Origin of the sequence: Bosea vestrisii (assembly GCF_030144325.1) — a bacterium.
In the GTDB taxonomy this organism is placed as follows: Bacteria; Pseudomonadota; Alphaproteobacteria; order Rhizobiales; family Beijerinckiaceae; genus Allobosea; species Allobosea vestrisii_A.
The window spans coordinates 5,601,515-5,827,190 of record NZ_CP126307.1 but is presented as its reverse complement, the minus strand read 5'-3'; the positions used below and the strand labels follow the sequence as shown (position 1 = coordinate 5,827,190).

At 66.5% G+C, this 225,676-nt stretch carries 211 protein-coding genes, 5 tRNA genes, 4 pseudogenes and 1 riboswitch (2 of these 221 cut by a window edge); of the genes and pseudogenes, 87 read left to right on the top strand and 133 right to left on the bottom strand.

What is annotated here, in order from left to right; genetic code table 11:
- The 13 genes and pseudogenes from QO058_RS28745 to QO058_RS28690 form a co-directional block, all read right to left on the bottom strand.
- On the bottom strand, window positions 1–8,962 hold the 5' portion of the coding sequence (locus QO058_RS28745) for a leukotoxin LktA family filamentous adhesin (RefSeq protein WP_284169656.1). It extends 8,735 nt beyond the left edge of the window; the window shows 8,962 of its 17,697 coding nt (coding positions 1–8,962); its start codon is at window positions 8,960–8,962; its stop codon lies off the left edge, out of view.
- Window positions 8,963–9,017: 55 nt separating this feature from the next.
- Window positions 9,018–9,584 (bottom strand): invasion associated locus B family protein, encoded by a 567-nt coding sequence (locus QO058_RS28740; RefSeq protein ID WP_284169655.1) that lies wholly within the window; start codon window positions 9,582–9,584, stop codon window positions 9,018–9,020.
- A gap of 331 nt (window positions 9,585–9,915) precedes the next feature.
- The gene (locus QO058_RS28735; protein ID WP_284169654.1) at window positions 9,916–11,262 is read right to left on the bottom strand and encodes an MFS transporter; all 1,347 of its coding nucleotides are present in this window, start codon (window positions 11,260–11,262) and stop codon (window positions 9,916–9,918) included.
- Complete coding sequence (locus tag QO058_RS28730) at window positions 11,256–12,182, bottom strand: hypothetical protein (RefSeq protein ID WP_284169653.1); 927 nt, start codon at window positions 12,180–12,182, stop codon at window positions 11,256–11,258. Before QO058_RS28730 ends, QO058_RS28735 begins: the two co-directional genes overlap by 7 nt.
- Before the next feature lie 196 nt (window positions 12,183–12,378).
- On the bottom strand, window positions 12,379–12,972 hold the full coding sequence (locus QO058_RS28725; protein ID WP_284169652.1) for a TetR/AcrR family transcriptional regulator: 594 nt from the start codon (window positions 12,970–12,972) through the stop codon (window positions 12,379–12,381).
- 247 nt (window positions 12,973–13,219) lie between these two features.
- On the bottom strand, window positions 13,220–13,594 hold the full coding sequence (locus QO058_RS31560; protein ID WP_432211996.1) for an ABC transporter ATP-binding protein: 375 nt from the start codon (window positions 13,592–13,594) through the stop codon (window positions 13,220–13,222).
- A 115-nt stretch (window positions 13,595–13,709) separates the two neighbouring features.
- Window positions 13,710–13,961 (bottom strand): annotated as a pseudogene (locus tag QO058_RS31555) (MmgE/PrpD family protein); the annotation flags it as partial.
- Between the two features lie 3 nt (window positions 13,962–13,964).
- Complete coding sequence (locus QO058_RS28715) at window positions 13,965–14,813, bottom strand: nitrilase-related carbon-nitrogen hydrolase (RefSeq protein ID WP_284169650.1); 849 nt, start codon at window positions 14,811–14,813, stop codon at window positions 13,965–13,967.
- Window positions 14,814–14,862: 49 nt separating this feature from the next.
- Entirely contained in the window at window positions 14,863–15,753 is an 891-nt protein-coding gene (locus QO058_RS28710) for a glycine betaine ABC transporter substrate-binding protein (RefSeq protein ID WP_284169649.1), read from the bottom strand.
- Window positions 15,754–15,791: 38 nt separating this feature from the next.
- On the bottom strand, window positions 15,792–16,520 hold the full coding sequence (locus QO058_RS28705) for an ABC transporter permease (protein ID WP_284169648.1): 729 nt from the start codon (window positions 16,518–16,520) through the stop codon (window positions 15,792–15,794).
- 1 nt (window position 16,521) lies between these two features.
- Window positions 16,522–17,628, bottom strand: coding sequence for an ABC transporter ATP-binding protein (locus QO058_RS28700; protein WP_284169647.1), 1,107 nt, complete (start codon window positions 17,626–17,628; stop codon window positions 16,522–16,524).
- On the bottom strand, window positions 17,625–18,257 hold the full coding sequence (locus QO058_RS28695; RefSeq protein ID WP_284169646.1) for an ABC transporter permease: 633 nt from the start codon (window positions 18,255–18,257) through the stop codon (window positions 17,625–17,627). Before QO058_RS28695 ends, QO058_RS28700 begins: the two co-directional genes overlap by 4 nt.
- A 236-nt stretch (window positions 18,258–18,493) precedes the next feature.
- Window positions 18,494–19,546 (bottom strand): GlxA family transcriptional regulator, encoded by a 1,053-nt coding sequence (locus tag QO058_RS28690; protein ID WP_284169645.1) that lies wholly within the window; start codon window positions 19,544–19,546, stop codon window positions 18,494–18,496.
- A 305-nt stretch (window positions 19,547–19,851) separates the two neighbouring features.
- Here QO058_RS28690 and QO058_RS28685 point away from each other — a divergent pair, with 305 nt between their 5' ends.
- A complete protein-coding gene (locus QO058_RS28685) occupies window positions 19,852–21,090 on the top strand; it encodes an aromatic ring-hydroxylating oxygenase subunit alpha (RefSeq protein ID WP_284169644.1) in 1,239 nt (412 codons plus the stop codon).
- Complete coding sequence (locus tag QO058_RS28680; RefSeq protein ID WP_284169643.1) at window positions 21,087–22,115, top strand: FAD-binding oxidoreductase; 1,029 nt, start codon at window positions 21,087–21,089, stop codon at window positions 22,113–22,115. Before QO058_RS28685 ends, QO058_RS28680 begins: the two co-directional genes overlap by 4 nt.
- A gap of 6 nt (window positions 22,116–22,121) precedes the next feature.
- On the opposite strand, the gene QO058_RS28675 is transcribed toward QO058_RS28680, so the two are convergent.
- The 6 genes from QO058_RS28675 to QO058_RS28650 all read right to left on the bottom strand — a co-directional run bounded on the left by QO058_RS28675 (window position 22,122) and on the right by QO058_RS28650 (window position 29,236).
- Window positions 22,122–24,557 (bottom strand): GcvT family protein, encoded by a 2,436-nt coding sequence (locus QO058_RS28675; RefSeq protein ID WP_284169642.1) that lies wholly within the window; start codon window positions 24,555–24,557, stop codon window positions 22,122–22,124.
- 303 nt (window positions 24,558–24,860) lie between these two features.
- Window positions 24,861–25,613, bottom strand: a complete 753-nt coding sequence (locus tag QO058_RS28670) for an amino acid ABC transporter ATP-binding protein (RefSeq protein WP_284169641.1) — start codon at window positions 25,611–25,613, stop codon at window positions 24,861–24,863.
- A 6-nt stretch (window positions 25,614–25,619) separates the two neighbouring features.
- Window positions 25,620–26,474 carry an amino acid ABC transporter permease gene (locus QO058_RS28665; RefSeq protein WP_284169640.1) on the bottom strand — a complete coding sequence of 285 codons (855 nt, stop codon included), beginning with the start codon at window positions 26,472–26,474 and terminating at the stop codon, window positions 25,620–25,622.
- Window positions 26,471–27,220: an amino acid ABC transporter permease gene (locus tag QO058_RS28660; RefSeq protein WP_284169639.1), complete on the bottom strand. Its 750-nt coding sequence runs from the start codon at window positions 27,218–27,220 to the stop codon at window positions 26,471–26,473. Before QO058_RS28660 ends, QO058_RS28665 begins: the two co-directional genes overlap by 4 nt.
- Before the next feature lie 108 nt (window positions 27,221–27,328).
- Window positions 27,329–28,150 carry a transporter substrate-binding domain-containing protein gene (locus QO058_RS28655; RefSeq protein ID WP_284169638.1) on the bottom strand — a complete coding sequence of 274 codons (822 nt, stop codon included), beginning with the start codon at window positions 28,148–28,150 and terminating at the stop codon, window positions 27,329–27,331.
- Between the two features lie 84 nt (window positions 28,151–28,234).
- Entirely contained in the window at window positions 28,235–29,236 is a 1,002-nt protein-coding gene (locus QO058_RS28650) for a GlxA family transcriptional regulator (RefSeq protein WP_284169637.1), read from the bottom strand.
- Between the two features lie 80 nt (window positions 29,237–29,316).
- Between QO058_RS28650 and QO058_RS28645 the strand changes: the two genes are divergently transcribed.
- The 5 genes and pseudogenes from QO058_RS28645 to purU all read left to right on the top strand — a co-directional run bounded on the left by QO058_RS28645 (window position 29,317) and on the right by purU (window position 35,418).
- Window positions 29,317–30,567 carry a sarcosine oxidase subunit beta family protein gene (locus QO058_RS28645; protein ID WP_284169636.1) on the top strand — a complete coding sequence of 417 codons (1,251 nt, stop codon included), beginning with the start codon at window positions 29,317–29,319 and terminating at the stop codon, window positions 30,565–30,567.
- A gap of 20 nt (window positions 30,568–30,587) precedes the next feature.
- Window positions 30,588–30,869: a sarcosine oxidase subunit delta gene (locus QO058_RS28640; RefSeq protein WP_284169635.1), complete on the top strand. Its 282-nt coding sequence runs from the start codon at window positions 30,588–30,590 to the stop codon at window positions 30,867–30,869.
- A pseudogene (locus QO058_RS28635) lies at window positions 30,866–33,857 on the top strand (sarcosine oxidase subunit alpha family protein). Before QO058_RS28640 ends, QO058_RS28635 begins: the two are co-directional and overlap by 4 nt.
- Window positions 33,850–34,476 carry a sarcosine oxidase subunit gamma gene (locus QO058_RS28630; protein ID WP_284169634.1) on the top strand — a complete coding sequence of 209 codons (627 nt, stop codon included), beginning with the start codon at window positions 33,850–33,852 and terminating at the stop codon, window positions 34,474–34,476. The pseudogene QO058_RS28635 and the gene QO058_RS28630 overlap by 8 nt, the downstream one beginning before the upstream one ends.
- 78 nt (window positions 34,477–34,554) lie before the next feature.
- The gene (gene purU, locus QO058_RS28625; RefSeq protein WP_284169633.1) at window positions 34,555–35,418 is read left to right on the top strand and encodes a formyltetrahydrofolate deformylase; all 864 of its coding nucleotides are present in this window, start codon (window positions 34,555–34,557) and stop codon (window positions 35,416–35,418) included.
- A gap of 22 nt (window positions 35,419–35,440) precedes the next feature.
- Here purU and guaA read toward each other — a convergent pair whose 3' ends face one another.
- The 3 genes from guaA to QO058_RS28610 all read right to left on the bottom strand — a co-directional run bounded on the left by guaA (window position 35,441) and on the right by QO058_RS28610 (window position 38,846).
- A complete protein-coding gene (gene guaA, locus QO058_RS28620) occupies window positions 35,441–37,033 on the bottom strand; it encodes a glutamine-hydrolyzing GMP synthase (protein WP_284169632.1) in 1,593 nt (530 codons plus the stop codon).
- Window positions 37,034–37,107: 74 nt separating this feature from the next.
- Window positions 37,108–37,416 (bottom strand): putative quinol monooxygenase, encoded by a 309-nt coding sequence (locus QO058_RS28615; protein ID WP_284169631.1) that lies wholly within the window; start codon window positions 37,414–37,416, stop codon window positions 37,108–37,110.
- Window positions 37,417–37,541: 125 nt separating this feature from the next.
- A complete protein-coding gene (locus QO058_RS28610) occupies window positions 37,542–38,846 on the bottom strand; it encodes an RsmB/NOP family class I SAM-dependent RNA methyltransferase (protein WP_284169630.1) in 1,305 nt (434 codons plus the stop codon).
- A 155-nt stretch (window positions 38,847–39,001) separates the two neighbouring features.
- Between QO058_RS28610 and QO058_RS28605 the strand changes: the two genes are divergently transcribed.
- Together QO058_RS28605 and QO058_RS28600 are read left to right on the top strand one after the other, a co-directional pair.
- Window positions 39,002–39,139: a hypothetical protein gene (locus tag QO058_RS28605; RefSeq protein WP_164547439.1), complete on the top strand. Its 138-nt coding sequence runs from the start codon at window positions 39,002–39,004 to the stop codon at window positions 39,137–39,139.
- 181 nt (window positions 39,140–39,320) lie between these two features.
- Window positions 39,321–40,484, top strand: a complete 1,164-nt coding sequence (locus QO058_RS28600) for a glycerophosphodiester phosphodiesterase (protein ID WP_284169629.1) — start codon at window positions 39,321–39,323, stop codon at window positions 40,482–40,484.
- A gap of 67 nt (window positions 40,485–40,551) precedes the next feature.
- On the opposite strand, the gene QO058_RS28595 is transcribed toward QO058_RS28600, so the two are convergent.
- The 7 genes from QO058_RS28595 to QO058_RS28565 form a co-directional block, all read right to left on the bottom strand.
- Entirely contained in the window at window positions 40,552–40,833 is a 282-nt protein-coding gene (locus QO058_RS28595) for a hypothetical protein (RefSeq protein WP_284169628.1), read from the bottom strand.
- A gap of 159 nt (window positions 40,834–40,992) precedes the next feature.
- On the bottom strand, window positions 40,993–41,781 hold the full coding sequence (locus tag QO058_RS28590; RefSeq protein WP_432212085.1) for an amino acid ABC transporter ATP-binding protein: 789 nt from the start codon (window positions 41,779–41,781) through the stop codon (window positions 40,993–40,995).
- Window positions 41,782–41,798: 17 nt separating this feature from the next.
- Window positions 41,799–43,178 (bottom strand): amino acid ABC transporter permease, encoded by a 1,380-nt coding sequence (locus QO058_RS28585; RefSeq protein WP_284169627.1) that lies wholly within the window; start codon window positions 43,176–43,178, stop codon window positions 41,799–41,801.
- A 10-nt stretch (window positions 43,179–43,188) separates the two neighbouring features.
- On the bottom strand, window positions 43,189–44,379 hold the full coding sequence (locus QO058_RS28580; protein WP_284169626.1) for an amino acid ABC transporter permease: 1,191 nt from the start codon (window positions 44,377–44,379) through the stop codon (window positions 43,189–43,191).
- 143 nt (window positions 44,380–44,522) lie between these two features.
- Entirely contained in the window at window positions 44,523–45,545 is a 1,023-nt protein-coding gene (locus QO058_RS28575) for an amino acid ABC transporter substrate-binding protein (RefSeq protein WP_284169625.1), read from the bottom strand.
- Window positions 45,546–45,696: 151 nt separating this feature from the next.
- Window positions 45,697–46,713 (bottom strand): amino acid ABC transporter substrate-binding protein, encoded by a 1,017-nt coding sequence (locus QO058_RS28570; protein ID WP_284173055.1) that lies wholly within the window; start codon window positions 46,711–46,713, stop codon window positions 45,697–45,699.
- Between the two features lie 147 nt (window positions 46,714–46,860).
- Entirely contained in the window at window positions 46,861–47,886 is a 1,026-nt protein-coding gene (locus QO058_RS28565; protein ID WP_284169624.1) for an amino acid ABC transporter substrate-binding protein, read from the bottom strand.
- Between the two features lie 138 nt (window positions 47,887–48,024).
- Between QO058_RS28565 and metC the strand changes: the two genes are divergently transcribed.
- Window positions 48,025–49,338, top strand: a complete 1,314-nt coding sequence (metC, locus tag QO058_RS28560) for a cystathionine beta-lyase (protein WP_284169623.1) — start codon at window positions 48,025–48,027, stop codon at window positions 49,336–49,338.
- Window positions 49,339–49,365: 27 nt separating this feature from the next.
- On the opposite strand, the gene QO058_RS28555 is transcribed toward metC, so the two are convergent.
- From QO058_RS28555 to QO058_RS28545, 3 genes are read right to left on the bottom strand one after another with little or no spacing between them, the layout of a single operon-like run.
- On the bottom strand, window positions 49,366–49,710 hold the full coding sequence (locus tag QO058_RS28555; RefSeq protein WP_284169622.1) for a lipid-A-disaccharide synthase N-terminal domain-containing protein: 345 nt from the start codon (window positions 49,708–49,710) through the stop codon (window positions 49,366–49,368).
- Window positions 49,710–50,483 (bottom strand): glycosyltransferase family 2 protein, encoded by a 774-nt coding sequence (locus tag QO058_RS28550; protein WP_284169621.1) that lies wholly within the window; start codon window positions 50,481–50,483, stop codon window positions 49,710–49,712. Before QO058_RS28550 ends, QO058_RS28555 begins: the two co-directional genes overlap by 1 nt.
- Before the next feature lie 46 nt (window positions 50,484–50,529).
- Window positions 50,530–52,218: an ArnT family glycosyltransferase gene (locus QO058_RS28545; protein WP_284169620.1), complete on the bottom strand. Its 1,689-nt coding sequence runs from the start codon at window positions 52,216–52,218 to the stop codon at window positions 50,530–50,532.
- A 180-nt stretch (window positions 52,219–52,398) separates the two neighbouring features.
- Between QO058_RS28545 and QO058_RS28540 the strand changes: the two genes are divergently transcribed.
- Window positions 52,399–52,737 carry a hypothetical protein gene (locus QO058_RS28540; RefSeq protein ID WP_284169619.1) on the top strand — a complete coding sequence of 113 codons (339 nt, stop codon included), beginning with the start codon at window positions 52,399–52,401 and terminating at the stop codon, window positions 52,735–52,737.
- Window positions 52,738–52,843: 106 nt separating this feature from the next.
- A complete protein-coding gene (locus tag QO058_RS28535) occupies window positions 52,844–53,011 on the top strand; it encodes a hypothetical protein (protein ID WP_284169618.1) in 168 nt (55 codons plus the stop codon).
- A gap of 7 nt (window positions 53,012–53,018) precedes the next feature.
- On the opposite strand, the gene QO058_RS28530 is transcribed toward QO058_RS28535, so the two are convergent.
- The 5 genes from QO058_RS28530 to QO058_RS28510 all read right to left on the bottom strand — a co-directional run bounded on the left by QO058_RS28530 (window position 53,019) and on the right by QO058_RS28510 (window position 55,736).
- A tRNA-Arg gene (locus QO058_RS28530) sits at window positions 53,019–53,095 on the bottom strand.
- A gap of 44 nt (window positions 53,096–53,139) precedes the next feature.
- Window positions 53,140–53,445 (bottom strand): ETC complex I subunit, encoded by a 306-nt coding sequence (locus tag QO058_RS28525; RefSeq protein WP_284169617.1) that lies wholly within the window; start codon window positions 53,443–53,445, stop codon window positions 53,140–53,142.
- 31 nt (window positions 53,446–53,476) lie between these two features.
- A tRNA-Pro gene (locus tag QO058_RS28520) sits at window positions 53,477–53,553 on the bottom strand.
- 224 nt (window positions 53,554–53,777) lie between these two features.
- Window positions 53,778–54,929, bottom strand: coding sequence for a M24 family metallopeptidase (locus QO058_RS28515; protein ID WP_284169616.1), 1,152 nt, complete (start codon window positions 54,927–54,929; stop codon window positions 53,778–53,780).
- Window positions 54,930–54,941: 12 nt separating this feature from the next.
- Window positions 54,942–55,736: a transporter substrate-binding domain-containing protein gene (locus QO058_RS28510; RefSeq protein ID WP_284169614.1), complete on the bottom strand. Its 795-nt coding sequence runs from the start codon at window positions 55,734–55,736 to the stop codon at window positions 54,942–54,944.
- Between the two features lie 159 nt (window positions 55,737–55,895).
- On the opposite strand from QO058_RS28510, the gene QO058_RS28505 reads away from it, so the two are divergent.
- A complete protein-coding gene (locus QO058_RS28505; RefSeq protein ID WP_284169612.1) occupies window positions 55,896–56,612 on the top strand; it encodes an IclR family transcriptional regulator in 717 nt (238 codons plus the stop codon).
- A 23-nt stretch (window positions 56,613–56,635) separates the two neighbouring features.
- Here the strand turns inward: QO058_RS28505 and QO058_RS28500 are convergent, their stop codons facing one another.
- Window positions 56,636–57,124, bottom strand: coding sequence for a DUF192 domain-containing protein (locus QO058_RS28500; protein ID WP_432211995.1), 489 nt, complete (start codon window positions 57,122–57,124; stop codon window positions 56,636–56,638).
- A gap of 281 nt (window positions 57,125–57,405) precedes the next feature.
- Here QO058_RS28500 and QO058_RS28495 point away from each other — a divergent pair, with 281 nt between their 5' ends.
- Both QO058_RS28495 and QO058_RS28490 read left to right on the top strand, forming a co-directional pair.
- The gene (locus QO058_RS28495; protein WP_284169609.1) at window positions 57,406–59,244 is read left to right on the top strand and encodes a hypothetical protein; all 1,839 of its coding nucleotides are present in this window, start codon (window positions 57,406–57,408) and stop codon (window positions 59,242–59,244) included.
- A 106-nt stretch (window positions 59,245–59,350) separates the two neighbouring features.
- Window positions 59,351–59,959 (top strand): CatB-related O-acetyltransferase, encoded by a 609-nt coding sequence (locus tag QO058_RS28490; protein ID WP_284173054.1) that lies wholly within the window; start codon window positions 59,351–59,353, stop codon window positions 59,957–59,959.
- Here QO058_RS28490 and QO058_RS28485 read toward each other — a convergent pair.
- From QO058_RS28485 to aspS, 5 genes are read right to left on the bottom strand one after another with little or no spacing between them, the layout of a single operon-like run.
- Complete coding sequence (locus QO058_RS28485) at window positions 59,931–60,989, bottom strand: acyltransferase family protein (RefSeq protein WP_284169607.1); 1,059 nt, start codon at window positions 60,987–60,989, stop codon at window positions 59,931–59,933. The genes QO058_RS28490 and QO058_RS28485 overlap by 29 nt on opposite strands.
- Window positions 60,986–61,882, bottom strand: a complete 897-nt coding sequence (locus tag QO058_RS28480; RefSeq protein ID WP_284169605.1) for a glycosyltransferase family 2 protein — start codon at window positions 61,880–61,882, stop codon at window positions 60,986–60,988. The genes QO058_RS28485 and QO058_RS28480 overlap by 4 nt, the downstream gene beginning before the upstream one ends.
- Before the next feature lie 43 nt (window positions 61,883–61,925).
- Window positions 61,926–62,225 (bottom strand): hypothetical protein, encoded by a 300-nt coding sequence (locus QO058_RS28475; RefSeq protein ID WP_284169603.1) that lies wholly within the window; start codon window positions 62,223–62,225, stop codon window positions 61,926–61,928.
- 6 nt (window positions 62,226–62,231) lie between these two features.
- The gene (locus QO058_RS28470) at window positions 62,232–62,603 is read right to left on the bottom strand and encodes a hypothetical protein (protein WP_284169602.1); all 372 of its coding nucleotides are present in this window, start codon (window positions 62,601–62,603) and stop codon (window positions 62,232–62,234) included.
- A 6-nt stretch (window positions 62,604–62,609) separates the two neighbouring features.
- The gene (aspS, locus tag QO058_RS28465) at window positions 62,610–64,388 is read right to left on the bottom strand and encodes an aspartate--tRNA ligase (RefSeq protein WP_284173053.1); all 1,779 of its coding nucleotides are present in this window, start codon (window positions 64,386–64,388) and stop codon (window positions 62,610–62,612) included.
- 141 nt (window positions 64,389–64,529) lie between these two features.
- Between aspS and rnd the strand changes: the two genes are divergently transcribed.
- Both rnd and QO058_RS31610 read left to right on the top strand, forming a co-directional pair.
- Window positions 64,530–65,669, top strand: a complete 1,140-nt coding sequence (rnd, locus tag QO058_RS28460) for a ribonuclease D (protein WP_284169600.1) — start codon at window positions 64,530–64,532, stop codon at window positions 65,667–65,669.
- Window positions 65,670–65,683: 14 nt separating this feature from the next.
- Window positions 65,684–66,502, top strand: coding sequence for a bestrophin-like domain (locus tag QO058_RS31610; RefSeq protein ID WP_465248691.1), 819 nt, complete (start codon window positions 65,684–65,686; stop codon window positions 66,500–66,502).
- A 15-nt stretch (window positions 66,503–66,517) separates the two neighbouring features.
- On the opposite strand, the gene ppx is transcribed toward QO058_RS31610, so the two are convergent.
- On the bottom strand, window positions 66,518–68,080 hold the full coding sequence (ppx, locus tag QO058_RS28450; RefSeq protein WP_284169599.1) for an exopolyphosphatase: 1,563 nt from the start codon (window positions 68,078–68,080) through the stop codon (window positions 66,518–66,520).
- Window positions 68,016–70,238 carry an RNA degradosome polyphosphate kinase gene (locus tag QO058_RS28445; protein WP_284169597.1) on the bottom strand — a complete coding sequence of 741 codons (2,223 nt, stop codon included), beginning with the start codon at window positions 70,236–70,238 and terminating at the stop codon, window positions 68,016–68,018. Before QO058_RS28445 ends, ppx begins: the two co-directional genes overlap by 65 nt.
- 282 nt (window positions 70,239–70,520) lie before the next feature.
- On the opposite strand from QO058_RS28445, the gene QO058_RS28440 reads away from it, so the two are divergent.
- The gene (locus tag QO058_RS28440) at window positions 70,521–71,753 is read left to right on the top strand and encodes an acyl-CoA desaturase (RefSeq protein ID WP_284169595.1); all 1,233 of its coding nucleotides are present in this window, start codon (window positions 70,521–70,523) and stop codon (window positions 71,751–71,753) included.
- A gap of 4 nt (window positions 71,754–71,757) precedes the next feature.
- Here the strand turns inward: QO058_RS28440 and QO058_RS28435 are convergent, their stop codons facing one another.
- From QO058_RS28435 to QO058_RS28425, 3 genes are all read right to left on the bottom strand, one after another.
- Window positions 71,758–72,456: a P-loop NTPase family protein gene (locus QO058_RS28435; RefSeq protein ID WP_284169593.1), complete on the bottom strand. Its 699-nt coding sequence runs from the start codon at window positions 72,454–72,456 to the stop codon at window positions 71,758–71,760.
- Window positions 72,443–73,537 (bottom strand): AI-2E family transporter, encoded by a 1,095-nt coding sequence (locus QO058_RS28430; protein WP_284169591.1) that lies wholly within the window; start codon window positions 73,535–73,537, stop codon window positions 72,443–72,445. The genes QO058_RS28435 and QO058_RS28430 overlap by 14 nt, the downstream gene beginning before the upstream one ends.
- Before the next feature lie 74 nt (window positions 73,538–73,611).
- Complete coding sequence (locus QO058_RS28425; RefSeq protein WP_284169589.1) at window positions 73,612–74,142, bottom strand: CDP-alcohol phosphatidyltransferase family protein; 531 nt, start codon at window positions 74,140–74,142, stop codon at window positions 73,612–73,614.
- A 248-nt stretch (window positions 74,143–74,390) separates the two neighbouring features.
- On the opposite strand from QO058_RS28425, the gene purM reads away from it, so the two are divergent.
- Both purM and purN read left to right on the top strand, forming a co-directional pair.
- Entirely contained in the window at window positions 74,391–75,461 is a 1,071-nt protein-coding gene (gene purM, locus QO058_RS28420; protein WP_284169588.1) for a phosphoribosylformylglycinamidine cyclo-ligase, read from the top strand.
- The gene (purN, locus tag QO058_RS28415; protein ID WP_284169586.1) at window positions 75,458–76,078 is read left to right on the top strand and encodes a phosphoribosylglycinamide formyltransferase; all 621 of its coding nucleotides are present in this window, start codon (window positions 75,458–75,460) and stop codon (window positions 76,076–76,078) included. The genes purM and purN overlap by 4 nt, the downstream gene beginning before the upstream one ends.
- 9 nt (window positions 76,079–76,087) lie before the next feature.
- Here the strand turns inward: purN and QO058_RS28410 are convergent.
- Window positions 76,088–76,833: pseudogene (locus QO058_RS28410) on the bottom strand (helix-turn-helix transcriptional regulator).
- 124 nt (window positions 76,834–76,957) lie between these two features.
- Here QO058_RS28410 and QO058_RS28405 point away from each other — a divergent pair.
- Window positions 76,958–77,674, top strand: coding sequence for a glutathione S-transferase family protein (locus QO058_RS28405; RefSeq protein WP_284169584.1), 717 nt, complete (start codon window positions 76,958–76,960; stop codon window positions 77,672–77,674).
- 12 nt (window positions 77,675–77,686) lie between these two features.
- Here the strand turns inward: QO058_RS28405 and QO058_RS28400 are convergent, their stop codons facing one another.
- On the bottom strand, window positions 77,687–77,995 hold the full coding sequence (locus QO058_RS28400) for a hypothetical protein (protein ID WP_284169582.1): 309 nt from the start codon (window positions 77,993–77,995) through the stop codon (window positions 77,687–77,689).
- Window positions 77,996–78,171: 176 nt separating this feature from the next.
- Window positions 78,172–80,262, bottom strand: coding sequence for a molybdopterin-containing oxidoreductase family protein (locus QO058_RS28395; protein ID WP_284169581.1), 2,091 nt, complete (start codon window positions 80,260–80,262; stop codon window positions 78,172–78,174).
- 226 nt (window positions 80,263–80,488) lie between these two features.
- Between QO058_RS28395 and QO058_RS28390 the strand changes: the two genes are divergently transcribed.
- The gene (locus tag QO058_RS28390) at window positions 80,489–81,313 is read left to right on the top strand and encodes a MipA/OmpV family protein (RefSeq protein ID WP_284169579.1); all 825 of its coding nucleotides are present in this window, start codon (window positions 80,489–80,491) and stop codon (window positions 81,311–81,313) included.
- Window positions 81,314–81,389: 76 nt separating this feature from the next.
- On the opposite strand, the gene ndk is transcribed toward QO058_RS28390, so the two are convergent.
- Both ndk and QO058_RS28380 read right to left on the bottom strand, forming a co-directional pair.
- On the bottom strand, window positions 81,390–81,812 hold the full coding sequence (ndk, locus tag QO058_RS28385) for a nucleoside-diphosphate kinase (protein ID WP_284169577.1): 423 nt from the start codon (window positions 81,810–81,812) through the stop codon (window positions 81,390–81,392).
- A 262-nt stretch (window positions 81,813–82,074) separates the two neighbouring features.
- Window positions 82,075–82,344 (bottom strand): sel1 repeat family protein, encoded by a 270-nt coding sequence (locus tag QO058_RS28380; RefSeq protein ID WP_244543676.1) that lies wholly within the window; start codon window positions 82,342–82,344, stop codon window positions 82,075–82,077.
- 360 nt (window positions 82,345–82,704) lie between these two features.
- Between QO058_RS28380 and QO058_RS28375 the strand changes: the two genes are divergently transcribed.
- Entirely contained in the window at window positions 82,705–83,079 is a 375-nt protein-coding gene (locus QO058_RS28375; protein ID WP_284169573.1) for a DUF2147 domain-containing protein, read from the top strand.
- Between the two features lie 136 nt (window positions 83,080–83,215).
- Here the strand turns inward: QO058_RS28375 and QO058_RS28370 are convergent, their stop codons facing one another.
- The 4 genes from QO058_RS28370 to gatB all read right to left on the bottom strand — a co-directional run bounded on the left by QO058_RS28370 (window position 83,216) and on the right by gatB (window position 86,534).
- On the bottom strand, window positions 83,216–83,917 hold the full coding sequence (locus QO058_RS28370; RefSeq protein ID WP_284173051.1) for a glutathione S-transferase N-terminal domain-containing protein: 702 nt from the start codon (window positions 83,915–83,917) through the stop codon (window positions 83,216–83,218).
- Window positions 83,918–84,029: 112 nt separating this feature from the next.
- Window positions 84,030–84,515 carry a GNAT family N-acetyltransferase gene (locus tag QO058_RS28365; protein WP_284169571.1) on the bottom strand — a complete coding sequence of 162 codons (486 nt, stop codon included), beginning with the start codon at window positions 84,513–84,515 and terminating at the stop codon, window positions 84,030–84,032.
- A gap of 34 nt (window positions 84,516–84,549) precedes the next feature.
- A complete protein-coding gene (locus QO058_RS28360; protein WP_284169569.1) occupies window positions 84,550–85,056 on the bottom strand; it encodes a GNAT family N-acetyltransferase in 507 nt (168 codons plus the stop codon).
- Window positions 85,053–86,534, bottom strand: coding sequence for an Asp-tRNA(Asn)/Glu-tRNA(Gln) amidotransferase subunit GatB (gene gatB, locus QO058_RS28355; RefSeq protein ID WP_284169567.1), 1,482 nt, complete (start codon window positions 86,532–86,534; stop codon window positions 85,053–85,055). Before gatB ends, QO058_RS28360 begins: the two co-directional genes overlap by 4 nt.
- Window positions 86,535–86,785: 251 nt before the next feature.
- Here gatB and QO058_RS28350 point away from each other — a divergent pair, with 251 nt between their 5' ends.
- From QO058_RS28350 to QO058_RS28340, 3 genes are all read left to right on the top strand, one after another.
- The gene (locus QO058_RS28350) at window positions 86,786–87,919 is read left to right on the top strand and encodes an efflux RND transporter periplasmic adaptor subunit (RefSeq protein ID WP_284169565.1); all 1,134 of its coding nucleotides are present in this window, start codon (window positions 86,786–86,788) and stop codon (window positions 87,917–87,919) included.
- A 73-nt stretch (window positions 87,920–87,992) separates the two neighbouring features.
- On the top strand, window positions 87,993–91,178 hold the full coding sequence (locus QO058_RS28345; protein WP_284169563.1) for an efflux RND transporter permease subunit: 3,186 nt from the start codon (window positions 87,993–87,995) through the stop codon (window positions 91,176–91,178).
- Between the two features lie 21 nt (window positions 91,179–91,199).
- Entirely contained in the window at window positions 91,200–91,898 is a 699-nt protein-coding gene (locus QO058_RS28340; RefSeq protein WP_284169561.1) for a glycine-rich domain-containing protein, read from the top strand.
- 8 nt (window positions 91,899–91,906) lie between these two features.
- Here the strand turns inward: QO058_RS28340 and QO058_RS28335 are convergent, their stop codons facing one another.
- The gene (locus QO058_RS28335; protein ID WP_284169559.1) at window positions 91,907–92,497 is read right to left on the bottom strand and encodes a DUF2345 domain-containing protein; all 591 of its coding nucleotides are present in this window, start codon (window positions 92,495–92,497) and stop codon (window positions 91,907–91,909) included.
- Between the two features lie 143 nt (window positions 92,498–92,640).
- Between QO058_RS28335 and QO058_RS28330 the strand changes: the two genes are divergently transcribed.
- Both QO058_RS28330 and aac(3) read left to right on the top strand, forming a co-directional pair.
- Entirely contained in the window at window positions 92,641–94,101 is a 1,461-nt protein-coding gene (locus tag QO058_RS28330) for a cryptochrome/photolyase family protein (protein WP_284169558.1), read from the top strand.
- Between the two features lie 5 nt (window positions 94,102–94,106).
- Window positions 94,107–94,937, top strand: coding sequence for an aminoglycoside 3-N-acetyltransferase (gene aac(3) / locus QO058_RS28325; protein ID WP_284169557.1), 831 nt, complete (start codon window positions 94,107–94,109; stop codon window positions 94,935–94,937).
- 144 nt (window positions 94,938–95,081) lie between these two features.
- Here the strand turns inward: aac(3) and QO058_RS28320 are convergent, their stop codons facing one another.
- The gene (locus QO058_RS28320) at window positions 95,082–95,810 is read right to left on the bottom strand and encodes an SDR family NAD(P)-dependent oxidoreductase (RefSeq protein ID WP_284169556.1); all 729 of its coding nucleotides are present in this window, start codon (window positions 95,808–95,810) and stop codon (window positions 95,082–95,084) included.
- A 140-nt stretch (window positions 95,811–95,950) separates the two neighbouring features.
- On the opposite strand from QO058_RS28320, the gene QO058_RS28315 reads away from it, so the two are divergent.
- Both QO058_RS28315 and sseA read left to right on the top strand, forming a co-directional pair.
- Window positions 95,951–96,667: an alanyl-tRNA editing protein gene (locus tag QO058_RS28315; RefSeq protein ID WP_284169555.1), complete on the top strand. Its 717-nt coding sequence runs from the start codon at window positions 95,951–95,953 to the stop codon at window positions 96,665–96,667.
- Between the two features lie 48 nt (window positions 96,668–96,715).
- Window positions 96,716–97,570 carry a 3-mercaptopyruvate sulfurtransferase gene (gene sseA, locus QO058_RS28310; protein WP_284169553.1) on the top strand — a complete coding sequence of 285 codons (855 nt, stop codon included), beginning with the start codon at window positions 96,716–96,718 and terminating at the stop codon, window positions 97,568–97,570.
- 4 nt (window positions 97,571–97,574) lie between these two features.
- On the opposite strand, the gene QO058_RS28305 is transcribed toward sseA, so the two are convergent.
- On the bottom strand, window positions 97,575–98,498 hold the full coding sequence (locus QO058_RS28305; RefSeq protein WP_284173050.1) for a glutaminase: 924 nt from the start codon (window positions 98,496–98,498) through the stop codon (window positions 97,575–97,577).
- Between the two features lie 136 nt (window positions 98,499–98,634).
- On the opposite strand from QO058_RS28305, the gene QO058_RS28300 reads away from it, so the two are divergent.
- Entirely contained in the window at window positions 98,635–99,384 is a 750-nt protein-coding gene (locus QO058_RS28300; RefSeq protein ID WP_284169551.1) for a proteasome-type protease, read from the top strand.
- Here QO058_RS28300 and QO058_RS28295 read toward each other — a convergent pair whose 3' ends face one another.
- Both QO058_RS28295 and QO058_RS28290 read right to left on the bottom strand, forming a co-directional pair.
- Entirely contained in the window at window positions 99,385–100,092 is a 708-nt protein-coding gene (locus QO058_RS28295; protein ID WP_284169549.1) for an ankyrin repeat domain-containing protein, read from the bottom strand. It abuts the gene before it with no gap.
- 255 nt (window positions 100,093–100,347) lie between these two features.
- Window positions 100,348–100,554, bottom strand: a complete 207-nt coding sequence (locus QO058_RS28290; RefSeq protein WP_284169548.1) for a TOBE domain-containing protein — start codon at window positions 100,552–100,554, stop codon at window positions 100,348–100,350.
- 116 nt (window positions 100,555–100,670) lie between these two features.
- On the opposite strand from QO058_RS28290, the gene modA reads away from it, so the two are divergent.
- From modA to modC, 3 genes are read left to right on the top strand one after another with little or no spacing between them, the layout of a single operon-like run.
- Window positions 100,671–101,477, top strand: coding sequence for a molybdate ABC transporter substrate-binding protein (gene modA / locus QO058_RS28285; RefSeq protein WP_284169547.1), 807 nt, complete (start codon window positions 100,671–100,673; stop codon window positions 101,475–101,477).
- A gap of 10 nt (window positions 101,478–101,487) precedes the next feature.
- The gene (gene modB, locus QO058_RS28280; protein ID WP_284169546.1) at window positions 101,488–102,186 is read left to right on the top strand and encodes a molybdate ABC transporter permease subunit; all 699 of its coding nucleotides are present in this window, start codon (window positions 101,488–101,490) and stop codon (window positions 102,184–102,186) included.
- The gene (modC, locus tag QO058_RS28275; protein WP_284169545.1) at window positions 102,183–103,274 is read left to right on the top strand and encodes a molybdenum ABC transporter ATP-binding protein; all 1,092 of its coding nucleotides are present in this window, start codon (window positions 102,183–102,185) and stop codon (window positions 103,272–103,274) included. The genes modB and modC overlap by 4 nt, the downstream gene beginning before the upstream one ends.
- Window positions 103,275–103,278: 4 nt before the next feature.
- On the opposite strand, the gene QO058_RS28270 is transcribed toward modC, so the two are convergent.
- The 3 genes from QO058_RS28270 to QO058_RS28260 all read right to left on the bottom strand — a co-directional run bounded on the left by QO058_RS28270 (window position 103,279) and on the right by QO058_RS28260 (window position 105,251).
- Entirely contained in the window at window positions 103,279–103,677 is a 399-nt protein-coding gene (locus QO058_RS28270) for a winged helix-turn-helix domain-containing protein (RefSeq protein ID WP_284169544.1), read from the bottom strand.
- A 26-nt stretch (window positions 103,678–103,703) separates the two neighbouring features.
- Complete coding sequence (locus QO058_RS28265) at window positions 103,704–104,339, bottom strand: pyridoxamine 5'-phosphate oxidase family protein (protein WP_284169543.1); 636 nt, start codon at window positions 104,337–104,339, stop codon at window positions 103,704–103,706.
- Window positions 104,340–104,423: 84 nt separating this feature from the next.
- Window positions 104,424–105,251: a phosphogluconate dehydrogenase C-terminal domain-containing protein gene (locus QO058_RS28260; protein WP_432211994.1), complete on the bottom strand. Its 828-nt coding sequence runs from the start codon at window positions 105,249–105,251 to the stop codon at window positions 104,424–104,426.
- Window positions 105,252–105,470: 219 nt separating this feature from the next.
- On the opposite strand from QO058_RS28260, the gene QO058_RS28255 reads away from it, so the two are divergent.
- From QO058_RS28255 to QO058_RS28245, 3 genes are read left to right on the top strand one after another with little or no spacing between them, the layout of a single operon-like run.
- On the top strand, window positions 105,471–106,664 hold the full coding sequence (locus tag QO058_RS28255) for a CaiB/BaiF CoA transferase family protein (RefSeq protein ID WP_284169540.1): 1,194 nt from the start codon (window positions 105,471–105,473) through the stop codon (window positions 106,662–106,664).
- Between the two features lie 10 nt (window positions 106,665–106,674).
- Window positions 106,675–107,457 (top strand): enoyl-CoA hydratase/isomerase family protein, encoded by a 783-nt coding sequence (locus tag QO058_RS28250; protein ID WP_284169539.1) that lies wholly within the window; start codon window positions 106,675–106,677, stop codon window positions 107,455–107,457.
- Window positions 107,454–108,338, top strand: a complete 885-nt coding sequence (locus QO058_RS28245; protein ID WP_284169538.1) for an NAD(P)-dependent oxidoreductase — start codon at window positions 107,454–107,456, stop codon at window positions 108,336–108,338. The genes QO058_RS28250 and QO058_RS28245 overlap by 4 nt, the downstream gene beginning before the upstream one ends.
- 7 nt (window positions 108,339–108,345) lie before the next feature.
- On the opposite strand, the gene QO058_RS28240 is transcribed toward QO058_RS28245, so the two are convergent.
- Window positions 108,346–109,080, bottom strand: coding sequence for a GntR family transcriptional regulator (locus tag QO058_RS28240; protein WP_284169537.1), 735 nt, complete (start codon window positions 109,078–109,080; stop codon window positions 108,346–108,348).
- Window positions 109,081–109,199: 119 nt separating this feature from the next.
- Between QO058_RS28240 and QO058_RS28235 the strand changes: the two genes are divergently transcribed.
- The 8 genes from QO058_RS28235 to QO058_RS28200 all read left to right on the top strand — a co-directional run bounded on the left by QO058_RS28235 (window position 109,200) and on the right by QO058_RS28200 (window position 117,673).
- Entirely contained in the window at window positions 109,200–109,871 is a 672-nt protein-coding gene (locus tag QO058_RS28235) for a cyclase family protein (RefSeq protein ID WP_284169536.1), read from the top strand.
- Window positions 109,872–109,910: 39 nt separating this feature from the next.
- Window positions 109,911–111,344 (top strand): flagellar biosynthesis protein FlgA, encoded by a 1,434-nt coding sequence (locus tag QO058_RS28230; protein WP_284169535.1) that lies wholly within the window; start codon window positions 109,911–109,913, stop codon window positions 111,342–111,344.
- A gap of 129 nt (window positions 111,345–111,473) precedes the next feature.
- Window positions 111,474–112,442, top strand: a complete 969-nt coding sequence (locus tag QO058_RS28225) for an amidohydrolase family protein (protein ID WP_284169534.1) — start codon at window positions 111,474–111,476, stop codon at window positions 112,440–112,442.
- Window positions 112,439–112,984, top strand: coding sequence for a TRAP transporter small permease (locus QO058_RS28220; RefSeq protein WP_284169532.1), 546 nt, complete (start codon window positions 112,439–112,441; stop codon window positions 112,982–112,984). The genes QO058_RS28225 and QO058_RS28220 overlap by 4 nt, the downstream gene beginning before the upstream one ends.
- Before the next feature lie 35 nt (window positions 112,985–113,019).
- Complete coding sequence (locus tag QO058_RS28215) at window positions 113,020–114,264, top strand: TRAP transporter large permease subunit (RefSeq protein WP_432212084.1); 1,245 nt, start codon at window positions 113,020–113,022, stop codon at window positions 114,262–114,264.
- Between the two features lie 47 nt (window positions 114,265–114,311).
- Window positions 114,312–115,307, top strand: coding sequence for a TRAP transporter substrate-binding protein (locus QO058_RS28210; protein WP_284169530.1), 996 nt, complete (start codon window positions 114,312–114,314; stop codon window positions 115,305–115,307).
- A 174-nt stretch (window positions 115,308–115,481) separates the two neighbouring features.
- Complete coding sequence (locus QO058_RS28205; protein ID WP_284169529.1) at window positions 115,482–116,807, top strand: LLM class flavin-dependent oxidoreductase; 1,326 nt, start codon at window positions 115,482–115,484, stop codon at window positions 116,805–116,807.
- A 374-nt stretch (window positions 116,808–117,181) separates the two neighbouring features.
- Entirely contained in the window at window positions 117,182–117,673 is a 492-nt protein-coding gene (locus QO058_RS28200) for a GAF domain-containing protein (protein ID WP_284169528.1), read from the top strand.
- Window positions 117,674–117,776: 103 nt separating this feature from the next.
- Here the strand turns inward: QO058_RS28200 and QO058_RS28195 are convergent, their stop codons facing one another.
- Window positions 117,777–118,547 carry a DeoR/GlpR family DNA-binding transcription regulator gene (locus tag QO058_RS28195; protein WP_284169527.1) on the bottom strand — a complete coding sequence of 257 codons (771 nt, stop codon included), beginning with the start codon at window positions 118,545–118,547 and terminating at the stop codon, window positions 117,777–117,779.
- Between the two features lie 286 nt (window positions 118,548–118,833).
- Here QO058_RS28195 and QO058_RS28190 point away from each other — a divergent pair, with 286 nt between their 5' ends.
- The 5 genes from QO058_RS28190 to QO058_RS28170 all read left to right on the top strand — a co-directional run bounded on the left by QO058_RS28190 (window position 118,834) and on the right by QO058_RS28170 (window position 124,611).
- Window positions 118,834–119,748 carry a PfkB family carbohydrate kinase gene (locus QO058_RS28190; protein WP_284169526.1) on the top strand — a complete coding sequence of 305 codons (915 nt, stop codon included), beginning with the start codon at window positions 118,834–118,836 and terminating at the stop codon, window positions 119,746–119,748.
- Between the two features lie 190 nt (window positions 119,749–119,938).
- A complete protein-coding gene (locus QO058_RS28185; RefSeq protein ID WP_284169525.1) occupies window positions 119,939–121,345 on the top strand; it encodes a class II fructose-bisphosphate aldolase in 1,407 nt (468 codons plus the stop codon).
- Window positions 121,346–121,434: 89 nt separating this feature from the next.
- The gene (locus QO058_RS28180) at window positions 121,435–122,715 is read left to right on the top strand and encodes an ABC transporter substrate-binding protein (protein WP_284169523.1); all 1,281 of its coding nucleotides are present in this window, start codon (window positions 121,435–121,437) and stop codon (window positions 122,713–122,715) included.
- Between the two features lie 112 nt (window positions 122,716–122,827).
- On the top strand, window positions 122,828–123,721 hold the full coding sequence (locus QO058_RS28175) for a carbohydrate ABC transporter permease (protein ID WP_284169522.1): 894 nt from the start codon (window positions 122,828–122,830) through the stop codon (window positions 123,719–123,721).
- Entirely contained in the window at window positions 123,718–124,611 is an 894-nt protein-coding gene (locus QO058_RS28170; protein ID WP_284169521.1) for a carbohydrate ABC transporter permease, read from the top strand. Before QO058_RS28175 ends, QO058_RS28170 begins: the two co-directional genes overlap by 4 nt.
- 131 nt (window positions 124,612–124,742) lie before the next feature.
- Here the strand turns inward: QO058_RS28170 and QO058_RS28165 are convergent, their stop codons facing one another.
- On the bottom strand, window positions 124,743–125,222 hold the full coding sequence (locus QO058_RS28165) for an Lrp/AsnC family transcriptional regulator (RefSeq protein WP_284169520.1): 480 nt from the start codon (window positions 125,220–125,222) through the stop codon (window positions 124,743–124,745).
- Window positions 125,223–125,326: 104 nt separating this feature from the next.
- Here QO058_RS28165 and QO058_RS28160 point away from each other — a divergent pair, with 104 nt between their 5' ends.
- Together QO058_RS28160 and QO058_RS28155 are read left to right on the top strand one after the other, a co-directional pair.
- Window positions 125,327–126,520, top strand: coding sequence for a diaminopropionate ammonia-lyase (locus QO058_RS28160; protein ID WP_284169519.1), 1,194 nt, complete (start codon window positions 125,327–125,329; stop codon window positions 126,518–126,520).
- Window positions 126,520–127,149 carry a glutathione S-transferase family protein gene (locus tag QO058_RS28155; RefSeq protein WP_284169517.1) on the top strand — a complete coding sequence of 210 codons (630 nt, stop codon included), beginning with the start codon at window positions 126,520–126,522 and terminating at the stop codon, window positions 127,147–127,149. The genes QO058_RS28160 and QO058_RS28155 overlap by 1 nt, the downstream gene beginning before the upstream one ends.
- Window positions 127,150–127,152: 3 nt before the next feature.
- On the opposite strand, the gene QO058_RS28150 is transcribed toward QO058_RS28155, so the two are convergent.
- Window positions 127,153–127,782 carry an FMN-binding negative transcriptional regulator gene (locus tag QO058_RS28150; protein WP_284169516.1) on the bottom strand — a complete coding sequence of 210 codons (630 nt, stop codon included), beginning with the start codon at window positions 127,780–127,782 and terminating at the stop codon, window positions 127,153–127,155.
- A gap of 50 nt (window positions 127,783–127,832) precedes the next feature.
- Here QO058_RS28150 and pdxR point away from each other — a divergent pair, with 50 nt between their 5' ends.
- The gene (pdxR, locus tag QO058_RS28145) at window positions 127,833–129,299 is read left to right on the top strand and encodes a MocR-like pyridoxine biosynthesis transcription factor PdxR (protein ID WP_284169515.1); all 1,467 of its coding nucleotides are present in this window, start codon (window positions 127,833–127,835) and stop codon (window positions 129,297–129,299) included.
- A gap of 3 nt (window positions 129,300–129,302) precedes the next feature.
- Here pdxR and QO058_RS28140 read toward each other — a convergent pair whose 3' ends face one another.
- The 10 genes from QO058_RS28140 to QO058_RS28095 all read right to left on the bottom strand — a co-directional run bounded on the left by QO058_RS28140 (window position 129,303) and on the right by QO058_RS28095 (window position 142,488).
- Window positions 129,303–130,100, bottom strand: a complete 798-nt coding sequence (locus QO058_RS28140; RefSeq protein WP_284169514.1) for an aldolase — start codon at window positions 130,098–130,100, stop codon at window positions 129,303–129,305.
- A gap of 89 nt (window positions 130,101–130,189) precedes the next feature.
- Window positions 130,190–131,770: a sulfite reductase subunit alpha gene (locus QO058_RS28135; RefSeq protein WP_284169513.1), complete on the bottom strand. Its 1,581-nt coding sequence runs from the start codon at window positions 131,768–131,770 to the stop codon at window positions 130,190–130,192.
- The gene (locus tag QO058_RS28130) at window positions 131,767–133,563 is read right to left on the bottom strand and encodes a NirA family protein (RefSeq protein WP_284169512.1); all 1,797 of its coding nucleotides are present in this window, start codon (window positions 133,561–133,563) and stop codon (window positions 131,767–131,769) included. The genes QO058_RS28135 and QO058_RS28130 overlap by 4 nt, the downstream gene beginning before the upstream one ends.
- Window positions 133,564–133,574: 11 nt before the next feature.
- Complete coding sequence (locus QO058_RS28125) at window positions 133,575–134,372, bottom strand: ABC transporter ATP-binding protein (protein WP_284169511.1); 798 nt, start codon at window positions 134,370–134,372, stop codon at window positions 133,575–133,577.
- Window positions 134,373–134,383: 11 nt separating this feature from the next.
- Complete coding sequence (ntrB, locus tag QO058_RS28120) at window positions 134,384–135,292, bottom strand: nitrate ABC transporter permease (RefSeq protein ID WP_284169509.1); 909 nt, start codon at window positions 135,290–135,292, stop codon at window positions 134,384–134,386.
- A gap of 29 nt (window positions 135,293–135,321) precedes the next feature.
- Window positions 135,322–138,018 carry a nitrate reductase gene (locus QO058_RS28115; RefSeq protein ID WP_284169508.1) on the bottom strand — a complete coding sequence of 899 codons (2,697 nt, stop codon included), beginning with the start codon at window positions 138,016–138,018 and terminating at the stop codon, window positions 135,322–135,324.
- Window positions 138,019–138,020: 2 nt separating this feature from the next.
- Window positions 138,021–139,232 (bottom strand): NAD(P)/FAD-dependent oxidoreductase, encoded by a 1,212-nt coding sequence (locus tag QO058_RS28110; protein ID WP_284169506.1) that lies wholly within the window; start codon window positions 139,230–139,232, stop codon window positions 138,021–138,023.
- Between the two features lie 4 nt (window positions 139,233–139,236).
- On the bottom strand, window positions 139,237–140,556 hold the full coding sequence (locus QO058_RS28105) for a CmpA/NrtA family ABC transporter substrate-binding protein (RefSeq protein ID WP_284169505.1): 1,320 nt from the start codon (window positions 140,554–140,556) through the stop codon (window positions 139,237–139,239).
- 304 nt (window positions 140,557–140,860) lie between these two features.
- The gene (locus tag QO058_RS28100; RefSeq protein ID WP_284169504.1) at window positions 140,861–141,907 is read right to left on the bottom strand and encodes a CmpA/NrtA family ABC transporter substrate-binding protein; all 1,047 of its coding nucleotides are present in this window, start codon (window positions 141,905–141,907) and stop codon (window positions 140,861–140,863) included.
- Window positions 141,904–142,488, bottom strand: coding sequence for an ANTAR domain-containing response regulator (locus QO058_RS28095; protein ID WP_284169503.1), 585 nt, complete (start codon window positions 142,486–142,488; stop codon window positions 141,904–141,906). The genes QO058_RS28100 and QO058_RS28095 overlap by 4 nt, the downstream gene beginning before the upstream one ends.
- Window positions 142,489–142,625: 137 nt before the next feature.
- On the opposite strand from QO058_RS28095, the gene QO058_RS28090 reads away from it, so the two are divergent.
- The 6 genes and pseudogenes from QO058_RS28090 (at window position 142,626) to QO058_RS28060 (ending at window position 148,256) form a co-directional block, all read left to right on the top strand.
- Window positions 142,626–143,285, top strand: coding sequence for a GntR family transcriptional regulator (locus QO058_RS28090; RefSeq protein WP_284169502.1), 660 nt, complete (start codon window positions 142,626–142,628; stop codon window positions 143,283–143,285).
- 54 nt (window positions 143,286–143,339) lie between these two features.
- Window positions 143,340–144,338: a TRAP transporter substrate-binding protein gene (locus QO058_RS28085; RefSeq protein WP_284169501.1), complete on the top strand. Its 999-nt coding sequence runs from the start codon at window positions 143,340–143,342 to the stop codon at window positions 144,336–144,338.
- An 8-nt stretch (window positions 144,339–144,346) separates the two neighbouring features.
- The gene (locus tag QO058_RS28080) at window positions 144,347–144,859 is read left to right on the top strand and encodes a TRAP transporter small permease (protein WP_284169500.1); all 513 of its coding nucleotides are present in this window, start codon (window positions 144,347–144,349) and stop codon (window positions 144,857–144,859) included.
- A 5-nt stretch (window positions 144,860–144,864) separates the two neighbouring features.
- Window positions 144,865–146,137, top strand: a pseudogene (locus QO058_RS28070) (TRAP transporter large permease).
- Window positions 146,138–146,147: 10 nt separating this feature from the next.
- Complete coding sequence (locus tag QO058_RS28065; protein ID WP_284169498.1) at window positions 146,148–147,329, top strand: enolase C-terminal domain-like protein; 1,182 nt, start codon at window positions 146,148–146,150, stop codon at window positions 147,327–147,329.
- A 132-nt stretch (window positions 147,330–147,461) separates the two neighbouring features.
- A complete protein-coding gene (locus QO058_RS28060; protein ID WP_432211993.1) occupies window positions 147,462–148,256 on the top strand; it encodes a winged helix-turn-helix domain-containing protein in 795 nt (264 codons plus the stop codon).
- On the opposite strand, the gene QO058_RS28055 is transcribed toward QO058_RS28060, so the two are convergent.
- The 12 genes from QO058_RS28055 to ku (QO058_RS28000) form a co-directional block, all read right to left on the bottom strand.
- Window positions 148,253–150,022, bottom strand: a complete 1,770-nt coding sequence (locus tag QO058_RS28055) for an ATP-binding protein (RefSeq protein WP_284169497.1) — start codon at window positions 150,020–150,022, stop codon at window positions 148,253–148,255. The genes QO058_RS28060 and QO058_RS28055 overlap by 4 nt on opposite strands.
- Before the next feature lie 906 nt (window positions 150,023–150,928).
- Entirely contained in the window at window positions 150,929–151,831 is a 903-nt protein-coding gene (locus QO058_RS28050; protein ID WP_284169496.1) for an ABC transporter substrate-binding protein, read from the bottom strand.
- A 246-nt stretch (window positions 151,832–152,077) separates the two neighbouring features.
- Window positions 152,078–152,815: an ABC transporter ATP-binding protein gene (locus QO058_RS28045; protein ID WP_284169495.1), complete on the bottom strand. Its 738-nt coding sequence runs from the start codon at window positions 152,813–152,815 to the stop codon at window positions 152,078–152,080.
- Entirely contained in the window at window positions 152,812–153,792 is a 981-nt protein-coding gene (locus QO058_RS28040) for a FecCD family ABC transporter permease (RefSeq protein WP_284169494.1), read from the bottom strand. Before QO058_RS28040 ends, QO058_RS28045 begins: the two co-directional genes overlap by 4 nt.
- Window positions 153,789–154,676 carry an ABC transporter substrate-binding protein gene (locus QO058_RS28035; protein WP_284169493.1) on the bottom strand — a complete coding sequence of 296 codons (888 nt, stop codon included), beginning with the start codon at window positions 154,674–154,676 and terminating at the stop codon, window positions 153,789–153,791. Before QO058_RS28035 ends, QO058_RS28040 begins: the two co-directional genes overlap by 4 nt.
- Before the next feature lie 5 nt (window positions 154,677–154,681).
- Window positions 154,682–156,838 (bottom strand): TonB-dependent receptor, encoded by a 2,157-nt coding sequence (locus tag QO058_RS28030; protein ID WP_284169492.1) that lies wholly within the window; start codon window positions 156,836–156,838, stop codon window positions 154,682–154,684.
- The gene (locus QO058_RS28025; RefSeq protein ID WP_284169491.1) at window positions 156,835–157,593 is read right to left on the bottom strand and encodes a hypothetical protein; all 759 of its coding nucleotides are present in this window, start codon (window positions 157,591–157,593) and stop codon (window positions 156,835–156,837) included. Before QO058_RS28025 ends, QO058_RS28030 begins: the two co-directional genes overlap by 4 nt.
- A 234-nt stretch (window positions 157,594–157,827) precedes the next feature.
- A riboswitch (cobalamin riboswitch) is annotated at window positions 157,828–158,140 on the bottom strand.
- A 74-nt stretch (window positions 158,141–158,214) separates the two neighbouring features.
- Window positions 158,215–158,544 (bottom strand): (2Fe-2S) ferredoxin domain-containing protein, encoded by a 330-nt coding sequence (locus tag QO058_RS28020; protein ID WP_284169490.1) that lies wholly within the window; start codon window positions 158,542–158,544, stop codon window positions 158,215–158,217.
- A gap of 212 nt (window positions 158,545–158,756) precedes the next feature.
- Complete coding sequence (locus QO058_RS28015) at window positions 158,757–159,722, bottom strand: lysylphosphatidylglycerol synthase domain-containing protein (protein WP_284169489.1); 966 nt, start codon at window positions 159,720–159,722, stop codon at window positions 158,757–158,759.
- Complete coding sequence (locus QO058_RS28010; protein WP_284169488.1) at window positions 159,700–160,500, bottom strand: endonuclease/exonuclease/phosphatase family protein; 801 nt, start codon at window positions 160,498–160,500, stop codon at window positions 159,700–159,702. Before QO058_RS28010 ends, QO058_RS28015 begins: the two co-directional genes overlap by 23 nt.
- A 67-nt stretch (window positions 160,501–160,567) precedes the next feature.
- Window positions 160,568–160,867 carry a hypothetical protein gene (locus QO058_RS28005; protein WP_284169487.1) on the bottom strand — a complete coding sequence of 100 codons (300 nt, stop codon included), beginning with the start codon at window positions 160,865–160,867 and terminating at the stop codon, window positions 160,568–160,570.
- A gap of 121 nt (window positions 160,868–160,988) precedes the next feature.
- Window positions 160,989–161,810 (bottom strand): non-homologous end joining protein Ku, encoded by an 822-nt coding sequence (gene ku, locus QO058_RS28000; protein WP_284169486.1) that lies wholly within the window; start codon window positions 161,808–161,810, stop codon window positions 160,989–160,991.
- A 124-nt stretch (window positions 161,811–161,934) separates the two neighbouring features.
- Between ku (QO058_RS28000) and ku (QO058_RS27995) the strand changes: the two genes are divergently transcribed.
- Together ku (QO058_RS27995) and QO058_RS27990 are read left to right on the top strand one after the other, a co-directional pair.
- Window positions 161,935–162,735: a non-homologous end joining protein Ku gene (gene ku / locus QO058_RS27995; protein ID WP_284169485.1), complete on the top strand. Its 801-nt coding sequence runs from the start codon at window positions 161,935–161,937 to the stop codon at window positions 162,733–162,735.
- Between the two features lie 237 nt (window positions 162,736–162,972).
- Complete coding sequence (locus QO058_RS27990; RefSeq protein WP_284169484.1) at window positions 162,973–165,033, top strand: ATP-dependent helicase; 2,061 nt, start codon at window positions 162,973–162,975, stop codon at window positions 165,031–165,033.
- A 110-nt stretch (window positions 165,034–165,143) separates the two neighbouring features.
- Here the strand turns inward: QO058_RS27990 and xth are convergent, their stop codons facing one another.
- Entirely contained in the window at window positions 165,144–165,926 is a 783-nt protein-coding gene (gene xth, locus QO058_RS27985) for an exodeoxyribonuclease III (protein WP_284169483.1), read from the bottom strand.
- 77 nt (window positions 165,927–166,003) lie between these two features.
- On the opposite strand from xth, the gene QO058_RS27980 reads away from it, so the two are divergent.
- The 3 genes from QO058_RS27980 (at window position 166,004) to QO058_RS27970 (ending at window position 168,224) form a co-directional block, all read left to right on the top strand.
- The gene (locus QO058_RS27980; RefSeq protein ID WP_432211992.1) at window positions 166,004–166,933 is read left to right on the top strand and encodes a hypothetical protein; all 930 of its coding nucleotides are present in this window, start codon (window positions 166,004–166,006) and stop codon (window positions 166,931–166,933) included.
- 114 nt (window positions 166,934–167,047) lie between these two features.
- Complete coding sequence (locus QO058_RS27975) at window positions 167,048–167,908, top strand: alpha/beta fold hydrolase (RefSeq protein ID WP_284169481.1); 861 nt, start codon at window positions 167,048–167,050, stop codon at window positions 167,906–167,908.
- Between the two features lie 67 nt (window positions 167,909–167,975).
- Window positions 167,976–168,224: a hypothetical protein gene (locus tag QO058_RS27970; protein ID WP_284169480.1), complete on the top strand. Its 249-nt coding sequence runs from the start codon at window positions 167,976–167,978 to the stop codon at window positions 168,222–168,224.
- A 534-nt stretch (window positions 168,225–168,758) separates the two neighbouring features.
- On the opposite strand, the gene QO058_RS27960 is transcribed toward QO058_RS27970, so the two are convergent.
- Window positions 168,759–169,754, bottom strand: a complete 996-nt coding sequence (locus QO058_RS27960) for a L,D-transpeptidase family protein (RefSeq protein ID WP_284169479.1) — start codon at window positions 169,752–169,754, stop codon at window positions 168,759–168,761.
- A gap of 507 nt (window positions 169,755–170,261) precedes the next feature.
- On the opposite strand from QO058_RS27960, the gene QO058_RS27955 reads away from it, so the two are divergent.
- Window positions 170,262–170,573 (top strand): hypothetical protein, encoded by a 312-nt coding sequence (locus QO058_RS27955; protein WP_284169478.1) that lies wholly within the window; start codon window positions 170,262–170,264, stop codon window positions 170,571–170,573.
- Window positions 170,574–170,670: 97 nt separating this feature from the next.
- Here QO058_RS27955 and QO058_RS27950 read toward each other — a convergent pair.
- Window positions 170,671–170,744, bottom strand: a tRNA-Gln gene (locus tag QO058_RS27950).
- A gap of 170 nt (window positions 170,745–170,914) precedes the next feature.
- Window positions 170,915–172,417, bottom strand: coding sequence for a glycerol kinase GlpK (gene glpK / locus QO058_RS27945; protein ID WP_284169477.1), 1,503 nt, complete (start codon window positions 172,415–172,417; stop codon window positions 170,915–170,917).
- Window positions 172,418–172,646: 229 nt separating this feature from the next.
- Between glpK and QO058_RS27940 the strand changes: the two genes are divergently transcribed.
- On the top strand, window positions 172,647–173,747 hold the full coding sequence (locus QO058_RS27940; RefSeq protein WP_284169476.1) for a Ppx/GppA phosphatase family protein: 1,101 nt from the start codon (window positions 172,647–172,649) through the stop codon (window positions 173,745–173,747).
- Window positions 173,744–174,454 (top strand): RlmE family RNA methyltransferase, encoded by a 711-nt coding sequence (locus tag QO058_RS27935; RefSeq protein ID WP_284169475.1) that lies wholly within the window; start codon window positions 173,744–173,746, stop codon window positions 174,452–174,454. The genes QO058_RS27940 and QO058_RS27935 overlap by 4 nt, the downstream gene beginning before the upstream one ends.
- Window positions 174,455–174,469: 15 nt before the next feature.
- Here QO058_RS27935 and QO058_RS27930 read toward each other — a convergent pair whose 3' ends face one another.
- From QO058_RS27930 to QO058_RS27920, 3 genes are read right to left on the bottom strand one after another with little or no spacing between them, the layout of a single operon-like run.
- Complete coding sequence (locus tag QO058_RS27930; protein ID WP_284169474.1) at window positions 174,470–175,147, bottom strand: ABC transporter ATP-binding protein; 678 nt, start codon at window positions 175,145–175,147, stop codon at window positions 174,470–174,472.
- Window positions 175,144–176,391: an ABC transporter permease gene (locus tag QO058_RS27925; protein WP_284169473.1), complete on the bottom strand. Its 1,248-nt coding sequence runs from the start codon at window positions 176,389–176,391 to the stop codon at window positions 175,144–175,146. Before QO058_RS27925 ends, QO058_RS27930 begins: the two co-directional genes overlap by 4 nt.
- A gap of 3 nt (window positions 176,392–176,394) precedes the next feature.
- Entirely contained in the window at window positions 176,395–177,414 is a 1,020-nt protein-coding gene (locus QO058_RS27920; protein ID WP_432211991.1) for an efflux RND transporter periplasmic adaptor subunit, read from the bottom strand.
- A 138-nt stretch (window positions 177,415–177,552) separates the two neighbouring features.
- On the opposite strand from QO058_RS27920, the gene QO058_RS27915 reads away from it, so the two are divergent.
- Window positions 177,553–178,242, top strand: a complete 690-nt coding sequence (locus QO058_RS27915) for a TetR/AcrR family transcriptional regulator (protein WP_284169472.1) — start codon at window positions 177,553–177,555, stop codon at window positions 178,240–178,242.
- Between the two features lie 28 nt (window positions 178,243–178,270).
- On the opposite strand, the gene glpX is transcribed toward QO058_RS27915, so the two are convergent.
- Both glpX and QO058_RS27905 read right to left on the bottom strand, forming a co-directional pair.
- Entirely contained in the window at window positions 178,271–179,269 is a 999-nt protein-coding gene (gene glpX, locus QO058_RS27910) for a class II fructose-bisphosphatase (protein ID WP_284169471.1), read from the bottom strand.
- Window positions 179,270–179,365: 96 nt separating this feature from the next.
- A complete protein-coding gene (locus tag QO058_RS27905) occupies window positions 179,366–180,706 on the bottom strand; it encodes a homoserine dehydrogenase (RefSeq protein WP_284173046.1) in 1,341 nt (446 codons plus the stop codon).
- Between the two features lie 109 nt (window positions 180,707–180,815).
- On the opposite strand from QO058_RS27905, the gene QO058_RS27900 reads away from it, so the two are divergent.
- Window positions 180,816–181,163 (top strand): VOC family protein, encoded by a 348-nt coding sequence (locus tag QO058_RS27900; RefSeq protein ID WP_284169470.1) that lies wholly within the window; start codon window positions 180,816–180,818, stop codon window positions 181,161–181,163.
- A gap of 13 nt (window positions 181,164–181,176) precedes the next feature.
- On the opposite strand, the gene QO058_RS27895 is transcribed toward QO058_RS27900, so the two are convergent.
- The 4 genes from QO058_RS27895 to QO058_RS27880 all read right to left on the bottom strand — a co-directional run bounded on the left by QO058_RS27895 (window position 181,177) and on the right by QO058_RS27880 (window position 184,093).
- Complete coding sequence (locus tag QO058_RS27895; RefSeq protein ID WP_284169468.1) at window positions 181,177–181,608, bottom strand: hypothetical protein; 432 nt, start codon at window positions 181,606–181,608, stop codon at window positions 181,177–181,179.
- 143 nt (window positions 181,609–181,751) lie between these two features.
- Window positions 181,752–182,972 carry an LL-diaminopimelate aminotransferase gene (locus QO058_RS27890; protein ID WP_284169467.1) on the bottom strand — a complete coding sequence of 407 codons (1,221 nt, stop codon included), beginning with the start codon at window positions 182,970–182,972 and terminating at the stop codon, window positions 181,752–181,754.
- A gap of 150 nt (window positions 182,973–183,122) precedes the next feature.
- On the bottom strand, window positions 183,123–183,749 hold the full coding sequence (locus QO058_RS27885) for a glutathione S-transferase family protein (protein ID WP_284169466.1): 627 nt from the start codon (window positions 183,747–183,749) through the stop codon (window positions 183,123–183,125).
- An 80-nt stretch (window positions 183,750–183,829) separates the two neighbouring features.
- Window positions 183,830–184,093, bottom strand: coding sequence for a hypothetical protein (locus QO058_RS27880; RefSeq protein ID WP_284169465.1), 264 nt, complete (start codon window positions 184,091–184,093; stop codon window positions 183,830–183,832).
- Between the two features lie 418 nt (window positions 184,094–184,511).
- Between QO058_RS27880 and QO058_RS27875 the strand changes: the two genes are divergently transcribed.
- The gene (locus tag QO058_RS27875) at window positions 184,512–186,146 is read left to right on the top strand and encodes a PHA/PHB synthase family protein (RefSeq protein ID WP_432211990.1); all 1,635 of its coding nucleotides are present in this window, start codon (window positions 184,512–184,514) and stop codon (window positions 186,144–186,146) included.
- A gap of 135 nt (window positions 186,147–186,281) precedes the next feature.
- Here the strand turns inward: QO058_RS27875 and QO058_RS27870 are convergent, their stop codons facing one another.
- Window positions 186,282–187,601, bottom strand: coding sequence for an OmpP1/FadL family transporter (locus tag QO058_RS27870; RefSeq protein WP_284169464.1), 1,320 nt, complete (start codon window positions 187,599–187,601; stop codon window positions 186,282–186,284).
- Between the two features lie 463 nt (window positions 187,602–188,064).
- Between QO058_RS27870 and QO058_RS27865 the strand changes: the two genes are divergently transcribed.
- Entirely contained in the window at window positions 188,065–188,913 is an 849-nt protein-coding gene (locus tag QO058_RS27865; RefSeq protein WP_284169463.1) for a fumarylacetoacetate hydrolase family protein, read from the top strand.
- A 70-nt stretch (window positions 188,914–188,983) separates the two neighbouring features.
- Here the strand turns inward: QO058_RS27865 and QO058_RS27860 are convergent, their stop codons facing one another.
- The 18 genes from QO058_RS27860 to QO058_RS27775 all read right to left on the bottom strand — a co-directional run bounded on the left by QO058_RS27860 (window position 188,984) and on the right by QO058_RS27775 (window position 202,884).
- Entirely contained in the window at window positions 188,984–189,199 is a 216-nt protein-coding gene (locus QO058_RS27860; RefSeq protein WP_284169462.1) for a hypothetical protein, read from the bottom strand.
- 142 nt (window positions 189,200–189,341) lie between these two features.
- Entirely contained in the window at window positions 189,342–190,274 is a 933-nt protein-coding gene (argC, locus tag QO058_RS27855) for an N-acetyl-gamma-glutamyl-phosphate reductase (RefSeq protein ID WP_284169461.1), read from the bottom strand.
- A gap of 204 nt (window positions 190,275–190,478) precedes the next feature.
- Window positions 190,479–190,994: a P-loop nucleotide/nucleoside kinase family protein gene (locus QO058_RS27850; protein ID WP_284169460.1), complete on the bottom strand. Its 516-nt coding sequence runs from the start codon at window positions 190,992–190,994 to the stop codon at window positions 190,479–190,481.
- A 93-nt stretch (window positions 190,995–191,087) separates the two neighbouring features.
- The gene (gene speB, locus QO058_RS27845; RefSeq protein WP_284169458.1) at window positions 191,088–192,044 is read right to left on the bottom strand and encodes an agmatinase; all 957 of its coding nucleotides are present in this window, start codon (window positions 192,042–192,044) and stop codon (window positions 191,088–191,090) included.
- Between the two features lie 22 nt (window positions 192,045–192,066).
- Window positions 192,067–192,345: a hypothetical protein gene (locus QO058_RS27840; protein ID WP_284169457.1), complete on the bottom strand. Its 279-nt coding sequence runs from the start codon at window positions 192,343–192,345 to the stop codon at window positions 192,067–192,069.
- Between the two features lie 112 nt (window positions 192,346–192,457).
- Complete coding sequence (locus tag QO058_RS27835; protein WP_284169456.1) at window positions 192,458–193,213, bottom strand: SDR family oxidoreductase; 756 nt, start codon at window positions 193,211–193,213, stop codon at window positions 192,458–192,460.
- Window positions 193,214–193,263: 50 nt separating this feature from the next.
- On the bottom strand, window positions 193,264–194,247 hold the full coding sequence (locus tag QO058_RS27830) for a TRAP transporter substrate-binding protein (protein ID WP_284169455.1): 984 nt from the start codon (window positions 194,245–194,247) through the stop codon (window positions 193,264–193,266).
- Window positions 194,238–196,100, bottom strand: a complete 1,863-nt coding sequence (locus QO058_RS27825; RefSeq protein WP_284169454.1) for a TRAP transporter large permease — start codon at window positions 196,098–196,100, stop codon at window positions 194,238–194,240. The genes QO058_RS27830 and QO058_RS27825 overlap by 10 nt, the downstream gene beginning before the upstream one ends.
- Window positions 196,101–196,119: 19 nt before the next feature.
- Window positions 196,120–196,434, bottom strand: coding sequence for an NIPSNAP family protein (locus QO058_RS27820; protein WP_057192325.1), 315 nt, complete (start codon window positions 196,432–196,434; stop codon window positions 196,120–196,122).
- Window positions 196,435–196,678: 244 nt separating this feature from the next.
- Window positions 196,679–197,182: a GNAT family N-acetyltransferase gene (locus QO058_RS27815; RefSeq protein ID WP_284169453.1), complete on the bottom strand. Its 504-nt coding sequence runs from the start codon at window positions 197,180–197,182 to the stop codon at window positions 196,679–196,681.
- 87 nt (window positions 197,183–197,269) lie between these two features.
- A complete protein-coding gene (locus tag QO058_RS27810) occupies window positions 197,270–197,527 on the bottom strand; it encodes a hypothetical protein (RefSeq protein ID WP_284169452.1) in 258 nt (85 codons plus the stop codon).
- 56 nt (window positions 197,528–197,583) lie between these two features.
- Window positions 197,584–197,790 carry a hypothetical protein gene (locus QO058_RS27805; RefSeq protein WP_284169451.1) on the bottom strand — a complete coding sequence of 69 codons (207 nt, stop codon included), beginning with the start codon at window positions 197,788–197,790 and terminating at the stop codon, window positions 197,584–197,586.
- Window positions 197,791–197,895: 105 nt separating this feature from the next.
- Window positions 197,896–198,120: a hypothetical protein gene (locus QO058_RS27800; protein WP_284169450.1), complete on the bottom strand. Its 225-nt coding sequence runs from the start codon at window positions 198,118–198,120 to the stop codon at window positions 197,896–197,898.
- A 10-nt stretch (window positions 198,121–198,130) separates the two neighbouring features.
- Window positions 198,131–198,379 carry a hypothetical protein gene (locus QO058_RS27795; protein WP_129155761.1) on the bottom strand — a complete coding sequence of 83 codons (249 nt, stop codon included), beginning with the start codon at window positions 198,377–198,379 and terminating at the stop codon, window positions 198,131–198,133.
- A 243-nt stretch (window positions 198,380–198,622) separates the two neighbouring features.
- Window positions 198,623–199,369, bottom strand: a complete 747-nt coding sequence (locus QO058_RS27790; protein ID WP_284169449.1) for an SDR family oxidoreductase — start codon at window positions 199,367–199,369, stop codon at window positions 198,623–198,625.
- 44 nt (window positions 199,370–199,413) lie between these two features.
- Entirely contained in the window at window positions 199,414–200,478 is a 1,065-nt protein-coding gene (locus QO058_RS27785; RefSeq protein WP_284169447.1) for a branched-chain amino acid aminotransferase, read from the bottom strand.
- 43 nt (window positions 200,479–200,521) lie between these two features.
- The gene (locus QO058_RS27780; protein ID WP_284169445.1) at window positions 200,522–201,817 is read right to left on the bottom strand and encodes an MFS transporter; all 1,296 of its coding nucleotides are present in this window, start codon (window positions 201,815–201,817) and stop codon (window positions 200,522–200,524) included.
- 47 nt (window positions 201,818–201,864) lie between these two features.
- Window positions 201,865–202,884, bottom strand: coding sequence for a succinylglutamate desuccinylase/aspartoacylase family protein (locus tag QO058_RS27775; protein WP_284169443.1), 1,020 nt, complete (start codon window positions 202,882–202,884; stop codon window positions 201,865–201,867).
- 215 nt (window positions 202,885–203,099) lie between these two features.
- On the opposite strand from QO058_RS27775, the gene QO058_RS27770 reads away from it, so the two are divergent.
- From QO058_RS27770 to QO058_RS27725, 10 genes are all read left to right on the top strand, one after another.
- A complete protein-coding gene (locus tag QO058_RS27770) occupies window positions 203,100–203,567 on the top strand; it encodes an Lrp/AsnC family transcriptional regulator (RefSeq protein WP_284169441.1) in 468 nt (155 codons plus the stop codon).
- Between the two features lie 181 nt (window positions 203,568–203,748).
- The gene (locus tag QO058_RS27765) at window positions 203,749–204,537 is read left to right on the top strand and encodes an enoyl-CoA hydratase/isomerase family protein (protein ID WP_284169440.1); all 789 of its coding nucleotides are present in this window, start codon (window positions 203,749–203,751) and stop codon (window positions 204,535–204,537) included.
- Between the two features lies 1 nt (window position 204,538).
- Window positions 204,539–205,354 (top strand): ABC transporter ATP-binding protein, encoded by an 816-nt coding sequence (locus tag QO058_RS27760; RefSeq protein ID WP_284169439.1) that lies wholly within the window; start codon window positions 204,539–204,541, stop codon window positions 205,352–205,354.
- A complete protein-coding gene (locus QO058_RS27755; protein WP_284169437.1) occupies window positions 205,354–206,232 on the top strand; it encodes a branched-chain amino acid ABC transporter permease in 879 nt (292 codons plus the stop codon). Before QO058_RS27760 ends, QO058_RS27755 begins: the two co-directional genes overlap by 1 nt.
- A gap of 3 nt (window positions 206,233–206,235) precedes the next feature.
- Entirely contained in the window at window positions 206,236–207,276 is a 1,041-nt protein-coding gene (locus QO058_RS27750; protein WP_284169436.1) for a branched-chain amino acid ABC transporter permease, read from the top strand.
- A 54-nt stretch (window positions 207,277–207,330) separates the two neighbouring features.
- Window positions 207,331–208,515 carry an ABC transporter substrate-binding protein gene (locus QO058_RS27745; RefSeq protein ID WP_284169435.1) on the top strand — a complete coding sequence of 395 codons (1,185 nt, stop codon included), beginning with the start codon at window positions 207,331–207,333 and terminating at the stop codon, window positions 208,513–208,515.
- A 30-nt stretch (window positions 208,516–208,545) separates the two neighbouring features.
- Entirely contained in the window at window positions 208,546–209,355 is an 810-nt protein-coding gene (locus QO058_RS27740) for an ABC transporter ATP-binding protein (RefSeq protein ID WP_284169434.1), read from the top strand.
- Window positions 209,356–209,366: 11 nt separating this feature from the next.
- Window positions 209,367–211,190 (top strand): AMP-dependent synthetase/ligase, encoded by a 1,824-nt coding sequence (locus QO058_RS27735; protein WP_284169433.1) that lies wholly within the window; start codon window positions 209,367–209,369, stop codon window positions 211,188–211,190.
- A gap of 13 nt (window positions 211,191–211,203) precedes the next feature.
- Entirely contained in the window at window positions 211,204–212,385 is a 1,182-nt protein-coding gene (gene bktB / locus QO058_RS27730) for a beta-ketothiolase BktB (RefSeq protein WP_284169432.1), read from the top strand.
- Between the two features lie 7 nt (window positions 212,386–212,392).
- Window positions 212,393–213,046, top strand: coding sequence for a TetR/AcrR family transcriptional regulator (locus QO058_RS27725; protein ID WP_284169431.1), 654 nt, complete (start codon window positions 212,393–212,395; stop codon window positions 213,044–213,046).
- A gap of 49 nt (window positions 213,047–213,095) precedes the next feature.
- On the opposite strand, the gene QO058_RS27720 is transcribed toward QO058_RS27725, so the two are convergent.
- Together QO058_RS27720 and QO058_RS27715 are read right to left on the bottom strand one after the other, a co-directional pair.
- Window positions 213,096–213,169, bottom strand: a tRNA-Gly gene (locus QO058_RS27720).
- A gap of 96 nt (window positions 213,170–213,265) precedes the next feature.
- Window positions 213,266–213,403, bottom strand: coding sequence for a hypothetical protein (locus QO058_RS27715; RefSeq protein ID WP_164547461.1), 138 nt, complete (start codon window positions 213,401–213,403; stop codon window positions 213,266–213,268).
- Window positions 213,404–213,795: 392 nt separating this feature from the next.
- On the opposite strand from QO058_RS27715, the gene QO058_RS27710 reads away from it, so the two are divergent.
- The 4 genes from QO058_RS27710 (at window position 213,796) to QO058_RS27695 (ending at window position 216,784) form a co-directional block, all read left to right on the top strand.
- Window positions 213,796–214,308: a DUF1697 domain-containing protein gene (locus QO058_RS27710; protein WP_284169430.1), complete on the top strand. Its 513-nt coding sequence runs from the start codon at window positions 213,796–213,798 to the stop codon at window positions 214,306–214,308.
- Between the two features lie 260 nt (window positions 214,309–214,568).
- A complete protein-coding gene (locus tag QO058_RS27705; protein WP_284169428.1) occupies window positions 214,569–215,066 on the top strand; it encodes a hypothetical protein in 498 nt (165 codons plus the stop codon).
- Between the two features lie 15 nt (window positions 215,067–215,081).
- Entirely contained in the window at window positions 215,082–215,702 is a 621-nt protein-coding gene (locus QO058_RS27700; protein WP_432211989.1) for a L,D-transpeptidase, read from the top strand.
- Between the two features lie 44 nt (window positions 215,703–215,746).
- Window positions 215,747–216,784, top strand: coding sequence for an amino acid ABC transporter substrate-binding protein (locus QO058_RS27695; RefSeq protein ID WP_284169425.1), 1,038 nt, complete (start codon window positions 215,747–215,749; stop codon window positions 216,782–216,784).
- 94 nt (window positions 216,785–216,878) lie between these two features.
- On the opposite strand, the gene QO058_RS27690 is transcribed toward QO058_RS27695, so the two are convergent.
- From QO058_RS27690 to QO058_RS27680, 3 genes are all read right to left on the bottom strand, one after another.
- Window positions 216,879–216,963: transfer RNA gene (locus QO058_RS27690), tRNA-Tyr, on the bottom strand.
- A gap of 152 nt (window positions 216,964–217,115) precedes the next feature.
- The gene (locus QO058_RS27685; RefSeq protein WP_284169424.1) at window positions 217,116–217,694 is read right to left on the bottom strand and encodes a hypothetical protein; all 579 of its coding nucleotides are present in this window, start codon (window positions 217,692–217,694) and stop codon (window positions 217,116–217,118) included.
- Window positions 217,695–217,742: 48 nt separating this feature from the next.
- Entirely contained in the window at window positions 217,743–218,306 is a 564-nt protein-coding gene (locus QO058_RS27680) for an AAA family ATPase (protein WP_284169423.1), read from the bottom strand.
- A gap of 107 nt (window positions 218,307–218,413) precedes the next feature.
- On the opposite strand from QO058_RS27680, the gene rlmB reads away from it, so the two are divergent.
- Complete coding sequence (gene rlmB / locus QO058_RS27675; protein ID WP_432211988.1) at window positions 218,414–219,205, top strand: 23S rRNA (guanosine(2251)-2'-O)-methyltransferase RlmB; 792 nt, start codon at window positions 218,414–218,416, stop codon at window positions 219,203–219,205.
- 8 nt (window positions 219,206–219,213) lie between these two features.
- On the opposite strand, the gene QO058_RS27670 is transcribed toward rlmB, so the two are convergent.
- A complete protein-coding gene (locus tag QO058_RS27670; RefSeq protein ID WP_284169421.1) occupies window positions 219,214–219,636 on the bottom strand; it encodes a hypothetical protein in 423 nt (140 codons plus the stop codon).
- A 374-nt stretch (window positions 219,637–220,010) separates the two neighbouring features.
- Between QO058_RS27670 and QO058_RS27665 the strand changes: the two genes are divergently transcribed.
- Window positions 220,011–221,639 carry an MFS transporter gene (locus QO058_RS27665; RefSeq protein ID WP_284169420.1) on the top strand — a complete coding sequence of 543 codons (1,629 nt, stop codon included), beginning with the start codon at window positions 220,011–220,013 and terminating at the stop codon, window positions 221,637–221,639.
- 78 nt (window positions 221,640–221,717) lie between these two features.
- Here the strand turns inward: QO058_RS27665 and QO058_RS27660 are convergent, their stop codons facing one another.
- From QO058_RS27660 to QO058_RS27645, 4 genes are all read right to left on the bottom strand, one after another.
- On the bottom strand, window positions 221,718–223,289 hold the full coding sequence (locus tag QO058_RS27660) for an alkaline phosphatase D family protein (protein ID WP_284169419.1): 1,572 nt from the start codon (window positions 223,287–223,289) through the stop codon (window positions 221,718–221,720).
- 87 nt (window positions 223,290–223,376) lie between these two features.
- Window positions 223,377–224,150 (bottom strand): SGNH/GDSL hydrolase family protein, encoded by a 774-nt coding sequence (locus QO058_RS27655; RefSeq protein ID WP_284169418.1) that lies wholly within the window; start codon window positions 224,148–224,150, stop codon window positions 223,377–223,379.
- Window positions 224,151–224,483: 333 nt separating this feature from the next.
- A complete protein-coding gene (locus QO058_RS27650; protein WP_284169417.1) occupies window positions 224,484–225,188 on the bottom strand; it encodes a L,D-transpeptidase in 705 nt (234 codons plus the stop codon).
- Between the two features lie 93 nt (window positions 225,189–225,281).
- Window positions 225,282–225,676, bottom strand: the 3' portion of a protein-coding gene (locus QO058_RS27645; protein WP_284169416.1) for an autotransporter outer membrane beta-barrel domain-containing protein. Its footprint extends 3,355 nt past the window's final position; the window shows 395 of its 3,750 coding nt (coding positions 3,356–3,750); its start codon lies beyond the right edge, outside the window; the stop codon is at window positions 225,282–225,284.

Sequence of the window (225,676 nt, the reverse complement as noted above, 5' to 3'; positions counted from 1 at the left end):
CGCCCAACGCCGTGGCCTGCAGGCTGTCGACTAGCGAGGCATAGCGCGCGACGTGGCTGGCGCCGATCGTCGCGAGCCCGGTCTGGATCACTGCATTGGCGCCGATCGAGGCGGTCACATCCGAGGTGTTGGAGGTCGAGCCGGTCGCGCCGGAGCCCGCATAGAGGCCGCCGCCGGTGCCGGCCTCCGTATGCACGATCTGCGTATCCTCTCCGGCCGCAGTCAGGGTGAACCTGCCGGTGCCGCTCCCGACCATGGTGGACGAGGCGCCAAGCGAGGCCGTCGTCGTCGTTGCGGCATCGGCCTGGGCGTTGACCGCGCCGACGGCCCCCGTCCCGCCGACGGTGATGCCAGTCGCCTTGGCCGCCTGGAGCGTGGTGTTCGTCGCGGTGATGGTCACCGTGCCTGACGGCAGGCGGACATAATCGCCGACCGAAGCCGTCACCGAACTGGTGTTGCGCGCCCGCGCATCGGTACCGGTGGCGCTGACATAATAGGAGCCCGAGCCGGCAACTGCCGAGGCGGCGGCGGAGTAGCCGCCACGCGCGAAGCCGGAGGTCGAATCCGCCAGCCTGACGGCATCGCCGGCAGCCGTGCCGAACACCGAACCGGTCGCCGTGACCGAGAGGAGGCCGGCTGTGAACTGGCTCGCGATCAGGCTGGCATTGCCCTCGATCGCAGCGAGCACCTGCGTGCCGACAGTGGCTTTGGCAACGGCGACACCGACCGCAAGGCCGCCGGCGACCGCGACGCCGAAGGCTGCTGCCTTCGCATCGGGCGATGCTGTCGCCGTGACGCTGATCGTGCCGGTTCCGACATTCGCCCTGGCACCGGCGCCGATCACCGCGGAGACGTTGGAGCTGTCGGTCGCATTCGCAGCCGCGCCCGAGCCAGCCACGAGCAGGCCGCCGACGCCGGCAACGGCCGCGGCATGGGCCGCGCCGGTGCTTTGCGCGCCGATGGTGAGGCCGGTTCCGGTAAGGCTCGAGCCATTGGCATATCGCGCCGCGACGGTGCTCTCGGCGCTGCTCGTCGCGAGCGAGACGCCGAGCGCCAGGCCGCCAGCCACCGTGGCGCCGAATGCGTCCGACCGGCTGGTCTGGCTGTTGTTCGCGCTGACGCTCGTCGCGCCGGTCACCATCAGCGTGCCGCCGAGTGTCGCCGTGACCTGGTTGGAAATCGCACCATCGGCCACCGCAGCGCCGGCCGCAGCGGCAAGACCGCCGGCCCCCGCGGTCGCTTCGACCCGGGCGGCGGAGCCCGTCCCGTCAGTCGAGTTCGCGGTCACGGCGATCGAGCCGGTGGTCACGCTGATCTGGTCGAGACGCGCCGAGACCTTGTCGCCGACATCGGTATAGGCGGTCGCCGCGCCGACGCCGCCGCCACCCACCCCGACACCATCGGCGGTGTTGGTCGTCGTCGTCCGCGATAGTGCCGAAACGGAGACGGCCCCGCTCGCGATGCTGCCCCCGCTAACGCTGGCGGTGGTGGCGGAGCCAGCACTTTCCAGCAGCGCAGCTGCGCTCTGCGCCGCCGGAGCAACGATGCGGCTGCGATTGCCGGTAAAGAAGCCGTATTGCTGCGCGGCGTAGTTCCGTATCTCGCTATCGGTCGCCGTACGGCCAAGGCTGGCGTTGGCTGCGGCCCGATAGGTTTCGAGACCAGCCATGGACAAGGTCAGGACACCGCCGCTGACGGTGCCGTTGGCGAGCAGGCGGGCATAGGCGTCGTTGGCGGCGCTGCGGACCTGGTCGTCGCTCGCGCCCGGGATGGTCGCGACCACCTGCGAACGATAGGTGCTGAGGCCGGTGTCACTGAGGAGATAGCTGACCGCGCCGCCGCTGAAGGCTGCATAGCGCGTCGCAGCCCAGCTGCGAACCTGCGCGTCGGACGGGTTGGCGATGCCGAGCGCCGTCGCCGCATTGCTGCGCAGCGCCGTGACACCCGCGTCGGTCAACGTGTACGCGCCGCCGGAGATAGTACCGTTGGCCAGCAAGAGATTATAGTCGGTCCGCGCGGCTTCTCGCAGCTCGCCCTCGCTCATCGCCGTTCCGGCGGCGCCGCGATAGCTGCGGTAGCTGGCGAGCCCGGCAGCGCTCAGGACGAGATCGGCATTGCCGGCGGTGAGCTGGCCGATCCGGGAGAGCGTGCCGCTGCCGCCTGCAGTAAGCTCCCCCGATGCGCCCGCGGGCGCGCCGGTGCCGACCGAGATCAGGGCGACTGCCGCGCCGATGCCGGCCGAACCGCCGACACCATAGGTCACGGTCAGTGCGCTGACATCGCGCTCGGAGGTGGCGGAGGCCGAAACCGTACCCGGCGCAACCAGGGTCGAGCCCTGGATATCGGCCTGAACGAGGCCGTCGAGGCTGGCGATATTGGCGCCCGCGCCGGCACCGATGCTGCCGGTCGCACCGGCGGCCGTCGTCGGCGTGATGCTGGTCGCCTCATGGGCGGCGACGCTGATGCCGGCCGCGCTGGTGACGCCGCCGACGGTCTGCGTCGCGCCCGGCTGGATCGTGACCCGGGCGCCGTAAAGTCCAGCGCGCGTCTCGTTGTCGACATCGACGAAGCTGACCATGCCGGCGACGCCGGCGAAGCCGCCTGCCGCGCCGCCCGAAGCGAGCGTCGTGAAGGCATTGCGGCTGGTCGCAGCGACGGCGAGGCTGCCACTGAGGTTGAGCACGGTCTGGCCGGAGCCGCCGCCGATCGTCGCCAATGTCGCATTGCGGCTGGTGCCGACGATGAAGGCGCTGCCGACACCGACGCCGCCGACCCCGACGGCGACCGTCCGGGCATAGAAGCCGTTGCGGCTATCGGCGGTGACGCCGACCCGCCCGGCCGTGACCAGGCCCTGATCCAGCGAGGCGCTTGTCGACGCGTTGAAGCTGTTGACCACCCCCATCGCCGCGGCGCCGCCGAGGCCGAGCGCGAAACCGATCACATTGCTCGCCGCCGCCTGCGAGGAGGTCGCGGCGATGTCGAGCGCAGTAACGCCGGGGCCGGTGTAGCCGGGGGTGGTCGTGCCCGTGGTCGAATTCGTCAGCGCGGCCCTGGTGCTGCGCTCCATCACGTTGCTGGCGTTGGCACCGCTGGCAGCGACGCCGCCGATCGCACCGACCGTGATGAAAGTCGCGGCATAGGAGTGGCTGGCGGCCTCGACGGCGACCGCAGCACTGCCAGTGCCGGTCAAGCGGGTGTCGACCAGGCTCGAATCGATCGTGGCGCTCGTGCTGCCACCGAGCACATTGCGGATCGGCACGATCGCGACTGCACCGGTGATCGGGAAGGCGGCGACGCCGCCAGTGACCGCATTCGCCAGCACCGATTGCTGCGAAGTCGCGATGACGCCGAGCCCGTGGACACTGCGCGCGGTCATCGCCAGCGACGGCTGCGCCGCGCTCGGGCCGTTGGCCGTGCTCAGGTCGAAAGCGGTGAGAAGCTGGCCGGCGTCATAGCTGAGCGAGCCGGTGCCACCGGCGCGCGCATCGACGCTGCTGCCTTCGATCGCGGCAGTCGTCGCGCCGCCGATCGTGTTGTTGACGACGGAGACACCACCCGCGACGCCGGGCGCCGCTGCAGTTGCGCCGAGCGCGCCGGCCGAGACCGTGATCCGGTCGGTGTTGGCAGCGAAGACGCCGAGATTGTTGCCGGCGATGATGTCGGCATCGGTGATCGTCGCGCCGACATCGGTGGCGACGCTGTTGTTGGCGACCGAGCCGGCGAGGCCGACATTGCGCGACAGGGCAATGCCGATGGCGATCGTGTCGATCGTCGCGGTCGAGCCGGCAGTCAGCATGACGTCGCGCGAGGCGCGAATCTGCGTTCCGTCGATCTCCGCCGCGACATCGTTGGCGATGCTGCTCTCGACGATCGAGAGACCGACGGCCGCGGCGCCGATACCGATGCCGAGCGAGCCGGCGCTGCCGCGGATCGTCGATGACGCCTGTGCCTGGACGGCGACGTCGCGGCTCATGATGCTGCCGCCGCTGATCCGTGCGGTGACGACCGCATCGATCGTCTGCTGCGCAACCGAAGCGACGCCGGCGAATTGGCCGGTCGCGACACCGAGGCCGACCGCCACGGCGGTGATCAGCGACCCGTCCTGCGCACGCACGGTGACGCCGGTCGAGCTCGTCAGGTCGACGTTCTCGATGAGCGCGATATGCGACTGGCTGATCGTGTTGCTGAGGAAGGACGAGCCTATATTATTCTTGCCGGCCTGGACCGCGCCAGCAATGGCGATGATCGAAGCGCCTATGGGATTCGCGGCCTGGTTCGCATTCGTGGCGCTGCCGGTGAAGTCGATCTGTCCCGGATCGGTGTTGGCGAGCCGGCTATCCAGTGCGGCGTCGAGCGTGCCGTCCTTGCCGCTGTCGGCGACGACGAGGACATCGCCGTCCATCGCGATGCGCGACGGGGCTCCGGCTGTGTCCGTCACGGCCGCGCGCGTCGTCGGGCTGATCTCGGTGATGACGATGGCGCCGGCGAGGCCGTTCGAATCAGGGCCGCCACCGCCGGCGATGGCGCTCGAGACGATGCGGCTCGAGGTCCGTGCCGCGACAGTCAGCTTGTCGACCGCCGAGAGGGACGTATCCGTGATCAGCGCGGCCACAGCGTCCCGGCCGGAGGGGTCGCCGATCGAGACATAGGTGAGCGCCACGCCGAGGCCGGCCTGCGCGCCGGCATAGGCGGCGCCGCCGCCAATGCCGATATCCGTGGCGCGATAGGCGTTGACCAGCACGTCGTTGCCGGACGACGCCCCGGAAATGCCGTTGATCGCCGAATTGCGGATCTGGGCGCTGACGCTGTCGGTGATGATGCCGATTGCAGCCGAAACCGCAGCCGCGCCGCTGTTGGCGCGGGCGGCGGCGATGCTGACGCCGACCACGGTCTGGCGCCCGCCGGCCAGCGCCTGCACGATGGTGTCGCCCGCCCCGGTAATGGTCGTGCTGGCGATGCGGGCATCGGTGCTGTTGTCGAAGAGGCCGATCGCGACCGCGCCCGAGAGGGCGCCGCTGAGCGGGCTCGAGGCACCCGTCAGGTTGAGGGCCGCCGAGCCGGAGGCAACCTCCGCGACCGTGGCGTTCGTCGCCGCGACATCGGTGATAACCGCGCCGCCGGCCTTGGCGACGACGACCGCGCCATCGATCCAGGCGGAGGTGCCCAGCGTCGTGGTGGCGACGGCGGCACTGCCGGCCGCGGTCAGGCTGATGCTGCTGCCGGCGCCGGAGCGCAGCACCGCCGCATCGGTCTTGCCCTGGGCCGCGATGCCCTTGAAGAAGCTGAGCTTCGAGGCGTTGGGATCGGAGATCGCCGCGGCGATCGAGGCGACGGTGATGCGCCCGTCCGTCACCGCCTCGACATCGAGCGAGCGGGTGGTGACGAGCCCTTGCGCGTAGCCGCTGCCTAGGCGGTTGCCGGAGAGATCGGCGGAGTTGTCGCCGATATAGGCCCGCGTCACGCCTGCCGTATCGAGCGCCGCGACCGAGACGCCGATCGCGTTGGCGCCGCCATAGGTGACGGCACCGGTCAGCGCGAAGAGCGAGACGAACTGGCGGGCCGTGACATCGATCGAGGTGACGTCGATCGTCGCCCGATTGCTGATCGAAGCGAGCGTATGATTGTCGAGGCCGACCAGCACGACCATGCCGTTGGCGGCGAAGGCACCGGCAGCCTTACCCGAGGTCGGCGCGAGCACGAAAATCTTGTCTTCGGTCTTCGCCGTGACCGCGAGTTCGAGCGCGGTGATCGTGACCCCGGCGCCGACCGCCGCGACGGTTCGGCTCTCGCGCTGCAGATCGGCAAAGGCACCGCCCACTGCCGAGCCGGCGCCGCCGGAGGTGCCCGTCCCGGAGAAGATGCCGTAGTTGCCGGCAACGTCGATCGTTTCCGTTTTCGTGCTGGCGGCGACCGTGACGGCCTTGTCGAAGCTCTGGAGCGCGCCGGTGCCGAGCGCGATGTCCCAGGAGCCGAGGCCGCTGTTCTGGCGCAAGGTCGCGCCGGGACCGACATAGGCCTCGGTCTGGTTGGCGATCTTGTAGTAGTTGACGGCGCCGGCGAGGCCGAGCTGGCTCGATTCCGCCGTGGCGCTGGCATAGCTGGTCAGGATGTTGCCGGCGACGCCGAAGGTGCCGTTCAGATGCGAGAGCGTCTCGCCGAAGCCGCCCCAATCGGTCCAGGTGTTGGCGATGGGCACAGCGGTCGTCGCGGAAACGCCGATGCGATTGGCGTCGACGGTGACGCCTGCACCGATCGAGGCCCGCGAGGTATGGCGGAAGTCGCCGTAGACGATGGCAGCCGACATGGCGACCGTCGCTTCAGGATTGACGGCCGTCGGGTTCTTGGAGTTCGAGCTGAGGCCGGCATCGGCCGCGGCGCGCAGGGCGAAATCGCGGACATCACTGACCACGGCAGCCTTGGTCGCGTAGATCGTCGGAGCCGCGCCACCGGCATCGGCCGCGATCGAGGCGATCGCGGAGAGATCGCTCTTCGCCAAAGTAAGCGTGCTGCCGAACTTGCCGATCTCGCGCGAGCCGAGCCGGGAGGTCAGCGGGGCAAAGAGCACCTCCATCGCATTGGCGACCTGGAGCGACTCGATGATCAGGTTCTGCCCGAGCGTTACCGCCGAGGAGGTCGCGTTCTTGCTGTTGTCCGAGATCGCCTCGACCGTGACGTTGCCGATGCGGCCGCTGCTCGAACCGAGCGAGGCTCCGAGCCTCGCCTCGGCACTCGCCTTGGTGTCGGAATAGGCGACGGACAGGCCGACCATGCCGCCGCTGATCGACATCGCCGTGGCCGAGGTCGAGAACGCGTTCTCGTTGATCGCCGAGACCCGGACATTGCTCGCCGAGGACGATACCGTGACAGTCGCCCCGGAGCTGACGATCGCCTTGGTCTCGATGTCCGTGGTGCCGACCGCGACGGCGAAGGCAGCCAGGGTCTGTCCGGCTGACGCCGCGAGCGCCGTCGCTCCCAAAGTCGCCTCGTTCTTCGCCTCGACGGTCAGGTTGCGGCCGATCGTCAGCGACGCCCCCGACTCGACCTCGGCGGTCACCCGCGCCTTGAGATCGGCATAAGTCACTGCGGCCGCCAGCGGCGACACCGCCGTGACCGAGACGGCCGGCAATGTCGCTTCCTGCGTCCCGGTCGCGCTGATGACGATGTCGCGCGTCGCGGTGATCGAAGCGCCGTTCTTGACCGAAACGCGGGCGGTGATGTCGCTGGCGACATAACCGCCATTGAGGCCGGTCAGGATGGACAGGTTGGTCAGCCCGGCGAACAGCGCGATGCCGGGGCCGGGATTGATGAAGGAGGAGACGCCAGTCGCGTCGGCCAGGAGCTTGACGTCACGGCCGGTGATCGTGCCGCTGACGTCGATCGTCGCCTCGGCCGTCGCCTTGCCGGAATTGCGCCTGTCGGAGGCGCTCGCACTCAACGTGACGTCGCCGGCCGTGTAGAGGCTGCCGGGGCTGACGCCGGCCAGCAATTGACCGGCGACGTTGATCTGCCGTGCCTCCAGCGTGATGCTGCCGGAATTGCCGAGGGAGGGGTTCGCAGCCGAAAGCGCCCCGCCATTGGCGGAGCGGTTGAAGTTGCGGGTATCGATGATCCCGTCGCCGAGAATGGTGATGCTGTTCGTCGCCTCCAGCAGCACATTCGTGCCGTTGGTGATCATGTTGGCGCTGCCGCCGGTGCCGATCACGATGTCGGTCGGGTCGATATAGAGCAGGCCGGCCTTGCCGTTGCGGGCCGAGAGGTCGACGTCGACGGCACCGAGCGTGACGGTCTGCTTGGCGCTGAGCTCGAGGAAGCCGCCATCGCCGCTCGTGCCCGCCACGCCGCGGAACACGGCACCGGACGCGACATCGAGATTGGTGCCGGCGAAGACGATCGCCGAACCGGCCTTGCCGGCCGAGCCGTGAGCCGCGCTGACGTCGATCGTGGCGCCGCGGGCGATCGCGATCGCGGCGTCGGAGGTGATCGAGACCTTGCCGCCGTCGCCGGTGTTCACAGGGGTGGACGGAGCCGTACCGGCCGGGAGGGGGGCCGGCGCAGCGCCCATGGCGGTGATCTTCGCCGTTTGCGCGATCGTGGTGCCCCTGCCCGAGCGGACAGTGACAGTGCCGGCGGCACGCCGTGCCGTGGCGTTGGCACTGAGCTGACCGGAGACAACGACAGTGCCGGCGGCGACGATCTCGATACCACCGCCCCTGCGCGCGACCATGCCCGCGCCATGGCGGAGCCCGGCCGTGTTGACGCTCTGCGAAAAGGCGGTGCGGTGCCGCTCGCGGCGCTCGGCAATGTCGACCGGAGCAGCGTTCGTCTTGATCTGCCCGGCGACGCTGACGGAGTGGCCGTTCAGCGATACGCCGCGACGCGCATTGATGGCGCCGTCGATGGTGATCTTGCCGTCGGGCGAGATCGGGACATCGTTCGCCTTGAGCCTGGCGGCCATCGTCTCGTTGACGGTGCCGTCCGGGCCGATCACCTGGTCGAGGAACTCACGTGTCGGCGTATTGACCGTCAGCCGGCCAGTGTTGATGACGCCGCTCGGCCCGACGGTGAAGCCGGCCGAATCCGAGAAGTAGACATGGCCACCGATCTGGCCGTTCCGGTAGGAATTCAGGATCCCGTTGATGACCACCGGCCCATCGCGAACGATGTTGACCAGCACGCCGGTATTCTGCGGCAAGTGCATGTTGACGGTCGAGCCGGCGCCCTGCTCGAAGCGCGAGAACGAGTTATAGCCGGCGCCGCCGGAGATCGTCTTCGTCGTGATTGTGGTCGTGCTGCCGCTGACCGCGACATTGGTCTGCGTCCGTCCGTCCGGCGTGATGACGTTCTGTGCGAAGGCGGGCGCATTCCAGAGGGCGAGCGCCATCGCCTGCCCGACGAGGCAACGCTGCCGCAGAGCGGCGAGAACGGAGCGGCGCTCGCTCGGAGCCGCAACGTAGCGCAACACCGCCCCCTCGGTCCGGGGGCGGTTTGTGAACGAGCGTCGCTGCGCCGGGCCATGGTCAGAGCCGTTCCTTGGCGAGAGCTTCGACAGCCTGGTCGAGACCGCGGGTCGACAATGGCAGAGCCATGTCGCGTCCTGCGGCATCCTTGAAGACGATCCGGCCCGGCTCGCTCGCCTTGCGCCACTGCTTGATCGTCTCATCGCCAAGCCCCGCATCGGCGAAGCATCCGCTCGGAATGCAGCGCCGCCAGCCGAGCTCGAGCGGCTTTGCGTCCTTCTCGCCGATGGCGATCTGCACGACGCTGGGGAAGGAGATGCTGATCGGCATCACGGCCGTAACCCGGAGCGGCTCCCCGGCGGCTGCCCGGCCAACGGCGACCTGCGCGATTGGGGCCTGCTGCCCCTGGCTCTGCAGGACTTGCGCGACTTCGCAGATGCGGGCCGACTTGGGATTGTCCGAGACGCGCTGGCAGCGCAGCGTCCAGTCACCAAAGCTCGCCGTGGTGCTGCTGGGCTCCGTCGACACCGGCTGAACGGTGGGCGCGGACGATGGCGCGGGCTGGCTGCCGGATTTCGGGGCCGTCGACTGCGCGACGGCGAAACCCGCGCCCACGGCGAGAGCCACGCCCAGCACCGCTGGACCAAACAATATGTGCACTGCTGTCACGCCCCACCCCAATCATGCCGCCAGCGCCTCGCCCCCGCGATAGCTCCTCTCACCGACAGGTCGTCCGACCAGTTCATCCGCAATGTCCTGTCGGCCGTGCCATGTCGCTCAACGAGAGGATCGCTGTGCTCGGAACGCCGCAGATTTCTCAAATTGCTCGAAACTGCGCAATACGAGTTTCAAAAATGGTCATATCCGATATTGCCCGATCGGCCCTTTTGATCAATGCGCAGCGGGCCGGATGCGAACAGCCGTTCACCTTGGCTTCGGATCGGCCTGCCGATCGGCCTCAGGCGACCGCCTGCTGCGATCGGCCTCGTGGTCCGGCGACCGCAACCAGCACCGCGCTCAGACCCAGGGCTGCCGCAATCAGCACGAACATGCTCCAGGCTCCGACCTGGTGGATCAGCGCGAAGCAGAGCAACGGCACGAAGATGGAGATGAAGCGGCCTACTCCCCACGCCATGGATGTCCGCGAGGCCCGCAGCTCGGTTGGAATGATCTCGGCGGCGTAGACGGCAAGGACGCTGGCGTAGATGGCGCTGGCCAGCGCGAAGGCGATGCCGAGGGCGACAAGTGGCAGGAAGGTGGTTGCGGCTGCAAAGGCCAGGCCCAGCGCGGCCATCGCACTCGCGGCGCCGATCAGGCTGGCCTTGCGGCCGATCCGGTCGATCACCGGAGCGACGAGCAGGTTGCCGAGCGCCGGTCCGAACATGATCAGGCCGGCTGCTATGACGGAATCGCCGATGCTGAACTGCTTGGCCACCATCACGGCCCCGCTCATCAGCGGAAAGCCGATCGTCGCCCAGGGGGCAAGCGCATAGAGGGCGCATAGCAGCAGCAACCTGCGCCCCAGATCGATCTGCGGGCGATCGAGCGCCGTTTGGAATACCTCGCCAGCCCCTTCCGGAATGGCCAACGGCACTTTGCTTCGCGCACCGAAGCGCCGCAGCGCAGCGTCGGCCTCGGCGAAGCGGCCGGCGGCGGCAAGCCAGCGCGGCGATTCCGGCAATAGCGCGAGCAGGCCCGCGGCGACGATGGCGACGAACGCACCCGAGCCGAGAGCCCAGCGCCAGCCCTCGATCGTCAATAGCGTCGGCGACGCCGCGCGCATCAGGAAGATGATGGCTGGTGCGCCGAGAAAGGCGAGGCCGGCACACAGGCATGACAACGTCCCGCGCCAGCGCGGCGGCATGACATCGGCCATATAGGCGGCGATCAGCGGCGGGCAGGCCCCGATGCCGAGGCCCGACAGGAAGCGGAAGCTGATCAGAATCGTGGGATGATGGCTCGCCGCGGCGCCAAATGAGCCGACTGCGATCACGACCAGCGCCACCTGCAATGTGAGCCGGCGGCCGAAGCGGTCACCGAGCATGCCGAAGACGGGGGCTCCGACAGCGCCACCGGCGAAGATCGCCGCGAGGAATAGCGACAGCTCGGCCTGCGTCATCGTGCGGGGCGCCGCCTGGAACACCGCTCCCAGGGCATTGCCGAGCGCGACTTCGGCGATGTCGGCGAAGAGAGCGAGGGTCAGAACGCCGAAGAGCGCAAACCGCAGACGGCAGAACGGCAAGGCGTCGAGGCGCTCGCCGATCGCCCGCGCCGGCGCGTTTGCGTCCTCAGCCCTGGTCAGCATGCCGGGCTATCCGAGATTTCGCGAACAGCTCCCATTGCGGTGCTCTCGTCCGGAAATTCTGGCGGCGAGATCGCTACGGCTTGCGCGAAGGCTGCGCCGATGATGGCGAGTTTCGCCGCCTGAAACCGTGCGTACTCATCGCGGAAGCCTCGCGACAGCCAGATCGGAGAGCGCCCGCTCACGCCGCTCCAGCCGAGACTGCCCGTTGCCGCCGCTGCGGCAAGCGTGCGGCCGGCATGTGTCCGGGAGAGATTGAACGGACGGGCGAGCGCCGAGATGGAGCTTACGTCAGTCAGCGCCCTCTCCTCGCCGCGTGCCGCGGCGATGTCGACCCCCACCATGAGCCGATCCATCAGGCTACCACCCTCGTCGACCGAGGCGAACACCGCATAGCCTGGCGGCGGCACGCGGATCATCGTGGACGACAGCAGAGCATCAGCGGTGGCAGGCTCGATCCCCTTCAGGAGAGCACCGTCCGCGGCCTGCAACCGCGAGGTCCTGGCGCCATCATCGAGTGAATCGAGCGCGGTCAGATGAATGGCGTACCATTGCGTCAGCGCCCACAGGGTCGCAGGCGCAGGCTCCGCCAAACCGGCATGCACCCTGGTCGGCTGGACGAGCCCATATTGCAGCGCCTCGGTGAAGAAGGAGGCAGCGGTGTTTCGGCTCGCCAGGCCATGAGCGAGAACCTCCTCGACGAACTCACGCTGCGACAATCCCGGCCGGCCGAGGTCGAGCCCACGAAAATAGCGGGACAGTGCTGCATGCGACATCAGCCAGCGCTGCTGGGTCGAGAACTGCGAGGCCAGCCGGGGCGCCGCAGTCTGCACTGCCAAGAACCCCTGGGCCAGGCGATGCGCGGCGCGATCGAACAGCGGCTGGGCAAGCAGCCGCTCGATCTCCGCTTCCAGCGTCTGCATCCGATCCCCCGCCCGCCGCGCTCGCACGCCGGGCCATTATTGTTCGCTCGGCAAGGCGCAGTACAGCCGTGCAGCCGGCGCCGGAGGCCTCGGTGCCGGCCCTTTTGAACCGCTGTTCACAACAGGGCGAAGCGAGACGCGTTTCGCGCCGCGGCCATGTCTTCGTCGCAACGTCCCGGCCAATCGGCCCGCCACGTCAGCTCGCGGGCCGCGTTGCTCCGTGAAGCAGCGCCCGGACCATGCCGTGATAGCGCTGGTGAAGCTTGGCCGGATCGATCGGAGGCAGGCTCTGATTGGTGCCGCGCGCACCATCGGCAAGCAATTGCGCCAGGGCCTCGGGGCCGACATCGGGCTTGACGCGCAAGAGACTTCTCCCCTCCAGCTCGTCGATAAAGCGCGCGAGCTCCGACTGAAACCCGACCGCCGACGCGATCATGATGTCGCGGCAGCGCCGGAAAGCCTGATCGTTGATCTCGATTGCGTGGGGCGATGTCGCCAGGCGCCGGCGTGTATTGCCGTATCGCGTGTCGAGAATGGTCGCCAGAATCGCCGCGGCGTCTTGCCCGTCTGCTAGAGCTTCTCGCCCGGCCGCCATCCCGATCTCGACCGCTTGCGCGTTGACGTTCTCGATCAGGAAGCGAAAGGCTTGTTCCTTGCTGCTGAAGTAATTGTAGAGCGTCCGCCGCGTGACATCGACGGCCTTGGCGAGGCCGGTCATGGTCAGGTGCTCGTAGCCATGGTCGAGGAACGCCCGCTCCAGCCGTGACACGAGCTCTACGCGTGTAACCATCAGAACATCCAGTTGCCCGCGAGACCGCCAGCTCGGCAATCTGACAAGCTCGAACGATTCAGTACGCTCCTTCTTGCCTCGATTTTCCCGGCGGCTGCAATCCGTCGCTCGCCGGCCTCCCGTTACAGAGCAGGCTACAATCCAGCTGACATTACGCTAGCCCGATGCCAGGATCAGGTGCGGTGTGAGCCTTCCGGAGTGTTCCTCCGCCTTTCCGGAATGTCCCGATCCCGATGCCCTGCATCGATTAGACATGGTGGCGAGCTCGGGTCATTGGCTTCATCGAAACGCAGACGGCCATGAAGCGGTACGCTACTAGCGTCAGAAACGGGCCAGAAACAGCCCGACCTATGCGTGCGCTATTCTGTGCTACAGCCCTCTCACTCCCTGAAGCTGCTTTACATCGTCTGGGGATCAGCCTCAGACCGCATTGGTCGCTTGGTGTAGGCCGCCGCGGCAGCGTCGGGTTGCAGCGCGATGCTGGCTCTTTCGCGACCGCCTCCTCGAGCCAGCCGGTCCTGAGCTGCGGCACCGAGCCGATCAGGAGCCTGGAATAGGCGTGCTGTGGGCGGTTCAGGATCTCGATGGTCAGGCCGGCTTCGACGACCGCGCCGCGTAGCATCACGATCGTATCCTCGGCCGATGCGGCGATCGTCGAGATGTCGTGGCTGATCAGAATGACGGAGAGGCCAAGCCACTCCTTCAGGTCCTGCAGCAAGGCGATGGGCGTCGAAGGAATCGATCGTCGAGGCGCCGGCGAAGGCAGCGCCTGCCGCGCTGGCGCGCCGGCCATCGAAAATCAGCCGCGAGCCGCCCTCGCTTGCGCCCATCTGGCGCACCGCGAAATCATGGACGATGCGCGACAACTCCGTCTCCCGCCCTGCCGCCGCGACGCCGACGAGGTCGAGCAAACAGCGCTGAGCCTGACAGGCGACGTCCGCCGGCAGATCGGCAACCCGCAGATCGTGGATGAAGCCGAGCGACGACATGATTCAGGACTCCGGCGGAGCGTCGAGATGAGCGCCGAGGAGGCGGCGGACGAGATCGGGATCGCTGTCGCGGCTCGTCGGCAGGCGCGCGCGCGCCGCCAGCCCATCGGCGGGGTCGAGCGTGGCGACGATCAGCTCAGGCTCGTCGCCGGCGCGGGCGACTTCCAGCCCGGTCGCATCGAGAATGCGCGAGCCGCCCCAGAAGTCGAAGCCGCCGCGCCTGCCGCAATGATTGGCGAAGATCGTCGGCAGGCCATAGGTCATAGCGGTGTGGGCGAGATTGATCTCCCAGCCGCGGGCGTTATCGAAGCTCCCGCCAACCGCGTCTTTCGACGAGGCGACGGGCAGGATCAGCAGATTCGCGCCGGACAGCGCCGCGAGCCAAGGCAGCGCCGGGTTCCAGCTGTCAGCGCAGATCAGCGTCGCGGCAGCCCAGCGGTTGGCCAGCTGGGCGAGTGCCAGCGCCTCGCCCCTGGCATAGACCGCGTCCTCGCGCAGGCGGCCATAGCCCGGCAGGTTGAGCTTGCGATGTATCTTGATCGCGCCGTTCGCGAGCAGGGCCTGCGCGTTGAAATGACGGCCATCGGCAGCGCGCTCGATGAAGCCTACCGAGACCGTCATCGGTCCGGCCATCGCGGCCAGCTGCGCCAGTTCCGGCGCATCTGCGCTCATGCCCAGCGTGACGAGGTCGGGGCGCGACAGGTAATCCGTCAGCGAGAGTTCGGGGAAGACGAGCAGGTCCACGCCGGCGACGCGCGCCCGCTCGATCATGGCGCGATGGATCGCGAGGTTGGCGCTTATATCGCCGGGGCGGCAGGCGATCTGCGCCGCGGCGACCTTGAGGCTGGACATCGGCACTCCAGATCGGGCGGCGGAAGCGCGAGGCTTCCGCTGCCATGCCTCAGATCAGCGCCTGCGCCTTGAGGAAGCTGGTCGCGACCTCCTCGACGGTCTTCTTGTCGACATCGACCGTGGCGTTGAGCTTGGCCATGGTGGCGTCGTCGAGCTTGGCCGAGAGCGCGTTCAGCGCCTCGCCGAGCTTGGGGTTCTTGTCGAGCACTTCCTTGCGGATGACCGGCGTCATCGCATAGGTCGGGAAATAGCCCTTGTCGTCGGTCAGGATGACGAAGTTGAAGGCAGGCACGCGCCCGTCGGTGGCGAAGACGAGCCCGACATCGACTTGGGCATCGCGCAGCGCCTGATAGACCAGGCCGGTGTCCATGCGCACGGTGCTTTCGCGACCGAACTCGAAATCATAGGTCTTCTGCAGCGGCGCGAGCCCGTCCGGACGCGCATAGAACTCGGCGTTGCAGCCGAATTTCAGGGCCTGGCCGCCCTTGACCTTGCCGGCGAGATCGGAGAGCGACTTGATGCCCTTGGCGTCGGCGTCGGCCTTGCGCATCGCCAGAGCATAGGTGTTGTTGGCCTTGGACGGGTTGAGCCAGACCAGCCCCTTGGCGGCATCGAGTTCCTTGACCTTGGCATAGGTCGCGGCGGAATCGAGCTTGTCGCTGACCTTGTTGAAGGTGATCAGCGAGGTGCCGGTGTATTCCCAATAGACGTCGACCTGGCCGGCCTCCTGCGCCTGGCGCAAAGGCGCGGTGCCGAGACCGGCGCGCTTGTCGACGGTGAAGCCCTTGGCCTTGAGCAGCTGGGTCGTCATCTCGGCCATGATCTGCTGCTCGGTGAAGTTCTTGCCGCCGACCACGACGTTCTGGGCCTGGGCCGCAAGCGGCGCGGCCGAGAGAGCCAGAGCGGCGCCGGCGAGAGCGAGAAAGGTGCGTTTCAGCATGGTTGTTCCCCTTGTTGCTGAGTTGAGAGTCCCGCCGCTCACCGCAGCGGGTTGACGCCTTTCGGGACCAGCCAGAACTGGATCTGGCCGATCAGGAAATCGACGAGCACGGCGAGCAGCGCGGTCGGGATCGCGCCCGCCAGCAGCATGCTCGGCTCCATCAGGTCGATGCCGGTGAAGATGAGTTCGCCGAGGCCGCCGCCGCCGATCAGGAAGGCGAGCGGCACGGTGCCGATATTGATCGCCAGCGCGGTGCGGACGCCGGCGAGGATGACGAAGACGGCGTTGGGCAGTTCGACCCGGAACAGGATCTGGTGCGGCGTCATGCCCATGCCGCGGGCCACCTCGATCAGCGGCTGCGGCACCGAGCGCAGGCCGGCGATGGTGTTGAGCACGATCGGCAGCAGCGTCAGCACGAAGAGCGCGAAGATCACCGGCGGCGCGCCGATGCCCAGCACAGACATCGAGATCGCCAGCAGCGCCAGTGTCGGGATCGTGGTGCCGAGATTGACGACCTGGGTCACCGCATCGGCGAACATCTCGAAGCGCGGCCGGGTCAGCACGATGCCGAGCGGAATTCCGACCACGATCGCGATCGCACCCGACATCGCCGCCAACGCCAGATGCTGGCGGATCAGATAGAGCACGTCGCCGCGATGCTGGAGGATCGCCGGCAGCAGGCCGGTGGACTGCAGATAGGCCCCGAACGCGAAGACGCCTGCGATCAACAGCAGGCGAAACGCGCTCTGGAGGCCCGTCACCGCCATGTCAGCGGTCCCTGTAGGTGGCGCCGAGCACCTGGGTGATGCTCTTCTGGGTGATGTAGCCCTTGTAGAAGCCGTCATCGTCGACGCAGGCAAGCCAGGTCACACCATGGGTGAACATCTGCGAGACCGCAGAGCGCAGATCGTCCTTGATGTTGACGATGCCGGGCAAGGGCTCCTGATGCTCGCCAACCGGGCCCTTCAGATCGCGCGCCACCTCGATCCGGATGACGCCGCGCGCCCGGCCGCGCGGGCCGACCATGACGATCGAGCAATGGCCGTGCTCGTCCATCAGCTTCGCCGCGGTATCGAGCGTGTCCTCGGCGCGCACCCGCGGCGGGTCGCTCATCATCGCATCCGTGACCTTGATCAGGCGCAGCCGCTTCAGCGTCCGGTCCGAGCCGACGAACTCCGAGACGAAGGCGTCGATCGGATGGGCCAGGATGTTGTCCGGCGTGTCGTACTGGATCAGCTTGCCGTCACGGAAGATCGCGATGCGCGTGGCCATCTTGACCGCCTCGTCAATGTCGTGGCTGACGAAGACGATGGTCTTCTTGAGCTCCGCCTGGAGCTTCATGAACTCGTCCTGGATGACCTCGCGGTTGATCGGGTCGATCGCGCCGAAGGGCTCGTCCATCAGCAGCACCGGCGGGTCGGCCGCGAGCGCGCGCACCACGCCGACGCGCTGCTGCTGGCCGCCGGAGAGCTCTTTGGGATAGCGCTTGAGGAAGACCGACGGGTCGAGGTTGACCATGTCGAGCAGTTCGGCCGCCCGCTTGCGCGATTTGGTCGCCGGCCAGCCGAGCAGGTCCGGCACCACGCAGATATTGTCCTCGACCGTCATGTTCGGGAACAGGCCGATCTGCTGGATGACATAGCCGATCGAGCGGCGCAGCGTGACTTCGTCGACCGCGGTGGTGTCCTTGCCATCGACGAAGATTTTGCCCGAGGTCAGCGGGATCAGCCGGTTGATCATCTTCATCGTTGTGGTCTTGCCGCAGCCCGAGGGGCCGAGCAGGACGCAGACGGCGCCTTCCGGCACCTCCATGTCGACGCGATCGACCGCGACCATGGCGCCGAAATGTTTTGAGACCTGATCGAGACGGATCATCTGAGCCTCAATCCCGGGGACGTCATCAGACGTTGCGCCGCCAGCAGCGTGTAGTCGGCGATGATCGCGAGCAGGCTGACGGAGAGCGCCCCGGTCAGCAGCTGGCGAATGTCGGTCTGCGAGATGCCGCGCGAGATGAAGGTGCCGAGCCCGCCGGCACCGATGTAGGTGGCGATCGCGCCGATCGCGATGTTGAGCACGACGGCGCTGCGGACGCCGTTGATGATCACCGGCAAGGCGAGCGGCAGTTCGACCCGTCGAAGGCGCTCCAGCGTCGTCATGCCCATGCCGCGCGCCGCCTCGCGCAGCGCCGGATCGACATTCATGATCGCAGTGTAGGTGTTCCGGATGATCGGCAGTTGCGCGTAGAGGATCAGCGCGATCACGGCCGGGAGGTAGCCGATGCCCTGGCCGATCAGCGACAGGATCGGGATCAGGATGCCAAACAGCGCGATCGAGGGGATGGTGATGATCACCGAGGCGACATAGAGCACGCGGTCGGCGGCGACGCGGCTCTGGGTGATCATGATGCCGATCGGCACGCCGGTCAGGATCGCGACGCCGACCGAGACGCCGACGAGGGAGACGTGCTCGAGCATGCGCTGCCCGATCACCGGAAGATTCGCCATGATGAAGGCGAGCGTCTCCACTGTGTCCCCTTTCGACGGTTATCCGTCTTGTCTGGGCTCAAGTGTCGATCAGAACGGTTCCAGCCTTGGGCCGGGGAACCGACATGGAATGTCGCGGATGCGACGCGACATCCAGTCCGTTCGATCAGCCTCGGCGCTCGTCAAATCACCGCGCCGTCATCCCGGACAAGCTACCCAGCAGTGCAAAGCCGGAATCCATCGTAAGGCGCTGCGGGCTATGAAGGATCGCGGGTCTGCGCTTCGCCTGCCCGGGATGACGGCGAGGGTGCGGGCGGCCCAAGGCTCGAAGACGCCTCCCCCTCCCCCAGTACCCTCCCCCTCAGCTGGCTCGGCCGCGCCCCGTGCAGCCGCTTGAACCAGTGCGAGAAGTGCGAAGTCGAGGTGAAGCCGGTGGCAACCGCGACCTCGAGGATCGGCCGGTCGGAATAAAGTAGCAATTCGCGGGCTCGGTCGATGCGCAGGCTGAGATAGTAGCGCGCCGGGCTGACCTCGAAATGGCGCAGGAACAGGCGCTCTATCTGGCGCGCGCTCATCTGGATGCTCTCGGCGATCTGGGCGATCGAGATGGTATCCTCGGTGTGGCGCTGCATCAGCCGGATCGCGGCGCGCACCGGCGGCGGCAGATTGGCGAGCCGCTCCAGTCGGCCGCCGCTCTGGTTGTCACGCTCGTCGCGGATGCGGTCATGGTGGAACTGGTTGGCGACGCGGCGGGCGAAGTCGGCGCCATGCCGCTCGACGATCAGATGCAGCATCAGATCCATCGCCGCGGTGCCGCCCGAGCAAGTCAGCCGGTCGCGGTCGATCTCGTAGATCTTGTCGGTGCAGACAAGCTCGGGAAACTCCTCCTGGAAGGCCGGGCGGTTCTCCCAGTGAATGGTGCAGCGATAGCCGTCGAGCAGGCCGGCGCGGGCCAGCAACCAGGTGCCGGTCGAGAGCGAGCCGACCGCGACGCCGGCGCGCGCAGCCTTGCGCAGAATGGCGAGATAGCGCCGCTCGTCCAGCGACTGGATGCGCAGGCCGCCGCAGACGAAAAGGTAGTCCGAGCCGCCGAGCGCGCTTTCGGCCGTCTCGGTCGGCAGTGGAATGCCGTTCGAGGCCGCGATCACGCCGCCGTCGAGGCTGGCGAGCCGCCAGCGCCAGGCCTCGCGGTCGAGCAACCGGTTTAGCGAGCGCAGCGGCTCGATCGCCGAGGCGAGGCTCATCATCGAGAGCCCATCGACCAGCAGGAAGGTGACGATGCGGGTGCCGGCGGGTTGGTCTCTGGCCATTCTGCTCTCTCGTGTCGATGCGACCGTGTGAACAGCCCCAGCGTCATTCCGGGCTTGAGCCGGGCCTCATCGGAGGGCGCTGCGCTCTACGATGGCTCCCGGATTGGCTTTTCTGCGTCCGGGATGATGCGCGGGGGCTGGAACAACATCGTCGCAGACGCCGGTACAGAAGATCGGATTTCCGACATTCCTGCAATGAAAACGACGATCCCTGTCGCAAAGCTTGCCCGCAAGGTCGCAAATTTTCGGCCATCAGGGGTCGATCCGGCCGATGATCGCGGTGCTAGACAATGCGAGCCCAGCCCATGATCGACCGCGACCACATCGCCCGCCTGCTCGCTCAGCGCCGCGAAGGCTTCAGCCTGCCGCAGGGCTTCTATCTCGACGAGGCGATGCACGAGGCCGACGTCAGGGCGGTGTTCGAGACGGAATGGCTGTTCGCCTGCAACGCCTGCGAGATCAAGAAGCCCGGCGACTACCTGACGCTGGAGGTCGGCTCCAACCCGGTCGTGATCCTGCGCGACCGGGACGGGCAGGTCCGCGCCTTCCACAACTCGTGCCGGCATCGCGGCTCGCGCATCTGCGGCAAGGAGAAGGGCCGCGCCACGCGGCTGGTCTGTCCCTATCACCAATGGGTCTATGAGCTCGACGGCTCGCTGCTCAACGCGCGTCAGATGCCAGCCGATTTCGATCGCAGCGACTACGGCCTGAAGCCCGCCCATGTCGAGGTGATCTGCGGCATGATCTATCTCTGCCTGGCCGAGACGCCGCCGGACCTCTCCCGCTTCAGGCAGGCGATCACGCCCTTCATCGCGCCGCATCAGCCCGACCGGACCAAGGTCGCCTTCGAGATGACGCTGATCGAGGAGGCCAACTGGAAGCTGATCATCGAGAACAACCGCGAATGCTATCACTGCGCCGCCAACCATCCCGAATTGCTGGCGTCGCTGGTCGAGTTCGCGCTGCCCGACGATCCGCTCGGGCCGGCGCAGTTCCAGGAATTGATCGCCCGCAAGACTGCAAAATGGGACGCGCTCGGCCTGCCCCATGCCCCGGCCGATGGCGGCGACGAGTTCCGCTGCATTCGCCTGCCCTTCCATGAGGGCGCCCTGTCCTTCACCATGGATGGTGGGCCGGCCTGCACCAAGCTGCTCGGCGATTTCACCGACCCCGACCTCGGCTCGGTCCGGATGTTCCGCGCGCCCAACAACTGGAACCATTTCCTCGCCGACAACATCATTCATTTCCGGGTGCTGCCGCTCTCGGCCGGGCGCACCTCGCTGCGCACGACCTGGCTGGTGCATGAGGACGCGGTCGAAGGCGTCGATTACGACGTCAATCGCCTGACCGAGGTCTGGATCGCCACCAACGAGCAGGATTCGGATCTCGCCTCGGTCAACCAGCGCGGCATCCGCTCGATGGCCTACCGGCCCGGCCCCTATGCGCCGTCGGAGTTCATGCTGACGCATTTCACCAACTGGTATGCCCGCCAGATGGAGGCCTTCGCCGGCGCGCCCGCGCCGCTGAGGGTCGCGGCGGAATGAGCGCCGGCGAGGATGCCGGCTTCCTGAGGCTGACGCTGGTCGAGGTTCGCCCGGAGACGCACGACGTCAAGACCTTCGTCTTCCGGCCGGAAGGCGGCGTGCCAGCCTATGAGGCCGGCCAGTCGATGACGCTGAGGCTGACGCTCGACGGCGAGACGCTGTTCAGGACGTTCTCGCTCGCCTCCGCGCCGGGGCGCGGCGATACCATCGCGATGACCATCAAGGCGCATGCGCCGGGTCGCGCGACGCGCTGGCTGCATGAGACGCTGAAGGTCGGAGACAGCATCGAAGGCGGCAGCCCGCGCGGGCGCTTCACCATCGCGAGCCGGCAAACCGAAAGGTTGGCGCTGGTCTCGGCCGGCTCGGGCGCGAGCCCGCTGATGGCGATGCTGCGGCACCTTGCCGATACCGCGCTAGAGTCGGACATCGCCTGGCTGCACGGCGCGCGCACGCCGGCAGACATGCTGTTTCCCGGCGAACTGGCCGGCCTCCAGCGCCGCATGCCGAATCTGCGCGTCGCCATGGTGGCAAGCCGGCCGGAGCCGGGCTGGTTCGGCTTCACCGGGCGCCTGAGCCGGCGGCTCGTATCCGTCGCCCTGCCCGATCTCGGCCGGCGCGAGGTGTTCTGCTGCGGACCGGCCGGCTTCATGGACGAGGCACGGCTGATCCATGCCGCCGAGGGCGGCCGGCGCGAGCTCTTCCACGTCGAGCATTTCGGCGCGATCGCGGCCCCTGCCCCGATCGCCGTTGCGGCGGATGCGCCGGCAGCGGGCTTCGCCATCCGCTTCGGCGACAAGCGTTTCACGGCTCGCGCTGACGAGACGCTGCTGGAGGCCGCGACGCGCCAAGCCATCGTCATTCCCTGCGGCTGCGCCTCGGGAATGTGCGGAACCTGCCGGGTGAGCCTCGTCGAAGGCGAGGTCGCGATGCAGCATAATGGCGGGATTTCGCTGGAGGAGGAGGCGGAACGCTACATCCTGGCCTGCTCGTCCCGGCCATGCTCGAACGTAACGATCGCGCTGTAGCGCGCCTCACCCCCGCATTCGCGCCCCTGCCGGATCGAACAGCGGCTCCATCTGCAGCGCGGCCGGCCGGCGCTCGCCGAGAATCTCGATCTCCCACTTCGCATGCGCAGCGCCGTTGGCGAGCGCGGCGCTCGGCACGTAGCCGGTGGCGTAGGAGCGGTCGGCATGGTGGGCGTAGCCGCCCGAGGTGATCCAGCCGACGACCGCGCCGTCTTTCCAGACCGCCTCGTCGCCGATCGCGTCGGCGTCGCCGGCCTCGACGACGAAGCTGACGCGCTGGCGCTCGGGTCCGTCAGCCTTCTCGATGGCCGCGGCCGCGCGGCCGATGAAGTCGTTCTTGGTCAAGTCGACGAAGCGGCCGAGCCCGGCCTCGAACGGCCCATAGATCGGCCGGAACTCGCGCGCCCAGGTGCCAAAACCCTTTTCGCGGGCGAGCGAGAGCAGCGCCCGGCTGCCGAAAGGGCGGATTCCGAACTCCTCGCCCGCCGCCCAGAGCGCCTCGAACAGCGCGACCTGATGCTCGGCCTGAACCCAGATCTCGAAGCCGAGATCGCCGGTGAAACTGACCCGCCCGACCATGGCCTGGACCGGACCGAGCTCCATCTTGGGGCGGAAATCCATGAACTTGAAGGCCGCTGCCGAAACATCGTCATCGGTGAGCCTGGCCATCACCTCGCGCGCTTTCGGACCGGCAATCGACAATCCGGTGAGCGTCAGGCCAAGCGTCCTGAGCGTGACGCTGCCATCCTGCGGCAGGTGCGTCTCGAACCAGCGCATATGGTATTTCTCCGCCGCGCCCGAGCCGAAGACGTAGAAGCGTTCGTCGGCGGCCTTGGCGACGGTGAAATCGCCGATCAGCTTGCCGCGCTCGTTCAGCATCGGCGAGAGGCTCAGACGTCCCGTCCTGGGCATCTTGTTGGCGAGCAGATGCGCAAGCCAGGCTTCGGCGCCCGGACCGCTGATCTCGTATTTGGCGAAGGTCGAGGTCTCGGAGATGCCGACGCCGTGGCGCACCGCCCGGCACTCCGCCTTGACATGGGCGAAGTCGGTCGAGCGGTGAAAGGAGAATTCGTCCTCGACGCCTTCCGGCGCGAACCAAAGCGGTGCTTCCAGCCCCCAATTATCACCCATCACGGCGCCGAGCTCACGCCATTTGTGATACATCGGCGTGGTCCGCAGCGGCCGCCCCGCGGGCAGTTCCTCATTGGGGAAGCGGACGCGGAAGCGCCTGCCGTAATTCTCGATGACCTTGGTGCGGGTATAGGCGCGCGTCGCCCAATCGCCATAGCGCGCCACATCCATCGCCCAGACGTCGAAGCCCGGATCGCCATCGGCCATCCAGTTCGACAGCGCCAGACCGACGCCGCCGCCCTGGCTGAAGCCCGCCATCACGCCGCAAGCCACCCAGTAATTGCTCAGGCCGGCGATCGGGCCGACCAGCGGGTTGCCGTCGGGTGCGAAGGTGAAGGGGCCGTTGATCACCTTCTTGATGCCGGCGCGCTGGAAGGCCGGGAAATGCCGGAAGCCGACCTCGAGATTGTCGGCCATGCGCTCGAGCGCGTCGGGCAGCAGGGTCGGCCCGAAATCCCACGGCGTGTCCTTGGGGCTCCACGGCACGCCATGGCGCTCATAGGTGCCTAGCAGCATGCCCTTGCGCTCCTGGCGCATGTAGATCTCGCCGTCGAAATCGACCGCGTGCAGCACCATCTTGCCGGTGGTCCTGTTGATCTCCTCGACCTCGGGCATGTCCTCGGTGATGAGGTACTGATGCTCCATCGCCAGGATCGGCAGTTCGAGCCCGACCATGCGGCCGACCTCGCGGGCCCAGAGCCCGCCGCAGTTGACGACATGCTCGGCGATGATCGTGCCCTTGTCGGTGATCACGTCCCAGCTGCCATCCGACCGCTGCCTGGTGTCGAGCACGCGGGTCTGGGTATAGACCTCAGCGCCGGCCTTGCGCGCCGCTCCCGCAAAGGCGTAGGTCGTGCCGTTGGGATCGACATGGCCCTGGATCGGGTCATACATCGCGCCGACGAATTGCGACTTGTCGATCAGCGGCAGCAGGCGCTCGGCCTCGTCGAGCGAGATCAGCTCGGTCTGCATGCCCATATAGCGGCCCTTGGAATGGATGCTCTTGAGCCATTCCCAGCGCGGCTTCGTCGCAGCCAGCATCATGCCTTCGGTCATGTGCAGGCCGACGGACTGGCCCGAAATCTCCTCGATCTCCTTGTAGAGATTGATTGAATATTGCTGCAGCTTGGCGACGTTTGGGTCGCCGTTGATCGTGTGCATGCCGCCCGCCGCATGCCAGGTCGAGCCGGCCGTGAGTTCGAGGCGTTCGAGCAGGGCGATGTCGCGCCAGCCCTTCTTGGTGAGATGGTACAGCACGCTCGCGCCGACCACGCCGCCGCCGATGATGACCGCCTGATAATGGGATTTCATGCCTGAGGCCCTTGGCCGTCCGGACGTCGCCGAACCAGCATTCGCTACCGGAAAGAGGCCTGCATTGTTTCGTGCAGGCCGGATCGGAGGCGATCGATTTGCGACAGGCGCTTGCCCGAATACGACATCGGCTGCAATCCTCTGCGCCGTCGGTCCGGAGCGGCCGAGCCCGGAACCCAGAACCGCAGGTCGAGCCGAACCAGGCTCGAGCGCGAGTCCCTTCTCCTTCCAAATCCTGTGTCTATGGCTTCCGGGCTCGACCCTGCAGGTCGCCCTGGGATGACGCCGGGGAGCGACCGCGTCTCAGAGCACCTTGTCGAGAAAGGCCTTGGTGCGCGCTTCACGCGGGTTGCCGAACAGCGCTGCCGGCGGTCCGTGCTCGACGATCAGACCGCCATCGGTGAAATAGACAGTGTCGGCAACCTCGCGCGCGAAGCCCATCTCATGGGTGACGAGGATGCAGGTCATGCCCTCAGCGGCAAGGTCCTGGATCGTCACCAGGACCTCCTTCTTGGTCTCGGGGTCGAGAGCCGCCGTAACCTCGTCGAACAGCATCACCTTGGGGTTCATCGCCAGCGAACGGGCGATGGCGACGCGCTGCTGCTGGCCGCCGGAGAGCTCGCCCGGATAGGTCGCGAGCTTGTCGGAGAGGCCGACCTTGGCGAGCAGCTTTCGCGCCCGCTCCTCGACCACCGCCTTGTCCTCCTTGAGGACGTGGATCGGCGCCATCATAACGTTCTGCAGGGCGCTCTTGTGCGGGAACAGGTTGTATTGCTGGAAGACGATGCCGACATCGCGGCGCAAGGCGAGCTTGTCGAGATCGGGATCGTTGACCTGTCGGCCCGCTACCGTGATCGAACCCTTGCTGATCGGCACCAGCGCGTTGATGCAGCGCAGCAGCGTCGATTTGCCGGAGCCCGACGGACCGATGATGCAGACGGTCTCGCCGCGCCTGACGGTGAGGCCGACATCCTTCAGCACGGTCAGCGCGCCGAAGGATTTCTCGACCCCCTCGACCACGACGACGGGCTCGCCCAGTTGGTGCCGGCTCGCCATCTCGTCTCAGGCCTTCACGTTGAAGCGGCGTTCGAGCGCCAGCGTGGCGCGCGCGATCGGGTAGCAATAGGCGAAGAACATCAGCAGCAGCAGCAGATACAACGGGATCATCAGCTCGGGCCGGCTTTCGGCGACCAGCGCCGCGCGGGTGATGGTCAGGCCGTCCTGGATGCCGACGATCGAGATCAGCGTCGTCGCCATGGTCAGGATCGCGTAGAGGTTCATCCAGGGCGGGATCATCCGCTTGAAGGCCTGCGGCAGGATGATCATCCGCATCGTCTGGCCGCGGGTGAAGGCGAGCGCCTCGGCCGATTCCCACTGGCCTGACGGAATCGATTTGATGCCGCCGCGCACGATCTCCGAGACATTGGCCGCGACTGGCAAGGCGAGCCCGATGACCGCCTTGACCCAGGCCGGAAAGGCGATGGTCAGGCCGAAAACCCTGAACTCGAAGGGCAGCAGGAACATCGCGTAGAACAGCAGCACCAGCCAGGGCGCGTTGCGGAAGAACTGCGTCAGGCCCCAGGCCGTCTTGCGGATCGGCGCGACGATCGAGACCTGCGCAACGCCAATGAGCAAGCCGACCAGCGTGCCAAGAGCCATGGCAAGGAAGCTGATCAGGATGTTGAACAGAAAACCCTGGAAGATCAGAGGCGCCCAGCGCAGCAGCACCGTCGTTGCGCTTTCGCCGGCAGGCCGCGCCGTGACCTGGGCCAAGGCCAGCGAGGCGCAGAACAGGATGGCGAAGACGGTCAGGGCCGCACCGCTGAGGAGAACCGGAGCGGCCATGCCCGACGGCGCGATCGGCGTCGGCGCGCGGTAGGGCAGCAACACCGCCAGATCGGTCCCAGCCGTCTTCATGTCGTATACCCCGGGATGCGCATGGCGCGCTCCCAGCGGCCCATCACGAACACCAGGATCGCCACCAGCAGCACATAGGTCACCAGCAGGACGTTCATCATCTCGCGGACGTTGAAGCTCTCCGACCAGATTTGCGAGGCGGCATAGTGCAGTTCCGGCACGCCGATGGCGTAGGCCAGCGTCGTCGTCTTTACCAGATTGATCAGGTTGTTGTTCAGCGCCGGCAGGCAGATCCGGAAGGCGAGCGGCAGCACGACATGGATGTAGAGCTGCAGCCGCGTATATCCGAGGGATTCCGCCGCCTCGACCGTGGTCGAGGGCACCGCCTCGATGCCGGCGCGGAAGATCTCGACATTGAAGGCGCCGGCGAACAGCGAAAACGCGATGATCGCCCAACCCGTGCCCGAGACCAGCGGCGAGCGGCCGCCGAAGCCGTCGCTGACCGTCGGCAGCAGGGCGGCCACGGCGAAGTAGAAGAACGACAGCTGCACCAAAGGCGGCGTGTTGCGGAAGAACTGGACGTAACCGCGCACGATCAGACGCCCGATACGCGACTGGCCGCCGGCGATCCAGACGCCGAGCAGGCCGAGCGCCAGCGAAGCTGCGATCGCGATCACGCAGATATAGCTCGTGGTCCAGAGCCCGGTGATGAAACGCGCGCGGTCGAAGGCGTCGTAGAAGACCGAGAAATTCAGCCCGTGCGTTTCGTTCAGGCGCTCGAAGAAGGCGGCGATCATGTCCGACATCTCGGGTGAGCTTGGTGCGTCATGGTCGGGCTTGACCCGACCATCTCGGAAACCAGAGCGTTCTGGTCATGAGATTCTCGAGGCAAGCCCGAGAATGACGCCCCGAGGCTACGCGCCGCCCTTCAGCTTCTTGTTGGTCTCGATCAGATAGGGGCTCTGCTTGATGCCCCATTTGGTCTCGAGCTCGAGCAGCTTGCCGCTCTTGTGCCAGTCGGTCGACATCTCCTTGACGAGCTTGCCGAAGGGGCCGTCCATGTCCTCGAGCCGGATGCCGATGGCCCAGAGCTGCGGATCCTCGGAGACCAGCGGCATCTCGTAGCCGGCCCATTTGGCGTCGCCGCCCGAGAGCGTCGAGACGATCAGCGTATCGTCGAACAGGAAGGCGACGCAGTTATTGCCCTGCAGCGCGTTCAAAGCGTCCGGCACCGAGGGGAAGACGACCAGTTCGGGCGCGTACATCTGCGTGACGCGGCGGTTGTAATAAGCGCCCTGCACGGCGCAGACCTTGCGGCCCTTGAGGTCGGCCCATGTCTTCAGGCCGGCGCTCTTGGGAGCCAACACATTGGTCGCGCCGGCATAGTAGTTCGGCTCGACCATGCCGACTATCTTGCGGCGCTCGGCGGTGTCGCCCATCGTCGCCAGCACCATGTCGATCCGGCCCTGCTTGAGGAATTCCATGCGGTTGGCGGCGATGACCGGCAGCATCTCCAGCTTGACGCCGATCTTGTCGGCGACCGCCTGGGCAAGGTCGATCTCGAGCCCGACGATCTTGCCCGACGGCTCCAGGAAACCCCAGGGCTTGTAGTCGTTCTTGACGCCGACGGTGAGGACGCCCTTTTCCTTGATCTTGGCGAGCGAATCCTGGGCGAGCGCCGGCAAGGCGGCGAGTGTGGCGGCGCAAGCAAGCGCAATGGCGACAATGCGTTTCATGGCGGTGGATCCCCGTTGTTATTGGCTCGTAGAGTCCGATGTCGCCTCGCAATGTTTTGTCGCCAAGCGACGTTTTCTTGACACTCAGCGCCAAACCGCCGCTTTGGCCGGCAGGCGCTCGGCGCGTGGCGGATGGCTGAAGCGGCTCCGGTAGGCGCGCGAGAAGTGGCTGGCGCTGCCGAAGCCGCTGGCGAGCGCGATCTCGAGCACCGACAGGCTGGTCTGGCGCAGCAGGTCGCGCGCCCGGTCGAGCCGCAAGCCGAGATAATACTCGCCGAGGGAGCGGCCGAGATGCAGCCGGAACAGGCGTTCAAGCTGCCGCAGCGACACGCCGGCCGTGCGCGCGAGTTCGGCGCGCGCGATCGGGTTTTCCAGGCTCTGCTCCATCCGCCCGACTACGCGCAGCAGCGGCGCGTGGCTGATGCCGAGCCGCTCGCGCAGCGGCATGCGCTGCGGCCCCTCGCCTTCGCGCACATGGGTCTGCAGGAACCATTCGCTGACGCTGAGCGCCAGTTCGCTGCCATGCTCGCGGGCGATGACGGCATGCATCATGTCGAGCGGGGCGGTGCCGCCACTGGAGGTCAGCCGGTCACGGTCGATCGCGTAGAGCGAGCGGCGCAGATCGAGATTGGGATAGTCTTCGAGAAAGGCGGCGGCATGCTCCCAATGAATGGTGAAGCGATAACCGCCGAGCACATTCGCTCGCGCCAGGATGTAGGAGCCGCCGGAGACGCCGCCGAGCCTGACGCCGCGCCGCGCCAGCTGCCGCAGCCAGGCAAAGCTCTGCGGGTGCTGGAAGGCGGCCGGATTGCCACCGGCGCAGACGAACAGATAATCGAAGCGGACATCGTCGCCGACGCCGTGATCGGCCCTGATGCTGACCCCGTTCGAGGCCGGTGCGGGCAGCCCGTCGATGGAGACATGGCTCCAGCGATAGAGGTCACGGCCCGAGAGCCGGTTGGCGGCGCGCAGGGGCTCGATCGCCGAGGCATAGCCGAGCAGCGCGAAGTCCGGGATCAGCAGGAAGCCGATATGGGTCGGCGCCTGGCTGTCGCCATAGGTCAATCGGGCGTCGCTGACAGTCATGTCGGCGAACCTATGTCGGTCACTCTCGCAACCGCAAGCCCGGCGCGATCATGCGTGGCCGGCAAACGCCCGGACCGCCGATGCGCTATTCGATCTTCTCACTCGCCCGGCAGACGCTGGCCGGCCATCGCGGCTGGACGCCGGCCTGGCGCGACGCCGCGCCCAAGCCCGAATACGACGTGCTGATCATTGGTGGTGGCGGGCACGGGCTTGCGACGGCGCATTATCTCGCCAGCCAGCATGGCGTCAGCAATGTCGCCGTGATCGAGAAGGGCTATATCGGCTCCGGCAATGTCGGGCGCAATACGACGATCATCCGCTCGAATTACCTGCTGCCCGGCAACACGCCGTTCTACGAGCACTCGCTGAAGCTCTGGGAGGGGCTGGAGCAGGAGATCAATTACAACGCCATGGTCAGCCAGCGCGGCGTGCTGAACCTGTTCCATTCGGACGCGCAGCGCGACGCCTTCGCCAGGCGCGGCAACGCCATGCGGCTCGCAGGCGTCGATGCGGACCTGCTCGACCGCGAGCAGGTCCGGGCGATGACGCCCTATCTCAACTTTGAGACCGGCCGCTTCCCGATCCAGGGCGGACTGCTGCAGAAGCGCGGCGGCTCGGTCCGCCACGACGCCGTCGCCTGGGGCTATGCGCGGGCCGCCGACCAGCGCGGCGTCGACATCGTCCAGAACTGCGAGGTCACGGGGCTCAATATCGAGAACGGCCGGGTCACCGGCGTCGAGACCTCGCGCGGGCCGATCCGGGCGAAGAAAATCGGGCTCGCGGTCGCCGGAAACTCCTCGCGGCTCGCGGCCATGGCCGGGATGCGGCTACCGATCGAGAGTCATGTGCTGCAGGCCTTCGTCTCGGAGGGCGTCAAGCCGCTGATCGACACCGTCGTGACCTATGGCATGGGCCATTTCTACATCAGCCAGTCTGACAAGGGCGGGCTCGTCTTCGGCGGCGACATCGATGGCTACAATTCCTACGCCCAGCGCGGCAACCTGCCGGTGATCGAGGACGTGATGGAATCCGCCATGGCGCTCTGGCCGGGGCTCGGCCGCCTGCGCGTGCTGCGGCACTGGGGCGGGATCATGGACATGTCGATGGACGGCTCGCCGATCATCGACCGCACGCCGGTCGAGGGCCTCTATCTCAACGCCGGCTGGTGCTATGGCGGCTTCAAGGCGACGCCGGCCTCGGGCTTCTGCTTCGCCCATCTGATCGCGCGCGACGAACCGCACCCGGTTGCGACCGCATTCCGGCTCGACCGTTTCGCGACAGGCCGGCTGATCGACGAAAAGGGCGTCGGCGCCCAGCCCAACCTGCATTGATCAGGCTTCAGGACATTCCCATGCGCATCCCCTGCCCCTATTGCGGCGCCCGCGACGTCCAGGAATTCACCTATCTCGGCGACGCCGGGCCCAAGCGCCCCGAAACCCTCACCGCGACCGAGGCCGCGATGTTCGACTATGTCTACCAGCGCGACAATCCGGCCGGCCGGCATAGCGAACTCTGGTACCACGGCGCCGGCTGCCATGCCTGGCTGGTGGTGACGCGCGATACGCGCAGCCATGCGATCGAGGCTGTCGAACCGGCCAAGTCCCGGGCTCAAGCCAAGGCGACCGCGGAATGAGCGCCTCTCCGCAGCCCTTCCGCCTCGCCGCTGGCGGTATCATCGACCGCAGCCAGCCCCTGGCCCTCCGCTTCGACGGCAGGAGCTATCAGGGCTTTTCCGGCGACACGCTGGCCTCGGCGCTGCTCGCCAATGGCGTCAGGCTGGTCGGCCGCTCGTTCAAATATCACCGGCCGCGCGGCATCCTCTCGGCCGGGCCGGAGGAGCCGAACGCGCTGGTCGAACTCAGGGCCGGCGCGCGGAGAGAGCCGAACACACGCGCGACCACTGCAGAGCTTTACCACGGGCTGGAGGCGGCGAGCCAGAACCGCTGGCCTTCGCTCGCCTTCGACATCCTCGCGGTCAACTCCCTGCTCGGACCGGCGCTGAGCGCGGGCTTCTACTACAAGACCTTCATGTGGCCGGCGAGCTTCTGGGAAAAGGTCTACGAGCCGCTGATCCGCCGCGCCGCCGGACTCCGGACGCGCCGCGACCACGGAAGACCCCGACCATTACGAGAAAGCCTTCGCCTTCTGCGACGTGCTGGTGATCGGCGGCGGGCCGGCGGGCTTGGCGGCCGCGCTGGCTGCGGGGCGGGCCGGAGCGCGCGTCATTCTCTGCGACGAGGATTTCCGGTTCGGCGGCAGGCTGCTCGGCGAGAAGCGCGAGATCGACGCCCGCGCCGCGCCGGAATGGATCGCGGACGCGCTGGCCGAACTCGCAAGCCTGCCGGATGTGACGATCATGCCGCGCACGACCGTCTTCGGCGTCTACGACCATGGCGTCTATGGCGCGGTCGAGCGGGTGTCGGACCATTTGCCCGTTCCGCCGCCGCATCAGCCGCGCCAACGCTCCTGGCGGATCATCGCCAGGCGCGCCGTGCTGGCGGCAGGCGCGATCGAGCGGCCGATCGTCTTTGCCGGCAACGATACACCCGGCGTGATGCTGGCCGGCGCGGTGCGGACCTATCTCAACCGCTACGGCGTGCTGCCCGGCCGCGAGGCCGTCGTCTTCACGAGCGGCGACGATGGCTGGGCGACGGCCCGCGATCTCGCCGCGGCCGGGGCAAGGGTCGCAGCGATCGTCGATCCACGCCCGCAGCTCGATCCGGGCCTGACCGCCTTGGCGAGCAAGATCGGTGCGCGGGTTTTCGCAGGCGGCGTCGTCAGCAGCGCTGCCGGCGGCCGGGCTTTGAAGCAGGTCGTGATCCGCGACGCATCCGGAAGCGAGCACAGCATCGCCTGCGATCTGCTCGCGGTCTCGAATGGCTGGAACCCCACCCTGCACCTGACCTCGCACCAGAACACGAGGCCGGTCTGGAATGACGGCATCCATGCCTTCGTGCCGGGCATGATGCCGGCAGGCCTGAGCGTCGCCGGCAGCGCGGCCGGGCGTCTGTCACTGGCGCAGGCGCTGGCGGATGGAGCGAGATTGGGCGCCGAAGCTGCCGCCGATTGCGGCTTGACGGCCGGGCCCGAGATGCAGCCGCCCAAGACCGACCCCGAGAGCGTCGCCCTCGCCCCCGTCTGGCGCGTCGAGAGCGGCAGGGGAAAAGCCTTTGTCGATTTCCAGAACGACGTCACCGATGCCGATGTCGAGCTTGCTGCGCGCGAGGGCTTTCGCCCGGTCGAGCATCTCAAGCGCTACACCACGCTCGGCATGGCGACCGACCAGGGCAAGACCTCCAATCTCAGCGGGCTCGCCATCATGGCCGAGCAGACCGGGAAGACGATCCCCGAGACCGGCACGACGATCTTCCGCCCGCCCTATACCCCGGTCGCGATCGGCGCGCTCGGCGGCCACCATCGCGGCCGCGACTTCCGGCCGACCAGGCTGGCGCCGACACATCGCTGGTCGCAGGAGCAAGGCGCCGTCTTCGTCGAAAGCGGCGCCTGGATGCGGGCGCAGTATTACCCGAAGCCCGGCGAAAGCGACTGGCTGACCACCGTCAATCGCGAGGTTCTCAGCGTTCGCAACGGCGTCGGGCTCTGCGACGTCTCGACGCTCGGCAAGATCGACATCCAGGGTGCGGACGCCGCCGAATTCCTCGAGCGCGTCTACATCAATGGCTGGAAGGCGTTGCCGGTCGGCAAGGCGCGTTATGGGCTGATGCTGCGCGAGGACGGCTTCGTCATGGATGACGGCACGACCTCGCGGCTTGGCGAGACGCATTTCCTGATGACCACGACCACGGCCAATGCGGCCAAGGTGATGCAGCATCTCGAATTCTGTCATCAGGTGCTGTGGCCAACGCTGGATGTCGCCATCGTCTCGGTCTCCGAGCAATGGGCGCAGGCCGCCATCGCGGGGCCGAAGGCGCGCGATGTGCTGCGCGGCGTGATCGACGCAGAGCACGACATTTCGAACGAGGCCTTCCCCTATCTCGCGGCCCGCATCGTGACGGTCGGCGGCGGCATCCCGGCGCGGCTGTTCCGGATCTCGTTTTCGGGCGAGCTCGCCTATGAGCTCGCCGTCCCCGCCGACTATGGCGAGGCGATGATGCGGGCACTGATGCTGGCCGGCGAGCCACATGGCGTCACGCCCTATGGCACCGAGGCGCTCGGCGTGATGCGCGTCGAGAAGGGCCATGTCGCCGGTAATGAACTGAGCGGCCAGACCACGGCGCGCGATCTCGGCCTCGGCAAGATGATGTCGACGAAAAAGGACTTCATCGGTCGCGTCATGGCCGGGCGCGAGGCGCTGGTCGAGGCCGAGCGGCCTTCTTTCGTCGGCTTCAGGGCGGTCGATGCGGGCCAGCGCCTGCGCGCCGGCGCGCATTTCATCGGGGTCGGCAAGCCGGCGACGATGGACAATGACGAGGGCTACATGACCTCCGTCGCCTATTCGCCGAGCCTGAAGCACTGGATCGGGCTCGGCCTGCTCAGGAACGGGCCGCAACGCATCGGCGAGCGCATCCGCGCCGTCGATCCGGTGCGCAACGGCGACGTCGAGATCGAAATCTGCTCGCCCGTCTTCGTCGATCCGGAAGAGCTTCGCCTCCATGTCTGAGCTTGCGTTCCCCACGAGCTGGACGCCGCGCGGAGCGTGGAACGGCATCCTGCCCAACGGCCAGTTTGGCACGGCTGGGCTTGCCGGCGTCACCGCAGCGGCGCGGGACGGCCTCGGCATCGCCAGCATCATCATCGCCGATGGCGGCGAGGCTGCGCTGGCGCAGGCCGTCATGGCGCGTTTCGGTCTCGATCTGCCTTCGAGCCCGGTCGCGCTATGCTCGGCCACCCATGCACTGATCTGGTCCGGGCCCGGCCAATGGCTGCTGGTCGGCGAGGACCGCGGCCGCTTCGCCGATGACCTGCAGGCGCTTTCCGGGTTCGCCGCCGTCGCCGATCAGAGCGACGGCCGTGCCGTGCTGCGATTGTCGGGCGCAAGGATCCGCGACGCCCTCGCCAAGGGCTGCATGATCGACCTGCACCCGGCCGCCTTTCCGGCAGGCAGCGCCGCCTTGACCAGCATCTCCCATATCGGCGCGCAGCTCTGGCGGACGCGGGACGGCCCTGATGGAGCGGCGTTCGAGATCATGGTGGCGCGCAGCATGGCCGGCAGCTTCTGGGCGTGGTTTTCCGCCTCCGCAGCCGAATTCGGCTGCAGCGTGACGACCGGCCGAGGTTGAGCGCAGCGCGTTGCGCGCCGCCTCCCGACATCACCCCATCTCTCCCAGCGAAGGGCCGCCTCAACAGCGGCATCAGCCATGCTCGACCGCACCGCGATTCTGACACTGTCCTGCCCCGACCGTCCCGGCATCGTCGCCGCCGTCTCGACCCTGCTGTTCGAGGCCGGATGCAACATCCTCGACGCACAGCAATTCGACGACATCGAAACCGGCCGCTTCTTCATGCGCGTCGTCTTCAACCGGCTGGAGGAGAGCCAGCCTCACACCGCCATCGCCGCCTCGGTCGGCGACCTGGCGAAACGCTTCGGCATGGAGTTCACGCTGCGCGAGCGCCAAGCGAACAAGCGGGTCATGCTGCTGGTCTCGAAATTCGACCATTGCCTGGCCGATCTGCTCTATCGCTGGCGCATCGGCGAATTGCCGATGGAGATCTCGGCGATCGTCTCCAATCACGGCCGCGACAGCCTGAATTCGACCGATCTCGGCGATCTGCCGTTCCATCATCTGCCGGTGACGCGCCAGACCAAGATGGAGCAGGAGGCGGAGCTCTGGCGGCTGGTGCAGGAGACCAAGACCGACCTCGTCGTGCTCGCCCGCTACATGCAGATTCTGTCGGACGGGTTCTCGGCCAAGCTACTCGGCCGCTGCATCAATATCCACCACTCGTTCCTGCCCGGCTTCAAGGGCGCCAAGCCCTATCATCAGGCGCATGAGCGCGGCGTGAAGCTGATCGGCGCGACCGCGCACTACGTCACGCCCGACCTCGACGAGGGCCCGATCATCGAGCAGGACGTCGAGCGCATCAGCCATCGCGACACACCGGACGATCTCGTCCGCAAGGGCCGCGACATCGAGCGGCGCGTGCTGGCGCGGGCCGTGCGCCAGCATCTCGAAGATCGCGTCGTGCTAAACGGCAAGAAGACCGTGGTCTTCACCGATTGAGCACTCAAGCTACGCTAAAGCCCTACTCCCACTCGATCGTGCCGGGGGGCTTTGAGGTGACGTCGTAGACGACCCGGTTGATGCCCTTGACCTCGTTGATGATGCGGGTCGCGGTGCGGCCGAGGAAAGCCATGTCGTAGGGGTAGAAATCTGCCGTCATGCCGTCGACCGAGGTCACGGCGCGCAGGGCGCAGACATGGTCGTAGGTGCGGTAGTCGCCCATCACACCGACGGTGCGCACCGGCAGCAGCACGGCGAAGGCCTGCCAGATCACGTCGTAGAGGCCGGCCTTGCGGATTTCCTCGAGATAGATCGCGTCGGCCTTGCGCAGGATATCGAGCTTCTCCCTGGTGATCTCGCCGGGGCAGCGGATGGCGAGGCCCGGCCCCGGGAAGGGATGGCGACCGACGAAGGCCTCGGGCAGGCCGAGCTCGCGGCCGAGCACCCTGACCTCGTCCTTGAACAATTCGCGCAGCGGCTCGACGAGCTTCATCTTCATGCGCTCGGGCAGGCCGCCGACATTGTGGTGGCTCTTGATCGTCACCGAAGGCCCGCCAGAGAAGGATACACTCTCGATCACGTCGGGATAGAGCGTGCCCTGGGCGAGGAAATCGGCGCCGCCCAGTTTGGCGGCCTCGGCGTCGAAGACGTCGATGAAGAGCCGGCCGATGGTCTTGCGCTTGGCTTCCGGATCGGCGCCGCATTTGGCGAGCTCGGAGAGGAAAAGCTCTTCGGCCTCAACATGGACCAGCGGGATGTTGTAGTGGTCGCGGAACAGGCGGACGACCTCCTCCGCCTCGTTCATGCGCATCAGGCCATGGTCGACGAAGACGCAGGTCAGCTGGTCGCCGATCGCCTCGTGGATCAGCACGGCCGCAACCGCCGAATCGACGCCGCCGGAGAGGCCGCAGATCACCCGGCCGCTGCCGACCTGGGCGCGTATCTTGGCGATGGTCTCGGCCCGGTAGGCCGACATCGACCAGTCCGGCGTGCAGCCGCAGATCGTCACGACGAAATTGCGCAGCAGCTTCGCCCCGTCCGGGGTGTGCACGACCTCGGGGTGGAACATGGTCGAATAGAAGCGCCGGCCCTCGTCGCTCGCCACCGCATAGGGCGCGTTCTCGGAGGTCGCCTTGACCGAAAAACCGGCCGGGAGCTGGGTGACGCGGTCGCCATGGCTCATCCAGACCGGATAGCGCGCGCCCTCCTCCCAGATTCCTTCGAACAAGGCCGACGGCGTGACGATCTCGACATCGGCGCGACCGAATTCAGCGGCGTGGCCGCCCTCGACCTTGCCGCCGAGCTGATGGGCCATGGTCTGCTGGCCATAGCAGATGCCGAGCACCGGCAGGCCGGAGGAGAACACCTCCTGCGGCGCCCGCGGCGAGCCTTCATCCGGCACCGAGGCCGGACCGCCCGAAAAGATCACGCCTTTCGGCTTCAGGCGCTGGAAGGCCTCGGAGGCCGACTGGAACGGCGCGATCTCGCAATAGACGCCGATCTCGCGCACGCGGCGCGCGATCAGCTGCGTCACCTGACTGCCGAAGTCGATGATCAGGATGGAGTCGTGCGGCACGGAATCTTGGGGCACGGAGTTTTGGGGCTGGGCGCTCATCGCGCCCGGTTACGCCATCGCGCGCGAGCACGCAACGGCGCTGAGAGCGGATCAGGTCGGCATCGCCAGGCAGCTCAGGAGGAGACGCGGTCGAGCGCGACCAGCCGCAGCGGCTCGGCCAGCAAATCGCCGGCCGTCGCTGCGAATGCCTGGAAATGCGGCGTCGCCTTGTGAACCTCGAGCGCGGCCGGGCTGGTGAACGCCTCGCGCATGTAGAAAGTGCCAGGTTCGTCGCGCAGCTCGAACAGCACATAGTCGAGGCAGCCCGGCTCGGCTCGCGTCGGCTCGATCAACGCCAGCAGGTTTTGGCGCAGTTGCTCGCGCTGGCCGGGCTTCGCTTTCAACACGGCGATGGAAATGAAGGTCTCTTCGGTCTTGCTCATGGTCGGCACCTTTGCCCCGGGATGTACGGGCAGCAGATGTCGGCGCAGGCGGCCGAGCGCAAGAACGCACAAATCCGTCCCTTACGGACAAGACTGATACCGCCCGTTCGCCAGCGGCAGCCAATTCAAGCCGGATCGTGGCGAGCAAGCGCCGCCAGATAGAACCCGTCCGTCCCTGTCCGGCGCGGCGAGAGCTGCAGGCCAAAACGCGTGGCGAAGCGAGCGAGCAGGCCGAAATCGACTTCGCCGGTATCGAGCAGGGAGCGTGTCGCGACCGGCGCGAAGCCAGCATGCCGCGCCAGGAAGGCGTCGACCGCGACGTCGTTCTCCTCAGGCAGCATCGAGCAGGTGATGTAGGCGATGCGCCCGCCCGGCTTGACCAGACTGGCGGCGCGATCGAGCACCTGCGCCTGCTCCTTGATACGCTCGGCCAAAGCTCCGGGACGCACCCGCCATTTCGCATCGGGGTTGCGCCGCCAGGTGCCGGAGCCGGTACAGGGCGCATCAACGAGTACCAGATCGACAGAGCCCGCGAGGTCGGCAAGCGCATCATGACCGCGGCTCTTGGGCACGCGCACCTCGACATTGCCTGCGCCCGAGCGAGCGACCCGGTCATGCAGCGGTGCCAGCCGGCGGCTGTCGAGGTCCGTAGCGAAGATGCGTCCCTTGCCGTTCAGGATCGCGGCCAGCGCCAGCGTCTTGCCGCCTGCGCCGGCGCAAAGGTCGACGACCGTCATCGCGGGTTGCGCGCCGGCGAGCAGGGTCACGAGCTGCGAGCCCTCGTCCTGGATCTCGAACTCGCCATTGAAGAAGCTCGGCTCGCTCTGCAGCGAGGGGCCACGGCCATCGGGCCCGGACAGGAAACGCAAGGCGTCGGGCGACCAAGCCCCGGGCTCCGGCTGGAGATGGCTCAGCGTTGCGCGCAGCCGAGCGCGATCTGTCTTCAGCCGGTTGGTGCGGATATCGGCCGGAGCCCTGCCCGCCAGTGCCTGTCCTTCTGCGACCGCATCGTCGCCAAAGCCGGCCATGAAGGAGGGCCAGAGCCAGTCCGGCACATCGGCGCGCACCCAGCCGGGCGCCGCATTGAGATCGAAGGCGACGAGCCCCGCGACCTCGAACTCGGTCAGCGGAGCCGGAGCGTGATTTTGCCCGTTGAAGAGCTCCGAAATCTCCTCTACCGCCATGCCACGCTGGCTGACCAGCATGCCAAGGACGAGCGCGCGGGGCGTTTCCTCGCTGAGTGCGTGGGTGGAAGAAGCCCGGCGGCGCAGCGCGTCATAGACCAGCGAGGCGACCGCGGCGCGGTCCTTCGAACCGGCAAAGCGACGCGACAGACCCCAATCCTTCAGCGCATCGGCCGCCGGGCGCCGGCGCTCGATCAGGTCCGCCAGAACCTCGATGGCGGCGCTGATGCGGGCGGCAGGAGTCATGTCCGGCGGTTCCTGTGATTGCTCTTGGTCATGCGTTTGGACCAGACGCGATCTGGAACGATTCCGAAGCGCGAATGGACCCTTGACGCCCTCGTCCCACAGGGCGCAAGACGATACAACTCCTTCCGCAACGCCAATCGCCTGGGGATCCTGAAATGACGACCTTCGCCCGCCTCGCGCTCGCCGGACTGTTCTGCCTGTCGCTGGCCGCCTGCGCCACCCAGCCGGTCGACACCACGCCGCCGCCGTCCAAGCGCCTCGACGCCAAGACCACGCTGGAAGGCCGCCGCTGAGCTTCCTGTCCGAGCGCTCGCAGCCATCAGGCGAGTAAGCGCTCGACAGATCTGACACGCACCTTCGCGGTGCCGGCGGCGACAAATTCCGGCATTGCGAATAGGCAAACGGGCTTTCACCGGCCTGTCATATCGACCGAGCAGTTTCGCGACCTTCCACAGGACACGAGGATCGGACGAGATGAAGCCCCTGTTGCAGCCGGCCACGATGCTGGCGACCTTTGTCCTCGCGCTGGCCGCCCCGGCCCTGGCGCAGAGCCCGGCCCCGACGCTGGACGGCAAGCCGGCGTTGATCGTCGGCCATCGTGGCGCCAGCGGCTACCTGCCCGAGCACACGATCGAAGGCTACAAGCTCGCGATCGAGCAAGGCGCTGATTTCATCGAACCGGACCTCGTCTCGACGAAGGACGGCCATCTCGTTGTCCGCCACGAGCCGATGATGTCCGGCACCACCGACGTCGCGACCCGGCCGGAATTCGCCGCGCGCAAGCTGACGCGCAAGATCGACGGCGTCGACACCACCGACTGGTTCGCCTCCGACTTCACCCTCGCCGAGATCAAGACGCTGCGGGCCAAGCAGGCCTTCGCCGACCGCGACCAGTCGCATAACGGCAAGTACGAGATCCCGACGCTGCAGCAGGTGATCGACCTCGCCAAAGCCGAGAGCACCCGGACCGGCCGTACGATCGGCATCTATCCGGAGATCAAGCACTCGACCTATCACTCGGCGATGGGCCTTGCGATCGAGGACAAGCTGCTCGATCAGCTCAAGGCGGCCGGCTGGACCGAGAAGACCTCGCCGGTGTTCATCCAGAGCTTCGAGACGGCCAATCTCAAATATCTGCGCGGCAAGACACAGCTGCGCCTGATCCAGCTCGTCGACGCCGACGATGTCGACAAGGACGGCGGCATCGTGCTCGCCGCGCCGTTCGACAAGCCCTACGACTTCGCCGTCACTGGTGACAAACGCACCTTCAAGGACCTCGTCACCGCCGAGGGTCTGAAGGAGATCAGGACCTATGCCGACGGCGTCGGTCCCTGGAAGCCCTATCTGATGCCGGCCAAGCAGGTGCTCGGCGACGACGGCAAGCCGCGCGATCTCAACGGCGACGGGACGATCGACGAGCGCGACCGCGTGCTGCTGCCGCCGACCGACGTGGTGAAGAACGCCCACGCTGTCGGGCTCTTCGTCCACACCTGGACCTTCCGCAGCGAGCCCAAGCGCCTCGCCTCGGACTTCAAGGGCGATCCGGCCGCGGAGTACAAGGCCTATCTGGCGCTCGGCATCGACGGTCTGTTCTCAGACTTCCCCGATGCGGCTGTGAAGGCGCGTAACGCCAAGTAGTCCACAACGCAAGACCGCCGCACCTGACTGGGTGCGGCGGTCTCGCCTTACCTAACTCAACTCACACTCAGTCACAGACACGCGTCGTGCGACGCACCTCTCCGCGCGGGGTCTCGCGGACCTGGGTCACGGTCCGGCAATCGCGCTCGGCGCGATAGGCCCGGCGACGCTCCCAGCGATCACGCTCGCGCATCCGGTCCTCGCGGCGGATATCCCGGTCGATCGCGCGATCACGCGGCGAGCGCGTATCGACGCTAACTCCACCCGGGCCGAGATTGATCGACTGGGCATAGGCACCGGCGCTGCCAAGCAGCAATCCGGCGACGACAGTCGTGAGAATGAGCTTCATGGTGTTTCCTCCGATTTCGAGGGAAACAACCGCAATCACCGAGAAAAGTTCCGAAAAGCCGATCGAGGAGCCGACAGGGCCGTCACGATCGAGGCAGCCGACATGCAAACGGCGCCCGTGAGGGCGCCGTCGCAGTAGCAAGCAGCGGGCTGCCAGAGATCAGTGCAGGATCTGGCTGAGGAAGAGCTTGGTGCGCTCGTGCTGCGGATTCTTGAAGAACTCGTTCGGCTCGTTCATCTCGACGATCTGGCCGGCGTCCATGAAGATCACCCGGTCGGCGACCTGGCGGGCAAAGCCCATCTCGTGGGTGACGCAGAGCATGGTCATGCCCTCGTCAGCGAGCGAGACCATGGTGTCGAGCACCTCCTTGACCATTTCCGGGTCGAGCGCCGAGGTCGGCTCGTCGAACAGCATGATCTTCGGGCTCATGCACAGGGACCGGGCGATGGCAACGCGCTGCTGCTGGCCGCCGGAGAGCTGACCCGGGTACTTCAACGCCTGCTCGGGGATCTTGACGCGCTTGAGATAGTGCATCGCTATCTCCTCGGCATCCTTCTTGGGCATCTTGCGAACCCAGATCGGCGCCAGCGTCAGGTTCTCCAGGATCGTCAGATGCGGGAACAGGTTGAAGTGCTGGAAGACCATGCCGACATCGCGGCGAATCTCATCGATCTTCTTGAGGTCATTGGTCAACTCGGTGCCGTCGACGATGATCTGGCCCTTCTGATGCTCCTCCAGCCGGTTGATGCAGCGGATCATCGTCGATTTGCCGGAACCGGACGGGCCGCAAATGACCAGCTTCTCGCCGCGCTCGACCTTGAGATTGATATCGCGCAACACGTGGAACTCGCCGTACCACTTGTTGACGGCGATCATCTTGACGGCCGTCGCGGTGTTGAGCGCGGTCTGCTTCAGCGCCGTCGGGCGCGCGCTGGTGGTTTCTGCCATAGCCATGATTGGTCCCCTCAACGCTTCTGGCCGGCGGCGAGCCGCTTCTCGACCGCAATCGAGTAGCGCGACATGCCCCAGCAACACAGGAAATAGAAAACCGCGGCGAAAGCATAGCCCGTCGCGCGGGTCGTCGGCGTCGCCCAGGTCGGATCGACCAGGGTGGCCTCGATGGTACGCAGGAAGTCGAAGATGCCGACGATGGTGACCAGCGTCGTATCCTTGAACAGCCCGATGAAGGTGTTGACGATGCCCGGGATCACGATGCGCAGCGCCTGCGGCAAGATGATCAGACGCATCATGCTCCAGTAGCCGAGGCCGAGCGACATCGCGCCCTCGTACTGGCCCTTGGGCATGGCCTGGAGGCCGCCGCGCACCACCTCCGCCATATAGGCGGCGGCAAAGAGCGCGACGCCGACCAGCGGCCGCAGCAGCCGATCCGGCGAATACTCCTGCGGCACGAAGAGCGGCAGCATGGTGTTGGCCATGAACAGCACCGTGATCAGCGGCACGCCGCGGACGAACTCGATGAAGATCACCGAGAGCAACTGGATGATCGGTAGCCTGGAGCGCCGCCCCAGCGCCAGGACGACCCCGAGCGGCAGCGAAAAGACGATGCCGACCGCCGCTATCAGGAAGGTCACCGTCATGCCGCCCCAAAGGCCGGTATCGACCCTGGGCAGACCGGGGCTATTCGCCAGCAGGCTCAGGAAGACGAAGATCGCGAGGGCGAACAGGACGAGCTGTTTCGGTCCGAAGAAGCGCTTCCAGATCGGCAACGCCTGAACCACACCGACCGCCGCCTCGCCGATGTAGAAGCGGACAAGCTGCGGCACGAAGGAGAGCACGACATAGAGCGCCGCGAGCGCCAGCGTGACTGTCAGGCAGAAGCCGAGAAAGCGCTCGGCACCGGGGCCGCCGAGCAGCAACACATAGGCCGAGATCGGTAACAGCACGAAGAAGAAGAAGATGCCGAGCTTCTTTTTCGGCGCGTTCGTCCAGAGCAGCCAAGCCACGCCGAGCGCGAACATGACGAAGACGATATTCACCCGCCAGCGCTGGTTGATCGGATAGGAGCCATAGATGAAGTACTGGAAGCGATCCGCAATATAGGCCCAGCAGGCGCCGACCGGCCGGCCGACCTTGTCCGCGAGGCAGGCATCGCGGCTGGTGCCGGTCCAGACCGCGTCGAGGAAGTAGAAGCGGATCAGCCCCGGCACCGAATCGACGACAAGGTAGAGGCAGACCAGCGTCAGCGCGATGTTGAGCGGGCTGGAGAGCAGATGGGCTCTGATCCAGGCGAGCGGCCCGGCGACGGAGAGCGGTGCCGGTTGCTGCTCCAGCGTTTCCCTGCGGACGAAGGCGTAGGGAGCCATTTCGGTGGTTGCGTCGGTCATTGGGGCGCCCTCACCGTTCCACCAGCGCCATGCGCTTGTTGTAGATGTTCATGAAAAACGACGTTACCAGCGAGATGGTCAGATAGACCGCCATGGTTATGGCGACGACTTCGACTGCCTGGCCGGTCTGGTTCAGCACCGTGCCGGTGAAGACCTGGACCAGATCGGGATAGCCGATCGCGACCGCGAGCGAGGAGTTCTTGGTCAGGTTGAGGTAGTTCGAGGTCAGCGGCGGAATGATCACGCGCATCGCTTGCGGGATGACGACAAGCTTAAGCGTCGGCCCGGCACGCAAGCCGAGCGCGTTGGCCGCCTCGGTCTGCCCCTTCGAGACGGCGAGGATGCCGGCGCGGACCACCTCGGCGATGAAGCCGGCGGTGTAGGTCGTCAGGCCGACCAACAGCGCGACGAATTCCGGGAAAATCTGGATGCCACCGCGCAGGTTGAAGCCGGCAAGTTCCGGATAGACGAAGGTGATCGGCCGGCCGGTGGCGAAATAGACCAGCAGCGGCAGGACGATGATCAGACCGAAGGCAACAAGGCCGATCGGATACTGCTTGCCGGTCGCCGCCTGCTGCTTGCGCGCCCAGGAGCGGAAAACAAAGGTGGCCACGAGGCCGATCAGCAGCGCCCAGATGATCAGGTTGCCGCCGGGGCCGAACTGCGGATCGGGCACATAGAGGCCGCGATTGTTGAGCAGGAAACCGGCCGGAAGCTCGATCGACTGGCGCGGATTGGGCAGCGGCTTCAGCACCGCATTGTACCAGAAGAACAGCTGCAGCAGCAGCGGCACGTTGCGGATGACCTCGACATAGATCATCGCGATCTTGGAGACGATCCAGTTGCTCGACAGCCTGGCGACGCCGACAAAGAACCCGAGAAAAGTCGCGAGCACGATGCCGATAGAGGCAACCAGCAGCGTATTGAGCAGGCCGACCCAGAAAGCCTGGCCATAGGTGCTGCCCGATGCGCTGAAGGGGATCAGCTTCTGGTTGACGTCGAAGCCGGCCGCGTTGTGCCAGAAGCCGAAACCGGAGGCGATCTTCTGTGCCCGCAGATTTTCAATCGCGTTCGACGCCGCAGACCAGATCACGAAGCCGACCACGGCAAGTAGCAGGATCTGGTAGAAATAGCCCCGGATCGTCGGGTCGTAGAGCAGCGAGGCTTTGCCTGGCTTGACGTCGGCAGAAGGAGTGGACACGTCTGACGCCCCTTTGAGTGCTAGCGACCGAGGGTCCGGCGGTGATCCATTCGCATCACCGCCAGCCCGCATTCTTATCCGGTTCGCCGGAACAAGACAGCTTTAAGGACCCATGCGCGACGAGCGCCGCGCATGGGTAGTTCTCATCGGATCGGCGGCGCGTATTGCAGCCCGCCCTTGCTCCAGAGCGCGTTCTGGCCACGCGCAATCTTGAGCAGCGAGCCCGAGCCGACATTGCGCTCGAAGCTCTCGCCGTAATTGCCGACGTGCTTGACGATCCGATAGGCCCAATCATTGGTCAGCCCCATCGGCTCGCCGAACTTGCCTTCGGTCCCGACGAAACGCTTGATCTCCGGGTTGTCGGATTTGAGCATTTCGTCGGCATTCGCCTTGGTGATGCCCAGCTCCTCGGCATTGACCATGGCAAACAGCGACCATTTGACGATGTCGAGCCAGACATCGTCGCCATGGCGCACGACGGGACCGAGTGGTTCCTTCGAGATGATCTCCGGCAACACCATGTGATCGTCGGGATTCGAGAGTGTCAGACGCTCAGCATAAAGGCCCGAAGCGTCGGTGGTGAAGGCGTCGCAGCGGCCTGCCTCATAGGCCTTGACCGTCTCCTGGTTGGAGGCGAAGGCGACGACCTCGTACTTGATCTTGTTGCTGCGGAAGTAGTCCGCGAGGTTGAGTTCCGTCGTTGTGCCCTGTTGGGTGCAGATCGAGGCGCCGGCGAGCTTCAACACGGAATCGACGCCGAGCTTCTTGCGCACCATGAAGCCCTGGCCATCATAGTAGTTGACGCCGGCGAAGTTCAGTCCGAGCGCGGTGTCGCGCGAGATCGTCCAGGTCGTGGTGCGCGACAGGAGGTCGACCTCACCCGACTGCAGCGAGGTGAAGCGGTCCTTGGCCGAGAGCGGAATGAACTTGACCTTGTTCGGATCGTTGAAGATCGCCGAGGCGACGGCGCGGCAGACGTCCACGTCCATGCCGCTCCAATTGCCCTGCTGATCAGGGATACCGAAACCGGCGAGACCGGTGCCGGAACCGCAGTGCAGAATGCCGCGATTCTTGACCTGCGCCAGAGTAGGCGACTGGGCTAGTGCTCCGCTCGCGCACATGGCAGCGGAAACGGCGATAAGCGCCGCGCCAATGACTCGGATCATGATTGTTCTGTCCCCTGTCTGGTGGAACGAGTTCTCCCCGCTCTCAGTTTGCTAGCAAGCTCCAGGCCAGTCCCCGCCGGCCGCTTTCTCCTCTTTTCTCTCCCTGACGAAACGATCGCACCATTCCCAAGGCGCAGACACTAACAGAAGCTCAGCGGATCGGCGGCGCGTATTGCAATCCACCCTTGGTCCAGAGCGCATTCTGACCGCGCGACATCCTCAGCACAGAGCGGCTGCCAACGGTGCGCTCGAAGCTCTCGCCGTAATTGCCGACATGCTTGACGATCCGGTAGGCCCAATCGGCCGTCAGGCCGAGCCCCTCGCCGAACCGGCCGTCGACGCCGAGCAGGCGCCTGATCTCGGGATTGGCCGATCCCCGCATCTGGTCGACATTGGCCTTGGTCACGCCGAGCTCCTCGGCGTTCAGCATGGCGAAATGAACCCACCGGATCAGCTTGAACCATTGCGAGTCGTTGTCGCGGGTCAAAGGGCCGAGCGGCTCCTTCGAGATGATCTCCACGAGGACCATGTGATCGTCCGGCGCCGTCAGCTTCAGGCGCTCGGAATAGAGGGACGAGGCGTCCGTGGTGAAAGCGTCACAGCGACCGGCATCATAGGCCTTGAGCGTTTCCGGGCCGGTGTCGAAGGCAACGATCGTATGCCTCAAATTGTTGGTCTTGAAGTAGTCGACCACGTTGAGCTCGGTCGTCGTGCCCCGCTGCACGCAGATCGACGCGCCGGCAAGCTGCATCGCCGACATGACCCCGAGCTTCCTGCGCACCATCAGGCCCTGGCCGTCATAGTAGTTGACGTTGGTGAAGAGCAGGCCGGGCGGCGTGTCGTTCGTGATGGTCCAGGTCGAATTGCGCACGAGCACATCGACGTCGCCCGCCAGAAGCGCCTTGAAGCGGTCATTGGCCGACAGCGGAATGAACTTCACCTTGGCGGGGTCATTGAAGATCGTCGCAGCGATGGCGCGGCAATATTCGACGTCGAGGCCGTTCCAGTTACCCTGCGCATCGGGCGCGCCAAAGCCGATCAGGCCGGTATTGGACCCGCAGTTCAGGACCCCGCGGCTCTTGACCTGAGCGAGGGTCTGTTGCGCCTGGGCACTAGCGACGCCAAAGGCAGCGGCGACGACGAGCAGCGCCACGCTGATCGCTCTGATCATATACTTCCCCTGTCCGGCGGAACGGGTTCATCCCATTCTCGATACGTTGGCAAACCCCGGACCAAGCGTGGCCCGGCAAGCCACTTTTCAGCAATTTGAAAAGAATCGGGGCGGACGCCAGAAGCGCCCGCCCCGCATGATGCCTTAGCGAACCGGCGGCGCGTACTGCAAACCGCCCTTGGTCCACAGCGCGTTCTGGCCGCGAGCGATCTTCAGCAGCGAGCCCTGGCCAACATTCTTCTCGAAGCTCTCGCCATAATTGCCGACGTGCTTGACGATCCGGTAGGCCCAATCGGCGGTCAGGCCAACGCTCTCGCCGAACTTGCCCTCGGTCCCGAGCAGACGCTTGATCTCAGGGTTGCTCGACTTCAGCATCTCGTCGGCATTCGCCTTGGTCACGCCAAGTTCCTCGGCGTTGAGCATGGCGTAGTGCACCCACTTGATCAGGCCGAACCACTGCCCGTCATTGTTGCGGGTCGACGGGCCGAGCGGCTCCTTCGAGATGATTTCGGGCAGGACCATGTGATCGTCCGGCGCGGTCAGCTTCAGGCGCTCGGCATAGAGGCCGGAAGCGTCGGTGGTGAAGGCGTCGCAGCGGCCGGAATCATAGGCCTTGACGGTCTCGTCGGCCGAGGCAAAAGCGACAACTTCGTATTTCAGGTTGTTGGCGCGGAAGAAGTCGGCGAGGTTGAGTTCGGTGGTGGTGCCCTGTTGGGTGCAGACCGAGGCGCCATTGAGCTGCAGCGCTGAATTCACGCCGAGCTTCTTGCGGACCAGGAAGCCCTGGCCATCATAGTAGTTCACGCCGGTGAACAGCAGGCCGAGTGCGGTGTCACGCGACATCGTCCAGGTCGAGTTGCGCACGAGCACGTCGACTTCGCCCGACTGCAGGGCCGTGAAACGGTCCTTGGCCGAGAGCGGGATGAACTTCACCTTGGTCGGGTCGTTGAAGATCGCCGCTGCGATGGCACGGCAGTAATCGACATCGAGGCCGGTCCAGTTGCCCTGCCCATCCGGCACGCCGAAGCCGGCGAGGCCGGTGTTGGAGCCGCAGTTCAGGATGCCGCGGCTCTTGACCTGAGCAAGTGTTTGCGGCGCCTGCGCCTGGGCGCTCGCCGCCGCCAGCGCGAAGCCGAGGCCGGCGACAGCGGCTGCCATGAATTTCTTCATTCTGATCTCTCCCAATGTTGCCCCGCCGGCGTCTGCCGGCCGGAACCTGCCGGTCACCGCATCGTCGAGACTTGATGCCTCGTTTCGATGCCGAAAGTTTAAGCGAAACCCGGCTCGGGTCGATTGCCAGAGCCGCTCATGAGCGTCAAGCAAGGGCTCCCCGTGCGCCTGCCTCTTTTCACTGCAGGCATCACATGCGACTTTCCGGAGGTGGTCAAGTGCGACCACAACCCATCCCTTCCCCACGCACCACTCCGGCCCCATGAAAAAGCTGTCGAAGCCCGAATTCGCGCGCCTGCGCGAAAAACCCGTCTCGTCCTCGCCGGCCGCGACTCCACCGACAGCTACGGCTTCGTCAACCCGCCGATCGTGCGCGGCTCTACCGTTATCTACCCCAACACCGAGGACTTTCTGGTCCGCAAGGCGCGTTACAGCTATGGCACCTCCGGCAGCCCGACGATCGATGCCTCGCTCGCCGCGGCCCACACCATGGAGGGCGGTGCCGGCGTGCTCGCCTGCTCGTCCGGCCTGCTCGCCTGCACCCTGCCCACCCTCGCCTTCCTGACCGCCGGCGACCACTTTCTCGTGACCGACAGCGTCTACCATCCGATGCGCAATTTCTGCGAACGGATGCTGCCGCGCTACGGCGTCGAGGTGACCTATTACGACCCGCTCATCGGCGAAGGCATCGCCGCCTTGTTCAAGCCGAACACCAGAGCCGTCTGGACCGAGTCGCCAGGATCGCAGACCCTGGAGGTCCAGGACATCCCGGCGATCGTCGCCGCGGCCCATGCCCGGGACATCATGGTGATGATGGACAATACCTGGGCGACGCCGCTCTTTTTCGATGCTCACAAATTCGGTGTCGACGTCTCGGTCCAAGCCGGGACTAAATACTATGCCGGGCATTCAGACGTGCTGATCGGCACGGTGTCGGCCCGTACGCCAGAGCTCTACGATCAACTCCACCAGACTTGGAACGCGCTCGGCATAATCATCGCCGCCGAGGACGCCTATCTGACCTTGCGCGGCATCCGCACGCTCGCCATCAGACTCAAGGAGCAGCAGCCAGCGGGGCTGGAGATGGCGAACTGGCTGGCCGCCCGGCCTGAGGTCGCCAGGGTCCTGCACCCAGCCCTGCCTGATGACCCGGGCCATGCGATCTGGAAGCGGGATTTCACCGGCGCCTGCTCACTGTTCTCGATCGAGCTCGAGCCGGTCTCGATGAAGGCGGTGGCCGCCATGCTCGACGGGCTCACGCTGTTCGGCATGGGCGCGTCGTGGGGTGGCTATGAGAGCCTGGTGCTGCCCTTCGACTGCACCCGCTACCGCACCGCGACCAAGCCCGGCTTCAAGGGACCGACGATCCGCTTCCATATCGGCCTGGAGGATCTGGAAGACCTCAAGGAGGATCTCGATGCCGGCTTCGCCCGGCTGCGAGCCGCGAGCTGAGTGAAGTGCGCATCTGTGGCCAGGCTATCAGCCCGGCGCGGAATTCGTGTCCTCGCCGCGCGCCTTCGCGCGCAGCACGAATTGCAGGTTGCGCAGGTAGACGAACACCCCGAAGCCCTGGCCGATGATGAAGACCGGATCACGGCGATAGAGCGCGTAGATCAAAAGCAGCAAGCCGCCGCCGATCGAGAACCACCAGAAGGTCATCGGCACGACCGAGCGCTGCGCCTTTTCGCTGGCGAGCCACTGCACCACGAAGCGCATGGTGAAGAGGCCTTGCGCGACGACGCCGAGCAGGACCCACCAATCGACATTGTTGACGAAGACGTCGTGGAAATAGGTCCCGATCATGTTCTGCAGGTCGATGAGCATCAACGCGCCTCCGTCGCGATCTGCGGCACACGCTTGCGGCGCCGGATCAACCACCAGACGCCGGCGAGGTCGAGGATACCGACCCAGAGCCGGTCGAAGAAACCGTAATTCGAGACACCCGTCAGGCGCTGCCTGTCGCGTACATCGTGGTGCAGGACCGTGAGGCCTTCGCGCACGACGAGAGCCGGCATGAAGCGATGCAGCGCATCGAAATAGGGTAGCGCCAGATAGGCCTCGCGCCGGAAGCACTTCAGGCCGCAACCTGTGTCGCGCGTGCCGTCCTTGAGGATCGCTCCACGGACCTTGTTGGCAATGCGCGATTGCATGCGCTTGAATCCGGTGTCCTTGCGGCCGACGCGCTGTCCCTGGACCATGCCGGCTGAAGCACCTGCCGTCTCGAGTTGGGCCAGCATCGCCGGGATGAAGGAGGGATCGTTCTGGCCGTCGCCGTCGAGCGTCGCGACGATCGGGGCACTCGCCGCCCTCACCCCGCTGCGCACCGCCGCCGACTGGCCGCAGGATTGTGCATGGCGGACGATCCGCAGCCAGGGCCGTGTCGCCGTGAGCTCGGCGAGCGCGGCCGCAGTGCCGTCACTCGAACCGTCATCGACATAGACCAGCTCGAAGACGCCGATATCGGCACAAGCGGCTTCGATATCGCGGACGAGCGGCGCGATATTGCCCTGTTCGTTGCGCACCGGCACGACGATGCTGAGGCGGGGCTGGCCGGGTGAAGGCGCAGGTTCGGTCACGGATTCCAAGTCTTTCTGCATTGCGGCGCGCAAACTGCGTCAACCGCCACGGCGGAGCAAGCGTCGATCACTCGCGGACGAAGACGCTGATGTCGAGGCGCTTGCCGCCGTTCAGGTTGAAGCCGGAGATCGTGGTCAGGAGCCGAGGCGCCTGCCCCGACGTGGCGAGCGCCTGGCGGAAGCCGTCGAGAAAACGGCTTTCGACGAGTGCGACGCGGCAACCCGGCTCGCGCAGGAACATCGCCGCCATCGTGCCGTCGGCGCCCATGCGCAGATCGGTGCCCACCAGGAAGACGAGGCTCGGCTCGCGATAGCCGACAGTGATGACCTGCGGATTTGGGCAGGCCACCGCCTGCACCGCCTCAGCGAGTCGCGGCGCCAGCTTGAGGCCCCGCAAACTCGGCGAGGCGAGGCCGAAGACACCGACGCTGAGTAGCAGGCTCGCGATCACGCCGCGCCAGAGCGCACCCTCGAATGCACCCTGGCGGAAGGCCAGGAAACCGCGGAAGGCGACGAAGAGCGCGAGCACCAGGACCGGCAGGGCGAGCCAAGGCAAGGTCCGGTCGAGTGTCCAGGTGCCATAGAGCAGCACGCCGACAAGCGCTGCCGGCACCAGCACGATGAGAAGGGCCGTCAGGGTCGAGCCGCGGCGGAAGCGGTTGATGCCGCCGTTGACCAGAGCGAGCAGCAGCAGCGCGGTGATCGCCGGATAGAGCGGTAGCACATAGTGCGGCAGCTTGGTCGGCACCGCCTCGAAGACAAGCCAGGACGGCACGATCCAGGCGATCAGGAACAGGATCTGCGGCTCGCGCCGCTTCACCCAGGCGAAGGGGATGGCCATCGCCGCAAGCGCAGCCGAGGGCCAATAGGTGCCGAAGAACAGCACGAGATAAAGGCCGGGCGGGCCCCAATGCTTCTCCTGTCCCTCCCCGACCTTGGCGAGCATGTCCTTGCCGACGCTTTCGGCGAAGAAGTCGCCGCCGGTCTTCACCGCGATGGCGACGAACCAGGGCAGCACCACGACGAGGCAGAGCAGCAGGCCAAGCCCGGGCCTGAGCGGGGCTAACCAGCGCAGCGAGCGCTCACGGATAGCGAGGACGAGGACCGCCAGGCCCCAGACCATCGGCACGATCGGCCCCTTGAGCAGCAGGCCGAGGGCTGTCGCCGACCAGAACACCAGCCAATTATGGCGGCTCGGCACGAATGCGAGCGAGCGCGTCCAGTCGAGCCAGGCGCGGGCGAGCGCGCCCATGGTCGCGACCGCGCAGGCGGCGAGCAGGGCGTCGGTCTTGGCAAAGCGCGCCTCGACGCCGAGCAGCACGGCAGCCGCCATCAAGGCTCCGCCGAGCAGGGCCAGGCGCGCGCCGACGAAAGCGAGGAGCGCCCAATAGGTCAGGAGCACGGTCGCGATCGCACCGATCAGCGACGGCAGCCGGTAGAGCCACATGGTGGTGCGGGCTTGCGGCACGCCGAGCGCCTCGCCGGCGGCGACGCTTGCCGCCTGCAGCCAGTAGATGCCGACCGGCTTCTTGTGCCTGGCCTCGTCCTGGAAGCGGATGTCGATGAAGTCGCGCGTCTCCAGCATCTGCTTGCTGGCCTGGGCAAAGCGCGGCTCGTCGCGATCGAAGGGCTGCAGGCTGGCAAAGCCTGGCAGGAAGGCGGCGAGCGAGAGCAGCACCAGAAGCAGGCAGGCACGCCAATGACTCGCGGAGGCGAAATTGGCGAGCCGGTCAAGGCCTGAGCCGAGCGAAATCATCGACACTCCTTGTGGCCGCGGCAGGGGCCGGAGCTTGGAGGTTGCGGGGCAGCGATCGGAGACCAGGCGCTTCACAACCCGGATGCGTCCAGCGCCATGCCCGGCCTTTCAGGCGCGATCATGGCTAATCCGGCCGCGGGGGCGTTTACGACTTCGCATCGACCGCGGCAAGATGCGCCCATGATCTGCGGCGACACAGCGCCCGCCGTTGCCATGCAGACGGAACCGGAAGACGCCATGGTGAGGATAGTGCTGCGGGCGATCTGGATCGGTTGCCTCGCCATGCTGCTGGCGATGTTCGCCGGCTTCGCCATTGTCATGGCGATGATGCTGCTCGATCCGAGATGCGGTCCGGGCGATTCCGGCGGCTGCGCAATGGGGCTGGTCACCGTGACGCTCGGTGCGGCCATTCCCGGTTTCGTCATCGGCTTCGCCGGCCATCTCGCTTTGGTGCTCTGGCGCCGGCGCCCGACGCTGCCGACGATCCGCCAGCTGCGCAATTGGGGACGCGAGGATTGAGGATTGCGGGGCCCATGGCGGCAGAGCCCGCGGAACCCCATTTCAAATGGAGGGTTGACCCTCTGATCGCGTGAAGACGTCAGCGCGAGCCGAAAGGAGCATGATCATGAAGAGTCCGATCGCGGTTCATACCGACGAGGACTACGAGCAGGCCCAGCAGCGCCTGACTGAACTCAATGCCGCGCCGGACAGCAACGAGAAGGACCGCGAGTTGGAGGCGCTAGCCGAAGCGATGTTGGCCTTCGAACTGCGCCGGGACGAGGCGCAGGAGTGAGGCAAAGTGGCGAGCCCGACAGGATTCGAACCTGTGACCAGCAGCTTAGAAGGCTGCTGCTCTATCCAGCTGAGCTACGGGCCCTGACGGAAACGGCGGGGCATGGGGTCCGCCGGTTCAGCTTAGTTTCAATGCGTCCACTGGCCGACGCGGTTGAACTTGAAATTGTCCGAGTAGGTCATTGTGCGGCGCTTTGCTGCGTGCGGCTGCTCCACGCGGTAGGCGATGCCGTTGCGCGTGGCATAGGCAACCGCCTCCTCGGCCGTGTCGAACCAGAGCCTGAGCTGGCTCTTCATGTCGCCTGACGAGGTCCAGCCCATCAGCGGCTCGATCTCGCGCGGCCGCTCCGGCTCGTACTCCAGCAGCCAGCGGCCGGTCTTGGCCGTGCCGGACTGCATCGCATTGCGTGTCGGCGAGTAGATGCGTGCCGTCATGCTTCCCCTCGCCTTCCGGCAAAGCCCAAAATGGTCGGGGCACCAGGATTCGAACCTGGGACCCTCTGCTCCCAAAGCAGATGCGCTACCGGGCTGCGCTATACCCCGAACGTCCTGCAAGCCTATGGAATCACTTGCCGAACCGTCGCAGCACCTCGACGAGGCGAAGCGACGCGCTACGCCATAGCATCGAACTCGCAGGATGGAAACATCTTGCTGCGCCGCAGTGCTCGGAGGATGCCCGCGTTTGCCTGAAACGCGGGCATCCTCCGGGTTTTTGTTTTATCGCATTTTCTTCACGCGAACCGGTGCCCACTTCGCTCGAAAATGCTCTAGACGACGATGAGGTCACGTGATCGGCGCGACAGCAGCTCGCAACCGCCCTGGGTGACTAGGACGTTGTCGATGATGCGGGCGCCCAGCCCTTCATCGTGCAGGAAGACGGGCGGCTCGACGCTCACGACCATGCCGGCGCGCAAGGTGTAGCGGCTGCCACCGATCATGTGCATTGGCTCGCCCCAACTTGGCGGGAAGCCCGGTGCCAGCCCGTAGCCGGAGGTGTGGACGCGTCCGTGCTCGAGCCCGGCCTCGCCGATCACGCGCCTGGCCGCCTCGTGCGGCGCGGTGGCTGGTGCGCCGTCGCGAATCTCGGCGATGCAGGCGTCGCAGGCGCGGCGGACGATCTCGTAGAGCTCGCGCATCCTCGCTGTCGGTTGGCCGAGGCAGAACTGGCGGCCGAGCGTCGCGGTGTAGCGCCGGACCGTCGCGCCATATTCGACGCTGCCACAGTCGCCAGCTTGCAGCTTGCGGCTGGTCGGCGCGCCATGGCTGTAGCAGGAGCGCTCGCCGGAAACGAGATTGATCGGGCTCGCGGCGAGGCCGCTGCCGCGTGCCAAGAGCGCGCCATAGACCTCACTCGCAACCTCCAGCTCACTGCGCCCGACGCGCAGGGCGGCGCCGAAGACGGTCAGCGCCTCGTCCGCGATCGCCGCCGCCTGCCGGATACAGCCGATCTCGGCGGGCGATTTCACCAGGCTGAGATCGTGGACGAGATTGGTCGCCTCGACGAAAGCCGAACCGAGGAGGTCGCGTATGGCGGTATAGTGATGCGGGTGGAGATAGTAGGCCGGCACCTCAATACCGGCGCGCCCCGCCAGGAGACCGAGTTCGTCGGCGAGACGGGCGAAGCGCGGAATCGGATCCTCGTTCTCGCCGCCGCCGAAGGTTTCGAGCCGGTCGACCAGCGCGTCATCCAGGATCTCGGCCCGCTCGCCCTCGCGCGCCATCATCGTCAGCGGCGCATCCGCTGCCGGAACCAGCAGGCACTGGAATTCCTGATAGCTCTTGGCGTCCGAGCCGGTCAGCCAGCGGATCGAAACTGGGTGGAAGAGCACGAGCCAATCGAGCCCCTGCTCTGTCATCGCCCGCCGGACGCTGGCGCGCCGTGTCGCGAACTCCTCGAGCGCGAAATCGTGCTTCGACATCTCTACCCTGCCTTAGAGCGCCGGCAGCGGCTGCATCGGGCCGCCCAGCCACTTCCTGTGGAGCTCGTCGAGGTCGCCGTTCAGCGTGCTCTGGAAGATCATCGTATCGAGCCAGCGCAGCAGGTCGTGCTCGCCGCGCCGAATCGTGATGTGGGCCGGAGCGCGCCGGAGCGCGAACTTGAAGTCGAATTCCTTGGAGGGGTTCTGCTTCGCCAGTTCGACGACGACGACGCTGTTGGCGGCGAGCAGTTGCGCATGGCCCGACAGATAAGACTGCACCGCCGTCGCATTGTCCTCGGTCCGCATGATGTCGGCAGAGGGCGCCAGAGCCGAGAGGACGAGGTCCTCGGTCGTGCCCTTGGCGACGGCGATCCGGTTGCGGCCGAGATCGGCGGGCGACTTTGCCGCGAGCGATTTTGCGCTGTAGACGGCGAGCGAGGTGTCGGCATAGGGCGCGCTGAACATCACCTGGCGAGCCCGTTCGGCGGTGATCGACATCGCTGCGATATTCATATCCGACTTGTCGGTGAGCAGGAACGGAATGCGGCTCGCCGCCGGCACGGGCACGAGCTCCAGCTTCACGCCGAGCCCCTTGGCGACCAGCTTGGCCATGTCGACATCGAAGCCTTCGAGCTCGCGATTGGCATTCATCATGCCGAAGGGTGGCACATCGGCGAATACAGTGATGCGCACCACGCCCTTGGACAGGATGTCGCTCAGCTTGTCCGCATGGGCCTCCAAGCTGGCGATCAGCCCCGCCGACAGAGCAAGGATGGCGAACAGCGCCGATCTGAACCCGCGTCTCATGATGCTCCCCCCAGATTTGCCCCTTGTTGCCGGTCGCTTCTGCGACCGGGTCCCTCCCCGCGCCTGCTTCCCCGGCAAGCGCGGCAATGACCTAGCGGAATGCTATCGGTTTCGTATATGCAGTCAAGCTTCGCTAATAAATCAAACTGGAGATGCCCGATGACGGCTGAGACCGCCGCCGATGCCCGCTCCCGTCCCTATCCGGCGCCCGCTCTGGAAAAGGGGTTGGAGATCATCGAGTTGCTGGCACTGGCGCAGACGCCGCTTTCGGCGCGCACAATCGCCGAACGACTCGGGCGCTCGAAGAACGAGATCTTCCGCATGCTGTTCGTGTTGATCGAGCGCGGCTATCTCGACCGCGATCCGGCGACCGACGAGATTTCACTGAGCAATCGCCTGTTCGAGCTGGGCATGCGGGTCCCGCGTGCCCGCGACCTGGTCGAGGTCGCGGCGCCCGCGCTGGAAGCGCTGAGCGAGCGGATCGGCCAATCCTCGCATCTGGTCGTGCTCAGCAAGGGCGAGACCGTGGTCATCGTCAGCGCAGCCGGACCGGGCGACATCAATTTCACGTTGAGGCTGGGTTATCGCCGTACCGCGGCCGCCTCGACCTCCGGCCAGGTCATCCTCGCCTTCCAGACCATCGTTCCCCCGGACAATCGCCTGGCAGCGATTGCGACGGACGGATTCCTGATCGCGGACAGCCACGACGTGGTCGGCGTGACCGATATCAGCGCGCCGATCCTTGATCGAAGGGGACAGGCGATCGCCAGTATCGTCGTGCCCTATCTGAACCGGCACGAGGCTCGCCCGAAACATCGCGAGGCGCTCGCGGAACTGCTGGCAACGTGCCGCGAGATCGCTGGGCAGCTCGGCTGACCGGGAAGGATCGGCCAGAGATCCTAGCGCTTGAACAGCGGGTGCTCGACCTTGTCGCCCGCCTTGATGCCGAGCTTCTCGGCGATGCCGGCATTGAGCTCGAGCACCGAGAGCACCGGCTCCCCGGAGGGGATGGTCCGGGTCGAGAGCGGCTCGGCCCGCTCGGCGATGCGCGCGACCGTGCCGTCGGCGCGGATGAAGAGCATGTCGAGCGAGATGTAGGTGTTCTGCATCCACATCGCGACCGGCTCGACCTGCTTGAAGTCGAAGAGCATGCCGCGATCGGCCGGCATGAACTGGCGATGCATCAGCCCGCGCGCGCGCTGGTCCGGCGTGCGCATGACCTCGACCTGGAAAGCGTGACGGCCCGACGCCGTGACGATGGTCAGCGGCTCGATCCCCGCGACAGGCGCATTCTGCGCGTCCGCCGGCTTCGACAGGACCGTAAGGACACCCAGGGCCAACGCGAGGACAGACGCCAGGCGCAGGAAACGTTCCACAACAGACATCATCGCGCCTCGCGCCAGACAAGCCACCCTGACGCAAGCCTTGCCGCGGCCTCGTGGCGGTTCTGCGGCCAATGGCACGAAGCGGTACCGTTTCGTCAAGCATTTCGCAGGGCCGACGGATACGCCATCTTTCTTTCGTCATCGCCTTGCGGCAGGGTCGGTGCCGACTTCCGGCTGAAGAGGGATGGGCAGCTGCGGCTGCGAATCCGTCTCTGGCGCCGCCAATCGGGGCTTGGCCCCAGCTACGCGCCCGCGGGCCTCGACGCATGCTTCAGGAGACCACCATGACGATTTCGCCCGGCCGACGCCTTGCCAGCTATCGGCCGCTGTCTGCGACAGCATTGCTGCTTGTGCTCCTGGCCAGCCCCGCCTCCGCCGCCGACCTCCAGCTCGACAACATCAAGCTCGACCTCGGCAAATTCGTGCTGTCGATCCCCAAGCTCGAGGTGAAGGGCACCTCGCTCGACCGCGACGGCTTCCTCGCCATCTTCCAGGGCAGCGGCGACAGCGCCATCGCCAGACTCGGCAAGCTCGATGCCAGCGAGATCAACGCGCCGACGCTGGTGATGGAGCAGAATTTCGGGCCGCAGAAGCAGGTCACGACCTATCGCAACATCAAGTTTGCCGACATTCGCGAAGGCCGGATCGGACGTGGCGAATCGAGCGACGGCACGATCAAGGTCGAGGGCGGCAGCACCGGCCCGATCAATGGCGAGATCAAGCGCACCAGCTTCGAGACGCTCGACCTGATGCAGATCGCGCGCGTCTTCGCCGAGAAGGCCAAGCCCGGCGAAACGGCGCCGCTGCTGCCGGTCCTCGGCAAGCTCGAGCAGGACGGCTATTCGCTCGACCTCGGCGAACAGGGCAAGATGACGGCCGGCAAGGCCTCGCTGCGTGGCTTCAAGGCGCGTGTCGCCTCCGAGCCGATGGGCGAGCTGATGACGCGCGTCGCCGTGCTGAGCGAGGAATCGGAGAAAGCCTCGCGCGATCTCAACAGCAAGGAAGATCCGGCGATCAGCGAGGCGCGTAGCCGCAAGCTGCTGCTCGCCATGGCCGAGATCGTCGACGCCGTCGACTATGGCAGCGGCGAACTCCGCGACCTCGTGATGGCGCTGAAGACACCGCCAAAGCCAGGCGCCAAGGCCGAGCCGGTCGATATGCGCATCTCGCGCATGGCCTTCGGCGAGGCCACGCCGGAAAAGTCCGGCGTGGTGATCGAGGGACTGCAGTTCGAGGGCAGCGGCGCCAAGGGGACGATCGCGTCGCTAGGCTATTCCGGCTTCTCGTTCGAGAGCGTGGTGCGTGAGGTCAAAGCGCTCGGCTATGCCGCCGTCGACCTCAAGACCCTCGACTTCCGCCGCTTCATCCCGAAGCTCGGCACGGTCAAGATGAATGGCGTGCAGATGAGCGTGCCACAGGACGGCAAGCGCGGCCGCCCGGCCGGCGCCCCGATCCAGGTCGGCCTCGGCAGCTTCGAGCTCAAGGCCGGCGAGCAGGTCAACGGCATCCCGACCGACATGGCGCTGACGCTCGACAAGATCACCTTCCCGATCGTCGAGAGCGCCGATAATCCCGCCGCCAAGGACCTGCTGGCGATGGGCTATCGCAATATCGACCTGTCGGCGAAGCTCGCGCTGGCCTGGCAGGAGACAAGCAAGGAGTTCGCAATCCGCACGCTCTCGCTCGGCGGCGTCGGCATGGCGAGGCTCGACGCCACCGGCGTGCTCGGCAATGTCGGCAAGGAGGTCTTCTCCGGCGATCTCGCTTTGGCCCAAGTGGCGCTGCTCGGCGCGACCGCCAAGAATGTCGAGCTCAAGCTGCAGAACCTCGGCCTTGCCGAGAAGCTGATCGAGAACGAGGCGAAGAAGTCGAAGCGCAAGGTCGAGGATGTCCGGCGCGAATACGGCATGATGGCGAGCCTCGGCCTCGCCGCCATCCTCGGCCCGTCGGACGGCGCCAAGGCGCTGGCGAACGCGATCGCCCGCTTCGTCGCCAAGCCTGGCACGCTCACCGTCAAGGCGAACGCCAAGACCGCGTCCGGGCTCGGCCTCGCCGACGTGATCACGCTCGGCGACCCGACCGAGATCTTCGACAAGATCGACGTGCAGGCCACTGCCGAGTGAGGCAAGCGGCTTGATCTCGCACGACATCTCAAGCCTGGACGCCGACTGGCGCCCGAGTGCGCTCGCCATCTGGTGGGCCGGCCTGTCCGCCGGCCCACGCAGCTTCCTGCGGCGCTGGATCAATCCCGACAACCAGACGCGTATCCATCTGGCGAAGCTGCTGGCGCGCCGGCCGGGGCAGATCGCGGTCGGCGCCTTCACCTATGGCCGACCCAAGGTCAGGTTTCCGGAGAGTGGCGCCCGGCTTTCGATCGGCCGCTATGGCTCGATCGCCGACGGCGTCGAGATCTTTCTCGGTGGCAATCACCGCACCGACTGGGCGACGACCTATCCCTTCCCCGCCCTGCCCGGCCTGTGGCCCGCGGCGGGCGGCATGAGCGGCCATGATGCGACGCGCGGCGACGTCGCCATCGGCCACGATGTCTGGCTCGGCTCGCAGGCGATGATCATGTCCGGGGTGACGATCGGCCATGGCGCCGTCGTCGCGGCACGGGCCGTGGTCACCCGCGACGTGCCGCCCTATGCGATCGTCGCCGGCAACCCGGCCAGGGTGGTGCGGCTACGCCTGCCGGAGGCGCAGATCGAGGTACTGCTGGCGAGCCGCTGGTGGGAGCTTCCATCGGAGCGGGTCTCGCAGCTGCTGCCGCTGCTGATGTCCGAGCGTGTCGACGAGCTGGCGGCGGCGATCAGGCAGGCTTCAACAGGCGGCGCTTGAGCCCGAGCGCCGGCTTTTCGACGAGATACCAGGACAGCGCGGCGACGAGCAGTGTCACCACAAGCGAGGGGCCAAACAGGGTCAACGCCCCGACCGTCGGGAAGACCGCGACGAAGGCCTGCTGCACCGGCCAGCCATAGAGATAGACGCCATAGGACAGGTCGGCCGGCGGCTCGCTGTGCCAGCGAGTCAAGGGCGGCGCCAGCGCCAGCACCAGAACGCCCCAGGCGGTGACGAGATAGAGCAGCGCCTTATAGGCCGGCGTCGGCTGGGCAACGGCCACAACGATGAGCGCAATGACGAGCCCCGGCAGCGACAGCGGCACGCGCTCGCGCCAGAGATAGATCAGCCCGCCGGTCAGGAAGATCAGCGGCAGACGCAGAGCCGTCTCGAGGCCCTTCGAGCCGTCCGGGACGAGTATCTCGCGCAGGACCGTCGCAACGACCAGCGCCGCCCAGAGCCCGAGCACGATGCGGCGATGGGCCAGCAGGCCGACGAGCCCGATGCCCAGAACGCCGAGATAGCACAGGGTCTCGTATTTCAGCGTCCAGACCGTCCCCATCGGGAACTTGAGCGGGTTGTCGGTGAAGACGCCGGGCAGCGGGGCCGAGCTCTTGAAGCTGGTCAGCGTGCCGTTGATGAAGCGCCAGAGCTGCGGATCGGCGAGATAGGCGCGTAGATCGAGCTTGGTCAGTGCGCTGCCGAGCAGCAGCGCGACGACGAGCGTCGCCGCAATCAGCCCCGGCGCGATCCGCAAGGTGCGGGCAACGAGATAGTCGCGCCAGCCGCGCTGCTCATAGCTCATCGTCACCAGGAAACCGGAGATGGCGAAGAAGCCATTGACCGCGTGCTCGCCGAGCGTGAAGCCGGTCGAATGCGCCAGCAATTCGTCCTCGACCTTGCCGGTGGTGACGCTGAGGCCATGCGAGACCACGACGGCCAGCGCCAGCAGCAGGCGCAGCAGGCCAAAATGATTATGCGGTAGGCTCAGCCCGTCGGCGGCGCTGGCGGCACGCAGGAAGCCCGTCACGCGATGATCTCCGCCTCGTTGAGCCCCTGCCGGGCGAGCGCGCTGTGACCGGCGCGCGCCGCAAGCGCACCGGCGACCGAGCCGGCATGCGCATACATCTTGTCCTGATTCAAGAGCAGGCCGTAACCGATTGCCTTGGCTGCATTTTCGACGGCCTTGCCCAGGCCCGGCACAGGCAGGTTCCATTTGCGCGCCATTCGATATTCCGACCAGGCTAGATGCCAGCGCGCAGTGAAGCGCCGCTGCGGCGACGACGTGCTGGAACGGCCGCGGCCATGGCGGGCACTGGCGCCATCGACATGGACCAGCGCGTGACCGGCCTCGCGCAGGCGTCGGCAGAGATCATCATCCTCGTAGAACAGGAAGATCGCCGGGTCGAAGCCACCGAGCGCCAGGAAGACCTCGCGCCGCAGCAGCAGGCAGGCTCCCGACAGGAAAGGCAGGCAGGCGTCGCCCTCAGGCAGTGTGATTCGAGCTGCCCGGTTGAGATGATCAGGCGAGAGCAGCGAGCGCGGTTGCAGGAAGACACGGCCCGAGGGTTCGACCAAGCGCGGCGCGAAGGCGGCGGCGTCCGGATAAGCCTCAGCCGCCGCCAAAAGTGCCGAAACCGCGCCCGATTGCAGTTCCAGATCGGGGTTGACGATCAGGACGAAGGGCGTCGTCGCCGCGCGCGCGCCGCGGTTGTTGGCGCGGCCATAGCCTTCGTTGCGGGCATTACGCAGGACGCGCGCGCCGTGCTGTGCCGCCACCTCGGCCGAGACGTCGCCGCTCGCATTGTCGACGACGATCGCCGCGACGCCCTCGCCCGCCAGCGCGGCAAGGCAGGACGGCAGCACCTCAGCGCTGTCGAAGCTGACGACGATGGCGGTGATGTCGGCGGCGGAAAAGCTCATGGCCCGCATCTGCGCGGGATGAGCGGCACGAGGCAAGAGGCGATCAGCGCCGGGCACCGAGACGCAGCTCCTGCTGGAGCCGCTCGCGCTCGGACGCCTCGCAGCGACGCGGCGCATTGTAGGACTTCACCGCATAGCTCGCATTGGCAGCGACGAAGCGGCTGCGTTGGTCAGCCGGCAGACGCCCGATGATGCGGCTGCGGTCGACCCTCAGCCCGCAGTCATAGGCGCGCGAGACCTGCGCCGCCGTGAATTCGGGCGTGCCGGGCATCGGCCCGGCCATCGTGCAGCCGGCAAGGCTCAAGGCCACGAGCGCGGCGAGGCTGAGCTTGGACGCAGTCATGGCCGGTCAGGGCGCCTCGAAGCGGCCGGCGCGGACATCGTTCATCTTGCCACGCAGCGTCGCCCGCTCCTCGGCCGTGCAGGGCTGCGGGCGGACGTCCTGGTTGATCATCTCGGCTTCGGACACCGTGACATAGGCCGAACGCGCCGCCGCGAGTTGCTCGTCGTTCGCCCCGCGTGCCTTCTCGGCAGCGATGAAGCGATCCAGCGTCGTGCGCTGTGGTGAGCCGGCCCTGCAGGCAATAGCGCGCGAAACCGTTGTCGCCAGCGCCGAGGCGCGGCCTGCAGTGGAATCGGCATGGCTGGCGACGCAGGCGCCGAGGGGCAGCGCGACGAAGCAGGCGAGCATCAGCGCTCGCCCGGCAGGCAAGTAGGCCATGGTCGCTCAGCCGTCTTTCTCGGTCAGGTTGACGCGCAGATGCGCCTCGCGCAGCTGCTTCGGGCTCGCCGGCGACGGCGCACCCATCAGCAAGTCGACCGCCTGCTGGTTCATCGGGAACAGCGCGACCTCGCGCAGGTTGGTCGCACCGGCGAGCAGCATGATGATGCGGTCGACGCCCGCAGCCATGCCGCCATGCGGCGGCGCGCCATACTGGAAGGCCCGGTACATGCCGCCGAAGCGCTCGATGACCGTCTCCTCGCCATAGCCGGCGATCTCGAAGGCTTTCACCATCGCTTCGGGCTTATGGTTGCGGATGCCGCCGGAGGCGAGCTCGTAGCCATTGCAGGCGATGTCGTACTGGAACGCCTTGATCGAAATCGGATCGTCCTCGAGCAGCGACTTCAGACCGCCCTGCGGCATCGAGAACGGGTTGTGCGAGAAGTCGACCTTCTTCTCGTCCTCGTTGTACTCGAACATCGGGAAGTCGACGATCCAGGCGAAGGCGAAGGCGTTCTCGTCGATCAGCCCGAGCTCGGAGCCGACCTTGTTCCGGGCACTGCCGGCGAACTTGTAGAACTTGTCCGGATCGCCCGCGACGAAGAAGCAGGCGTCCCCGCCCTTCAGCCCCATCTGGGCGATGATCGCGGCGACGCGCTCGGGGCCGATATTGTTGGCGATCGGCCCCTGCCCCTCGCCGTCTTCCTTGACCATCAGATAGCCGAGGCCGGGCTGGCCTTCGCCCTGCGCCCAGGAGTTCATCCGGTCGCAGAAGGCACGGGAGCCGCCGCCCGGCGCGGGAATCGCCCAGATGCGGTTCTTCTCGCCCTCGAGGATACGGGCAAAAACCTTGAAGCCCGAGCAGCGGAATTGCTCGGAGACGTCCTGCATCTCGATCGGGTTGCGCAGATCTGGCTTGTCGGAGCCGTATTTGCGCAGCGCCTCGGCATAGGGGATGCGCGGCCAGTTGCGGGTGACCGACTTGCCTTCGCCGAACTCCTCGAAGACGCCGGCGATCACCGGCTCCATGGTGGCGAATACGTCTTCCTGCTCGACGAAGCTCATCTCGACGTCGAGCTGATAGAACTCGCCGGGCAGCCGGTCGGCGCGCGGATCCTCGTCGCGGAAGCAGGGCGCGATCTGGAAGTAGCGATCGAAGCCCGCCATCATCAGGAGCTGCTTGTACTGCTGCGGCGCCTGCGGCAGCGCATAGAACTTGCCCGGGTGCAGGCGGCTCGGCACCAGGAAGTCGCGGGCGCCTTCCGGCGACGACGCGGTCAGGATCGGTGTCTGGAACTCGGAGAAGCCCGAATCCTTCATGCGGCGGCGCATCGAATCGATGACCTTGCCGCGCAGCATGATGTTGTTGTGCAGCTTCTCGCGGCGCAGATCGAGGAAGCGGTATTTGAGGCGGGTGTCCTCGGGATATTCCAGGTCGCCGAAGACCGGCAGCGGCAGTTCGGCCGATGGACCCAGCACTTCGATTGCCGTGGCGAAGACCTCGACCGCGCCGGTGGCGAGGTTGGCGTTCTCGGTGCCGGCAAGACGTGGCTTGACCTTGCCGTCGATGCGGATGACCCATTCGGCGCGTGCCTTCTCGGCATCGGCGAAAGCGGGCGAATCCGGATCGATCACGACCTGGGTCAGGCCGTAATGGTCGCGAAGATCGATGAACAGAACGCCGCCATGGTCGCGGATGCGATGGCACCAGCCGGACAGGCGCACGGAGGCGCCGATGTCGCTCTCGCGGAGAGCGCCGCAGGTGTGGGAACGGTAGCGATGCAAGGTCACGGGTTCAGCTTTCCGGGCGTCCGTGCGGCCGATAGCGGGCACGCAAGCGATTTGGCGCCGTAACCACACGCGCGCGGCTCGCTTGTCAAGAACGCCCGCGACATGGCGCGCTTTCATCTGCTAAGAGCGCCTGCCATGAATCTGATCAACACCACCGACGAGCTCGCCTCCGCCTGCTCCCGCCTCGCCGCGCACCCCTTCGTCACCGTCGACACGGAGTTCCTGCGCGAGACGACCTATTATCCGAAGCTCTGCCTGGTTCAGATGGCTTCGCCGGACGAGGCCGTGATGGTCGACCCGCTGGCTGAGGGCCTCGATCTTGCGCCGCTCATGGGGCTGATGACAGACCAGAACGTGGTCAAGGTCTTCCATGCCGCCCGGCAGGACCTCGAAATCGTCTGGATGCTCGGCCGTGTGCTGCCGACGCCCCTGTTCGATACCCAGGTCGCGGCCATGGTCTGCGGCTATGGCGACTCGGTCGGCTATGAGCAGCTCGTCAACGACCTCGCCAAGGCGCGTGTCGACAAATCCTCGCGCTTCACCGACTGGTCGCGCCGCCCGCTCAGCGAGGCGCAGCTGACCTACGCCGAATCCGACGTCACCCATCTGCGCGACGTCTACCTGGCGCTGCAGGCCGATCTCGCCGCGAGCGGTCGCGAGAGCTGGGTCGCCGAAGAGATGGCGGTGCTCAACTCGCCGGGAACCTACGAGGTCAAGCCGGAGAACGCCTGGCAGCGACTCAAGGGGCGCCTGCGCAAGCCGAAGGAGCTGGCGGTGCTGATGGAGCTCGCCGCCTGGCGCGAGCGCGAGGCACAGCATCGCGACGTGCCGCGCCAGCGCGTGCTCAAGGACGACGCCCTCATGGATATCGTCCAGCGTGCACCACGCTCGACCGAGGCGTTGGCCGAATTACGCTCCGTGCCGAACGGCTTCGAGCGCTCACGCTCCGGCGGCGAGGTGCTGGCGGCGGTCGAACGCGCTTTGGCGCTCGATCCGCACAGCCTGCCCCGGCTCGAGCGCGAGCGCGGCCGACCGAGCAACGGTGCCGTGCTCGATTTGCTCAAGGTCCTGCTCAAGGCGACCGCCGACACCGAGCGCGTCGCGCCGAAGATCATCGCCTCCAGCGACGACCTCGAGGAGATCGCCAGCAACGACGAGGCCGACGTGCCGGCTCTGAAGGGCTGGCGCCGCGAGCTTTTCGGTGAGAAGGCGCTGGCGCTGAAGAACGGCTCGCTGGCGCTCAGGATCGTGCGCGGACGGGTCACGGTCGGCTAGGGCCGCCATCAGGTCTGCTGCTGTCGTATGAGCGCCGGCGGAGTTCGGGGGCGACGTGTTCATCCTGTTCCATCAACTGCCGCTGGCGGCGATGTTCCCTCGCGGTCCTGGCGCTCAGCGTCGCGGCCTGCTGGCTCCTGATCGGCCTCGCGCGCTTTGCCATTCCACGTCTCGGCTATCGCCTGGACGAGCCGCTGCCGATCCGCGATTCCATCATCAACACCTGCGGCGGGCTGTTCGCCCTGATCGTCGCCTTCTCCGCGGCCGGCATCTGGAACGACGCCGTTTCGGCGCGCACCGCGGTCCAGCGCGAGGCCGATGCAGTGGAGACGGCGCTGACGCTATCGGTGGTGCTGCCCGAGGAGACGCGGTCCGAGCTGGCCAACGGGTTGCAGGCCTATCTGCACGAGGTCGTCGCGATCGACTGGCCAGCGATGGCCAGAAGCACGCCTCTCAACGATGAGATCTTCGATAAATCGGAAAAGCACCTGCTCGGGGCGATCCAGCTGGTCTCCCGGCAGAATGCGGTGGCGGCCTACGCGCCGCTCCTCAACCAGCTTCTCGAAATCCGCCATGCGCGGCTCGCAAGGCTGGCGGCTTCCATAGCCGGCATCACCTGGGCGCAATGGTGCGCCATGTGGCTGATCTCGACGGCCACCATGCTCTCGATCATCATCTGCAACAGCCATGCTTTCCGCATGCAGATCGTGGCCGCGCATCTTTATGTGGTGGTGGTTTCCGCGGCCTATTTCGTCATCCTGGCGCATGATCGCCCGTTCATCGGCCGGATATCGATCCAGCCGACCGCGTTCCAGGGGCTGATGACGCGCTAGATCGGGTCTTGCCGCTCAGCGGATATCGAGCTCACGCCCCAGTAGTTTCGCGAGCTGCTTCAGCCGCCCCGTGACGCGCTCGCTCGCCAGCGACCTCAGATCATCCGGCAGGCGCAGGACGAGGCGGCTGTCGACGCAAGTCAGCGGTGCTCGCGACAGGATTCCGGGCATGCCGGCCGAGATCAGATAGGCGACCCGGAAAGCGGCGGCGAGGATATGGATGCGTTCGAGCAGGCGTGTCGTCAGCAGCCGCCGCAGACCCTCGACCGCCGGCGCCGAGGCCTTCAGGCCCGCATAGCGATAGAACGCCGTCAGCGCGAGGAAGGCGCGGCCGGCGTGGTCGACGCCGCTGAACGAGGCATGGGCGATGACGTTGAGCGTCTGCTCGCCGCGATAGTCGGGATGGGCGCGCCAGCCGATATCGGAGAGCAGGCAGGCAGCGAGCTGGAGCCGCTGCAGCGCCGGGTCGTCATTTGGATAGGCGCCGGCGACAAGCTGATTGGTCCAGGCGATCAGATCTTCGGCGTGGCGCGGATCGCGGGCGCGCAGCTGGTTATAATCCTCGGCGCCGCGCAGCAGCGCATCGGCAGAGCGTTCGCCCTTGTCGAGTTGCTCGTGCAGCAGGCCTTCGCGCACGCCATTGGCGGAGATCACGACATTGCGCGGCCGGCCGCGCTTGATGATCTGGTCGAGCACCAGCGCGCCATAGGCGAGCAGCGGGCGCCGGGCGGAGGAGACGGCCTCGATCGCTTCCAGCATCGAGGCGTCGGCGCGCTCGACGAGGCGGACGAAGTCGCTCGCCTCGCGGGCCGGCACAATATAGCCGTGCATGACGTTGAGCGGATAGCCCGACTGGCGCTGGTGCAGGGTCGCGAGCGCGCGCCAGGTGCCGCCGACGGCGTAGAAATCGCGCCCGCGCATCGCCGCCAACTGCGGGTGATGGTCGAGATCGTCGCGGACGATCTTCTCGGCCGCCTTCATCGAGTTCCCGGAGCGGTCGATCAGCGCGAGACCGCCGAGCGGCAGGCTGATCCCCGCTCCAACCTTGTCACCGTCCACCGAGATGAGCTCGAGCGAGCCGCCGCCGAGGTCGCCGACGACGCCATGCGGCTGATCGAAGCCGGAGATCACGCCGAGCGCCGAGAGATAGGCCTCGCGGTCGCCTGAGATCAGCTCGATCGGCTGGCCGACGGCCGCCTCGGCGCGCGTAATGAAGTCAGGACCGTTCTTGGCATAGCGGGCCGCCGCCGTGGCGATGACGCGCAGCTCGCCGACATGCATGGCCTCGCACAGGATGCGGAAGCGCACCAGCGCCGACAAAGCCTTGTCGATCGCATCCGCCGGCAGCATGCCGGTCGACGCGACCTGCCGAGCAAGGCCTGCCATCTCCTTCTCGTTGAAGACCTGCGCGGGAGCCCGCGACAGGTTTTCGTAGACGACGAGGCGGACCGAGTTCGAGCCGATGTCGATGATCGCGACGGTGTCGCCGACGCTCAGCCGGCTCGGCGCCTGCTCAGGCCTTCTTGCTGGCGCGGCGGGAGAGGCTGCGCGGGCTCGAACTCGAGAGAGATTTTCCACGACCAGACAGACTCGGATTCGTCATGAAATACTTGTGGGCGTTGAACGACTCTTCGGCCGATGGCGGGACAATGCGTCGCGAGCCGCCATCGGGCAAGATGGTCCAACTCTGTTCGTTGTCGAGAAAGTTCGCCAGCATGATTTGTTCGAGCATCTGCTGGTGGACCGTCGCGTTCAGAATCGGAGTCAGCGCCTCGACGCGGCGGTCGAGATTGCGCGGCATCAAATCGGCCGAGGAGATGTAGAGCTTGGCCTTGGCCGAAGGCATGCCGTGACCGGCGCCGAAGGCATAGACGCGGGTATGCTCCAGGAAACGCCCGACGATCGACTTGACGCGGATATTGTCGGAGAGGCCCGGCACGCCCGGCCGGAGGCAGCAGATGCCGCGCACGACAAAGTCGATCTGCACGCCGGCCTGGCTGGCGTCGTAGAGCGCGTCGATGATCTCGGGATCGACCAGCGAGTTGCACTTGCCCCAGATCGCGCCCTTACGGCCCGCCTTCACATGCGCGACCTCCTCGGCGATGTCGTCGAGCAGGCGCTTCTTCAGATTGACCGGCGAGACGGCCATGCGCTCGAGCTCGGCCGGCTCGGCATAGCCGGTGATGAAGTTGAAGATGCGTGCGACGTCCTGCGCCATCACCGGGTCGGCGGTGAAGAAGGAGACGTCGGTGTAGATGCGCGCCGTGATCGGGTGGTAGTTGCCGGTCGCGATATGACAATAGGTCACGAATTGACCGGCCTCGCGGCGCACCACCATCGAGAGCTTGGCGTGGGTCTTGAGCTCGATGAAGCCGTAGACGACCTGAACACCGGCGCGCTCCAGATCCTTGGCCCAGCGGATGTTGGCTTCCTCGTCGAAGCGCGCCTTGAGCTCGACCAGCGCGGTCACCGACTTGCCGGCCTCGGCAGCCTCAGCCAGCGCCTGGACGATCGGCGAGTTCGACGAGGTGCGATACAGCGTCTGCTTGATCGCGACGACATTGGGATCGCGCGCCGCTTGCTGCAGGAACTGCACGACGACGTCGAAGCTCTCATAGGGGTGGTGGACGATCAGGTCCTTCTGGCGGATCGCGGCGAAGCAGTCGCCGCCATGCTCGCGGATGCGCTCGGGAAAGCGGGCATTGTAGGGCTTGAACTTCAGATCCGGACGGTCGACGCCGACGAGCTGCGAGAGTTCGTTCAGGCCGATCATGCCATCGACCACGACGATCTCGTCGGGATCGACCTTGAGCTCGCGGATGATCATGCTGCGCAGATGCGCCGGCATGTCGGAATGGAGCTCAAGCCGGATGACGACGCCGCGACGGCGCTGCTTCAGCATGGTCTCGAAGACGCGGACCAGGTCCTCCGCCTCCTCCTCGATGTCGAGATCGGAGTCGCGGATGATCCGGAAGGAGCCGGTGCCCTTGACCTCGTAGCCGGGGAAGAGCTTGCCGATGAAGAGCGCGACCAGATCTTCCAGCATGATGAAGCGCTGGACGCCCTCACGGGCGAGATCGGGCAGTTCGATGAAGCGGTCGATCTTCACCGGGACGCGGATCAGCGCGTCAAGCGCCCGCCCGTCACTGACCCGTTCAAGCGCCAGGGCGATGGTGAAGCCGAGATTCGGGATGAAGGGGAACGGGTGGGCCGGGTCGATCGCCAGCGGCGTCAGCACCGGGAAGACATAGTGAAGGAAGCGGTCTTCCAGCCAGATGCGATCCTGCGCGCCGATATCGACCTGCCGCAACAGCACGATCCGGTTCGCCTCCAGGTCGTGCTTGAGCTCGCTCCAGCGGGTCTGCTGGTCGCGGGTCAGCAACGAGACCCCCTCGCCCAGCGCCGTGAGCTGCTCGGCCGGGCTCAAGCCGTCCTGGCTCGGCGTCACCACGCCGGCCTTGAGCTGCTCGCGCAGGCCGGAGACGCGCACCATGAAGAACTCGTCGAGATTGTTCGCCGAGATCGAGAGGAAGCGCAGCTGCTCGAGCAGCGGGTGGTTGCGGTTGGAGGCCTCCTCCATCACCCGCCGATTGAACTGCAGCCAGGACAGCTCCCGGTTCATGAAGCGCTTCGGCGACTGCCGAAGCTGTTCGTCAATCTGCAGGACCGCCGCTGTCGGAGCCGGGGCCGCAGCCGCAGTTGCCTGGACCGGCGCTTCCGCCACATCTTGGGTCATTCGCTTCGCTCTCGCTGTCGATGCCGCTCGTGCCACTGCCGGTCCTGTAGCTGTGTTCTGTGTCGTTTTGCTTGCAGCCGTTGCGACCGCCCTCGTCTTGAAGCCATCGTAGCGTGACGGTTCGATGACAAGCGAGGCCGAAACGTCATGAACGGCTTCGACCGACCGCCGCCTGCCATTTCCTGTGCTGCGACGCTGACGGCGCTTGCGCCAGTCCCGCCCCTGCTGTTTGGTCGGCATGTGAATCTCGCATGCCTCCAGACGCACTTTTAGAGAACGAACTTGTCAGAGAAACTCCAGCACGCCGACGATCACGGCGACATCGTCTACCCTTCGGCCATTCCCTTTGTGCTGGCCCATCTCGCCTGCTTCGGCGCGCTCTGGAGCGGCGTCAGCGCGACCTCACTCTGGCTCGCCTTCGGCCTTTACTGGCTGCGCATGTTCGCGGTGACCGGCGGCTATCACCGCTACTTCTCGCACCGGACCTACAAGACCAGCCGGATCGGCCAGTTCGTGCTCGCTTTCCTCGCCCAGTCGACGGCGCAGAAGAGCGTAATCTGGTGGGCCTCGAAGCACCGGCACCATCACCGCTTCGCCGACACCGAGCATGACGTACATTCGCCGGTGCTGACCTCCTTCTTCTACTCGCATGTCGGCTGGATCTTCAGCAACGGCCACGATCGCTGCGACACCTCGACCGTCACCGACCTGACCCGCTTCCCGGAGCTGCGCTTCCTGCACCGCTTCGAGCTGCTTCCGGCGGTGCTGCTCGCCATCGCCTGCTTCGCCATCGACGGCTGGACCGGCCTGTTCGTCGGCTTCTTCTGGTCGACGGTCGCGGTCCATCACGGCACCTTCTGCATCAACTCGCTGGCGCATGTGCATGGCGACAAGGACTACGTCACCGGCGATGAGAGCCGGAACAATTGGTGGCTGGCGATCATCACCATGGGCGAAGGCTGGCACAACAACCACCACGCCTATCAGTACAGCGTCCGCCAGGGCTTTCGCTGGTGGCAGTGGGATCCGACCTATTACCTCATCCTCGGCCTGTCGAAGCTGCGCCTGGTCTGGGACCTGAAGGCGCCGCCACAGGCCGTCGTCGAGCGCTCGCAGGCGCTGCCGCCGCGCGTGATCGAGCGCTCGGCCGAGCGGCTCGCGGCCTCCGTCCCGGTGGAGCGCATCGTTCAGTCCGTGCGCGACGCCTATGCCAACGTGCCCGGCCTGCCCGAGCTGCACCTTCCGACGCTGACGCTCCCCGAGTTCCGCGAGGCACTTACCGCGCTACAGGTGCGGGCCAGCGAGCAATTGCATGCGATGCAGGCGCAGGCGCAGGACGCGATCGCGCAATGGCACATGCCGACCCTGCCGAGCCGCGAAGAGCTGGCCGAGAAGGCTGCCGCCATGTTCGTCAAGACCCAGTCGCTCGACGCGATCGCGGCGCGGGCGCACGACCTCCTGATCGAGACGATCCATGCCCGCCTGACCGGCGCCGCGAATACGGCGAAGGCCTGAGCGGTCACTCGTCCGGGAAAAGCGAGGCGACCACCTCGGTGGCCATGGCGCGGGTGACGCGCCGGCCGCGCTCGAGCGAGAGCCGGTCGAGCGCATCGACGAGGTCGCGCGCTGCGGCGAAGGAGCGCTCCATCCGCAGTGCCAGCGTCTCGATCGTGCTGGTGTCGACGATGAGCTGACGGTCGACGAAGAGCTTGACCAGCAGCGCGCGCAGCAGCGCGTCATCAGGCGCGGCGATCTCGGCTTGCGGTGCCAGCCGCAGGCGCGAGAGCAGGTCCGGCACCTTCAGCCCCCATTGAGCCGGTTCGGTCCGCGCCGTCAGCAGCACGGAGGCGCCGCGCGCCTTGGTGGCATTGAGCAGATGAAACAATGCCGGCTCGTCGAGCGGGACGCGGTCGCAATCCTCGATCACCAGCGCGCCGCCGGAGGTCAGATGCGGGACCTTGGCTTCGTCGAGCTCGGCCGCCGACACCGTCCAGGCATGGGCGCGCGCCGCCCAGATCGCGGCGAGATGGGTCTTGCCCGCCCCTTCCGGCCCGATCAGGCGCAGCCAGGACGCCGGCCAGTTCGGCCAGCTCTCGATCAGGCCATAGGCCTGCTCGTTCGAGGGCCCGATGAGGAAATCCTCGACGCCATGCCGGCTGTCGACCGGCAGGTCGAAGGCGAGCTGGCGCGGCTTCACCGGCGGCTCAAAGCTCGACATGGGGCTCGGGCGGCCGACCGGCATCGCCGCGGTAATAGGGGCTGGCGAGGTACTGCCGCAGCACGAAGCGCGCCAGCACGCCGATGACCGCCGCCAGCGGCACGGCGAGCAGCAGGCCGACGAAGCCGAAGAGCGAGCCGAAGGCGAGCAGCGCGAACATCAGCCAGACCGGGTGCACGCCGATCGAGTCGCCGACGAGCTTGGGCTGCAGGATGTTGCCCTCGATGAACTGGCCGACGGCGAAGACGGCGAGCGTCAACAGCGGCATCGTCCAGTCCGGCCAGAACTGCACGGTCGCGACGCCGACCGAGAGCACGAGCCCCGTCAGCGAGCCGACATAGGGAATGAAGGAGAGAAAGCCGCTGATGATGCCGATCAGCGCGCCGAAATTGACGCCGACCAGCGACAGCCCGATCGCATAGAATGTCCCGAGCAGCAGGCAAACCAGGGCCTGGCCGCGCAGGAAGCCGGCGATGGCCGTGTCCATCTCGTGCAACAGGCCGCGGACCGTGTCGCGATGATCGAGCGGCAGCCAGCTGTCGACCGTCGCAACCATGCGGTCCCAGTCGGCGAGCAGGTAGAAGGCGATGACCGGGGTCAGCACCAAGAGCGAGAACACGCCGATGATCGCGGTGCCGCCCGACCAGAGCGACCCCAGCAGCTTGCCCACCCAGTTCGTCGCTTCGCCGACGAGATTGCCGAGCGAGCTCTGGGCGTCCTGCGCGAGCTTGGCGCCGCCAAACCGTTCGAGAAGTGGCGCGCCGCGCTCCATGATCAGAGCCTGCAGCTTGGCGGCGTCGCTTGGCAGCCGCGCGACCAGGCCCGCGAGCTGCTGGCTGAGCAGCGGTGCCAGCAGGACCAGCCCGACGACGAAGACGAGCAGGAAGAGGCAGAGGATTGCGATCGTCGCGGTGAGCCGGCTGAGCCCCCAGCGCTCGAGCCGGTCGGCCAGCGGATCGAGCAGATAGGCCAGCGCCAGCGCCGCGATGAAGGGCAGGAGCACATCCCTGAACAGCATCAACCCGAGCACGAGGATGGCGAGGGCGAGCGCCCAGAAGAGCAGTTGACGCTGAAGACTCATGCACTCGCCTCTACGGGGCCGCCTCGCGGCGCCCTGATTATGGTGATCCGTCCCGGATCATCCAAGGTGCTGGATCAACCTGCCATGTGCCGCAGCCAGAGGGTGAGGTAGGCGCCCATGGAGGCCAGCGTCAAGGCTGCGACGACGATCTGCGCCGCCGGCATCACCGCGCCGGCGTCGATGCCGAAGGATTTCGAGCCGAGCACAAGCGCCGCGAAAACGAGCTGGGCGGCGGTGTTGAGCTTGCTGACGACAATCGGCGCGATCGTCACCGGCCTCGCCATCAGCCAGGACAAGATCACCGCCGTGACGATCATCAGGTCACGCGAGACGACGACGATCACCAGCCAGACCGGGATGATGCCGACGATGGCGAGCGTGATGTAGATCGAGACGATCAGCGCCTTGTCGGCGAGCGGGTCGAGATAGGCACCGAGCTCGCTTCTCATGTCGAAGCGCTTGGCGATGAAGCCGTCGATCGCGTCGGAGACGCCGGCAGCGACGAAGAGAAAGAAGGCCTCGTCCCAGCGGCCGTTGATGATCATGACGATCACCAGCGGCACCAGGATCAGGCGGCCGATCGTGATCAGGTTCGGAAGCGTCATCGCGGGAAACCTGCCGGCTGAATCGCAGCTCAGGGTAGAACATGGGCGGGAGAAGTGCGAAACGCTTTCGCGGAAGGGCTTGCCCCCCGCCTTGCGCTTGCCTATTCGCTCGCGGCAGCTGAGGCCGGATCCGATCAGGTCGTATCGACCTGATCGGTGAATCCGTCTCTCACTTTTGGTTTAAAGACCGTTTTACCGATCAGCTTGCGTAGCAAGCCGATCGGAACGGGCTTTAGGAGCGAACACCGATGACGAAACCGGGCGCCAACGGGCTGACCTATGCGCAGGCGGGCGTCGACATCGATGCCGGCAACGCCATGGTCGACGCGATCAAGCCGCTGGTGCGCTCGACGCGCCGTCCTGGCGCCGATGCTGAGATCGGTGGCTTCGGCGGGTTGTTCGACCTGAAGGCGGCCGGCTTCACCGATCCGATCCTGGTCGCCGCCAATGACGGCGTCGGCACCAAGGTCAAGATCGCGATCGAGAGCGGCCGGCATTCGACGATCGGCATCGACCTCGTCGCCATGTGCGTCAACGATCTCGTGGTGCAGGGCGCCGAGCCGCTGCTCTTCCTCGACTACTACGCCACCGGCAAGCTCGACCCGAAGGCCGGCGTCGAGATCGTCCGCGGCATCGCCGAGGGCTGCCGCCAGGCCGGCTGCGCCCTGATCGGCGGCGAGACCGCCGAGATGCCGGGCATGTATGCCGGCAGCGACTACGATCTCGCCGGCTTCGCCGTCGGCGCCGCCGAGCGCGGCACGCTCCTGCCGCGCGCCGATCTCGTCCCCGGCGACGTCGTGCTTGGCCTGCCCTCCTCTGGCGTGCACTCGAACGGCTATTCGCTGGTCCGCCGCATCGTCGCCCTCTCGGGCCTCGCCTGGGAGGCGCCCGCTCCCTTCGCGCCGGAGCGGACGCTGGCCGAGGCGCTGCTGGAGCCGACCCGGATCTATGTGAAGAGCCTCCTGCAGGCGCTGAAGGCGGCACCCGGCATCAAGGCGCTGGCGCACATCACCGGTGGCGGCTTCCCCGACAACATTCCGCGCGTGCTGCCCGACGATCTCGGTGTCGCGATCGATCTGCCGGCAATCCCCGTGCCGCCTGTGTTCGGCTGGCTCGCCAAGGTCGGCGGCGTTGCCGAGCGTGAGATGCTCCGCACCTTCAACTGCGGCATCGGGATGATCGTCGTGGCGGAGGCTGCCCAGGCCGATGCCGTCATGGCGGCGTTGACCGAGGCTGGCGAAAAGCCGGTGCGGCTCGGCGAGGTCACGGCGCACGGCGCGGACGAGGCCGTCGTCTATCGCGGCAAGCTCGCCCTGTGAGCACGGCAGCGAGGCGGACGCGAACCGCGATCCTGATCTCCGGGCGCGGCTCGAATATGGTCGCGCTGATCGAGGCGGCCAAAGCCACCGATTTCCCGGCTGAGATCGTGCTCGTCGCCGCCAATCTGCCGGATGCCGGCGGGCTGGAGCGAGCGGCCGCCTCCGGCATCGCCACGGCCAGCGTCGACCACCGCCCCTTCGGCAAAGACCGCGAAGCCTTCGAGCGCGCGCTCGATGAAGTTCTGCGGGCGGGCCAGGTCGAGCTCATCGCGCTCGCCGGCTTCATGCGCGTGCTGACGCCCTGGTTCTTGACGCGCTGGCAGGGCCGCCTGATCAACATCCACCCGTCGCTGCTGCCGGATTTCCGCGGCACGCATACGCATGCACGGGCGCTCGAAGCCGGCGTCGCCGAGCATGGCTGCACCGTGCATTTCGTCGTGCCCGAGCTCGATGCCGGCCCGACCATCCTGCAGGCGAAGGTGCCGGTCCTCCCCGGCGACGACGAGGCGAGCCTGTCGGCGCGGGTGCTGGAGCAGGAACACAGGATCTACCCGCAGGCGCTGGCGCTCGTGGCGTCCGGGGCGATCGGGCTGGAAGATTCTGCGACAGCCAGCTGACCAAGCCGCCTACTGCACTGCCACGGGCTCGCTCTGCAGGCTTGATTGCTCCATCGCCCGCCTCGCCGCGGCCTCCTGCTCCTCCTTCTGCCAGCGCCGGAACAGGTCGGCGCGACGGGCCGGATAGCGCTCCTCGCGGGCGGTGAGCTCAGCGATGCGATCGGTGCGGAAATGGCGGAAGGCCTGCCTGAGCTCGCACCAGGCGATGACGACGCGGACCCGGTCGAAGAAGGTCATGCCGATCGGCCAGATCATTCGCTGCGATTGCGCGCCGGCCTCGTCGCGATAGGTGATATCGAGCTTGCGGCCGTTGCGGATCGCGGCGCGGATCGCGGCGGCGTCGACCTGGTCGACGATCGCGGAATCCTTGCAATAGGCCGGCGCAAACAGCGCGCCGTCGAGCAAGATCGGCCGCAGATGCGGGGGCAGCACCGCCGCGACCTTGGCGACGACGTCCTCGGCGGCACGCGCCAGCGTCGGGTCGGCGCGCTCGGAGAGCCAGCGCATGCCGATCAGCACAGCCTCGATCTCGTCGGGCGAGAACATCAATGGCGGCAGGTCGAAGCCGGCGTCGAGGACATAGCCAATGCCGGCTTCGCCGCGCACGGGCACGCCCTGACGCAGCAGGGCGGCAATATCGCGATAGACTGTGCGGACCGAGACGTCGAGCTCGGAGGCGAGCGTCTCGGCAGTGACGGGACGACGCCTGCGGCGCAGCCCTGGATCAGGTCGAGCAAGCGTTCAGCGCGCTGCATGGCGTGGTTCCGCTTTATGAGGGATGGCGTAAGGTGATCTTGCTCTACTCGCCCTGACATCAAATGTCAGGAGTGTGGCAGCAGTGCATGCTGCATACCGAATTGCATCGGGCCGGGAGGAAGAATGCTGGAGCTTCACGTGTTCGGGCCCGCCTTCGGCCAGCCCGACCCAAGCCCGTTCTGCATGAAGGGCATCATCCTGATGGAGATGTCGGGCCTGCCTTACCGGCGGATCCGCGGCAATCTGCAGAAGGCGCCAAAGGGCAAGTTCCCGGTGCTACGCGACGGCGACAAGATCGTTCCCGACACGACCTTCATCCGGCTGTACCTTGAACAGGCGCACGGGATCGACTTCGACAAGGGCCTCTCCGCCGAGCAGCGCGGTACCGCCTGGGCCGTCGAGAAGATGCTCGAGGACCACATGTACTGGATGGTGGTGCAGGAGCGCTGGGCCAACCCCGCCAATTTCGATCGCGGGCCGCGGCGCTTCTTCGATGCCATTCCCGCGCCGCTGCGGCCGCTGGTCGTCGCGATGATCAAGCGCCAGGTCCGCCGCAGCCTGCATGGCCACGGCATGGGCCGGCACAGCGACGCCGAGCGGCTCGAACTCGCAAAACGGGCGCTGGAGGCGCTCGCCGGCATTCTCGGCGGAAACCCTTATCTCACCGGGCCTGATCCGAGCGGCGCCGACGCGACACTCGGCGCCTTCATGATCGCCGGGCTGTGCGAGGTCTTCGACTCGCCCCTGCGTGGCGCGCTGCAGGAGCACACCAATCTGGTCGCCTATGCCGGCCGGATGCGCGAGCGCTACTTCAGCGCCGACGCAGCAAGGGCGGCATGAGCCGCGCTGCGCTCAGGGCCGCTTCAGCTTGCAGCGGTCGATGAAGTCATAGCCCTTCTCGCGGGCCGAATCATTGAAATAGCCGGTGTCGCGGAAGGCCTGGAGCTCATCCTTGGTCATCGCATTGACCGTGCCCTTGGCGTAGCAGCTGCACGGCGTGTGCACGGCCTCGCGCGTCGTGCTCATCAATTGCGACTGGGTGACCAGGCAGGCGTCGAAGGCGCGCAGCTGGATCATGTAGGGCGTCAGGTTCTTCGCCGTCGGGTCCGGCGGCGGCAGGGAACTCGTGCTGCCGGCCGCCATTGCCGCACCGGCAGACATCAACAAGGACAATCCCGCGGCCCAGACGACCGCCCCAACCCGCCGCTTCATCATCACTTGCGTTGTCCGTTTCCGCGGCTGAGCCCGGGGAGACTCCCGAATCTCCCCTCGACAGGCTGTGCCGTCGCGCGGCGCGGATCGTCCACAGCGGCATCGAAAAAGCAATGACGCAAAGGTCACACCGCCTTGCGAATCCAGACCTTGTTGTCGTGGAAGGCGGCACCGCCATAGGGCGCCGGTGAATCTGCCCCGGTGATGGTGTTGATGCCACGGCCGCCGCGATGGGCGCCGTTCGGCCAGATCGACTCGGCGATGACGACGCCGCGTACCAGCCCGTCGAACAGCACCGCGTCGAGTTCGACCGTGCCGCGCTGGTTGCCGACGGTGACATGATCGCCCGCCGCGATACCGAGCGCGCCCGCATCGTCAGGGTGCAGCATCAGCGTCGGCGCACCTTCCTTCTTCCTGGCAGTCGGCGTCTCGGTGAAGCTCGAGTTGAGAAAACTGCGCGCCGGGCTGGTCGCGAGCCGGAATGGATGCTCGTCATCGGCCGCTTCGATCACGCCCCAATGATCAGGCAGCGAGGGCAGAGCCTCGTGCGGGCCGACGAGGCCGGCATTGCTGTTCGGGACCTTGGTCCAGTCCGGCTTGAAACGGAACTTGCCGTCGCGCCAACCGAAGCCGTTGAGATAATGTGCCGTCTCGAAATCCGGTTGCACGTCGATGAAATCATTGGCGACCAGCTCGTCGAGCGTGCCGCGTCCGGTCTCCTGCAAGGTCCAGTCGACGATCTCACGCGGCGTCATCGTGAAACCGCGATGCTCGGCGCCGAGACGCTGTGACAGGGCGCAGATCACCTCATGGTTCGAGCGGCATTCGCCCGGCGGGTCGACGAGCTTGCCGCCCCACATGATGTGCTGGTGGCCGCCGCCCTGGTAGAGGTCGTCATGCTCCATGAACTGCGTCGCCGGCAGCACGATGTCTGCCATCAGCGCGGTCTCAGTCATGAACTGCTCGTGGACGACGGTGAAAAGGTCCTCGCGGGCAAAGCCGCGCTTCACCAGCTCCTGCTCGGGCGCGACGGTGACCGGATTGGTGTTCTGGATGAACAGCGCCTTGACCGGCCCACCCTGGCGCAGCGCGTCGGCATCGCCGGTGAGCACGCGCCCGATCTGCGACTGGTCGAGCTGGCGCACGCTGCGGTCGATCTTGTCGAGCCCCTCGATCAGGCCCTTGCGCCATTTGTAGATGCCGCTGTTCGAGTGGAAGGCACCGCCGCCCTCGTACTGCCAGGCGCCGGTCACCGTCGGGATGCAGGAGGCGGCATGGATGTTGACCGCGCCGTTGCGCTGACGGGCAAAGCCATAGCCGAGTCGGAAGAAGCTCTTTTTGCGCGTCCCGACGAGCGTAGCGAATTCTTCGATATCGGCGACGCTGAGGCCCGTGATCGCCGCCGCCCATTCTGGCGTGCGGGTCGCAAGATGCGCTTCGAGCTCGTCCGGCGCATCGGCGAAGCGAGCGAGGTAATCGCGATCGGCATGGCCGTCGCGGAACAGCACATGCATGACGGCACAGGCGAGCGCGCCATCGGTGCCGGGCTTGAGCACCAGGGCAAGGTCGGCCTGGTCGAGCGTGGCGTTGCGATAGATGTCGATCGCGACGATCTTGGCGCCGCGCTCCTTCCGCGCCTTGATGGCGTGGTGCATGACGTTGACCTGGGTATGCACCGCATTGGTGCCCCAGATCACGACGCAGTCCGATTTCGCCATCTCGCGTGGGTCCGGCCCGGCGAGCCTGCCGGTGCCGGCGATGAAGCCGGTCCAGGCGGTGGTGGTGCAGATCGTCGAGTACTGGCCGGAATAGCGCTTGGCATGGCGCAGGCGATTGATGCCGTCGCGCATCACAAGGCCCATGGTGCCGGCATAATAATAGGGCCAGACCGCCTCGGCGCCGTGCTCGGCCTCGATCGCCAGGAAACGCTCTGCGATCTCGCCCAGCGCCTCGTCCCAGGAGATGCGCTCGAAGGCGCCCGAGCCCTTCGGTCCGACACGCCGCAAAGGGTGCAGCAACCGGTCCGGATGGTGGATGCGCTCGGCGTAGCGGGCGACCTTTGCGCAGATCACGCCATCGGTGTAGCTCTGGCGCTTGTTGCCGCGGACCCGCCCAATCGTCTTGCCGTCGATGACCTCGACCTCGAGGGAGCAGGCCGAGGGGCAGTCATGCGGGCAGACTGAGGGCAGACGCGCGATGCGAGGAAGCTCTGTCATGCCTCCTTCCTAGAACAGGTCCAGTGTCGGCGGAAGCGGGGCGGTTGCATTGCCAGGCTGCAGCGGGGCAAGGTGCCCGCATCCGGCGGCTGGGGATTCGGCCGGGCCATCAGCCATACGAGCAGCGATGTCGCAGGCAGCCGCTCGTCAACTCCGGATTAAGACTAATGATTCAGTTTGCACATATCCGAGTAGTCCAAGGCGCTCGCGCGCCGGAGTTTTGACGATGCGTTGCGTTGCGTTCCTTGCCGGCCTTGCGGCCGCTTGTCTTTCCCTGGCGCTGGGCGCCCCGGCGAAGGCCCAATCCTCGCAGTACAGCCAGTACACCTCGCCCCAGCCAGTGCAGAACTGGCACCTGACGCTCGGCGCCGGCCTGCGCTACCAGCCCGACTATATCGGCTCGAACGACTATGTCTTCCGGCCACGGCCGATCATCTCGCTGGGCCGCGGCACCAAGAGCACCTGGTGGACCTCCGAGGACGATGCGATCAGCATCGGCTTCTTCTCGGGCCAGGCCTGGCGCGTCGGCTTCTCCGGCAACCTGCTCTGGGAGCGCAAGGCCGACACCAATGTAGCCCTGCGCGCCATGGGTGTGCCGGATACCAAGTTCGGGGCCGAGGCCGGCGCTTTCGTCGAATTCTATCCGACCTCATGGATGCGCGCTCGTGTCGACCTGCGCCGTGGCATCGTTGCCCATGACGCCATGGTCGCCGAGGCCAAGGTCGACGTCTTCCAGCGCATCGGCGCCTGGTCGCTCGGCGTCGGCCCGCGCATGACGATCGTCGGCGCCGACTATATCCGCACCTATTTCGGCGGCGTCACCGCCGGCAATGGCGGCCTCCTGCAGCGTTACAATGCCGGCGTGCATTCGGTCGGCGCGATCGCGCAGGCGACCTATCACTGGTCCGACAAGCTGCAGACCACCGCCTATGTCGAGTACAAGCGCCTGATGGGCGACGCGGCCAAGGCGCCGATCGTCAAGGCTTTCGGCGACCGCGACTCCGTCACCTTCGGCATCTCGGCGAGCTACGCCTTCGACCTCGGGTTCTGAGGCGTCTGATCCGCAAACGAAAAAGGGCGGGTCCGATGGACCCGCCCTTCTCATTTCCAGGAAATGAGAAGCCGGCTCAGCCGACGATCTCGTTGCCCGCGAAGAACTGCGCGATCTCGATCGCGGCCGTCTCCGGCGCATCCGAGCCATGCACGGTGTTCTCGCCAACCGATTGGGCGAAGAGCTTGCGGACGGTGCCGTCGGCGGCATTGGCCGGGTTGGTCGCGCCCATCACCTCACGATACTTGCCGATCGCGTCCTCGCCCTCGAGGACCTGCACGACGACCGGGCCGGAGGTCATGAACTCGACGAGCTCGCCGAAGAAGGGCCGCTCCTTGTGGACGGCGTAGAAGGTCTGCGCCTGCTCCGTGGTCATCTGGATGCGCTTCTGCGCGACGATACGCAGGCCGGCCTTCTCGATGACAGCGTTGACCGCGCCGGTGAGATTGCGCTTGGTCGCGTCGGGCTTGAGAATGGAGAAGGTACGCTGGACAGCCATCGTTATTATCCTTGCGGGAAAATCGGGGAATGCGGCGCGCTTATAGCGGCGCCCTCCCCGTGCCACAAGGCTGCGACGGCCGGGATCGCATTTCCCGTCTGAGCCCTCATCCTGAGGAGCCATTCTCGTGGGAATGGCGTCTCGAAGGATGCTCCAGGAGGCTCTTGAACTAGCTGGGGCATCCTTCGAAACGCGGACCTGCAGTCCGCTCCTCAGGATGAGGGCTCAAATCCAAATGCGACCGTCCGGGCCGGCACGAATCTCAATGCCGGGTCAGGAAGCGGCGGGCCTCGCGCAGTGCCTCGGCGACCTCGTCGCGGCTCATCTCCAGCGCCAGCTCGGTACGATGGGCGGCGGCGCGGGCGCAGCCCTTGGCGAAGGCGACGTTGAACCAGGTCTGCGCCGCGACCAGATCGACCGGGCCGGAGCGGCCGGACGCATGCATCAGGCCGAGCTCGTAATAGGCGTCGGCGGAGGCTTCCATCGGGATCGCCAGCGAGGCCGGGATCGCGCTCATTTCCATGCGTGCCATGACAAACACCCCTGTTTTCCTTCGATGCCGACCCGTTTGGAGGCCGCGGCTTGTGAGGAGAGGTTCGTGCCGGGCGGTAAAAGACTCCGCTAAAATTTGCGATGAATCGAAGCTCAACGAGTCGCAAACGAGCCGTTAAAGCAAGGTTCGATTCAGACTCATTCTTCGAATTGATCAAAGATTCCAATGCGTCTGGAAATCTTGATCGGCAAGACCGTCAACTTCGGATTCACCTTGCCGCTGGGTCATGGCGATCGCCGGAGCTTTTCGAGAAGGCATCTTGAAGCCGGCGCCGGCTCGGATATAGTTTATATCTGAACCATATGGCGACGGAGATCGCCGACAAGGAGGAGGAACGCCATGGCCATTCGCCTGACTATGACTGCCGCCGGCCTGCTGCTCGCTTTCGCCATCCCCGCTTCGGCTCAGGATGTAACCGGCACCTGGCTGCGCGATTCGGGCGCGTCCAAGGTGCGCTTCACCAAATGCGGCGAGGCGATGTGCGGCACGATCTCCTGGCTCAAGGACACCAGCGGCCCGGCCAAGCTCGGCCAGCGCATCTTCTACGATATGAAGCCGGCAGCCGGCGGCAAATGGAACGGCAGCGCCTTCAACCCTGAAGACGGCAAGACCTATTCCGGCACGATGACGCTCGCGGGCGATACGCTGACAACCGCCGGCTGCGTCTTCGGCGGGATGATCTGCCGCTCGGTGAAGTGGTCGCGCAGCAACTGAGCTAGGTCGTTTCCGGCCGCCTCCCCTCCTGGTCGGGCCTGTCCCGACCACCCACGTCTTTCTTGAGCGAGAGCAGATTCAAGACGTGGATGCTCGCCACAAGGGCGAGCATGACGGTAGTGGGGTGCGGGCCGCGTCAGCGCGCCTTTTGGCCGAACAGGATCGCCTTCTCTTCCGGCGTCCTGATGCCGCCGCGCAGTTCCTCGGCGACGGCAAGCCCGCGCTGCACGGCAGGTCGCGCCTGCATGGTCTCGAGCCAGCGCCCGACATTTGGGAACTGCTCGATGTCCTGGCCCTGCTTCTCCCAGCCGCGGGCCCAGCCAATGCAGGCCATGTCGGCGATCGAATAGTCGTCGCAGATGTAGTCGCGGCCTTCGAGGCGCCTGTTCAGCACGCCGTAGAGGCGGTTCGCCTCGTTGGTGTAGCGATCGATCGCATAGGGCACCTTCTCCGGCGCATAGATCCGGAAGTGATGGGTCTGGCCGAGCATTGGGCCGAAGCCGCCCATCTGCCAGAACAGCCACTCGTCGACAGCGACGCGGCCGCGCTCATCGGTTGGGTAGAACTTTCCAGTCTTGCGGCCGAGATATTGCAGGATCGCGCCCGATTCGAAGACCGAGATCGGCTTGCCGTCCGGCCCGTCCGGATCGACGATCGCCGGCATGCGGTTGTTCGGCGAGATCGCCAGGAACTCCGGCTTGAACTGGTCACCCTTGCCGATGTTCACCGGGATGATGTTGTAAGGTAGCCCGGTTTCCTCGAGCATGATGGTGATCTTCCAGCCGTTCGGTGTCGGCCAGTAGTGGAGATCGATTGGCTTGCCCTGCACTGCTGACATGTCCCAGTTCTCGCTCGTTGTTACGGGTCGCAGGGACATCTAGGTCTCGGCCCCCGCTGGCGTAAGCGCCGGGCCGTGCACCGGGAGCGGGCGCGGCATGCGGGCAGCGCCGTCACAGCACCAGCTTGAAGCCCTCATGCGTTTGGTTGAAACCGAGGCGGCGGTAGAAACGGTGGGCCGCCTCGCGTGCCTTGTCCGAGGTGAGCTCGACGTGGCCGGCTCCCTTCTGGCGGGCGACCGCGACGGCGTGGGCGACCATGGCCTCGCCGATGCGCCGGCCGCGCAGGTCCGGATGGATATGGACGCTCTCGAGCTTGGCGCGCTTGCGGCCGCGATAGGCCAGGCCCGGGATCAGCGTGAGCTGCAAGGTGCCGACGACTTCCCCTTCGAGCTCGGCGATAAAGAGCGTGTTGTAGGGGCTGGCGTCGATTTCGTCGAAGGCAGCGAGATAGGCCGGGTGGCGCGCTTCTTCCGCAATCTCGTCGGCCGTGCGCGTCTGCTTGGCGGCCCCCAGCAGGATCAGGCTGGCGATCCTCGCAACATCGTCCCGCCGGGCCTCGCGCATGGTCACGGCGGCAAGAGCTGCTGCCTCTGTCATCGTCATCTCCATAGGGAAATCGCCGGGCGCGTCCTCAGATCGTCACCAGGCGCTTGGCCATGATCAGCGTGTTGGGCGTGTCCTCACGCCCATCGAAGCGGGCTTGGCGCTGCAGGAAGAAGCCCATGCGCTCGTAGAAGGCAATCGCCAGCTCATTCTGGCTCTCGACCTCCAGCCGCGCCACCGGTGCGTCGGGGAAGCAGGCGAGCGCGACCTGCAGGAGCGTGCGTCCGATACCCGCACCTTGCCGCGCCGGCGAGACATAGAGCCGCGTCAGCAGCGCGGCGCGGTCCGGCTCCCGCCGGGCCGAGGCGGTGCCGACGATCTCCTCGCCCAGCAGCGCGATCAGGAAGACGCCGCTGTCGCGACCGAGCTGGGCTGCGAGCGCGTCGAGCGAGTGCCAGGCATTGGTGATATCGGCGACGCGCCGCCAGCCATAAATGCCGTCATAGGTGTCGTGCCAGGTCTCGACCAAGAGCGAGCGGACCGCCGGCAGATCGGCGGTCTCAGCGTCGCGGATGATGAGACCGGGTTGCGTCACTCGATGCCGAGCTTCTTCTTCAGGATCTCGTTCAGCGCCTGCGGGTTGGCCTTCCCGCCCGAGGCCTTCATTGCCTGGCCGACGAACCAGCCCAGCATGGTCGGCTTGGCCTTGACCTGCTCGACCTTGTCGGGATTGGCGGCGATGATCTCGTCGACAGCCTTCTCGATCGCGCCGGTGTCGGTGACCTGCTTCATACCGCGGGTCTCGACGATCTCACGCGGATCGCCGCCTTCGGTCCAGACGATCTCGAACAGGTCCTTGGCGATCTTGCCGGAGATGACGCCCTCGCCGATCAGATCGACGAGGCCACCGAGCTGTGCTGCCGAGACCGGCGAGGCCGAGACGTCCTTGCCTTCCTTGTTGAGGCGGCCGAACAGCTCGTTGATCACCCAGTTGGCAGCGGCCTTGCCGTCGCGGCCCTTGGCCACCGCCTCAAAATAGTCGGCCTGCTCGCGCTCGGCGACGAGGACCGAAGCGTCGTAGGGCGAAAGCCCGTACTGCGCGATGAAGCGCTCCTTCTTGGCATCAGGCAGTTCGGGCAGATGCACCTTCAGCTCGGCGACAAAGGTATCGTCGAACTCAAGCGGCAGCAGATCGGGATCCGGGAAGTAGCGATAGTCGTGCGCCTCCTCCTTGGAGCGCAGCGAACGGGTCTCGCCCTTGCCGGGATCGTAGAGTCGCGTTTCCTGGTCGATCGTGCCGCCATCCTCGAGGATGCCGATCTGGCGGCGGGCCTCGACCTCGATCGCTTGGCCGATGAAGCGGATCGAGTTGACGTTCTTGATCTCGCAGCGCGTGCCGAGCGGCGCTCCGACCTTGCGGACGGAGACGTTGACGTCGGCGCGCAGGTTTCCCTTCTCCATGTCGCCGTCGCAAGAGCCGATATAACGCAGGATGGTGCGCAGCTTCGAGACATAGGCCTTGGCCTCGTCGGCCGAGCGCAGATCGGGCTTGGAGACGATCTCCATCAGCGCGACGCCCGAGCGGTTGAGGTCGACGAAGCTCATGGTCGGGTGCTGGTCGTGCATCGACTTGCCCGCGTCCTGCTCGAGATGCAGGCGCTCGATGCCGACGCTGATCTGTTCGGTTGGCGAGAGATCGACCGCGATCACGCCCTCACCCACGATCGGATGTTTGAACTGGCTGATCTGGTAGCCCTGCGGCAGGTCGGGGTAGAAATAGTTCTTGCGGTCGAAGACCGAGCGCTTGTTGATCGCGGCGTTGAGACCGAGCCCGGTGCGGACTGCCTGGCGCACGCACTCCTCGTTAATCACCGGCAGCATGCCTGGCATTGCCGCATCGACCAGGCTGACATGGGCATTCGGCTCGCCACCGAAGGCGGTCGAGGAACCGGAAAACAGCTTGGCGTTCGAGGTCACCTGTGCGTGGATCTCGAGGCCGATCACGATCTCCCAGTCGCCGGTCGCGCCCTTGATCAGCTTCTTCGGGTCGGCGGGGCGGACATGCGCGTTCATGAGATGACTTCCACGAGGTGTTGCTACTGACGCTGGCGCGCGCGTCCCTCAGGTAGAGCTTCAGCCCGCCGCCAGCAAGCATCTGTCGCACCGGTTGCGCATGCCGCGGAGCGACAATGGCCGGCTGCAGATGAAAAAAGTGCCGAAATTGTCGAGTGAAGAAACTTGACAATCGTCAGTCGGATAGCGTTGTTGCGCAACTGGCCGGAAACCGTGAAGGTTGCGCCGCGCCCGCATTTTCGGAGTTTCACATGATCCGCCGCTCCAGCCGGGCCATCGCCGCCCTGGCGGTCCTGCTTCCGGTCCTGTCCGCCGAGGCGCTCGCTCAAGGCGCACCGCCGGCTCCGCCGGTCACCGTCGCCACGCCGCTCGCCAAGCGCGTCACCAACTGGGACGAGTTCACCGGCCGCTTCGAGGCCAGCGAACAGGTCGAGGTCCGGGCTCGCGTCTCCGGTTTCCTCGATTCGGTCCATTTCCGTGACGGCGATCTGGTCAAGACCGGCGACCTGCTGTTCACCATCGACCAGCGGCCCTACAAGCTCGCCGTCGACGCCTCCAGGGCCGAAGTCGCGCGCGCCAAGGCCCAGGTCGATCTCTCGCAGAACGAGGTCGAGCGCGCCGAAGCGCTGACGCAGAACCGTACGATCACCGCCCGCGACATCGACCAGCGCCGCGCCAACCTCAACGGCGCGATCGCCAGCCAGCAGGCGGCCGAAGCCAATCTGAAGACGGCCGAGCTCAATCTGGAATGGACGCAGGTGCGCGCGCCGCTTGCCGGCCGCGTCTCGAACAAGCGGGTCGACCAGGGCAACCTGATCGCCGGCGGCCAGTCGGGTGCGACGCTGCTGACCACGATCGTGGCGGTCGATCCGATCAAGTTCGTCTTCGATACCTCCGAGGCCGACTATCTTCGCTATGCGAAGTCGCAAGATTTGCGGAAGCCCGGCACGCCGGTACGCGTGCGGCTTTCGAGCGAAACCAAATGGGACCGTGAAGGCAAGATCGACTTCGTCGACAACGCGCTGAACGCCCGTTCGGCGACGATCCGCACCCGCGCCGTCTTCCCGAATTCCGACGGGCAGCTGACGCCGGGAACCTTCGGGCGCCTGCGGCTCTTCGCCGGCGAAGGCGACGCCTTGCTGGTGCCGGATGCCGTCATCGTCTCCGACCAGGCCAACAAGATCGTGCTGACGGTCGGCGCTGATAACAAAGTGGTGCCGAAGCCTGTCCAGCTCGGCGCGATCAGCGACGGGCTGCGCGTCATCACCAAGGGTCTCACCGCGAGCGACAAGGTGATCGTCAACGGCATCGCCAATCCGATGGTGCGGCCGGGAGTCGCGGTGACGCCGCAGCCGACCGAGATCAAGGCCGCCGCCGCCAACTGACGGCCTCGACAGGCCGCGCCAAGCGTGGACGGTATTTTCCGTCCGCCCTGCCCTCTTTGGCCAGGACCAAAGCATGTTTCGCTTCGCCCATTTCTTCATCGACCGGCCGATCTTCGCGACCGTGCTCTCGGTGCTGCTGACGATCGCCGGCGCCATCACCCTGCGCACGCTGCCGATCGCGGAATATCCCGAGATCGCGCCGCCGACCGTCACGATCACCGCCAACTATCCGGGCGCCTCGGCGGAGGTCGTCGCCTCGACGGTCGCCGCGCCGATCGAGCAGGAAGTCAACGGCGTCGACGACATGCTCTACATCTCGTCGCAGTCGACCGGCGACGGGCGCGTGACGATCAACGTCGTCTTCAAGGCCGGCACCGACGTCGACCAGGCCCAGGTTCTGGTGCAGAACCGCGTCTCGGCCGCCGAGCCGCGCCTGCCGCAGGAGGTGCGCACGCTCGGCCTGCAGGTCCGCAAGGCCTCGCCGGACTTCCTGATGGTCATCCACATGCTGTCGCCCGACGGCTCGCGTGACCAGCAATACGTCTCGAACTACACGACGCTCAACGTCAAGGACGTGCTGACCCGCGTCGAGGGCGTCGGCGACGTCCAGGTCTTCGGCGCGCGCGACTATTCGATGCGCGTCTGGCTCGATCCGGCCAAGGTCGCGGCCCGCAACCTGACCGCAGGCGACGTCGTCGCCTCGATCCGCGCCGCGAACATCCAGGTCGCGGCCGGCGCGATCAACCAGCCGCCGGCGACGTCGGACGGGGCCTTCCAGCTCTCGGTCAACACGCTCGGTCGCCTGACCAGCATCGACGAGTTCTACAACATCGTGGTCCGTTCGGATGCGGATGGCGGCACGATCCGCGTCCGCGACGTCGCCCGTGTCGAGCTCGGCGCGCAGGACTACCTCTCCAATTCCTATCTCGACAACAAGGAAGCCGTCGCGATCGGTGTCTTCCAGCGCCCGGGCACCAACGCGCTCGCGGCCTCGGAAGCCCTCATCAAGACGATGCAGGAGCTGTCGAAGAACTTCCCGGCGGGCGTCGAGCACACCATCGTCTACAACCCGACGGAGTTCATCAGGGAATCCGTCTCGGCCGTGGTCACGACGCTGCTCGAGGCGATCGTCCTCGTCGTAATCGTCGTGATCCTGTTCCTGCAGACCTGGCGGGCTGCGATCATCCCGATCATCGCGATCCCGGTCTCGCTGGTCGGCACCTTCCTGGTGATGAGCGCGGTCGGAATCTCCTTCAACACGATCTCGCTGCTGGCGCTGGTGCTGGCGATCGGTATCGTCGTCGACGACGCCATCGTCGTCGTCGAGAACGTCGAGCGCTATCTGGCGCAAGGGATGAGCGCGGTCGACGCCGCGCACAAGACCATGGACGAGGTCGGTGGGGCGCTGCTCGCGATCGCGCTGGTGCTCTGCGCCGTGTTCATCCCGACGGCCTTCATCACCGGTCTGCAGGGTACGTTCTACCAGCAGTTCGCAGTCACGATCGCAGCCTCGACGGCGATCTCGTGCTTCGTCTCGCTGACCCTGTCGCCGGCCCTGGCGGCGATCCTGTTGAAGCCGCACAGCCATGAGGAGCCGAAGGGTTTCCTCGCCACCCTCAGCGCGCCGCTGCGCTGGTTCTTCAAATACTTCAACAAGGCCTTCGACTGGCTCTCGCGCGCTTATGGCGCGTTGACGTCGCGCCTGATCCGCTTCGGCGTCGTGATGCTGCTGATCTATGCCGCGTTGATCGCGGTCGCCGGCAATCGCCTGGCTGCGATTCCGACCGGACTGGTGCCACAGCTCGACCGCGGCTACTTCATCGCCGTCTTCCAGTTGCCGCCAGGCTCATCGTTGCCGCGGACCGATGCGGTGATCCGCAAGGCGACCGATGTGCTGCTGTCGCGGCCGGGCGTCGCCCATGCCGTCGCCTTCGCCGGCCTCGACGGCGCGACCTTCACGTTGGCGCCCAATGCCGGCGTCGCCTTCGTCACCCTCACCGACTTCAAGGAACGGGCCAAGGCCGGCCTGACCACGCAGGGCATCCTCAACGACCTGCGCACGCAGTTGTTCTCGATCGGCGAGGCCTTCGCGCTGATCATCGAGCCCCCAGCGGTCCCCGGCATCGGCAATGGCGGCGGTCTCAAGGGCTACGTCCAGGATCGCGGTGGCAAGGGCCTCGCAGCGCTGGAAGGCGCGACCTGGGCCGTGGCTGGAACCGCCGGGCAGTCTCCCGGCATCCAGCAGCCCTTCACGCTGTTCTCGACCAAGACGCCGCAGATCTACGCCGATATCGACCGCACCAAGGCTGAAATGCTCGGCGTCCCGGTGACGCGCGTGTTCGAGACGCTGTCGATCTATATGGGTTCGGCCTATGTCAACGACTTCAACATCCTCGGCCGCACCTTCCGCGTGACGGCGCAGGCCGACAATCCCCAGCGGCTCGACATCCGCGACGTCGCCGACCTGAAGACGCGCAATGCCGATGGCGAGATGGTGCCGATCGGCTCGGTCGCGACCTTCTCCGACACGACCGGCGCCTATCGTGTGCCGCGCTACAATCTCTATCCGGCGGCCGAAGTGCAAATGTCGATGGCGCGCGGCTACTCGACCGGCCAGGGAATCGCGGCGGTGGAGAAGATCGCAGCCCAGGTGCTGCCGGCCGGCTTCGGCTTCGAATGGACCGAGATCGCGCTGCAGGAGAAGCTCGCGGGCAATACCGCGATCATCGCCTTTGGCCTCGCCGTCATCTTCGTCTTCCTGCTGCTGGCGGCGCTGTACGAGAGCTGGACCTTGCCGCTCGCCGTCATCCTGATCGTGCCGATGTGTATCCTCGCGGCGATGATCGGCGTCGGTTACAAGGACTTCGACCGCAACGTGCTGGTCGATATCGGCCTCGTCGTGCTCGTCGGCCTCGCAGCGAAGAACGCGATCCTGATCGTCGAGTTCGCCAAGCAGGCCGAGGACGAGGGCATGAGCCGGCGTGATGCCGCGATCGCCGCGGCCAAGACGCGGTTGCGGCCGATCCTGATGACCTCGCTCGCCTTCATCCTGGGTGTGTTGCCGCTGACGATCTCGATCGGCGCCGGCGCGGAGATGCGCCAGGTGCTCGGCGTTGCGGTGTTCTCGGGCATGATCGGCGTCACCGCCTTCGGCCTGCTGTTCACCCCGGTGTTCTACGTCGTGGTGCGCTGGCTCGCCTCGCTCGGCGGCAAGAAAAAGCCGGTGGAACCGAAGCAGGCCACGCCGCAAGCGCACTAAGCCGAAATTTGAGCAATGATGATGACCCTCACCATCCTGATCGGCGTGGTGGGGGTCATCGCTTGTTTCGGTGGCTACAAGGTCTGGATAGAGCAACAGCGCCTGCGCCGGGCTGAGTTCATCCGGCGCTATCCTTGGCCACGCGGTCTGCTCGACAAGCTCGCCGCCCATCATAAGGGTTTCACGCGCAAGGAAACCGCTCTGGTTTCCGAGGGCCTGCGGCAGTTCTTCCTGGCCTATCTCAACTCGGGACTGCGCGAAGTCGCGATGCCTTCCCAGGTCGCCGACGACCTCTGGCACGAGTTCATCCTCTACACGCGCAACTATGGCCGGTTCTGCGAGGGAGCCTTCGGGCGCTTCCTGCATCACACGCCGGCGGTCGCGTTGCGGGAGGGCGCGCCTCGCGACAACTCGGCCCTGCGCCGCGTCTGGTGGCAGTGCTGCCAGGGCGAAAACATCGACCCGGAGCGGCCGACCCGGCTGCCGCTGCTCTTCGCCCTCGATGCCAAGCTCAAGATTGCCGACGGCTTCGTCTACGTGCCGGATTGCGAGGAGCTGCGCCGCAACGGTGATCGCGGTACCCAATGCGCGGGTGACCTGTCGCGCCGCTCCTCGGACTCCGGCTGCAGTGGCGGCAGTAGCAACGGTTGCAGCGGCGGGAGTGACTCCGACAGCGGCGGAGGCGATGGCGGCGGTTGCGGCGGAGGTGGCGGCGACTGAGTCGCGGCTCAATTCTGCTTGATCTTCGAGCCCTTGATCACGACGTCGGAGCTCGCTGTCGCATTGATCTTGCCACTCGCCCGGATCGTCACGTCCTTGCCCTTGAGATCGACCGAGCCGTCCTTCTTCAGGTTGAGCTCGGCCGACCCGGCATCGAGCAGGATGCTGTCAGCAGCCTTCACCACCAGCGCCTTGCCGCTGGCGATCTCGAAATCCTTGCTGCTGTCGAGATCGATGCTGACCGACGCTGCGACCTCGAAGGCGCGCGTCGCCAGGCTGATCTCGCGGTTGGCATTCATGGCGAGCGCAGTGCCTGCGATGAGGCTGATCCCCGTGCCGGCCGTCGTCCGCATGCCGGCGCCGACATTGACGACATAGGCCGAGCCGACCGCCGTCCGGAAATTGCTTCCGACCGTCAGCGCCATTTCGGCTCCGACATTGATCGTGAAAGTGCCACCGACGGTGATCGACAGCCCGGCCGGGGCCGTGATCGCGACCGTACCGCCACGCCCGACATTAACCGCCTGCAACAAGGCTGCGAGTTGCGCTTCGAGCGCGGCGATGCGCCGGTTCAAGGCCTCGACTTCCGGCGTCGCCATGAGCCCGTCCCCCTTCAATTTCGCGCAGCCGACACAATCTATCACGAACTGCGGCGGCTCGCGGCGCCACTATCCTTTTGCGCAACGCAACCAATCCGGCTCCATCGGCGTATCAGAGCATTGCACCGAGAAGGCCCGATTGAGTGACCGCACGCCCTGCCCTGCTCTGGTTCCGCGACGATCTGCGCCTGTCCGATAACCCAGCACTGAGAGCGGCGATCGAATATGGCCCGCTCATCTGCCTCTACATCTTCGACACGTCGGCAGACCGCCGGCCGATCGGCGCCGCCGCCTGCTGGTGGCTGTCACGCTCTCTGGCGGCACTGTCCGAGGCTATCGCGGCGAGGGGCGGCGAGCTGCTTATCCTGCATGGCGATCCAGCCCAGCTGCTGCCGTACATCGTGCAAGAAGCCGATATTGGCTTCGTCGCCTGGAACCGCCGCTATGGCGGCGCCGCGATCGCACTCGACAAGTCGTTGAAGGCGAAACTCACGGACACCAGGGTCGAGGTCGAGAGCTTCAACGCCAACCTGCTCAACGAGCCCTGGCAGGTCGCGACCAAGGCGGACGGCCCGTTCAAGGTCTTCACGCCCTACTGGCGTGTCGTTCGCGAACGCGGCGAGCCCTCGGCGCCGCTCCCTGCTCCGGCCAAGCTGAGTAAAGCAAGGCTACCGGCGGCGCTGCGCGAGCGGGCTCTCACGGTCGCAGATCTCGCTTTGGAGCCGACCGCGCCCGACTGGGCCGGCGGATTGCGCGAAGCCTGGACACCGGGCGAGGCCGGAGCGCAGGAGCGGCTCTCTACCTTCCTCGACGAAGCGATCGCCGGCTATCACGACGGGCGCGACCGGCCAGACAAGCTCTCGACCTCGCGGCTATCGCCGCATCTGCGCTTCGGCGAGATCAGCCCGCGCCAGATCTGGCATGCGACCAAGGTGGCGCTGGAGACGGGCAATACGCCCGGCTCGGCTGCCGACTCCGAGAAGTTCTTCAGCGAGCTGGGCTGGCGCGAGTTCTCCTACCACCTTCTGTTCCACAATCCGGACCTCGCGACGGCCAATTTCAACCGCCGCTTCGACGCGATGTCCTGGGACAAGGATGAAGCCGCGCTGACGGCCTGGCAGAAGGGGCTGACCGGCTATCCGATCGTCGATGCCGGCCTACGCGAGCTCTGGCAGACCGGCTGGATGCACAACCGCGTCCGGATGATCACGGCCTCCTTCCTCATCAAGCATCTGCTGACCGACTGGCGCGTCGGCGAGGCCTGGTTCTGGGACACGCTGGTCGATGCCGATCCGGCGAACAATCCGGCGAGCTGGCAATGGGTCGCCGGTTCCGGCGCAGATGCCGCCCCCTATTTCCGCGTCTTCAACCCGGTGACGCAGGGCGAGAAATTCGATCCGAAGGGCATTTACGTCCGGCGCTTCATCCCCGAACTGGCTGAACTCGACGACAAGTTCATCCATCGCCCTTGGGAGGCGCCGGAAAGCGCGTTGAAGCAGGCCGGGATCGTGCTCGACCAGAACTATCCAAAACCGATCATCGCGCTCGACTTCGGCCGCCGCCGGCGCGCCCTCGACGCCTTCTCCACACTCCGGTCCAAATAGCTGCCATGACATCGCTTCCCGCTTCTGCCGCCTTCGTCACGCGCGCCTCGCTTGCCGCCGATCTCGCCAAGATCGGCCTCGTGCCGGGCGATGCGGTCATGGTCCACGCCGCCGTCAGCAAGGTCGGCCGCCTGCTCGACGGTCCCGACACCATCATTGCTGCGCTCTCCGATGCAGTAGGCCCCGAGGGCACCGTCCTCGCCTATGCCGATTGGGAAGCGCGCTACGAGGACGTGGTCGATGAGGACGGCCGCGTGCCGCCGGAATGGCGCGACCACATCCCTCCATTCGATCCGCAGCGCTCGCGCGCGATCCGCGACAATGGCGTGCTGCCGGAGTTCCTGCGGACGACGCCCGGTGCGCTCCGCGGCGGCAATCCCGGCGCCTCGCTCGTCGCACTCGGAGCAAAGGCCGACTGGTTCACCGCCAACCACCCGCTCGACTACGGTTATGGCGCGGGCTCGCCGCTGGCGAAGCTGGTCGAGGCCGGCGGCAAGGTGCTGATGCTCGGCGCGCCGCTCGACACGCTGACCCTGCTGCACCATGCCGAGCATCTGGCTGACATCCCCGGCAAGCGCATCCGGCGGATCGAGGTGCCGTTCGCGACGCCGGCCGGCACGCAATGGCGCATGATCGAGGAGTTCGATACCGGCGATCCGATCGTCGCAGGGCTGGCCGAGGACTATTTCGCAGAGATCGTGACCGAGTTCCTCGCCGGCGGCCAGGGCAGGCAGGGGCTGATCGGCGCGGCTCCATCCGTGCTGGTCGATGCGGCGGCGATCACCGCCTACGGCATGAACTGGCTCGAAGCGCAGTTCGGATCACGCTCGCCTTGATTCTGAACGCCATCGCCCAAGCTGTTGGGTACGGAGTCTTCTCCACCTAAACCGCGCCGTCGCGCCGGCCGCCGCGGTGCTCGCCGGCCAGCTTGCGCACCGCCCAGAAATAGGCCGGGTATGGCAGCAGCCGCAGCGCCTTCATCAGCCAGGCCAGGCGACGGGGAAGCTGATCTCGAAGCCGCCTCCGGCGAAGCCGTCGACGATGCGCGCGGCAGCCTCGTCGAGGGACACCATGAACGGCATCGGAAAGCTGTTGCGCTGGGTCATCGCCGTATCGACGAAGCCGGGATTGACCAATTGCAGGCGGATGCCCTGCCGCTCGCAATCGAATCTCAGCGCCTCGCAAAGATGGATCGCAGCCGCCTTGGAGGCTCCGTAAGCCGCAGCGCCAGGCAGACCGCGATAGCCCGCCAGCGACGCATTGACCGCAATCTGGCCCTTGCCTCGCGCTGCCATGCGCTCGGCGACAGCAGCCGCGCCACGCACGACGCCGATGAAATTGACCGCAAAAACCTGCTCGAATGCTGTGACATCGATCAGACCCGGCCCGTTGCGGGGAGCGATACCTGCATTGAGGAAGGCGAGCGCGATCGGCCCGTGCACGCTCTCGATGCCCTCGACCACAGCCGCCATCGCCATCGGATCGGCGACATCGCCGCAATGGGCGACGATCCGCCCCGGCAGTCCGTCCGCGCTCAGAGCCAGTGCTTCAAGCTTGTCGAGCCGCCGCGCCGTCGCAGCGACCGTCCAGCCGCGCCGCACCAGCTCCAGGGCCACCGCCGCGCCGATACCGGAGCTCGCCCCGGTCACCCAGGCGACGCCGTCCTGCGGTTGCATGCGCGGCATGGTCATATCGCGAGCGGTCTCCATGCCATGGCAATCCTGCGCCGGACCCTAGTGATGCGAAGCCTTCAGCGGAAGCCCCGCCGGCAGCGTCCCCGCGTGGCTTACCGCCATCTTTTCCGGACCGACCTCGCCTGCGATAAGCTGTCTAGACGAAGGAGATCGCGATGCCGACCGAATTGCTGTTCCGAGCCGACGCCTATCTGGCCGAGACGCCCGCCACCGTCGTCGCGATCAACGAGCGCGGCGGCATCGAGCTCGACCGGACCGTATTCTACGCTACCGGCGGTGGCCAGCCGGGCGATGCCGGCGTCCTCGTCCGCAATGACGGATCCGAGATCGTCATCGGCACCGCGATCTACAATCCCGAGGACAAGAGCCGCATCCTGCATGTCCCGCTCGACGGCCAGGCGGCGCCTGCCGTCGGCGAGACCCTGCTCGCCGGGCTCGACTGGGAGCGCCGGCTGAAGCGCATGCGCATCCACACCGCGCTGCACCTGCTCAGCGTCGTCCTGCCCTATCCCGTCACCGGCGGCGCGATCGGCGACGGCGACGGAAGACTCGATTTCGACATTCCCGAAGGCGGGCTCGACAAGGCCGAGCTGACCGAGAAGCTCAATGCGCTCGTGGCGAAGAACGCGGCGATCACCGAAAGCTGGATCACCGACGAAGAGCTCGACGCCAATCCCGGCCTGGTCAAGACCATGTCGGTCAAGCCGCCACGCGGCTCCGGCCGGGTCCGGCTGGTCTCGATCGAGGGCATCGACCTGCAACCCTGCGGCGGCACGCATGTGCGCAATACCTCGGAGATCGGCGCGGTCGTGGTCACCGATGTCGAGAAGAAGGGCAAGCAGAACCGGCGCGTGCGCATCGCGCTCGCTTGAACATTCCGTCATAACATCCTGAAAACAGACTCTTCCGAGGACGCGCGCATGGCCCGCAACGACATCTTCGTCTCCACGCAATGGTTGGCCGAGCGGCTCGACGCGCCGGATATCGTCGTGGTCGATGGCTCCTATTATCTGCCGGCCCAGCAGCGTGACGCAGCGGCCGAATATGCGCAGCAGCGCATCCCGGGCGCGGTGCGTTTCGACATCGATGCGGTCAAGGACAAGAGCTCGGATCTACCGCACATGCTGCCGCGGCCGGACGCCTTCGCCGCTGCCGTCGGCGCCATGGGCATAGGCGACGGCATGCGCATCGTCGTCTATGACGGGCTTGGCCTGTTCTCGGCACCGCGGGTGCGCTGGACCTTCCAGACCTTCGGCGCCAAGGACGTGGTCATCCTCGAAGGTGGCCTGCCGCAATGGCTGGCGGAGGGCCGGCCGGTCGAGGACGGCGCGCCAAAACCGCGCAAGCCGCGCAGCTTCACCGCCAGGCTCGACCATTCCGCCGTCGCCGACATCAACGATGTGGCGCGTGCCCTGGAGAGCGGCGCGATCCAGGTGATCGATTCCCGCCCGGCCGACCGTTTCCGCGGCGAAGCGCCCGAGCCGCGCCCTGGACTGCGCTCCGGCCATATGCCGGGCTCGCTCAGCCTGCCCTCCTCGACGCTGGTGGCCGATGGCAAGCTCAAGGAGCCGGAGGCGCTCGCCGCGGCCTTCCGCGAAGCCGGCGTCGACATCGACAAGCCGCTGCTGACGAGCTGCGGCTCGGGTGTCTCTGCGGTGATCCTGTCGACGGCGCTGGAGCTGCTCGGCAAGCCGGCGCGCGCCGTCTATGACGGCTCCTGGGCCGAATGGGGCGCGAGCGAGCGCCCGGTGGCAACCGGGCCGGCGAAGCCCTGAAGGTTTAGAACACCGACCAGCCGGTGCGCTCGACCAGGCGTTCGAGCGCAAGCGCGCCGACATGCGACGTACCAGCGGCATTGAGGCCGGGCGACCAGACCGCGATCGCCGCCTGCTTCGGCACGATGGCGAGGATGCCGCCGCCGACGCCGCTTTTGCCGGGCAGGCCGACCTTGAAGGCGAATTCCCCCGAGGCGTCGTAATGGCCGCAGGTCATCATCAGCGCCTTGACGCGGCGTGCCCGCGCCGGACGGCAGACCACATCGCCAGTAAACGGATCGACGCCGTCGCCGGCGAGGAACAGGCCGGCGCGGGCAAGCTGGGCGCAGCTCAGCTTGAGCGCGCATTGATGGAAATAGACGTCGAGCACCTCGGCGACCGGGTTCTTCAGATTGCCGAAGGCGCGGATGAAGTTGGCGAGGCTGGCATTGCGGAAGCCGGTCTGCGCCTCCGATCCCGCCACCTCCTCGTCGATTGAGACCGTGCGGTCGCCCGAGCGCTCGCGCAGGAAGGCGAGGATTTCGGCCGCGGTCTTCTTCGGCGTCCGGCCCGTCAGCAGCGTATCGGTGACGACGAGCGCCCCGGCATTGATGAACGGATTGCGCGGCACGCCGCGCTCCTGTTCGAGCTGGACGATCGAGTTGAAGGGCGAGCCGGACGGCTCGCGCCCGACCCTGTGCCAGAGACGGGCGCCGACCCGCTCCAGCGCCAGCGTCAGCGTGAAGACCTTGGAGATGCTCTGGATCGAGAACGGGACATTGGCGTCGCCTGCCTGCGCATGCTCGCCGGAGCAGGTGACGACGGCGAGCCCGAAACGGCGCGGATCGACCCGCGACAATGCCGGGATGTAGTCGGCCACCTTGCCGCCGCCGATATGGTCGGCGATGTCAGCATGAACGGCCGCGACGATGTCCGACAGGTTGCGCAATGTCCGAACTCCGCCACGTCCCAGCCGATAACCGGTCGACCTTGGCATTCGCCCATCCGTGCCGCAATCGCGTCGTCTGGAGCTTGGCAAACTCGGTACCCCCTGCGCATGCTGCGCCCGCGCTGGGGAACCAATTATGACTTATTGCCTCGGGATCCTTTTGCCGTCGGGCCTGATCCTCGCCTCGGATTCTCGCTCCAGCGCCGGCGTCGACCAGATCGCGGTGGTAAAGAAGCTCGCTCTGTTCGAAGTGCCGAACGAGCGCGTGATCGCGATCCTTTCGGCCGGGAACCTGGCGACGACGCAGGCCGTGATCACCATGATCCGGCAATACACCAAGCATAAGCAGGACCTTTCGACCGGCGTGGAGAACCGCGACATCCTGGCGGCGCGCACCATGTTCGACGTGGCCCAGATCGTCGGCGGCGTGCTGCGCGAGGTGCTGCGCGCCAACCGCGCCTTCGTCGAACCCTATGGCGACCCGAACGGCTCCTTCATCGTCGCCGGCCAGATCGCCGGCGAACCGCACCGTCTCTTTCAGGTCTACTCGGCCGGCAACTTCGTCGAAGCCTCGGGGCGCACCCAGTTCCTGCAGCTCGGAGAGACCAAATACGGCAAGCCGATCCTCGACCGGGCACTGCAGGAGGCGAGCGGGCTCGACGAGGCGGCCAAGCTCGCTTTGCTCTCCTTCGATGCCACCGTCCGCTCTAATCTCTCGGTCGCGCCACCGATCGATCTGCTGCGCTACGAGGCTGACAGCTTCTCGACCCGGCACCTCGCCAAATACGACAGCAACCACCCCTATTGGGCCGACATGCGCCAGCGCTATAGCGACGGGCTGACGGCGCTGGTGGCGAGCCTGCCGGCACCGGATTTCCCTACCTGACTACTGCAGCAGCGTGATCATCGCGGTATAGCCACGGCGGCGGGCATGCTCGAGCGGCGTGACGCCGTCGCGATCGGCGAGGTCGCGGCGCGCGCCCGCAGCGACCAGCGCCCTCACCGTCTCGACATGGCGTGGCCCGCCATCGCCGAGGATCACTGCCTCGATCAGGGCGGTCCAGCCGAGATTGTTGACATGATCGAGCGGCGCGCCGGCGGTGACCAACTCGCGGACTACGCCGTCATGGCCGAGATGGGCCGCCGCGATCAGCGCCGTGCCGCGATAGGGGCTGGTGATTGCGCGTGCGTCGCCGCCGATGGCGAGCGCAATGCGCATGGTTTCCAGATCGTCGGCGACGGCAGCGATCGTGATCGCATCATAGGATTGGCCGTCGAGAGCGCGGGGATCTGCTCCCGCCTTTGCGAGCTCGCGCATCGCTTCGCGCTGGCGGGCATGAGCTGCGACGTGCAGCGCGGTGCGACCTCCGCCGTCCAGGGCTTCGAGTCGGTTGCCGGCTGCAACTGCGTGCCGGAGGGCCGCAAGGTCGCCGCGATGAGCCGCAAGATGCAGCGCATCATAGGCCGCGATCTCGGCCGGCGATGGCGGAATTTGGGCTTCAGCAACAGGACACAGGCTGAAGCTCCCGACGATGAGGAGGCTCCGAAACGCGTTTCGGCAAACGTTCGCCCCGCGTCGTTTCGTCCCAGGCATCGGCGTTTACCCACCGTTTTCGCGCGATCGGCGCGATTAAATGCAATTTGCTCAAAATAGGGTCAGCTTTGCTGTCCCTTCCCTCTTGCAGGCCGTCCCGAGCCGCCCTACTTCCTGTGCACCGCAGCAGCGATGTTGCGGCGCCCTCCTTGGGCGTTTCCTCCCTAGACTTGGGCCTGCGCTTCGGCGTGGGCCTTTTTCTTTGCGCGGAAGGCTACGCAGCCGGCATCGGCTGCGCAACCTGAAGCCCGGCGCTCAGTCGATCGCGATCATCACGTCGGACGCCTTCACCACGGCATAGGCTGTCTGCCCGACTGCGAGCTTGAGCTCGTCGACCGCGGCATTGGTGATCGCCGAGGTGACGACGGTGCCGCCGATATCGAGCTTCACATGGGCGGTGGTCGCGCCCTTGACGATCTCGACGATGGTGCCCTTGAGCTGGTTGCGGGCGGAAATCTTCATGCTGGTCTCCTCGATCTGACAAGCTTGCGAGCCAGCTCTTGCCGGACTCGACCTTTGGTCACTCACCGTTATATTCGGCTGCACATAGCGACAGCAACCGCAGCGAGGACCGTCACATGCCATCGAACCGCCGCCATGTTCTCGGTTTCACCGCCGTGCTGCTGATCGGCGTCACCTCCTTCACCGGCCCGGCCTTCGCCCAGGGCAAGGAACTGGTGATCTTCGCCGCCGCGAGCCTGAAGAACGCGCTCGACGAGGCCGCGGCCAACTGGGTCAAGGAAAGCGGCAAGCCGGCGCCGAAAATCTCCTATGCGGCAAGCAACGCGCTGGCGAAGCAGCTCGAAAGCGGTGCGCCGGCCGATCTCTTCCTCTCGGCCGATCTCGACTGGATGGACTACGCCCAGCAGAAAAACCTGATTATCAAGGAGAGCCGCGTAAGCCTGCTCGCCAACCGGATCGCGCTGATCGCCCCCGCCGATGCCACGACCACAGTGATGCTGGCGCCAGGGGTCGACCTCTCCGCCGCGCTCGGCTCAAGCCGGCTCGCCATGGGCAATGTCGATTCGGTGCCGGCCGGCAAATACGGCAAGGCGGCGCTGGAGAAGCTGGGCGGCTGGGACAAGGTCAAGGACAAGATCGCGCAGAGCGACAATGTCCGCGCCGCGCTGCTCCTGGTCTCGCGCGGCGAGGCGCCGCTCGGCATCGTCTACACCACCGACGCCGCCGCCGACCCGAAGGTCAAGGTGATCGCAACCTTCCCTGAGGACACCCACCCGCCGATCATCTACCCGGTCGCCATCACCAAGGATTCCGCCAATCCCGATGCGCAGGGCTTCCTCACCTATCTGCGCGGCAACGGCGCCAAGGCCAGCTTCGAGAAGCAGGGCTTCACGGTCCTGAACAAGCCCGCCTCGTCCTCCTGAGGGGTTTCTCGTGAGCGCCTGGCTGACGCCGGAGGAATGGACGGCCGTCCGCCTCAGCCTGATCGTCGCGACCACTGCGATGCTGGCGAGCCTGCCTCTGGGGCTCGCCGTCGCGTGGCTGCTGGCGCGCGGGCGCTTCTGGGGCAAGTCGCTGCTCGACGCCGTCATCCACCTGCCATTGATCCTGCCGCCGGTCGTCACCGGCTATCTCCTGCTGATCGGCTTCGGCCGGCGTGGGCCGATCGGCCAGCTCCTCTATGACTGGTTCGGCATCGTCCTGTCCTTCCGCTGGACGGGCGCGGCGCTCGCCTGCGCCGTCATGGGCTTTCCTCTGATGGTCCGGGCGATCCGGCTCTCGATCGAAGCGATCGACCGCAAGCTCGAGGATGCGGCGGGCACGCTGGGCGCCGGCCCGTTCTGGGTGTTCCTGACGGTGACGCTGCCGCTTGCCTTGCCCGGCATCCTTGCCGGCATGATCCTGTGCTTCGCCAAGGCGATGGGCGAGTTCGGCGCGACCATCACCTTCGTCTCCAACATCCCCGGCGAGACGCAGACCCTGCCCTCGGCGATCTACACCTTCACCCAGGTACCCAACGGCGATGCCGGGGCGATGCGGCTCACCCTGATCTCGATCGCGATCTCGGTCGCGGCACTGTTCGCCTCGGAATTCCTGGCGCGGCTGGTCGGCCGGCGGATCGCCGTCGAATGAGCGCGGTCATCGAGGTTTCCGTTTCACATCGATTGGGCGCCTTCGCGCTCGATGCTGGGTTTGCCTCGGATGGGCGCCTGACGGCGTTGTTCGGGCGCTCTGGCTCGGGCAAGACCTCGCTCGTCAATGTGATCTCCGGCCTGATCCGGCCGCAGGCCGGCCGCGTCGTCATCGACGGACGGGTGATGGTCGACAGCTCCGCTGGCATCTTCGTGCCGAAGCACAAGCGCCGCATCGGCTATGTCTTCCAGGAAGCGCGGCTCTTCCCGCATCTCTCGGTGCGCCAGAACCTGCTCTATGGCCGCTGGTTCGCGCCGAAGGCGGAGGATGGCGGCAGCAAGCTCGACGATGTGCTCGACCTGCTCGGCATCGGCCACCTGCTGCAAAGGCAGCCGGGGGCGCTCTCCGGCGGCGAGAAGCAGCGCGTCGCGATCGGGCGGGCCTTGCTCGCCAAGCCGCGCTTGCTGCTGATGGACGAGCCGCTCGCCTCGCTGGACGAGGAGCGAAAGGCCGAAATCCTTCCTTATATCGAACGCCTGCGCGACGGCTTCGGCATCCCGATCGTCTATGTCTCGCATTCGATTGCCGAGGTCGCGCGGCTCGCCACCCATCTCGTCATTCTCGACCAGGGCAAGGTGTCGATGAGCGGGCCGACGGCTGAGCTAATGTCCCGCCCCGACGTGCCGATCCTCTCAGCCGCGCCGGAAGCCGGCGCCATCCTCGAGGCACGTGTCCTGCGGCACGAGCCAGAACATGGCCTGACGATCCTGGAGACGGCGGCTGGGCCGTTGCAGATCGCCCGACGCAAGGTGCCGGAAGGGACGGCGCTGCGCGTGCGCATCCTCGCCAGCGACGTGATGCTCAGCCTCAAGCCGCTCGACGGGATCAGCGCGCTCAATGTCCTGCCGGGACGTGTTTCAGCGATCGGCGATCGGCAAGGCGATGGCGGAGCGCTCGAAGTGAGGCTCGACTGCAACGGCGCCGGCCTGCTCGCCCGCCTCACCGTGAAATCGGCCGTGCAATTGCGCCTGGCTCCCGGCAGCCCGGTCTATGCGGTGATCAAGAGCGTCTCGATCGATACGCCGTGAGCGCTCAGGCCTTCTTGCCGGGCTCGCGCGCGGGAGCCGTGGGCGAGACCGCCTCCCGCAGCGCCGCGATCTCGGCCGCTGCAGCTTCCAGAGTCTTCGCCTCGATGGCGCGATAATTCGCGACGATCTCCCGGCCGAGCGGAGTCAGATGCGCGCCGCCGCCCTTGGCCCCGCCGGGCTGAGCCTCGACCAGCGGCGCGCGGAAGATGCGGTTGAGATCGTCGACCAGCAGCCAGGCGCGCCGATAGGACATCTTCATCGAGCGGCCGGCAGCCGAGATCGAGCCGGTCTCGCCGATCGCCTCCAGAAGCTGGACCTTACCAGGGCCTAGGCGTCCGCCCGGCGTGAAGTCGAGCCGAAAGCTGAAGCGCGTCGCCGGCAAGGGCTGGTCAGCCTTAGACATGCCCAGCCCTCCGCGGCCGCGCGCGCTCAATAGAGCCGCAAGCGGTAAGCCTCTTCGAGATTGGCGTCGGCTTCGGCGGCATCGACCGCCTTGGTCTGCTCGGCAACGATGCGGCCGAGCGTCGGGAAGCTCGAGCGCTCGACCTGCGCCTCCTGAGCCCAGAGCTTCGAGCGGAGCAGCGCCTTGCCGCAATGGAAATAGGCTTCGTCGACATCGACGATCAGGCCGAGCTTCGGTGCCTTCTCCTGCATAGCCAGGGGTTCCAGCAGCGCGGCGTCGGTGGTCATCCGCGCCCGTCCATTGACGCGCAGCGTCTCGGTGATCCCCGGCACGAAGAAGACGAGGCCGACGCCGGGCGCGCTCAGCACATTGCGGAAGGAATCGATCCGGTTGTTGCCGCGCCGGTCGGGGATCAGCAGCGTCCGCTCGTCGAGCACCTGGACGAAGCCGGGCCCGTCACCGCGCGGACTGGCATCCACCCCGCCCTCACGGTCGGCGGTTGCCAGCACGAGAAAGGGCAAGAGCGCGATGAAGTCGCGGCAGAATCGATCGAGCCGGTCGAGCACCTTCTTCTGCACGACCAGAGACTCTTCGCCGACGAGTGCGCGCAGTTGGGCTGCATCGTCGACCGTCGTGCCCGGCCTCTCGCTGATCGCGCTCATCTGGTTCTCCAAAGGCATGCCGGCCTAGCCGGCGAAAGACGCATATCACGGCTTCGGAGTCGGCCGAAGCCTCGGTGAACAACCTCAGGTAATGCGCCGCACGCTGTCGGCGATCTCATCCGGCTCGAACAGGCGCTTCCAGTCGGGTCGGAGGATCGTCTCCTTGCCGAAGACGATCGCCTTGTTGCAGGCGTCGGAGAACACGCCCTGCACCTCGCCGAAAGTCACCGCCGCCAGGATGTTCATATGGCCGAGCAGAAAGTCGCGCGCGGCCTCGCGCGGCACGCCGCGGGCGATCGCCTCCTCCATCGCCTCACGCATCGCGTCGAGCAGCGTGGCGCAGACAGTTTCCGAGAGACCTGGTTCGAGGATCGCCATCTGCTCGACGGTGACGCGGTGCGAGCGCATCACCGGCGCCCAGATCGCCCGCGCAACCTCCTCGCCGAGCGCGTAGTGCGCCTCCGGCCCCTGCATCAGCGCGTTGACGATGTGCTGCTTGGCGGCGATGCCGCCGAAATGATCGGCCCGCGCCGCCTCCTCGGTCTCGTCGTTGAAGATCGGCGGATGGCAGGGATGGGTGACGAAATAGGTGATGTCGGCCCGCTCAGGCAGATGACCGGCATGGGGCGCCGCGGCGTCGAGGATGACGACGATCGTCCCGGCCGCCAGCTTCGGCACGAGGCCGGCGGCCACCGCGCCGACGGCGGTGTCAGGCACCGCCAGGATCACGACCTCAGCTCCTTTGATGGCGGTGTCCGGCTCGATGCAGGCGGCGCCGAAGGCGTCGCGGATGCGGTCCTGGCCGGCCGGGCTGATCTCGACATGGCGCGTCTCGAAGCGCGAGCGGGCGAGATTGCGGCCGAGCCGCATGCCCATCTTGCCGCCGGCACCGAACAGTGCGACCACCGTCATCGTCATCCTCCCGGTTCTCGCGTCCGTTGCCGACTCTGCGCGACAAGCTCGCAAAGCTTCCAGCTGGACGTCAACGCCGCTGCCCTACTGCTTGCGTACGCCCGTTGTCCGGCTGGCGCATGGTTCTCCTGCCGATCTTGCATGCAAGATGGCACTTAAGATTGACGCCCTCAGACGATGACAGGATAGTCGGCGCCCCTGTCACGCATCCGGATCATCATGCCTCGCCCGACGCCGTCCACCGCCCTCGAACGCCTGCGCGTGCTCGATCTGACGCGCGTGCGCGCCGGGCCGACCTGCGCCCGCATCTTCGCTGATTTCGGCGCCGACGTGATCAAAATCGAAAGCCCGCCGGGTATCGACCCGAACGAGAACATGAGCGGGCCGCGGCATGGCTACGACATGCAGAACCTGCACCGGAACAAGCGTTCGCTCACGCTCAACCTGAAGAAGGAGCCGGCCAAGGCGATCCTGCGCAAGCTGATCGCCGACGCCGACCTCCTGGTCGAGAATTTCCGGCCCGATGTGAAGCAGCGGCTCGGCCTCGATTTCGAGACGCTGCATGCGCTCAATCCGCGGCTGATCCTGGTCTCGATCTCGGGCTTCGGCCAGAGCGGGCCCTATCGCCTGCGCGCCGGCTTCGACCAGATCGCCCAGGGCATGGGCGGGATGATGTCGGTCACCGGCCTGCCCGGCCAGGGACCGGTGCGCGCCGGCATCGCCGTCGCCGATTCCGCCGCCGGGCTCTATGGCGCGATCGGCGCGCTGGTGGCGCTGCAGGAGCGCGCCGTCTCGGGCAAGGGGCAATGGGTGCAGACCTCGCTGCTCGAAGCCCAGATCGGCATGATGGACTTCCAGGTTGCGCGCTATCTGGTCGAGGGCAAGGTGCCGCCGCAGGCCGGCAACGACCATCCCTATGCGACGCCAATGGGCGTCTATGCGACGCGCGACGGCCATATCAATCTCGGCGTCGGCGCCGAGGGACACTGGCGCTCCTTCTGCGGCGCGCTCGGCAGGCCGGAGCTCACGACCGATCCGCGTTATGACAATATGGAGAAGCGCTTCGCGGCACGCCCTGAATTGCGCGTGCTGCTCGAGGAGATCATGTCCACACGGGACAGCGCCGATTGGCTCGCGGCATTCGAGGCCGCCTCCGTGCCGGCCGGGCCTATCTATGCGGTCGATGCCGTCTTCGACGACCCGCAGGTCCAGCATCTCGGCATCGCGCAGCCGGTCCACCATCCCAAGCTCGGCGACATCCGCGTCGTCGGCGAGCCGGTCAGCCTTTCGCGCACGCCGGCCAGCATCGCGACGCCGACACCGGATGCCGGCGACCATAACCACGAAATCCTCGCCGAGCTCGGTTTCGATGAAGCGGCGATCGCCGGCCTCAAGGCCGAAGGCGCCATCTGAAAGGCATCCAATGAACGACGAGATTCTCTACGACGTCGCCGACGGGATCGGCACGGTGACGCTCAACCGGCCGCAGGCACGCAATGCGCTGACCTTCGCCATGTATGAAGGGCTGGCCGAAATCCTCGGCAATCCAGGAAAGCACGGCGCACCGAAAGTGTTCGTCGTCACCGGCGCTGGCGACAAAGCCTTCGCGGCCGGCACCGACATCGCCCAGTTCCGCGAGTTCAAGACGGCGGAGGACGCCCTCGCCTATGAGAACCGGATCGAGCGGGTGATCACCGCGATCGAAAGCTGCCCGGTACCGACCATTGCGGCGATCGCCGGCGCGGTCACCGGCGGCGGTGCGGCGATCGCCTGCGCCTGCGACCTTCGGATCGCGACGCAATCGGCCCGCTTCGGCTTCCCTGTGGCGCGCACGCTCGGCAACTGCCTGTCGATGGCGAACTATGCCCGCCTCGCCAGCCTGCTCGGCCCGGCCCGGGTCAAGGACATCATCTTCACCGCCAGGCTGGTCGAGGCCGAGGAAGGCCATCGCGTCGGCCTCTACAACGAGCTCGTCGCCGACCATGCGGCGCTGATGGCGCGGGTGAAGGAGCTGGCGGAAACGATCCGCGGCCATGCGCCGCTGACGATGCGCGCGACCAAGGAGGCGCTGCGCCGACTCACGGCAGCGGCGAGCGCCGATATCGACGGCGATGACCTCGTCACCCTCTGCTACACCAGCGCCGATTTCCGCGAGGGCATGGAAGCCTTCCTCGGCAAGCGCACGCCGAACTGGCAGGGCAAATGAGCGAGACCATCGGCTTCATCGGTCTCGGGCTGATGGGCGCGGGCTTCTGCAAGCGCCTGATCGCGACCGGCCGCACGGTCGTCGGCTATGATCTCGACCCGGCCCGCCGGGCGGAAGCGGAAGCGATAGGCGTCGTACTCGCCGCCTCCCCGGCCGAGGTCGCCGAGCGCGCCAACCTGGTCTGCATCGCGGTGACCACCACCAAGGCGGTGCAGGCCGTGATCAGCGGCGAAGGCGGCATCCTCTCGGCCAAGCCGCAACCCGGCGCGATCGTCATCGATTTCTCGACCACCGAGATCGGCGTGACCAAGGCGCTCGCGGCGGCGCTGGCGGAGGCTGGCATCGGCTTCATCGATGCGCCCGTCTCGGGCGGCCCGCCCGCGGCGGAGGCAGGCAAGCTCGCGATCATGGCCGGCGGCACGCCGGAGGCGATCGCGGCGGTGCGGCCGCTGGCCGAGAGCCTCGGCCTCTTCACCCATATGGGCGCGGTCGGCGCCGGCCAGGCGACCAAGCTGGTCAACCAGGCGCTGTGCCTGACCAACTACGTCGTGGTGGCGGAATCGCTGCGGCTCGCCGAAGCCTATGGCGTCGATGCCGACAAGATCCCGGCGGCATTGGCGCCGGGCCTCGGCAATTCGGCGGTGCTGCAGGCGATGATGCCGCGCATGGTCGCGCGCGACTTCGCACCAAAGGGCTATGCCAGGCAGGTGCTGAAGGACCTCGAAATGCTGATGGAGGCCGGGCGCGAGCAGCATCTGGCCATGCCGATGGTGGCGCAGGCGACGACGCTTTACCGGATACTGATCGCGCAGGGCCATAGCGAGCTCGACGCGATCGCGGTGCTCAAGGTGCTGCCGGAGGCGGATCAGGCGCCGCACTGACCAGCAATCAGGCGCTGTCCGGCCTGACCGCCTTGTCCTTCAGGGCCGCGACAAGGCCTGATAGGCCGTTGCGGACATGCTCGCTCAAGCGATGTCTCGCCAGCGCGGCATCGCCGGCGGTGAGCGCCGCCAGGATCTGCTCGTGCTCCTGGATCGCCATCTTCCAGCGCTTCGGCCAGAGATTCGACGAATACCGGGCACGGTCGACCCTGAGCGCCAGCAGCTCCCAGATCCAAAGCAGGACAGGATTGCCGGATAGCTCGACGATGCGGCGATGGAAGGCCTTGTTGGCCTCGAAATAGCCGGGCAGCTCGTCGCGCGTGTGATGCAGCAGCATCCGGTAGTGCAGCATGCCGATCTCGGCGACGGCCTCGTCGCTGACGCGGGCCGCGGCGAGTTCCCCGGCCAGCCCCTCGATCGTCGAGACGACGTCGATCAGCGCCTCGATCTCGCCGACATCGAGCTCGGCGACGACGGACGACTTGTTCGGCAGCGCGCGTAGCAGGCCATCCTGAGTCAGCGTCTTGATCGCCTCGCGAACCGGCGTGCGCGAGACGCCGAGCTGCAGGCAGAGTTCGCGCTCGTTCAGCTTGGCGCCAGGCGCCAGCGCCCCCGTGACGATCAGATTGCGCAATTGCGCGACCGTGCTGCCATGCAGGGCGCCCTTGCGCCGCCCCGGCTGAGGCTGCGGCAACTGGGCGAGAAGCGCTGCGAGTGGGGTCGTATCGGCCGGGCTATCCATGGCTCCCTGTATATCGCGCGCCCGGCTCGCTGTCGAAAAATTCTTGCATACAAGAATTCAGGCACCTAGAACGGAGCCGCCGGGCAACCGGCATCCCCTTCCGTGTTCGGGACATCGCCATGAACATCGTCGACCTCTCCATGCCGATCGCGCCGCATTTCCGCTGGCCGGTGGAGCTTTCGATCAAGGGCGACATCGCCGCGGGCGACCAGTTCCGGGTGTCCAAGATCAACGGCCCCTGCCATGGCTTCTCGCATGTCGACGCCGCCGCGCATTTCGTCGCCGGCGCGCCGACGATCGAGACGACACCGCTCAGCCAGGTGGTCGGCCCCTGCCGCGTGCTCGACCTGAGCGGGCGGCCGGCCAACGAACCCATCGGCCCCGAGCATCTCGCTGCGGCCGATCCCGGCGGCGCCGAGGGCGAAATCCTGCTGCTCGCCACCCAATGGAACGACCGACGCGACTATCAGGACAAGAGCTTCTGGACCGAGGCGCCCTGGCTGACGCTGGAAGCGGCGCAGTGGCTGGCGGAGCGCAAGCCGACCGCCGTCGCCTTCGACTTCCCGCAGGACTATCCGATCCGGCTGCTGCTCGAAGGCAAGGAAGTGCCCAAGCCCGAACATGTGACGCATCACATCCTGCTCAGCCATGGCGTCACGCTGATCGAATACGTCGTCAACACCAGCAAGCTGAAGGCGCCGCGCAACCTGTTCTCGGCGGCGCCGCTGCTCATCCCGAACGCCGACGGCGCCCCCGCCCGCATCTACGCCATCGAGGGCCTGGCCGTCTGACGGCTCCCGCCCTGCCCCATCCAAACGAAAGCTTCCCTAGTGAATATCGAGAACCTGTTCGCGCTGAAGCCCAGCGCTCCCGATCGTATGATCTCCGCCGCCCTGGTCGGCGCCGGGGAGTTCGGCGCGAGCTTCATCGGCCAAGCCCGACGCGCCCCGCATATCGAGCCGCGCGTCGTCTGCGACCTCGACATCGGCCGCGCGCGCAAGGCGGCGCTCGCCGGCGGCCTGACCGAAGGCGAGATCATCGCCTGCCATAGCGCCGCCGAGGCCAAGGCTGCGCTCGAACGCGGACTGGTCGCGCTGATCGGCGATGCCGCCCATCTCGAAGGACTTGCCGTCGACGTCGTCGTCGAGGCGACTGGCGATCCGGAAGGCGCCGCGATGACCGCGCTCGCGGCGATTGAGGCCGGCCGCCATCTCGTCATGGTGACCAAGGAGGCCGAATGCATCATCGGCCCGATCCTGGCGCATCGCGCCAGGCAGAACGGCGTCGTGCATACCCCGGTCGACGGCGACCAGCCGAGCCTGCTGATCGGGCTGATCGGCTGGGCCCGCGTGCTCGGCCTGCCGATCGTCGCCGCCGGCAAGTCATCCGAGTCCGACTTTGTCTGGGATTCGGAGGCCGGCACGGTCACCGCTTGGGAAAAAGCTGTGCCGGCCGCTGATTTCGCCGGGGCTTTCGGCAAGCTCGGCAGCGACCCGCTCGCCTTGCTCGACGCCCGCGCCAGATTGCCCTTCCCGCGCGCCACCGTGCCCGACCTCTGCGAGATGGGCATCGTCGCCAACCATACCGGGCTGATGCCGGACGTCGCGGCGATGCATGCACCGATCGCGCGCACCACCGAACTGCCGAGCCTGTTCCGGCCGGCGGCCGAGGGCGGCCTGCTCTCCGGCACGGGCCGCGTCGACATGTTCAACTGCCTGCGCCGGCCGGACGAGCTTTCCTTCGCCGGCGGCGTCTTCGTCATCGCCGAGACGCCTGATATCGCCACCGGCAAGCTCTTTGCCGGCAAGGGCATCCCGTGCTCGCCGGACGGCCGCTATGTCCTGCTGCACAATCCAGTGCATCTGCTCGGGGCGGAAGCGCCGATGTCGGCGCTGTCGGCCGCCCTGCTTGGCCAGTCGACCGGCGGCGCCGAGGTCCTGCCGCGCGTCGACCTGACGGCGCGGGCGAGCCGCGATCTCGAACCGGGCGAGACGCTGATCATGGGCTATCGTCATGTCATCGAGGGGTTGGAGCCGCAATTGACCCCCGCCCGCCCGCTCGGGCCGAGCGAGCCCGTCCCCTACTACCTCACCTCCGGGCGGCCAATGGTGCGCAAGGTGGCGCGCGGCGCCGTAGTGACTTGCGCCGACATCGCGCTTGACGAGAGCACGACGCTGGTTCGCCTGCGCCGTGAGCAGGACGCGCTGTTCAACCCCGGCGCGCTTTTGACTTCGCTGCAACATTCTGTATGCAGCATACAATAATCGCCTGAACCTAATCGGAAACGGCGATGCTGAGGAAACGATCGGGAGGCAGGGATGACGGGCGCGAGCACCGGACCGGCCGGGCACAGCTTGAATCACGTCAGCCTTCCGCTGCTGCGGAGCTGAACCATGGTTGCGAGTTCCGACCAGCGCGCCCGCTTCCTCGCCTCCGGCGTCGATGACGATCTGCCGATCATCGACGCCCACCACCATTTCTTCGACCTCGCACGCAATTATCACCCCTGGCTGAGCGACCACACAGTCGCCTTTCGCTATGGCGACTACAGCGCGATCAAGCGCGACTTCATGCCGGCCGATTATCGCCGCGTCACCGAGGGCCATCTCGTCGTCGGCAGCGTGCTGATGGAAGGCGAATGGGACCCGCGCGATCCCGTCGGCGAGATGCGCTGGGCCAGCGATGTCGCTCGCGAGCACAGCCTGCCGAGCGCGGCGATCGGCCAGATCTGGCTCGACCGCGAGGATGTCGGTGAGCTCGTCACGGCCTATCGCAACCTGCCTCTGGTCCGCAGCGTCCGGCACAAGCCCAAGGCCATTGCTCGCGGGGAGCATCGTCCCGGCTTCGCCGCGCCTGGCTCGATGCGCGATCAAAAGTGGCGCAACGGTTATGCGCTGCTGGCCGGGGCCGGACTGAGCTTCGACCTGCAGACGCCGTGGTGGCACCTCGATGAGGCCGCCGAGCTCGCCCGCGACTTCCCGGCGACGACCATCATCCTGAACCATGCCGGCCTGCCGGCCGACCGCAGCGCCGAGGGCCTATCCGCCTGGCGCATCGCTCTCGACCGTCTCGCACGCGAACCCAATGTCGTCGCCAAGATCTCCGGCATCGGCATGCCCGGCCAGGACTGGACGCTGGACTTGCAGGCGCCGGTGATAGTGGGCGTGATCGAAGCCTTCGGCGCCGAGCGCTGCGCCTTCGCCAGCAATTTCCCGGTCGACAGCCTCTGCGCCTCGTTCGGCACGATCTTCGACGTGTTCAAGGCCGCGGTCCATGAGCGGCCGGCGGCTGAACGCCTTGCCCTGTTCCATGACAACGCCGCGCGCTGGTATGGGCTCGCAGCCGAGGAAACCGCCTCATGAGACTACGCGGCCTGCTCCTGCGGCTCACCGAGGACCTGCTCATCGCGGGCTTCGTCGTGATGATCGCCATGGTCTTCGGCAATGTCGTGCTGCGTTACGGCTTCAGCTCCGGCATCATCTCCTCGGAGGAGCTGTCGCGCCTGATCTTCGTCTGGCTGACCTTCGGCGGCGCCTTCCTGGTGGCGAAGGACGGCCAGCATCTCGGCATGACCACCGTCGTCACCATGCTCGGCCGCAATGGCCGCTGGTGGTGCCGGCTCGCCGTCGAAGCGCTGTCGCTGCTCTGCATGGGAATGCTGGTCGTCGGCTGCTGGCAGCAGGCCTCGATCAATGTCGAGAACCACCAGCCGGTCACCGGCGTGCCCGTCGCCGTGACCTATCTCGCCGGTCTGGTCGGCGGCATCGGCATCGGCGCGCTCAACCTGATCGCGCTGGCGCGGCTCCTGACCGGCCGCATGCCGGATGACGAACTCGTCGTCGGGGCGGAATCGGAAGAGCTCACCGCCTTCGAGAACCAGCAGGCGGCGGAGAAGCGCTCGTGACCGTCTTCATCTTCCTGGGCTCGCTGATCGGCGCGATGGCGCTCGGCATGCCGATCGCGATGGCGCTGCTGGTCTGCGGCGTCGCGCTGATGCTGCAGCTCGGCACTTTCGACTCGCAGATCCTGGCGCAGAACTTGATCGGCGGCGCCGATTCCTTCCCGCTGATGGCGGTACCCTTCTTCATGCTCGCCGGCGAGCTGATGAATGCCGGCGGCCTGTCGCGCCGGATCATCGCGCTGGCGGTGACGCTGGTCGGCCATGTCCGCGGCGGGCTCGGCTATGTCGCGGTGCTGGCGGCGCTGGTCATGGCGAGCATCTCGGGCTCGGCCGTCGCCGACACCGCCGCGCTCGCCGCGATCCTGCTGCCGATGATGAAGCAGGCCGGCTACAATCTGCCGCGCGCCGCCGGGCTGATCTCGGCCGGCGGCATCATCGCCCCGGTGATCCCGCCCTCGATCGGCTTCGTCGTTTTCGGCGTCGCCGCAGGCGTTTCGATCACCCGCCTCTTCCTCGCCGGAATAGTGCCGGGCCTGCTGATGGGGCTGGCGCTGGTCATCACCTGGTACATCGTCGCGCGCGGCGAGCCGGCGGCTCGCCCCCAGCGCGCCAGCGTGCGCGAGGTCGGGCGATCGGCGCTCGACGGCCTCTGGGCACTCGGCCTGCCCTTCCTGATCATCGGCGGCATGAAGGGGGGCGCCTTTACACCGACCGAGGCTGCGGTCGTCGCCGCGGTCTATGCCGGTTTCGTCGGCGGCTTTGTCTATCGCGAGCTGAAATTCGAGCATCTGCGCCCGGCCTTGCTCAGCGCCCTCAAGACCTCGGCCGCAGTGATGTTCCTGGTCGCGGCGGCAATGGTCTCGGCCTGGCTGATCACCATCGCCGACATCCCGAGCCAGGTTGCAAGCCTGCTCGGCCCGCTGATCGAATCGAAGACGCTGCTGATGTTCGCGATGATGTTCCTCGTCATCGTCGTCGGCACGGCGCTCGACTTCATCCCGACGGTGCTGATCCTGACACCGGTTCTGATGCCGATCGTCAAGCAGGCGGGCATTGACCCGGTCTATTTCGGGGTGATGTTCATCATCAACAACGCCATCGGCCTGCTGACCCCGCCGGTCGGCGTCGTGCTGAACGTCGTCTGCGCCGTCGGCCGCATCCCGATGGACAAGGTCGTCCGCGGCGTCATGCCCTTCCTGCTGGCGCAGGTCGCCGTGCTTCTGCTGCTGATCCTGGTGCCGGAGATCGTCACCGTACCGGCGCGCTGGTTCTACGGGCGCTGACGCGCCGCAACCGCCTGACAGACAACGAAAAAAGGGAGGACACGCTCATGACCATCACCCGCAGGACCGCGCTCACCGGCGCCAGCGCCGGCATCGCCCTCTTCGCCATCGGCCGCCCGGCCCTGGCGCAGGCAACGAAGCTGCGCTTCGCGCATCCGCACCCGGAAGTCGACAGCTGGCACAAGGCGGCGCTGCTCTTCGCCGAGCAGGTCAAGGCCAAGAGCCTGGGCCGCTACGAGGTCCAGGTTTTCGCAAACGGCGCGCTCGGCTCGGACGCGCAGACGATCAGCGCGGTACGCGGCGGCTCGCTCGACATCTGCCTGACCGGCAACCCGTTCTTCACCGGCCTCGCGCCCAAGCTCAACGTGCTCGACCTGCCCTTCCTGATCCAGAGCCGCAAGCACGCCGCCGCGGTGATGGACGGCCCGATCGGCGACGGCCTGCGCAAGGAGCTCGAAGGCTCGAACCTCAAGGCGCTCGCGACCTGGGAGATCGGCTGGCGCAACCTGACCAATAACCGCCGTCCCGTCGCGACCGCTGCTGACCTCAAGGGCCTGAAGATCCGCACCACGCCGAACCCGGCCCATATCAAGGCGTTCCAGCTGCTCGGCGCGATCCCGACCCCGATGGCCTTCACCGAGCTCTTCACCGCACTGGAAACCGGCACGGTCGACGGCCAGGAGAACCCGGTGACGCTGATCCTCAACGCCAAGTTCAACGAGGTGCAGAAGCATCTCTCACTGACGCGCCACGCCTTCACCACCGGCCCGCTGGTGATGAACAAGACCAAGTTCGACGCGATGCCGGCCGATATCCAGGCGATGCTCCCTACCATCGCGGTGGAGATCGCCGGCATCCAGCGCCAGATGAACGAGGACACCGAAGGCTCGAGCCTCACCGAGCTGAAGAAGGCCGGCATGCAGGCGGTCGAGGCGCCCGATCGCGACTCCTTCGCCAAGATCGTCACGGCCGAGGTCGAGAAGGAGTTCGTCGGCAAGTACGGCAGCGACGTGCTGGATGCGATCAAGAAGGCCGCGGTCTGATCGCCATTTCCAGCGATAGATTTATCGCACTTTCGAAACCGGCTGCCGCAGGCAATTTCATCCATCGGCAGCCGGTTCGAGAGATGGTTCTTGGCTTTTTGGCGGTGCCATGGCGCGACGACCAAGGCAGGCATAGCTCAGCATGCTCTGAGCAACCGCCTGCCGAGGCCAGCCATGACGACCGCGCGCCAGCTTCATCTCGGGGCATTCATGCGCCCCGTCAGCATCCATACCGGCGCCTGGCGTTATCCCGGCGCCTATCCGGATGCCAATTTCAACTTCGGCCACCTGAAGCGCTTCGCGCAGAAGCTGGAGGCCGGCAAGTTCGACGCCTTCTTCATGGCCGACCATCTCGCCGTGCTGAACATGCCGGTCGAGGCGCTGAAGCGCAGCCATACGGTGACTTCGTTCGAGCCGTTCACCCTGCTCTCGGCCCTCGCCGGCGCAACCGAGCGCATCGGCCTCGTCGCTACCGCCTCGACCACTTTCGATGCGCCCTATCACATCGCCCGGCGCTTCGCCTCGCTCGACCATATCAGCGGCGGCCGCGCCGGCTGGAACATCGTCACCACATCGAACCCGGACGCGGCGCTGAATTTCGGCCTCGACGCCCATGTCGACCATGGCGAGCGCTATGACCGGGCGCGCGAGTTCTACGATGTCGTCACCGGGCTGTGGGATTCATTCGCCGACGACGCCTTCATCCGGGACCGCGACAGCGGGATTTATTTTGACCCGGACAAAATGCGACGGCTCGATCACAAGGGCGAGCATCTCTCGGTGCGCGGGCCGCTCAACATCGCAAGGCCGCCGCAGGGTTGGCCGGTGATCGTCCAGGCCGGCGCCTCCGAGCCTGGCCGGCAGCTCGCCGCCGAGACGGCCGAGGTCGTGTTCGCGGCGCATGGCACGCTCGCGGCCGGCCAGGCCTTCTACGCCGATGTGAAGGGACGAATGGAGGCGATCGGCCGGAACCCCGACCATCTCAAGATCCTGCCTGGCGTGCTGACCGTCGTCGGCGAGACGGTCGATGAAGCGCGCGAAAAGCGGGCCCTGCTCGATTCCTTCGTGCACTATGACAGCGCGATCGCATCACTTTCGATCGCGCTCGGCCATGACGCCACCGGCTTGGATCCGGATGCGCCGCTGCCCGAGATCCCGGACACCAACCAGAGCAAGAGCGGGCGCGAGCGGACGATCGCGCTCGCCCGCCGCGAGAACCTGACCGTCCGCCAGCTTGCGCAGCGGCTCGGCGGCTATGGCGGGCTCGCCTTCGTTGGTACGCCGAAGACGATCGCCGACGAGATGGAGCAATGGCTAGTCGAGCGCGGGAGCGACGGTTTCAACGTGATGTTCCCCTATCTGCCGGAGGGGCTCGACGACTTCGTCGACAAGGTCGTGCCCGAATTGCAGCGTCGCGGCCTGTTCCGCCGGGAGTATCAGGGGCCGACGCTGCGCGACCATCTCGGCCTGCCGAGGCCGGCCAACCGGCATTTCGCCTGAACATTCCCCGGCCGGCCGTCACTGTGGAGGAATGTAGCGACTGTCATCAGATCTTTGAAAAGCCGTTTCATTGACCCGGGAGCGGCGATTGCGAATGATCTGAACATCGAACCGCAGCGATGCGGGCCGGTCGCGGGATTTGCCGGAGCAGCTTGCACCGCGTCACCAAAGCTAAAAGCGCCACGCTGCTGTCGTGGGCTCCCAACTCGGAGACGCACGATGATCTACGTCCTTTATTTCACCAAGCGGCAGCTGCGGCGGCTCTCCGCCTTCCTGCTTTGGACGCGTAGCTGATCGCCGCTCCGGGCCGGTCATAGCCCTCGCAAAATCCGCTCAGGCGGCGCATATCCAGCCTCGACTTTACGGAGGCAACGATGTTCCAGGCGGTGACGATCTCGGCCAGCGATAAGCCTGGCTTCTACAGTGAGCTCGTCCAGCAACTCGAAGGCCTGCTGCATGGCGAGCGCGACGCGATCGCCAACGCCGCCAATCTCTCGGCGCTGCTCTACGATGCGATGCCGACTCTCAATTGGGCCGGCTTCTACCTGATGCGCGGCGGCGAATTGGTGCTCGGCCCTTTCCAGGGCAAGCCGGCCTGCGTGCGCATCCCGGTCGGGCGCGGCGTCTGCGGCACGGCGGTCGCCCGGCGCGAAACGATGCTGGTGGAGGACGTGCACGCCTTCCCCGGCCATATCGCCTGTGACGCCGCCTCGCGCTCGGAGCTGGTCGTGCCGCTGATCCGTAACGGCGAGGTCATCGGCGTGATCGATCTCGACAGTCCGGAGCCCGGCCGCTTCGACGCCGACGACCAGGCCGGCATCGAAGCGATCGCCAGCCTCTATCTCGAAGCCAGCGACCGCTTCTGACCTTCCGATTTCATCGATGGCCTTTTTCCGAGGTCATCCCGGACGGAGCGAAGCGAAGATCCGGGATCCATGCCCGAGCATGAACCGGAGCGGCTCAGCGTGATCAGCCGGCTACGATCAGCTCGCAGCGGGCATCGCGGATCATCTGGGTGGTCGCGGCAGCCGGCTGCCGATCGGTGACCAGGGTCGAGATCTCGCTGAGATGCGCCAGGCGGGACATGGCGGCCCGGCTGAATTTGGTATGGTCGGCAAGCAGCACCGAGCGCCGCGCATTGCGCAGCATGGTCCGCCCGACCACGGCCTCGTCATCGCGATATTCGAGCAGGTTCCCGGCCGCGTCGATGCCGCCAATGCTCGTCATGTGCAGGTCGCAGCGATAGTTCTCGATGAAGGCGGCAGCGTGCATGCCGCCGCAGGCGCGGTTCGGCCCGAGCCAGTGTCCACCGGTGATCAGGATCGAGATGTCCGGGCATTTGTCGAGGACAGCCGCCGCTGCCGTGCTGTTGGTGACGACGCGCAGGCCGCGCGGGCGGCGCTCGGCGATTGCCTTGGCGAGCGCGTCCATGGTCGTGCCAGGCGTGATGAACAGCGAACTGCCCGGCGTCACCAGCTCGGCGGCGGCCTGCGCCATCGCGGCTTTCTCGATCGCCGTCTCGATGACCCGCAGACCGTAATCGGTGTTCGCGGTCGAGAGATTGGCGCTGGCGCCGCCGTGGTGGCGCCGCAGCAGGCCGCGATCGGCAAGATCCTGCAGATCGCGCCGTACCGTCTGCGGCGTGACGTTGAAGGCGGAAACGATCTCCTCGATCGCGACATAGCCGCGTTTGCCGAGGATATCGAGGATGTCGGCGTGACGTTTGCTCAGCGGTTCCATGGCAGGCCTGCTTCAGAGCCGAATCCGGGCGGCTTCTTAGCCCGATTGGTCGAATGTCTCTACGACTACGGGTTCTCTGGACGCAATGCGCGTTTGCGAAAATGGTGTTGCGAAAGTGAAAGCGTAAGGCATCATCGCGCCGCCGCGCAACCGGATCCTGCCGGCACGACAGAGAACCAGATCCGGCGGGACGAAACATGCTGACCACGCGGCCAGGGAGCCGGCGGATACGCCGCCATGCGCGCCTCATCCAATCGATCGCCCGTCCCGGCAAGGGATGCCGGGCATGAGCGGCCGCCGGATCGTCTGCGTCGGCAACCTCGTCCAGGACGAAGTCTTCGAGGTCGAAGCCCTGCCCTCGGCCGGCATCAAGACCGGCGTGCTGGGTTATGCCGAGCGCTTCGGCGGACCGGCGGCGACCGCGGCGGTGGCGATCTGCCATCTCGGCGGTGAGGCCGCGTATTGGGGCCGCGTCGGCGCCGACGCGGCTGGCGAAACCGGCCTGCGCCTGCTGCGCGGCCATGGCGTCGACTGCAGCGGCGTCGCCATCCTGCCGGAGGGACGCACGCTGCGGGCAATCGTCCTGGTCGACCGGCGCGGCGAACGCAGCATCGTCTCGAACCGGCGCAGCCTCTCGCAGGATGCGAGCGTGCTGCCGAAGGACGGGCTTGCCCAGGCGGGCTCCGTGCTGGCCGATACGCGCTGGCCGGCTGCCGCGGCGGTCGTGCTCGACCGCGCCCATGAGGCGGGCATTCCGAGCGTCCTCGATGTCGACGGTGGCACGCCGGAGGATAATCGCCGACTGATCGCCAAGGCCGACAACATCGTGTTCTCGGCCGAGGGCCTGCGCGATTTCGCCGGCGATGGCCCGGCGGAGGAGTTGCTGCGGCGCTGCGCCAACGGCTCCGACAAGGTCTTCGCCGTGACGCGCGGCAGCGCCGGCAGCCTCTGGCTGATCGGCGGCGATCTCGTCAGCGTCCCCGCGTTCAAGGTCGCGGCGAAGGATACGACTGGCTGCGGCGACGTCTTCCATGGCGCCTACGCGCTCGGCCTCTGCGAAGGACAAAGCCCCGTCGAGGCGGCGCGCCTGGCGGCGGCCGTGGCGGCGCTCAAGGCCGAGCGTGGCAATGGCTGGGACGGCATGCCTGATCGCGCCGCCGTCCAGGCCCTGCTGACGAGCGGCGAAACGTATCCGAATTGAAGTCCGGATCGATTACGCATTGCAACATGATCTATGCTGCAATGCGCGAAAACGATAATATTACTTGCGATAACGAAAACCCCATGCATTGATTGCGAACGTGACGAGGCAGCGGTCCGACCAGCCTCGCCGGAGGCCCGGAAGCCCGCCGATGCTCTCCGTTTCGAAGCCGTTTTCGAAGGTATGACCCATGGCATGCGCCTCGCTCGCTGAGCTGACCGACGACCTCAAGACGATCGGTGTCGATCTTTCCGGTCCCTCACCCGACTTCAGCAAAAGCAAGCGGCCCCCCGAGACGATGATCGACCGCTGGGCGCAGACGGCGGCACTGGCCGAGCCGGAAACCCGCGCGGTGGCGATCTGGGCGATCCGCGAGGCGGCCCATGCCGCCGGCATCGTGCCGGCATCGGTCCAGGAGCTCTATCTCGCCTGCGCCGCCGGCAAATGGTCGGGCAAGACGGTGCCGGCGATGAACCTGCGCGGCTGGAGCTATCACACCTGCCGCGCCGTCTTCCGCGCCGGCAGGGAACTCGATTCCAAGCTCTTCATCTTCGAGCAGGCGGTGGGCGAGGCGCTCTATGCCCAGCAACCGCCGCTGGAGTACGCCGCGGCGGTGCTCGCCGCAGCGCTGCGCGAGGGTCACACCGGCCCGGTCTTCCTCCAGGCCGACCACGACCAGATCAACGCCAAGGCCTATCTCGCCGATCCGAAGGCCGAAGTCCGCAAGCTCGAAAACATCATGCGCGAGCAGGTCGCGGCCGGCATGTACAGCATCGACATCGACGCCTCGACGGTGGTCGACCTGTCGCTGGCGACGGTCGAGGACCAGCAGCGCGTCAACGCGGAGCTGACCGCGCATTTCACCGAGTTCGTCCGGGGCATCGAGCCCAAGGGCGTCTCGATCTCGCTCGGCGCCGAGATCGGCGAGGTCGGCCACGAGAACACCACGCCGGAAGAGCTGCGCGCCTTCATGAGCGTCTATCTCGAGGAAATGGCCAAGCGCAGCGCCAAGCTGCCGATCGTCAGCAAGATCTCGATCAACTCCGGCACCTATCACGGCGGCAAGGTCCTGCCGGATGGCACGCTCGCAGAGGTGAATGTCGACTACGAGCTGCTGAAGACGATCTCGACCATTTGCCGCAAGGATTACAACATGGCCGGCGCGGTCCAGCATGGCGCTTCCACTCTCCCCGGCACGCAGCTCGCCAAGCTCCCCAAGGCGGAGGCGGTCGAGGTCCATCTCGCGCTGGGCTTCAACAACCTGATCTTCGACCACCCGGCCCTGCCACAGGCACTGAGGGACCAGATCCGGGAGTACACCTTCGCCAACCACCTTTCCGAGAAAGGGGCGAGCGAGACCGATGCGCAGTTCTTCTACAATACCCGCAAGAAATCCTGGAAGGTAATGAAGAAGCCATTCTGGGAGATGCCGAAGGAGGCAGAGACCGCGATCATGGCCTCGCTCCAGGAGATGTTCCGCAACATGTTCACCTGGATGAATGTCGGCGGGACGAGCAGACTGGTCGACGAGAACACCACGCTGGTCAAGGTCGCACCACCGGTGCCCGAGGCCCTGCGGAAAGCTCGCGCCGCCTGAAAGCCTAAGCCTGTTCCGGCGCCCGCAACGACGGATGCGCCGCTGACCAAGAAGACTGCCAAAGGGACAACCAACGGGAGGAAACGCATATGGATCAGCATCGCAGGTCTTCCTTGCTGAAACTCGCCGCGATGACGCTCGCCGCGATGACCAGCCTGCCGACGCTCGCACTTGCCCAGCAGAAAGAAGTCCGCTGGGGCCAGTGGAAAGGCACCGAGGTCGGCGAGAAGTTCATGGGCGAGCTCAAGGCCGCCTTCGAGAAGGACCATCCCGATATCAAGCTGACGCCGGTCGACTCGCCGTTCACCGGCTTCCATGACCGCGCCATCGTGCTGCACCAGGCCAAGAAGCTGCCGGATGTGCTGCTGGTCCAGGTCGACTGGGTCGCCGAGTTCGCCGATCTCGGCATGATCGAGCCGCTCGACAGCCGCATCGCCAAGGAGCCGAAGGAGTTCTTCTCGAACATCCCTGAGACCTTCCACGCCAAGTGGAAGGGCAAGCAGTACTACCTGCCGATCGAGAGCGGCGCGGTCGCGCTGTTCTGGAACACGGACCTGTTCAAGGCCGCCGGCCTCTCCGGCCCGCCCAAGACCTGGGACGAGTTCGCGGAATACTCACGCAAGCTGACCATTCCCGACAAGCGCCAGTTCGCGGTCACCGGCACGCTCCAGGCCGAGCCGCCGACCAACATGACCTACGACATCTACCCGCTGCTGCTGCAGAGCGGCGCGACGATCATGGACGCAGCCACCAACAAGGCCGTGTTCAACAGCCCCGAGGGCGTCGCCGCGATCGAGTGGTACATCGATCGCGTCAACAAGGACAAAGTCTCGGTGCCGGGCGTGCTGAGCAATGGCGAGAAGGAGAAGCGCGCCAATTTCGCCTCCGGCAACGTCGCGATGATGTTCGAAGGGCCGTGGGGCGTCGCCATCCAGAAGCAGCTCAACCCGAACCTCAACTACGACATCGCGCCGCTGCCCAAGGGCAAGAGCACCGGCACCATGGTACGCGGCTCGCTCAACACCATCAGCAGCCAGGCGCAGGATAAGGACGCAGCCTGGACCTTCATGCGCTGGCTCTCGGGCCCGAAGGGCATCGAGATGTGGGCGAAGGGCACCGGCGGCTTCCCGGCGCGCACCGACGTCTCGAACCAAGACTGGTTCAAGGAGCGCAAGCTCTTCCAGGCCTTCGTCACGCAGATGGCGCAGCCGAACGCACAATCGCCGTTCCTGTCGATGCCCAACGCCGTTCAGATGAACAAGGTGATGAGCACCGAGATCCAGAACGCAGTGCAAGGCAAGAAGACCGCCAAGCAGGCGCTGGATGACGCTGCCGCCGAATGGAACAAGGTCCTGTCGGCGGCCAAGTGACCAGCTGACATCATAGTCTCCGGCCGGAGCTTTCCTCCGGCCGGCTCCTCCCCCTCGCGCAGGACCGGCCGCCCGCAAGACGGCGCGGCCGCCCCGCAACGATCGGCGAGTCATGCTGCTGACGCTCAAACGCAAATACCGCGAGGAACTGCTGGCCGCGTCGTTCCTGTGGCCGTCGCTGCTGATCCTCGTCGCGCTGCTGATCTATCCGCTGATCGACGTGGTCCGCCTGAGCTTCCACGACAGCAACCTGCAACGCGAGGTCTGGGTCGGCTTCGGCAACTATATCGCGCTTGCCAACGACCCACTGTTCTGGCGCGCCTTCTGGCAGACCGTCGTTTTCACCTTTTTCAGCGTCCTGCTGCATCTGGTGATCGGGCTCGGCCTCGCGCTGCTGCTCAACATGAATCTCGACCCGGCCTTCCGCACCGTCGCGCGCGGCCTCCTGATCGTGCCCTGGCTGCTGGCGCCGACCGTCGCCGGCATGATCTGGGTGCTGATGCTGCAGCCCTTCGGCGTGCTCAACGGACTGCTGGCCTCGCTTGGGATCATCGACACCAACTCCACCATCTCCTGGCTCGGCGACCCCTCGACGGCGCTGGGCTCGGTGACGGCGATGAACGTCTGGCGCGCCTTCCCCTTCTTCATGGTGATGCTGCTCGCCGGCCTGCAGGCGATCCCGAAGCAACTCTACGAAGCCGCCGAGATCGACGGCGCCTCGCTGTTCCGGCAGTTCTGGCACATCACCCTGCCGCAACTGCGCAGCGTCATCACCACGATCGTGCTGCTCGACTCGATCTGGACCTTCCGCGCCTTCGACCCGGTCTATGTGATGACGGGCGGCGGGCCGGCCCATTCTTCCGAGGTTCTGGCGACGGCGATCTATTTCGACGGCTTCCAGAAGCTGAAATTCGGCTACGCCTCGGCCGAGGCTGTGGTCATGTTCATCGTGCTCTTCATCGTCAGCGCCATCTATGTCCGCCGAACCATGAGCAATCAGCAATGACTGTCGCCCTGCCCGGCGCCGCTGCGCACCCGCGCCCCTATCTCGGCCGGATCGGTACGCGCGGCCGCGAGCGCCTGATCAACCTTGCCGCCTACCTCATGCTGCTGGTCGCGATCGCGATCGTGTTCTTCCCGCTCGCCTGGATGCTGACGGTCTCGGTGCGTCCGAACATCGAGGTGATGCGGATGCCGCCGGAATGGCTGCCGCAAGTGTTCACGCTGGAGGGCTATCGCAAGATCTTCGCGAGCAAGCGCTATCTCGTCGTCTTCCTCAACACGATGGTGGTCTCGCTGGTCGTGACCGCGCTCTCGCTCGTCCTCGGGGCGATGGCAGCCTATGCGCTGGCGCGCTTCAAGTTCGCCGGCCAGCGCGCGGTGCTGATGTTCCTGATCACCACGCAGATGTTTCCGCTGGTGCTGCTCTGCATCCCCTATTTCCGGATCTTCATCACGCTCGGGCTCTACGACACCCGGACCTCGCTGATCGTGGTCTACCTGACCTTCACCTTGCCCTTCTGCATCCTGATGCTGCGCAGCTACTTCATCAACATCCCGCGCGACATCGAGGAGGCGGCGATGGTCGACGGTTGCTCGCGGCTGGGCGCGATCTTCCGCACGCTGGTGCCGATGTCCTATCCCGCCTTCATCGGCGCCGGGCTCTACACCTTCCTGCTCGCCTGGAACGAGTTCCTGTTCGCGGTCGTGCTGATCGAATCCTGGGAGAACCGGGTGCTGACCATGGCGATCTACAGCCTGATGGCCGAGTTCGTCACCGACTGGAACACGATGATGGCCTTCTCGGTACTGGCGAGCCTGCCTCTGGTGATGGCCTTCATCTTCCTGCAGAAGTTCATGGTCCAGGGTATGACGGCGGGCGCTCTGACGTCATAAAAACGCCGGCGCCGTTCCATCTCGTCATGCTCGCCCTTGTGGCGAGCATCCACGTCTTGAACACCGCATCCGCCGAAGGAAGACGTGGATGGTCGGGACAGGCCCGACCATGACGGCAAGGGTGCTGCGCGTCACCCCACGGGCACCGTCAGCCCAGCCTTGACCCGGTCCATCGCGACGAAGGTGCGGAACTTGCGGATATTGGCATCGGCGAAGAAGAGCCGGCGGGTCAGCGCCTCATAGGCCGTCATGCTCGGCACCAGCACGACCAGCATGAAGTCGACCTCGCCGGTGACATAGTAGCATTGCTGCACCTCCGGCGCGGCGAGGAAGGCGCGCTTGGCGGCGTCGATGTCCTTCGCGGTCTCGCTGACCAGTTCGATCTCGACGAAGATGGTGATCGGGTGGCCGAGCGCCGCCGGCTCGACGATCGCGACATTGGCGGTGATGACACCGTCCTTCTCCATCCGGCGGATGCGGCGCTGCACGGCCGGCGCCGAGAGGTTGATCTTCTCGCCGATCACACGCTGCGGCGTGGTGTTGTCCTGCTGCAGGATGGCGAGGATGGCCCGGTCGAACGCGTCGAGGCCGGCAGCGGTCGCTTCGCTCAAGCGCGGCTCCATGAAATAAACTTGCAAGCTCCAGGGGCGATTGCAGCGCCTTTTTCGCTGCTCTTGCAATATCTCTTCACTTCGACACCCCCGACGAGGCAAGCATGTTCCTGCTCAACCAGCTCCCGGACTTCCGCCAGCCGCTCCATCCAGTCGATGCGGAAACGCTCGGTCCCGCCGGGGCTGACGCGATCGAACGGCACCTCGCAAGCCGAGCCGAGCATGTGCCGACGCCGCTGCGGGCCCTGCCCAGCCTCGCCGCTGAGCTCGGCATCAACGCGCTGCACCTCAAGGACGAAGGCCAGCGGCTCGGCCTCGGCAGCTTCAAGGCGCTGGGCGGCGCCTATGCCGTCACGCGCCTGGTGCTGGAAGCGGCAACCGAGCGGCTCGGACGCACGCTCGACGAAGCAGATCTGACCTCGCCCGAGGTTCTCGCGATAGCGGCCGAGATGACCTTCGCCTGCGCCACCGACGGCAATCACGGCCGCTCGGTCGCGCAGGGCGCACAGCTTGTCGGCGCCCGCTCGGTGATCTTCATGCATGGCGGCGTCAGCGAACCGCGCGCTGCGGCCATCGCCCGCTTCGGCGCCGAGATCGTGCGCGTCGACGGCACCTATGACGATTCCATCATCGAAGCCGCCCGCGTCGCCAATGAGCGCGGCTGGACGACCGTCTCCGACACCTCCTGGGACGGTTATGAGCGCATCCCCGGCCTCGTCATGCAGGGCTATACCGCGATCATCCGCGAGGCGCTGCGCCAGCTGCCGGAGCCGCCGACCCATGTCTTCGTCCAGGCCGGCGTTGGCGGCATCGCTGCGGCGATCGCAGCGCAACTGTCGCTTCTGCTCGGCGAGGACAGGCCGATCTTCACCGTGGTCGATCCCGCCCGCGCCGCCTGCCTGTTCGAGAGCGTCCGCGCCGGGCGGCCAACCAAGATCGCCCATGGCGCGCCGACGGTGATGGCGATGCTGGAATGCTACGATCCCTCACCGCTCGCCTGGCGCGTGCTGTCGCGCGCGGCCGATGCTTTCATGACGGTCGAGGATGCGGTCGCGGTCGAGGCGATGAACCGGCTGGCGCGCCCGGCCGGCAGCGACCCGGCCATCGTCGCCGGCGAAAGCGGCGCGGCCGGTTTCGCCGGGCTGCTCGCGGCACTGCGCGATCCGCAGGCGCGCGCGGCGCTGAAGCTCAACGCCTCTTCGCGCGTCTTCGCCGTCGTCACCGAGGGCGCGACCGATCCGGAGCGCTATGCCGAGCTGGTCGGCCTGACGCCCGCTGAAGTCGCCGGGACGGCGTGATGTCGGACAAGCTCACCCTGCTCTACCAGAGCCATTCGCCCTATGCCCGCAAGGTGCTGGTCTGTGCCCACGAGCTCGGGCTGGCCGATCGCCTCGATGTCGTTCATCACGAGACCAGCCCGACCAATCGCAACGATGCCGTCTTCGCCCAAAACCCGCTCGGCAAGGTGCCGGTTCTGCTGACGCCGGATGCCGGCGCGCTCTTCGATTCCGTGGTGATCTGCGACTATCTCGACCGCCTCGCTGGCACGGGCTCACTGATTCCGCGCGAGGGGCCGACACGCTACGAAGCCTTGCGGCTCCAGGCGTTGGCGCAGGGCCTGTGCGATGCCGGCATCGCCGTGCGCTGGGAAACGGAGCGTCGGCCGGAGGCTTTGCGTTACCCGCCGCTCGCCGAAGGCCAGTCGACCAAGCTCGTCGAAGCCTATGACTATCTCGAAGCGCAGGTCGATCTCGACGGACCGGTCACGGTCGGCCAGATAGGGCTCGCGACGGCCCTCGCCTGGCTCAGCTTCCGGCGCCTGCCGGATTTCCGCGCACGGGCGCCGCGGCTCGCCGGCTGGTACGACCGTTTCAACCAGCGTCCGTCGATGCGCGCCACGCCCTATGAGGGCGAGACACACGACTGATCGTCAGCCCTCGGTCGGCACCATCGCGGCGACGGTGAGGTCGCTGGCGCGCTCGCTCGCGGCCAGCCCCTCAGCAACGCCGACGCGGTCGGCCAGCGGGCGGTTCTGGCTCATCTTGCGCTTGCCTTCGAGCCGGGTGATCGGGATGCGCAGGCCGACGATGCCGCGCAGCTGCGCCTGGACGAAAGCGGGCGGCGCGTCGTCGACCGCCCAGGGCTCGGCCCGCGTGCCCTCATGCAGGTTGGTGAGACGCGTAACCGCATCGAGCAGCCGCTCGGGATCGTCGAAGAACTCGGCCGGGCCGTAGGCGTGCACCGCCTGGTAGTTCCAGGTCGGCACGACCTTGCCGGTCTCGCGCTTGGTCTCGTACCAGGACGGCGTGACATAGGCGTCGGGTCCGTTGAACAGGACCATGGCCTCGCCGATCGCCGCCTTCTGCCATTGCGGATTGGCACGGGCGAGATGGCCATGGAGCACGCCGAACTCACCCTCCTCCTCCGCCAGGATCAGCGGCAGCGGCGTCGCGAGCAACCCCTCGGCCGTGGCCGTGACGAGGGTAGCGAGCCGGCAGGCGCGCATCATCGCGTGGATCTCGGCGCGGTCGTCGACGCGGAAGGCCGGCGGCGTGTACATCGAACAGGTCTCCTTGCGGTCGCCGCCGTCATGCCGCTAATCTGGCCCGCGTGAAACGACCAGTTTCGAGCATTCCAACTGGACCAGTCGAGCACGATGTCGGCGCCCAACGCCGTGTCGTCGCAGCGATCAAGCGCGAGATCGCGGCCGGTGTCCATGCACCCGGCTCGCGCCTGCCATCGACGCGGGCGCTCGCGGCCGAATGGGGCCTGTCGCGCACCACCGTCACGGCCGCCTTCGAGCAGTTGGCGGCGGAAGGTTATCTCGAAACCCGCCCCGGCGCGCGGGCGCGGGTCGCGGCTGGGCTGGCTCAGGCGGAGTTGGCAGCGAGAGACACGCCTTCGCCTCGCACGACCGAGCTCTCCGCCTATGGTCGACGGCTGGCGTCCGCCGCGCCCATTCCCTGGACCCCGCAGCCCTTCGCGCTCGATTTCCGCTATGGCGAGCTCGCCGGCGGCGATTTCCCGACGCTGGCCTGGCGGCGGGCGCTGGCCAATGCGGTGACGAGGCGGCCGGCCCGCCTGCGCTATGGCGATCCGCGCGGCCTGCCGGAGCTGCGCGTGGCGCTGCAAGGTTATCTCTGGCGCGCCCGCGGCCTGCGCTGCGAGGCCGACGACATCCTCGTCGTCAACGGCTCGCAGCAGGGCTTCGATCTCTGTACAAGGCTGCTGCTCGACCCCGGCGACCGCGTCGTCATCGAGGACCCCAGCTACAATCTGGCGCGCCAGGCCTTCCTGGCGGCAGGCGCCGAGCTTTCGCCGCAACCGGTCGATCGCGAGGGTATGCAGACAGCTGCCCTGCCACCGGCGCGCCTCGCCTTCGTCACGCCCTCGCATCAATTGCCGCTCGGCAGCATCCTGTCGGCGCCGCGCCGGCAGGAATTGCTCGCCTGGGCGGCGCGCCATGGCGCCTTCATCATCGAGGATGATTACGACGCCGAGTATCGCCATGGCGTCGGCCCTGTGCCACCGCTGAGCTCGCTCGATCGGGTCGGCAGCGTGATCTATCTCGGCACTGTCTCCAAGACGCTCTCGCCGACCCTGCGGCTCGGCTATCTCGTGCTGCCACCGGCGCTGCGCGAGATCTTCACCCGGGCCAAGCGCATGGTGGATCGCCATACCCCGGAGCTGGAACAGGCTGCCTTGGCCGAGCTGATCGCGAGCGGTGCCTATGAGCGGCATGTGCGCCGCGTCAGACGCCGCAATGGCGAACGGCGTGTCGCTCTCTTGAAGGCGCTCCACGAACACCTGCCCGAGCGCGTCACGATTTCCGGCACCGATGCCGGTCTGCACGTGCTCGCCTGGATCAACGGACTACCGCAGTCGCGCGAGAGCGAGCTGACGGAGCGGGCTACGGCCGCCTCGCTCGGCCTCTATGGCGTGAGCGGGCTCTATGACCGGCCGGACGATCCCGACCGCCGCGCCGGCCTCGTCATCGGCTATGCCGCGCTCGACGAGGCGCAGATCATCGCTGGCGTCGAGCGACTGGACACCTTGCTCCGGCAGCTCGGTGCCTAGGCCTCAGTCGCGATAGACCGGCTCTTCGGCATCGAGCTGGCGGCGGATCGAGGCCAGGTGCAGGCGCGCCGATTCCGGGTCGCCCTCACGCATCTGGCGATAGGCCGCTTCGGCGATCTCCGGCTTCACCGGCAGCACCTGCCGGCCGGTCGAGAGCGCCAGCGCCTGCACCTCGCAGGCGCGCTCGAGATAATAGAGATCGTCCCAGGCCTCGGCGATGGTCGGGCCGAGCACCATCACGCCGTGGTGCTTCATGAAGACGATGTCGGCATCGCCGACCGCGCCGGCGATACGGTCACCCTCGCGCTCGTCGAGGGCCAAGCCGTTATAGTCGCGGTCGAACGCGGTGCGGCCGTAGAACTTCAGCGCCGTCTGCCCGGCGAAAATCAGCGGATCGCCTTCGGTCATCGAGAGCGCCGTCGCATAGGGCATGTGGGTGTGGAAGGCGACGCGGGCGCGCGGCAGGTTCTTGTGAACGCGGGCGTGGATGTAGAAGGCGGTCGCCTCGGGCTGGCCTTCCCCGGCGACGACATTGCCGTGGAAATCGCAGATCAGCAGCTTCGAGGCGGTGAGTTCGCGAAAAGCCCAGCCATAGGGATTGACGATGAAGAGGTCGTCATAGCCCGGCACCAGCGCCGAGAAATGGTTGCAGATGCCCTCCTCGAAGCCGTAGCGCGCCGCCATGCGGAAGCAGGCGGCGAGATCGCGCCTGGTCTCCCAGACCGCGTCGGAATCGAGGTTCGGCTGGTTCATGCCGGCGGAGATTGCCGGCGCCGCGCCAGCCTTCAGGGAGTGTGCCATGCGCCTAGTCTAGGGCCGGATCGGCGCCGGGCAAGCGGGCCGTCCTGCACCAGGTGAACAGGCCCGCGGTGACGGCCGCATGGCGGCTCTCAATAGACGTCGGCCTGATAGCGGCCGGCCTTCTTCAGTGCCGCGACATAGGCCACGGCATCATCGACCGAACGCCCGCCATGCTCGGCGACGACATCGACCATGGCGCGCTCGACATCCTTGGCCATGCGCTTGGCGTCGCCGCAGACATAGAAGTGGGCGCCCTGCTCCAGCCAGGCGAAGAGCTCGGCGCCACGCTCGCGCATCCGGTCCTGGACGTAAATCTTCTCCTTGCCGTCGCGCGACCAGGCGAGGGTGAGGCCGGTGAGCACCCCCTCCTGCTTCATCGCGTTAAGCTCATCCTCGTAGAAGAAGTCGCTGGCGCGGCGTTGATGGCCGAAGAACAGCCAGTTCTTTCCCTTGGCGCCGGTCGCCTTGCGGTCGTGCAGGAAGGCGCGGAACGGCGCGACGCCGGTGCCAGGGCCGCACATGATCACCGGCGTCTCCGGGTTCGACGGCAGGCCGAAGCCATGAGCGCGCTGGACATAGACCGGGACCTTGTCACCGCGCTGCACGCGCTCGCCCAAAAAGGTCGAGGCAACGCCCCAGCGCGGGCGCGAGCCAACCTTGTAGCGGACTGTATCGACCGTCAGCGAAATCCGCCCCGGCGTGGCGTTGCAGGAGGAGGAGATCGAGTAGAGCCGCGGCTGCAACGGATCGAGCGCCTCGACGAAAGCTTCCGGTGAGAGTCGCGCCGCCGAGAACTTGTGCAGCGTGCCAAGCACGTCGAGCCGGTCGAGATCGCTATCCGGATCCTCGCCGGCCGCCAGTCGCTTGGCCTTCTGGCGGGTCTCGCCGCCGGTGACATAAGAAATCAGCTGGAACAGCGCGTCGGGCGCCGGCCCGAGCCCGCAATCGGCCAGCAGCTTTTCGCGCAGGCTCTTGCCCCCGAGATCGGCATCGGGCCGCGCACCGAGCAGCGCGATCACCGCATCGACGAGACGCGGATCATTCTGCGCGACGATGCCGAAGGCATCGCCGACGATGTAGTCGAGACCGCTCTCGCTGAGGTCGAACTCGACATGCCAGGTCTCCTTCTCGGAGCCTTCGCCATTGAGCTTGTGCCGCGACAGGAAAGTGGCGAGCGCCGGGTTCTCGCGGCTACGCCCGATCGGACCAACTGGCGCGCTGGGCACGACCTCGGTGGGTGCGGCGGCCGGCGCGCCACCTTCTTCCATCAACGCCTTGAGCTGGCGCAGCGTTTCCTTGCCACCGGGCGCGCAGAGGTTGAGCCGGCCTTCCTTGCCCTCGGCGATCGCGGCCGAATAGGTCTCGCAGACATAGCCGCACTGGCCGCAATCCTGCTGCGCCATGGCGGCGAAGAGCTTGCGCGGCAGCGGCTTGCCCTCGGCAAGCTGCATCCGGTCGGTGATCGCCATCGCCGGATCGTGCCAGGGCGCGCCGTCATCGGCCTCGCCCATCACGGCAGCATTCTCGGCGGGTGACAGCGCGGTGACGCCGGCATTGTCGAGCGAGAGCAGCCCGGCGAAGAAGCCGTTGAGCCAGGAGCGTTGCTCTTCGCTGAAGGGCGCGGTCTCGGGCAGGACCTGGACCAGCGGGTTCGGCGCCTGGACGGTCATGCCGCCTCTCCCGTCTCAGCGACCAGCGCCTGAAGCGCCGCGATCTCATGACGGCGAGCGAAGGCGACGAAGCTTTCATCGGGCGCAACGCGATGCGCCTGCCAGGTGCGCAGGATCGCCTCGACCAGTGCCGGCGCCTCCTCGGCCGTGACCTTCTCGCGGAAGGGCCGGGCCATGCCGCCATCGACGCCGTAGCCGCCGCCGACGAGGAGGTCATAGCCCGGCACGGTGTCGCCCTCCTCGTTCACCGGCACCTTGGCGCCGATCAGGCCGAGATCGCCGATATAATGCTGGGCGCAGGAATGATGGCAGCCGGTGAGATGGATGTTGACCGGCTGGTCCAGCGTGATGCGCGGTTCGCAATGGGCGGCGATGGCGAGCGCATCCTCCTTGGTATGGGCGGCGGCGAACTTGCAGCCGGTCGCGCCGGTGCAGGCGATCAGCCCGGCGCGCAGCACGGAGGTCTCGGCGGAAAGGCCGCACGCCGTCAGATTGGCGATGACGTCGTCGACCTTCGCGTCCGGTACGCCGGAGATCAGCAGGTTCTGCCAGACCGTCAGGCGGATATCGCCGTCGCCGCATGCTTTCGAGATCGCCGCGAGGGTCCGCATCTGCGCGATGGTGAGCTTGCCGACCGGCAGGGCGACGCCGATCCAGTTCAAGCCGGGCTGAGCCTGCCTGTGCACGCCAATATGGGCGAGCCGGTCGTAAACCGGGCGCGGCTTCACGAAGGATGCATCGACCCGGATCAGCCGGCGGCCGAGCCTCTCCTCGACGGCGGCGAGGAACTTGTCGAAGCCCCAGGCATCGAGGACGTATTTCAGCCGCGCCTTCGCGCGGTTGGTGCGGTCGCCATTGGCGACGAAGACGCGCACGATCGCATCCGCGACCGCGACGGTATCGGAGGGCGCGACGACGATGCCGGTATCGCGGGCGAGGTCGTGATGGCCGGTGATGCCGCCAAGCGCGAGCCGATACCAGATGCCGGGCTCAACCGGCTGCCCCTCGAAGGCCGCGCCCTCGCCGATCTCGATCGCCTGGAAGCCGATATCGTTGGTGTCCTCCAGCGTCGCGATCGAGCCGGCACCATCGAAGGCGACGTTGAACTTGCGCGGCAGGCCGTAAAGCGAGCGGTCGTTGAGGATGTGGTGGTGCCAGGCACGGGCATGCGGGCGCGTGTCGAGCAGTTCGAGCGGATCGATGCCGGCGGTCGCCGATCCCGTGACGTTGCGGATATTGTCGGCGCCGGAGCCCTTGGCGGTGAGGCCGAGATCGGCGAGGCCTTCGAGCAGCAGCGGCGCGTTCGCGGCTGAGATTTCGCGGACCTGCAGGTTGGCGCGGGTGGTGACATGGCTGTAGGTGCCACAGAGCTGCTCGGCGAGATCGGCGACGCCCTCGAACTGCCAGGCCTTGAGGATGCCGTTCGGGATACGCAGCCGGCACATATAGCTGTCCTGTGCCGGAGCGACATAGAACAGGCCGTGGTAGCGCCAGCGGAAATTGTCTTCCGGCTTCGGATAGGTGCCCGACGAAGCCTGGTCCTTGAAGCGGGCATAGGCGTCGAAGGGGTGCTCGGCCGCCTTCCACTTCTCCTGGTCGACCAGCTTGCCGCCGCCGGCAACGATCTTCGCCTGCGCCTCGGCATGCTCCCTGTCGGGGCCAGACGGCGCAGCACAGCCCTGCCCGCCTGCTCCGCCGAGCGGCCCGAGGCCACGCGCGGCGCGAGCCGACTGCATGCCGCTCATGAAGCCTTCGAGATAGCGCTTCTGGTCGGGAGAGAAGTCGTTGCTCATGGCCGGTGCCGTCACGCCGCCTCGACGAAGCGGTGGCGCTCGTAGAGGAATTTCAGCACCGCTTCGCGGGCGGCGATGTAGGTGCGGTCGGAGACGAGATCGAGCCGCTTGCGCGGACGTTCCAGCCGGACATCGAGCACCTCGCCGATGCGGGCGGAGGGGCCGTTGGTCATCATCACGATCCGATCCGAGAGCAGCACGGCTTCGTCGACGTCATGGGTGATCATGATCATCGTGTTCCCGAGCGCGGCGTGGATCTGCATGATCGAATCCTGCAGATGGGCGCGGGTCAGCGCGTCGAGCGCACCGAAGGGCTCGTCGAGCAGCAGGATCTTCGGCTCCATCGAGAGGCCGCGGGCGATGCCGACACGCTGCTTCATGCCGCCTGAGATCTCGGCAGGGCGCTTGTCCTTCGCATGGGCCATCTGGACGAGGTCAAGATTGTGCATGATCCACTCATGCCGCTGCGCCTTGCTCTTCACGCCGCGGAAGACCTTGTTCACGGCAAGCGCGACATTGTCGTAGACGGTCAGCCATGGCAGCAGCGAGTGGTTCTGAAACACGACCGCGCGTTCCGGGCCGGGCGAGTTGACCTCCTTGCCCTCGAGCAGGACCGCACCGGCGCTCACCGGCGTCAGTCCGGCGACGATGTTGAGCAAGGTCGACTTGCCGCAGCCGGAATGGCCGATGACGGAGACGTACTCGCCCTTGTCGATGACGAGATTGATGTCCTTCAGCACGTTGGTCGAGGCCGCGCCGCGCTGGAAGGTCTTCTCGACATGGTCGATCTTGAGATAGGGGCCGGTCATGCTCGTGCTCCTCACTGGACGGCGGTGCCGCGGGTGACGATCGTGCCGACGAAGGCGACCAGCCGGTCGAGCACGAAGCCGACCACGCCGATGTAGACGAGAGCCACGATGATGTCGGACAGGCGCGAGGAGTTCCACGCGTCCCAGATGAAGAAGCCGATGCCGACACCGCCGGTCAGCATCTCGGCCGCAACGATGGCGAGCCAGGACAGGCCGACGCCGATCCGCAGGCCGGTGAAGATGTAAGGCGCGGCCGACGGCACCATCACCTTGAAGAAGAATTCGACCTGGTTCAGCCGCAGCACCTGCGCGACGTTGCGGTAGTCCTGCGGGATGTTGCGGATGCCGACGGCGGTGTTGATGATCACCGGCCAGATCGCGGTGATGAAGATCACGAAGATCGCCGAGGGCTGGCTGTCGCGGAAGGCCGCGAGCGAGAGCGGCAGCCAGGCGAGCGGCGGCACGGTGCGCAGCACCTGGAAGACGGGATCCAAGCCCCGCATCGCCCAGACCGACTGGCCGACGAGCGCGCCGAGGAGGATGCCGACGATCGCGGCGAGGCCGAAGCCGATGGCAACCCGCTGGAGCGAGACCAGGATGCGCCAGCCGAGGCCGATGTCCTGCGATCCCGCCCAGAAGAACGGCTCGGTGATCAGGTCCTTGGCTTCGGTCCAGATTTTCGTCGGCGGCGGCAGCGAGGATTGCGGGCCGGAAGCCGCGATCTGCCAGAACAGCAGGATCAGCGCGACCGTGATCAGCGGCGGTATCACGCTGACGAGCACCGACTTCGCCAGCGGCGCCAGTCTCTCGCGCAGCGACTTACCGGTCCCCTGGGGCAACGCCACCACGCCCGCGCTCGCGGCCGGCAAAGCGACGACCTTTGCGCCCGCACCGGCGTCCTTCAAGGCAGCCTGAGCCATTCCGTCTCTCCCATGATCGATCGGTGCGTTCATGCCGGCACCTCCACGCGCTGCTGCGCGCCGATGCGGCGGATTTCGGGAAGGCACGAACCGCAATTCGTGCCGGCCTTGAGCTTGCGGCCGATATCCTCGACCGTGATCGCGGCGCCCTCGGCGAAGGCGGCACGGATGGCATTCAGCCCGACGCCGAAGCAGGCGCAAACCGTCGGACCCCGGTCGGCGGCACCGTCGAGGCTGCGGCCGGAGAGGAGTGCGAGGCGTTGACGCGGATCGACCGCATCGCCGGCAAAGACGAGCTTGACCGCATCCCAGACCGGGGCGTCGTGGTCCGGCCCAAGGAAGAGCGCGGCAGCGAGCCGGCCATCGCGGATCAGAGCACAGCGATAGAGCCCGCGCTCGGCATCGACCATCTCGAGCAGCCCCTCGGTGCCAAAGACCTCGTGGGCGAGCTGCATGATCTCGGCAGCATCGGCCCGCGTCGCGAAGAGCCGGCCCTGCCCGCTCTCGACGGCGACGCGCGTCCACCAGCTTCCTTCCGGCAGGATGAAGCCGTCGCCACCAAGCAGGAAGCCACGCGAGCGGAAGGAAACCGGCGTGATCGCAGCCGGCGTCGCCTTCATCTCGGGCTGCCCGGAGAACGGATCGACCAGCGGCTGGACGGCATCGCCGACGCGAGCGTCCGAGGCGGTCTCGGCCGACCAATGGATCGGGGCGAAGATCGAGCCCTTTTGCGCACCGGGATCGAGCGCGACCTTGAGCACGACAGCGCCATGTGCAGTCGTGGTCCGTGCGAAGCCCCCGTTAGTGAGGGCAAACCGCTCTGCATCATCGGGATGCACAAGCACCGTCGGCTCCGCAATATGAGCCGAGAGACGCGGGCTCAGACCGGTGCGCGTCATCGTATGCCAATGGTCGCGGACACGGCCGGTGTTGAGCAGCAGCGGGAAGGCCTCGCTGGTCGACGCTGCGAGCGCAGGGATCGCGAGCGGCTGCATCGTCGCTTTGCGGTCGGCGGTGAAGAAACCGCCTTCGGCGAAGAGGCGGGCCGTGCCTTCCGGCTTGCCCACGGGAACGGGCCACTGCACCGGGGCCAGCGTGTCGTAGGCCTGGCGCGTCAGCTCGGCGTGGGCGCCGATATCGAAGTCGCGGCTGCCCACGTTCTCGAAAGCCGACAGCGCGGCGTGCTCGGCATAGATCTCGTGCGGGCCGGCATAGTCGAAGGCCTCCTCGAAACCGAGGCGTTCGGCGACCTCGCAGATGATCCACCAATCGGGCTTGACCTCACCCGGCAGCGGCAGGAAGCCGCGCTGGCGCGAGATGCGGCGCTCGGAATTGGTGACGGTGCCATCCTTCTCGCCCCAGGCGGCGGCGGGCAGAATGTAATGCGGGCCGGCGGCGAGCGTGTCGTTTGAGAGGACGTTCTCGGAGACGACGAAGAGATCGAGCCCGCGCAGCGCCGCCTGAACCGCGTCGGCGCGCGGCAGCGAGACGGCCGGATTGGTCGCCATCACCCACATCGCCTTGAGGCGACCGTCGGCGACGGAGTCCATCATGGCGACGGCCTTGAGGCCCTCGGCCTGCGCCATGCGTGGCGCGCCCCAAAAGCGGCGGACGCGATCGATCTCAGCCGGCGAATAGCCCATATGGGCAGCGAGCATGTTCGCGAGGCCGCCGACCTCGCGCCCACCCATGGCGTTGGGCTGGCCGGTCAGCGAGAACGGGCCGCAGCCCGGCTTGCCAATGCGGCCGGTGGCGAGATGACAATGCAGGATCGCCGCGACCTTGTCGGTACCCTGCGCCGACTGGTTGACGCCCTGGCTCCAGGCCGTGACGACGGCGGGCGTGCCGGCCCAGAGCGCGTAGAAGCTGGCGATATCCGCCTGCGACAGGCCGGTTAGGCTTACGACGGCGGCAATGTCCGGCGCGATCTCGCGAGCATTGGCAAGCGCGGCCTCGAAGCCGGCGACATGACGCTCGATATAGCCACTGTCGAGCAGTCCGCAGTCGGCGAGATGGACCAGCAGACCGGCAAAGAGCGCGCTGTCCGAGCCCGGCTTCAGCGGCAGGATGAGATCGGCGTCCTCCGCAGTCGCGGTGACGCGCGGATCGATCACCACCACCTTGGCGCCGCGATCACTCCGGTTCTGCTGGATGCGGCGAAACAGGACCGGGTGGCACCATGCGGTGTTGGAGCCGACCAGCACGATCAGGTCGGCGCTGTCTAGGTCCTCGTAATTGCCGGGCACCGTATCGGAGCCGAGCACACGGCGGTGGCCCGCCACTGTCGAGGCCATGCAGAGCCGCGAATTGGTGTCGACATGGGGTGAGCCGATGAAGCCCTTCATCAGCTTGTTGGCGACGTAATAGTCCTCGGTCAGCAGCTGGCCGGAGAGATAGAAGGCGACCGCCTCGGGGCTGTCACGCTCGATGATCGCCTTCAGACCATCAGCGACGGCATCGAGCGCCTCGTCCCAGGACACCCGGCCGTAAGCGCCGCGGGCGTTGCGCTTCAGCGGATGCAGGACACGGGTACCGAGGCCGAGCGTCTCGCCGAGCGCCGAACCCTTCGAGCAGAGCCGGCCGCGATTGGCCGGATGATCCGGGTCGCCGGCGATCGCCACACCGCCCTTGTCGTCCGGGGTCGCGAGCACGCCGCAGCCGACCCCGCAATAGGGGCAGGTCGTGCGTGTCCCGATGAGGCCGGCGAGCGGGGCGTCGTGGCGCATGATCAGGCCGCCCTCGCGCAATAGGCTTCGCCAAAGGGCAGGTCCGCACGGATCGGCGAGATGTCCTGCTGCGAGCGGATCAAGCCGAGATAGAACAGCGCGCCGGTGGTATCGCCGACCAGAACACAGCCGGCGAGCCGGCCCTCGCGCAGCACGAACTTGCGATAGACACCCATGGCCGGGTCGCGCAGCAGCAGGACTTCGTCGCCCTCTCCCGGTTCGACGGAGCTGGCTGAGAAGACGCTGACACCGCTGACCTTGAGATTGGTCGCCAGCAGCGAGCCCGTATAGCGCGCCGTTCCGCCAGCAAGTCGCGTCGCCAGCACCCGGGCCTGCTCATAAGCCGGTTCGACCAGGCCATAGACCAGGCCGCGATGCTCGGCGCATTCGCCGATGGCGAAGATCGAAGGATCGCTGCTGGCAAGACCGTCGTCGACGTCGATACCGCGATTGACGTCGAGCCCTGCCGCGACCGCGAGATCGACCCGCGGGCCCACGCCTATTGCGACGACGACGAGATCGGCCGGGATCACGCTGCCATCGGTCAGCTCCACCGCCTCGACGCGCCCCTCGCCGACGAAGCGCTCGGCCGTGCAGTTCAACCGGATGTCGATGCCGCGGGCTGTGATCTCGGCTGCGAGCAGGCCAGCGCCCTCGCGGTCGAGCTGGCGCTCCATCAACCGGTCGGCCAGATGCAGGACCGTGACCTTGGCACCGATCCTGGCGAGCCCGTAGGCCGCCTCCAGTCCGAGCAGGCCGCCGCCGATCACCACGACGCGCGCACCGGTTGCGGCGACTGTGCGGAACAGCGCGACATCGGCGACATCGCGGAAGGTCGCGACGCCGGGCAGTTCGAAACCCGGCACCGGCGGCATCAGAGGGCGCGAGCCGGTGGCGAGAACGAGCTTGCCATATGGCAGAGCGAGGCCATCGGCCAGCGTCACCGACTTCGCCACCCGGTCGATGCCGGTGACCGGCTTGCCGTAGAGCATCGAGACGCCGCGCGCCTGCCACCAGGCGGCGGGCTTCAATTCGATCTCCGGCTCGCCGATCTCGCCGGCGAGCAGCGGCGAGAGCAGCACCCGGTTGTAGGCGAGCCTGGGCTCCGCCCCGATCACCGCGATGGAATAGCGGCCGAGCGCCCGCTGGCTGAGCTCGTCGACCAGCCTGGTCGCCGCCATGCCCTTGCCGACGATGACGAGCGGCTCGGCCATCGTGTCAGGCCACCCGCTTGATCTTGAGCGCCTTGAGATAGTCGAGCGGCGCCGCCGGATCGAACTTCACGCCGTCGAAGAAGGTCTCGACACCGCGCGAGTCGCCGGTCGGCGCGCCGGCCACGCCGAGCGTCTTGGCCGCTTCCGACCAGAGGTCCGAGCGGTTGGTCTTGTCGACCAGCGCCTTGATATCGGTATTGGTGTCGAACTTGCCCCAGCGGATGTTCTCGGTGACGAACCAGCTGTCGTGGCTCTTCCAAGGGTAGGAAACGGTGCCGCCCTCGCCCCAGAACTTCATGTAGAGGTTCGTGCCCTTTACCTCGCGGCCATTGCCGTAATTGATGTCGCCTTGCAGGCGCTTGTTGATGTCGTTGACCGGGACGTTGAACCATTGCCGCTTGCCGACGATCTCGGCGAGTTCCTGGCGGTTCTCCATCTTGTCGGCCCACATCTGGGCCTCCATCACCGCCATCAGGATGGCCTGCGTCGCCTTGGGATTGGCGTCGACGAAATCGGCGCGCATGCCCAGGATCTTCTCGGGATGCCGGAACCAGAGCTCGCCGGTGGTCAGCGCGGTGTAGCCGATGTTCTGGTTGACGAGCTGCTCGTTCCAGGGCTCGCCGACGCAGAAGCAGTCCATGGTGCCGACCTTCATGTTCGCCACCATCTGCGGCGGCGGCACAACGATCACCTTGATGTCGCTGTCGGGGTCGATGCCCCCGGCAGCCAGCCAGTAGCGGATCCAGAGATCATGGGTGCCGCCCGGGAAGGTCATGGCGGCAGTGAGTTCCTTGCCGGCCGCCTTCTTGCGCTCGAAGGCCTGCTTCAGCGGCGAGGCGTCTTTCTGGACGTTCAGGTCCTTGTATTCATTGGAAACCGAGATCGCCTGCCCGTCCTGGTTCAGGTTGAGCAGCGTGTACATCGGCAGTGGCTGGCCGTTCTGCATGACCTTGCCGGTCGAATAGAGATGCGTCTTGGGACGCAGGATGTGGCCGCCATCGATGCCGTTGTTCTTGAAGCCGAGCGCCATGTTGTCGCGCGTCGCGCCCCAGGAGGCCTGCTTGGCGATGTCTATGTCGGGCAGGCCGTATTTGGCGAAGAGGCCCTTCTCCTTGGCGATGACCAACGGCGCCGCATCGGTCAGGGCGATGTAGCCGAGGCGCGTGCCCTTGACCTCTGGGCCAGCGGCCTGCGCGAAGGCGCCGCTCGGAAAGCTCAGCTTGGCAGCGGCGGCGACCGCGGCCGCCCCGGTCAGATTCAGGAAGTCGCGACGGCTCGGCCCGGTCTGGAGAACTGCTACCGTGGTCTTGACGGTCTTGGTCATCGATCGCTTTCCCTCGTGAACGGTCTGGTGTCCGCGAAAACGAAAACGCCGCGCGAAAGCGCCCCTGCCGGGCTCCCTTCGACAGCGGCGTTGCTGTGCGTTCCGATTTCGAACTTGCTCGCGGGCAACATTGGCCGCGGTCGAGGCAAGCGTTACAAGGACCGTGCCAACTCAAAGGCTGGCGGCAAGCATTTGAATTATTTCAAATTACCTCGATATGCGGAGGTAATCGGCGCCCATCATCCACTTTTGTGCGCCGCACAATTCTATCGCATCTGCACAATTTTAAGGCATGCCTAGAATTTCATCCCTGCAGCGCTTCTGTGACGAGCGGCCTGAAGACCGCCCGCGCCCGCTCGGTCAAATCGGGCGTAACCACGACCTGCCCGGCCCGCGCCATTGCGGCGAGCAGGCGGTCGGCCTGAGCTGGATCGGGATGGATCGCAGCGCTGTCGAAGCGGATATAGGACGGCACCTGCCGGAGCGGCCGCCCGCCGCCCTGGACGATGTCGCCACGCAGGATCGCTTCGATCAAGGCGGCGGGCGCCGCGAGGCGATCGGGGGCCGCGAGCAAGCGGGCGAGGCTAGGCCAATTCGCTTCGTCCGAGACCCAGCGACTCGCTTCTATCAACGCCGCGTTCAGGCGCGAGACTGCCTCGCTTCGCCGATCGACGTCATCGGCGCGCCAGGCCAGCACCTTTTCCGGCAAATCCGGCATGAGATCGACGCCGCAATGCAGGATCGCGCCGGCGCCGGCCTCCACTGCCAGGGTGTTCCAGGGCGCGCCGGCGCAGAAGCCGTCGACCTCGCCGCTGGCCAGCGCCTCGACCGTGCGGACCGGCGGCACAATCTCGAGCCGGACATCCTCGCCGAGGCGGATACCGGCGAGCGCCATCCAGTCGCGCAGCAGATAGGTGTGGCAGGAGAAGCCGAAGACCGCGGCGAAGGCGAGCGGTGGCAGGCCAGACGCCTTGCGGGCGGAGATCAGCGTCGCGAGCGCCTGCGCTGAGACCAGCGGGTCCGCCAGATCGCCTGTCGCAACGCGCGCCATCTCATCGAAGCGGCGCGCCGATACGGTGAGCGCATTGCCGTTCAGGTTCAGCAGGATCGGGGCCGCCATTGGCGCGGTGACGCCACCGATGCCGAGCGTCGAGGCGATTGCCGCCGGTGCCAGCATATGCGCGGCGTCGAGCAGGCGCACATGCAGGCGGTCGCGCAGGTTCGACCAGGACACGTCGCGCACGAGTTCGAGCGCGAGCCCGTGAGCGTCGGCGATTCCGGTATCGGCGACAGCGACCAGCAGGGCCGCATCGACCAGCGGCAGGAAGCCGATCCGCAGGCGCAGGGTCATTTCAACACCTCGGCGGCAGTGATGATCGAACGGGCGATGTCGGCCAGCTTGCGCTTCTCGTTCATCGCAGTGCGGCGCATCAGGGTGTAGGCCTCGTCCTCGCCCAGCCCCTTCAGGCGCATGACGATGCCCTTGGCGCGGTCGATGAGCTTGCGCTCGTCGAGCTGCGAGCGGGCCTCGTCGAGCTCCTCGCGCAGCTTGCTGAAGGCGTTGAAGCGGCTGATGCAGGTCTGCAGGATCGGCTGCATCCGCTCCTTCCGGAGGCCGTCGACGATATAAGCCGAGACGCCCGCCTCGACCGCGGCCTCGATCTGGCCGGCATCCGACTGGTCAACGAACATGGTGATCGGCCGCCTGACATGGCGGCTGACCTGGAACATGTCGGCGAGCGCGTCGCGGCTGGGGTTCTCCAGGTCGATCACGACGACGTCCGGGTCGTGCTGCACGATGGCAGCGACCAGCCCCTTCGTCTCGCTAGTTCGGACGATGGCGCTGAAGCCGGCCTCGCGCAGCCCCTCTTCGATGATGGCCGCCCGGATCGGGTTCGCATCGACAACCAGGATCTTGATGTCTGACGTCATGCTCTGTGAATGCGCATTGCTTCAAGACGGGAAGCAGGATTCGAGCCAGACCTCCTGATCCTCCGCGGCGCCAACATTGACAGCGAGTTTCGCATCCTTCTAAATCATGCACGATCCAAGATGCAGGATGTAGAGTTTTGAACGGCGCACGCAAGATCGAGCGGGTCGTGCTCGGCGACCAGGTCTACGAGGCGATCAAGGAGCGCATCCTCGACCAGGCCTATGCGCCGGGCGAAAAGCTCATCGTCGACGGGCTGGTGCGCGAGCTGGGGGTCTCATCGACGCCGATCCGTGAGGCGCTGGCGCGGCTCGTCGCCGAGGGGCTGGTCAAGGCCGAGGCGTTCATCGGATTCGCCACCGCGCCCCTGCCCGATCAGCGCTATTACGAGGATGTCTACAGCTTCCGCGGCGTGATCGAGCCCTGGGCCGCAGCCGAGGCCGCGCGGCGCAAACCCGGCCCCGATGTCATCAAGGCGCTGCGCGACGAGGTCGCGATCATGAAGGCCGGCGCACCCTCGCGCGAGTATCGCAGCCACCGCGCCTTCACCGAGGGCGACGACCGCTTCCACCGCATCATCCTGCAGGCTGCCGGCAACCAGGTCGCGCTGAAGAGCTATGACGACCTGCGCTTCCACCTGCACATCTCGCGGCTCTACCTGAGCCGCGAGCAGGATGTCGGCCTGACCCATCAGGAACATTTCCGCATCGTCGACGCCCTCGAAGCGGGCGATCCCGATGCGGCGGCGCAGGCCATGCGCCTGCATCTCGAAGGTTCCTACGAGCGGCTGATCAAATAGCCGCAACGCCCCCGAGGCCGAAAACGGCCCGGTCCAACATCAGGGAGAAAACGCATGAGTTTGAGACGCATCGCCGCCGCGGCACTGATCGCCGGCAGCTTCCTCGCCGGCGCAGCACAGGCGCAGACCCTGCGCTTCGGCCACGCCAACACCACCGCCGAGATCGCCGGCGAGCTCTTCCAGGAATTCGCCGATCGGGTGAAGAAGGGCACGGGCGGCGCAGTCACCATCAACGTCTTCCCGGCCGAGCAGCTCGGCAAGGAGGTCGACCTCTTCAAGCAGGTCAAGGAAGGCGCGCTCGACCTCTCCGCGCCGTCGATGGCGGCGGCGTCCTCGCTGGTGCCGGCGCTGGAAATCCCGAGCGCGCCCTTCCTCTGGAAGGACTGGACCGAGGCCGAGGCGGTGATCCGCTCCGACGCCTTCGATCCGGTCTTCGACGAGCTGCGCGACAAGCACAACATCGTGCCGGTGACCCGCATCTGGTACTGGGGCTGGCGCAACATGACGACGCTCGACCGCGCCGTGAAGAAGCCCGAGGACATGCACGGGCTCAAGATCCGCGTGCCGGAGAGCCCGGTCTGGGTCGAGATGATCAAGGCCTATGGCGCTGCACCGACGCCGGTACCCTTCGGCGAGGTCTATACCGCGCTCCAGCAGAAGACGGTCGACGGCCAGGAGAACCCGATCCCGACGATCTTCTCGCGCAAGTTCTATGAGGTGCAGGGCTATGTCGCGATGACCCGGCACATGCTTCAGAACAACATGATCGTCATCAACAAGGACAGTCTCGCCCGGCTTAAGCCGGAGCATCGCGAGGTCCTGTTCGCGGAAGCTGCCCGCGCCTCGGCGATGAACACCTATCTCCAGCAGAAGCGCGAAGCCTCGATGCTGGAGGAGATCCGCAAGTCCGGCCGCTCGAAGATCATCGAGGACGTCGATCGCGACGCCTTTGCCGCCAAGTCCAAGGTCGTGGCGACCGCGATGGAAGGCCGCTGGGGCAAGGCCCATCTCGACCGCGTCGTCGCGGCGATCGACACCCAGCGCAAGCGCTAGTCGTAGCGATGACCGGCCTCACCCTGATCCGGCGGCTCGACGACTGGTCGAGCCGCGTGGAGAATGCCTTTCTCGCGGTGCTGCACGCCGCAATCGCCACGCTGGTCTGCGCCGCCGTGGTTTTCCGCTACGTGCTCAGCGATCCGCTGACCTGGTCCGAGGAGCTCATCCTGATCCTGTTCGGCTGGATGATCTTCCTCGGCATCGCCAACGCCTTCCATGCCCGCACGCATATCATCATCGACGTCGTCGTGCTGTTCGCGCCGCGCTGGCTCTGCTTCGCCTTCGGCCTGCTCGCCTTCGCCGCGACCGCGATCGTGCTGGGCACGCTGACCTTCTTCTCCTGGCGCTATCTTCAGCGCGAGATACCGAACCTGACGCCGATGCTCGGCATCTCCGCCGGCTGGGCGATCGCACCGCTCTTCATCGGCAGCGTGCTCTCGCTGCTGCATCTCCTGCGCAACCTGATCGATGAGGGCGTCACCGGCGTGCTCTGGTCCGACATCACGACGCGGGACTAGCGACCATGGTGACAATCCTCCTCGTCTCCTTCGCCGTCATGCTCGTGGTCGGCACGCCGATCTGGATCGCCATGGCCGGCTCGGCCCTGCTGGCGATCTCGATGGAAGGCATCCCGCTCACCGTGGCGGCGCAGCGCATCGTCGCCGGCGTGCAGTCCTTCCCGCTGCTGGCGATCCCGCTCTTCACGCTCGCGGGCTCGCTGATGAACGCGTCGGGCATTTCCGAGCGCCTGTTCAGCTTCACCAAGGCGCTGGTCGGACACATCCGCGGCGGCCCGGCCCATACATTGGTCGTCGGCGAGGTCTTCCTTTCCGGCATCTCCGGCTCCTCCGTCGCCGATACCGCCGCTGCCGCGGGTCTTCGTGCCGCAGCTCGAGAAGATGGGCTATCCGCGCGCCTTCGGCGCGGCGCTCTCGGCCGTCGCCGGCACGCTCGGGCCGATCATCCCGCCCTCGATCCTGATGGTGGTCTATGCCTGGCAGGCCAATGTCTCGCTCGGCAAGCTCTTCGTCGCCGGCATCGTCCCCGGCCTGGTCATGGCCGGCTGCATCATGGCCACGATCGCGATCCTGGCGCTGACGCGCGACTTCCGGCCAGCCGGCGCCTTCTCGCTCGGCAATCTCTGGAAGGAGTTCAAATACGCCGCGCTGGCGCTGCTGATGCCGGTGCTGATCATCGTCGGCTTCCGCGCCGGTTTGTTCACCGCGACCGAGATCGCCGGCGTCGCCGCCGCCTATTCGCTGGCCGTCGGCATGTTCGTCTACCGCTCGATCCGGCTCGCCGACCTGCCGGCGATCCTGGTCGGCACGGCGCGCGAAACGGCGGTCATCCTTGCCATCGTCGCGGCGGCCTCCCCGTTCAGCTGGATCCTCGCCGTCGGCCAGGCGCCCCAGCTCGTCACCAGCTATATGAGCTCGATCTCGACCGATCCCCTGGTCGTGCTGCTGATCCTGAACATCGCTTTGCTGATCGCCGGCATGTTCATGGAGACGATCGCCATCATGATCATCCTGGTGCCGATCCTGCTGCCGCTCTTGATGTCGCTGCAGATCGACCTGGTGCATTTCGGCATCGTGCTCCTGGTCAACCTCGTCATCGGCCAGGTCCACCCGCCGGTCGGGGTGCTCTGCTTCGTCGCCATGGCGATCACGAAAGTCAGGCTCGGCCCGCTCTTCCGCGAGCTCTGGCCCTTCCTGATCGCCCTCGTCGTCGCGCTCGCCATCATCACCTACGTGCCCGCCTTAAGCCTCTGGCTGCCGCACGTCGCCGGTTTTTAAGGGAATTCACATGACCAGGGTCAGCGAAGTCGAGATCGTCGAGTTCTCGTTCAAGAGCAGAAATCTCGGCCGTTCGGCCGAGAATGCGCGGGCCATCTACAATATCGGCTACAAGCCGAACTCCGAGCTGGAGCTGACCAAGTTCGCCGTCGTCATCCGCAGCGAGGACGGCGCCGAGGGGCAGTATGTCATGCACTGGGGCGGCACCCGCGCCACCATGGCGCAAACGCTCTCGCTCGCGCCCAACATCCTCGGCCGCAATCCCGATCACCGCGAGGAGATCTGGAACGACATGAAGCGGGAACTCCGCCAGCATGACGGCATGGGCATCGGGCCGATCGACATCGCGCTCTGGGACCTTGCCGGCAAGCGCTTCGGCGCCTCGGTCTCGCAATTGCTCGGCGGCTTTCGCAGCAGGCTCAAGACCTATGCCTCGACCTATCACGGCGACCGCAATGGCGGGCTCGATTCCCCGCAAGCCTTCGTCGAGTTTGCCGAGCAGTGCTACGACCTCGGCTATCGCGCCTTCAAGGTCCATGGCTGGCACGATGGCGATGCGCGCGAGGAGGCCGCAAACGTCCTGCATGTCGCGAAAGCGGTCGGCGACCGCATGACCCTGATGCTCGACCCGGCCAACGAGCTTCGCACCTTCGCCGACGCGCTCTATGTCGGGCGCGCCTGCGACGAGGGCAATTACTTCTGGTACGAGGACCCGATGCGCGATTGCGGCGTCTCGGCCTTCGCTCACAAGAAGCTGCGCGATGCGCTGAAGACGCCGATCCTGCAGACCGAATATCTGCGTGGATTCGAGCCCAAGGCCGATTTCCTGATCAATGGCGGCACCGACGCACTGCGCTCCGATCCGGAATACGACCTCGGCATCACCGGTGCGATGAAGATCGCCCATCTCGCCGAAGCCTTCGGCGTCGACGTCGAGATCCATGCCTGCGGCCCGGCGCATCGCCACTGCATGGCCGCGACCCGCAACACCAATTTCTATGAATTGGCCTTGGTCGGGCCCGATTGCCCGAACGCGGTGCCGCCGGTCTATGCCTGCGGCTACAGCGACCAGCTCGACGGCGTCGACAAGGATGGCTGCTTCCCGGTCCCGGCCGGCCCCGGCCTCGGCGTCACCTATGACTGGGATTATATCCGCGCCCATGAGACTGCGCGGGAGGTGTTCAAGCTGTAGGCAAGTCCGCCGCACGGCAAATCCGATCGCGGCGCGGCCTGCGTCGTTAATCAATTCCTTATCGCCGCCGACTGTTCGGTGAACGGCTGTCAACAATTTCGTCGGCCAGTGCTTGCAGTGCAGCGGTCTCTGTTGAATCGTCCACTCAGCCGGATCGTCAGGCCCACCGTCGAGGGGGCGACCCGGCTGACCAGGACATCACAGCTGATGGATGCGACACCTCGTGAGCGGCTCGTCATCGTCGAGGACGATCCCGTCACTCGCACGGTCATTTCAGGATATTTCGTAGATCAGGGGTTTCTGGTCGAGGAGACCGAGACCATTGCCCAGGCCAGGCAGACGGTCCGGCGCTTCAGGCCGGATCTGATTTTCATCGATGTCGTCTTGCCGGACGGAGATGGATTCGAGCTCGCGAGAGAGCTTCAATCGGTATCCGATGCCGGCATCATCTTCGTGACGCAGCGCGATGCCGATATCGACCGGATCGTCGGGTTGGAGCTCGCCGGCGACCACTATGTCGGCAAGCCCGTCGACCTGCGCGACCTGCTCGCCCGAGCCCGCTCGCTGCTGCGCCGGCGCAAGATCGAGCGCGACATGGCGCGCCGCAACATCACGGTCACCTTCGGCCCCTTCAACATGGACTTGCGGCGCCGCGAGCTGGCGACGATCAACGGCGATCCGATCCGTCTGACCCGCGGCGAGTTCGACCTGCTCGCGGCCCTTGTCGAAAGCGAAGGCCACCCTCTGACCCGCGACTACCTGATCGAGGTCGTCAGCAACCGCGATACCTCCGTCGATGCGCGCAGCGTCGACGCATTGGTCGCGCGCCTGCGCAAGAAGCTGGGGGATACGGGCAAGGCGGGCCTGATCAGGACCGTCAGCGGAACCGGCTACAAGCTCGGCGTTCCCGTGGAGCGCGACATCTAGGGCACAGCCGCCTCGGCGATCTGCTGCCCATCCAGCCCGGCGAGGGCGTCGAGGGCTTCGGTGCGGGCTCGGCCGAGCGTGTCGAGCGCGAGCGTCAACGCCTCGACGCTTGCACCCGTCGCCTGGCGCTCGAGCGCAGTGGCCAGGGCGAAGACACGTCCAAGACCGACAGCCCCTGCCGAGCTCGCCAGTTGGTGAGCCAGCCGGCCCAGCTCGACACGGTCAAGGCGCTCAGCGGCCTCCCCCATGCCGTTCAGAATGGTCGTGGACACGGTCGCAAAGAGCGCCAGGAGTTGCCGCGTACGTGCGTCGCCGATCAGCCCATGCTGGGTCCGGAAGAACGTGAGGTCGACGGGCTGATCCGGCGACAGGGCCACGATCGGACCTCGGCCGCTGCGGCCTCCCCTGCGGCCGATCATCTGCAGGAGCGCCGCGGAGGTGATCGGCTTGGACAGGATGGTCGCCAGTCCCGCCGCCCGCATCCGCCGCATCGTCTCTGGCGAGACATCGGCCGTCAGCGCGACGATCCGGGGCTGCGCGATGGCCGGTAATGCACGGATCGCCCGTGTGGTTTCGATGCCGTCCATTCCGCCCATGTGCATATCGAGCAGAACAAGATCGAACGTGCGCTTGCGCAGGGTTTTCACAGCCGCCTCGCCCGAGGCCACGGCCTGAACCTTGTGGCCGGCCTTGCCGACCATCAGCCGGGCGACCTCGCGCGTCACGGGGTCGTCGTCGACAACGAGAATCCGCTGCAATTGCTCCGGAGGCGCCTCGCCGGGCCGGGCCGCGGCCTTGGCTGCAGTCAGTGGCAAGCTGACCGAAAAGGTGCTGCCTTGCCCTCTGACGCTGGCGACGGAGATCGAGCCGCCCATCAACTCGACCAGCTTTCTGCAGATCGCTAGGCCGAGACCGGCCCCGCCGTTGCGACGTCCCGTTTCCGGGTCGACCTGAACGAAGTCGCGGAAAATATGATCCTGCACAGCGGGATCGATGCCTATGCCGGTGTCGCGCACCGTTAGTGTCAGCCTGGCACGCTGCGAGGCTGACGAAGGCTGCAGAGCGGCGCCGAACTCGACCTCGCCTTGCTCCGTAAAGCTGATCGCGTTGCGCAACAGGTTGACGATGACGCGGTGAATCTTGCCGGAATCGCCGTGCAGGCGCAGGCCCTCGGGCGGCGGCTGCAGCCTCAGGACCAGTCCTTTCTGCTCCGCCAGCGGACGCATCAGCGCCGCGGTTCCGGTCATGAGGGCGCCAAGCTCGAAATCGCGCAGATCCAGGCTTTCGGTTCCAGCTTCCAGCCGGGACAGGTCGAGCGTCGCGTTGGCGAGATCGACCAGCGCCTCTCCGGAGGTCGCGGCCATGGCGAGAAGACGGCGATCACGCTGGTTCAGGCGTCCGCGATCGATCAGCTCCAAAACCCCGAGCACACCGGACAATGGGGTGCGGATATCGTGCCCGACCACGGCCAGGAACCGGGATTTGGCACGCGTCGCCTCTTCCGCCGCCTTCTGGCCGGCCGAGGCAAGCTCGAGCGCCGTCTTCAGGGCCACGGTGCGCTCCGCGACCTTGTCCTCCAGGACGGCGCGGCTTTCTGCGAGGCGTTCGGCCATCAGATTGAACTGGTCGCCGAGCTCTTGCAGCTCGTCGCCCGTGTGGATGTCGATCCGCTCGTCCAATTCGCCCTGGCCGATCCGCGCAGCGCCAGCGCCGAGCGCCTTGATCGGAGCGACGAGTTTGCGGCTGAGAGCGATACCGACCAGCACAGCAACAAAAAAGTGCGACGGCCAGAAGCGTCAGCGAGCGCAGGATCGAAGCATGGATCGGCGCGAAAGCCTCGCTCTCCGGCAGGTCGACCACGACGTTCCAGTCGAGGTCCGGGACGGCCGCCATGACGGACAGGACGCGCCGGCCCTCGACATCCGTCATTGAAAGCCCGGCGCCCGGGCCGCCAGCCGCCACATGCGCGCTTACCAGATCGGCAAGGTTGGTGCTCCGGAGGACGAAACGCAGGTCGGGATGGGCGATCAGCCGGCCGGCGCGCGTGACGATATAGGCGCGGCCGGCCTCGCCGACCTTGAGCCGGGCCACGACATCGCGGATGAACACGAGATTGACGGTCGCTCGCGCAACCCGGTGCGGAGCGAAGGCCGAACGCCGGAGCAACACCATATGGGGCTCCGAGCCGCGGCGGAACTCGACCTCGCCATAGAACCTGCCCTGTGCAAGCGCAATCTGGAAGCCCCGGTCGGCGGACCAGTCCATACCGCTGCCAGCCCGGTCGCGGGCGAAACGCGAGAGGAAGAGCTGTTCGCGCCCCTCCTGATCGATCTGGCGCAAATCGAGGATGGCGGGAACCTGCCGCAGCAGCCTCAAGCCATCGAGATGACGCTCTTCGGGCGAATCGTTGCCAGTGCCGTTCTCAGAAGCCAACTCAAGGTCGCTCATGATGTCGGAGACGAAGGCGCCGATCCTCTGCGCCGCCGCCCGGGCCTGTTCCTGCTGGACGCGGACGAGAAGAGCCCGCTGATCCGAAAAGGCGAAGAGAGCTGCAATTGCCGTATTGAGCCCGAGAGCCAGGCAGATCGCGACGACGACAAAAACCGTATATTTGCGCGTGAGGCCAACACGCGGCCGCGATGCGCTGTCCTGTTCCGCGGCGTCGTGCAGCGTCACGATACGATCCGGGTCGCGCGGATACGCAAGGAAGGCGGCAGGTCAAGCCCAAGGGCCGCGGCAGCGGTTCGATTGATGACCAGCTCGAAGCTGCGCGAGAACTGCACCGGCAGTTCGGCGACGTTCGCCCCTCGCAAGATGAGATCGATATAGGAGGCGATCAACTCGGCCGTCTCCTCTCGCGCGCCGGTATAGGAGATCAACCCGCCCTGCAGCGTGAAGGTGTCGAACGGGTAGATCGCCGGCAATCGTTGCTGCGCCGCGGCAGCCACGCAGGCCGCGGCATTGCGGAAAGTGAAGCTGTCCGGCAGGAACACCAGGCCACCTCCACTCCCTTTGGAGGCGAATGCCGTGATCTCGCGCGCGATCTGCGATGCCTCGGTCACGTGAATGATTTCGAAGGCAAGCTCTTCACCCCGAATGCTGGTCTGCAGACGTGCGAGGTAGCTCTTGCCTGCAGCCGGCGTCGTATAGGGGTTGAAGACCACGCCGATGCGGCGGGTCGCCGGTGCGATCTCGGTCAAAAGCTCGACCCATTTCTCAGAGATCGCCGGGTCGTTGTTGCTGAACCCCGTGGTGTTGCCGTCAGGGCGTTCCAGCGAGCGCACGAAGCCGCTGCCGACGGGATCCGACGCAGTCGAGAACAAGACCGGGATCTGCCGGGTTTGCTCCAGGACAGCCGCAGTCTCTGCGCTGGAGCCGACGACGATGACGTCCGGCTTCTCGCGGACCACCTCGGCGGCAGCCCGCGCCAGATCATCCTCGCTCACACCCGAGAACCGCCAGGTCAAACGCAGATTCCGGCCCTCGACCCAGCCTCTCTCGGCCAGGAGCCGGCTCAACTCCACCATCCTGGCGCGCAGGATGGGATGGTCGAGCGGCACGCCGACCATGGTCATGATCCGCCTGACGGGCTCCGCCGCCACAGCCCGCCGATCAGGGATCGCGAGCCCTGATGCTCCCAAGGCGACCAGAAAGGAACGACGATGCATCATGTGAGCCGGGTCTAAGAGGCGACACCCCAGCCGCGCCCCTTGCGGCAAGTTTCGCATGGTCCGCCACGGTGCGTCGAGAGCAGCTCGCGCGAGCATTCGTCCCTTCCAGAACCTCGCCCGGGCCCTGCCGCAGATTCACGAACCGCTCTGTCAGGAACTGATCACCCAATCAGCATCAGCGGCGAGAACCGTCTGCTGGAATCGTACGCGAAAGGTCTCTCCGAGCGCGTCGCCAGCGATGATTGCCGACGCCTCGTCGTCGGCGACGACGGCCCCGCCGTTCATGACGACGATGCGGTCGCAAAAGCGTGCGGCCAGGTCGAGGTCGTGCATGATCACGACCACCACCGCCTGAAGCGACAGAGTCCGCAAGCGGCGCACCAGGTCGAGGCGGTGGCGGATGTCGAGGCTGGCACCGGGCTCGTCGGCCAGAATGATGCTCGGGCCCGGAGCGACGGTCGCCGCGAGCATGGTGCGCGCCCGCTCGCCACCGGACATGACATTCCAGCGGCGCCCGGCAAGTTCGACAAGCCCGTGCTCGGCCAGAAGTTCAGCGACCGGCCGCGGGTTGGGAGAGCGGCTCGCGCCAAGTGTGACGATCTCCTCGACCGAATAGTTCCAGGCCGGCTCGAGCTGCTGCGGGAGATAGCCGCCCACCGCACCGCGCTCCGCCGCCCGCCAAACGGAGAGATCGCGGCCCTGCCAGAGCACCTGCCCGGCATCCGGACGGCGATAGCCGGCGAGCACGCGCAGCAACGTCGACTTGCCCGCCCCGTTCGGCCCGACAAGCCCGGTCAGCGTGCCGCTGGTGAACGAGAGAGAGATGTCGTCGAGCAGGCGTTTTCCGCCGGCTTCGACACGGATCGAGCGGCATGCGATCCCGGTCATGCCCTGAGCCTCCGCGCCAGCAGCAGCAGGAAGAAGGGCCCGCCGAACAGGGCGGTGATCAGCCCGAGCGGGATCTCTGCCGGCGGCAGCACGGAACGGGCGAGGCCATCGCAGGCGCAGACGATTGCAGCCCCGATCAGCGCGCTCGCCGGCAGCATGACGGCATGGCGCGGCCCAGCCCACCAGCGCGCCAGATGTGGTGCGATCAAGCCGACGAAGGCGACGAGCCCGCCATAGGCCACTGCGGCGGCGACGATGCCCGCGCCGACGAGCACCGCGATCCTGACGAAGCGCTGCGGATCAAGCCCGAAGGCGAAGGCCTGCTCCTCGCCGAGCCCGAGCAGATCGAGCCCGCGCGCCAGCCGCAGGGACAATGCGAGCGCAGCGACGACCAGCCCGGCGAGCAGCAGCAGGCCGGCCGTGTCCGGCGTCTGGATACCGCCTAGCGTCCAGCTCAACACGACCTGGAGATTCACCGTATCGTCGGAGAGGGCCAGCATCAGGAAAGAGCGCAGCGCGCCTAGCATCGCCGCGATGGCGACGCCGGCGAGCAACAGCCCGGCCGTGTCCGGTCGCCCGTGCAGGCCGGCGATGGCGAGCACCAACCAGGTCGCGCCCCAGGCGCCAAGGAAGGAGAGACCCGCAAGCGCCGGTCCGGCTGGCAGGCCGAGCGGGACGAGAAGCGCGACTGTCGCGCCGATCGCGGCGCCACCGGCGGAACCGAGTAGGTAAGGCTCGGCTAGCGGGTTGCGAAACACACCCTGGAAGATCGCGCCGCCCAGGCCGAGCAGCGCGCCGACCAGTGCCGCGGCTAGCACGCGCGGCAGCCGCCAGACCATCAGGAGCTGGCTTTGCAGCGAGGCATCGCCGGAGAGTGCCGAGACGAGGCGAGACGGCGAGGCCCAATCGTGGCCTGCCATCGCGCCGAAGGCGAGCGCGATCAGGACGACGACAGGAAGAAGCAGGGAACGCTTCATGGCGCAGCGGCACGACGCAGCAGCGCCGCCAGCTTCTCGATGCCGTTGACCGTGCGCGGCCCCGGGATCAGGAACTCGGCGCGCGCGACGAGATGGGTATTGCCCGTCCTGACGGCGCGCAACAGCCGCCAGCCGGGCTGGGCAATCAGTGCGTCGAGCTCGTCCTTGCGCCCGGCAAAGAGCAGGATGTCGGGATCGGCAGCGATCACCGCTTCCGGCGAAACCTGCGCGACGACGGTACGCTCCAGGGCATGGCGCCCACCGGCCTTGACCATGGCATCGCCGGTGTAGCTGTCGGCGCGCGCAACCAGCACCAACCCGTTGCCGAGGCGGCCGGTGATCATCACAACGCGCGGCCGCTTGGCAGGAGCAGCTGCGTCAACCGCGGCGAGCCTGGCTTCGAGCGCCTTTGCGACCGTCTCGCCGCGCTCGGGCTGTCCCGTCGCCCGGCCGACCACGCGCAGATTGGCCATGACCTCCGCCACGCTGCGGCTGAGCAGCACGATGACGGGTATGCCGAGGCGCGTCATCGGCTCGATCAGCAGGTGCATCGCCTGGCGCGACGGCGTGACGATCAGCAGCTCCGGCCGCTGTGCCACGATCGCATCGACCGAGAAGCCGAGCCTGCCGCCAACCTGCGGCCGGTCGAGCACTTCGGGCGGGTAGCGCGTATAGGCCTCGATCCCGACGACGCGATCGGCGAGACCGAGCGCTGCCACCAGCTCGGTGTTGGAAGCGAAGATCGGCACGATGCGCTCGGGCGTCCGTGCGATCTCCACCGCTCGCCCGAGCGCATCGGTCAGCCGGATCGGCTCGGCGACGACCGCCGTCACCGCAATGGCGAGCAGCGACAGAACCAGACCCTTTAGGAGCAGGCGCCTCATCCAGCTCAGAACCGCGCCTGCAGGCCCGCCTGGACCTCGAGCCCCGACATCGAGGTGCCGGTGCCGCCATTGGCGAAGCGGGAATCGAGCTTGTAGGGCTTCTTGTCGAGGCCGATGAAGATCGGGTGCTCGTTGACGTTGAACAGGTTGTTGACCAGCGCGAACAGCTTCACGCCCTTGGTGATCTCGACCTCGCCGCGCACGTTCCAGACCCAGAATGGGCTCTTGCGGTGGATGAACTCGCGGAAGGGCTCGGCCGAGGCAATGAGGTTCTCTTCGGTGTTGTACCACATCGGCCCGCGCAGGATGCCCTGGACCTGGATCGACCAGTCGTACTGCCCGCCGCTCTGGCCGAAGCGCGTGCCGATCGCCGCCTGGTATTTGTACATGCGCTCGGCATTGTTGCTGTTAGCGGTGACGGGCGCGCCCTTGTCCTTCATGTCGAAATTATAGGCGCCATTGGCGAAAACCGACCAGCGCCAGCGCGTATCCTCGAAGCGCGCAAGGCGCAGCAGGTCGCCATCGAGCTGCAATTCCAGACCGCGCACGATGATGTCGCCGCTGTTGTTGGCGTAGTCCGAGGTGTTGGCGACGCCGGGCCGCAGCCGGGTGATGATGCGATCCGAGATGACGTTCTGGAACAGCGCCGCGTCGACGCGCCAGCCGTCTCCGGCATAGGTGGCGCCCGCCTCGACCTGCCGGCTCGTTTCGGGCTTCAGCGACGGGTTGCCGAAGATGCGTCCGCCGCCCAGCGTGTTGAAGTCGGCGGCAAGCTCTGTTGCTGTCGGAGCGCGGAAACCGGTGGCGTAGCCGACACGGAAGGTGAGCTGGTCGGTCGCCTTGAAGGTCGCGCCGGTCGAATAGGTCGTCGCCTGGTAGTCGACGTCACGCGGCCGCTGACCAGGCAGGTTCGGGGTATATTCGAAGCTCGTGGTGCCGAAGGTCCGGCGGATGCCGCCGCGCAGGGTCAACCGGTCGTCCAGCAGCTTCTGCGAATCCTCGACATAGAAGGCGTTGACGGTCTCGGACTGGTTGTTGTCCTGAGGCGAGACCGGCGCCAGCGGATTGCCGGGCACACCGATGCGGTCGCGGATCGAGCGCAGCTTGCTGGTTTCCCAATCCCAGCCGGCGAGCAGGTCATTGCCCTGCCACAGCGTCGCGCTCGGCTGGAAGCGGGTGCCGAAGACGTTGAGTTCGCGGCGGTTGTAATCGGCCGCGGTACCCAGCGCCGGCAGTCCGGTGCCACCACGGATGACCGGCGAGGCCCAGCGGAAATTGTCGACGTCCTGCACGGCGTAGCCCTGCAGCATCCAGCGATACCGGCCGCCCGGGAGCTGGCCCTTATAGGTGACGTCGAAGGAGTTGTTGTACCGATCCTCCTGGCTGATCGTATTGGCACCGGAGCCGCGGAAGCCGACATCGTAGATGCCGTCGGTGCGTAAGCTCGTCTCGATGCGGTGATCCGGATTGATCTGGAGGCCGAGCGCGCCGGTCAGCCCGAAGCGCTGCCAGCCGGTATTGGCCATGGTCGTGCCGCCGCGGCCGGAATGGTAATCGTCGCGCTTGCCGCCGGAAACGCCAGCATACCAGTCGATGCTGTCATAGACGCCGCCGGTCTGGGCCTTGCCCTGCAGCAGGCCCCAGGACCCGCCGGCCGCCTCGATCATCGTGCCCGGCGCGGTCCGGCCGGTCTTCAGGATGATGTTGATGACGCCGCCGATGTTCTGGCTGCCATAGATCACCGAGGACGGTCCGCGGACGATCTCGATGCGCTCGACATCGGCTGCCGAGAGTTTCGAGAGATTGGCCGTGCCGGCGCGGCGGCCATTCATCAGCACCAGCACCTGACTGCGGAAATCCTTGCCCTGGCCGTCGGTGGAGCCGCCGCGGATGTTGATCGAGGTCTGACCAGGCGTCCATTCGCTAAAGAAGCCGACGGCATTCTCGGCCAGGAGATCGGTGATCGACTTGGCCGAGGAGTGCTCGATCTTGTCACGATCGATCACCTGCACGGTGCCCGGAATCTGGCTGCGCGGTTCGGGCCGGCCGGTGACGGTGACGACGAGCTCGTCGAGCTTGATCTCGGTCTGCGCGAGGGCGGGCGCCGCCAGAAGCAGAGCGGGAAGCGCCGTGGCGGCAAGCAAGAAACGGCGAGCGATCATGACAGGGTCCAGACGAGGATGGCCGAGCGGCGATGGCAGGAGAGGCGCCAGCCGGCCTCGGCCGGCACGGCTTGCTTCATGAGGTGGTCTAGGAGTTGAGGGCGGCGCGGATCGTCCGGCGTCCAGCCGAGCCGGTCGGCCTGGAAAGCGGCGAATTCCGGCAGGTCGCGGAGCACCAGCGAGAAGGTCCAGTCGATCGCACCCATGCGGTCGGGCTCATTGCCTTGGAGCTTCGGCAGGACGAGGTCGATACCGGGCGTCTCATCCTCGCCATGCCATTCGCGCGGCAGGCAGGCGGCGAGAATAAGGCCGCGTGGGGCGTTCTGCGCCGGCACGGCCCAGATGATCTGGCGGCGCGCCCATTGCCGGCAACGCGCGAGGAAGGCGAGCGGATCGTGGAAATAGCCCGGCATCGTCGCGGCCAGCACGGTGTCGGCGGGCTCGCAGGAAACGCGCTCGTCGTCCCAGCCGAATGGAATGATCTTCGGCCGCTCGGTTCGCGCAGCTAGCCGCGCCTGCATCACCGGTGCGGGTTCGATCGTAGTCCAGCGCCGGCCTCTGCCGAGCAGGGCTGCGCCGAGCTGCCCGCCCCCTGCCCCGACATCGACGAGATCGCCGATGTCCGCCGCCAGGTTGCGAATGAGCGGCGCCACGCGCGCCGCATAATCCGATGTGTCGATAGCGCTGGCGTAGAGTGCCAGCGGGTCGAGCGAGCTGGCGCGCGGCAGCGCGGCGGGAGGCGAAAGATCCGTCATGCCGCGCCTATGAATGATATGTTATATCATTACAAGATGACCTGCCTGACTTAGGCCTCTTGTCCGACGGCGCGGCCGGTTTTTCCACGCAGCTCATGCGGCGCGAAGTTACGTGCATTCTCACCGTCGTCCGCCCCTCGCTGTGCGGAGCAGGGCTACTCGGGAGCGCGACAGGTACGGCAGCAGAAGCGGCCAAGACGTGCCAGCGACCCGCCGGACACCCCGCCCGCGCGACATCAATACGCCGTCGGGGCAGGTCTCCTGGCTCGCGGATCAGCGTCTTCGACCGTCTTCCCAGCGCGAACGCCAGTGACATCGTGGTCGAAAACTCACCGCTTACAGTTGCGGGGGCAGCTCCGGATTGCGCGCGAGAGCCGGATCCGATCAGGTTGAATCAACCTGATCGGTGAATCCGTCTCTCACTTTGAGTTTAGAGACCGTTTTACCGATCGGCTTGCCATGCAAGCTGATCGGACGGGCTCTAGCGCGGCACCGGATTCCCTCTTAGCTTCGGATCGCTCCGAAGACCTCGACGCCGGTCAACCTATATGGCGAGATTGTGGCGTCAACCTGCGATCCGGGTTGCGCCACGCAGGCTGTGGATGGCGGCGATGATCGCCTTCAGAACTCCCGCGTGCAAGAACTGCTTCTTGCCGGTCGGCTCATAGGCGAGATCCTCCACCGGCCGCCGAGGAGGTGACCCGCGATGATCCGGTCGACCGCACGCTCGTCGACGCCACCATAATACGTGCCCTCCGGCCAGATCTGCACGACCGGCGCCAGATTGCACTGGCCGAGGCAGCTCGTCTTGGCACTCATGCAGCCCTCGCCGGAGGTGCGCAGCGACGGGCGATCCTGCTCGTTGCGGAAATGCCCCCAGATCACCTCTGCGCCGGCGACATTGCAGGGCCTGCCCATGCAGACGAGGACGCGTCGCTTCTGGGCCGGCACCAGTGAGCCTTTGGGCGCCGACTTTGCCGATGACTACTCGAAGCTGGCGCGCGTGCCTGACTCAGCGAATTCCGCCGATTGCGTTCGTCGGCAAAATGGACATCACGGGCCGCCGCTGGGACAGGCCGGAACACAGGCTTCTCGCAGAACCTGGATTGCCGGATCGATGAGATCGAGACTGCCCTCGCTTTCCGCTTGCCCTGGCCGTTCCGCTAGCTCTTGCGTCCAGCCAGTAACGAGAACGCCAGCAACGCTGCGCCGGGCAGCAAGGGCACGAGGAAATAGACCGCGCGGAAGATGATGAGGCCGGCGATCACGCCGACGCCAGGCAGTACCAGCACCACCACGGCTTCGATGACACCTAGTCCGCCAGGAACGTGGGCGATAAGCGACGCGATGTTGGCCAGCACATAGCTTGCGGCGACATCGGGATAGGAGACCTCCCCAAGGCTGGCCAACGCCTGATGCAGGCATGCGGCGACCAGGGCAAAGTTCAAGGGCCCGACGACGAACTGCGCGGCGGCCAGCCGCGGGCGCGGCAATTCGACGTCCCAGGAGCCGATCCGCCACTGGCCGCGAACGCAGATGCAGAGGGTAAAATACGCCGCCAGCGCAAGGACCAGACCGGCCGCCAATCCGAATACGGCACTGCCTGGCAAGCCAGTCAGCTTCATAGCGAGTTCCGGCCGCAGCAGGAGCGCCAGCGCTGCGAGCGAGCCGAGGCCAATGCCGACGGTCGCGCCGCAGAACAGGATCACCTTGGCGACATCTCCGGCGGTGAGGCCGCATCGCGCATAGAAATGATAGCGGATCGCGCCGCTGCTCAGCGCCGCCAGGCCGATATTGTGGCCAAGCGACAGGCTGGTGAACGAGGCCAGCGCCGCCTGCCGATAAAGGAGCGGCTTGCCGGCGTATCGCAATGCGAGAAAGTCAAACAAGGTCAGGCAAGCATAACTGCACAGGGCAAAGCCCAGCGCCGCCGCGACCCGGATCGGATTTGCCGAGCGCAGCAAGCCACTGAGCTGCTCATAGCTATGACCGCGCAAGGTCCGGTACAGCAGGTAGGCCGCAAGCGTGATGGCTGCCAGCGCCAGGGTGGCCCGGAGAATAGCCGGCCATCGTCGACGAGAGGGCTGGTCCTCGCCAAAGGCGGCTTCACGCTCCATCGACAGCAGCAAGGCTGCCCTTGCCCTCCTCGACGGGGACGTGCAGGCGAACGACGAGCGGCAGGTGGTCCGACGCAAGGCTGGCAAGCGGCGAGCGCACGACAGCGGCGCTTGCAACGTCGATATCGCCCGAAGCGAAGATGTGGTCGATGCGCAGCAGCGGCCGACGGGACGGGAAGGTCGGCGCAGCCCTACCCTGTGCCCCGGCGATATGGGCATCGCGCATGCGTGCCGCGAAGCTGCGATAGACCCGGCCGCCCGGCAACGAGTTCAGGTCTCCTGCCACGACAAAGGGCGCGGGACATTGGCCGATCCATCCGGTGCCTAGCAAGGCCGCCGCCTGGTCCCGTCGTTCCCGACGGCCGAGCCCGAAATGGGTATTGATCACCTGCAGGCGGGCGCCGTCGATGACCGCCTCGACCCAGATGGCGCCGCGTGGCTCCGAAGGCCAGAGATTGCGTGGGCTGGGCAGGAAGCCGAACTTGACCAGGCGAGACCGGCCTCGCGTCAAAATCGCGTCGCCGTATTGCTCCTCTTCGATCCGCAGCGCCGGGTGGAAATGGCTCGAGAAGCCGAGCCTGTCGGCAATGACGCCTGCCTGATCGACACCCCCGCTGCGCAACCTGCCGACATCGATCTCCTGCAGAGCGACGATGTCGGCGTTCGACTCAGCGATCACATCAGCAATACGCTCCGGCGACAGGCAGCGATCCGTCCCGAGACAGCGGCGGACATTGTAGGTCGCAAGGGTGATCGAAACCGCGGCGGGAGGCTGCGCAGATGAGGTCATCTGCAATAAATGCCGGAGCAGGGCCGAAGTTCATCGGCGCCGCCTCGACGATCTGCGCAAATCAGCTTCAGGCTGCGTCGCCTGCGCGGCTTGCAAGCAGCTCGACATAGCGGCGGCGGGTTTCGGCCGTGTTGGGCAGTTCACGCGCTTCGAGCCATTCAAGGAACGGCTTTGGGCGAATGGTCACAAGCTGCAGTGCCTTACCTCTGCTCAGCCACACATTCATGACCGCGACCGCCGTCTGATGCCAGATCTCGTACTCCGGCGGCATCTCGTCCTTGTCGTGTGCCAGGCCCCAGAGCTCGGCGAAGTCCTCCGGTTCGTACCAAGGCAACGCGATCGTATAGTGCTCGACTGTAGGCTTCATGACGCGCCCCCATCTCGCGTGCGACGGGCGGTGGCGCTGGATGCCCGTCTCAGCAAAATGACACACGTTCGAATTAAAGCTGTCAAGCGCGAGCGGAACCACCCCAATGGCTCACCCCGCCCTATGCCGCCCTCTTCGCTGGCTTGCGCTTCTGCACCTCGGGAGCGTTCCGCCCGACACTCGCGCGAAGCGCCTCCATCAGGTCGACGACCTTGGGCGCCTTCGCCTTCTTCGCGAGCTTCACCGGCTTGCCGGCGAGCTTTGCTTTGACCAGCTCGGCGACGGCCGCCTCGTAGCGGTCGTCGAACGTCGATGGATCGAATTCGCCTTTCTTGGTCTCGATGATGTGCTTGGCGAGTTCGAGCATCTCCTTCTGGATCTTCAGCTTGGAGATGCCCTCGAACGCCTCGGTCGCGGAACGGACTTCGTAGTCGAAGTTGAGGGTGTGGGCGACGAGCCCGCGCCCATGGGCACGGATCATCAACGCGCGATAGCGCCGGAACAGCACGGCATGCGCGAGCGCGCCGACCTTGCTTGCGCGCAGGGCGTCGCGGATCACCGCGAAGGCGTCGTCCGCGATCTTGCCGGAGGGAACGAGATAATACGGCTTGTCAAAGAAGACCGTGTCGATCTCGCCGCAGGGCACGAACGCAGAGACGGCCAGGGTCTTGTTGCTCTCCGGAACCGCCTTCACGATCTCGTCGGGTTCTATCTCGACATAGCGGTTCTCGCCGATCTCGAAGCCCTTGACCTGGTCATCGCGCTCGACGGGCTCTTCTGTCTCGGGGTCGATGAACTCACGGCGCACGCGGTTGCCGGTATCGCGGTTGATCGTGTGGAAGGAGATCCGCTCCGAGGTGCTGGCCCCGGTATAGAGGGCGACCGGGCAGCTGATCTCCCCGAACTTCAGATAGCCCTTCCAGTTCGCACGCGCCGCAACCATGACACTTACTCCCAACGCAACATCGGCGATTCAATGCGGCGCCGGGCGGCAAGTTCCGGGCCTTGGGAACTGAATCGCCCAAGCCGCATTGAATCGGCAGTTTTGTTGCCGGAGTTGCGTCGTCATGCCCGCCAGAACCTATTGGAAGGGCTACCTCAAGCTCTCGCTGGTGACCTGCCCGGTCGCGATGAGCCCGGCGACCACCGAGGGCGAGAAAGTCCGCTTCCACACACTGAACCGGGAAACCGGAAACCGTGTCGTCAGCCGCTATATCGACGCCGAGAGCGGCAAGCCGGTTGATCCGGATGACCAGGCGAAAGGCTACGAGGCGGAAGCCGGCCGGCTCGTCGTGATCGAGGACGAGGAGCTCGAGGCGGTCAAGCTCGACACCGTCCGCACGATCGACATCGACGCTTTCGTCCCGCGCGATACCATCCCCTGGATCTATCTCGACAGCCCGCATTACCTGGTGCCGGACGATGAGGTCGGGGAGGAGGCGTTCTCCGTCATCCGCGATGCGATGACGGCGACGAAGATGGTGGGGATCTCGCGCGTCGTGCTTTATCGACGCGAGCGCGCGGTCATGCTGGAGCCCCGCGACAAGGGCATCGTGTTGTGGACGCTGCGCTATGGCGACGAGGTTCGCGACGAGAAGGCCTATTTCACCGAGATCGACAAGGACAAGCCGGAGCCCGGGCTGCTCGACCTGGCGCAGAAGTTCATCAAGGCGAAGACGAAGGATTGGTCGCCGGAGATGGTGAAGGATCCGGTGCAGGAACACCTGCTCAAGCTCATCGCTTCGAAGAAACGTCGCAAGGGCGTGCGAATCTCGGCGAGCAAGGACGCCAAGGAGCGGCCCGGCAATGTCGTGAATCTGTTCGACGCGCTGAAAAAGAGCCTGCAGGCGGACAAGTCGCTGCGCTGATGGCCCACCGAATCCGGGGAGGCTCGCCTGTCCCTTGTGAGTCGTCCTCGATCCGAACGTGCCGCCGAACGTCCTTCAACTCGCGCTCGCCGGCCAGGCTGACATTTCGCTCGACCTCGTTTATGAGAACACAATAAGAACGCGCTTGTCGAGCGAGCCAACACTGACGCCATCTTCCGACATTGCGTGGGAACGCCGCCCCGTGCTGCGCTCAGGTGGTAGCAGATCGAATCAATCATGAACGCGCACGTCTATCTCGACAGCCTCAACGCGGCGCAGCGCCGCGCCGTATCCTTCGGCGACGGCGCCCTGCCCGCGCCGCCGCTGCTGATCATCGCAGGTGCCGGATCGGGCAAGACCAACACATTGGCGCACCGCGTCGCTCATCTCCTGGTCGGCGGTGCAGATCCGCGGCGGATCCTGCTGATGACTTTCTCGCGCCGCGCTGCCTCGGAGATGATGCGCCGCGTCGAGCGCATCGCCCGGAAGGTGATGGGCGATGGCGCCGGCGTCGCGGTGGATGCACTGAATTGGGCCGGCACCTTCCACGGCGTCGGCGCGCGGTTGCTGCGGGACCTCGCCGAGCAGATCGGCCTCGACCCCTCCTTCACGATCCATGATCGCGAGGATGCCGCCGATCTGATGAACCTCGTCCGGCATGAGCTCGGCTTCTCGAAGACCGAAGCCCGTTTTCCGACCAAGGGCACCTGCCTTGCGATCTATTCGCGCTGCGTGAACGCCGAGCAGCCGATCGAGAATGTGCTGAAGCTGTCCTATCCCTGGTGCATCGCCTGGGCGGCCGAGCTGAAGCAGCTCTTCGCAGCCTATGTTGAGGCCAAGCAGCAGCAGAACGTGCTCGATTACGATGATTTGCTGCTCTACTGGGCGCAGGCGATGATGGATCCCGATCTGGCAGCCGACGTCGGAGCGCGCTTCGATCACGTCATGGTCGACGAGTATCAGGACACCAACCGGCTGCAATCCTCTGTGCTGCTCGCCCTCAAGCCGGATGGCCGGGGACTGACCGTCGTCGGCGACGATGCGCAATCGATCTATTCCTTCCGCGCTGCGACCGTCCGCAACATTCTCGACTTTCCACTCGCCTTCTCGCCGCCGGCCGAAATCATCACGCTGGACCAGAACTATCGCTCGACCCAGGCGATCCTTTCCGCCGCCAATGCGGTGATCGACCTCGCCAGCGAGCGCTTCACCAAGAACCTCTGGACCGATCGCGCGGCGGGAACGGCGCCGGAACTGGTCAACGTCCGGGACGAGGCCGACCAGGCCCGCTTCATTGCGGAGAAAGTGCTGGAGAACCGCGAGGCCGGCGCGACGCTGAAACAGCAAGCGGTGCTCTTCCGCGCCTCGCATCACAGCGGGCCGCTCGAGATCGAACTGACCCGCCGAAATATCCCCTTCATCAAGTTCGGCGGGCTGAAATTCCTCGACGCCGCGCATGTCAAGGATCTGCTGGCGCTGCTGCGCTTCGTCGAGAACCCGCGCGACCGGGTCTCCGCGTTCCGGGTCATGCAGCTCCTGCCCGGCGTCGGCCCGACCTCGGCGCAACGCGTCATCGAGCATCTGGCGCAGGCGCCGGATACAGCCGGTGCCCTCCGGGCCGCGCCTGCGCCCGCCAGGGCGGGTTCGGACTGGCTTCAATTCATCGAGACGATCGAGGAATTGCGGTCCGGCCGCTCCGGCTGGCCCTCGGAGATCGAGCGGGCACGGCTCTGGTACGCGCCGCATCTGGAGCGCATCCACGAGGACGCGACGATGCGGCAGGCCGATCTCGTCCAGCTCGAGCAGATCGCCGGCGGCTATCCCTCACGCGAGCGCTTCCTGACCGAGCTGACGCTCGATCCGCCGGACGCCACCAGCGACCAGGCCGGCGTGCCGCATCTCGACGAGGACTATCTGATCCTGTCGACGATCCATTCCGCCAAGGGCCAGGAGTGGAAATCGGTCTTCGTCATGAACGTCGTCGACGGTTGCATCCCGATCGATCTCGGCGCTGGTGCGAAGGACGAGATCGAGGAAGAGCGACGGCTGCTCTATGTCGCCATGACCAGGGCCAGGGACGACCTGCACCTGATGGTGCCGCAGCGCTTCTTCACCCATGGCCAGTCATCGACCGGCGACCGTCATGTCTACGCCGCCCGCACCCGCTTCATCCCGACCAACCTGCTGCAGCATTTCGGGCGTCGCGCATGGCCGCTGGCAGCCCCTTCGGATCAGCGAGCCCCTTCCAGCGGACCCAGGGTCGATGTGCGGGCGAAGATGCGCGGGATGTGGCGATAGGGCAGCGTGATTACACCCTTGGCGGAGTGTCGGGAGAACTGACGAGAGTTTTTGTCGGTTCCAGGCGCTTGAAGAAGTAAGGGGTTCTGCGAACTAACGCTGGCCCCGCTTCAGCTCGACACCTTGCGCAGTATGGCCCAGGCCGGAGCATGATCGCTTGCAGCCTCCCGGCCGCGCTCGTCGCGGTCGACACCCGCATCGACGAGGCCGTCCGCGAGGTCCGCGCTCAACAGGATATGGTCAAGGCGCAAACCGGCGTTCCTTGGCCAGCGGTATCGCTTGTAATCCCAGAACGTATAGACGCGCTCGTCGGGATGGATAGCACGGATGGCGTCCGTCCAGCCTTGATCCAGCAGCCGCGCAAAGGCGGCCCGGCTCTCCGGCTGGATCAGCGCATCGTCGTCCCAGGAGCTGGTCGGGTAGATGTCGGCTTCGGTTGGAGCAACGTTGTAATCGCCGGCAAGCACGACAGGCACTCCGGCGCTTTTGAGCGAGGCTGCATGACGGATCAGCCGCTCAAACCAGGCCAGTTTGTAGTCGAATCGGGGGCCTGGCTGCGGATTGCCGTTCGGCAGATAGAGGCAGCCAATCACCACGCCGCGAACCGCGGCTTCGATGTAGCGTGCCTGCTTGTCATCGACATCGCCGGGCAACTCGCTGCGGATCAACACTGGATCCGAGCCTTTCGCGAGGATGGCGACGCCGTTCCAGGTCTTCTGCCCCTGCCAGACAACGCCATAGCCAGCGCCGCGAATCTCCGCTTCGGGGAATTCTCGATCCGTGCATTTGAGTTCCTGCAGGCAGACGATGTCCGGTCCGGCGTGATCGAGCCAGGCGAGCAGGTTTGCGAGGCGTCTCCGGACGTTATTGATGTTGTAAGTTGCGATGGCCAATCGCTCCTGGCGGCGCCGAGCTCGACGAGCATTCATGGCGCCGAAACCGCAAGGGGCTACCGCGAGTTCCACAGGACATGACGGGGAAACGGATATCTGCGCCACAAGCGGGGCCAGCCCGGTCCGCGGAGGGCTCTGGCGAGATCGCAGTCAGCGCTACGGAGGCCGGTCCGGGTGCGCTCGTGTCGTTTCCCTTCGATGCCGCAACGGTCGAACGTTTCAAGGCGGAATTTCCGCGGGCCCGCTGGCGCGAGGACCAGACGGCATGGTCCGTGCCGGGCAAGACGGCGCAGAAGCGCGTCGCGCGTTGGCTGGAACGGGAACTGGCGGCGTTGAAGAATTTCGAGGATGAGCGCGGCCGCGACGCCTTCAGTTTCGAGCCAATCGACAGTCCTTATCTTTCGGTTGCCGACGGGCTGGTGGTGAGAACGCCATACTCGCAGTCAGTGATCGACGAGCTCCGTGCAGTTCCTTTCGCTCGCTGGGATCGAGAACGGCGCGCCTGGATTGTCCCGTTCCGCTCCTACGATGCGCTGCGCGCCCGCTGGCCTCGGATCGAAGCAGCTGCGGCTCGGGCCGAGCCGACCGAACGTGCCGGGCGCCGCAGCCAGCCCCTATCCGAGGAGCAGGCGAGAACACTCGAGCAGGCACGCGAGCGTCGGCGGCGGCGCTATCCGATTTCCATGGGCGACGTGCCGCCGGAATGGCCGGTGATGACGGCGATCGGGCCGATCGTCGTGACTGGCAGCCACGGCGAACTCGTCGACAGGGCGCAGTTCGTTGGGCTCTATCCACACCTCGCCGCAGAGGAGACTTATCTCTGGGTCAGCTGGCGGTCTCCTACGCTCGAAGAGCTGGTTCGTAGCTGGCCGGCGCGCCGTCCCGCGACCAGCGACGAGCGGCAGCGGGGTTGGTGGCAACCCACACTGGAGGAGTTGCGCCCAGCCCGCCGCAAAGCCCGCTCGATCGAGCGGGCGGCTGCGACCCGCAAAAGCGCACGCGGCTAAACCGTCCTGACCTCGGCGCCGAACGGAAGAGCAGAGAACTCGCGGCATCGCGTCGGAACGAAGCTCGCCATCAGATGTTGACGACGGTCATCGACCTGAGGCGGGCGTCCGACAATGTTTGAAGGTTTCACTCTCGACTTCGTCCGGCTCAGCGACGCCACCCTGCGCGTGCGCCATGGTGGCGAGGGGCCGCCTTTGCTGCTGCTCCACGGCCACCCAAGGACGCATGCGACCTGGCACCGCGTCGCGCCTTTGTTGGCAACGGAATTCCATGTCGTCTGTCCGGACCTGCGAGGGTTCGGCCAATCCTCGCAGCCGCCAGACCTGCCCGACCACTCTGGATCATCGAAGCGCGCCAAGGCTCTCGACTGCCTGGAGTTGATGGCGCGGCTGGGATTCGAGCGCTTTTACCTCGCGGGCCACGACCGCGGCTCATACACCGCTTTTCGGCTGGCGATGGATCATCCCGCCTCGGTTGAACGGCTGGCTGTCATGGACGGGGTCCCGATCCTGGAAGCACTTGAGCGCTGCACCGAAAAGTTCGCGAGGCGCTGGTGGCACTGGTTCTTCTTTTGCCAGCCGGACAAGCCTGAGCGGGCAATCCTGGCCGATCCGTTGAAGTGGTATGACGCCGACCCGACGATGATGGGGCCTGAAAATTACGCCGACTTCCTCACGGCGATCCAAACTCCGGACGTAGTCCATGGCATGATCGAGGACTACCGCGCCGGCCCGGCGATCGACCGTTTCCACGATGAGGCTGACCGCGAACAAGGGCGCAGCTTGCGATGCCCGCTGCTATGCCTTTGGTCGGAACGCGATGATCTGCCTGACCTCTATGGCGATGTCCTGGATGTCTGGCGCCCCTGGGCGCCGGATCGGCGAGGCCACGCGATCGCGAGCGGCCACCATATGGCGGAGGAGGCGCCCGAAGAAGTCGCCCAGGCGCTTCGACAGTTTTTTGTCGGCTGGTAAAACGTGAACTGTGGGTGGAGAACCCATCGCCTCCTGCCGCGTTGTCTCAGCGCTTTAGGAGGATGCGATGAGCCGTCACCCTGCAGAACTCGTAAGCGTCGCCCTTCCCATCAGCCACCGCGCTCCTCCCAGCGGCAAGGCTTTACGGGAACGGCTCCTGCTTCGATTAAGCGATGATGCGATGGTCGAAGCGCTCGCTCGGCTGTCTGGGCGAAGCGTTCCATCCGTCGCCTGGCTGCTGAAACAGGACATGATCGTCCCGGGCGGACTGCTTCGCGCAGCAGTGCTGCTGGAAGCGGACAAACCGAATTCGTGACCAGGTGCGGCTGCGGCTTGCTGCACGCTCGGCAGGTGCCAGGCCCGGAGCAGGAGAAGCTGGGACGCAGCGGCCACAAGGCCCGGGCACCGAATGCGGGCGTCCGCGCGACCACCAGTAAGGCCACGAGCGGCGCAGCGACGTTCATCAGCACGAGATGGCGGGTCATCTGCAGGGACAGCTTGCCCAGATCGCTCAGCGCACCAGGAGACCTGCGGCGCACACCACCGCCACACTTACGCGATCAAGCCGGACTATGGCTCGGCTCGCATACCGCCTCTCTCGGCCTTGCCTTCGTCACCCGCCCGCCGGCTATCGCGTCATCTTCGTCCGGTTCGAAGGCGGCAAGCCGACAGGGCGGACGGAAACGCTTATGGGCGGCCTTCTCAATGGAGCCGGCGAAGCGCGCGGGCGGCCTGTTGGCGTGCTTCCGGATTCTCGTGGTGGGCTTCTGGTTGCCGACGATGTGGGCAACGTGATCTGGCGTATGGTTCGCGGTTGATCGGCCCGGTCGCTGGGGCCCTTTTCACCGCTCTAGTCCACGAAGCGCACGGGCACGCCCGGCTTCACCATGGCGGCGAGATGCTCGGCGTCCCAGTTCGTCAGCCGGACGCAGCCATGCGAGGAGTTCTTGCCCACCCGCGAGGGGTCGGGCGTGCCATGGATGCCGAAGGTCGGTTTCGAGAGCGCGATCCAGACCGTGCCGACCGGGTTGTTGGGGCCTGCTGGCAGGACGAGCTTCCTGGTATTGTTGCCCTGCTGGAAATTCTTGTCGGGATCGTAGTGGTAGGTCGGGTTTTTGACGACCCGTTCGATCCGGAATTCACCCTCCGGCGATGGCGTCTCGCCTGAGCCGATCGTGGCGGGATAGCTCGCGAGGATACGATCCCCCTCACCATAGACGACAACCATGCCCGTGCCCTTGACGGCCTCGACGCGTTGGGCGCTGCCCGGCGGGTCGACGCGCGTCGCGGCGATAACCGAGATCGTTCCGCCCGCCTTGCGAAGGCTCGTGCGACGATTGAGGGCGACGAGCAGCTGCTCGCTCATGTGAAAGCGCTCGGCGAGCATCTCGCGTGCGCTCGTATAGGCCAGTCGCTTCATGGCGGCCTGCCTAGCGTAATCGCGCGGAATCCGCTTCGCGAAGTGGTGGGCGCTGTCCTTGGCGGAAATCTCGTACTCGACCACGATATCGCCCGCTGCATCGGATCCCAGCGCCTGCCAGGTTCTTGCGTCCATTGCGTCGGCCTCTCCCAGCATCTCCTGCCGGCGGAACTGGGCGATCGCCTTGCGGTAGTTTTCCCCATCGAGGCCATCGATCAGGCCGGGCGAAATCCCGCGCCGGCTGAGAAGGACCTGGGCCTTGAGGATGGAGGGGTCCGGCCTGGTGGTCTTCTTGCGGAGATCGCGCCCCATCGCCGCCTTGTTCACCTCATCCGCGGTGAGCGCCGAGGCCGGCTCTCCTCCGCCGATCAGGGAGAACGCCGCGAACTGCGCCAGAAGGAGCGCGAACAGCGGACTGAATTTCATCGGCCACCAGTGAGTTACGCTGCGATATCCCTAATACCGCGGACTGCGCCGCTTGTTCCCGTTCAGGAGAGGCGGAGCGATGGCGGCCTATCGACCCCGATCGTGTGGCCGCGCCGCGAGTGACGCCCGCAGCCTGCATCCTGCTTGGCAGCGAACCGACGGGTGCCGTCCGCCGGGCACGCAAAAAGATCCAGCGGGGAGGAGCACCGTTACGATGATCGTCGATACCGCTCGTGTTACAAATTGTTTCAATGAGGAACCGCCTGCGCCTCCTCTCGTTCCCGTCTACCGGCAGCCAGCGGGAGCCAGAGCGTTGCCCGACACGGCCAAGACGGCGATCGCCCGAGCGCGACGATGATGTGCGGGATCACGGACGCGAGTTCCTTCCCGCGCCACCAGCGGTAGTGCTTGACCGCGCCGGCGCGCCAGCCGCCCAGAGGATTGTCGGATCGCGCAATGGAACTCCCGGCAGCAGGAGAGGTTGGCCTCAAATCAGGAGGCGGGGCAATGACGATGAGACAGAACGAGTCAGCCGGAACCGGCCAGGAGCTGGCGCTCAAGATGGCCAAGCAGTTTCCCGGACATGACTGGGTGGCCGAGTTGGCCGCGCATTCCGGCAAGAGCCGCGACTTCGTGGAATGGCACCTTCAGCAGGAGATGCCGCCACCGGCGGAGATCGCCTCGGCCGCCGTCGCCATGCTCGCCGCAGCATCTCGACCGGACGAGCGCGAACCGGATCGCAGCGGAGCGCTGCTCACGGAGGACGATCTGCCCTTCTCCGGCTTGCCCGGCAATCTGGGGAAGCTGCATCGAGACTGACGGCGGCGGATGGCGCGTAGCACTGTTCGGGCCGCGAAACCGCTGCCGGCCCGCTGGCAACTATAAGATTTCTCTTTAAATCAACCACTTGGGGAAGTGGCTGGGGGACTAGGATTCGAACCTAGACAACCAGAGTCAGAGTCTGGGGTCCTACCGTTAGACGATCCCCCAACGGGCGCGTTTGGTGCGACGCGTCGGATGGGCGCGGTCTAAACAACCTCACGCGCGGTTGCAAGCCTTCTGTGACGATTTCGACATGCTAGGCGGTCACAGCGCCTTGCATGTCCGCCCGAAACGAGCGCCGACGCCATGCGGCAGTGGCATTCACGCGCAAGAACGCTTCAACCGGAGCTGAGCGTGCGCCTGACCGCGTCGCGCCAGCCCGCGACATGGTTGCGGCGCGTTTCCTCGGCGAGGCTCGGCGAGAAGCGCCGTTCCAGCCGCCAGCGATCGGCGAACTGGGCCGGCTCCGGCAGCAGGCCGGCATCGAGGCCGGCGAGATAGGCGGCGCCGAGCGCCGTCGTCTCAAGCACCTGCGGCCGGTCGACCGGGGCAGCGAGGATGTCGGCGAGGCGCTGCATCGTCCAGTCGGAGGCGACCATGCCGCCATCGACACGGAGCACGGTCTGCGCGCCATCGGCTTCCGGCCAGTCGGAACGCATCGCCTCGAGCAAATCGAGCGTCTGGAAGCAGACCGAATCGAGCGCCGCGCGGGCAAATTCCCGCGGGCCGGTGTTACGCGTCAGTCCGAACATGGCGCCGCGGGCATTGGCGTCCCAATGCGGCGCGCCGAGGCCGGTGAAGGCCGGCACCAGATAGACCTGCTGGCCGGGATCGGCATTGGCCGCGAGCGGGCCGCTATCCGAGGCCTTCTCGATGATGCCGAGGCCATCCCGCAACCATTGCACCGCGGCGCCGGCGATGAAGATCGAGCCCTCCAGCGCGTAATGGCGCACGCCGTTCAGCTGGTAGGCGATGGTCGAGAGCAGACGGTTCTGCGAGACGACGGCCTTGGTGCCGGTGTTGAGCAAAGCGAAGCAGCCGGTGCCATAGGTCGACTTCAGCATGCCGGGCTCAAAGCAGGCCTGGCCGACGGTCGCAGCCTGTTGGTCGCCGGCGATGCCTCGGATCGCGATCGCTCCCCCGAGCAAGCCGGGCTCGCTATCGCCGAAATGTGCGGCGCAGTCGCGCACCTCAGGGAGCATCGCGGCGGGAATGTCGAGTAGCGCCAGCAATTCCTCATCCCACTGCCCCTTGTGAATGTCGAACAGCATGGTGCGCGAGGCGTTGGTCGCGTCGGTGGCGTGGACGCGCCCACCGGTCAGGCGCCAGAGCAGGAAGCAGTCGACCGTGCCGAAGGCGAGCTCGCCGCGCCGGGCACGCTCGCGAGCGCCGGGCACCTGGTCGAGGATCCAGGCGATCTTGGTGCCGGAGAAATAGGGGTCGATACGCAGGCCAGTGCGCTCAGCGACGAGCTTGCCGTGGCCCTGCGCCTCCAACGCGGCGCAGCGCTCGGCGGTGCGCCGGTCCTGCCAGACGATGGCCCGGTGAATCGCCTGGCCGGTCCTGCGATCCCAGACCAAGGTCGTCTCGCGCTGGTTGGTGATGCCGATCGCCGCGACCTCTCCTGCCCGTGCCTCAGCCCGTGCCAACGCCTGCCGGCAGACCGCGAGCGTGCTCTCCCAGAGATCCTCGGCCTCGTGCTCGACCCAGCCCGAGGAAGGATAATGCTGCGGAAACTCCTGCTGGGCGCTGGCGACCGGTTGCAGATTCTCGTCGAACAGGATGGCGCGGGAGGAAGTCGTGCCCTGGTCGATCGCCAGGATCATGCGCCGCGCCGCCATGCCGTTTCTCCCGATCTATCGCTGCCTGGCTCGCAATGCCGGCTCGCATCGAGCTTTGCCGCGAAGGCCCGATACAGGCAAGCGCGAGAGCCCCGCCGCAGTTTCGCCACAGGTTCTGCTTGGCAGGCGGCGTGTGCTGTTGTTACGCTGCTCACGAATGGAAACGTTCCAGCCCTGTGCTGGACTCCCGGCAGCCGCCGAAGCGGCATGGCCGGCGAAGGGTTAGCGAGTGACGGTCGAAGACCGCCAGGATTCCGACCGCCCCCTCGTGGCGGCGGTCCCCCTACCGGGCGAGCGGCCCGCGCCGCCGGACGCCGTTCGGTTTGCTCCGGAGCCGTACCAGCGCCCTCATCCCACGACTTATGCCGCGCTCGATCTCGGCACCAATAACTGCCGCCTCCTAATCGCGCGGCCGGCCCAGCACGGCTTCCGGGTCGTCGATGCCTTCTCGCGAATCGTGCGGCTCGGCGAAGGGCTGGGCGCCAGCGGGCGGCTCTGCGACGACGCCATGGACCGCGCCGTCGAGGCTCTTAAGATCTGCAAGAGCAAGATGGAGCATCGCGGCGTGACGCGGGCACGCCTGATCACCACCGAAGCCTGCCGGGCGGCGACCAACGGGCTCGACTTCGTCCGGCGTGTCGGCGAGGAGGCACGGCTTGCGCTCGAGATCGTCGACCAGAGGACGGAAGCCTCGCTCGCCGTCACCGGGTGCGCTGCCCTGGCGGCGCCTGAAGCCGGCGCGGTCATCGTCTTCGACATCGGCGGCGGCTCGACCGAAATCGTCTGGCTCGGCGGGCGCGAGGCTGGGCGCGATCCGGCCTCGCGCATCCGCGAATGGGCCTCGCTGCCGATCGGCGTCGTCTCGGTGGCGGAACGCTATGGCGGGATCGAGGTCGGGCGCGAAAAGTTCGAGCGCATGGTCACCGATTGCGGCGAAGCGCTGGCGCCCTTCGCAAAGAAGGCGGCAGCGGCACGCGACGCACCCAATTTCCATCTGCTCGGCACCTCCGGCACGGTGACGACCGTCGCCGGCATCCATTTGCGCCTGCCGCGCTATGACCGGCGCCAGGTCGACGGTTTGTGGATGCGCCAGGAGGATATCCTCAGCGTCATCGACGAACTCGTCGCGATGGACTATGCCGAGCGCCAGGCCAATGCTTGCATCGGCCGCGAGCGGGCCGATCTGGTACTCGCCGGCTGCGCCATCTTCGAGGCGATCCGGCGGGCCTTCCCGAGCCCGAAGGTGCGCATCGCCGATCGCGGCCTGCGCGAGGGCATTCTGCTCAGGATGATGCACGAGGATCGCGCCTGGTGGCGCAGGCGGCAATGACAACGACAAAATCCGGCGGCGGCGCACGCGACCTGCGCATCAAGGTCAAGAAGCCGGCCAAGCGCAGCCATTCCTCGCAGCTCTGGCTCGAGCGCCAGCTCAACGACCCCTACGTGAAACGCGCACGCGAGATGGGCTATCGCTCGCGCGCCGCCTTCAAGCTCGCCGAGATGGACGAGCGCTACAAATTCCTGAAACCGGGCCAGAAGCTGCTCGATCTCGGCTGCGCGCCCGGCGGCTGGTGTCAGGTTGCGGCGGCGAAGGTCGGCCTCGACAATGGCAAGGGCCGGATTGTCGGGATCGACCTCCTGCCGGTCGATCCGATCCCGCATGTCGAGCTGATCGAGCTCGACTTCATGGCGGAGGAAGCCCCTGCCCTGCTGACCGAGAAGCTCGGCGGCAAGGCCGATGGGGTGATGTCGGACATGGCAGGCAACACCACCGGCCACAAGAAGACCGACCATCTCAGGATCATCGGCCTCGCCGAGGCGGCGCTCGAATTCGCCAATGACGTGCTGGCGCCGGGCGGCTTCTTCCTGGCCAAGCTGTTCCAGGGCGGCGACACGGCCGGGCTGCTGGCGGAGCTGAAGCGCGACTTCACCCAGGTCCGCAACATCAAACCTGGGGCAAGTCGGGCCGATTCCTCCGAGCTCTATGTGCTGGCCACGGGCTTTCGCCGCAAGGCAGAGCCGGCCGCGGAAGACTGACGCAGAAGCCCCACCTCAAACCTCGGCCACTCGGCCATCGACCAGATGGATGCGCCGGCTCGCTCTCGCAGCCATGTCGGTATCGTGGGTCACGGCGATAACGGTCTTGCCGCGCTCGCGCACCAGCGCGTCGAGAATGGCGAAGACCTGCTCGGAGTTCTTGCTGTCGAGGCTGCCGGTCGGCTCGTCGGCGAGGATGAGCGGCGGGTCGTTGGCGAGCGCGCGGGCGACCGCGACGCGCTGGCGCTGGCCGCCCGAAAGCTGGTCCGGCCGCTTGTCGAGATGGTCGGCGAGACCGAGCGCGCCGAGAAGCTCGGTCGAGCGCTCGCGCATGGCGGCAGTCCCGAGCCGGCCGAGCCTGCGCATCGGGATCTCGACATTCTCGCGGACGGTGAACTCCGGCAGCAGGAAGTGGAACTGGAAGACGAAGCCGAGCGTCGCCAGCCTGATCTCGGCGCGCTCACGCTCGCTGAGCCCGGCGGTATCCATGCCCGAGATGGCGAGCGTGCCGGCCGTCGGCCGGTCGAGCAGGCCGAGAAGATAGAGCAGCGACGACTTGCCCGAGCCGGAGGGACCGGTGATCGCGACGAACTCGCCCTCACCGATGGTCAGGGTGATGTCCTGGACCAGAGTCACCGGCACGGCGGCAGGCAGCACGCGGGTGAGCCGGGCGGTCTCGATCAGCGCGCTCATGTCGCGCCCCGGATGATGTCGACCGGGTTGAGCCGCGCCGCCTGCCTTGCCGGCAGGTAACCGGCGACCCCGGCCGAGACCAGTGCGAAGCCGGCAGCGATCAGGTAGTGCCAGATGCTCCAGGCCAGCGGCAGCCGGGTGATCTCCTGCGCGACGCTCGCGCCCGACAATTCGAAGCGGACGAGCGAGAGCGCAAAGCAGAGCGAGAGGCCGACCACCCAGCCGACCAGCGAGCCGCCGGCGCCGAGCGCCAGCCCTTCGAGCAGGAAGAGGCGGCGCATATCGGTCTCGGTGAAACCGAGCGACTTCAGGATGGCGATGTCGCGCGCCTTCTCATGGGTGATCGTCGAAATGATGTTGAAGATGCCGAAGCCGGCGACGAGCAGGATCGCGCCGACGACCGTGTACATGATGACATTACGGATCACGAGCGCCTCGAGCAGCGACTCGTTCGCCTCCTGCCAGGCGACCGCCTTGTAGCCGATCTGCGCTTCCGCACGGCGCGCGACCTGCGGCGCGGCGTTGGGATCGTCGAGCTTCAGCCTGATCTCGTTGATCGCATTCGGGCGCTCGCTCAGGATCTGGGCGTGCTTGAGCAGGACATAGCCCTCGCCCTCGTCGCGGGCGGTGGTGCCGGTATGGAACAGGCCGACGATCTTGAAGGCGCGGCTCTGGCCGGTCGCGGAGACCACGGTAACGGTGGTGCCGAGCTCGGCGCCGAGGCGCTGCGCCAGCCGGTCGCCGACGACGATGTTGTTGCCGCCGGCAATCAGCGAGGTGAAGCTGCCCTGGCGGAAATCCTTGACCAGCGCGGAGACGCGCATCTCGGCCTGCGGCTCGATGCCGATGATGGCGATGCCGACATCCCGCCCGGAATAGCGCACCACCCCTTGCGTCTTGAGGCTGAGCGCCAGTCTACCCGGCACCCAGGCGCGTAGCATGGCCGCCGCCTCGGTGGGGTTGAGGATGCCGCGTCGGTCGTCCTTCGGGCGCAGGCCGGCGATCCGGGCCGCTGCGAACGCGTCCTGCACCGGCTGGCGGCGGGCCGTGCGATGTTCGTCGGTGATGTCGACATGCGGCATGGTGTCGACCAGCCGTGCGACGAAATCATCCTCGCCGCCCTGCATCAGCGCCGCCATGGCGATCGAGAAGCCGACGCCAAGCGCGACGCCGATGATCGCGACCAGCGTCTGCCGGCCGCGGCCGCGGATATGCGTCAGCGCCAGTGCGAGGATCAGCCGCACGGCTCACCTGCCCTGCGGCGCGACGCGGGCGCCGTCGCCGAGCTTCTCGGGATAGGGCGCGATCACGCGCGCCGCCTCCGGCAGGCCGGAGAGAATCTCGACATCGCCCGTGCCGCGAATGCCGATCACCAACTCGTGGCGGCGGGCGCGATCGCCTTCGACGACGAAGACGGCATTGCCCTGCACCGCACCGACTGGCAGCAGGAGCGCGCTCTGTGCCATCCGTACGATGATGTTGAGCTCGACCGTCATGCCGATGAGCAGCGGGGTATCGTTCGGCAGAGCGAGATAGACACGGTAAGTCTTGGCGATCGGGTCGCCCTTCGGCGTGATGCTGTCGACGGTTCCCTCCAGCGTCCGCCCCGGAAAGGCGTCGGCCCGGATCAGGACGCGATGGCCCGGCTTGACCTGCGGGATATCCTCTTCGTTGACCTCGGCGACGACGCGCAATGGCTTCGCCTCGCCGATCCAGAACAGCACGGTGCCGGGCTCGGCGATCTCGCCGACCTCACCGTCACGGCGCAGCACGGTGCCCGCCATCGGCGCGCGCAGCACATAGTTCTCCAGGCGCGCGCTCTGACCGGCGATCAACGCCGAGGCCTGACCCATCTCGCTACGGGCCCGGTCGAGCGCCTGCAGGCTCATCACATTGCGCTCGACAAGGACCGCGAGCCGGTCATGCTCGGCGGTGGCGAGCTTCTGACGCGCCTTGAGCTCGGCGAGCGCCGCTTCGGCCTGGGCGCTGTCGAGCCGGGCGAGAACATGCCCCTGCTGCACGCGCTGCCCTTCGCAATCGCAGCGCTCGATAACGCGCTCGCGCACCAGCGCCGCGACCTTTGCCCAAGTGCGCGGTTCGACCGTGCCGGTGGCATAGACGACCTCCGCCGCGTCGCCGCGCTTTGGCGAGACGGTCGCGACCGTGATTGGCTTCGACAGCGACCAATAGGCACCAGCGGCAACCATCACGGCCGTGACGGCAAGCAGACTGCGAGCGAACTTCACGGCATCCTCCATAGGAGCCATCGCGCCGGCGTGCTCGGCCCTGGACGATCAGGGGCCCTGAAGCGTTGCGCCGGCTGCGTCTTACGCGCACAATCGCGAAAGACCGACCGTCGGTCATTTTACAGACCGACGGTCGGTCGTCAAGGGAAAGCCCGTTGCATGCCCCGTATCGTAAAGTCCGCGGATGATCGCAGGAACGAGATCCTCGACGGTGCGCAGGCGCTGTTCTTCGAGCGCGGCTACGAGCGGACGACGGTCAACGACGTCATCGCGCAGATCGGCATCTCGAAGGGCGGCTTCTACCACCACTTCACGGCCAAGGAGGACTTGCTGGAAGGGATCACCGCCCGCCTGTCGCAGGACGCAGTCGCGCGCGTCCGGGATATCCTCGATGATCCCGCGCTCAGCGCACTGGAGCGGCTGAACGGCTTCATGGCGCGCTCACGGAGCATGAAGCTGGCCGATGCGCCGAAGTTCAGGGCCGCCTTCGACGTGGTCTTCCGGCCGGAGAATCTTATGCTCTACCACCGGATCAATGCCGCCTCGATCGCGGTCATGCGGCCGGTCCTGACCGGGATTATCGCGCAGGGCAAGGCCGAAGGTGCCTTCACTGTGCCTGACCCCGAGGCTGCGGCGGAGATCCTCCTGCATCTCAACGCCAGCACCCACGACGCCGTCGCACGGACGATCAACGCGATGGGAACCGCCGAGGAAGACGCTGCGATCAAGGCGCTGGATCAGCGCTTCCAGTTCCAGGGCATCGCGATGGACCGTATCCTCGGCCTGCCCGATGGCAGCCTGACAATCGTCGAGCCGGGCTTCACCCGCGCCGTGATGACGGCGCGCTGAGCGCGCCGTCGGCAGGCAGTGCCTCGGGTCAGTCGAGCTGGAACTTCGAGAGCTCGCGGTGCTCACCATAGATGCGGCGAACGGTGCCGGTAATCGAGCGATAGACAATCGTCTCGGTCTCGATCACCTCCGGCCCAAAGCGCACGCCCGAGAGCATGCCGCCATCGGTGACGCCGGTGGCGCAGACGATGACGTCGCCCGAGGCCATCTCGGCCATGTCGTATTTGTGGTTCGGATCCTTGACGCCCATGGTCGCGGCGCGAGCCCGCTTCTCCTCAGTGTCGAGGATCAGGCGGCCCTGCATCTGGCCGCCGACGCAGCGCAGCGCCGCGGCAGCGAGAACACCCTCGGGCGCGCCGCCGATGCCGAGATAAAGGTCGATGCCGGTCTTCTCAGGCTCGGTGCAGAAGATCACGCCGGCGACGTCGCCATCGGTGATCAGGCGGATCGAGGCGCCGGTCTTGCGGACTTCCGCAATGAGCTTCTCATGGCGCGGCCGATCCATGATCAGCGTGTTGATCTCGTGCGGCTTGACACCCTTGGCCCTGGCCAGCGCGTTGATGTTGTCGGCGGCGGAGGCGTCGAGATCGACGATGCCGGTCGGATAGCCCGGGCCGATCGCGATCTTGTTCATGTAGACGTCGGGGGCGTAGAGCAGCTGGCCGGCGCCGGCCATCGCCATCACCGCGATCGAGCCCGGCATGTCCTTGGCGCAGAGCGTCGTACCCTCGAGCGGGTCGACGGCGATGTGGACCTTGGGGCCCTGCTTGTTGCCGACCTTCTCGCCGATATAGAGCATCGGCGCCTCGTCGCGCTCGCCCTCGCCGATGACGATCTCGCCGTCGATCGGCAGGCGGTTGAGCTCGCGCCGCATCGCATCGACCGCGGCCTGGTCGGCCGCCTTCTCGTCGCCATGGCCGCGCAGGCGGGCGGCGGCAACGGCGGCACGCTCGGTGACGCGCACCAGCTCCATCGAGAGATAGCGCTCGATGATCTGGTCGGGCGAGATGCGGAGATCGACGGACATGGGGGACTCCCTAAACGCGGTTAGCGGATGGCCGAGGCAAATAGCATGCGGGTTGACGAGGATATGGCGAAGCCGTGGCCGACCGCACCATTCACCTCATTCCCGCTCGATACGGATGACTTGCGGCGCTTCTGCGATGTGGCCGTCGGCGCTGACCTTCTCCAGCGCGGCGCGGATCGCCCGCTCGCTGGTGGCATAGGTGATCAGCACGACCGGGACCGGCGCGCCGGAGCGCCCGCCGGGATCGCGCTGGGCGGCGATCTCGGAACGGCGCTGGACGATGCTTTCGAGCGAGATGTCGGCCTCGGCCATGCGGGTCGCGATTGCGGCGGCAGCGCCAGGACGATCGGCGACGGCGAGGCGGATATAGTAGCCGCCCTCATGACGCTGCATCGGCGCCCGCGTCGGCTGCTCGAGCCTGGAGACCGGCATGCCGAAGGGCTGGCCGGCAGTGCCACGGGCGACGTCGGCGATGTCGGCGATCACGGCAGAAGCGGTCGGCCCGCCACCGGCACCGGGGCCGACCAGGGTGATCTCGCGCACCGCGTCGGCATCGATGGTCACCGCATTGGTCACACCCATCACCTGCGCGATCGCCGACGACTTCGGCACCATGGTCGGGTGCACGCGCTGCTCGATGCCGGTCTTGGTCCGCTCGGCGACGCCGAGGAGCTTGATCCGGTAGCCGAGCTCGTCGGCCATCTTCAGGTCGAGCGGCGTGATCGAGGAAATGCCTTCGACATGAATCGCTTCGGCGTCGATCCTCGTACCGAAGGCGAGGCTGGTCAGGATGGCGAGCTTATGCGCGGTGTCGAAGCCCTCGACGTCGAAGGTCGGGTCGGCCTCGGCATAGCCGAGGCGCTGGGCGTCCTTCAGACAGGCCTCGAAGGTCAGCCCTTCGAGCTCCATGCGCGAGAGGATGTAATTGCAGGTGCCGTTGAGGATGCCGTAGAGCCGGCTGACATTATTGCCCGAGAGCGCCTCGCGCAGCGTCTTCACCACTGGGATGCCGCCGGCCGAGGAGGCCTCGAAGGCGAGTGCCGCGCCGTTGCTCTCGGCGAGCTCGGCGAGCGCAACACCATGAGCGGCAAGCAACGCCTTGTTGGCGGTGACGACGTGCTTGCCGGCGGAGAGCGCGGTCTCGACCGCTTTTTTAGCTGGCCCGTCCGAGCCGCCGATCAATTCGACCAGGCAGTCGATATCAGGAGAAGCGGCGAGCGCGACCGGATCGTCGAACCAGGCGAAGCCGGAGAGATCGATGCCGCGGTCGCGATTGCGATCACGCGCCGAGACCGCCGTCACCCGGATCGGCCGGCCGCAACGCGCCGCGAGCGCGTTCTCCTGGCGTTTCAGAATGCCGGCGACCGCCGCGCCGACTGTGCCCAGGCCGGCGATGCCGACGCGCAGGGGCCTGATCTCGGAGGGAGCAGCGTGCATGGTCATGGTCGGCGGGGTCGCATGAGGCGCGCGGGGGAGTCAACGGCGAAGGGGTGGATGGAACCTGTGCCATCAGGCCGGATTGAGCGTTCAACAGGAGGTACCCGAAATGCTCAAGGTCGGCTCGATCGTCTGGGGCGTGCGCGACGTGCCGCGCGCGATCGCATTCTGGACGGAAGCGCTCGCCTACAAGCCGCTACGGCCGCCCTCACCCGACTGGGCGATCCTGGTGCCGCGCGAAGGCACCGGCGTGCAACTGGCGATCACGCAGGTCTCATCCCAGGCGCGGGATCATCAGCGCCACCATCTCGACCTCTATGCCAGCGACCGGAAAGCCGAGGTCGAGCGACTTCTCGGCATCGGTGCGAAACGGGCCGAGTGGCGCTATCCGGAGGGCGCCGACTACATCGTGCTGGAAGATCCGGACGGAAACCGCTTCTGCGTCATCGAGAAGTGACGGTTCGCGCCGTTCACTCGAAACGGCAGACGACCTCGGCGGCGAGCTTGTGGACCTTGCCGTCCTCGAAGCCGAGATAGAGGCGCAGCAGCTGGTTGCCGAAGGCGGTGATCTTGATGGTGCGCAGCGCCTCGACGCTGTCGCCGTCTGCCAAAGTGGAATTCTCGTCGATAGGCTTCCAGAACCAGGGCTTCGGCGCCCGGATCACGGTCTGCGCCAGGAGTTGCTCCGCTTCGGCGCGGCTCATGCCGTTCGGGAAATACTTCGTCACGATCTCGGTGGCGTCGCGGCCGCATTCGCGGGCTCGCGTCGCGGTCAGCACCTCGGCGATCAGGGACGAATCGGTGTCTGCGCTGCGGCCGCGCGAAAAATCATAGGTCGCGAACAGGCAGACCAGCGCGAACAGGCCGAAAACGATCCCGATCAACCGGCCCTTAGAGACCATGGCGCACTCTTCGTCCCAGCTATCCGCCCCGCCGCCTGCGTTCCCATGTTTTGACGGCTCGGTCCAGTGCCAGCGCGCAACACCATAGGCCGTCTTTCCGGGGCGCTGCTGAGCAGCGAGCCCGGAATGACAGCCGCCGTCCCCTACCCTGCCTTCGGCATCTGGATGACGTTGTGCAGGGTCTGGTCGGCGCTCTTCAGGAAGCGCCCGACATTGCGCGCCGCCTGACGGATGCGCTGCTCGTTCTCGACGATGGCGATGCGGACGTAATCGTCGCCATGCTCGCCGAAGCCGATGCCCGGCGCGACCGCGACCTCGGCCTTCTCGATCAGCAGCTTGGAGAACTCCAGCGAGCCGAGATGGCGGAATTTCTCCGGGATCGGCACCCAGGCGAACATCGAGGCCTGCGGCGCCGGAAACTCCCAGCCGGCCTTGCCGAAGCTTTCAACCAGCGCGTCGCGGCGCTTGCGATAAATCTCGCGCATCTCGCGGATGCAGTCCTCCGGGCCGTTCAGTGCCGCCGCCGCCGCGACCTGGATCGGCGTATAGGCGCCGTAGTCGAGATAGGACTTCACCCGCGCCAGCGCCGCCAGCAGCCTCTCGTTGCCGACGGCGAAGCCCATGCGCCAGCCGGCCATGGAAAAGGTCTTCGACATCGAGGTGAACTCGACGGCGACGTCGATCGCGCCCTGCACCTGCAGCATCGAAGGTGGCGGATCGTTCTCGTCGAAATAGACCTCGGCATAAGCGAGATCGGAGAGCAGAATCAGCTCGTGCCGCTTCGCGAAGGCGACGAGGTCGCGATAGAAATCGAGCGAAGCGGTATAGGCTGTCGGGTTCGCCGGATAGCAGGTGACCAGCGCGATCGGCTTCGGCACTGAATGCGCCATCGCCCGCTCCAGCGCCGGGAAGAAGGCCGGGGTCGGCTCGGCCGGCACGGAACGGATCACGCCGCCCGCCATCAGGAAGCCGAAGGCGTGGATCGGATAGCTCGGATTGGGCACGAGCACGACATCACCCGGGCCGGTGATGGCCTGCGCCATATTGGCGAAGCCCTCCTTGGAGCCCAGCGTAGCGACCACCTGCGTGTCAGGATTGAGCGTCACGCCGAAGCGGCGCTGATAGTAGTGGGCCTGGGCGCGGCGCAGCCCCGCAATGCCCTTGGAGGCGGAGTAACGGTCGGTGCGCGGCTTGCCGGCCGTCTCGACCAGCTTCTCGATGACGTGCTTGGGCGCCGGCAGATCGGGATTGCCCATGCCGAGATCGATGATGTCGACGCCCTTGGCGCGTTCGGCTGCCTTGATCTTGTTGACCTGTTCGAAAACGTAGGGCGGCAGGCGTTTGATGCGGTGAAAGTCGGTCATCTCGGCAACAGGTCCTTGCGGATCGCCTCCCCGCAGGGGGGTCGATCACATTCTTGCGTTTCGATGCCTTACCACCGCAGCTTTCGCCCCGACAGAGCAAAATAAGCAAGATTCATCGAAAGCATTCCGGTGTCGCCGCTGCGTGACGTTTCAGGCCGGCGGAATGAAGGGCTGGCTGATCGCCTGGAAGACATCGAGCGCCTCGCAACGGGCAGAGTGCGCCGCCAGGGCGGGATAATCGCTCAGGACGACAAGATCGGCGTGCGCGTCGCTGGCGAAGCGCAAGGCGCAGGCGAGCGCGATATCGGCGTGGCCGATACGGTCGTCGAACCACCAATCGCCGGCGCGCTCGGCTCGTTCCCGCTCCAGGGCAGCGAGGACACCTTTGATCTGGCCGCGGCAGCGCCCGGCCCAGGTCTCGGAGACCTGATCGTGCAGTCGCAGCTCGTAGAACAGGCTGACCGCCTTCTCGGCCAACCCCATCGCCAGCGCGGCTACGCGCAGCGCCCGATGGCGCGCCGGCTCCTGCCGAGGGAATAAGGCGCGTTCGGCTGGAACCAAGCTGTCGAGGTAGTCGAGCATGGCATGGCTCTCGGCCAGTACGAGCCCGTCATCGAGCGCGAGCGTCGGCACCCGGACCAGCGGGTTGAGCGGCGTGATCCTCTCGCCGTCGCCGAAGACCGACCAGGGCCGGTGCTCGAAGGGCAGTTCGTAGAGCGTCAGCGCAATGCCCACGCGGCGCACGAAGGGCGAATCATATTGGCCGATCAGGATCATTGCAGGGGTCCCAGCGCGAGGACCGCGATTGGAGCTGCCCGGCCGATATCAGGCAAGCCACCTCGCGCGCAGCCGTCCCCTCATTCTTTCGGCAGCGGCGGTGGAGCAGGCGGCGGTGCAGGCGGAGGCAGGACCTTGCCGAGGGTCTGCGCCTGCGAGCCGGCAGCCTCGTTCGATGTCCGCTTGGCTTCGAGCTCGGCTTCGAGCTTCTTGAATTCGTCGACGGTCTTGCGCTTGGCCTGGCGCGAAACGGTGGTGCCGATCGGGATGTATTTCGGATCCTGCGGACGGGTCTCGACGACGAATGGCTTGGGCTCGCCCGGCGTGGTGGCGAAATCGGTCATCTCGGCGACGCCGCGAGGCGGCCCCGCAGCCGCCCAGCACAGCTGCGACGAGCAGGACGAGTCCGGCCGCTTTGAGCGAGATTTCTGTCCGCCTGTCAGCCATTGCCCTGCTTCCGCAAAATTTCTTTGTCACTCATACCGGTTAGGTCCTTAATGGGTCCAAAATGGGGAGTGCAACTCCTGCGTAAGGCTACCGAGGGGAGCGTCGCCATGTGTCCGCCTGCTGACGAGAAGGGCAAAGCCGGCCACAAGGCAACCGAAACGCCGTTCACCGACCTGCCGCCCGTGCCCGACTTCGAATCGATGGCGCAGAACATGGGCAAGATGGTCGAGCAGGCCGGCAAGGTGACGGCAGCCTATCTGAAACCGATCCGAACGAGGCGAGGCCAAGACCGGCCAGGCCGACGAGGCGAGCGAGATGGTCAAGGTGCTCGGCCGCGTCGCCGAACGCTGGATCAGCGATCCCCAGAAGATCATCGAGGCTCAAGGCGCGCTCACCAGCGACTTCCTCAACCTGTGGAGTTCGACGCTGAAGCGCCTAGGCGGCGAGCAGGTCGAGCCGGTGATCGCGCCTGAGAAGCGGGACGCCCGCTTCGCCGATCCCGAATGGAATACCCACCCGGTCTTCGACTTCGTCAAGCAAGCCTATCTTCTGACCACGCGCTGGGCCGAAGGCATGGTCGAGCAGGCCGAGGACCTGGACCCGCATACGCGCAACAAGGCCCGATTCTACGTCAAGCAGATCGCTGGGGCCCTTTCCCCCTCCAATTTCGTCGCGACCAATCCCGAGTTGCTGCGCGAAACCATGGCGCAGAACGGCGAGAACCTGGTGCGCGGCATGAAAATGCTGGCCGAGGATGTCGAGGCCGGTGGCGGCGAACTCAAGATTCGGCAATCCGATGCCGGCGCTTTCCAGGTCGGCGTCAACATCGCGACCACGCCGGGCAAGGTCATCTACCGCAACGACATTATCGAGCTGATCCAGTACGCGCCATCGACCGAGACGGTCCTGAAGCAGCCGCTGCTGATCGTGCCGCCCTGGATCAACAAGTTCTACATCCTCGACCTCAACGCCGAGAAGAGCTTCATCCGCTGGTGTGTCAGCCAGGGGCTGACCGTGTTCTGCATCTCCTGGGTCAACCCGGATCACCGCCACGCGCTCAAGGATTTCGAGAGTTATATGCGCGAGGGCATCTTCGCCGCGCTCGAGGCGGTCGAGCAGGTGACTGGCGAGAAGCAGGTTTCGACGATCGGCTATTGCGTTGGCGGAACGCTGCTGGGCGTCACCCTCGCCTATATGGCCGCGGTGAAGGACAAGCGCATTGCCAGCGCGACCTTCTTCACCACGCAGGTCGACTTCACCCATGCCGGCGAGCTCGCGGTCTTCGTAGACGAGGAGCAGGTCCGCGCCGTGGAGGAGCAGATGGCCGAGCGCGGCTATCTCGACGGCGCGCGCATGTCGGGCGCCTTCAACATGCTGCGTCCGAACGACCTGATCTGGTCCTATGCCGTCAACAACTACTTGAAGGGCAAGGCTCCAACGGCCTTCGACCTGCTCTACTGGAACTCGGATTCGACCCGGATGCCCGCCGCCAACCACTCCTTCTACCTGCGCAACTGCTATCTCGAGAACAAGCTGAGCAAGGGCGAGATGCGCCTCGGCGGCAAGCTGCTCGACCTCAAGAAGGTGAAGATCCCGATCTACAATCTCGCGGCCCGCGAAGACCATATCGCGCCGGCGAAATCGGTCTTCCTCGGCTCGCAGAGCTTCGGCGGCCCGGTCGACTACGTCATGGCCGGCTCGGGCCATATCGCCGGCGTGGTCAACCCGCCGAACAAGGTCAAGTATCAGTTCTGGACCGGCCCGAAGCCCGAAGGTGACTTCGATGACTGGATGCAAAAGACGCAGGAGCATCCGGGCTCCTGGTGGCCGCATTGGCTCGCCTGGCTGGAGAAGCAGGCGCCCCAGCGCGTCAAGCCGCGCATCCCCGGCGACGGGGCCCTGCCCGCGCTGGAGGACGCGCCGGGAAGCTATGTGAAGATCAGGGCGTAGCGACCGAAGGATATCGGTCGCTGGCCGGCCGTCATTCCGGCGTCCAGCGACACCGCGCCAGCCTTGACGCGACATGGCCCAACGCAAAAGAGCCGGCCCGAAGGCCGGCTCTTTCGTTGTCGGCGGAGATGCGGATCAGTTCTTGCGGACGACCGGGCGGACCGGGATCGTCTCCGTCGGGTCGTCCCAACGATAGGTCAGGCCGGCCGAGACGATGTGGATATAGGGCTTGGCCTCGGCGGTGTAGAACACCGCCTGCTGCTGCGGATGGGCGCCGGTGTAGCTCACGGAAGCCTTCTTCACGTGGATATAGGTGTAGCCGAGGTCGAGCTTCAGCTTGTCGGTGAGCTGATAGCTGCCACCGGCCGAGAGCCAGAGCCGGTCATTGTCCGAGATGAAGACCGTGCGGTTGCGATCGTTGACTGCAGACAGCTCGTAACCGACACCGGCGCGCAGGGTCAGGTCGCGATTATACTTGTACTCGGCGCCGACCGAGAAGAACCAGGCGTCGTCATACTGGAAATTCAGGCTGGTGACCGGCACGCCATTGAGCTGGCTGACGACCGGGATATTGCGGAAGCGGCTCCAGTTGGTCCACTCGACGCCGGCATGGACCTGCCATTGCTCGTTGATCTCCTGCGAGAGGCCGAACACGACAGAGTCGGGCAGGTTCAGGTTCGCCTTGACCGGAACGACGCCGAGCGGCGTGCGGAAGGTACCCTCCAGCGTCTGACGCACCGCAGAGCGATAGGCGATGCCGATATTGGTGCCCTTGAACGGCGTCAGGTTGATACCGAAGCGATAGCCGAAATCGATCGTGTCACCCTCGATGATGACAGGCGCGGCGGTCGGGGCGACGCCGGATGCGGTCTTCAAGGCGGCGTTCAGCCACTGGATCTGCACGGCAGCGCCAACCGAGAGCCAGTCGTTGACCTGATAACCGATGGTCGGCGAGACGTTGATCGTCGCGACCTTGGCGGAGCGGCCATAGACCTGCGCGGCATGCGCCTGATTGTCCGGCTTCGAGCGCAGCCCGTAGGGCGCGCCGGTGGACAGGCCGATCCAGAAGCGGTCGGTGAGCTGCCAGGCCGAGGCGGAAGCGGGGACGAAAGCGCCGTTGCCGCCGATGTTGCCGGTGCCGTTCTGCAAAGGGCTCGCCGGTCCGTTGGGCGCACCGAGCCGGGTCACCGAGGTCGGATCATAGCTCGCATTGGCATTGATATAGGTGAAGTTCCAATTGCTGTTACGACCGGGGAACATGGTGATCGTCGCCGGGTTCCAGGCCATCGAGCCCATGCCGATGCCGCCCGAAGCCGCGCCGGCATAAGCCATGCCGAGACCCTCGGCACTCTGGCCCGAGCGGATCGCGAAGGAGCTCGCAGAAGCCGCGCCGGCAGCCAGCAGCGCCGCAAGCGAGACAGTGGCGGCGGCAGAGAATTTCAGGAGGCTCTTCATCGCGGCGTCTTCCCCGGGCTGAGGTTCTTGTTGTGACGGCTGCGGCAAATCACGCCGCGGAATCTGTCCACACCATGCCGCCTGCCTGTTTCCGCCGCAATCCCGCCCAGATCGCCTCCAAATCGCCACGCTCGCCCCATCGGTCGCGGCAGCATCAGCAAAACCGTCCAAAATCGGCACGTTTTGCGTGTCCCGCCGCGAGGCGACGACGGAAAATATGGTTTACATACGAACTATCGTGGATTTTGCTATTGTGCACCGCAACATAGGCTTATCCACCGGCGTGAAGCGATGGGGCGGTTTACCAAAGACCGTTGCATAAGCGCCACAACTCCGGGTGCTCCCGCAGGCATGGCATGCGTACCGGCGGGCTTGCATCATGGCGGCAGTCCGCACAGGATCGCCGCGACCTCAGGTCTTGTCTCACATTGTGTTTTAAACGTTTGAAAAAGGGGGAAACGACGTGAAACTGGTTCGTTACGGCGCACTCGGCCAGGAGAAGCCCGGCCTTGTCGACGCCGCCGGCAAGCTCCGCGACCTGTCGGCCCATGTGTCCGACATCGCTGGCGCGGGATTGAAGTCGGCCTCGCTCGCCAAGCTCAAGGCGCTGTCCCCCGAATCACTGCCGCTGGTCGAGGGCGCGCCGCGCATCGGCGCCTGCGTCGGCGATGTCCGCAATTTCATCGCCGTCGGCCTCAACTTTGCAGATCACGCTGCCGAGACTGGCGCGGCGATCCCGGCCGAGCCGATCCTGTTCAACAAGGCGCCGAACTGCATCGTCGGCCCCAATGACGACGTCATCATCCCGAAGAACTCGAAGAAGACCGACTGGGAAGTCGAGCTCGCCATCGTGATCGGGGACGGCGGCTCCTATATCGACGAAGCGAACGCGATGGCGGCGATCGCCGGCTTCTGCGTTTGCAACGACGTCTCGGAGCGCGAGTTCCAGACAGAGCGCGGCGGCCAATGGGCCAAGGGCAAAGGCTGCCCGACCTTCGGCCCGCTAGGCCCCTGGCTGGTGACGCCGGACGAGATCTCGGACGTGCAGAACCTGGCGATGTGGCTCGAGGTCGACGGCGAGCGTGTCCAGAACGGCTCGACCAAGACGATGATCTTCGGTGCCGCCTATCTCGTGCACTATATCAGCCAGTTCATGCAGCTCGATCCGGGCGACGTCATCACCACTGGAACGCCGCCCGGCGTCGGGCTCGGCTTCAAGCCGCCGCGCTTCCTCAAGGGCGGTGAGACGGTAGCCCTCGGCATCGAGGGGCTGGGCACGCAGAAGCAGCTGTTCAAGCCCTACGCGGGCTGACGAAAAAGCGCTGCCGGGGTCGTTCGACCACCCCCGGCAGCGCACGCAATCTTGCAGAAGCAAGACCGCTTTAGTCTCGGAGGAGCCTGTTGGAGCGCGGGAACGCGATCACCTGTGCCGACATCGGCAGCTTCATCTCGGATTCGGCGGCCTGGGTCTCGATATCGCCTTGCTCGGCGCCTTCCAGGCCTTCTCGCACGATCGTCATCGCGACAGTGGCGCGCTCGCGCTCCAGCCGGCGCCGACTGCGAGCCAGACGCACTCCCAATGTGTCGAATCCTGGCATCGAATCGCCCCCGCCCTCAGCCGCCAACCTCAGCTATGGTCTCGAGCATGAGCGGCTGCATCCCCCATTTGGGGGGTGCAGCCGCTGTTTCGTCACGGATTGAGGGGTCGGTGCGCTTTGAGGTTCGCGATGTGAACGGCTGTCAACTTTCGGGGAGGCCGAGCATCAGGCGGATGTTCTGGACGGCCGCGCCGGATGCACCCTTGCCGAGATTGTCGAGCCGGGCGACGAGCACGGCCTGGCCAAGATCGGCATTGCCGAAGACGCGCAATTCGAGCTTGTTCGTGTCGTTGAGCGCCTCCGGCTCGAGCTTGCCGCCCGCATCCGCCGACAGAACGCTGACATAGGTCGAGCCGGCATAGCGCTCCGCCAGCGCCGCCTCGAGATCGGCGGGCTTGGGCTTGCCGGGCAGTGTATCGAGATGCAGCGGCACGCAGACCAGCATGCCTTGCCGGAAATTGCCGACCGACGGCACGAAGATCGGCCGCCGCTCCAGCCGCGAATAGACTTGCAGCTCGGGCAGATGCTTGTGCTTGAGGCCAAGGCCGTAGAGCTCGAAATCAGGCGCGGTACCGGCCTCATAGGCCTCGATCATGCTCTTGCCACCGCCGGAATACCCCGAGACCGCGTTGACGGTGACCGGATGGTCGGCCGGCAGCAGCCCGGCATCGACGAGCGGGCGCAGCAGCGCGATGCCGCCGGTCGGATAGCAGCCCGGGTTGGAGACGCGGTTGGCGTTGGCGACCCTCCTGGCGAAGCCCGGCTCGAGCTCGGCGAAGCCATAGACCCAGTCCGGCGCGACGCGATGGGCGGTCGAGGCGTCGACGATCTTCGGCGCGCCCGTACCGAGCTCATCGGCGAGCGCAACCGATTCCTTGGCCGCATCGTCGGGCAGGCAGAGCACGACGAGGTCGACGCCCGCCATCATCGCCTTGCGGGCGGCCGGATCCTTGCGCTTGTCCGGGTCGATGCTCTTGACCACGACCTCCGACACATCGGCCAGGCGCTCGCGGATGCCAAGCCCTGTCGTGCCGGCTTCGCCGTCGATGAAGATGGATTTCAGGTTCTGGCTCATCGGACCCTCGCAAGGCGTCTGGTGGAGGCTGTGGGAATTACTTGGCCGGCTTCAGGCATAAAAAAACCGCGCTCGGGGCGCGGTCGCGGGCGTTCGGACTACAAGCCGAGCGTCATCGCGGGCGCGCCAGGGCGGCCTGTTCACTGCGACGTCGGGTCGGGTTTGTGATCATGGTCCCGTATATGTTCCGTGCTCGGGTCGCTGTCAATCCGCGCTGCGCGCCAGCGATGTCAGGCGAGTTTCGATCAGGCGCAATGCGTCCTCGATCGAAAGAACAGCTGTGTCGACGACCAGTCGGTCACCCGTCCAGGGCTGATAGACATGTGCCTCGACCGCGGCCCAGTCCGGAAGGGTAAATCCCGTAATATCGGACTGTCGCTGCTCGACCCTGCGGCGATGCTCGGCCTTGTCGGAGCAGACGACCTCGATGTCGAGATGCGGCACAGCCGAGGCGCTGGCCACATCGCGCCAGGCCGCCCTGCTCTCGGCGACCGGGTTTACGCAATCGGCCACGACAGTGATGCCAAGCGACAGGTTTCCGCCTGCGATCGCAAGAGCTGCGTCATAGCCCGCCGCACCGATGTCGTTGCCCGTCAAAGCCTTGCGCAACGCATGCTCGATGCTGTCGATGCGCAGATAGGTCGCTGACCGTCCTGCCGCGAGTTTGCGAGCAAGGGTCGTCTTGCCGCTACCGGGGAGTCCACTGAAAACGATCAGCACGTATGCCTCCGGTTGTCTGGTTGATTTAACCCGCATTTCGAAGCGCTTGGCGGGCTCACCTGCCGCGGAGATTCAAGCGCCTCGCAAAGCGATTCAACCCGCCTTCTTAAGCGCCAGCGCCTGGAGGTAGTGCTGCGCCACCGCGGCGCCGGCGATCGCGGTCGCGTCGGCATGATCATAGGGTGGGGAGACCTCGACGATGTCCATGCCGCGGAAATCGAGATCGCGGATCGCCCAGACCATCCGCAACGATTCTGCCGAAGAGAAGCCGCCGGCGACCGGTGTGCCGGTGCCGGGCGCGAAGGCCGGATCGAGCGCGTCGATGTCGAAGGTGAGATAGGCCGGCCCCTGCCCGACCCGCTGCTTGATCCGGGCCGCGATGCCGTCGACGCCGAGTGCATGCGCCTGATAGGCGTCGATCACGGTGATGCCGCAATCGCGCGGCGCGACGGTGCGGATGCCGATCTGGATCGAGCGCTCGGTATCGATCAGCCCCTCGCGCACGGCCTCGAGCACGAAGGTGCCGTGGCTGATCGCGCCGACGCCGTCATCCCAGGTGTCCTGATGCGCATCGAACTGGACGATGGCGAGCTTGCCGTGGCGGGCGACATGGGCGCGCAGCAGCGGCAGGGTGATGAAATGGTCGCCGCCGAGCGTGACGAGCTGGGCGCCGCTCGCGATGATCGCGGCAGCTTCGCTCTCGATCGCCCGGGCGCAACCCTGCAGGTCGCTGCGCGGCAGCAGGCAGTCGCCATAGTCGACCACGGCAAGCGTCTCGAACGGGTCGATCCGCGAGGGATATTGTGCGTCGCCGTCGAAGATCGTGCTGACGCGGCGCAACGCCTGCGGCCCGAAACGGGTGCCGGGCCGGTTCGAGACGGCGAGGTCGAAGGGCACGCCCCAGACCACGGCATCGCAGCCGGCGACGTCCTTGCTGTAGCGGCGGCGCATGAAGGAGAGCGCGCCGGCATAGGTCGGGTCATGCGCCGGGCCCTTGCGGTCGCCGGTGAAGGCGTAGTCGATCGGCGGGATCTGGGCAGGTTCGGTCATCTTGAAAAAGTCCGTCAGGAGGTCAGCGCCGGCCGTTCAGCCAGACATAGAGGCACCAGGGCAGGATCAGAGCGAGCCCGGTCAGGACCAGCCTCAGCGTCGTCCAGGCGACAGGATATTGCAGCGCCCTGCCGTCGAGCTCCGGCACGCCATGGATGAAGCCGAGCGCGAAGGCCGGCGCCAGGAAGACGATCAGCGCGTTGACGATGCGCCGGCCGCGCGGCAGGTCGCTGCGCGCCAGTGCCAGCAGCGCCGGTACCGCGACCATGCCGAAGGCGATCAGGATGAGCAGGACGCGCATGGCGGCTTCCGGTTGAACAGGCTGGCAGCCGATTTAGCACGGACGGGCTGCGGCTCCAGCCGTCTGCGGCTGTTCTCGCAGCCGATTCTGTCGTTCGAACGCCCGCCGGGTCTCAGCGGCCGCCGCCGACCCGGATGATCGAGCCGACCATGTAGGACGCCGCCTCGGACAGGGCGAACAGCACCGCTTCGGCGATCTCCTCCGGCTCGGCGACGCGCTTCAGTGGGATCGTCGGCGCGATGCGGTCGACACGGCCGGCATCGCCGGTCGAGAGCGCATGGATGTCGGTCTGCGTCATGCCCGGCGCCACCGCATTGACGCGGATGCCGGCCGGGGCGAGCTCGATCGCCAGGCCTATGGTCATGGAATCGACCGCTGCCTTCGAGGCCGCATACCAGACATATTCATTGGGCGAGCCGAGACCGGCCGCGATCGAGGAGATGTTGACGATCGCGCGGTTCTTCGCGCCCTCATTGGCGAGCAGGGCCTGGGCCGCCTCGCGCGCCACCAGGATCGCGCCGGTGACGTTGAGATCGATGCAGGCGCGGATGACCTGCGGATCGGACTTGGCGAGCGGGCTGCTCTTGCCGGTGATGGCGGCGTTGTTGACGACCGCGGTCAGCGGCCCCAGCGCCGCCTTCGCCTCGGCGAAGACGCGCGCGATATCGGCAAGGTTCGCCATGTCGCCCTGGATCGCGACCGCCTTGGCCCCTACCCGGCCACAGGCCGCGACGACATCGGCCGCCGCCTGCGCATTGCCCTGGTAGTTGACGGCGACGTCATAGCCACGCTCGGCGGCGAAACGGCAGATCGCAGCACCGATGCCACGGCTGCCGCCGGTGACGAGAAGGACGGGACGTTCGGACATAAGGACGGCGCTCCTCTGAGATCAATGCGAAGTTGGATGGCAGCAAAGCCTCAGGCGCTGCTAGCGATCGCCTCGATCTTCTCGAGTCCGCCGAGCTTCGGCGCGAAGGAGGCCCAGACCTTGCGCGCACCGGCCTCCCAGCCGGGCCGGTCCTCCGGCTGCACGACCTTGCCGCCCTCGGCCTTCGCCTTGGCCATCGAGGCGTCCTCGTCGGCGATGATGAGCTCGTCGAAATACCCTGCTCCCTCGGCAGCCGCAGCCGCGAACGCCGCCTTGTCCTCGGCCGAGAGGCCCTTCCAGAAGCTGGCAGAGACCGCTACCACGCCGGCAGCCCAGATATGGCCGGTCTCGATCAGATAGGGCACGACCTCATGCAGCTTGAAGCCGACATAGGCCGACTTGGTCAGGTCCATGCAGTCGACCACGCCGGTCTTCAGCGCGTTATAGGTCTCGGGGATTGGGATCGGCGTCGGGTAGGCGCCCAGGCCTGACCAGAGCTCGGTATGCAGCGGGCTCTGGATGACGCGGATGCGCTTGCCCTTGACGCTGGCAGGCGTGGTCAGGGGCTCCTTGGCGAGGAGATGGCGGGCGCCGTAATTGACGAAGCCGAGCACGACGAAGCCCTGCGCCTCATATTTGCGCTTGAGCTCCTCGCCGAGCGGCCCGGCGAGCACGCGCTTCAGATGCGCGCGATCGCGGAACAGGAAGGGCAGATCGAGAAGCTGTCCGTCCGGCACCCATGAGGAGAGCGCCGAGATGGTGAACAGCGTGGCCTGGACCGAACCGAGCCGCAGGCCCTCGGCGACCTCCTTCTCGCCGCCGAGCGCGGCATTGGGCACGACGCGCAGGTCGAAACGGCCGGGCGCGCTCTGCGCCAGCTTCTCCGTGACGCGGCGCCAGATCTTCGTCTCGGGCTTGTCCTCGCCGAGCAGCGAGGCGATCGTGACCGGCCGGCCGGCGGCGACCGCGCGGCTCGTGAGAACGGCTGGCGCGGCGATCGTGGCAACGGCGAAGGCGCGGCGGGTCAAAACCATCGGAACAGCTCCTTGAAGGAAACAGGTAGCGACGGCCAGGCCGCCACCGCAAGGCAGAGGATGAAGAGCGCGACGAGCAGGCTCGCCAGCAAGGGCAGTACGGCCCGGAACACCGCGGCCGGCGATATCCGCATGATGCCGCTCGCGACATAGACGAGGATGCCGAGCGGCGGCGTCAGGCCGTGGATCATCAGGTTGACGACGAGGACGACGCCGAACTGGATCGGATCGAGCCCGGCGGCGATGGCGGCCGGCAGCAACAAGGGTGCGAGCAGCAGGATTGCCGCGCCGATATCGAGGAAGAGGCCGGCGACGAGCAGGACGAGGTTGGAGAGCAGCATCACCGCCAGCGGCCCGCCGCCCAGCGCGGTGACCAGCCCGGCCATCTGCTCGGAGACGCGGTCGACGGCGAGCAGGAAGGCGAAGGGTGCGGAGGCGCCGATCAGGAGGCCGACCGCCGCCGCCTCCCCCGCCGCCTTGCGCAAGGACGCCAGCACGGTGCCGGCGTTCAGGCTGCGCAAGAGCAAGCAGGCGACGAGCGCATAGGCGACGGCGAGCGCAGAAGCTTCCGTTACGGTGACCACGCCAAAGCGGATACCGACCACCACGACGATGCCGAGGCCGATCGCCGGCAGCGCGCCGACGAAAGCCCGCGCCCTCTCGGTCCCGTTGGCGCGCGGCGCAGAATCGACCACGCCGCGGACACTGAGATGGATGCCGATGGCGAGCGCCAAAGTCAGCACCGCCCCCGCCACGAAGCCGCCGACCAGCAGCGACCCGACCGAGAGATTGGTCGCCGCCGCCAGAATCAGGAAGGCGATCGAGGGCGGGATGATGTTGTCGAGCATCGAGACGCCGGCGACGATCGCGGTGGCATTGGCCGGTGGATAGCCGCGCGCCACCAGCGCCGGCGCCACCACCTTGGCGCCGAAGGCGGCGTTGGCGACCGAGGAGCCGGAGGCGCCGGAGAACAAGACACTGGCGACTAAAGCGGTCTGCGCCAGCCCGGCCCGAAAATGCCCGACCAGCGCCGCGGCGAAGCGCACCAGCCGCTCGGCGAGACCGCCCGCGGTCAGCAATTCGCCGGCGAGCAGGAAGAACGGGATCGCCAGCAGCAGGAATTTCGAGACGCCCGCCACCGTGTTCTGGACGATGGCCGGCTCCGGCAACAGGCCGCCGAACGCACCCGAGAGCGAGACGCCGGCCAGCAGCGCAAAAGGCAGCGGCGCGCCGAGCAGAAGCCCTGCTGCGGCGGCGAGCCCCGCGACGAGGCTCGGCGTTTCGACGAAGAGCCCCGTCGCGCTCTGCGCCAGGGCGTAGAAGCCGGCGCCGAGCAGCAGTGCCGCGAGCGCCGCGGGCCAGGACAGGTTCAGCGCTGCGCGCCAGAGCACGACGACGAGCGTCAGCCCGCCGCCGATGGCGAAGACGGCGAAGCGCAGGCTCTCGGGCAGGCCAAGCACGGTCGAAGTGCCGCCAACCATTGCAGCGACGCTGGTGCCGCCGAGGGCCAGAACCAGCGAGCCATGAATGGCGATCGCCTCGGCCAGGATGGAGGCAAGGCGTCGTCCCTTCGGCGGCAAGAGGTTCGCGACGACATCGAGCCGCATGGCGAGCGCACTGGTCGCCGCCAGCGGTGCGCCGACCGCCACCAGCGCGACATTGAGCCAGATCGCGAGCTCGTCCGACCAGACCAGCCCGCCGCCGAGCAGATAGCGCCGCGTGACCGCGGCCATCACCACGAGGAAAAGCAGAGCGAGGATTGCCGCGCCGAGCCATTCGAGACCCGCCACGAGCACGGCGAGCACGCGTCCGCCGATGAGGCGAGCGGATGGCTGGGTCGGCGCAGCGATCATGGCAGCGCCCTGCTCCGCATCAGCGCAGCGGCGAGAAATGCGTCGGCCTGAGGATCCGGCTGCGCATCTCGAGGACGTAAGGGGCAGCCTTGGCGCGGAAGACCTGCCAGCGCGGGTCGGCTTCCATCGCAGCGCGCCGGCGCTCGCGATCGCCGGCATCCTCGAAGCGCCACATGTGCACGACTTCGTTGACCACGCCGGTATCGGTGGTGAACCAGCCGATCAGATGACCGAGATGGGAGATCTGCAGCTCCATCCCCTCAGCGACATAGAGGTCGAGATAGTCGCGCACATGCGCAGGTTTGATGGCGTAGGTACGCTCGTCGAGGATCATCGTGCCCCTCATGGCAAAACAGCGAAGCCGCGCTGCGGCCCAGCGATCAGATAGCCGTCTTCGCGCCAAAGCCCAACCGGCACGGCTTCAGTCTTGGCCACGATCGATGCATGACGGATATCTCTCACGCGCCCCGCCAGCCGGTGGCGACGGGCGCAGCACGCAAGAGCAGCCTGACGGAGAAGAATGAGCTGCAATCCGGCGCAGAATGAGCAGCTTTTTGCTTTTTGTGCTGGCGACGCCGTCAGGCTCCGCGCAGGTAGAGATCGTTCCCGGCACCACAGTCATGGCCCGGCTCGGCGAGCACGAATCCCGCCAGCCGCAACAGATGAATCGAGGCGCGGTTGGCTGGGTCGACCGTCGCCCTGATCGGCGCGATGCCGCGCTCTTCGGCAAAGGCGACGAGGCCGGCAAGCAGTTCCTTGCCCAGGCCCCTGCCCCAGCTCGCGCGCCGGAGGCCATAGATCACCTCCTCGGTGCCGTCGCCCGGCCGCGCAAACCCGGCCCAACCGATCAGCTCGCCGCTGGCGCGCTCGACCACGGCGCCGGTGCCATAGCCGAAGCGTTCGAGATTGGCCGCCGAGCGTTCGACCCAGAGCGCCGCGACATCCGGCGTCAGAGGCTGGCCGTCATCGACGAAGCGGTGGACGTCAGGGTCGGCGAAAAGGGCGACGAGCAGCGGGGCGTCGGCCTGCACGAAAGGCCTGACGACGAGCCGCACCGTCTCGAGCTGCGAAGCATGGATCATGAGCCTGACTGAACAGTCTGAAGCGGCACGAATCCGGCAGGAGCGGAACCCCACGCCCGCACCGCTCAAGCGCCCTGAGACCGGCGGCTATTCCTCTTCGGAACCGTAAGGTCGTTCGGGGCGGGACGGTCGCTGCCCCGCCTGGCGGTCGTAACGACGCTCACGATCGCGGTCCTGCGTCATGACGCAGTTCGCGTAGGCGTCGGTGCCGCGCTGGAAGCCATAGGCGTCGCAGCGCGAGCGGTCCTCGACGATCGGGTTCGGCGTGCTCGCGCAAGCGCTAAGAGCCAGGGTGAGTGCTGAAGCGGCTATGATCCTCATGACGCGAGGATGGAAGCGCTGCATGGCTGCTTTGTGACGAGAATCCGGCGCTGATGGAGACGCCAGCTCGCCCTAAACCGTCAGCGCTCGGCGTCCTCGGCGGCATTTTCGAGAATCCTGACAGTCTCTTCCAGGCCTTCCTTCACACCCAGCTGGAAGTCCTTGCGGAAGGCGATGATGGTGTCGGGCGGCTGGCCCTTGAAAGTGTAGACGACGCTGACCTGATCGGGATTGACGTAGATCGGCTTGCCGTCGCTGGGCGAGGTGAACTTGCAGAGTTTTGGCATGTGACCTGTCTCCGGAACAATCCGAGCGATTCCGTCATCATACCCTAGCAAAGCTACAGGCCCCGCCACAGCCGTGGCGAGGCCTGCGCAGGATCAATACAATGATCAGCGCGCGATGCGGGCGCGCCCGCCGCAGAAGCGCTGCTCCATCGCACGCTCGTAACCGAGCTCACGGTCATAGACCATGACAGTGCGGGTCAGGCAGTCGCCATCCTGGACCACGCCGGTATTGACGAGAGTACCATCGGGGGCGGCCACGATGGTTGGGCCGCAAGCGGCAGCGGCGGCCGCAAGGCCGAGCGCGATGGTGAACTTTGCGATGCGGTTCATCTGCAGCCTCCTAGAAATAGAGGCCGCGGCCGCAGCGGCGCACCCGCCGGTTCTCGTAATAGCCGGTGTAGCGGTTGAACACGCGCACCGTCTTGTAGAGGCAGTACTTGCCGTCGTTGCGACCGTCGTAATAGGTCCGGCCGGTATCCATGTCGACGCCAAGGAATTCGTCCTTGCCCTTCTTGCCCTGGGCGAAGGCCGGAGCCGCCGCGAGGCTGAGAGCAGCGAACCCCGCTGCGGCGATGGCTATCTTGAGCATGGCATTTCTCCTGTCTTGCGGCGGAAATATGTCCAGCACCGCTTGGCGGGCCTTGCGTCGGTCAGTGGAATTTTCGCGCGGCTCTACGAGATTATCCATGGTGAACGGCCAGATCGGCAGGCAGATCACCGCATTTCACCCTGAACCCATAGCAGAGCCGCGCTCGGTTTTGCTACCCGCCCCGTGACGCAATCTGGCCACGATTGTACCGAGAGCCTGGAACGGCGATCCACCGCGGACCTACTAGAAATGAGCGAGATAGCCGCCGTCGACGGGCAGCGTGACGCCGGTGATGAACGAAGCCTCGGGCGAACAGAGGAACACGACCGCGCCCACCAGCTCCTTCGGCACACCCCAGCGCCCGAGCGAGGTGCGATGCGACAGTCGCTCGGCGATGGCCGGGTCCGCGACCAGCGCCGCATTGGCCTCGGTCGCGAAGAAGCCAGGCGCGACCGCGTTGACGGTGATCGCGCGATGACCGAGCTCGGCGGCGAGCGCCTTCGTCAACGCGTCGAGCCCGCCCTTGGTGGCGATATAGCCGGGATCCCCGGCGCGGGCGATCCGCCCTGCAATCGAGGTGATGTTCACGATCCGGCCGCCATCCGGCATATGCGGCGCCAGCTGCCGCACCAGGTCGAACGGTGCGATCAGGTTGACCTCCAGCAGCCCGCGGAAGGCGGCGCGGTCGAGCTGGTCGAGCGGGCGCCGGTCGCGCGCGCCAGCATTGTTGACGAGGAAGTCGATGCTGCCGCGGTCGTCGACGAGCCGGCGGCACGCTACAGCGGTCGAGGCCTCGTCCGCCAGGTCCGCGACGAGGACGGAGACGCCGGCACCGGCTTGCTCCAACGTATGTTTCGCTTCGTCGAGCTCGGCCGGCTTGCGCCCGTGCAGCACGACATGGGCGCCGTTCTCGGCAAGGCCGCGGGCGATTTCGAGCCCGAGGCCTTTGCCGGCACCGGTGATCAGGGCCGTCTTACCTGCCAGCTTCATCACAGTCCTCGGCGGGATCGGTGTCGCGGACCGCTCTCCTACCCTCAAGGCACATCGATACGCCAGCCATGGTGATCGCGACCGGCCTGGGTATGGAGCGTGGTGATCTCCCGGTAGAGCTTCGCGGTGGTCGGGCCGGTCTTGCCATCGGCGACCGTGACCGTCTTGCCGCGATAGGTCAGCGCCCCGATCGGCGAGACGACGGCCGCCGTGCCGATCCCCCACATCTCCGAGACGGAGCCGTCCTCGATGCCAGCGATGAGCTCGTCGATGGCGATGTCACGCTCGCTGACCCGCTCGCCCCAGTGGCGCAGCAGGTCGAGCGCCGTGAAGCGGGTGACGCCGGGCAGGATCGAGTCGCTCAATGGCGGGGTGACGATCTCGTCCCCGATCCTCAGCATGACGTTCATCGTGCCGACCTCCTCGATAAAGCGGCGATGCGTCGAATCGAGCCACAGCACCTGGGTATGGCCCTGCGCCTTCGCCTCCTCCGAGGCCAGCAGGCTCGCGCCGTAATTCGCCGCTGCCTTCGCCGCCCCGATGCCGCCGCGCGCTGCCCGGACATAGGTGTCGGAGACCAGGATCTTCACCGGATCGGCGCCTTCCGCGTAATAGGCGCCGACCGGGGAGAGGAAGATCATGAAGGTGTATTGCTTGGCCGGCCGGACGGCCATGAAGCCTTCCGTGCCGATCATGGTCTCGCGGATATAGAGCGCCTGGCCGGGCCGCTGCGGAACCCAGTCGCGGTCGAGCCCGACGAGCGCGACCATCGCCTCGAGCACGTCCTGCGGATCGACGGCGGGCATGCACAGGCGCGCCGTGGACTTGTTGATACGTTCGAGATGCGCATGCGGCCGGAACAGGCGGATGACGCCGTCCTCGCAGCGATAGGCCTTGTGACCATCGAAGATCGACTGGCCGTACTGGATCGCCGAGCAGCAGGGATGGATCGAGATCGGCCCGAACGGCACGATGCGCCGGTCGTGCCAGCCCCTCTCCTCATCATAGTCCATGAGGAACATGTGGTCGGTGAAGTAGGCGCCGAACGTGCCGGAGACATCCTGCGGGATGGGCTTCGGTGCGGTCGTCCTGGTGATCGCAAGCGTCATGATCGTCTGTCCGTGTGCTGCGGAAGGCGGTTCGGAAGCGGGCTCAAGCCCGCGCTGGGGCCGCGTCCGCCGTCGACGGCGTCGTGCGCAGCAAGGTGAGGGCTGCGATGCTGATCACTGTCGCGATCATCACATAGATCGCCGGGGCGAGCTTCGATCCGGTCGAGGCGATCAGCCAGGTCGAGATGAACGGGGCGAAGCCGCCGAAGATCGTGACCGCGAAGTTGTAGGCGATCGAGAAACCGGAGGAGCGGACCTCGACCGGGAACATCTCGCCCATCAGCGACGGCGCAGGGCCGGTATAGATCCCGACCAGCGCTCCCATGAAGAGCTGGACCAGGATGAGGCGTTCGAGCGAAGGGGCCGCCGTCAGATAGGCGAAGGCAAAATAGGCGGAAAGAGCGATCGCCGCGGCCGCCAGGATCATCGGCGGGCGCCGGCCGACCTTGTCGGAGAGTGTGCCCGACAGGTAGGCGAAGACGCAGACCGCCACGAGGCCGAGCGCATTGGCGAGCAGCGACTGTGCCGGCAGCAGGCCGAGCTCGCGCACCGAGAAGGTCGGCATGTAGATCAGCAGGCAGTAGGTGCAGACCGTCCAGGCGATCGTCACACCGAAACCGGCGGCGATCTTGCCGCCATGCAATGAGACCACATCCCTGATCGGCTGTTGCGACGGGTTATCGCGCTTGGTGAAGGTCTCGCCTTCCTTGACGTTGGCACGCAGATAAAGACCGATCGGGACGATCAGCAGGCCGATCAGGAACGGGATGCGCCAGCCCCAGGCGACCATCTGCTCCTGGGTCAGCATCGCGGCGAAGGCGGCGCTGACGAGCGAGCCAAGCAGCAGCGAGCCGGCCTGGCTGACCTGCTGCAGGCTGCCGATGCGGCCGCGCTGGTTCTCGCCGGCATGTTCGAGCAGGAAGGCAGTCGCGCTGCCAAGCTCGCCGCCGCCGGAGAAGCCCTGCAGCAGCCGGCCGACGACGATCAGCAGCGGCGCGGCGACGCCGATCGTCTCATAGGAAGGCGCCAGCGCGATGATGCCGGTGCCGAGCGCCATCAGGCTGATCGTCAACGTCAATCCAGCCTTGCGGCCGGCCCGGTCGGCATAGCCGCCAAGCACGATCGCGCCGACCGGACGCATGAAGAAGCCGACGCCGAAGGTCGCGACCGTGAGCAGGAGCGAGGTCAGCGCATCGCCGGTCGGAAAGAAGACCTTGGCGATGTAGATCGCGAGGAAGCCGTAGACGGCGAAATCGTAGTATTCGAACACCGTTCCGGCGACGGCGGCGCCGATGGCCGCTGCCTTCCCTTGCTTGCCCTGCCCCGATCCGTTCGACATGCCGATACCCTCTTGTCGGTTCTTGGAAGTGTTGGATTGCTCGCCGGTCAGGGCGTGGTGTCGCGGCCGAGATGGCCGAGGCAGTCGCCCGGCTTCACCTTGGCGAAGGTGCGGATGCAGAGCGCCAGGCCGCCTTCCTTGAAATGCACCTTCAGCGGCTCGTTCCACGGCGTCGACGGATCGTGGATCAGGCCGGCCAGCGCGCCTGCCTGCAGTTCGTCGCCGAGCCGGAAGGCCGGCTCGAAGATTCCCGCCACCGGCGAGAAGGCGAAGAGGCCGGGCGAGGCGATGTCGAGATGGCGAACCTTCGCGGGCGGCGTCGTCGCGGTCTCGCGCGGCAACACGCCGATATGGCGAAGCACGCCGAGAACGCCGTGCTCGGCGACCAGCTTGCCGTCGAGGTTGACGGTCGAGCCGCCACCGAATTCGCCGGTGAGGAAATGGCAGCCATTCTGGTCGGCGACGTTGCCGAAGACGCGGTCCTCGCCATCGAGTGCCGTCAAGCTGTCGAAATAGGCGACGCGCGGCGGCGCGAAGGCCTCGACCAGACTGGCGATCACGGCCTTCTTCTGCGGATCCGCCCAGCGCGGCGCGAACAGGGTCGGCAGGTACTGCAGCGATGAGCCGCCGGCATGCATGTCGATGGCGTAGTCGGCCATCGCCAACAGCACAGTCGAGACGTAATGGGCGATAACCTGCGTCGGCGAGCCATCGCGGCTGCCGGGGAAGGAGCGGTTCAGGTTGATCTGGTCGAGCGGCGAGACGCGCGTCGCCGACAAATAGGCCGGATGGTTGACCGACGGGACGATGATGATCCGGCCGGAGAGATCGAGCTCTTCGAGGCGCCGCATCAGGTCATAGAGGAAGAGCGGACCCTCATACTCATCGCCATGGACGCCGCCGGTGAGCAGGACAGTCGGGCCGGAGCCACGCTTGGCGACGGCGACCGGGATCGGGATATGGCCATAGGCTGAATCGTGGACGGAGTGAGGCATCCGCAGATAGCCGCGGTGGACCCCCTCGTCGTCGAACGGAATCGACGACGAGATCAACGATTTCCGGCTCATTGCATTCCCCCGTTTTACCGACTCCGCTGCGTTCTTTCGCCACGGCGTCGTTGCGGAAAAAGCCTCGGTCTTTCGGCGCGCAACAACAACATCTGCAAACGGGTTTGACTTCACGATTGAGCAATATTCTTTATGCTGGGAGCCGATCTTGGAGAGAAAATTGCCGACCTGGGCAATTTCAGTTTCGGCAGGTGACCCTGAAAGGCTCGATCGAGATGTCCCGCTCCAGACCGACCGTCATGCTCGATGCGCTTGATCTGAAGATCGTCGAGGCGCTGAAGCGCGACGCGCGCATCTCGAACATCCGGCTGGCGGAGCAGATCGGCCTCTCGCCGGCGCCTTGCCTGCGTCGCGTCAAGGAGTTGGAGCGGATGGGGGTGATCGTCGGCTATGAAGCCCGCCTCGACCGCACGCTCCTTGGCCTGAGCGTCATGGCGTTCTCGGAGATCCAGCTGAAATCGACCGCCGCACAGGCGATGGACGATTTCGAGAAGGCGGCCTCGACGATCCCGGAGGTCGCCCGCTGCTACATCACCTCGGGCGGCTGGGACTACATGCTGGAAATCTATACCGAAAGCCTCGCCGCCTTCGAGCAGCTCAGCAATCGCCACCTCACCCAGCTGCCGGGGGTCAAGCGCGTCAGATCACGCTTCGCCCTGAGGGAGCTGGCCCAGGGCAGGTGACGCAACCCGTTTTTCAATGCTGAGATCGAAGTCGCCGTTCCGTTTCGACAATCCCGGTCGTGCGGAATTGCGCATAGCGCTCCCTTTCCGGTTTCGCCTTACTCACGAGTACGCTCAGGAATATCGAGTAGAGCTGGAGATACCGCGGCGGCCAACGACCGCGGACTCGCAGGGGAACGTCATGGACCAGGCCGAGAGCCCGGTGCTGCTCACGATCGAGCAGGCCGTCGCCACCGTCACGCTCAATCGTCCGCGCGTGCTCAACGCGATCGACCCGCACATGGCGCGCAGCCTTGCAGATGCGATCGAACGCATCGCGCAGGATGGCACGGCGCGCGTCCTGCTGTTGCGTGGCGAGGGGCGCGCCTTCTGCGCCGGCGGCGACGTCGCCCGCTTCGCCGTGGAAGACCCGGCAGCCGCGGTCGAGGCGATCATCGACCCGTTTCATGCTGCCTTGCGTGCGCTGGACGCGTTGAAGCTGCCGACACTCGCTGCGGTGCAGGGGCCAGTCGCCGGGGCCGGGTTCAGCCTCGCCTTGGCCTGCGATCTCTGCATCGCGGCTGATGATGCCGTCTTCACCATGGCCTATTCGCGCATCGGCGCCTCTCCCGACGGCTCGGCGACCTACCGGCTGCCTAGACTCGTGGGCGCGCGCAAGGCGCTCGAACTCGCCTTGCTGGCCGAGCCGGTCGATGCCGCCGGCGCGCTGGCGCTCGGACTGGTCAACCGCGTGGTGCCTGCCGCTTCGCTGCAGTCCGAAGCGGCGTCGCTGGCACGCCGGCTCGCGCAGGGACCGACGGCGGCCTATGCCCGGATCAAGCATCTCGTCGGCCGCTCGCTCGGCAACGACCTCTCCGCCCAGCTCGATCTCGAGCGCGAGGCTTTCCTCGCCGGCACGCGGACGGCCGACTTCAGGGAAGGTGCGCAGGCCTTCCTGGCCAAGCGGTCGCCGCAGTTCGAGGGGCGTTGAGATGGCAGCTTCGCCCATTCTGGAGGTGTCGGGCGTCTCGCTCGCCTTCGGCGGGGTGCGCGCCCTCAGCGACGTCTCGTTCACGGTGCCGGAGGGCGCGATCACCGCCGTGATCGGCCCGAACGGCGCCGGCAAGACCTCGCTGTTCAACACGATCTCGGGCTTCTACCGGCCGCAGGCCGGCACCATCTGCTTTGCCAGCGAGAGCTTGGAGGGCGTGCGCGCGCCGCAGCGCGCCGCACGCGGCCTCGCCCGCACCTTCCAGAACATCGCGCTGTTCCGCGGCATGACCGTGCTCGACAACATCAAGCTCGGCCGCCACGCCCATATGCGCACCGGCGTACTCGACGCGCTGTTCTATTGGGGCCGCGCCCAGAAGGAGGAGCTGGAGCTGCGGGCCGAGATCGAGGAGCGCATCATCGATTTCCTCGAGATCCAGCACATCCGCAACGCCTCGGTCGGCACGCTCTCCTACGGACTGCAGAAGCGCGTCGAGCTGGCGCGGGCTCTCGCCATGCGCCCGCGCATCCTGATGCTCGACGAGCCGGTCGCCGGGATGAACCGCGAGGAGACCGAGGACATGGCCCGCTTCATCCTCGACGTGAAGGAGGAATGGGGCGTCACCATCCTGATGGTCGAGCACGACATGGGCATGGTGATGGATATCTCCGACCATGTCGTGGTGCTGAATTTCGGCCAGGTCATCGCCAGCGGCACGCCGCGCGACATGCAGGGCAACGAGGCGGTGGTCGCCGCCTATCTCGGCTCCGGCGATGTCGGCGCGATCGCGCGCCGGATCAAGGCGGAGGCGGCGTGATGGACACCCTCTTCCTCGCTGAGGTCACCCTCGCCGGCCTCGGCGCCGGTGCGCTTTACGCGCTGACCGGCGTCGCCTTCGTGCTGATCTATAAGGCGACGCGCGTGGTGAACCTCGCCATCGGCGAGATCCTGATGCTCGGTGGCTATGCCTTCCTCGGCTTTGCGGCCGGGCTCGGGCTCTCGCCCTGGCTCGCCCTGCCGCTCGCCATCGCCGCCGGTGGCGCCTTCGGCTGGCTGGTCGAGCGCGCCCTGATCCGGCCAATGCTGGGCGAGAGCCCGATCTCGGTGTTCATGGTCACGATCGGCCTCGGCTCGATCCTGGCCGGCGTGGTGCAACTTTGCTGGGGCGCCGACCCGTTGCGCCTGCCCGAGTTCATGCCGTCGACGCCCGTCTTCATCGGCGAGGCCTATCTCGCGCCGAAGGTCGCGATCGGCTTCGTCGCCGCGGCGGTGGTGATCGGGCTTTTCCTCGCTTTATTCCGCTTCTCGCGCGGCGGCGTCGCGCTAAAGGCGACGGCGGCCGATCAGGGCGCGGCCTATTCGGTCGGCATCGATGTCCCGCGCGTCTTCTCGGTCGCCTGGATCCTCGCCTGCGCCACTGCCGCCGGCGCCGGCGTGCTGATCGGAGCGATCGGCGGGATATCGCCGACCATGGGCGTGTTCGGCCTCTCGGTCCTCGTCGTGGTGATCATCGGCGGACTCGACTCGATCGCCGGCGCGCTGGTCGGCGGCCTGCTGATCGGGCTGGTCGAGGCGCTCGCCGGTGCCTTTCTCGGCGGCGAATTCAAGCTGGTCGTCACCTTCGCGCTGCTGCTCGTCTTGCTGATGGTCTGTCCCTACGGACTGTTCGGCACGCATGAGATCGAGAGGCTCTGAGCCATGCGGATCGGCACGCTCAAGACCAGCTATGCCGCCGACGAGGCGCTGTTCGACACGCCGGTGCAGCGCGTCCTGCTGGTGCTGCTGGCGCTTTGCGCTATCGCTTTTCCCTTCGTTGCCAGCCCGTACTGGCTCTTCCTGGCCTGCCTCTGCGCGATCAACGTCGCGAGCGCGACGGGCCTCAACCTGCTTACCGGCTATACCGGCCTCGTCAGCCTCGGCCAGGCCGCCTTCATGAGCGTCGGCGCCTATGCCGTCGCGGTGCTGGAAATCCGGCTCGGCACGCCCTTCGCGCTCAATCTCCTGATCGGCGCCGGGCTGGCGGCGGCGATCGGCATCCTCGTCGGCATTCCCAGCCTCAAGGTGAAGGGGCTCTATCTCGCCATCGCGACCATCGCGGCCTCGGTCATCCTGCATTTCCTGTTCGCGCACTGGTCGCTGACGGGCGAGTCGCGCGGCCTGTCGATGCCGCCGGCACGCCTGTTCGGGCTGACGCTCGACCAGCCCTTCTCGCTCTACTGGCTGATCATGCCGGTGACCTGCCTGATGGTGCTCGGCGCGGCCAACCTGCTGCGCACCAGGATCGGCCGGGCCCTCATCGCCATCCGCGACCGCGACATCTCGGCCGAGGTGCTCGGCATTCCGCTGCTGCGCTACAAGCTGACGAGCTTTGCGATCTCGTCCTTCTATGCCGGCCTCGCCGGGGGGCTCTGGGCCTATTTCTTCCGCGTCGTCACGCCGGAAAGCTTCCCGCTGGTCAATTCGATCTTCTATCTCGCCGCGATCATCGTCGGCGGGATGGGCACGATCCTCGGCGGCATCCTCGGCGCGGTTTTCATGACGCTGGTGCCGGAGCTGCTGAAATTCGTCGCGAACTGGGCGACGCCGATCTATCCGGATGCGCTGGCGGCGCTGGCGCCGGTGCGCACCATCGTCTTCGGCGGGCTGATCGTCGGATTCCTGGTCTTCGAGCCGCGCGGCCTCGCCGAAATCTGGCGGCGCCTGCGGCGCTTCTTTCATCTCTGGCCGTTCAGGACCTGAGCATTTCGCCGAAACGGCTGCCGGCAAGAGCAGTCAAACCTTGGGGAGGATGAGATGACGAATACGAGACTCGACAGGCGCCAGCTTCTCGCCGGCACCGCAGCGCTTGCCGGCGGACTGGCGCTCAGCGTTAGGCCGCTCGCGGCGCAGGACGGTGGCGACATCGTGCTCGGCGGCTCGATCCCGCTGACCGGCGTCTTCGCCTTCGCCGGCGTCGGCATCCATGCCGGCATCCAGGACTATCTCAAGATCCTGAACGATGGCGGCGGCATCAAGGGCCGCAAGATCAAATACGTCGCCGAGGACACCGCCTACAAGGTCGACGCCTCGGTCGCCGCCTTCAACAAGATCACCAGCCAGGAGAAGGTCTCGCTCTATTACGGCGACTCGACTGGCTTCTCGAAGACGATCAATCCCGAGCTCGACCGGCGCGGCAGCATGATCATGGCGGGCGCCTCCTTCGCGACCGAGCTCAACGACCCCAAGAAGTTCCCACTGCAGTTCATGGCCGGGCCCGACTACACCGAGATGTTCGGCATCCTCTTGCGCTACATCGCCAAGGAGAAGCCCGGCGCCCGCGTCGCCTTCGTCTATTCCGACAGTGAGTTCGGGCGCGACCCGATCGTGCCGAGCGAGGCGGTCGCCAAGGAGCTGAAGCTCAGCGTCGTCGAGAAGATCGTGACCCCGCCGGGTAGCGTCGACGTCTCGACCGAGGTGCTGAAGCTACGCCGCGCCAATCCCGACTTCACGATCTTCCACGGCTATGTGCTGGCGCCGATCCCGGAATTCGTGGCGCAGGCGAAGCAGATGGGCATGAAGAGCCAGTTCATGGGCACGTTCTGGACCATGGACAACTCAACCGTGCAGCGCATGGGCGACGCTGCCGACGGCTTCATGGGCGTGATGCCCTACCGCTACTACTACGACAAGGAAGGCACCGCGCCGATGCTGGAGAAGATCCGGCAAATGCGCCCCGAATACCAGTCGACCGGCTACCTGCAGGGCTTCGTCACCGCCATGCTGATGACCGAAGCGGTGAAGCGCACCCTCGACGCCGGCAAGGAACTGACCGGCGTCAACCTCAAGGCCGGACTCAACAGCATCAAGGATTTCGACACCGGCGGGCTGTTCGGCGTGCCGATCTCGATCCCCGGCAATTCCGTGCCGGTCGGGCGCATCTACCGCTTCGACGCCAAGGCCAAGCAGATGCAGCCGGCTTCCGACTGGATCAAGCTGTGATGGCAACTGCCGGATGAAGGGCTAGAGGTCATGGCCGGTCCCGCGGTGCTCGACGTCAACAATGTCGAGGTAGTCTATAACCGGACCGTGCAGGTGCTGCGCGGGCTGTCGCTGCAAGTGCCGGAGGGCGAGATCGTCGCCCTCCTCGGCTCGAACGGCGCCGGCAAGTCGACCCTGCTGAAGGCGGTGTCGAACCTGCTCTCGCTCGAGGATGGCGACGTCACCGCCGGCGCCATCCGCTTCCGCGGCGACGACATCGCCAGCCTGACCCCGCATGGGCTCGTCCGGCGCGGCCTGTTCCACGTCATGGAAGGGCGGCGGATCTTCGAAGACCTGACGGTCGAGGAGAACCTCACCGCCGCGACCTTCGCACTGACCGGGCGCAAGCTGCCCGCCGCCGATTTCGACCTGGTCTACAGCTACTTCCCAAGGCTGCACGAGCGCCGCAAGGGGCTGGCCGGCTATCTCTCCGGCGGCGAGCAGCAGATGCTGGCGATCGGACGGGCGCTGATCGCGCGGCCCTCGCTGATCCTGCTCGACGAGCCCTCGCTCGGCCTCGCGCCCAAGCTGGTCGAGGAGATCTTCGCGATCATCGCCCGCATCAATGCCGAGCAGAAGGTCTCGATGCTGCTGGTCGAGCAGAACGCCGCGGTCGCCTTCGCGGTCGCGAATTACGGCTACATCCTCGAAATGGGCAAGGTCGTGATCGATGGCCCGGTCGAGAAGCTGATGCGCGATCAGGATGTGCGCGAATTCTATCTCGGCCTCGGCGGCGCTGGGGGTGAGCGCAGCTATCGCGACATCAAGCACTACAAGCGCCGCAAGCGCTGGCTCTCGTGAGGATGGCAGCGATGCGCGAGCTCCCCAATCTCACCTTGCCGCAGATGCTGCGCGAGAATGCGCGGACGATGCCGGAGCGTATCGCGCTCAGGCAGAAGGATTTCGGCATCTGGCTGCCGATCAGCTGGGCGCAGTACGACCGCCGCGCCCGCCATTTCGGCCTCGGCCTGCGCGCGCTCGGGCTGGGCGAAGGCGGCCATGTCGGCATCCTCTCCGAGAACCGGGCCGAATGGGTCGTCGCCCAGCTCGGCGCCGGCATGGTCAGCGCCGTTGCGGTCGGGGTCTATGCGACGAGCCCGGCCAATGAGGTCGCCTATGTGCTCGGCCATGCGCAGGTCGAGATCGTGGTCTGCGAGGACCAGGAGCAGACCGACAAGGTGCTGGAGCGGCTGGCGGAGCTGCCGCAGCTGAAGCGCATCGTGGTGATCGATCCCAAGGGATTGAGGGGCTATGCCTCCGAGCTGGTCGTCGCCTTCGCCGAGGTGCTGCGCCTCGGCGCCGAGCACGAGACCGCGCATCCCGGGCTGGTCGAGGCCTGCCTCGCCGCGCAGACGCAGGCCGATGTCGGCCTGATGGTCTACACCTCCGGCTCGACCGGCAAGCCCAAGGGCGCAATGCTGAGCTATCGCAACATGCGCGCCCAAGCCGCTGGCGTGGTCGAGCGGCTCGGCTATGACGCCACGACGACCAACCTGTCCTATCTGCCGCTCTGCCATGTCGCCGAGCAGATGCTGAGCACGATGGCGCCGATCTATTCCGGCGCCTGCGTCTCCTTCGGCGAGTCGCTCCGGACCGTGCAGGAAGACCTGCGCGAGATCGCGCCGACGCTCTTCCTCGGCGTGCCGCGGATCTGGGAGAAGCTGCACGCATCGATCCACATCAAGCTGATGGAGGCCGGCGGCTGGCGCAGGCGCCTGTTCGAGGCCGGCCTTGCCGCCTGCGAGCCCTTCGCCACCAAGCCCAGGGCCGCGCGCAGCCTGCGCGAAAAAGCGCTGGCGCTGTTCTACCACCTCGTCATCTTCCGCCCGCTGCAGAACTTCATCGGCCTGCGCAAGGCGAAGGTCGCGCTCACCGGCGCAGCGCCGATCCCGCCGCGCATCGTCCAGTTCTTCCGCACGCTCGGCGTGCCGCTGGTCGAGGTCTACGGGTTGACCGAGACCTCCGGCATGGCGACCGGCCAGCGCCTTGAACACCTCATCCCCGGCTCGGTCGGCGAGGCCGTGGCAGGCGCCGAGGCCAAGCTCGGCGAGCAGGGCGAGCTCCTGCTGCGCGGCGACATCGTCTTCGAGGGCTATTTCCGCAATCCCGAGGCGACGGCAGGCGTGCTGCGCGACGGCTGGCTCCACACCGGCGACGTCGCCGTGATCGAGGGCGGGCAGGTCCGGATCGTCGACCGGCTGAAGGACATCATGATCACCGCGGGCGGCAAGAATCTCAGCCCCTCGGAGATCGAGAACACGGTGAAGGGCAGCGCCTTCATCAAGGAATGCATCGTCGTCGCCGACGGCCGCCGCTACCCGTCCGCCCTCATCCAGATCGACGGCGAGACCGTCGGGAAGTGGGCCGAGGAGAACCGCCTCCCCTTCACCCATTTCCGCAGCCTCGCCGAACATGCGCGGGTGCGTGAACTGGTGGCCGCCGAGATCGAGCAGGCCAACAGCCAGCTCGCGCCGGTGGCGCAGCTCAAGCGCTTCCACCTCCTCGTCAAGGAACTTGACCATGACGATGACGAAGTCACGGCGACGATGAAGGTGCGCCGGTCCAACATCGCGCAGAAATACGCCGCCGAGATCGAGGCCCTCTACAGGCCCGAGCGGCAGGCCGAACCAGCCTGAAGGAGAGAGTTCCATGAGCCGTCATGTCGTCATCACCGCGGGCGTGCGCACCGCGATCGGAACCTTCGGCGGAGCGCTCTCCGGCCATGCGCCGACCGCTCTCGGCGCAGCTTGCGTCGCCGAGGCGCTGCGCCGCGCCGAGCTGCCGGCTGCCGAGGTCGGCCATGTCGTGTTCGGCAACGTCATCCTGACCGAGTCGAAGGACGCCTATCTCGCCCGCGTCGCGGCGATCGAGGCCGGCATTCCGGTCGAAGTCCCGGCAATGACGCTGAACCGGCTCTGCGGCTCCGGCGTTCAGGCGATCGTCTCAGCCGCGCAGGCGATCATACTCGGCGATTGCGACACGGCCGTCGCCGGCGGCGCCGAGACGATGAGCCGCGCGCCGCACCTTCTGTCGACCGCCCGCTTCGGCCAGCGCATGGGTGACACGGTTGCCTCAGATCACCTGACCGGCATCCTGACCGACCCGTTCGGCAACGGCATCATGGGCATCACCGCCGAGAACGTCGCCGAGCGCTACGGCGTCGATCGCGAGGCGCAGGACATCTTCGCTGCCGAGAGCCAGCGCCGCGCCGCCGAGGCGATCAATGCTGGCCGCTTCAAGGAGCAAATTCTTCCCGTAGAGGTTCGCAAGGGCCGCGACACGATCAGCTTCGACACCGACGAGCATCCCAAGCCCGGCACGACGGCGGAAACGCTGAAGGGCCTGCGCCCGACCTTCAAGAAGGACGGCACGGTCACGCCCGGCAACGCCTCGGGCATCAATGACGGCGCCGCCGCCATGGTGCTGATGGAGGAAGGTCGCGCCGGCCGCGAGGGCAAGCCAATCCTGGCGCGTATCGTCGGCTATGCCCATGCCGGCGTCGAACCGGGAGTGATGGGCATCGGCCCGGTGCCGGCGGTGCAGGCGCTGCTCAAGCGCACCGGGCTCTCGCTCGCCGATTTCGACGTGATCGAGTCGAACGAGGCCTTCGCCGCCCAGGCCTGCGCGGTCGCCAAGGAGCTCGGCTTCGATCCGGCCAAGGTCAATCCCAATGGCGGCGCCATCGCGCTCGGCCATCCGGTCGGCGCGACCGGTGCGATCATCACCCTGAAGGCGGCCTATGAGCTGAAGCGCACCGGCGGTCGCTACGGGCTAGTGACGATGTGCATCGGCGGTGGCCAGGGCATCGCGCTTGCGATCGAGCGGGCCTGAGCCGGCCATGGCGACAGCCCTCTGGAAGACGCCGGCGCAGCGCGAGCGCGAACGCGCCCTCAAGCGCGAGGCCGTGCTGCGCGTCGCGGCGCAGGCCTTCGCCGAGCAGGGCTTCCACCGCACCTCGCTCGACGATGTCGCCGAGCGCCTGAACGTCACCAAGCCGACGATTTACCATTACGTGCGTAGCAAGGACGAGATCCTGTTCGAATGCGTGCGCATCGGGCTGGAGCGGCTCGATACCGCCGCCGCCGCCGCCGAGGCCAGGCGCAGCGGCGGCAGCGGCCTCGACCGACTGATCGTGCTCTGGACCGAATACGCCCATATCGTCACCGAGGATTTCGGGCGCTGCCTCATCCTCGTCGGCGAGGATCCCCTGCCGGCCGAGACCCGCAAGGAATTGCGCGCCCTCAAGGGCAAGATCGACAAGCGCTTTCGCGGGCTGATCGAAGCCGGCATCGCCGACGGCTCGATCCGTTCCTGCGACCCCAAGCTGCTCGCCTTCGCCGCGGCCGGGGCGCTGAGCTGGATCGCCCGCTGGCACGATCCGGCTGGGCCGCTCTCCGTCGACGATATCGCCCGCGAGACGATCGGGCTCTTCGTGAACGGGATCGGGGCGCTCGAGCACAGCGCGCAAAGCGCCCGCCGCGTCAGCTCCTAGCCGGGGGCTACACAGCAAGGCGGGGCAAAGATGAAACGATGTGAGGGGCTGGAGCGGGTGGAGGGAATCGAACCCTCGTATTCAGCTTGGAAGGCTGCTGCTCTACCATTGAGCTACACCCGCGCCGGGCCGCCAAATTCCGCATCCGGCCGGTAGGTGTCAACCCATCGCAGGAAAGAAGATGGCGTCATCCACCTGCGGCGCGGCACGTGGGCGCATTTACGTATCGCTCAACGCCAGTCGGCCGAGCCAGATCGCGGCGCCCGTGAACGCGCCGAGTGCCGCCCCTCCGGCGAGCGTGCCGAAGGCCAGGGCGCCGGCTGCGGCCACCGCCGTGCTGAAAAGTGCGATTCCCATAGTCCCTCTTCCCCAACGGCAAGCCTAGCAAGGCCTTGCCGCGCGACTGCCCCCATTTGGGGGTGAAAGAGCGAAATTCGAGCCCACTGCGACAAAATCCCCCAAATGGGGGGTGAAGGCGAAATGGCGGGCCGCTAGCGTGACGTTGGGGGAAGCGACATGTGCGAATTCGACGATCTGCGCTGTCCATGCAGAGCCGAGGTCCTAGCCGCGGTGCCTGTCTGGCAGATGATGCTGGTCCATGGCGCGGGCACGCTCGCTTTGCTCATGATGCTGCGCTGATCTCCTTCCGTCAGCGCCGATATGCCTCCCGCCCGGGCACCGGCGAGCGCCGGGCATCTGGCCTGGCTTCGGTTTCGAGACTAGCCTTCCGATCGAAGGGCGAGGAATCGATGCCGAGCTATGTGGCCTTGTTGCGCGCGGTCAATGTCGGCGGCACCGGCAAGCTCGCCATGTCGGATCTGAAGGCGATGTGCCTGGAAGAGGGCTTCACGAAGATCACGACCTACATCGCCAGCGGCAATGTCGTGTTCTGCGCTGAAGGTAGCGCGGCGCAGGTCAAGGCGGCGCTGGAGCGCCGGCTCCTCGACTATGCCGGCAAGCCGGTCGGCGTGATCGTGCGGACGGCCGATGAGATGGCCGCCGTACACCGCTTCAATCCGTTTGCCGATCAGCCGCCGAACCGGGTCGTCGCCATCTTCCTCGACGAGCCGCCGCCAGCCGATGCGCTCGACGATGTCCGCGGCCGCGGCGACGAGGAACTGCGACTCGGCAGCTGCGAAATCTACGTCGCCTACGGCACGGGGATGCGCGATTCCAAGCTCAAGATCCCGGCCGCCGCGCGCGGCACCGCCCGCAACATCAATACCATCGCGAAGCTGTCGGAGATGGCTGCTTCGCTCTGATTCGACTTGGTCTGACCTGCGCGTTTTTCTCATCGGAGCCGCATCTCGCTTCTCCGTCCCGCAGGTGAGTAACCGATCTGAACCATGAGGGCTTGATCGCGATCCGATTTGCGGGTGTCCTACGGACCAATCCAGCCGTTCCCTTGCGGCCTGACGGACGCCGCACGCTGCGCCTGAAAGCCCTGGAAGCAGCTTGCCGCGCCCAAAAGCCGGCCACTACGCGACACGCATCGATGCCGATGACACGCCTGGGAGGGACAATGAGACAGAGACATGTGGAGCTTGCGAGCGCCAAGCGCCTCGGCGGCCCGGCCTGTGGCCTGCTGCTACCGCTTCTCCTGGCCGGCTGCGGCGGTGGCGAAGGCCTGTCGTCGTCGGGCGGGAGTGCGGCGAGCGCGCCTCCTCCATCCGGCATCTCGCGAGACGCCCTGGTCGGGCGCTGGGGTATCGCCTCCTTCCATACCGACAAGGATCGCAAGCGCACCGAGGCGGAGGCGCGGGGGCAATGCAAGCAGCCCTATGTGATCAGCAACGGGCCGAATGACGGGGTGATGATGCACGTCGCCGACGATCCCAAGCCCTATGAGCTCAGGCTGAAGTCTGGTGGCGGCAAGACCTATGTCGGCTTCGAAGCTCCGGCCGGCGATCCGCAGGACCGCGAGATCCTGTCGCACAGCAAGTCGATGCTGGTGATGCGGTTCGTCGATCCGGATGCGAGCCGCCGCTACGGCACCTTCATCTATTCTCGCTGCGGCTGACCGGAGGCGATGCCTATGAGCACCACTCGTATCGTCCTGCGCAGTCTCCTGGCCACGTCCCTACTCGCCTTGACCGGTCTTGCCACGGCCCAGCCGCGCCCGCCCGCCGGGTTGCAGGAAACGATGGACATCGGCGACGAGCCCGGTCGCGTCTCGACCGAGGAGGTCAGCATCACCGAGGGCCCTTATGCCCGCCAGATGGTGCTGTTCCGCTCGAACGAGGCGCCGGGCACCGTCGTGATCCATTCGGGAGAGCGCTTCCTCTACATCGTCCAGGGCAATGGCCGGGCGCTGCGCTACGGCATCGGCGTCGGCCGCGAGGGCTTCACCTGGTCGGGCCAGGTCCAGGTCAGCCGCAAGGCCGAGTGGCCGGACTGGCGCCCGCCGCCAGAAATGATCCAGCGCCAGCCCTATCTGCCGCGCTTCATGGCCGGTGGTCCCGGCAACCCGATGGGCGCGCGGGCCCTCTATCTTGGCTCGACCGTCTTCCGCGTCCACGGCACCAACCAGCCCGAGACGATCGGCCAGGCGATCTCGTCGGGCTGCTTCCGTCTCGCCAATGGCGATATCGTTGATCTCTATGACCGCGTCCCGGTCGGGACCAAGGTCATCATCCGCCACAAGGCGACGCTATGACTGGCCCCGCCCTCCCCGACCATAGCCGCAAGGAGATGAGAGCCATGTCGAAGGCCTCACGGGTTCGCTCACGCAGTCTCCAGTTCGCCGCCCTCGGGGTGCTGGCGAGCCTGTCCGCAGTGCCGGCCAGCGCCGGGACGCTCGACACCGTGAAGCAGCGCGGCACGCTGCAATGCGGCGTCAGCGAGGGCGTGACCGGCTTCTCGGACAAGGATGCACAGGGCAGCTGGCGCGGATTCGACGTCGATTTCTGCCGCGCCACCGCGGCGGCGGTGCTCGGCGATGCGAGCAAGGTCGCCTTCACGCCGCTGTCGGCCAGCGAGCGTTTCGAGGCGCTGAAGAGCGGCAAGGTCGACCTGCTGGCGCGCAACTCGACCTGGACGCTCGCACGCGAGGCGCAGCTCGGCCTCGCCTTCACCGGCATCACCTTCCATGATGGCCAGGGCTTCCTGGCCAAGCGGGCGCTCGGCGTCGACGGGGCGCTGGCGCTCGACAAGGCGAAGATCTGCGTCGAGGCCGGCACCACCACCCAGCTCAACCTCGCCGACTTCTTCCGGGCCAATTCGATGGCTTATGAGGAGAAGGCCTTCCCGGGCGCGGCAGAGGCCCTCGCCGCCTTCCAGTCCGGACAATGCGACGTGCTGACCCGGGACCAGTCGGCGCTGCACGGCGAGCGTCTCAAGCTGGCAAAGCCGGCGGAGGCAGTGGTGCTGCCGGACGTGATCTCGAAGGAGCCGCTCGGCCCGGTGGTGCGCAGCGACGACTTCGCCTGGTTCAATCTGGTGAAATGGGTGAACTTCGCACTGGTCAACGCCGAGGAGCTCGGCATTGCGGCCGCCAATGTCGACGAGGCGCTGAAGTCGCAGAAACCGGATGTGCGCCGCTTCACCGGCGCCGAAGGGGATTTCGGCAAGGCGCTCGGCCTTGACGCCAACTGGGCGATCCGGGCGGTCAAGGCGACCGGAAACTATGCCGAGATCTACGAGCGCAATCTCGGTACCGGCTCGCAGCTCGCCATCCCGCGCGGCCTCAACCAGCTCTGGAACATGGGCGGCGTCCTCTACGCGCCGCCATTGCGATAACGCGCCGAGCAAAGGCGAATGTTTGCTCCCGCACCTGACGTCGGGTGCGGGCGTGGCGCCGAAAGGCTGAGAAAACCAGCGCCAAAAGGCAAGGTGGTGGGGGAAGCAGGACTCGAACCTGCGAAGGCATAGCCAGCGGATTTACAGTCCGCCCCCTTTGCCGCTCGGGACATTCCCCCCGCCTTGCCGCAGGCTGACCCGAAGGTCGGCCGCAACCGCCTGTTTCACTTTTGTGAAGGGCGGCAGGCGCGGGCGGACTTATGAGGAGAGGTCAGCCGGCTGTCAACGCCAAAAAGCCATCTGGCGACAAGCAATCGCACTCGTACCCCGCTCAGCCCTGGGGCCAGTTGGCGCGATGGCGCCTGCGCCAGGCGAGCGCAGCGGGGACGAAGGCCTGGAACGGCGTCGCCTCCGGCCGCTCGATCGCGTCGGCGAGATCGGGCGGCGGGTGAACCAGGCTGCGCACACCATGGCGGTGCACCCAGACCGGCAGCTCTCCCTGGCGGGCGAACATGGCGATGACCTGCCTGACCAGCGAGCTGCGCAGCGCCCGCGAGCCTGCAACGGGCCGCGCCACGACGCAGAAGCGCGCGAACGGATTCGCGTGTCCCTCATCTCCCTCCAGGCAGAAGATCACACCGCAACGATCCGGTCGCGCCTCGTCCGGCATGGCATCGATGCGGCGCCACAGGCAGAACCAGCTCCGGCAGATATCCGGCCGCGTCGCATGAATGCCGCAGCCCTTGCCGGTGTTATGGCGGCACATCACGCCGGCCGGCTTGCCGACCTCCGGATCGACGATGCGCAGCACCTCGCAGCAGGCGACGCAGTCGCCGCAATCGCGCCCGGGCACCAGATGGTTCAGCGTCCGGCCCGAGCGCATCGTGCCGGCTTCGGAGCTCTCAGCCATGACGCGCCTCCCGGAGCTGCGGCGAAGGGGCGAGCCTAGCGCGGAAACTTACCTATCGGAAGCAAGGCGTCGCACGCGTTCCAGCACGAAAGCGACACGCCTCTCAACATTCACACGCGGGAGCTCCACCAGTTCGTAGCCGTGCTCGCGATAGGCTGCAGTGACTGCATCGTAAGTGCGTTCGGCTTCGGCGAAATCCTGCTTGCGTTCGGCATCCTGGGCGTAAATCTCGCGCCAGGGCGGCGCGGCGAAGACGATCGAAGCGTAACGGAACGCGCGAGCCGCGCGGTCGAGATGGCCCGGCACCTCGAGCCCGCAGAGCCGCAGGTAACCGATGGTGTCGGGAATGCCGCGGTCGAAAAAGACCGCCGCCATGCTCGTCTGCGCCTCGCCATGGGAGCGCATGTCGAAGCCGAGCATCAGCTCGGCGAACAGCCCCCGGTCGCGCCAGGGCAAGGCCGGTCCGTCGATCGCGAGCTGGTCGCGGATGATCGCCCGCCCCGCCTCCGGCGCAATCCGGTGACCTTCGGCGGCCAGCGCGGCGAGCAGCGTCGTCTTGCCGGCGCCGGGCCCGCCGGTCACCACGAACAGGCGTTCATTCGGTTTCGTCATCGGCATAGTCTCCTTGCAATGAACCAAGTGAAAATCCCTCGTCCCGGCCTTCGGGCTGGCCAAGCCGGCCACGCCATGGCAGGGCATGGCATCACGTTTCCGGAGCCATGATGTCCGCCCCGTCCCGTCCCCGTCCCCAGAGTCGCCATGGCCGCCCGCATCGCGACGGCCCGCCGCCGCACCGGCCGGGCGAGATCGACGAGGCGATCCTCTACGGCGCCCATCCGGTGATCGAGGCGCTGCGCAATCCGCAGCGGCGCTTCCGAAAACTCCTCGCCACCGAGAACGCGCTGAAGCGCCTGGCCGAGGAGATCGGCAAATTGCCGATCGAACCGGAAATGGTCCGGCCCTCGCAGATCGACCGGCTGCTGACGCCCGACGCGGTGCATCAGGGGCTCTATCTCGTCTGCGATCCCCTGCCCTCGCCCGAACTCGACAGCCTGCCGGACGATGCGATCGTGCTGGCGCTCGACCAGATCACCGACCCGCACAATGTCGGGGCGATCCTGCGCTCGGCCGCCGCCTTCGCCGTCGCCGCCGTGATCGTCACCATCCGCCATTCGCCGGCAGCGACGGGCGTGCTGGCGAAATCGGCCTCCGGCGCGCTCGAACACGTGCCGCTGATCGCAGTTAAGAATCTGGGGGATGCGCTCGATAAGCTCGGCGAGCGCGGTTTTCTGCGGCTCGGCTTCGATTCGGAAGGGGACGTCTCGCTCGACGAGGTCACCTTGCGCCGCCCGCTCGTATTGGTGATGGGCGCCGAGGGCAAGGGCCTGCGCCAGCGCTCGCGCGAACTCTGCGACCAGCTCGCCCGGCTCGACATGCCCGGCGCGATCAAGAGCCTCAACGTCTCGAACGCCACCGCGATCGCGCTCTACGCCGCGACCCGGCGCGGATAGAGCTCAGCTCAGCGACGCGCCACCCGGCCGTCGCTGCCAAAGCGCATGACCCGCACGACCGGGCGCCCGTTACGCTCTTCGATCCGGTAGAGCACCGGATCAGCCACAGGCGGCCGCGGAATGCCGATCGCAACGGGTATCGAGGGCTCCTTCGCCGGCGGCGGCTCGCTGGCGTCCGGCAGCACGATCACGGCCTGCTGGCCGGCGGGCCAGCCATAGAAGCCGGGATAGCCACCACCATAATATCCAGCATGGCGGCGATGGACATGGCCGGGCCGCGCAATCGGCCGCATCGGCGCAAACCGTGGAGCGGGAGCCGATGCTCCGGACGCCGGGGCCGCCGCGAAGCCCGGCGCCGCAGCAGCCGGGGAAGCGACAAGACACAGCCCGGCGAACAGTGCGGCGAGCGGCAGGCCAGCATCGCATTTCATGACCGACACCTCCTGCATCATTCGCGGCCGGACGGCGCGACATGGTTAGCGGAAGGTTAATCGCTCGGCTCGCCCATGGCGAGTCATGGGGCCGCATCGGCCCGGCCGAACGCTCAATCCTTCGTCTTACGCCTTTCGGTGCAAGACCAAGTGCTCGGTTGAAGATTCCCGGGGGTGGCAGCATTCGTAACCCATCAAACTTGGCTTTTCCAAGGCCTTTATCCTGAGTCGGCCCAGCGCCGGCTCCAAGCGAAGAACCGCCGGAAAGGCGGCACGAGGGCGCAGCAGATGGTCTGCGGCGCCTGGGGGAACGAAAAAAACGGGAGCGCTTCATGAGCATGGCACATGCATCGGCGGCCGCAGGGCCACGACCGATGACCAGAGAGGAAAAGAAGGTCATTCTGGCCTCCTCGCTGGGCACGGTCTTCGAATGGTACGATTTCTACCTCTACGGTTCGCTCGCCGTGATGATCGGCGCGCATTTCTTCTCGGCCTTCGACGCCAATACGCGCGCCATCTTCGCCCTGCTCGCCTTTGCCGCCGGCTTCCTCGTGCGCCCGTTCGGCGCGCTGTTCTTCGGTCGGCTCGGTGATCTGATCGGCCGCAAATACACCTTCCTCGTCACCATCCTGATCATGGGCGCCTCGACCTTCCTGGTCGGCCTGCTGCCGAGCTACAACAGCATCGGCTGGATCGCACCGGTGATCCTGATCGCGCTGCGCATGCTCCAGGGCCTGGCGCTCGGCGGCGAATATGGCGGCGCGGCGGTCTATGTCGCCGAGCACGCTCCTCCGGGACGGCGCGGCTTCTACACCTCCTTCATCCAGACCACGGCGACGCTCGGCTTGCTGCTCTCGCTGATCGTCATCCTCGGCATCCGCACCGTCCTGGGCGAGGCAGAGTTCGCTGCCTGGGGCTGGCGCATTCCGTTCCTGGCCTCGATCGTCCTGCTCGGAATCTCGGTCTACATCCGGCTTCAAATGCAGGAATCGCCAGCCTTCCAGAAGATGAAGGAAGAAGGCACGGGCTCGAAGGCGCCTCTCGGGGAAGCCTTCGGCCAGTGGAAGAACGCCAAGATCGCGCTGCTCGCGCTGTTCGGCCTCACCGCCGGCCAGGCGGTGGTCTGGTACACTGGCCAGTTCTACGCCCTGTTCTTCATCCAGAGCATCCTCAAGGTCGATCTCTACACCTCGAACGTGCTGATCGCCTGGGCGCTCATCCTCGGCACCGGTGGCTTCATCGTCTTCGGTTCGCTGTCCGACAGGATCGGCCGCAAGCCGATCATCCTGGCCGGCTGCCTGATCGCGGCGCTGACCTATTTCCCGCTATTCGGCGCTCTCACCAAGGCGGCCAATCCCGGCCTCGCCGCGGCCCATGAGAACGTCAAGGTCCAGGTCGTCGCCGATCCCGCCACCTGCGGCTCGGTCTTCGATCCGGTCGGCTCGCGCACCTTCACCCAGCCCTGCGACATCGCTCGCCGCACGCTGGCCGCGCAGGCGATCCAGTACACCCAGGCGCCGGCTCCCGCCGGCACGCCTGCCAAGGTCACGGTCAACGGCAAGGACGTCGCGATCGACGCCACCTTCGCCGCCAACATCGGCAAGGAAGCGATCGCGGCCGGCTATCCGGCGCCAGGCGATGCCCGCATCGTCAAGACCGGCTTCCTCGGTGCGTTGTTCAGCGCGCAGTCGCTGACGATCATCGCGATCCTGACCGTGCTCGTGATCTACGTGACCATGGTCTACGGCCCGATCGCGGCGGCGCTGGTCGAGCTCTTCCCGACCCGCATCCGCTACACCGGCATGTCGCTGCCCTACCATATCGGCAATGGCTGGTTCGGCGGCCTGCTCCCGGCGACCTCCTTCGCCATGGTGGCCGGCACCGGCGACATCTTCTACGGCCTCTGGTACCCGATCGTGATCGCGATGATGACCTTCGTCATCGGCATGCTCTTCGTGCCCGAGACCAAGGATCGCGACATCCTGACCCACGACGGCGGCTGATCCGTCAGCCAGGACCGGCTCAGCCGTTCCACGAGCCCCGCCCGCAAGGGCGGGGCTTTTTCATGAAAGGCCGCCTCCTCAGGCGCGCCGCAATCCGGCGGTCCCCCACTCCGTCGCGAACGTCGCCAAGGTCGCAAGGCCGGATTGCGGGTTTCGGACGTCATCGACGGCGCGGAACTCGAACACGGCGCGGTCGCGTTCGAAGGTGCAGCGCGTATAGCCATGGCGCCGGGCATCGACGAACTGGATATGCGGATTGTCCGGAAGCGACGCAACGTAGTTGTCGTGATCACCGAGGCGTGAGCTGATCGCGCCGCATACGACATGCGCCGCCACCGGTTCCGAACGCAGATCGTCGCCCCGGCGGGTGACGTTGCATGCGACGAAGCCGTGGATGTCGCCGCCAAGTATCACGGTGTCCCGGCGCGGGCGCGCGGCGATGAGATCGACCGCCCGCTGGTAGGCGGCAGCATAACCGCTCCAGCCATCGGTATCGAAACCGCTCCCCGAACCGAGCTTTCTGGCAAAGGGCGAGAACATCAGTTGCTGCCCGAGCACCAGCCAGCGCGCGCGCGGCGCTTCCGCCAGGCAGTGCCGCAGCCAGCTCTCCTGGTCCAGGCCGAGCATGGTGCGGGCAGGATCGCTCGCATCCGGGCAATCGGCAGCGGAAACAAGGCGGCTCCGATCGAGCTGCGGCGGTGTCGGCGGACAAGGAAGCGCCGACCGATACTGGCGCTCGTCGAGCATCACGAGATCGATCAGATCGCCGAATGCCAGGCGTCGGTAAAGCAAGGCGTCCGGCCCGAGCGGCCGCTGCGCGCCGCGTAAGGGCATGTGCTCCCAATAGGCCTGATAGGCGGCGGCGCGCTGCTGGAGAAAGGCAAGCTTCGAGGGCCGGGCCGGCGCATGGCTGCCAGAATAGTCGTTCTCGACGTCGTGATCGTCCCAGATTGCGATCCATGGGAATGCCGCATGAGCCGCCCGGATCGCCGGGTCGCCCTTGTACAAGGCGTGCATCCGGCGATAGTCGCCCAATGTCTTCGGTACATCGAATGGGACGTCGCGGACCTTCTGCTTGACGGCAGCCGCGCTGGACGAGGGCGCTTCGTAGATATAGTCGCCGAGATGCAGCACGAAATCGAGGTCGTCCTCGATCATGCGGTGATAGGCCGCCCAGTTGCCGTACATCCAGTGCTGGCAAGCGGCGGCAGCGAAGCGCAGGCGCTGGACCTGGCTGCCCGGTGCCGGTGCGGTTCTGGCGCGGCCGATCGGGCTTTCGGCCCGTTCCGCCTTGAAGCGATACCAGTAGGTGCGGCCGGGCTCGAGCCCGCCGACTTCGACATGCACGGAATGCCCGACGTCCGGCATCGCCAAGCTGACGCCGGATCGAACCAGATCCTGCATGCGCTCGTCCCGCGCCATCTCCCAGCTCACCTCGATCGGGGCGTCGCTCATGCCCCCATCGGCGGCGAGCGGATCACGGACGAGCCGGGTCCACAGGACGATGTTGTCGGGCCAGGGATCGCCCGAGGCGACCCCGAGCTGGAAGAGATTGCTGGAATCAGCCCGCCCCGGATTCAATCCGAGTGACGTCACCACCCCGATGCCTGCTGCTCCAGCAAGCATGTCTCGTCGTGTCTGGGACACCATCGCACCACTCCTATCGCAGGTAGGCTTTCCGCTTCCCGGGAGCTCTGTGTTTCCGCCCTGATCATCGCGATCGATCGACGAGGATGGCTATCGGCCGAGTGCAGCGAAGATCGCCTCGGCCAGGATCTGCTCCCCTTGCGGGTTCGGGTGCACACCATCGTATGCATGAAGCGCCGGATCGAAGCGCGAACCGACATCGATGTAGCGAAGGGCCGGGTTTCGATTAACGAGGTCCCGATACGCCTCGTTCAGCTCCGCGATCTTCGGCAAATCGGCGAAGTCCGGCTTCGTTGGCAGGACCGAACAGAGATAGATCCTGACCTTGGGGTTGTCGGCGACAATCGCGTCGACGATCGCCTGCATGTTCGCCTTGGTAGCGGCGACGCTCGCCCCGGTCGCGATACGAATATCGTTGACCCCGAGCAGGACGATCGCCGTATCAGGCGTATAGGCGGCAAGCCAATCCGATAGCTTGCCGATGCCCGTCCCCGGCGTACGCGTCGGCTGAGTAAGGCCCAGAACGTCGGAGGTCTTCCAACCCCAGTGCCCTTCATTGTCAGCGTCGAAAGCCATGCCGGCGTTATCGGGATACGTCGTGACCGCGCTGGTCGATGACGTATTCGACGCATCGAAATTATGGCGCAGCGATCCCACGAAGTCGAACTGGTAGCCGGCGTCGACGAGCCGCTTCCAGAGCCCGTAGCGATACCCCTGATTGCCGGCGGCAGCCTGTGTGATCGAGTCACCCAGAAGCATGACGTTACCGAGATTCTTGGAGGGTTGCTCGGCAGCGGCCCAGCCAGGGGCGAGCAAGACAGCCGACGAGAACAGCAGTCGGACAATCATAGATGAAGTGGACATGCGCCCTCCAACGTCCCGGATGATTGGGCATTCGCCTGCGCCCAGACAGGTAGAACCGGTTCCAGCCGGAGCGGCTGATCTGATGGGTTTGAGCCACCCTCACATTCGAGCGAGAGACAATGTGTGCGCCTTGCGTGCCAATCAGGACGAAATCGAGGTTTCAAGACCGTCGATCGCGCCCGATGACCGCCGCGATCCATCAAACTGTGCGGCTACGTCGGACAGCGCACAAATAGTTCTTATCGTCGGAATCCATAGAGAAATGCGATGGATTTGCGCCGGAGATGCACACGCCGCCCGCGACAGACTGCAGCGCGGAATGCCTTCATCAGCCTAAACAGGCAGCACGGTGACCGGCGTCCCCAGCGCGACGCGGGCGTAGAGGTGGATGATGTCCTGGTTGATCATCCGGATGCAGCCCGAGGAGACATTGGTGCCGACGGTATAGGGCTCGGTCGTGCCGTGGATGCGGTAGCCGAGATCGCGCCCCTCGCCGAAGAGATAGAGCGTACGTGCGCCGAGCGGGCTCTTTGCACCGCCGCGGACGCCGGGACCGCGCGGCGTCGGCTCGAGCTGGGCCCTGATCTGCGGATCGCGCTCGATCATCTCCTGCGGCGGCACCCAATCAGGCCAGTCCCGCTTCATGTTGATCTTCGCCACCCCCGTCCAGCCGAAACCCTCGCGGCCGACGCCAACGCCGTAACGCGTCGCGACGCCCTGCGATTCGACGAAATAGAGATGATAGGAGCCGGGATCGACGACGATCGAGCCCGGGGGCTCGGCCCGGCGGAATTCGACGGTCTGGCGCAGATAGCGCGGCTCGATGCTGGCATAGTCGATCGCCGGCACCGGAAAGCGCTCGCCCGGATATTCGATGTAGACCTGAGCATAGTTCGGGCGCGCCAGCGTGCGCGTCAGGCTGCGCCCGGTCGGAGCAGATATCTCCGGCAGCGCCACGATACTTCCGCTGCCGCAGCCGGCCAGGCCGGGGGCGAGGAGCGAAAGGGAGGACAAGGTAAACGAACGGCGGCTCAGCATGGGCACATCTCAGGCAAGGCTTTTGAAAAAGCATCGACTTAGATGGTTACAGAGAGGTGAACGCCGCCATGTCCGGCAGGCCGGCACTCCTTGTCAGAACTTCATCTCGACCCTGCCCTTGAGGGCGTGGTCGCGTGAGCGTTCGCCGATGGCGGCGGAATAGGTCAGGCCGAGCGCGGTGGCGGAGGAGATGCGCCAATCGAGCCCGGCCTCGGCGGTGAGGGCGTCGCGGTCGATCGGTGCGGCGAAGACCCGGGCCGGGGTGGTGCCGAGCGCGAAGGCAGTGCGGGCTTGCGGCGTGAGTTCGCCGAAGCCGTGACGCCAGCCGAGCATGGCGCGGGCGAACAGCGGCATCGCTCCGATCTGTGCCTCGGCGCGCAGGCCGAGCGTGCTGAAGCCGAGGGCCTGCTCGGAGGAGAGCACCCGCAGTGCCGCGGCGCCACCCTGCTCGGTGCCGGCGTCGGTCGAGACCCGGATCAGGGCGAGCT

Bases quoted from the DNA above. Each gene is read 5' to 3' on its own strand.
- QO058_RS28735 (WP_284169654.1), bottom strand. From the start codon at position 11,262: ATGCTGACCAGGGCTGAGGACGCAAACGCGCCGGCGCGGGCGATCGGC.
- QO058_RS28730 (WP_284169653.1), bottom strand. From the start codon at position 12,182: ATGCAGACGCTGGAAGCGGAGATCGAGCGGCTGCTTGCCCAGCCGCTG.
- QO058_RS28725 (WP_284169652.1), bottom strand. From the start codon at position 12,972: ATGGTTACACGCGTAGAGCTCGTGTCACGGCTGGAGCGGGCGTTCCTC.
- QO058_RS31560 (WP_432211996.1), bottom strand. From the start codon at position 13,594: ATGCTACGCGGCGCGGTCGTCGAAGCCGGCCTGACCATCGAGATCCTG.
- QO058_RS28715 (WP_284169650.1), bottom strand. From the start codon at position 14,813: ATGTCCAGCCTCAAGGTCGCCGCGGCGCAGATCGCCTGCCGCCCCGGC.
- QO058_RS28710 (WP_284169649.1), bottom strand. From the start codon at position 15,753: ATGCTGAAACGCACCTTTCTCGCTCTCGCCGGCGCCGCTCTGGCTCTC.
- QO058_RS28705 (WP_284169648.1), bottom strand. From the start codon at position 16,520: ATGGCGGTGACGGGCCTCCAGAGCGCGTTTCGCCTGCTGTTGATCGCA.
- QO058_RS28700 (WP_284169647.1), bottom strand. From the start codon at position 17,628: ATGATCCGTCTCGATCAGGTCTCAAAACATTTCGGCGCCATGGTCGCG.
- QO058_RS28695 (WP_284169646.1), bottom strand. From the start codon at position 18,257: ATGGCGAATCTTCCGGTGATCGGGCAGCGCATGCTCGAGCACGTCTCC.
- QO058_RS28690 (WP_284169645.1), bottom strand. From the start codon at position 19,546: ATGGCCAGAGACCAACCCGCCGGCACCCGCATCGTCACCTTCCTGCTG.
- QO058_RS28685 (WP_284169644.1), top strand. From the start codon at position 19,852: ATGATCGACCGCGACCACATCGCCCGCCTGCTCGCTCAGCGCCGCGAA.
- QO058_RS28680 (WP_284169643.1), top strand. From the start codon at position 21,087: ATGAGCGCCGGCGAGGATGCCGGCTTCCTGAGGCTGACGCTGGTCGAG.
- QO058_RS28675 (WP_284169642.1), bottom strand. From the start codon at position 24,557: ATGAAATCCCATTATCAGGCGGTCATCATCGGCGGCGGCGTGGTCGGC.
- QO058_RS28670 (WP_284169641.1), bottom strand. From the start codon at position 25,613: ATGGCGAGCCGGCACCAACTGGGCGAGCCCGTCGTCGTGGTCGAGGGG.
- QO058_RS28665 (WP_284169640.1), bottom strand. From the start codon at position 26,474: ATGAAGACGGCTGGGACCGATCTGGCGGTGTTGCTGCCCTACCGCGCG.
- QO058_RS28660 (WP_284169639.1), bottom strand. From the start codon at position 27,220: ATGTCGGACATGATCGCCGCCTTCTTCGAGCGCCTGAACGAAACGCAC.
- QO058_RS28655 (WP_284169638.1), bottom strand. From the start codon at position 28,150: ATGAAACGCATTGTCGCCATTGCGCTTGCTTGCGCCGCCACACTCGCC.
- QO058_RS28650 (WP_284169637.1), bottom strand. From the start codon at position 29,236: ATGACTGTCAGCGACGCCCGATTGACCTATGGCGACAGCCAGGCGCCG.
- QO058_RS28645 (WP_284169636.1), top strand. From the start codon at position 29,317: ATGCGCTATTCGATCTTCTCACTCGCCCGGCAGACGCTGGCCGGCCAT.
- QO058_RS28640 (WP_284169635.1), top strand. From the start codon at position 30,588: ATGCGCATCCCCTGCCCCTATTGCGGCGCCCGCGACGTCCAGGAATTC.
- QO058_RS28630 (WP_284169634.1), top strand. From the start codon at position 33,850: ATGTCTGAGCTTGCGTTCCCCACGAGCTGGACGCCGCGCGGAGCGTGG.
- purU (WP_284169633.1), top strand. From the start codon at position 34,555: ATGCTCGACCGCACCGCGATTCTGACACTGTCCTGCCCCGACCGTCCC.
- guaA (WP_284169632.1), bottom strand. From the start codon at position 37,033: ATGAGCGCCCAGCCCCAAAACTCCGTGCCCCAAGATTCCGTGCCGCAC.
- QO058_RS28615 (WP_284169631.1), bottom strand. From the start codon at position 37,416: ATGAGCAAGACCGAAGAGACCTTCATTTCCATCGCCGTGTTGAAAGCG.
- QO058_RS28610 (WP_284169630.1), bottom strand. From the start codon at position 38,846: ATGACTCCTGCCGCCCGCATCAGCGCCGCCATCGAGGTTCTGGCGGAC.
- QO058_RS28605 (WP_164547439.1), top strand. From the start codon at position 39,002: ATGACGACCTTCGCCCGCCTCGCGCTCGCCGGACTGTTCTGCCTGTCG.
- QO058_RS28600 (WP_284169629.1), top strand. From the start codon at position 39,321: ATGAAGCCCCTGTTGCAGCCGGCCACGATGCTGGCGACCTTTGTCCTC.
- QO058_RS28595 (WP_284169628.1), bottom strand. From the start codon at position 40,833: ATGAAGCTCATTCTCACGACTGTCGTCGCCGGATTGCTGCTTGGCAGC.
- QO058_RS28590 (WP_432212085.1), bottom strand. From the start codon at position 41,781: ATGGCAGAAACCACCAGCGCGCGCCCGACGGCGCTGAAGCAGACCGCG.
- QO058_RS28585 (WP_284169627.1), bottom strand. From the start codon at position 43,178: ATGACCGACGCAACCACCGAAATGGCTCCCTACGCCTTCGTCCGCAGG.
- QO058_RS28575 (WP_284169625.1), bottom strand. From the start codon at position 45,545: ATGATCCGAGTCATTGGCGCGGCGCTTATCGCCGTTTCCGCTGCCATG.
- QO058_RS28565 (WP_284169624.1), bottom strand. From the start codon at position 47,886: ATGAAGAAATTCATGGCAGCCGCTGTCGCCGGCCTCGGCTTCGCGCTG.
- metC (WP_284169623.1), top strand. From the start codon at position 48,025: ATGAGCGTCAAGCAAGGGCTCCCCGTGCGCCTGCCTCTTTTCACTGCA.
- QO058_RS28555 (WP_284169622.1), bottom strand. From the start codon at position 49,710: ATGCTCATCGACCTGCAGAACATGATCGGGACCTATTTCCACGACGTC.
- QO058_RS28550 (WP_284169621.1), bottom strand. From the start codon at position 50,483: ATGCAGAAAGACTTGGAATCCGTGACCGAACCTGCGCCTTCACCCGGC.
- QO058_RS28545 (WP_284169620.1), bottom strand. From the start codon at position 52,218: ATGATTTCGCTCGGCTCAGGCCTTGACCGGCTCGCCAATTTCGCCTCC.
- QO058_RS28540 (WP_284169619.1), top strand. From the start codon at position 52,399: ATGATCTGCGGCGACACAGCGCCCGCCGTTGCCATGCAGACGGAACCG.
- QO058_RS28535 (WP_284169618.1), top strand. From the start codon at position 52,844: ATGAAGAGTCCGATCGCGGTTCATACCGACGAGGACTACGAGCAGGCC.
- QO058_RS28525 (WP_284169617.1), bottom strand. From the start codon at position 53,445: ATGACGGCACGCATCTACTCGCCGACACGCAATGCGATGCAGTCCGGC.
- QO058_RS28515 (WP_284169616.1), bottom strand. From the start codon at position 54,929: ATGTCGAAGCACGATTTCGCGCTCGAGGAGTTCGCGACACGGCGCGCC.
- QO058_RS28510 (WP_284169614.1), bottom strand. From the start codon at position 55,736: ATGAGACGCGGGTTCAGATCGGCGCTGTTCGCCATCCTTGCTCTGTCG.
- QO058_RS28505 (WP_284169612.1), top strand. From the start codon at position 55,896: ATGACGGCTGAGACCGCCGCCGATGCCCGCTCCCGTCCCTATCCGGCG.
- QO058_RS28500 (WP_432211995.1), bottom strand. From the start codon at position 57,124: ATGATGTCTGTTGTGGAACGTTTCCTGCGCCTGGCGTCTGTCCTCGCG.
- QO058_RS28495 (WP_284169609.1), top strand. From the start codon at position 57,406: ATGACGATTTCGCCCGGCCGACGCCTTGCCAGCTATCGGCCGCTGTCT.
- QO058_RS28480 (WP_284169605.1), bottom strand. From the start codon at position 61,882: ATGAGCTTTTCCGCCGCCGACATCACCGCCATCGTCGTCAGCTTCGAC.
- QO058_RS28475 (WP_284169603.1), bottom strand. From the start codon at position 62,225: ATGACTGCGTCCAAGCTCAGCCTCGCCGCGCTCGTGGCCTTGAGCCTT.
- QO058_RS28470 (WP_284169602.1), bottom strand. From the start codon at position 62,603: ATGGCCTACTTGCCTGCCGGGCGAGCGCTGATGCTCGCCTGCTTCGTC.
- rnd (WP_284169600.1), top strand. From the start codon at position 64,530: ATGAATCTGATCAACACCACCGACGAGCTCGCCTCCGCCTGCTCCCGC.
- QO058_RS28445 (WP_284169597.1), bottom strand. From the start codon at position 70,238: ATGACCCAAGATGTGGCGGAAGCGCCGGTCCAGGCAACTGCGGCTGCG.
- QO058_RS28435 (WP_284169593.1), bottom strand. From the start codon at position 72,456: ATGTCGAGCTTTGAGCCGCCGGTGAAGCCGCGCCAGCTCGCCTTCGAC.
- QO058_RS28430 (WP_284169591.1), bottom strand. From the start codon at position 73,537: ATGAGTCTTCAGCGTCAACTGCTCTTCTGGGCGCTCGCCCTCGCCATC.
- QO058_RS28425 (WP_284169589.1), bottom strand. From the start codon at position 74,142: ATGACGCTTCCGAACCTGATCACGATCGGCCGCCTGATCCTGGTGCCG.
- purM (WP_284169588.1), top strand. From the start codon at position 74,391: ATGACGAAACCGGGCGCCAACGGGCTGACCTATGCGCAGGCGGGCGTC.
- QO058_RS28405 (WP_284169584.1), top strand. From the start codon at position 76,958: ATGCTGGAGCTTCACGTGTTCGGGCCCGCCTTCGGCCAGCCCGACCCA.
- QO058_RS28400 (WP_284169582.1), bottom strand. From the start codon at position 77,995: ATGTCTGCCGGTGCGGCAATGGCGGCCGGCAGCACGAGTTCCCTGCCG.
- QO058_RS28395 (WP_284169581.1), bottom strand. From the start codon at position 80,262: ATGACAGAGCTTCCTCGCATCGCGCGTCTGCCCTCAGTCTGCCCGCAT.
- QO058_RS28390 (WP_284169579.1), top strand. From the start codon at position 80,489: ATGCGTTGCGTTGCGTTCCTTGCCGGCCTTGCGGCCGCTTGTCTTTCC.
- ndk (WP_284169577.1), bottom strand. From the start codon at position 81,812: ATGGCTGTCCAGCGTACCTTCTCCATTCTCAAGCCCGACGCGACCAAG.
- QO058_RS28380 (WP_244543676.1), bottom strand. From the start codon at position 82,344: ATGGCACGCATGGAAATGAGCGCGATCCCGGCCTCGCTGGCGATCCCG.
- QO058_RS28375 (WP_284169573.1), top strand. From the start codon at position 82,705: ATGGCCATTCGCCTGACTATGACTGCCGCCGGCCTGCTGCTCGCTTTC.
- QO058_RS28370 (WP_284173051.1), bottom strand. From the start codon at position 83,917: ATGTCAGCAGTGCAGGGCAAGCCAATCGATCTCCACTACTGGCCGACA.
- QO058_RS28365 (WP_284169571.1), bottom strand. From the start codon at position 84,515: ATGACAGAGGCAGCAGCTCTTGCCGCCGTGACCATGCGCGAGGCCCGG.
- gatB (WP_284169567.1), bottom strand. From the start codon at position 86,534: ATGAACGCGCATGTCCGCCCCGCCGACCCGAAGAAGCTGATCAAGGGC.
- QO058_RS28350 (WP_284169565.1), top strand. From the start codon at position 86,786: ATGATCCGCCGCTCCAGCCGGGCCATCGCCGCCCTGGCGGTCCTGCTT.
- QO058_RS28345 (WP_284169563.1), top strand. From the start codon at position 87,993: ATGTTTCGCTTCGCCCATTTCTTCATCGACCGGCCGATCTTCGCGACC.
- QO058_RS28340 (WP_284169561.1), top strand. From the start codon at position 91,200: ATGACCCTCACCATCCTGATCGGCGTGGTGGGGGTCATCGCTTGTTTC.
- QO058_RS28335 (WP_284169559.1), bottom strand. From the start codon at position 92,497: ATGGCGACGCCGGAAGTCGAGGCCTTGAACCGGCGCATCGCCGCGCTC.
- QO058_RS28320 (WP_284169556.1), bottom strand. From the start codon at position 95,810: ATGGAGACCGCTCGCGATATGACCATGCCGCGCATGCAACCGCAGGAC.
- QO058_RS28315 (WP_284169555.1), top strand. From the start codon at position 95,951: ATGCCGACCGAATTGCTGTTCCGAGCCGACGCCTATCTGGCCGAGACG.
- sseA (WP_284169553.1), top strand. From the start codon at position 96,716: ATGGCCCGCAACGACATCTTCGTCTCCACGCAATGGTTGGCCGAGCGG.
- QO058_RS28300 (WP_284169551.1), top strand. From the start codon at position 98,635: ATGACTTATTGCCTCGGGATCCTTTTGCCGTCGGGCCTGATCCTCGCC.
- QO058_RS28295 (WP_284169549.1), bottom strand. From the start codon at position 100,092: ATGCCTGGGACGAAACGACGCGGGGCGAACGTTTGCCGAAACGCGTTT.
- QO058_RS28290 (WP_284169548.1), bottom strand. From the start codon at position 100,554: ATGAAGATTTCCGCCCGCAACCAGCTCAAGGGCACCATCGTCGAGATC.
- modA (WP_284169547.1), top strand. From the start codon at position 100,671: ATGCCATCGAACCGCCGCCATGTTCTCGGTTTCACCGCCGTGCTGCTG.
- modC (WP_284169545.1), top strand. From the start codon at position 102,183: ATGAGCGCGGTCATCGAGGTTTCCGTTTCACATCGATTGGGCGCCTTC.
- QO058_RS28270 (WP_284169544.1), bottom strand. From the start codon at position 103,677: ATGTCTAAGGCTGACCAGCCCTTGCCGGCGACGCGCTTCAGCTTTCGG.
- QO058_RS28265 (WP_284169543.1), bottom strand. From the start codon at position 104,339: ATGAGCGCGATCAGCGAGAGGCCGGGCACGACGGTCGACGATGCAGCC.
- QO058_RS28260 (WP_432211994.1), bottom strand. From the start codon at position 105,251: ATGACGGTGGTCGCACTGTTCGGTGCCGGCGGCAAGATGGGCATGCGG.
- QO058_RS28255 (WP_284169540.1), top strand. From the start codon at position 105,471: ATGCCTCGCCCGACGCCGTCCACCGCCCTCGAACGCCTGCGCGTGCTC.
- QO058_RS28250 (WP_284169539.1), top strand. From the start codon at position 106,675: ATGAACGACGAGATTCTCTACGACGTCGCCGACGGGATCGGCACGGTG.
- QO058_RS28245 (WP_284169538.1), top strand. From the start codon at position 107,454: ATGAGCGAGACCATCGGCTTCATCGGTCTCGGGCTGATGGGCGCGGGC.
- QO058_RS28240 (WP_284169537.1), bottom strand. From the start codon at position 109,080: ATGGATAGCCCGGCCGATACGACCCCACTCGCAGCGCTTCTCGCCCAG.
- QO058_RS28235 (WP_284169536.1), top strand. From the start codon at position 109,200: ATGAACATCGTCGACCTCTCCATGCCGATCGCGCCGCATTTCCGCTGG.
- QO058_RS28225 (WP_284169534.1), top strand. From the start codon at position 111,474: ATGGTTGCGAGTTCCGACCAGCGCGCCCGCTTCCTCGCCTCCGGCGTC.
- QO058_RS28220 (WP_284169532.1), top strand. From the start codon at position 112,439: ATGAGACTACGCGGCCTGCTCCTGCGGCTCACCGAGGACCTGCTCATC.
- QO058_RS28215 (WP_432212084.1), top strand. From the start codon at position 113,020: ATGGCGCTCGGCATGCCGATCGCGATGGCGCTGCTGGTCTGCGGCGTC.
- QO058_RS28210 (WP_284169530.1), top strand. From the start codon at position 114,312: ATGACCATCACCCGCAGGACCGCGCTCACCGGCGCCAGCGCCGGCATC.
- QO058_RS28205 (WP_284169529.1), top strand. From the start codon at position 115,482: ATGACGACCGCGCGCCAGCTTCATCTCGGGGCATTCATGCGCCCCGTC.
- QO058_RS28200 (WP_284169528.1), top strand. From the start codon at position 117,182: ATGTTCCAGGCGGTGACGATCTCGGCCAGCGATAAGCCTGGCTTCTAC.
- QO058_RS28195 (WP_284169527.1), bottom strand. From the start codon at position 118,547: ATGGAACCGCTGAGCAAACGTCACGCCGACATCCTCGATATCCTCGGC.
- QO058_RS28190 (WP_284169526.1), top strand. From the start codon at position 118,834: ATGAGCGGCCGCCGGATCGTCTGCGTCGGCAACCTCGTCCAGGACGAA.
- QO058_RS28185 (WP_284169525.1), top strand. From the start codon at position 119,939: ATGGCATGCGCCTCGCTCGCTGAGCTGACCGACGACCTCAAGACGATC.
- QO058_RS28180 (WP_284169523.1), top strand. From the start codon at position 121,435: ATGGATCAGCATCGCAGGTCTTCCTTGCTGAAACTCGCCGCGATGACG.
- QO058_RS28175 (WP_284169522.1), top strand. From the start codon at position 122,828: ATGCTGCTGACGCTCAAACGCAAATACCGCGAGGAACTGCTGGCCGCG.
- QO058_RS28170 (WP_284169521.1), top strand. From the start codon at position 123,718: ATGACTGTCGCCCTGCCCGGCGCCGCTGCGCACCCGCGCCCCTATCTC.
- QO058_RS28160 (WP_284169519.1), top strand. From the start codon at position 125,327: ATGTTCCTGCTCAACCAGCTCCCGGACTTCCGCCAGCCGCTCCATCCA.
- QO058_RS28155 (WP_284169517.1), top strand. From the start codon at position 126,520: ATGTCGGACAAGCTCACCCTGCTCTACCAGAGCCATTCGCCCTATGCC.
- QO058_RS28150 (WP_284169516.1), bottom strand. From the start codon at position 127,782: ATGTACACGCCGCCGGCCTTCCGCGTCGACGACCGCGCCGAGATCCAC.
- QO058_RS28140 (WP_284169514.1), bottom strand. From the start codon at position 130,100: ATGGCACACTCCCTGAAGGCTGGCGCGGCGCCGGCAATCTCCGCCGGC.
- QO058_RS28135 (WP_284169513.1), bottom strand. From the start codon at position 131,770: ATGACCGTCCAGGCGCCGAACCCGCTGGTCCAGGTCCTGCCCGAGACC.
- QO058_RS28130 (WP_284169512.1), bottom strand. From the start codon at position 133,563: ATGAGCAACGACTTCTCTCCCGACCAGAAGCGCTATCTCGAAGGCTTC.
- QO058_RS28125 (WP_284169511.1), bottom strand. From the start codon at position 134,372: ATGACCGGCCCCTATCTCAAGATCGACCATGTCGAGAAGACCTTCCAG.
- ntrB (WP_284169509.1), bottom strand. From the start codon at position 135,292: ATGGCTCAGGCTGCCTTGAAGGACGCCGGTGCGGGCGCAAAGGTCGTC.
- QO058_RS28115 (WP_284169508.1), bottom strand. From the start codon at position 138,018: ATGCGCCACGACGCCCCGCTCGCCGGCCTCATCGGGACACGCACGACC.
- QO058_RS28110 (WP_284169506.1), bottom strand. From the start codon at position 139,232: ATGGCCGAGCCGCTCGTCATCGTCGGCAAGGGCATGGCGGCGACCAGG.
- QO058_RS28105 (WP_284169505.1), bottom strand. From the start codon at position 140,556: ATGACCAAGACCGTCAAGACCACGGTAGCAGTTCTCCAGACCGGGCCG.
- QO058_RS28100 (WP_284169504.1), bottom strand. From the start codon at position 141,907: ATGACCCTGCGCCTGCGGATCGGCTTCCTGCCGCTGGTCGATGCGGCC.
- QO058_RS28095 (WP_284169503.1), bottom strand. From the start codon at position 142,488: ATGACGTCAGACATCAAGATCCTGGTTGTCGATGCGAACCCGATCCGG.
- QO058_RS28085 (WP_284169501.1), top strand. From the start codon at position 143,340: ATGAGTTTGAGACGCATCGCCGCCGCGGCACTGATCGCCGGCAGCTTC.
- QO058_RS28080 (WP_284169500.1), top strand. From the start codon at position 144,347: ATGACCGGCCTCACCCTGATCCGGCGGCTCGACGACTGGTCGAGCCGC.
- QO058_RS28065 (WP_284169498.1), top strand. From the start codon at position 146,148: ATGACCAGGGTCAGCGAAGTCGAGATCGTCGAGTTCTCGTTCAAGAGC.
- QO058_RS28050 (WP_284169496.1), bottom strand. From the start codon at position 151,831: ATGACCATGGTCGGCGTGCCGCTCGACCATCCCATCCTGCGCGCCAGG.
- QO058_RS28045 (WP_284169495.1), bottom strand. From the start codon at position 152,815: ATGACCGGGATCGCATGCCGCTCGATCCGTGTCGAAGCCGGCGGAAAA.
- QO058_RS28040 (WP_284169494.1), bottom strand. From the start codon at position 153,792: ATGAAGCGTTCCCTGCTTCTTCCTGTCGTCGTCCTGATCGCGCTCGCC.
- QO058_RS28035 (WP_284169493.1), bottom strand. From the start codon at position 154,676: ATGAGGCGCCTGCTCCTAAAGGGTCTGGTTCTGTCGCTGCTCGCCATT.
- QO058_RS28030 (WP_284169492.1), bottom strand. From the start codon at position 156,838: ATGATCGCTCGCCGTTTCTTGCTTGCCGCCACGGCGCTTCCCGCTCTG.
- QO058_RS28025 (WP_284169491.1), bottom strand. From the start codon at position 157,593: ATGACGGATCTTTCGCCTCCCGCCGCGCTGCCGCGCGCCAGCTCGCTC.
- QO058_RS28010 (WP_284169488.1), bottom strand. From the start codon at position 160,500: ATGACCTCATCTGCGCAGCCTCCCGCCGCGGTTTCGATCACCCTTGCG.
- QO058_RS28005 (WP_284169487.1), bottom strand. From the start codon at position 160,867: ATGAAGCCTACAGTCGAGCACTATACGATCGCGTTGCCTTGGTACGAA.
- ku (WP_284169486.1), bottom strand. From the start codon at position 161,810: ATGGTTGCGGCGCGTGCGAACTGGAAGGGCTATCTGAAGTTCGGGGAG.
- ku (WP_284169485.1), top strand. From the start codon at position 161,935: ATGCCCGCCAGAACCTATTGGAAGGGCTACCTCAAGCTCTCGCTGGTG.
- QO058_RS27990 (WP_284169484.1), top strand. From the start codon at position 162,973: ATGAACGCGCACGTCTATCTCGACAGCCTCAACGCGGCGCAGCGCCGC.
- QO058_RS27980 (WP_432211992.1), top strand. From the start codon at position 166,004: ATGACGGGGAAACGGATATCTGCGCCACAAGCGGGGCCAGCCCGGTCC.
- QO058_RS27975 (WP_284169481.1), top strand. From the start codon at position 167,048: ATGTTTGAAGGTTTCACTCTCGACTTCGTCCGGCTCAGCGACGCCACC.
- QO058_RS27970 (WP_284169480.1), top strand. From the start codon at position 167,976: ATGAGCCGTCACCCTGCAGAACTCGTAAGCGTCGCCCTTCCCATCAGC.
- QO058_RS27960 (WP_284169479.1), bottom strand. From the start codon at position 169,754: ATGAAATTCAGTCCGCTGTTCGCGCTCCTTCTGGCGCAGTTCGCGGCG.
- QO058_RS27955 (WP_284169478.1), top strand. From the start codon at position 170,262: ATGACGATGAGACAGAACGAGTCAGCCGGAACCGGCCAGGAGCTGGCG.
- glpK (WP_284169477.1), bottom strand. From the start codon at position 172,417: ATGGCGGCGCGGCGCATGATCCTGGCGATCGACCAGGGCACGACTTCC.
- QO058_RS27935 (WP_284169475.1), top strand. From the start codon at position 173,744: ATGACAACGACAAAATCCGGCGGCGGCGCACGCGACCTGCGCATCAAG.
- QO058_RS27930 (WP_284169474.1), bottom strand. From the start codon at position 175,147: ATGAGCGCGCTGATCGAGACCGCCCGGCTCACCCGCGTGCTGCCTGCC.
- QO058_RS27920 (WP_432211991.1), bottom strand. From the start codon at position 177,414: ATGGCTCCTATGGAGGATGCCGTGAAGTTCGCTCGCAGTCTGCTTGCC.
- QO058_RS27915 (WP_284169472.1), top strand. From the start codon at position 177,553: ATGCCCCGTATCGTAAAGTCCGCGGATGATCGCAGGAACGAGATCCTC.
- glpX (WP_284169471.1), bottom strand. From the start codon at position 179,269: ATGTCCGTCGATCTCCGCATCTCGCCCGACCAGATCATCGAGCGCTAT.
- QO058_RS27905 (WP_284173046.1), bottom strand. From the start codon at position 180,706: ATGCACGCTGCTCCCTCCGAGATCAGGCCCCTGCGCGTCGGCATCGCC.
- QO058_RS27900 (WP_284169470.1), top strand. From the start codon at position 180,816: ATGCTCAAGGTCGGCTCGATCGTCTGGGGCGTGCGCGACGTGCCGCGC.
- QO058_RS27895 (WP_284169468.1), bottom strand. From the start codon at position 181,608: ATGGTCTCTAAGGGCCGGTTGATCGGGATCGTTTTCGGCCTGTTCGCG.
- QO058_RS27890 (WP_284169467.1), bottom strand. From the start codon at position 182,972: ATGACCGACTTTCACCGCATCAAACGCCTGCCGCCCTACGTTTTCGAA.
- QO058_RS27885 (WP_284169466.1), bottom strand. From the start codon at position 183,749: ATGATCCTGATCGGCCAATATGATTCGCCCTTCGTGCGCCGCGTGGGC.
- QO058_RS27880 (WP_284169465.1), bottom strand. From the start codon at position 184,093: ATGACCGATTTCGCCACCACGCCGGGCGAGCCCAAGCCATTCGTCGTC.
- QO058_RS27875 (WP_432211990.1), top strand. From the start codon at position 184,512: ATGGTCAAGGTGCTCGGCCGCGTCGCCGAACGCTGGATCAGCGATCCC.
- QO058_RS27870 (WP_284169464.1), bottom strand. From the start codon at position 187,601: ATGAAGAGCCTCCTGAAATTCTCTGCCGCCGCCACTGTCTCGCTTGCG.
- QO058_RS27860 (WP_284169462.1), bottom strand. From the start codon at position 189,199: ATGCCAGGATTCGACACATTGGGAGTGCGTCTGGCTCGCAGTCGGCGC.
- argC (WP_284169461.1), bottom strand. From the start codon at position 190,274: ATGAGCCAGAACCTGAAATCCATCTTCATCGACGGCGAAGCCGGCACG.
- speB (WP_284169458.1), bottom strand. From the start codon at position 192,044: ATGACCGAACCTGCCCAGATCCCGCCGATCGACTACGCCTTCACCGGC.
- QO058_RS27840 (WP_284169457.1), bottom strand. From the start codon at position 192,345: ATGCGCGTCCTGCTCATCCTGATCGCCTTCGGCATGGTCGCGGTACCG.
- QO058_RS27835 (WP_284169456.1), bottom strand. From the start codon at position 193,213: ATGTCCGAACGTCCCGTCCTTCTCGTCACCGGCGGCAGCCGTGGCATC.
- QO058_RS27830 (WP_284169455.1), bottom strand. From the start codon at position 194,247: ATGGTTTTGACCCGCCGCGCCTTCGCCGTTGCCACGATCGCCGCGCCA.
- QO058_RS27825 (WP_284169454.1), bottom strand. From the start codon at position 196,100: ATGATCGCTGCGCCGACCCAGCCATCCGCTCGCCTCATCGGCGGACGC.
- QO058_RS27820 (WP_057192325.1), bottom strand. From the start codon at position 196,434: ATGATCCTCGACGAGCGTACCTACGCCATCAAACCTGCGCATGTGCGC.
- QO058_RS27815 (WP_284169453.1), bottom strand. From the start codon at position 197,182: ATGATCCATGCTTCGCAGCTCGAGACGGTGCGGCTCGTCGTCAGGCCT.
- QO058_RS27810 (WP_284169452.1), bottom strand. From the start codon at position 197,527: ATGCAGCGCTTCCATCCTCGCGTCATGAGGATCATAGCCGCTTCAGCA.
- QO058_RS27805 (WP_284169451.1), bottom strand. From the start codon at position 197,790: ATGCCAAAACTCTGCAAGTTCACCTCGCCCAGCGACGGCAAGCCGATC.
- QO058_RS27800 (WP_284169450.1), bottom strand. From the start codon at position 198,120: ATGAACCGCATCGCAAAGTTCACCATCGCGCTCGGCCTTGCGGCCGCC.
- QO058_RS27795 (WP_129155761.1), bottom strand. From the start codon at position 198,379: ATGCTCAAGATAGCCATCGCCGCAGCGGGGTTCGCTGCTCTCAGCCTC.
- QO058_RS27790 (WP_284169449.1), bottom strand. From the start codon at position 199,369: ATGAAGCTGGCAGGTAAGACGGCCCTGATCACCGGTGCCGGCAAAGGC.
- QO058_RS27785 (WP_284169447.1), bottom strand. From the start codon at position 200,478: ATGACGCTTGCGATCACCAGGACGACCGCACCGAAGCCCATCCCGCAG.
- QO058_RS27780 (WP_284169445.1), bottom strand. From the start codon at position 201,817: ATGTCGAACGGATCGGGGCAGGGCAAGCAAGGGAAGGCAGCGGCCATC.
- QO058_RS27775 (WP_284169443.1), bottom strand. From the start codon at position 202,884: ATGAGCCGGAAATCGTTGATCTCGTCGTCGATTCCGTTCGACGACGAG.
- QO058_RS27770 (WP_284169441.1), top strand. From the start codon at position 203,100: ATGTCCCGCTCCAGACCGACCGTCATGCTCGATGCGCTTGATCTGAAG.
- QO058_RS27765 (WP_284169440.1), top strand. From the start codon at position 203,749: ATGGACCAGGCCGAGAGCCCGGTGCTGCTCACGATCGAGCAGGCCGTC.
- QO058_RS27760 (WP_284169439.1), top strand. From the start codon at position 204,539: ATGGCAGCTTCGCCCATTCTGGAGGTGTCGGGCGTCTCGCTCGCCTTC.
- QO058_RS27755 (WP_284169437.1), top strand. From the start codon at position 205,354: ATGGACACCCTCTTCCTCGCTGAGGTCACCCTCGCCGGCCTCGGCGCC.
- QO058_RS27750 (WP_284169436.1), top strand. From the start codon at position 206,236: ATGCGGATCGGCACGCTCAAGACCAGCTATGCCGCCGACGAGGCGCTG.
- QO058_RS27745 (WP_284169435.1), top strand. From the start codon at position 207,331: ATGACGAATACGAGACTCGACAGGCGCCAGCTTCTCGCCGGCACCGCA.
- QO058_RS27740 (WP_284169434.1), top strand. From the start codon at position 208,546: ATGGCCGGTCCCGCGGTGCTCGACGTCAACAATGTCGAGGTAGTCTAT.
- QO058_RS27735 (WP_284169433.1), top strand. From the start codon at position 209,367: ATGCGCGAGCTCCCCAATCTCACCTTGCCGCAGATGCTGCGCGAGAAT.
- bktB (WP_284169432.1), top strand. From the start codon at position 211,204: ATGAGCCGTCATGTCGTCATCACCGCGGGCGTGCGCACCGCGATCGGA.
- QO058_RS27725 (WP_284169431.1), top strand. From the start codon at position 212,393: ATGGCGACAGCCCTCTGGAAGACGCCGGCGCAGCGCGAGCGCGAACGC.
- QO058_RS27715 (WP_164547461.1), bottom strand. From the start codon at position 213,403: ATGGGAATCGCACTTTTCAGCACGGCGGTGGCCGCAGCCGGCGCCCTG.
- QO058_RS27710 (WP_284169430.1), top strand. From the start codon at position 213,796: ATGCCGAGCTATGTGGCCTTGTTGCGCGCGGTCAATGTCGGCGGCACC.
- QO058_RS27705 (WP_284169428.1), top strand. From the start codon at position 214,569: ATGAGACAGAGACATGTGGAGCTTGCGAGCGCCAAGCGCCTCGGCGGC.
- QO058_RS27700 (WP_432211989.1), top strand. From the start codon at position 215,082: ATGAGCACCACTCGTATCGTCCTGCGCAGTCTCCTGGCCACGTCCCTA.
- QO058_RS27695 (WP_284169425.1), top strand. From the start codon at position 215,747: ATGTCGAAGGCCTCACGGGTTCGCTCACGCAGTCTCCAGTTCGCCGCC.
- QO058_RS27685 (WP_284169424.1), bottom strand. From the start codon at position 217,694: ATGGCTGAGAGCTCCGAAGCCGGCACGATGCGCTCGGGCCGGACGCTG.
- QO058_RS27680 (WP_284169423.1), bottom strand. From the start codon at position 218,306: ATGACGAAACCGAATGAACGCCTGTTCGTGGTGACCGGCGGGCCCGGC.
- rlmB (WP_432211988.1), top strand. From the start codon at position 218,414: ATGATGTCCGCCCCGTCCCGTCCCCGTCCCCAGAGTCGCCATGGCCGC.
- QO058_RS27670 (WP_284169421.1), bottom strand. From the start codon at position 219,636: ATGAAATGCGATGCTGGCCTGCCGCTCGCCGCACTGTTCGCCGGGCTG.
- QO058_RS27665 (WP_284169420.1), top strand. From the start codon at position 220,011: ATGACCAGAGAGGAAAAGAAGGTCATTCTGGCCTCCTCGCTGGGCACG.
- QO058_RS27660 (WP_284169419.1), bottom strand. From the start codon at position 223,289: ATGGTGTCCCAGACACGACGAGACATGCTTGCTGGAGCAGCAGGCATC.
- QO058_RS27655 (WP_284169418.1), bottom strand. From the start codon at position 224,150: ATGTCCACTTCATCTATGATTGTCCGACTGCTGTTCTCGTCGGCTGTC.
- QO058_RS27650 (WP_284169417.1), bottom strand. From the start codon at position 225,188: ATGCTGAGCCGCCGTTCGTTTACCTTGTCCTCCCTTTCGCTCCTCGCC.